General features: G+C 63.8%; 213 protein-coding genes, 11 pseudogenes and 1 riboswitch (2 of these 225 running past the window's edge). Of the genes and pseudogenes, 146 read left to right on the top strand and 78 right to left on the bottom strand.

All coding sequences use genetic code 11. The annotated features are described in order from the left end of the window. On the top strand, nt 1-278 hold the 3' portion of the coding sequence (locus ACLLJI_RS16670; RefSeq protein WP_434614567.1) for an ISL3 family transposase. Its footprint begins 1030 nt before the window's first position; 278 of the gene's 1308 nt are visible here — the last part of the coding sequence; the start codon falls outside the window, past its left edge; the stop codon is at nt 276-278. 37 nt (nt 279-315) lie between these two features. Then, complete coding sequence (locus ACLLJI_RS16665; protein ID WP_434614564.1) at nt 316-591, top strand: hypothetical protein; 276 nt, start codon at nt 316-318, stop codon at nt 589-591. Here the strand turns inward: ACLLJI_RS16665 and ACLLJI_RS16660 are convergent. After that, entirely contained in the window at nt 563-1870 is a 1308-nt protein-coding gene (locus ACLLJI_RS16660; RefSeq protein ID WP_434614561.1) for an ISL3 family transposase, read from the bottom strand. The two genes, ACLLJI_RS16665 and ACLLJI_RS16660, sit on opposite strands and share 29 nt — an antisense overlap. 875 nt (nt 1871-2745) lie before the next feature. Between ACLLJI_RS16660 and ACLLJI_RS16655 the strand changes: the two genes are divergently transcribed. The 3 genes from ACLLJI_RS16655 to ACLLJI_RS16645 all read left to right on the top strand — a co-directional run bounded on the left by ACLLJI_RS16655 (nt 2746) and on the right by ACLLJI_RS16645 (nt 5928). Beyond that, the gene (locus ACLLJI_RS16655; RefSeq protein WP_434614558.1) at nt 2746-3741 is read left to right on the top strand and encodes a Gfo/Idh/MocA family protein; all 996 of its coding nucleotides are present in this window, start codon (nt 2746-2748) and stop codon (nt 3739-3741) included. 475 nt (nt 3742-4216) lie between these two features. After that, on the top strand, nt 4217-4996 hold the full coding sequence (locus tag ACLLJI_RS16650; protein WP_434614555.1) for an HAD family hydrolase: 780 nt from the start codon (nt 4217-4219) through the stop codon (nt 4994-4996). Between the two features lie 80 nt (nt 4997-5076). Beyond that, nucleotides 5077-5928, top strand: coding sequence for an HAD hydrolase-like protein (locus ACLLJI_RS16645; protein WP_434614552.1), 852 nt, complete (start codon nt 5077-5079; stop codon nt 5926-5928). A gap of 519 nt (nt 5929-6447) precedes the next feature. Here ACLLJI_RS16645 and ACLLJI_RS16640 read toward each other — a convergent pair. After that, on the bottom strand, nt 6448-6810 hold the full coding sequence (locus tag ACLLJI_RS16640) for a cupin domain-containing protein (protein WP_434614549.1): 363 nt from the start codon (nt 6808-6810) through the stop codon (nt 6448-6450). Between the two features lie 393 nt (nt 6811-7203). Further along, nucleotides 7204-7527 (bottom strand): DMT family transporter, encoded by a 324-nt coding sequence (locus tag ACLLJI_RS16635; protein ID WP_434614546.1) that lies wholly within the window; start codon nt 7525-7527, stop codon nt 7204-7206. A 185-nt stretch (nt 7528-7712) separates the two neighbouring features. Here ACLLJI_RS16635 and ACLLJI_RS16630 point away from each other — a divergent pair, with 185 nt between their 5' ends. Continuing rightward, nucleotides 7713-8051, top strand: coding sequence for a transposase family protein (locus ACLLJI_RS16630; RefSeq protein WP_434614543.1), 339 nt, complete (start codon nt 7713-7715; stop codon nt 8049-8051). Between the two features lie 678 nt (nt 8052-8729). On the opposite strand, the gene ACLLJI_RS16625 is transcribed toward ACLLJI_RS16630, so the two are convergent. Next, on the bottom strand, nt 8730-10040 hold the full coding sequence (locus ACLLJI_RS16625; protein ID WP_434614529.1) for a LuxR C-terminal-related transcriptional regulator: 1311 nt from the start codon (nt 10038-10040) through the stop codon (nt 8730-8732). Between the two features lie 166 nt (nt 10041-10206). Here ACLLJI_RS16625 and hxlB point away from each other — a divergent pair, with 166 nt between their 5' ends. The 4 genes from hxlB (at nt 10207) to ACLLJI_RS16605 (ending at nt 13635) form a co-directional block, all read left to right on the top strand. Further along, complete coding sequence (gene hxlB / locus ACLLJI_RS16620; protein WP_434614540.1) at nt 10207-10806, top strand: 6-phospho-3-hexuloisomerase; 600 nt, start codon at nt 10207-10209, stop codon at nt 10804-10806. Nucleotides 10807-10861: 55 nt separating this feature from the next. Next, nucleotides 10862-11485 (top strand): 3-hexulose-6-phosphate synthase, encoded by a 624-nt coding sequence (gene hxlA, locus ACLLJI_RS16615; protein WP_434614537.1) that lies wholly within the window; start codon nt 10862-10864, stop codon nt 11483-11485. Between the two features lie 872 nt (nt 11486-12357). After that, a complete protein-coding gene (locus ACLLJI_RS16610) occupies nt 12358-13350 on the top strand; it encodes a glucose-6-phosphate dehydrogenase assembly protein OpcA (protein WP_434614535.1) in 993 nt (330 codons plus the stop codon). Between the two features lie 162 nt (nt 13351-13512). Next, nucleotides 13513-13635 (top strand): hypothetical protein, encoded by a 123-nt coding sequence (locus ACLLJI_RS16605; RefSeq protein ID WP_434614532.1) that lies wholly within the window; start codon nt 13513-13515, stop codon nt 13633-13635. A gap of 122 nt (nt 13636-13757) precedes the next feature. Here ACLLJI_RS16605 and ACLLJI_RS16600 read toward each other — a convergent pair whose 3' ends face one another. Further along, nucleotides 13758-15068 carry a LuxR C-terminal-related transcriptional regulator gene (locus tag ACLLJI_RS16600; RefSeq protein ID WP_434614529.1) on the bottom strand — a complete coding sequence of 437 codons (1311 nt, stop codon included), beginning with the start codon at nt 15066-15068 and terminating at the stop codon, nt 13758-13760. Between the two features lie 166 nt (nt 15069-15234). Between ACLLJI_RS16600 and tkt the strand changes: the two genes are divergently transcribed. The 5 genes and pseudogenes from tkt to ACLLJI_RS16575 all read left to right on the top strand — a co-directional run. Next, nucleotides 15235-17400 (top strand): transketolase, encoded by a 2166-nt coding sequence (gene tkt, locus ACLLJI_RS16595; RefSeq protein ID WP_434614526.1) that lies wholly within the window; start codon nt 15235-15237, stop codon nt 17398-17400. A 58-nt stretch (nt 17401-17458) separates the two neighbouring features. Next, entirely contained in the window at nt 17459-18580 is a 1122-nt protein-coding gene (gene tal, locus ACLLJI_RS16590; protein ID WP_434614523.1) for a transaldolase, read from the top strand. Nucleotides 18581-18766: 186 nt separating this feature from the next. Then, nucleotides 18767-19471, top strand: coding sequence for a ribulose-phosphate 3-epimerase (gene rpe / locus ACLLJI_RS16585; RefSeq protein ID WP_283562421.1), 705 nt, complete (start codon nt 18767-18769; stop codon nt 19469-19471). A gap of 16 nt (nt 19472-19487) precedes the next feature. Continuing rightward, nucleotides 19488-19961 carry a ribose-5-phosphate isomerase gene (locus ACLLJI_RS16580; protein ID WP_434614518.1) on the top strand — a complete coding sequence of 158 codons (474 nt, stop codon included), beginning with the start codon at nt 19488-19490 and terminating at the stop codon, nt 19959-19961. Between the two features lie 119 nt (nt 19962-20080). Continuing rightward, nucleotides 20081-20870: pseudogene (locus ACLLJI_RS16575) on the top strand (6-phosphofructokinase); the annotation flags it as partial. A 252-nt stretch (nt 20871-21122) separates the two neighbouring features. Here ACLLJI_RS16575 and ACLLJI_RS16570 read toward each other — a convergent pair. Then, nucleotides 21123-22526 (bottom strand): IS1182 family transposase, encoded by a 1404-nt coding sequence (locus ACLLJI_RS16570; protein WP_434621093.1) that lies wholly within the window; start codon nt 22524-22526, stop codon nt 21123-21125. Between the two features lie 255 nt (nt 22527-22781). Between ACLLJI_RS16570 and fbaA the strand changes: the two genes are divergently transcribed. The 4 genes from fbaA (at nt 22782) to ACLLJI_RS16550 (ending at nt 25270) form a co-directional block, all read left to right on the top strand. Further along, nucleotides 22782-23804, top strand: a complete 1023-nt coding sequence (gene fbaA, locus ACLLJI_RS16565) for a class II fructose-bisphosphate aldolase (RefSeq protein WP_283562336.1) — start codon at nt 22782-22784, stop codon at nt 23802-23804. A 1-nt stretch (nt 23805) separates the two neighbouring features. Beyond that, complete coding sequence (locus ACLLJI_RS16560) at nt 23806-24132, top strand: DUF3151 family protein (protein WP_283562337.1); 327 nt, start codon at nt 23806-23808, stop codon at nt 24130-24132. Between the two features lie 93 nt (nt 24133-24225). Next, nucleotides 24226-24510 carry a hypothetical protein gene (locus ACLLJI_RS16555; protein ID WP_434614513.1) on the top strand — a complete coding sequence of 95 codons (285 nt, stop codon included), beginning with the start codon at nt 24226-24228 and terminating at the stop codon, nt 24508-24510. Further along, entirely contained in the window at nt 24479-25270 is a 792-nt protein-coding gene (locus ACLLJI_RS16550; RefSeq protein WP_434614510.1) for an ISAs1 family transposase, read from the top strand. The genes ACLLJI_RS16555 and ACLLJI_RS16550 overlap by 32 nt, the downstream gene beginning before the upstream one ends. A gap of 116 nt (nt 25271-25386) precedes the next feature. Here the strand turns inward: ACLLJI_RS16550 and ACLLJI_RS16545 are convergent, their stop codons facing one another. From ACLLJI_RS16545 to ACLLJI_RS16535, 3 genes are all read right to left on the bottom strand, one after another. Then, nucleotides 25387-25974: a TetR/AcrR family transcriptional regulator gene (locus ACLLJI_RS16545; protein ID WP_283562338.1), complete on the bottom strand. Its 588-nt coding sequence runs from the start codon at nt 25972-25974 to the stop codon at nt 25387-25389. Between the two features lie 219 nt (nt 25975-26193). Next, nucleotides 26194-28497: a putative transposase gene (locus tag ACLLJI_RS16540; RefSeq protein ID WP_434612882.1), complete on the bottom strand. Its 2304-nt coding sequence runs from the start codon at nt 28495-28497 to the stop codon at nt 26194-26196. Between the two features lie 185 nt (nt 28498-28682). Then, the gene (locus ACLLJI_RS16535) at nt 28683-28874 is read right to left on the bottom strand and encodes a helix-turn-helix domain-containing protein (RefSeq protein ID WP_434614507.1); all 192 of its coding nucleotides are present in this window, start codon (nt 28872-28874) and stop codon (nt 28683-28685) included. 1150 nt (nt 28875-30024) lie between these two features. Here ACLLJI_RS16535 and ACLLJI_RS16530 point away from each other — a divergent pair. Then, nucleotides 30025-30235, top strand: a pseudogene (locus ACLLJI_RS16530) (prephenate dehydratase); the annotation flags it as partial. A gap of 10 nt (nt 30236-30245) precedes the next feature. On the opposite strand, the gene betT reads toward ACLLJI_RS16530, so the two are convergent. The 4 genes from betT to ACLLJI_RS16510 form a co-directional block, all read right to left on the bottom strand. Continuing rightward, nucleotides 30246-32417 carry a choline BCCT transporter BetT gene (gene betT, locus ACLLJI_RS16525; protein ID WP_434614504.1) on the bottom strand — a complete coding sequence of 724 codons (2172 nt, stop codon included), beginning with the start codon at nt 32415-32417 and terminating at the stop codon, nt 30246-30248. A gap of 441 nt (nt 32418-32858) precedes the next feature. Then, nucleotides 32859-33236 carry a cupin domain-containing protein gene (locus tag ACLLJI_RS16520; RefSeq protein ID WP_283562433.1) on the bottom strand — a complete coding sequence of 126 codons (378 nt, stop codon included), beginning with the start codon at nt 33234-33236 and terminating at the stop codon, nt 32859-32861. Between the two features lie 195 nt (nt 33237-33431). Further along, nucleotides 33432-33794 carry a cupin domain-containing protein gene (locus ACLLJI_RS16515; RefSeq protein WP_283562434.1) on the bottom strand — a complete coding sequence of 121 codons (363 nt, stop codon included), beginning with the start codon at nt 33792-33794 and terminating at the stop codon, nt 33432-33434. 388 nt (nt 33795-34182) lie between these two features. Then, the gene (locus tag ACLLJI_RS16510) at nt 34183-34521 is read right to left on the bottom strand and encodes a cupin domain-containing protein (RefSeq protein ID WP_283562435.1); all 339 of its coding nucleotides are present in this window, start codon (nt 34519-34521) and stop codon (nt 34183-34185) included. A gap of 965 nt (nt 34522-35486) precedes the next feature. Between ACLLJI_RS16510 and ACLLJI_RS16505 the strand changes: the two are divergent. Beyond that, nucleotides 35487-36865: pseudogene (locus ACLLJI_RS16505) on the top strand (glyceraldehyde-3-phosphate dehydrogenase). A gap of 442 nt (nt 36866-37307) precedes the next feature. On the opposite strand, the gene ACLLJI_RS16500 reads toward ACLLJI_RS16505, so the two are convergent. The 3 genes from ACLLJI_RS16500 to ACLLJI_RS16490 all read right to left on the bottom strand — a co-directional run bounded on the left by ACLLJI_RS16500 (nt 37308) and on the right by ACLLJI_RS16490 (nt 41314). Beyond that, a complete protein-coding gene (locus ACLLJI_RS16500; protein WP_434614499.1) occupies nt 37308-37829 on the bottom strand; it encodes a hypothetical protein in 522 nt (173 codons plus the stop codon). Nucleotides 37830-39198: 1369 nt separating this feature from the next. After that, nucleotides 39199-39627 (bottom strand): cupin domain-containing protein, encoded by a 429-nt coding sequence (locus ACLLJI_RS16495; protein ID WP_434614497.1) that lies wholly within the window; start codon nt 39625-39627, stop codon nt 39199-39201. 196 nt (nt 39628-39823) lie between these two features. Further along, nucleotides 39824-41314: a PucR family transcriptional regulator gene (locus tag ACLLJI_RS16490; RefSeq protein WP_434614494.1), complete on the bottom strand. Its 1491-nt coding sequence runs from the start codon at nt 41312-41314 to the stop codon at nt 39824-39826. A 251-nt stretch (nt 41315-41565) separates the two neighbouring features. Here ACLLJI_RS16490 and ACLLJI_RS16485 point away from each other — a divergent pair, with 251 nt between their 5' ends. The 4 genes from ACLLJI_RS16485 (at nt 41566) to ACLLJI_RS16470 (ending at nt 47464) form a co-directional block, all read left to right on the top strand. Further along, a complete protein-coding gene (locus tag ACLLJI_RS16485; RefSeq protein ID WP_434614491.1) occupies nt 41566-43080 on the top strand; it encodes a purine-cytosine permease family protein in 1515 nt (504 codons plus the stop codon). A gap of 214 nt (nt 43081-43294) precedes the next feature. Further along, nucleotides 43295-44260, top strand: coding sequence for a zinc-binding dehydrogenase (locus ACLLJI_RS16480; protein ID WP_434614488.1), 966 nt, complete (start codon nt 43295-43297; stop codon nt 44258-44260). Between the two features lie 204 nt (nt 44261-44464). Next, complete coding sequence (locus ACLLJI_RS16475; RefSeq protein ID WP_434614485.1) at nt 44465-46555, top strand: acetate--CoA ligase family protein; 2091 nt, start codon at nt 44465-44467, stop codon at nt 46553-46555. 90 nt (nt 46556-46645) lie between these two features. Continuing rightward, nucleotides 46646-47464 (top strand): enoyl-CoA hydratase/isomerase family protein, encoded by an 819-nt coding sequence (locus ACLLJI_RS16470; protein ID WP_434614482.1) that lies wholly within the window; start codon nt 46646-46648, stop codon nt 47462-47464. 698 nt (nt 47465-48162) lie between these two features. Here ACLLJI_RS16470 and ACLLJI_RS16465 read toward each other — a convergent pair. Next, nucleotides 48163-49050, bottom strand: a complete 888-nt coding sequence (locus ACLLJI_RS16465; RefSeq protein WP_434614479.1) for a LysR family transcriptional regulator — start codon at nt 49048-49050, stop codon at nt 48163-48165. Nucleotides 49051-49168: 118 nt separating this feature from the next. On the opposite strand from ACLLJI_RS16465, the gene ACLLJI_RS16460 reads away from it, so the two are divergent. The 8 genes and pseudogenes from ACLLJI_RS16460 (at nt 49169) to ACLLJI_RS16425 (ending at nt 59146) form a co-directional block, all read left to right on the top strand. Then, nucleotides 49169-50629 carry an aldehyde dehydrogenase family protein gene (locus tag ACLLJI_RS16460; protein ID WP_434614476.1) on the top strand — a complete coding sequence of 487 codons (1461 nt, stop codon included), beginning with the start codon at nt 49169-49171 and terminating at the stop codon, nt 50627-50629. Continuing rightward, nucleotides 50626-52347, top strand: coding sequence for a hypothetical protein (locus ACLLJI_RS16455; protein WP_434614473.1), 1722 nt, complete (start codon nt 50626-50628; stop codon nt 52345-52347). Before ACLLJI_RS16460 ends, ACLLJI_RS16455 begins: the two co-directional genes overlap by 4 nt. After that, nucleotides 52347-53339, top strand: coding sequence for a membrane dipeptidase (locus ACLLJI_RS16450; RefSeq protein WP_283562301.1), 993 nt, complete (start codon nt 52347-52349; stop codon nt 53337-53339). The genes ACLLJI_RS16455 and ACLLJI_RS16450 overlap by 1 nt, the downstream gene beginning before the upstream one ends. Further along, nucleotides 53332-54069 (top strand): hypothetical protein, encoded by a 738-nt coding sequence (locus ACLLJI_RS16445; protein WP_434614470.1) that lies wholly within the window; start codon nt 53332-53334, stop codon nt 54067-54069. Before ACLLJI_RS16450 ends, ACLLJI_RS16445 begins: the two co-directional genes overlap by 8 nt. Continuing rightward, complete coding sequence (locus ACLLJI_RS16440) at nt 54066-54446, top strand: RidA family protein (RefSeq protein WP_434614467.1); 381 nt, start codon at nt 54066-54068, stop codon at nt 54444-54446. Before ACLLJI_RS16445 ends, ACLLJI_RS16440 begins: the two co-directional genes overlap by 4 nt. A gap of 67 nt (nt 54447-54513) precedes the next feature. After that, entirely contained in the window at nt 54514-55878 is a 1365-nt protein-coding gene (locus tag ACLLJI_RS16435; protein WP_283562298.1) for an MFS transporter, read from the top strand. 123 nt (nt 55879-56001) lie between these two features. Further along, nucleotides 56002-57660 (top strand): annotated as a pseudogene (locus ACLLJI_RS16430) (thiamine pyrophosphate-dependent enzyme). A gap of 83 nt (nt 57661-57743) precedes the next feature. Next, a pseudogene (locus ACLLJI_RS16425) lies at nt 57744-59146 on the top strand (aldehyde dehydrogenase family protein). Nucleotides 59147-59330: 184 nt separating this feature from the next. Here the strand turns inward: ACLLJI_RS16425 and ACLLJI_RS16420 are convergent. The 7 genes from ACLLJI_RS16420 to ACLLJI_RS16390 all read right to left on the bottom strand — a co-directional run bounded on the left by ACLLJI_RS16420 (nt 59331) and on the right by ACLLJI_RS16390 (nt 64005). Then, complete coding sequence (locus tag ACLLJI_RS16420) at nt 59331-60317, bottom strand: acyl-CoA thioesterase (RefSeq protein ID WP_434614463.1); 987 nt, start codon at nt 60315-60317, stop codon at nt 59331-59333. A 185-nt stretch (nt 60318-60502) separates the two neighbouring features. Then, nucleotides 60503-61198, bottom strand: a complete 696-nt coding sequence (locus ACLLJI_RS16415; RefSeq protein ID WP_434614460.1) for a maleylpyruvate isomerase family mycothiol-dependent enzyme — start codon at nt 61196-61198, stop codon at nt 60503-60505. A gap of 255 nt (nt 61199-61453) precedes the next feature. Further along, the gene (locus ACLLJI_RS16410) at nt 61454-61888 is read right to left on the bottom strand and encodes a hypothetical protein (RefSeq protein WP_434614457.1); all 435 of its coding nucleotides are present in this window, start codon (nt 61886-61888) and stop codon (nt 61454-61456) included. A gap of 30 nt (nt 61889-61918) precedes the next feature. Next, nucleotides 61919-62053, bottom strand: a complete 135-nt coding sequence (locus ACLLJI_RS16405; protein WP_434614454.1) for a hypothetical protein — start codon at nt 62051-62053, stop codon at nt 61919-61921. A gap of 885 nt (nt 62054-62938) precedes the next feature. Then, on the bottom strand, nt 62939-63202 hold the full coding sequence (locus tag ACLLJI_RS16400; protein ID WP_434614451.1) for a hypothetical protein: 264 nt from the start codon (nt 63200-63202) through the stop codon (nt 62939-62941). Then, nucleotides 63199-63375 carry a hypothetical protein gene (locus tag ACLLJI_RS16395; RefSeq protein ID WP_434614448.1) on the bottom strand — a complete coding sequence of 59 codons (177 nt, stop codon included), beginning with the start codon at nt 63373-63375 and terminating at the stop codon, nt 63199-63201. The genes ACLLJI_RS16400 and ACLLJI_RS16395 overlap by 4 nt, the downstream gene beginning before the upstream one ends. 177 nt (nt 63376-63552) lie before the next feature. Further along, nucleotides 63553-64005 carry a hypothetical protein gene (locus ACLLJI_RS16390; protein WP_434614446.1) on the bottom strand — a complete coding sequence of 151 codons (453 nt, stop codon included), beginning with the start codon at nt 64003-64005 and terminating at the stop codon, nt 63553-63555. 642 nt (nt 64006-64647) lie between these two features. Between ACLLJI_RS16390 and ACLLJI_RS16385 the strand changes: the two genes are divergently transcribed. The 4 genes from ACLLJI_RS16385 to ACLLJI_RS16370 all read left to right on the top strand — a co-directional run bounded on the left by ACLLJI_RS16385 (nt 64648) and on the right by ACLLJI_RS16370 (nt 68658). Then, nucleotides 64648-65022: a MarR family winged helix-turn-helix transcriptional regulator gene (locus tag ACLLJI_RS16385; RefSeq protein ID WP_434614443.1), complete on the top strand. Its 375-nt coding sequence runs from the start codon at nt 64648-64650 to the stop codon at nt 65020-65022. 146 nt (nt 65023-65168) lie between these two features. Then, nucleotides 65169-65588 (top strand): DUF6855 family protein, encoded by a 420-nt coding sequence (locus ACLLJI_RS16380; RefSeq protein ID WP_283562412.1) that lies wholly within the window; start codon nt 65169-65171, stop codon nt 65586-65588. A 781-nt stretch (nt 65589-66369) separates the two neighbouring features. Continuing rightward, a riboswitch (TPP riboswitch) is annotated at nt 66370-66473 on the top strand. Between the two features lie 56 nt (nt 66474-66529). Continuing rightward, nucleotides 66530-67294 carry a 3-oxoacyl-ACP reductase gene (locus ACLLJI_RS16375; RefSeq protein WP_434614440.1) on the top strand — a complete coding sequence of 255 codons (765 nt, stop codon included), beginning with the start codon at nt 66530-66532 and terminating at the stop codon, nt 67292-67294. Between the two features lie 11 nt (nt 67295-67305). Continuing rightward, nucleotides 67306-68658 (top strand): LLM class flavin-dependent oxidoreductase, encoded by a 1353-nt coding sequence (locus tag ACLLJI_RS16370; protein WP_434614437.1) that lies wholly within the window; start codon nt 67306-67308, stop codon nt 68656-68658. Between the two features lie 449 nt (nt 68659-69107). Here the strand turns inward: ACLLJI_RS16370 and ACLLJI_RS16365 are convergent, their stop codons facing one another. Together ACLLJI_RS16365 and ACLLJI_RS16360 are read right to left on the bottom strand one after the other, a co-directional pair. Beyond that, nucleotides 69108-69581: a GNAT family N-acetyltransferase gene (locus tag ACLLJI_RS16365; RefSeq protein WP_434614434.1), complete on the bottom strand. Its 474-nt coding sequence runs from the start codon at nt 69579-69581 to the stop codon at nt 69108-69110. Between the two features lie 35 nt (nt 69582-69616). Then, a complete protein-coding gene (locus tag ACLLJI_RS16360; protein WP_434614431.1) occupies nt 69617-69967 on the bottom strand; it encodes an ArsR/SmtB family transcription factor in 351 nt (116 codons plus the stop codon). Nucleotides 69968-70066: 99 nt separating this feature from the next. Between ACLLJI_RS16360 and arsB the strand changes: the two genes are divergently transcribed. Genes arsB through ACLLJI_RS16345 form a run of 3 tightly spaced genes read left to right on the top strand, consistent with a single transcriptional unit; the run spans nt 70067 to nt 72966 of the window. After that, a complete protein-coding gene (gene arsB / locus ACLLJI_RS16355) occupies nt 70067-71185 on the top strand; it encodes an ACR3 family arsenite efflux transporter (protein WP_434614428.1) in 1119 nt (372 codons plus the stop codon). Between the two features lie 12 nt (nt 71186-71197). Then, nucleotides 71198-71647, top strand: a complete 450-nt coding sequence (locus ACLLJI_RS16350; RefSeq protein WP_434614425.1) for an arsenate reductase ArsC — start codon at nt 71198-71200, stop codon at nt 71645-71647. Next, nucleotides 71644-72966: an NAD(P)-binding protein gene (locus tag ACLLJI_RS16345; protein ID WP_434614421.1), complete on the top strand. Its 1323-nt coding sequence runs from the start codon at nt 71644-71646 to the stop codon at nt 72964-72966. The genes ACLLJI_RS16350 and ACLLJI_RS16345 overlap by 4 nt, the downstream gene beginning before the upstream one ends. A gap of 99 nt (nt 72967-73065) precedes the next feature. Here the strand turns inward: ACLLJI_RS16345 and ACLLJI_RS16340 are convergent, their stop codons facing one another. From ACLLJI_RS16340 to ACLLJI_RS16325, 4 genes are read right to left on the bottom strand one after another with little or no spacing between them, the layout of a single operon-like run. Continuing rightward, nucleotides 73066-73773 carry a DUF998 domain-containing protein gene (locus tag ACLLJI_RS16340; protein ID WP_434614418.1) on the bottom strand — a complete coding sequence of 236 codons (708 nt, stop codon included), beginning with the start codon at nt 73771-73773 and terminating at the stop codon, nt 73066-73068. Between the two features lie 29 nt (nt 73774-73802). Further along, nucleotides 73803-74636, bottom strand: coding sequence for an alpha/beta fold hydrolase (locus tag ACLLJI_RS16335; RefSeq protein WP_434614415.1), 834 nt, complete (start codon nt 74634-74636; stop codon nt 73803-73805). Beyond that, entirely contained in the window at nt 74633-75106 is a 474-nt protein-coding gene (locus ACLLJI_RS16330) for an SRPBCC family protein (RefSeq protein ID WP_434614413.1), read from the bottom strand. Before ACLLJI_RS16330 ends, ACLLJI_RS16335 begins: the two co-directional genes overlap by 4 nt. Then, complete coding sequence (locus ACLLJI_RS16325; protein WP_434614410.1) at nt 75096-75449, bottom strand: ArsR/SmtB family transcription factor; 354 nt, start codon at nt 75447-75449, stop codon at nt 75096-75098. The genes ACLLJI_RS16330 and ACLLJI_RS16325 overlap by 11 nt, the downstream gene beginning before the upstream one ends. Before the next feature lie 449 nt (nt 75450-75898). Here ACLLJI_RS16325 and ACLLJI_RS16320 point away from each other — a divergent pair, with 449 nt between their 5' ends. Next, nucleotides 75899-76264, top strand: coding sequence for an aspartate/glutamate racemase family protein (locus tag ACLLJI_RS16320; RefSeq protein WP_434614407.1), 366 nt, complete (start codon nt 75899-75901; stop codon nt 76262-76264). Nucleotides 76265-76372: 108 nt separating this feature from the next. Here the strand turns inward: ACLLJI_RS16320 and ACLLJI_RS16315 are convergent, their stop codons facing one another. Further along, complete coding sequence (locus ACLLJI_RS16315; protein ID WP_434614404.1) at nt 76373-76495, bottom strand: hypothetical protein; 123 nt, start codon at nt 76493-76495, stop codon at nt 76373-76375. Nucleotides 76496-76712: 217 nt separating this feature from the next. Here ACLLJI_RS16315 and ACLLJI_RS16310 point away from each other — a divergent pair, with 217 nt between their 5' ends. The 4 genes and pseudogenes from ACLLJI_RS16310 to ACLLJI_RS16295 all read left to right on the top strand — a co-directional run bounded on the left by ACLLJI_RS16310 (nt 76713) and on the right by ACLLJI_RS16295 (nt 79536). After that, the gene (locus tag ACLLJI_RS16310; protein WP_434614401.1) at nt 76713-76841 is read left to right on the top strand and encodes a VOC family protein; all 129 of its coding nucleotides are present in this window, start codon (nt 76713-76715) and stop codon (nt 76839-76841) included. Beyond that, on the top strand, nt 76826-77152 hold the full coding sequence (locus ACLLJI_RS16305; RefSeq protein WP_434614398.1) for a VOC family protein: 327 nt from the start codon (nt 76826-76828) through the stop codon (nt 77150-77152). Before ACLLJI_RS16310 ends, ACLLJI_RS16305 begins: the two co-directional genes overlap by 16 nt. A 124-nt stretch (nt 77153-77276) precedes the next feature. Beyond that, on the top strand, nt 77277-77819 hold the full coding sequence (locus tag ACLLJI_RS16300) for a PadR family transcriptional regulator (protein ID WP_434614395.1): 543 nt from the start codon (nt 77277-77279) through the stop codon (nt 77817-77819). Nucleotides 77820-77824: 5 nt separating this feature from the next. Continuing rightward, a pseudogene (locus ACLLJI_RS16295) lies at nt 77825-79536 on the top strand (ABC1 kinase family protein). A gap of 111 nt (nt 79537-79647) precedes the next feature. Here the strand turns inward: ACLLJI_RS16295 and ACLLJI_RS16290 are convergent. Together ACLLJI_RS16290 and ACLLJI_RS16285 are read right to left on the bottom strand one after the other, a co-directional pair. Next, nucleotides 79648-79875, bottom strand: a complete 228-nt coding sequence (locus ACLLJI_RS16290) for a hypothetical protein (RefSeq protein ID WP_434614392.1) — start codon at nt 79873-79875, stop codon at nt 79648-79650. Nucleotides 79876-80012: 137 nt separating this feature from the next. Continuing rightward, nucleotides 80013-80432 (bottom strand): MerR family transcriptional regulator, encoded by a 420-nt coding sequence (locus ACLLJI_RS16285; RefSeq protein WP_434614389.1) that lies wholly within the window; start codon nt 80430-80432, stop codon nt 80013-80015. A 111-nt stretch (nt 80433-80543) separates the two neighbouring features. On the opposite strand from ACLLJI_RS16285, the gene ACLLJI_RS16280 reads away from it, so the two are divergent. The 7 genes and pseudogenes from ACLLJI_RS16280 (at nt 80544) to ACLLJI_RS16250 (ending at nt 84798) form a co-directional block, all read left to right on the top strand. Beyond that, entirely contained in the window at nt 80544-80966 is a 423-nt protein-coding gene (locus tag ACLLJI_RS16280) for an Hsp20/alpha crystallin family protein (protein WP_283561751.1), read from the top strand. A 229-nt stretch (nt 80967-81195) separates the two neighbouring features. Beyond that, nucleotides 81196-81555 carry a J domain-containing protein gene (locus tag ACLLJI_RS16275; protein ID WP_434614385.1) on the top strand — a complete coding sequence of 120 codons (360 nt, stop codon included), beginning with the start codon at nt 81196-81198 and terminating at the stop codon, nt 81553-81555. Nucleotides 81556-81559: 4 nt separating this feature from the next. Next, nucleotides 81560-81733 (top strand): hypothetical protein, encoded by a 174-nt coding sequence (locus tag ACLLJI_RS16270; protein ID WP_434614382.1) that lies wholly within the window; start codon nt 81560-81562, stop codon nt 81731-81733. Between the two features lie 172 nt (nt 81734-81905). Next, nucleotides 81906-82847 (top strand): diacylglycerol/lipid kinase family protein, encoded by a 942-nt coding sequence (locus ACLLJI_RS16265; RefSeq protein WP_434614379.1) that lies wholly within the window; start codon nt 81906-81908, stop codon nt 82845-82847. Nucleotides 82848-82870: 23 nt separating this feature from the next. Beyond that, a pseudogene (locus ACLLJI_RS16260) lies at nt 82871-83164 on the top strand (SDR family NAD(P)-dependent oxidoreductase); the annotation flags it as partial. Further along, a complete protein-coding gene (locus tag ACLLJI_RS16255; RefSeq protein WP_434614376.1) occupies nt 83131-83289 on the top strand; it encodes an SDR family oxidoreductase in 159 nt (52 codons plus the stop codon). The pseudogene ACLLJI_RS16260 and the gene ACLLJI_RS16255, both read left to right, overlap by 34 nt. Before the next feature lie 195 nt (nt 83290-83484). Beyond that, nucleotides 83485-84798, top strand: a pseudogene (locus ACLLJI_RS16250) (NAD(P)/FAD-dependent oxidoreductase). Nucleotides 84799-84819: 21 nt separating this feature from the next. Here ACLLJI_RS16250 and ACLLJI_RS16245 read toward each other — a convergent pair. From ACLLJI_RS16245 to ACLLJI_RS16235, 3 genes are read right to left on the bottom strand one after another with little or no spacing between them, the layout of a single operon-like run. After that, nucleotides 84820-85293: a hypothetical protein gene (locus ACLLJI_RS16245; protein WP_434614373.1), complete on the bottom strand. Its 474-nt coding sequence runs from the start codon at nt 85291-85293 to the stop codon at nt 84820-84822. Between the two features lie 8 nt (nt 85294-85301). After that, the gene (locus tag ACLLJI_RS16240) at nt 85302-86330 is read right to left on the bottom strand and encodes a Rieske 2Fe-2S domain-containing protein (RefSeq protein WP_434614370.1); all 1029 of its coding nucleotides are present in this window, start codon (nt 86328-86330) and stop codon (nt 85302-85304) included. 10 nt (nt 86331-86340) lie between these two features. Then, on the bottom strand, nt 86341-87345 hold the full coding sequence (locus ACLLJI_RS16235; RefSeq protein WP_434614367.1) for a pyridoxal phosphate-dependent aminotransferase: 1005 nt from the start codon (nt 87343-87345) through the stop codon (nt 86341-86343). A gap of 419 nt (nt 87346-87764) precedes the next feature. On the opposite strand from ACLLJI_RS16235, the gene ACLLJI_RS16230 reads away from it, so the two are divergent. The 7 genes and pseudogenes from ACLLJI_RS16230 to ACLLJI_RS16200 form a co-directional block, all read left to right on the top strand. Further along, nucleotides 87765-88703, top strand: coding sequence for an ABC transporter substrate-binding protein (locus ACLLJI_RS16230; protein ID WP_434614364.1), 939 nt, complete (start codon nt 87765-87767; stop codon nt 88701-88703). Nucleotides 88704-88743: 40 nt separating this feature from the next. Then, nucleotides 88744-89670, top strand: coding sequence for an amino acid ABC transporter permease (locus ACLLJI_RS16225; protein WP_434614362.1), 927 nt, complete (start codon nt 88744-88746; stop codon nt 89668-89670). Further along, on the top strand, nt 89667-90434 hold the full coding sequence (locus tag ACLLJI_RS16220) for an amino acid ABC transporter ATP-binding protein (RefSeq protein WP_434614359.1): 768 nt from the start codon (nt 89667-89669) through the stop codon (nt 90432-90434). The genes ACLLJI_RS16225 and ACLLJI_RS16220 overlap by 4 nt, the downstream gene beginning before the upstream one ends. Nucleotides 90435-90454: 20 nt before the next feature. Beyond that, nucleotides 90455-91192 (top strand): IclR family transcriptional regulator, encoded by a 738-nt coding sequence (locus ACLLJI_RS16215; protein WP_267544051.1) that lies wholly within the window; start codon nt 90455-90457, stop codon nt 91190-91192. Continuing rightward, nucleotides 91189-92403: an alpha-hydroxy acid oxidase gene (locus ACLLJI_RS16210; protein WP_434614355.1), complete on the top strand. Its 1215-nt coding sequence runs from the start codon at nt 91189-91191 to the stop codon at nt 92401-92403. The genes ACLLJI_RS16215 and ACLLJI_RS16210 overlap by 4 nt, the downstream gene beginning before the upstream one ends. A 98-nt stretch (nt 92404-92501) precedes the next feature. Next, a complete protein-coding gene (locus tag ACLLJI_RS16205) occupies nt 92502-93989 on the top strand; it encodes an FAD-binding oxidoreductase (protein ID WP_434614352.1) in 1488 nt (495 codons plus the stop codon). Nucleotides 93990-94001: 12 nt separating this feature from the next. Beyond that, nucleotides 94002-94268, top strand: a pseudogene (locus ACLLJI_RS16200) (SRPBCC domain-containing protein); the annotation flags it as partial. A 749-nt stretch (nt 94269-95017) separates the two neighbouring features. Here ACLLJI_RS16200 and ACLLJI_RS16195 read toward each other — a convergent pair. Further along, nucleotides 95018-96382 (bottom strand): DUF3100 domain-containing protein, encoded by a 1365-nt coding sequence (locus ACLLJI_RS16195; RefSeq protein WP_434614349.1) that lies wholly within the window; start codon nt 96380-96382, stop codon nt 95018-95020. 220 nt (nt 96383-96602) lie between these two features. On the opposite strand from ACLLJI_RS16195, the gene ACLLJI_RS16190 reads away from it, so the two are divergent. Both ACLLJI_RS16190 and ACLLJI_RS16185 read left to right on the top strand, forming a co-directional pair. After that, complete coding sequence (locus ACLLJI_RS16190; RefSeq protein ID WP_434614346.1) at nt 96603-98090, top strand: chlorohydrolase family protein; 1488 nt, start codon at nt 96603-96605, stop codon at nt 98088-98090. A 21-nt stretch (nt 98091-98111) separates the two neighbouring features. Continuing rightward, nucleotides 98112-99098, top strand: coding sequence for an ornithine cyclodeaminase family protein (locus ACLLJI_RS16185; protein WP_434614343.1), 987 nt, complete (start codon nt 98112-98114; stop codon nt 99096-99098). Nucleotides 99099-99205: 107 nt separating this feature from the next. Here ACLLJI_RS16185 and ACLLJI_RS16180 read toward each other — a convergent pair whose 3' ends face one another. The 6 genes from ACLLJI_RS16180 to ACLLJI_RS16155 all read right to left on the bottom strand — a co-directional run bounded on the left by ACLLJI_RS16180 (nt 99206) and on the right by ACLLJI_RS16155 (nt 105980). Next, the gene (locus tag ACLLJI_RS16180; RefSeq protein ID WP_434614340.1) at nt 99206-99907 is read right to left on the bottom strand and encodes a GntR family transcriptional regulator; all 702 of its coding nucleotides are present in this window, start codon (nt 99905-99907) and stop codon (nt 99206-99208) included. A 99-nt stretch (nt 99908-100006) separates the two neighbouring features. Continuing rightward, nucleotides 100007-101164, bottom strand: coding sequence for an amidohydrolase family protein (locus ACLLJI_RS16175; RefSeq protein WP_434621620.1), 1158 nt, complete (start codon nt 101162-101164; stop codon nt 100007-100009). Further along, nucleotides 101095-101823, bottom strand: coding sequence for a GTP-binding protein (locus tag ACLLJI_RS16170; RefSeq protein WP_434614337.1), 729 nt, complete (start codon nt 101821-101823; stop codon nt 101095-101097). Before ACLLJI_RS16170 ends, ACLLJI_RS16175 begins: the two co-directional genes overlap by 70 nt. Further along, a complete protein-coding gene (locus ACLLJI_RS16165; RefSeq protein ID WP_434614334.1) occupies nt 101771-103339 on the bottom strand; it encodes an amidohydrolase in 1569 nt (522 codons plus the stop codon). The genes ACLLJI_RS16170 and ACLLJI_RS16165 overlap by 53 nt, the downstream gene beginning before the upstream one ends. 202 nt (nt 103340-103541) lie before the next feature. Next, nucleotides 103542-105137: an MFS transporter gene (locus tag ACLLJI_RS16160; RefSeq protein ID WP_434614331.1), complete on the bottom strand. Its 1596-nt coding sequence runs from the start codon at nt 105135-105137 to the stop codon at nt 103542-103544. Nucleotides 105138-105749: 612 nt separating this feature from the next. Continuing rightward, entirely contained in the window at nt 105750-105980 is a 231-nt protein-coding gene (locus tag ACLLJI_RS16155; protein WP_434614328.1) for a hypothetical protein, read from the bottom strand. A 355-nt stretch (nt 105981-106335) separates the two neighbouring features. Between ACLLJI_RS16155 and ACLLJI_RS16150 the strand changes: the two genes are divergently transcribed. The 12 genes from ACLLJI_RS16150 to ACLLJI_RS16095 all read left to right on the top strand — a co-directional run bounded on the left by ACLLJI_RS16150 (nt 106336) and on the right by ACLLJI_RS16095 (nt 121001). After that, nucleotides 106336-108543 (top strand): acyl-CoA dehydrogenase, encoded by a 2208-nt coding sequence (locus ACLLJI_RS16150; RefSeq protein ID WP_434614326.1) that lies wholly within the window; start codon nt 106336-106338, stop codon nt 108541-108543. An 86-nt stretch (nt 108544-108629) separates the two neighbouring features. Beyond that, nucleotides 108630-110783 (top strand): acetate--CoA ligase family protein, encoded by a 2154-nt coding sequence (locus ACLLJI_RS16145; protein ID WP_434614323.1) that lies wholly within the window; start codon nt 108630-108632, stop codon nt 110781-110783. A gap of 80 nt (nt 110784-110863) precedes the next feature. Next, nucleotides 110864-111478 (top strand): TetR/AcrR family transcriptional regulator, encoded by a 615-nt coding sequence (locus ACLLJI_RS16140; protein WP_434614320.1) that lies wholly within the window; start codon nt 110864-110866, stop codon nt 111476-111478. A 22-nt stretch (nt 111479-111500) separates the two neighbouring features. Further along, nucleotides 111501-112322: a VOC family protein gene (locus ACLLJI_RS16135; protein ID WP_434614317.1), complete on the top strand. Its 822-nt coding sequence runs from the start codon at nt 111501-111503 to the stop codon at nt 112320-112322. A gap of 116 nt (nt 112323-112438) precedes the next feature. Then, complete coding sequence (locus ACLLJI_RS16130; RefSeq protein ID WP_434614314.1) at nt 112439-113644, top strand: thiolase family protein; 1206 nt, start codon at nt 112439-112441, stop codon at nt 113642-113644. A gap of 11 nt (nt 113645-113655) precedes the next feature. Continuing rightward, nucleotides 113656-114087: a Zn-ribbon domain-containing OB-fold protein gene (locus tag ACLLJI_RS16125; protein WP_283561928.1), complete on the top strand. Its 432-nt coding sequence runs from the start codon at nt 113656-113658 to the stop codon at nt 114085-114087. Nucleotide 114088: 1 nt separating this feature from the next. Continuing rightward, complete coding sequence (locus ACLLJI_RS16120) at nt 114089-115555, top strand: aldehyde dehydrogenase family protein (protein WP_434614311.1); 1467 nt, start codon at nt 114089-114091, stop codon at nt 115553-115555. A gap of 135 nt (nt 115556-115690) precedes the next feature. Further along, a complete protein-coding gene (locus ACLLJI_RS16115) occupies nt 115691-117190 on the top strand; it encodes an MFS transporter (RefSeq protein WP_434614308.1) in 1500 nt (499 codons plus the stop codon). Nucleotides 117191-117364: 174 nt separating this feature from the next. Next, nucleotides 117365-118258 (top strand): MaoC/PaaZ C-terminal domain-containing protein, encoded by an 894-nt coding sequence (locus ACLLJI_RS16110; RefSeq protein WP_434614305.1) that lies wholly within the window; start codon nt 117365-117367, stop codon nt 118256-118258. A 26-nt stretch (nt 118259-118284) separates the two neighbouring features. Further along, on the top strand, nt 118285-119055 hold the full coding sequence (locus ACLLJI_RS16105) for an electron transfer flavoprotein subunit beta/FixA family protein (RefSeq protein ID WP_434614302.1): 771 nt from the start codon (nt 118285-118287) through the stop codon (nt 119053-119055). Between the two features lie 14 nt (nt 119056-119069). Next, nucleotides 119070-120047 (top strand): electron transfer flavoprotein subunit alpha/FixB family protein, encoded by a 978-nt coding sequence (locus tag ACLLJI_RS16100; RefSeq protein ID WP_434614299.1) that lies wholly within the window; start codon nt 119070-119072, stop codon nt 120045-120047. A gap of 12 nt (nt 120048-120059) precedes the next feature. Beyond that, entirely contained in the window at nt 120060-121001 is a 942-nt protein-coding gene (locus ACLLJI_RS16095) for a cytochrome b/b6 domain-containing protein (protein ID WP_434614296.1), read from the top strand. Nucleotides 121002-121166: 165 nt separating this feature from the next. On the opposite strand, the gene ACLLJI_RS16090 is transcribed toward ACLLJI_RS16095, so the two are convergent. The 4 genes from ACLLJI_RS16090 to ACLLJI_RS16075 all read right to left on the bottom strand — a co-directional run bounded on the left by ACLLJI_RS16090 (nt 121167) and on the right by ACLLJI_RS16075 (nt 123479). Then, nucleotides 121167-121694, bottom strand: a complete 528-nt coding sequence (locus ACLLJI_RS16090) for a MarR family winged helix-turn-helix transcriptional regulator (protein ID WP_434614293.1) — start codon at nt 121692-121694, stop codon at nt 121167-121169. After that, nucleotides 121687-121983 (bottom strand): SDR family oxidoreductase, encoded by a 297-nt coding sequence (locus ACLLJI_RS16085; RefSeq protein WP_434614290.1) that lies wholly within the window; start codon nt 121981-121983, stop codon nt 121687-121689. The genes ACLLJI_RS16090 and ACLLJI_RS16085 overlap by 8 nt, the downstream gene beginning before the upstream one ends. A 19-nt stretch (nt 121984-122002) precedes the next feature. Further along, nucleotides 122003-122152 carry an SDR family NAD(P)-dependent oxidoreductase gene (locus ACLLJI_RS16080; protein WP_434614287.1) on the bottom strand — a complete coding sequence of 50 codons (150 nt, stop codon included), beginning with the start codon at nt 122150-122152 and terminating at the stop codon, nt 122003-122005. Nucleotides 122153-122363: 211 nt separating this feature from the next. After that, a complete protein-coding gene (locus ACLLJI_RS16075) occupies nt 122364-123479 on the bottom strand; it encodes a LacI family DNA-binding transcriptional regulator (RefSeq protein ID WP_434614284.1) in 1116 nt (371 codons plus the stop codon). 102 nt (nt 123480-123581) lie between these two features. Between ACLLJI_RS16075 and ACLLJI_RS16070 the strand changes: the two genes are divergently transcribed. From ACLLJI_RS16070 to ACLLJI_RS16030, 9 genes are all read left to right on the top strand, one after another. Continuing rightward, nucleotides 123582-124757: a Gfo/Idh/MocA family protein gene (locus ACLLJI_RS16070; protein ID WP_434614281.1), complete on the top strand. Its 1176-nt coding sequence runs from the start codon at nt 123582-123584 to the stop codon at nt 124755-124757. A gap of 95 nt (nt 124758-124852) precedes the next feature. Continuing rightward, a complete protein-coding gene (locus tag ACLLJI_RS16065; protein WP_434621617.1) occupies nt 124853-126064 on the top strand; it encodes a dihydrodipicolinate synthase family protein in 1212 nt (403 codons plus the stop codon). Further along, nucleotides 126061-126981 carry a sugar phosphate isomerase/epimerase family protein gene (locus ACLLJI_RS16060; protein WP_434614279.1) on the top strand — a complete coding sequence of 307 codons (921 nt, stop codon included), beginning with the start codon at nt 126061-126063 and terminating at the stop codon, nt 126979-126981. The genes ACLLJI_RS16065 and ACLLJI_RS16060 overlap by 4 nt, the downstream gene beginning before the upstream one ends. Next, nucleotides 126956-127132, top strand: coding sequence for a hypothetical protein (locus ACLLJI_RS16055; RefSeq protein ID WP_434614276.1), 177 nt, complete (start codon nt 126956-126958; stop codon nt 127130-127132). Before ACLLJI_RS16060 ends, ACLLJI_RS16055 begins: the two co-directional genes overlap by 26 nt. Nucleotides 127133-127390: 258 nt before the next feature. Beyond that, entirely contained in the window at nt 127391-127768 is a 378-nt protein-coding gene (locus ACLLJI_RS16050) for a VOC family protein (RefSeq protein WP_434614273.1), read from the top strand. A gap of 268 nt (nt 127769-128036) precedes the next feature. Beyond that, nucleotides 128037-128255, top strand: a complete 219-nt coding sequence (locus tag ACLLJI_RS16045; RefSeq protein WP_434621614.1) for a DUF1778 domain-containing protein — start codon at nt 128037-128039, stop codon at nt 128253-128255. A gap of 80 nt (nt 128256-128335) precedes the next feature. Further along, nucleotides 128336-128698, top strand: coding sequence for a hypothetical protein (locus tag ACLLJI_RS16040; protein ID WP_434614270.1), 363 nt, complete (start codon nt 128336-128338; stop codon nt 128696-128698). Between the two features lie 181 nt (nt 128699-128879). Then, complete coding sequence (locus ACLLJI_RS16035) at nt 128880-132080, top strand: DEAD/DEAH box helicase (RefSeq protein WP_434621611.1); 3201 nt, start codon at nt 128880-128882, stop codon at nt 132078-132080. Then, nucleotides 132073-132933 carry an SWIM zinc finger family protein gene (locus tag ACLLJI_RS16030; RefSeq protein WP_434614267.1) on the top strand — a complete coding sequence of 287 codons (861 nt, stop codon included), beginning with the start codon at nt 132073-132075 and terminating at the stop codon, nt 132931-132933. Before ACLLJI_RS16035 ends, ACLLJI_RS16030 begins: the two co-directional genes overlap by 8 nt. Before the next feature lie 273 nt (nt 132934-133206). Here the strand turns inward: ACLLJI_RS16030 and ACLLJI_RS16025 are convergent, their stop codons facing one another. From ACLLJI_RS16025 to ACLLJI_RS16015, 3 genes are read right to left on the bottom strand one after another with little or no spacing between them, the layout of a single operon-like run. Further along, a complete protein-coding gene (locus tag ACLLJI_RS16025) occupies nt 133207-134760 on the bottom strand; it encodes an amino acid ABC transporter permease/ATP-binding protein (RefSeq protein WP_434614264.1) in 1554 nt (517 codons plus the stop codon). Between the two features lie 2 nt (nt 134761-134762). Further along, entirely contained in the window at nt 134763-135620 is an 858-nt protein-coding gene (locus ACLLJI_RS16020; protein ID WP_434614262.1) for an ABC transporter substrate-binding protein, read from the bottom strand. A 27-nt stretch (nt 135621-135647) separates the two neighbouring features. Beyond that, nucleotides 135648-136793 (bottom strand): M20 family metallopeptidase, encoded by a 1146-nt coding sequence (locus ACLLJI_RS16015; RefSeq protein WP_434614259.1) that lies wholly within the window; start codon nt 136791-136793, stop codon nt 135648-135650. A gap of 106 nt (nt 136794-136899) precedes the next feature. On the opposite strand from ACLLJI_RS16015, the gene ACLLJI_RS16010 reads away from it, so the two are divergent. The 7 genes from ACLLJI_RS16010 to ACLLJI_RS15980 all read left to right on the top strand — a co-directional run bounded on the left by ACLLJI_RS16010 (nt 136900) and on the right by ACLLJI_RS15980 (nt 143794). Continuing rightward, the gene (locus ACLLJI_RS16010; protein WP_434614256.1) at nt 136900-137817 is read left to right on the top strand and encodes a LysR family transcriptional regulator; all 918 of its coding nucleotides are present in this window, start codon (nt 136900-136902) and stop codon (nt 137815-137817) included. Between the two features lie 163 nt (nt 137818-137980). Then, complete coding sequence (locus ACLLJI_RS16005; RefSeq protein WP_434614253.1) at nt 137981-138586, top strand: flavin reductase family protein; 606 nt, start codon at nt 137981-137983, stop codon at nt 138584-138586. After that, complete coding sequence (locus tag ACLLJI_RS16000) at nt 138583-140046, top strand: 4-hydroxyphenylacetate 3-hydroxylase family protein (RefSeq protein ID WP_434614250.1); 1464 nt, start codon at nt 138583-138585, stop codon at nt 140044-140046. The genes ACLLJI_RS16005 and ACLLJI_RS16000 overlap by 4 nt, the downstream gene beginning before the upstream one ends. Further along, nucleotides 140046-140474, top strand: a complete 429-nt coding sequence (locus ACLLJI_RS15995) for a RidA family protein (RefSeq protein WP_434614247.1) — start codon at nt 140046-140048, stop codon at nt 140472-140474. The genes ACLLJI_RS16000 and ACLLJI_RS15995 overlap by 1 nt, the downstream gene beginning before the upstream one ends. Before the next feature lie 11 nt (nt 140475-140485). After that, nucleotides 140486-141160, top strand: a complete 675-nt coding sequence (locus ACLLJI_RS15990; protein ID WP_434614244.1) for a DUF1028 domain-containing protein — start codon at nt 140486-140488, stop codon at nt 141158-141160. A gap of 5 nt (nt 141161-141165) precedes the next feature. Next, nucleotides 141166-142380: a M20 family metallopeptidase gene (locus ACLLJI_RS15985; RefSeq protein WP_434621608.1), complete on the top strand. Its 1215-nt coding sequence runs from the start codon at nt 141166-141168 to the stop codon at nt 142378-142380. Beyond that, the gene (locus ACLLJI_RS15980; RefSeq protein ID WP_434614241.1) at nt 142370-143794 is read left to right on the top strand and encodes an aspartate ammonia-lyase; all 1425 of its coding nucleotides are present in this window, start codon (nt 142370-142372) and stop codon (nt 143792-143794) included. The genes ACLLJI_RS15985 and ACLLJI_RS15980 overlap by 11 nt, the downstream gene beginning before the upstream one ends. 277 nt (nt 143795-144071) lie before the next feature. Here the strand turns inward: ACLLJI_RS15980 and ACLLJI_RS15975 are convergent, their stop codons facing one another. Next, entirely contained in the window at nt 144072-144434 is a 363-nt protein-coding gene (locus ACLLJI_RS15975; protein WP_434614238.1) for a hypothetical protein, read from the bottom strand. Between the two features lie 306 nt (nt 144435-144740). On the opposite strand from ACLLJI_RS15975, the gene ACLLJI_RS15970 reads away from it, so the two are divergent. Both ACLLJI_RS15970 and ACLLJI_RS15965 read left to right on the top strand, forming a co-directional pair. Beyond that, complete coding sequence (locus tag ACLLJI_RS15970; RefSeq protein WP_434614235.1) at nt 144741-144932, top strand: FAD-dependent oxidoreductase; 192 nt, start codon at nt 144741-144743, stop codon at nt 144930-144932. Then, complete coding sequence (locus tag ACLLJI_RS15965; protein ID WP_434614232.1) at nt 144929-145660, top strand: FAD-dependent oxidoreductase; 732 nt, start codon at nt 144929-144931, stop codon at nt 145658-145660. Before ACLLJI_RS15970 ends, ACLLJI_RS15965 begins: the two co-directional genes overlap by 4 nt. Before the next feature lie 84 nt (nt 145661-145744). On the opposite strand, the gene ACLLJI_RS15960 is transcribed toward ACLLJI_RS15965, so the two are convergent. From ACLLJI_RS15960 to ACLLJI_RS15940, 5 genes are all read right to left on the bottom strand, one after another. Further along, the gene (locus tag ACLLJI_RS15960; protein ID WP_434614229.1) at nt 145745-146347 is read right to left on the bottom strand and encodes a M20/M25/M40 family metallo-hydrolase; all 603 of its coding nucleotides are present in this window, start codon (nt 146345-146347) and stop codon (nt 145745-145747) included. Continuing rightward, a complete protein-coding gene (locus ACLLJI_RS15955; RefSeq protein WP_434614226.1) occupies nt 146308-147045 on the bottom strand; it encodes a M20/M25/M40 family metallo-hydrolase in 738 nt (245 codons plus the stop codon). Before ACLLJI_RS15955 ends, ACLLJI_RS15960 begins: the two co-directional genes overlap by 40 nt. Then, complete coding sequence (locus ACLLJI_RS15950; RefSeq protein WP_434614223.1) at nt 147042-148724, bottom strand: amidohydrolase; 1683 nt, start codon at nt 148722-148724, stop codon at nt 147042-147044. The genes ACLLJI_RS15955 and ACLLJI_RS15950 overlap by 4 nt, the downstream gene beginning before the upstream one ends. Continuing rightward, complete coding sequence (locus tag ACLLJI_RS15945; RefSeq protein ID WP_434614220.1) at nt 148721-150391, bottom strand: thiamine pyrophosphate-dependent enzyme; 1671 nt, start codon at nt 150389-150391, stop codon at nt 148721-148723. Before ACLLJI_RS15945 ends, ACLLJI_RS15950 begins: the two co-directional genes overlap by 4 nt. Before the next feature lie 77 nt (nt 150392-150468). After that, nucleotides 150469-151794, bottom strand: a complete 1326-nt coding sequence (locus ACLLJI_RS15940) for an MFS transporter (RefSeq protein ID WP_434614217.1) — start codon at nt 151792-151794, stop codon at nt 150469-150471. 170 nt (nt 151795-151964) lie between these two features. Here ACLLJI_RS15940 and ACLLJI_RS15935 point away from each other — a divergent pair, with 170 nt between their 5' ends. Beyond that, nucleotides 151965-153149 (top strand): helix-turn-helix domain-containing protein, encoded by a 1185-nt coding sequence (locus tag ACLLJI_RS15935; RefSeq protein WP_434614214.1) that lies wholly within the window; start codon nt 151965-151967, stop codon nt 153147-153149. A 487-nt stretch (nt 153150-153636) separates the two neighbouring features. Here ACLLJI_RS15935 and ACLLJI_RS15930 read toward each other — a convergent pair whose 3' ends face one another. Together ACLLJI_RS15930 and ACLLJI_RS15925 are read right to left on the bottom strand one after the other, a co-directional pair. After that, nucleotides 153637-154092, bottom strand: a complete 456-nt coding sequence (locus tag ACLLJI_RS15930) for a TA system VapC family ribonuclease toxin (protein WP_434614211.1) — start codon at nt 154090-154092, stop codon at nt 153637-153639. Continuing rightward, nucleotides 154089-154331: a CopG family transcriptional regulator gene (locus ACLLJI_RS15925; protein WP_434614209.1), complete on the bottom strand. Its 243-nt coding sequence runs from the start codon at nt 154329-154331 to the stop codon at nt 154089-154091. The genes ACLLJI_RS15930 and ACLLJI_RS15925 overlap by 4 nt, the downstream gene beginning before the upstream one ends. Nucleotides 154332-154770: 439 nt before the next feature. Between ACLLJI_RS15925 and ACLLJI_RS15920 the strand changes: the two are divergent. Next, nucleotides 154771-155328, top strand: a pseudogene (locus ACLLJI_RS15920) (thiamine pyrophosphate-dependent enzyme); the annotation flags it as partial. A 727-nt stretch (nt 155329-156055) separates the two neighbouring features. After that, nucleotides 156056-156730 (top strand): ScbR family autoregulator-binding transcription factor, encoded by a 675-nt coding sequence (locus tag ACLLJI_RS15915; RefSeq protein WP_283561373.1) that lies wholly within the window; start codon nt 156056-156058, stop codon nt 156728-156730. Between the two features lie 488 nt (nt 156731-157218). On the opposite strand, the gene ACLLJI_RS15910 is transcribed toward ACLLJI_RS15915, so the two are convergent. The 4 genes from ACLLJI_RS15910 to ACLLJI_RS15895 all read right to left on the bottom strand — a co-directional run bounded on the left by ACLLJI_RS15910 (nt 157219) and on the right by ACLLJI_RS15895 (nt 161727). Next, nucleotides 157219-158265, bottom strand: a complete 1047-nt coding sequence (locus ACLLJI_RS15910) for an aldo/keto reductase (RefSeq protein WP_434621605.1) — start codon at nt 158263-158265, stop codon at nt 157219-157221. 45 nt (nt 158266-158310) lie between these two features. Beyond that, nucleotides 158311-159273, bottom strand: a complete 963-nt coding sequence (locus ACLLJI_RS15905; protein ID WP_434614205.1) for a ribokinase — start codon at nt 159271-159273, stop codon at nt 158311-158313. Nucleotides 159274-159337: 64 nt separating this feature from the next. Continuing rightward, nucleotides 159338-160762 (bottom strand): MFS transporter, encoded by a 1425-nt coding sequence (locus ACLLJI_RS15900; RefSeq protein WP_434614202.1) that lies wholly within the window; start codon nt 160760-160762, stop codon nt 159338-159340. Further along, on the bottom strand, nt 160759-161727 hold the full coding sequence (locus tag ACLLJI_RS15895; protein ID WP_434621602.1) for a nucleoside hydrolase: 969 nt from the start codon (nt 161725-161727) through the stop codon (nt 160759-160761). Before ACLLJI_RS15895 ends, ACLLJI_RS15900 begins: the two co-directional genes overlap by 4 nt. Before the next feature lie 210 nt (nt 161728-161937). Between ACLLJI_RS15895 and ACLLJI_RS15890 the strand changes: the two genes are divergently transcribed. Further along, nucleotides 161938-163017, top strand: coding sequence for a LacI family DNA-binding transcriptional regulator (locus ACLLJI_RS15890; RefSeq protein ID WP_434614199.1), 1080 nt, complete (start codon nt 161938-161940; stop codon nt 163015-163017). Nucleotides 163018-163119: 102 nt separating this feature from the next. Here the strand turns inward: ACLLJI_RS15890 and ACLLJI_RS15885 are convergent, their stop codons facing one another. From ACLLJI_RS15885 to ACLLJI_RS15875, 3 genes are all read right to left on the bottom strand, one after another. Further along, a complete protein-coding gene (locus ACLLJI_RS15885; RefSeq protein WP_434614196.1) occupies nt 163120-163323 on the bottom strand; it encodes a DUF305 domain-containing protein in 204 nt (67 codons plus the stop codon). Nucleotides 163324-163336: 13 nt separating this feature from the next. Continuing rightward, nucleotides 163337-163513 carry a hypothetical protein gene (locus ACLLJI_RS15880; RefSeq protein WP_434614193.1) on the bottom strand — a complete coding sequence of 59 codons (177 nt, stop codon included), beginning with the start codon at nt 163511-163513 and terminating at the stop codon, nt 163337-163339. Between the two features lie 70 nt (nt 163514-163583). Continuing rightward, the gene (locus ACLLJI_RS15875) at nt 163584-164183 is read right to left on the bottom strand and encodes an HAD-IC family P-type ATPase (RefSeq protein ID WP_434614190.1); all 600 of its coding nucleotides are present in this window, start codon (nt 164181-164183) and stop codon (nt 163584-163586) included. 540 nt (nt 164184-164723) lie between these two features. Between ACLLJI_RS15875 and ACLLJI_RS15870 the strand changes: the two genes are divergently transcribed. The 13 genes from ACLLJI_RS15870 (at nt 164724) to ACLLJI_RS15810 (ending at nt 178830) form a co-directional block, all read left to right on the top strand. After that, complete coding sequence (locus ACLLJI_RS15870) at nt 164724-166319, top strand: ABC-F family ATP-binding cassette domain-containing protein (protein ID WP_434614187.1); 1596 nt, start codon at nt 164724-164726, stop codon at nt 166317-166319. A gap of 313 nt (nt 166320-166632) precedes the next feature. Next, nucleotides 166633-167400, top strand: coding sequence for a hypothetical protein (locus tag ACLLJI_RS15865; RefSeq protein WP_283561380.1), 768 nt, complete (start codon nt 166633-166635; stop codon nt 167398-167400). Between the two features lie 105 nt (nt 167401-167505). Then, a complete protein-coding gene (locus tag ACLLJI_RS15860; protein ID WP_434614184.1) occupies nt 167506-167766 on the top strand; it encodes a hypothetical protein in 261 nt (86 codons plus the stop codon). A 268-nt stretch (nt 167767-168034) separates the two neighbouring features. After that, nucleotides 168035-168595, top strand: coding sequence for a dihydrofolate reductase family protein (locus ACLLJI_RS15855; RefSeq protein ID WP_434614181.1), 561 nt, complete (start codon nt 168035-168037; stop codon nt 168593-168595). A 253-nt stretch (nt 168596-168848) separates the two neighbouring features. Further along, the gene (locus ACLLJI_RS15850; RefSeq protein ID WP_283561383.1) at nt 168849-169766 is read left to right on the top strand and encodes an alpha/beta hydrolase; all 918 of its coding nucleotides are present in this window, start codon (nt 168849-168851) and stop codon (nt 169764-169766) included. A 125-nt stretch (nt 169767-169891) separates the two neighbouring features. Then, on the top strand, nt 169892-170680 hold the full coding sequence (locus ACLLJI_RS15845) for an IclR family transcriptional regulator (protein WP_434614177.1): 789 nt from the start codon (nt 169892-169894) through the stop codon (nt 170678-170680). 158 nt (nt 170681-170838) lie between these two features. Continuing rightward, nucleotides 170839-171483 (top strand): ABC transporter permease, encoded by a 645-nt coding sequence (locus ACLLJI_RS15840; protein ID WP_434614174.1) that lies wholly within the window; start codon nt 170839-170841, stop codon nt 171481-171483. Next, nucleotides 171476-172480: an ABC transporter ATP-binding protein gene (locus tag ACLLJI_RS15835; protein WP_434614171.1), complete on the top strand. Its 1005-nt coding sequence runs from the start codon at nt 171476-171478 to the stop codon at nt 172478-172480. The genes ACLLJI_RS15840 and ACLLJI_RS15835 overlap by 8 nt, the downstream gene beginning before the upstream one ends. Further along, on the top strand, nt 172477-173235 hold the full coding sequence (locus tag ACLLJI_RS15830; RefSeq protein WP_283561387.1) for an ABC transporter permease: 759 nt from the start codon (nt 172477-172479) through the stop codon (nt 173233-173235). Before ACLLJI_RS15835 ends, ACLLJI_RS15830 begins: the two co-directional genes overlap by 4 nt. A gap of 28 nt (nt 173236-173263) precedes the next feature. After that, on the top strand, nt 173264-174217 hold the full coding sequence (locus ACLLJI_RS15825; protein WP_434614167.1) for a glycine betaine ABC transporter substrate-binding protein: 954 nt from the start codon (nt 173264-173266) through the stop codon (nt 174215-174217). Further along, entirely contained in the window at nt 174190-175083 is an 894-nt protein-coding gene (locus tag ACLLJI_RS15820; protein WP_434614164.1) for a carbon-nitrogen hydrolase family protein, read from the top strand. Before ACLLJI_RS15825 ends, ACLLJI_RS15820 begins: the two co-directional genes overlap by 28 nt. Then, nucleotides 175076-175909 carry a DUF6282 family protein gene (locus ACLLJI_RS15815; RefSeq protein ID WP_283561390.1) on the top strand — a complete coding sequence of 278 codons (834 nt, stop codon included), beginning with the start codon at nt 175076-175078 and terminating at the stop codon, nt 175907-175909. Before ACLLJI_RS15820 ends, ACLLJI_RS15815 begins: the two co-directional genes overlap by 8 nt. Next, entirely contained in the window at nt 175906-178830 is a 2925-nt protein-coding gene (locus ACLLJI_RS15810) for an FAD-binding and (Fe-S)-binding domain-containing protein (protein ID WP_434614160.1), read from the top strand. Before ACLLJI_RS15815 ends, ACLLJI_RS15810 begins: the two co-directional genes overlap by 4 nt. 185 nt (nt 178831-179015) lie before the next feature. Here ACLLJI_RS15810 and ACLLJI_RS15805 read toward each other — a convergent pair whose 3' ends face one another. Together ACLLJI_RS15805 and ACLLJI_RS15800 are read right to left on the bottom strand one after the other, a co-directional pair. Then, complete coding sequence (locus tag ACLLJI_RS15805) at nt 179016-179711, bottom strand: potassium channel family protein (RefSeq protein ID WP_283561393.1); 696 nt, start codon at nt 179709-179711, stop codon at nt 179016-179018. Continuing rightward, nucleotides 179704-181092, bottom strand: a complete 1389-nt coding sequence (locus ACLLJI_RS15800; RefSeq protein WP_434621599.1) for a TrkH family potassium uptake protein — start codon at nt 181090-181092, stop codon at nt 179704-179706. The genes ACLLJI_RS15805 and ACLLJI_RS15800 overlap by 8 nt, the downstream gene beginning before the upstream one ends. A 1036-nt stretch (nt 181093-182128) precedes the next feature. Here ACLLJI_RS15800 and ACLLJI_RS15795 point away from each other — a divergent pair. The 4 genes from ACLLJI_RS15795 (at nt 182129) to ligD (ending at nt 184673) form a co-directional block, all read left to right on the top strand. Further along, a complete protein-coding gene (locus ACLLJI_RS15795) occupies nt 182129-182470 on the top strand; it encodes a YciI family protein (RefSeq protein WP_434614157.1) in 342 nt (113 codons plus the stop codon). Between the two features lie 21 nt (nt 182471-182491). Beyond that, entirely contained in the window at nt 182492-182986 is a 495-nt protein-coding gene (locus ACLLJI_RS15790; RefSeq protein WP_434614154.1) for a hypothetical protein, read from the top strand. 87 nt (nt 182987-183073) lie between these two features. Beyond that, nucleotides 183074-183373 (top strand): hypothetical protein, encoded by a 300-nt coding sequence (locus tag ACLLJI_RS15785; RefSeq protein ID WP_434614151.1) that lies wholly within the window; start codon nt 183074-183076, stop codon nt 183371-183373. Nucleotides 183374-183638: 265 nt separating this feature from the next. Beyond that, a complete protein-coding gene (ligD, locus tag ACLLJI_RS15780; protein ID WP_434614148.1) occupies nt 183639-184673 on the top strand; it encodes a non-homologous end-joining DNA ligase in 1035 nt (344 codons plus the stop codon). Nucleotides 184674-184720: 47 nt separating this feature from the next. Here ligD and ACLLJI_RS15775 read toward each other — a convergent pair whose 3' ends face one another. Continuing rightward, nucleotides 184721-185773 (bottom strand): ATP-dependent DNA ligase, encoded by a 1053-nt coding sequence (locus ACLLJI_RS15775; RefSeq protein ID WP_434614145.1) that lies wholly within the window; start codon nt 185771-185773, stop codon nt 184721-184723. Nucleotides 185774-186097: 324 nt separating this feature from the next. On the opposite strand from ACLLJI_RS15775, the gene ACLLJI_RS15770 reads away from it, so the two are divergent. The 3 genes from ACLLJI_RS15770 (at nt 186098) to ACLLJI_RS15760 (ending at nt 189299) form a co-directional block, all read left to right on the top strand. Next, nucleotides 186098-186727, top strand: coding sequence for a TetR/AcrR family transcriptional regulator C-terminal domain-containing protein (locus ACLLJI_RS15770; protein WP_434614142.1), 630 nt, complete (start codon nt 186098-186100; stop codon nt 186725-186727). Between the two features lie 274 nt (nt 186728-187001). Continuing rightward, nucleotides 187002-188393 (top strand): MFS transporter, encoded by a 1392-nt coding sequence (locus tag ACLLJI_RS15765; protein ID WP_434614139.1) that lies wholly within the window; start codon nt 187002-187004, stop codon nt 188391-188393. A 120-nt stretch (nt 188394-188513) separates the two neighbouring features. Next, nucleotides 188514-189299, top strand: a complete 786-nt coding sequence (locus ACLLJI_RS15760; RefSeq protein ID WP_434614136.1) for a 3-hydroxybutyrate dehydrogenase — start codon at nt 188514-188516, stop codon at nt 189297-189299. Here ACLLJI_RS15760 and ACLLJI_RS15755 read toward each other — a convergent pair. After that, a pseudogene (locus ACLLJI_RS15755) lies at nt 189269-189541 on the bottom strand (ArsR/SmtB family transcription factor); the annotation flags it as partial. The gene ACLLJI_RS15760 and the pseudogene ACLLJI_RS15755 overlap by 31 nt on opposite strands. Before the next feature lie 214 nt (nt 189542-189755). Continuing rightward, the gene (locus ACLLJI_RS15750) at nt 189756-191054 is read right to left on the bottom strand and encodes a LysR family transcriptional regulator (RefSeq protein ID WP_434614133.1); all 1299 of its coding nucleotides are present in this window, start codon (nt 191052-191054) and stop codon (nt 189756-189758) included. A 114-nt stretch (nt 191055-191168) separates the two neighbouring features. Here ACLLJI_RS15750 and mmsB point away from each other — a divergent pair, with 114 nt between their 5' ends. From mmsB to ACLLJI_RS15730, 4 genes are read left to right on the top strand one after another with little or no spacing between them, the layout of a single operon-like run. Continuing rightward, nucleotides 191169-192080 (top strand): 3-hydroxyisobutyrate dehydrogenase, encoded by a 912-nt coding sequence (mmsB, locus tag ACLLJI_RS15745; RefSeq protein WP_434614130.1) that lies wholly within the window; start codon nt 191169-191171, stop codon nt 192078-192080. Beyond that, the gene (locus ACLLJI_RS15740; protein ID WP_434614127.1) at nt 192077-193627 is read left to right on the top strand and encodes an aldehyde dehydrogenase family protein; all 1551 of its coding nucleotides are present in this window, start codon (nt 192077-192079) and stop codon (nt 193625-193627) included. Before mmsB ends, ACLLJI_RS15740 begins: the two co-directional genes overlap by 4 nt. Then, nucleotides 193620-194867: a CaiB/BaiF CoA transferase family protein gene (locus ACLLJI_RS15735; RefSeq protein WP_434614124.1), complete on the top strand. Its 1248-nt coding sequence runs from the start codon at nt 193620-193622 to the stop codon at nt 194865-194867. The genes ACLLJI_RS15740 and ACLLJI_RS15735 overlap by 8 nt, the downstream gene beginning before the upstream one ends. Further along, complete coding sequence (locus tag ACLLJI_RS15730) at nt 194864-195712, top strand: enoyl-CoA hydratase/isomerase family protein (protein ID WP_434614121.1); 849 nt, start codon at nt 194864-194866, stop codon at nt 195710-195712. Before ACLLJI_RS15735 ends, ACLLJI_RS15730 begins: the two co-directional genes overlap by 4 nt. Before the next feature lie 3 nt (nt 195713-195715). On the opposite strand, the gene ACLLJI_RS15725 is transcribed toward ACLLJI_RS15730, so the two are convergent. From ACLLJI_RS15725 to ACLLJI_RS15695, 7 genes are all read right to left on the bottom strand, one after another. After that, the gene (locus ACLLJI_RS15725) at nt 195716-196345 is read right to left on the bottom strand and encodes a uracil-DNA glycosylase (protein WP_434614118.1); all 630 of its coding nucleotides are present in this window, start codon (nt 196343-196345) and stop codon (nt 195716-195718) included. A 363-nt stretch (nt 196346-196708) separates the two neighbouring features. Beyond that, entirely contained in the window at nt 196709-197176 is a 468-nt protein-coding gene (locus ACLLJI_RS15720; protein WP_434614116.1) for an SRPBCC family protein, read from the bottom strand. 203 nt (nt 197177-197379) lie between these two features. Beyond that, nucleotides 197380-198009 (bottom strand): malonic semialdehyde reductase, encoded by a 630-nt coding sequence (locus ACLLJI_RS15715; RefSeq protein ID WP_434614113.1) that lies wholly within the window; start codon nt 198007-198009, stop codon nt 197380-197382. 274 nt (nt 198010-198283) lie between these two features. Further along, on the bottom strand, nt 198284-198670 hold the full coding sequence (gene fliW, locus ACLLJI_RS15710; RefSeq protein ID WP_434614110.1) for a flagellar assembly protein FliW: 387 nt from the start codon (nt 198668-198670) through the stop codon (nt 198284-198286). Beyond that, on the bottom strand, nt 198667-199548 hold the full coding sequence (flgL, locus tag ACLLJI_RS15705; protein ID WP_434614107.1) for a flagellar hook-associated protein FlgL: 882 nt from the start codon (nt 199546-199548) through the stop codon (nt 198667-198669). The genes fliW and flgL overlap by 4 nt, the downstream gene beginning before the upstream one ends. A 3-nt stretch (nt 199549-199551) precedes the next feature. Continuing rightward, on the bottom strand, nt 199552-201012 hold the full coding sequence (gene flgK, locus ACLLJI_RS15700) for a flagellar hook-associated protein FlgK (RefSeq protein ID WP_434614104.1): 1461 nt from the start codon (nt 201010-201012) through the stop codon (nt 199552-199554). Nucleotides 201013-201022: 10 nt separating this feature from the next. Next, nucleotides 201023-201511, bottom strand: coding sequence for a flagellar protein FlgN (locus ACLLJI_RS15695; protein ID WP_434614101.1), 489 nt, complete (start codon nt 201509-201511; stop codon nt 201023-201025). Between the two features lie 197 nt (nt 201512-201708). On the opposite strand from ACLLJI_RS15695, the gene ACLLJI_RS15690 reads away from it, so the two are divergent. The 5 genes from ACLLJI_RS15690 to ACLLJI_RS15670 all read left to right on the top strand — a co-directional run bounded on the left by ACLLJI_RS15690 (nt 201709) and on the right by ACLLJI_RS15670 (nt 205961). Continuing rightward, nucleotides 201709-202533: a sigma-70 family RNA polymerase sigma factor gene (locus tag ACLLJI_RS15690; RefSeq protein ID WP_434614098.1), complete on the top strand. Its 825-nt coding sequence runs from the start codon at nt 201709-201711 to the stop codon at nt 202531-202533. Nucleotides 202534-202665: 132 nt separating this feature from the next. Continuing rightward, on the top strand, nt 202666-203505 hold the full coding sequence (locus ACLLJI_RS15685) for a flagellin (RefSeq protein WP_283559823.1): 840 nt from the start codon (nt 202666-202668) through the stop codon (nt 203503-203505). 197 nt (nt 203506-203702) lie between these two features. Beyond that, a complete protein-coding gene (gene fliD, locus ACLLJI_RS15680; RefSeq protein ID WP_434614093.1) occupies nt 203703-205040 on the top strand; it encodes a flagellar filament capping protein FliD in 1338 nt (445 codons plus the stop codon). Nucleotides 205041-205045: 5 nt separating this feature from the next. Beyond that, entirely contained in the window at nt 205046-205474 is a 429-nt protein-coding gene (gene fliS, locus ACLLJI_RS15675) for a flagellar export chaperone FliS (protein ID WP_434614090.1), read from the top strand. After that, nucleotides 205467-205961, top strand: a complete 495-nt coding sequence (locus ACLLJI_RS15670) for a hypothetical protein (protein WP_434614087.1) — start codon at nt 205467-205469, stop codon at nt 205959-205961. Before fliS ends, ACLLJI_RS15670 begins: the two co-directional genes overlap by 8 nt. Nucleotides 205962-206197: 236 nt before the next feature. Here ACLLJI_RS15670 and ACLLJI_RS15665 read toward each other — a convergent pair whose 3' ends face one another. Then, entirely contained in the window at nt 206198-208081 is a 1884-nt protein-coding gene (locus tag ACLLJI_RS15665; protein ID WP_434614084.1) for a DUF222 domain-containing protein, read from the bottom strand. Nucleotides 208082-208305: 224 nt separating this feature from the next. On the opposite strand from ACLLJI_RS15665, the gene flgB reads away from it, so the two are divergent. The 22 genes from flgB to ACLLJI_RS15555 all read left to right on the top strand — a co-directional run. Then, nucleotides 208306-208647 (top strand): flagellar basal body rod protein FlgB, encoded by a 342-nt coding sequence (gene flgB, locus ACLLJI_RS15660; RefSeq protein ID WP_434614081.1) that lies wholly within the window; start codon nt 208306-208308, stop codon nt 208645-208647. Continuing rightward, entirely contained in the window at nt 208644-209036 is a 393-nt protein-coding gene (locus tag ACLLJI_RS15655; RefSeq protein ID WP_434621596.1) for a flagellar basal body rod protein FlgC, read from the top strand. Before flgB ends, ACLLJI_RS15655 begins: the two co-directional genes overlap by 4 nt. Further along, nucleotides 209036-209341, top strand: a complete 306-nt coding sequence (gene fliE / locus ACLLJI_RS15650) for a flagellar hook-basal body complex protein FliE (RefSeq protein ID WP_434614078.1) — start codon at nt 209036-209038, stop codon at nt 209339-209341. The genes ACLLJI_RS15655 and fliE overlap by 1 nt, the downstream gene beginning before the upstream one ends. Further along, nucleotides 209341-210930 (top strand): flagellar basal-body MS-ring/collar protein FliF, encoded by a 1590-nt coding sequence (fliF, locus tag ACLLJI_RS15645; protein ID WP_434614075.1) that lies wholly within the window; start codon nt 209341-209343, stop codon nt 210928-210930. Before fliE ends, fliF begins: the two co-directional genes overlap by 1 nt. Then, nucleotides 210927-211946 carry a flagellar motor switch protein FliG gene (fliG, locus tag ACLLJI_RS15640; RefSeq protein WP_434614072.1) on the top strand — a complete coding sequence of 340 codons (1020 nt, stop codon included), beginning with the start codon at nt 210927-210929 and terminating at the stop codon, nt 211944-211946. Before fliF ends, fliG begins: the two co-directional genes overlap by 4 nt. Beyond that, nucleotides 211936-212607, top strand: a complete 672-nt coding sequence (locus ACLLJI_RS15635; RefSeq protein ID WP_434614069.1) for a FliH/SctL family protein — start codon at nt 211936-211938, stop codon at nt 212605-212607. The genes fliG and ACLLJI_RS15635 overlap by 11 nt, the downstream gene beginning before the upstream one ends. Beyond that, nucleotides 212604-213929 (top strand): FliI/YscN family ATPase, encoded by a 1326-nt coding sequence (locus ACLLJI_RS15630; protein WP_434614066.1) that lies wholly within the window; start codon nt 212604-212606, stop codon nt 213927-213929. Before ACLLJI_RS15635 ends, ACLLJI_RS15630 begins: the two co-directional genes overlap by 4 nt. After that, nucleotides 213929-214477 (top strand): flagellar FliJ family protein, encoded by a 549-nt coding sequence (locus ACLLJI_RS15625; RefSeq protein ID WP_434614063.1) that lies wholly within the window; start codon nt 213929-213931, stop codon nt 214475-214477. The genes ACLLJI_RS15630 and ACLLJI_RS15625 overlap by 1 nt, the downstream gene beginning before the upstream one ends. Further along, complete coding sequence (locus ACLLJI_RS15620; RefSeq protein WP_434614060.1) at nt 214474-215820, top strand: flagellar hook-length control protein FliK; 1347 nt, start codon at nt 214474-214476, stop codon at nt 215818-215820. Before ACLLJI_RS15625 ends, ACLLJI_RS15620 begins: the two co-directional genes overlap by 4 nt. Before the next feature lie 17 nt (nt 215821-215837). Continuing rightward, nucleotides 215838-216266, top strand: coding sequence for a flagellar hook assembly protein FlgD (locus ACLLJI_RS15615; RefSeq protein WP_434614057.1), 429 nt, complete (start codon nt 215838-215840; stop codon nt 216264-216266). Nucleotides 216267-216346: 80 nt separating this feature from the next. After that, nucleotides 216347-217519, top strand: a complete 1173-nt coding sequence (locus tag ACLLJI_RS15610; RefSeq protein WP_434614054.1) for a flagellar hook protein FlgE — start codon at nt 216347-216349, stop codon at nt 217517-217519. A 98-nt stretch (nt 217520-217617) separates the two neighbouring features. Beyond that, nucleotides 217618-217920 carry a flagellar FlbD family protein gene (locus ACLLJI_RS15605; RefSeq protein WP_434614051.1) on the top strand — a complete coding sequence of 101 codons (303 nt, stop codon included), beginning with the start codon at nt 217618-217620 and terminating at the stop codon, nt 217918-217920. 4 nt (nt 217921-217924) lie between these two features. Beyond that, on the top strand, nt 217925-218746 hold the full coding sequence (locus ACLLJI_RS15600) for a motility protein A (protein ID WP_434614048.1): 822 nt from the start codon (nt 217925-217927) through the stop codon (nt 218744-218746). After that, the gene (locus tag ACLLJI_RS15595; RefSeq protein ID WP_283559857.1) at nt 218743-219591 is read left to right on the top strand and encodes an OmpA/MotB family protein; all 849 of its coding nucleotides are present in this window, start codon (nt 218743-218745) and stop codon (nt 219589-219591) included. The genes ACLLJI_RS15600 and ACLLJI_RS15595 overlap by 4 nt, the downstream gene beginning before the upstream one ends. A 104-nt stretch (nt 219592-219695) precedes the next feature. Then, the gene (locus tag ACLLJI_RS15590) at nt 219696-220598 is read left to right on the top strand and encodes a flagellar motor switch protein FliM (RefSeq protein ID WP_434614045.1); all 903 of its coding nucleotides are present in this window, start codon (nt 219696-219698) and stop codon (nt 220596-220598) included. Further along, nucleotides 220595-221302 (top strand): flagellar motor switch protein FliN, encoded by a 708-nt coding sequence (gene fliN, locus ACLLJI_RS15585; RefSeq protein ID WP_434614042.1) that lies wholly within the window; start codon nt 220595-220597, stop codon nt 221300-221302. The genes ACLLJI_RS15590 and fliN overlap by 4 nt, the downstream gene beginning before the upstream one ends. After that, complete coding sequence (fliO, locus tag ACLLJI_RS15580; protein WP_434614039.1) at nt 221303-221851, top strand: flagellar biosynthetic protein FliO; 549 nt, start codon at nt 221303-221305, stop codon at nt 221849-221851. Continuing rightward, nucleotides 221848-222822: a flagellar type III secretion system pore protein FliP gene (gene fliP / locus ACLLJI_RS15575; RefSeq protein ID WP_283559861.1), complete on the top strand. Its 975-nt coding sequence runs from the start codon at nt 221848-221850 to the stop codon at nt 222820-222822. Before fliO ends, fliP begins: the two co-directional genes overlap by 4 nt. Further along, nucleotides 222822-223100 (top strand): flagellar biosynthesis protein FliQ, encoded by a 279-nt coding sequence (gene fliQ / locus ACLLJI_RS15570; RefSeq protein ID WP_283559862.1) that lies wholly within the window; start codon nt 222822-222824, stop codon nt 223098-223100. The genes fliP and fliQ overlap by 1 nt, the downstream gene beginning before the upstream one ends. A gap of 1 nt (nt 223101) precedes the next feature. Next, nucleotides 223102-223860 (top strand): flagellar biosynthetic protein FliR, encoded by a 759-nt coding sequence (locus ACLLJI_RS15565; RefSeq protein ID WP_434621593.1) that lies wholly within the window; start codon nt 223102-223104, stop codon nt 223858-223860. Beyond that, nucleotides 223861-224958: an EscU/YscU/HrcU family type III secretion system export apparatus switch protein gene (locus ACLLJI_RS15560; RefSeq protein WP_434614035.1), complete on the top strand. Its 1098-nt coding sequence runs from the start codon at nt 223861-223863 to the stop codon at nt 224956-224958. A gap of 55 nt (nt 224959-225013) precedes the next feature. Then, nucleotides 225014-225682, top strand: partial view of a flagellar biosynthesis protein FlhA gene (locus tag ACLLJI_RS15555; protein WP_434621590.1) — the 5' portion only. It continues 1329 nt past the right edge of the window; 669 of the gene's 1998 nt are visible here — the first part of the coding sequence; its start codon is at nt 225014-225016; the stop codon falls past the right edge of the window.

Here is a 225682-nt window from a genome sequence, read left to right as displayed (position 1 = left end):
GGGAGTTGATGCAAGCCGTGATCAAATCCGTCAGCACCGGAGTTCCCAGCGCACTCACCGAGCTCAGAACACTCGGGCGGACCCTCAATCGCCGGGCAGCAGACGTGTTGGCATACTTCGACCGACCAGGGACCTCCAACGGGCCAACTGAAGCCATCAATGGCCGGCTCGAACACCTACGCGGATCCGCTCTTGGCTTCCGCAACCTCACCAACTACGTCGCAAGATCACTGCTGGAATCCGGCGGATTCAGACCGAAATTACACCCTCAATTCTGAAGAGCCATATTATTGCTTTGGCAATAACGACGAGCTCATGGACGCGGCCGCCGAGGCTTGGTTTATTCACATGAGCCGCTTTTCCAGCGACATCCCGGTCCATTTGGGTCTTCGTAAGGCTGTGGAACAAGTAGCCGAAGGCTCCTGGCGCTCGCTGGAGGAAGATCCCACAAACATGCTTGCTCAGATGGAACTCATTCTGCGGGCAACACGCAATTCCGATGTCAGCCCGCTGGCCGCGAAATTTATTCCGCCTATGAATTGGAGCTGGGAAATACGGCTCTTCAGAATTGAGAGTGTAGTCGGGGTCTGAATCCGCCGGATTCCAGCAGCGATCTGGCGATGTAATTGGTGATGTTACGGAACCCGAGAGCGGAACCACGAAGGTGTTCAAGACGGCCATTTATCGCCTCAGTTGGGCCATTGGAAGTGCCAGGCCGCTCAAAGTAGGCGAGCACATCGACGGCTCGGCGTTTGAGCGTGCGGCCAAGGGTTCTGAGCTCGGTGAGCGCGCTGGGGACGCCGGCGCTGAGGGAGTCGATCACGGCTTGCATCATCTCCTGTCCGCGGGAGCGGTCCGGTTCCCGGTACGCGGCGATCATGCGTTGGTAGAGGCCCCAGCTCGCCTCGACTTCGACATGCGTATCGGTGGAGAACAAGGTTTCAAGGCGGTCGCGTTGCTTTTCGGTAAGCAGATCCGCCCCAGTATGCAGCGTCCGCCTAGCCGAATACAACGGGTCTCCGGCCCTTCCGCGGTGCCCGCGCGTCTGCTGCTGAACTCGCCGCCGGCACGAATCCAGCGCCTCCCCAGCCAAGCGGACCACATGAAATGGATCCATCACCGGAACGGCATCAGGGAGTTCCTCGGTGGCGGCACTCTTGAACCCGGAAAACCCGTCCATGGCGACCACTTCAACCCCGTCCCGCCACTGCTGTGGGCGTGCCTTCAGCCAAGTGACGAAGACTTGTTTGGAGCGGCCTTCGACCATGTCCAGGAGCCTCGATGGGCCGGTGCCGTCCCTGATCGGAGTCAGATCAATGATCACGGTGACGTACTTGTCCCCGCGGCGGGTGTGCCGCCAAACATGCTCGTCAACACCGATGACCTTCACACCGTCGAAGCGGTGTTGATCATCAATCAACACACGCCTGCCCTCGGCCAGGACAGCCTTGTTCGCGGTGTTCCAGGTCACGCCCAGGCCCTCGGCAACACGGGCGACCGTGAGGTGTTGGCATACGATCCCTTCCAGTGCCCAGCGCAGCCCGCGGCGGGAAAGTTTCGCCCGCTGCTCCGCGGCCATGGAGGTGTTCTGCCGCCACACGTGCCCGCACCCGGTGCAGCGGTAGCGGCGGATACTCACCAGCAGTGTGGTCGGGCGCCATCCGAAGGGTTCATGGCCCAGCCGACGAGTCACCGTGTCCCGTGGGACTCCCTGGCATCCGCACCGGGAACACCAGTCATCGGCCTCGGTGACGCGGCAGGCCAGGACGGCACGATCTGGGCGCAGGTACTGACCGGTCACCTCAAGTCCGAGCTCATCAAGGCGGCAGAATGTGGTCAGGTCAGGGCTGTGAAAGGTAGCGTGGAACACGAGGGCCTTGCGGTAGAGGAATCACGATCTAGATAATCTGATTCTCTCCCAAGGCCCTCACCTCAGCTGAAACAACTTGCCGACCCCAGGCTCCTCACACTGCAGCCCCGACTACACTCTCAATTCGGAAGAGCCGGAAATACATTCTCTTCCGCGGCCAAAAACAGTGGTGATCAGTGCTGGCGCATAGCCTCCCGACGCTGGTAAGGTCCTTCCTCATGGTCTTCGAAGGAGCGGCCATTCAATACCTGGCCGACCCGACGGCTACCGATCACCGCGCACAGTTCTTCATGATGGTGATGCACTCCTGATCAAGGCCGGCGACTAACCCTGACGTTGCAGGGCGCGCCACGGAGGTGACGTCCCACGGTTTTAAGGCCCTTCGTACTTGGCGTTCCAATGCCGCTGTGCGCCGTGGTGGTCGAACGCCCTTACTTGGTCTTAGGTATGGTTGGCGGGTTTGTTCCGCTATGGACGGTGACCGCATGCACCCACAGCCGCACCTCGGACGATCTATATTTCTGTTTCTGGGAGGGCTCTTGGGGTGCTACTTTTGTTGTGTTGGCTGATCCAGCCTTGACTCAGCCAACCTACGGGTAATGAAATAGCATCCGATAGCTCGGCAGTTGGCTGCATTCGAGAATTCTCCAGGGGCTGATCCTTGGAATGTGACACTTGGATCCAGTTACCGTTTTTCCCGCAGCGTTAAGTTGCATTCCCTGCTGGGTCGCGACTGCTTTAAACCCTCCAAGCCACCGCGCGGGAAGAGCGCTCCGGTTCTATGGACATTTAGCGTTGCGATATCCCAGCCAATTAGCGCTGCGGTTCACAGTACCCTTCTCAGGCGGGGTAGGTTGTAAAAAAAGGAGAGTTCAATGAGTGAGAAATTGCGTTGGGGCGTCCTGGGCAGCGCCCGCATCGTCCGCAAGACAATTCCGGCGTTGCAGGAAACGAAAAACGGTCAGGTCGTAGGTATCGCTTCCCGCACCGAGGAAAAGGCCAGGGAGTACGCCGAGAAGCATGGCATCCCACAGGCGTTTGGCTCTTATGAGGCGCTGCTCGCTTCCCCGGACATCGACGCTGTCTACATTGCGCTGCCAAACGCACTGCACCTCGAGTGGATTCTCAAATCCTTGGACGCAGGCAAGCACGTCCTCTGTGAGAAGCCTTTGGCGATGAGCGCCGCCGAGTGCGAGGAGATTACGCGCAAGGCCGAGGAGACCGGGCTCAAAGTCCTGGAAGGCTTCATGTACCGTTTTCACCCGCGTTTCGAGAAGCTGCAAGAGCTGCTCGCGGCCCATGCGGTGGGCACATTGACGTTTGTCCACGTCGGTCACTCTTTCGATGCGGGCGGGGACGACAACATCCGCTGGTATAACGGGCTCGGAGGCGGCGCACTTTTCGATACGGGGTGCTACTGCGTCAACGTGAGCCGGATGGTCGCGGCGCAGGAGCCCACTCGAGTCTCCGCCTTTGGCAACTACCGCGACGCCAACGACGGAGGTCGAATTGACGTCAGCATTGCGGGCATGCTGCGCTTTCCGGGCAGCGCAACCGTGCTTTTTGATACCGGCGTGAACCTCGAGCGCCGCAACTTTTTGGAACTCACGGGCACCGGGGGCCGGCTCTACCTCGACAATCCTTTTGGACTCTTGGAGGAGGATTCGATCCTGGAGGAGCATCACTTCGGGCAGGACACCATCCATCACGAGGTCAAGGGTGAAAACCACTTCGTACGGATGGGCGAACACTTCGCCGACAGCGTCCTAAACGGTACGCCGCTGCGCTACGATGTCACGGACGCGGCAAACAACGCCCGGGTGTTGGAAGCTCTCGACAGGGAAGCGCGGAAACAAGAGGCGGGCGTCTGAACCGAGACCCCTTTCTGGCGCTGGCCCAGGCGTTAGTTAAAGACTTTGCCGCTCGGGCCGGAGACGCCGACCGCAAAGCCGGGTTTTCGGCCTTCCCGATGGCTGCCACGATTGCGTTGATCCCATCGCCCGGGCAGGCAAAGACTTTATCCACTCCCCATTGCAGAAGCCGATCCAGCCAATAGTCCCCAGCTGTTGATGATGCCACAGCCAATCTTCCTTTCGGACATCCTCGGGCAGACGGGCCCTGGAGAACTTCCCTTGAGGCGAGAAGCGTGAGCCTGCAGGAGGCAGTCCCAGGATTTTTCGGCGTCGTTCCACCCGAGGAGTCCTCCTAGAGGGCTTGGCGCCAATCACTGTTCGAATCCTCATCAACCCCCCCACATGAGGGCTAGATTTTTCTTCGAACGGGGATTCCACAGGCGATAGGGACGAAATCCATGCCGGAATGCGGAGAAAGAAAGACGCCGCATCTATGACCCACTTCAATGACCGCACCATCCTTGTCTCCGGGGCCTATGCCGCTGAGGTGAGCGGGCCTTTGCGACCCGTGATCGGGCAGACGTTTGACGCTGTCCTGTTCGATATGGACGGCACCCTCATAGACTCGACCCCCGCGGTGCGTCGGGCCTGGCTCGCGTGGTGTGCCGAACGTAAACTAGATCCATCGTTCCTGGACGGCGCCCACGGCCAGCCGGCCCAGGACATTGTGGCTTCCCTGGTTCCGACCGAAGAGTTCGACGAAGCCTTTGAGCGCATTCAACAAATCGAAATCGCCGAAGTCGGCGGCATCACCGTCCTTCCCGGAGCCGCCGAAGCGCTCTCCGCCATCGGGGAATATCGCAAAGCGATTGTCACCTCGTGTACGCGGTCCCTGGCCGCGGCACGTATCACGGCTTCCGGGCTGGTGCCACCCTGCGTGGTAGTCACCTTCGACGACGTCGTACGCGGCAAACCGGACCCCGAACCTTTTGCGCTCGGCGCCCGGCGGCTGGGTTTCGACCCCGGCCGCTGCCTCGTCGTCGAGGACGCAGCGGCTGGCCTGCGCTCCGCGCATGATGCCGGGTGCACGACCCTGGCCGTGGCGGGTACACACGCAGCGGCGGATCTGAGTGCGGATCTCGTCATTACCAGCCTGGTTGAGCTCGGATTCTCGGCAACGGCCAGCGGCATCCACGTCGCGCGGCTTACGTCCCGAGGCGGGAAATTCCACCGGCTGCAAACATCGTCCGCGGAGGGCCCGTCCATGTCCTGAAGGTATTTCAATGTCATCGATGACATCGTCACCGGGGCATGGATGCTGGCCGGACGCCGGGACTGTGGGAAACTGTCGACGTGAGTATTGCTGCGCCCGCCGCGTCCGACGACGGCACGACCCCCGCCACGCCGCCAGACGGCCCGCTTTCTGGATCCGTCCCACCGGGTACCGGCCTTTTCGACGCCATCCTTCTTGACGCCGGTCTTTTTGACGCTGTCCTGTTTGACCTTGACGGCACGCTTGTCGACCCGGCGGGAGGCATCACCGGTGGCATCGCCCATGCGCTGCGGACCGTGGGCCTGCCCGCGCTCGCGCCCGCGGAGCTGGAGAAGATGGTCGGGCCCAAGCTCGCCGACGCGCTCGTGTCGATTGCCGGCGTGCCGGAACCCCTGGTGGGCGAGGTCATCGCCACGTACCGCGCCTGGTATGCCGGGGAGGGGATGGCGATGTCGAGGGTGTACCCGGGCATCGGCGAGCTGCTCACGGAACTCCGCGCTGCGGGCCTGCAACTGGCCGTGGCCACCCAGAAGCCCGAGCCGCTGGCCCATACGCTGCTGACCCACCACGGGCTGGCCGATTCCTTTGACCTGATCTGCGGATCGCACGCTGACGAGACGCTCATGCCCGGCGCGCCGGGGTACCGGGCAGACAAGACAGGGGTCATCGCCGCTGCGCTCGAAGGGCTGGCCGGACATGCCGGGCCACACGCCACAGCGCCCCGCACCATCATGGTGGGGGACAGGCACCAGGATGTCAACGGTGCGCGCGCCAACGGCCTGGACTGCATCGGCGTCTCGTGGGGCTTCGCCCCCGACGGCGAACTGGCGGCGGCAGGCGTTGCCGCCGTCGTGCATTCCTGCACGGAACTGGGCCGGGCGCTGGGACTGGCCCCCGCCGGAACGGGGGAGGGCGGCCGCGGTGCTCTATGACCTCGCATTCATCGACTTCGACTTCCCGGCTCAGCAGGGCCCGTTCCGGTGCCACCTGGCACGTCGGAGCTTGTGCGGCATCGTCCAGGCCGTCTCAGGTGAATCCGTCGGGCAGCGGCACCCCAGACGATAGTCCAGGCCAGCCTGCTCATCAACAACCTTGGCCTAAAACTCCAGAATTGACCGCGGGAAATCTGACTGTCCTATGCTGCCAAGCTACACCTGAGCAAACCGGATAGGCACTACGTCCGTTATGGGCGCTTGAAGTCAGCTCCTTCACGGTGCCAGTGGTTACCGAATTTCCGGTATACCTCAGTTTGATTTGACGGACGCTTAAGCGAGGTATTTGGTTGCACGAGGGCTGCTCATCGACCGACTTGGCGTTGCACATCAGATTGTCCCAAGTTGAGATAAACAGAAAATCCGGTATCCACTGTCCGCACTGGGAAAGCCCGCTCACGGTCACAACCGGTCAGACCCGGGATGTACCGCCGGGCCTGACCGGCAGAGTTGCCGCGGTTAGGGCGTGAATATCACAAAGAACTTTCTGATCCGTTCTTGGATCTCCCAAGTCCCTCGCCACCCAATTGGGAAGACGGCGGCACTTCCGGCCTCCAGAGTGACGGCTTCACCGTCATCCTCCGTGACCACCATGCGGCCTTCAAGGACGTGAATCACCTCACCGCGCTCTAAAAACTCCCATCGCGAGAGGCCTGGTTCGGCTTCCCAGACTCCAGAGAGGATGCGTGAGTCGTCGCTGGTAAAGGGAATGGCTATCCTCGTAGGAATCTCTTTGCCTATCACCTCGGCCAATGGGGGGCCGAGTAGGGATTCGTCTAGCTCCGCTTCGAAGAGCTCGCTGGGCTGGAAGGTTATGCTCATTTGGATTTACCTTTCTGCTGCTACTCGCCGGTATCGTCTCCGGCGGGCTGGTGGTGATGGCCGCGGCTCGATTAAGCAGCGATTGAACCTTCAATCGTCAATGGGAAGGGTTTGGTCATGGCGGTCAAATTCACTTCTCCTCCTCCAAAGATGGGCCTATCATCCATCGTCCTGACATTTGCAGTCAGGGGAAACGCTCATCGGGACGGTTTAAACTACCCTTTCGGTTAGGCCACCGGGTAGATCGTCACGTACGTCGGCTGAACGGATGAGCCCTCAGCATTCGCTGCCCCTTGCAAAGGTGACCGAGCCTATGCTGGGCGCGCGGAGCCTGGACGAGCCGACCCCTGAGCGTGTGGAGCTGGGGTAAAGGCTTCGGGACTGGCCCGGCGGTCAGTGGCTTTGATCGACCATCTTCAGGCCGATCACGCAGCCCACCAGCCCGAAAATGAGCAACACCTTGATCACTGAGCCGGCCTCGCCGCCAAAGATCATGGCGTAGCTGACGGTGATCGCGGCCCCGATGCCCACCCATACGGCATAGGCCGTTCCGGTGGGGATTTCGCGCATGGCCACGGCCAGGCCAGCCATGCTCATCAGGATGGCGACGGCAAAAACTATGGTCGGCCCCAGTTTGCTGAAGCCCTCGGACTTGCCCAGGGCAGTGGCCCAAACAGCTTCCAGAACACCAGATGCCACAAGAATGATCCACGACATAACTATTAACCTTCGGCTCTCCTGACAGAAGTGTGCGTCAGGATTTCTGTGGTAGGAGGGAAAGCATGGGCAACCCGGTAGGTTTGGAAGTTCTCACACAGCCTTGATCGTTCCGGAGTTACCCATGAGTGCTACCACTCTACTCAACCGCGGCCTGGATCTGCCCCGGAGTCAGGGTGACGGATGTGGATGTTACACCGGGCGCCCCGGTGACTGTCACCGTGGCGTTGAAGGCCCGCAAGCGCCTCGGGTGCCCGCACTGCGGGTTCAACACGGTGGCGGGCTATGACACCCGGTGGAGCGAATCCTCCTGGCGGCATCTGGATGTCTCCGGGGGGGGGCCGATGATCCTGCGGATGCTCCTGCGTCGGCTGCGGTGCCCCACGCGCGGTGTGGTGGTCCAAGGCGTACCGTTTGCCCGGGCAGAGTCCCGGTTCAACACCGATTTCGAGGATCTGGTCCGGGTCGCTACAGAATTTGTCATTTTCAGCGGTGTGGTGACGCTGTCGCGCCGTGGGGGTTGAAAATGCGGCCGTGGCTGGCTCCCGCCCCTGTCGTTGAGGTGATGGTAGGCGAATATTTTTTGTCTGTTGCGGTTGACGCCGTTTCTTCTTGGTGTCGAGTTGGAGCCTGTTTTTCCGCTGCGGGTTAGACCCCTACATGCACCATTCCGGCCACAAGAACCGCCAGGCACCGGCGGCACTGAACGAGGCTGCATCGAAACTTATGGTGCCCTGCTCGGGACACGAAGCCATTCGCGATAACCTTGAGGTGGCACAGCCAGCTGAACGGGGGTGGACCGGTCGCTCCTACCACTCCTTCCTATTTCCAACAAGCGCCGTTTTGGTCGTAACGCCAATGGACAGGACCCGTGTTGGTCCTGCCGCATGTCATACCCGAGGCAGGAATCTTCGACTGACAGAGCGCTTGGTCCCGCCGACGCTATCTGGTCCGTCTTCCAGCCCGAGTGCTATGAGACAGGTACTGGAAGATTCATTGCCTCTAGACGATTTCTACCTTGTCTGTCACGCGACTGATGGTCCCGATGCCTGAATCCTGACCTACGGGACCAGCGATCAGCGCCGTAGGGATGACCCGCTTCGTCCCGGGTGTGCTGGCCATGATCGGTCACGGCCTCGTGGCTATTGCCCGGTGTCTCGTCGGGGCACGGATTGTCCCGGTGCCGCCGGGCCGTTGCACTGTCATCGGAGTCCGTGGTTGTGTGCCAGGGCGATGGCCTCGGTGCGGGAGCTGACGTCGAGCTTCTTGAAGAGGTTCCGTACATGGAACTTGACCGTGTTCTCGCTGATGCCCAGTGTTGAGGCGATGGTGCGGTTGCGTTGTCCGGCGGCTAGGTGTTGGAGCACTTCGAGTTCGCGGGCGGCAAGGTTCCATCCGGCGATATCCCCCCGGGCCGGGCGTGTCGGCGGGTCCAGGGGGAGTGTGACGAGGACGTCTGCACCCCAGCCGGGCATCACGTCGATCTGCAGGTGTCCGGTGAGCGCTTGGACCCGGCGGTCCAGGCGGCTGATGCTCGGGGCGTCGGCGGCGAGTGTGCCGCCGCCGTCGTCGCGTACGTTGATCAGCAGGTTTTCGCCGTCGCAGTCCCACTGCGTCCGGATTCTGCTGACGTCGGGTTGTTCCATCATGGCCAGTACAAGTCCGCGGACGACGGCCCGTGCGGCGTGGGCAACTTCGCCGGGCAGGGCCCTTCCATTTAGGGGTGGTTTGATGAACTCGACCTCAATGCCGCTGAAGCGCGTGAGTGGTCGCAGGTCCTCCCGCAGGCGTTCGAAGGCTGTGGCGACGGGCTCTTCCACCAGGTCCGTCGTGCGGTCGCTGAGGGTGCGGAGCCCGATCAAGGCTTTGGCGGTGAGGTCGGTGACGGTGGAGCGGGCTGTTGCATTGTCCAAGGAGGTTGAGCGCAGGGCTGCCAGGAGGGTCTCCAGGGTCGTGGAGTGCAGATCGGTCAGTTCCGCCGTCACGCGGACGCGTTCAGCTGAGGCTGCCCGTGATTCCAGCAGGTATGACGGCGGCGCGTCGGCTACTTTCTCCTGGATCCGCCGGGCAGCAATGCGCCACAGATACGTCACCAGGTCCAGCCCGGCGTTGTGCCCTGGATCGGCCGGGTGCGGATCCGTGAGGACGAGGAGGGCGTGGCTGGGGGCGTGTTTGAGGGCGAGTACGGGGCGGGGCCGGCCGGCGAGCTCGGCTTCCCCGAACCAGGGTGTCTCATCCGAAAGGGCAGCGCGAAGCGTGTCAAGCTCGGCGATGGAGACCCGGGAAATGATTTCTTCCTCGCCAGCCTTCTTCTGCGGGCGCCCCGTGCAGTCTTCGGTGAAGATGACCAGCGCGCTGCTTTCCAGGTAGGGGAGCGTGGCATCACGTAGTCGCTCCGCGATCTGGGTCAGGGGGGCATCGGCCAATGCTGCCACCTCCTGCAAGAGCGGCCACGGCAGGTCTGGAAGGGGCTTGGTGGATTCTTTCAGTGGCTGGTCGGTGGCTGCGCTCATCTGGGTAGTCTACCGGGGGCGGGAATGTCTGGCCAGTCCTTAAGTGTAGTCAGAACCGTCAGAAAACAGTGTTACCCCTACCCGTTTGTTTCGGGATCATGGATATCAACCAGAATCATCCGTTCGGCCGTTACAGGGCCGATGACCGAACCGAAGGGGACCAATCGTGAAGCCGACCGCAGAAGCGACGCCTACCGTGCACAGTACCGCAGATGACATTGTCCGTAATCTGTCCCTCGTCAGGGACGAGATCGCGGACACGGCGGCCCAGATTGATGAGCAGGAGATGGCCGGCCTGGCAGGCCACCTCGGGCAGACGGGTCGGGTGTTCGTTGCTGGTGCGGGCCGGAGCGGGCTGGTCCTGCGGATGGCGGCCATGCGGCTGATGCACCTGGGCCTGACTGTCCATGTTGCCGGTGATACCACTACTCCTGCGATCAGTTCCGGTGACCTGCTTTTGGTGGCTTCCGGGTCGGGGACGACTTCGGGAGTGGTTAATTCGGCGGAAACCGCGGCGAAGGCCGGGGCGCGGATTGCCGCGTTCACCACCAACCCGGATTCTCCGCTTGCTGGTCTCGCCGACGCGCTGGTGATTATTCCTGCCGCCCAGAAGACCGACCACGGCTCCAGCGTTTCCCGTCAGTACTCCGGGTCCCTCTTCGAACAGGTGCTTTTCCTCGCCACCGAGGCCATCTTCCAGTCGTTGTGGGACAACGCCGATGAACAGGCCGAACAGCTTTGGCTCAGGCACGCCAACCTCGAATAATCGAGGCCTCCACTTTCCATATCCACCGCAGTTCCCTACAGAAAGAAACAACATCATGAAACTCCAAGTTGCTATGGACCTCCTGACCGTCGAAGACGCCCTCAAACTGGCCGGTCAGGTCGCTGAGTACGTCGACATCATCGAACTCGGTACCCCGTTGATCAAGGCGGCCGGGCTCTCCGCCGTCACCGCTGTCAAGAACGCGCACCCGGACAAGATCGTCTTTGCTGATATGAAGACCATGGATGCTGGAGAGCTTGAGGCTGACATCGCCTTCAAGGCCGGCGCCGACCTGGTCTCCATACTTGGCAGCGCCGATGACTCCACCATCGCCGGTGGCGTCAAAGCGGCCAAGGCCCACAATAAGGGCATCGTCGTGGACCTCATCGGTGTGGCAGACAAGGTCACCCGCGCCAAGGAAGCCCGCGCGCTGGGGGCGAAGTTCGTGGAGATGCACGCTGGTCTGGACGAGCAGGCCAAGCCCGGTCACGACTTGAGCGGGTTGCTCAGGGCCGGAGAAGAAGCCCGCGTTCCGTTCTCCGTGGCCGGCGGCGTGAGCTTGAGCACCATCGAAGCCGTCCAGCGTGCCGGGGCCGATGTCGCCGTCGTTGGCGGCTCCATCTACAGCGCAGCCGACCCTGCCTTGGCAGCCAAGCAGCTCCGCGACGCCATCTCCTAGCCCTCCGATTGACGGTGGCGTCCCGCACCTTTAAAAGCCGCGGGACGCCACCTCCGGGGTGTAGCCCTGTAACTTCAGGGGCCCGCGGTCGTGGAATTCCTTGTCTGGGCCCCGGCGCAGAGACGTCACCGCGGGCACTACCGGTTCGTCGGAAGAACTAAGACATGAGTCAACAAACAATGGGACCGTTCAGGGGAAGTCGCAGATTCCCCGACCAGGAGCCTGTCCGGGCGTGGGCTTCCCTTCAGCACGGGGAATGCGTTGAAGTCTGGTCCATCGATTCGTTCTGCTACGCAGCTTATGTTGATGAGCGCGCTGACGACGGCCGACTGATATGGGTCATCGAGAACGGCACAGGCTGCCGTCATCTGTTGGTTCGTGGTGATCCCGTCACGCTGTATTCGATCTAGGACACAGCTCACCCCAACGATGAGGGGTTGGCACGTTGGGGACTCAAATCCCTGGGAGGGAAGCTGTTCATCATGCGTAGTCAGACCATCGAGCATTTGGAAGTCCTCGTTACCAAGCCTGGTCAACTTAACGAGTTGCTCGACGATGCAGAGGTCGTGCTCCGGCAGGTGGTGATGACCCAACGGTGTACCGGCATCCTGGTCACCCGCCATGAACCTGGCCGGTACACGCTCGAGTTCAGGACACGGTCCCCTTTGGGCAGACCTGGGAGCAGACACTCTCGTGAGCGTCGGTCGACGGCGGCGCTGCCGGGCCGTGACCGGTCGAAAAATGGAAGGCAACGATGTCTGTTACTTACCTTGATTCGTGTGTGGTCTGGGCGTAATCCGCTCCGGGATCCGCGGCGGCCCGGCTTCGGCTGATGAACTGCTGGCCCGTGACGGACGAACCTGGAGAAGGCCATGATCGTAGATCTGCCCAATACAACAACTTCGAAGATCTCCAGGAAGATCACGGCCCTGCGCGCCCAGGGCGGTGTGACCGCCCTGGGCCGGGTCCTGACCCTGGTCATCATCACCCGCTCCGGGCTCGAGGAAGACGCGATCGAGGCCGCGAACGAGGCCAGCCGCGAGCATCCCTGCCGGATCATCGTCCTCGCGGACGCCGGCGCGGACGCGCCCACCCGCCTGGACGCCCAGATCCGGGTCGGCGGGGACGCCGGCGCCTCCGAAGTGATCGTGCTCCGCGGCTCCGGGGAACTCGCCGCCGAAAGCGAGTCCCTCGTCGCGGCCCTGCTCCTGCCGGACGCGCCGATTGTCGCGTGGTGGCCGCACGGGGCCCCGGCAAACGCCGGGCAGACCTCCATCGGACGGATCGCACACCGCCGGATCACCGACTCGGCCAATGAAACAGACCCGGTCGCCGCGCTCGAGAACATCCGCGCCACCTACAAAGCCGGCGACACGGACCTGGCCTGGACCCGGCTGACGAACTGGCGGATCCAGCTCGCCGCCGTCCTGGACCAGGCCGACGACGCCCCCGTCACGGCCGTGGACGTCGAGGGCGCCACCGACTCACCCTCCACCGCACTCCTCGCGGCCTGGCTCACCCTGGCCCTAGACGTGCCCGTCACCATCCTCGCGGACCCCGCCGGGACCGGGATCCGGCGGGTCCGCCTCCACCGCCGCAGCGGCGACATCCAACTCGTCAGGCCCGGCCACACCATCGCCGAACTCACCCAGCCCGGCCAACCCGCCCAACGGATCTCCCTGCCACGCCGCAGCCTCAAAGACTGCCTCGCCGAAGAACTCCGCCGCCTCGACCCCGACGAAGTCTTCGGCGAAACCGTTCGTAGCCTTGGAACATCCAGCGCGGACCACGAAAGCCACCAGCCATCGACCGGCACCGCGGAACCAGGACAAAAACAGGACCATTTGTCACTGATCACCACCTAAAGGAACACAACACAACACCGCTCCGTTCCGTGCCCTACCCCCCAGGACCCGGAATCGAAAGCACGGACCCCGACCGATGCCGCTGATGCCCACAATCGTGGATCCGGACACCGGCCAGGTCCTCGGCATCATCGACAGCCGGGACCACAAGAGCGTCGAAGATTGACTCTCCGCCTGCCGTCGGCCCGGCGTCCGGACCTGCAGATCAACGCCATCGACCCGTCGGCGGCGTTCCGCAAGGCGCTGCGGATGTGGCTGCTGGTGGTCCAGATGCCTGAATCCTGACCTACGGGACCAGCGAGCAGCGCCGTAGGGATGACCCACTTCGTCCCGGGGTGCGCTGCTCATTGTACCGTCGTGCCTCGACGGGGCACGGATTGTCCCGGTGCCGCCGGGTCGTTACAGCGTCATCGGAGTCCGTGGTTGTGTGCCAGGGCGATGGCCTCGGTGCGGGAGCTGACGTCGAGCTTCTTGAAGAGGTTCCGTACATGGAACTTGACCGTGTTCTCGCTGATGCCCAGTGTTGAGGCGATGGTGCGGTTGCGTTGTCCGGCGGCTAGGTGTTGGAGCACTTCGAGTTCGCGGGCGGCAAGGTTCCATCCGGCGATATCCCCCCGGGCCGGGCGTGTCGGCGGGTCCAGGGGGAGTGTGACGAGGACGTCTGCACCCCAGCCGGGCATCACGTCGATCTGCAGGTGTCCGGTGAGCGCTTGGACCCGGCGGTCCAGGCGGCTGATGCTCGGGGCGTCGGCGGCGAGTGTGCCGCCGCCGTCGTCGCGTACGTTGATCAGCAGGTTTTCGCCGTCGCAGTCCCACTGCGTCCGGATTCTGCTGACGTCGGGTTGTTCCATCATGGCCAGTACAAGTCCGCGGACGACGGCCCGTGCGGCGTGGGCAACTTCGCCGGGCAGGGCCCTTCCATTTAGGGGTGGTTTGATGAACTCGACCTCAATGCCGCTGAAGCGCGTGAGTGGTCGCAGGTCCTCCCGCAGGCGTTCGAAGGCTGTGGCGACGGGCTCTTCCACCAGGTCCGTCGTGCGGTCGCTGAGGGTGCGGAGCCCGATCAAGGCTTTGGCGGTGAGGTCGGTGACGGTGGAGCGGGCTGTTGCATTGTCCAAGGAGGTTGAGCGCAGGGCTGCCAGGAGGGTCTCCAGGGTCGTGGAGTGCAGATCGGTCAGTTCCGCCGTCACGCGGACGCGTTCAGCTGAGGCTGCCCGTGATTCCAGCAGGTATGACGGCGGCGCGTCGGCTACTTTCTCCTGGATCCGCCGGGCAGCAATGCGCCACAGATACGTCACCAGGTCCAGCCCGGCGTTGTGCCCTGGATCGGCCGGGTGCGGATCCGTGAGGACGAGGAGGGCGTGGCTGGGGGCGTGTTTGAGGGCGAGTACGGGGCGGGGCCGGCCGGCGAGCTCGGCTTCCCCGAACCAGGGTGTCTCATCCGAAAGGGCAGCGCGAAGCGTGTCAAGCTCGGCGATGGAGACCCGGGAAATGATTTCTTCCTCGCCAGCCTTCTTCTGCGGGCGCCCCGTGCAGTCTTCGGTGAAGATGACCAGCGCGCTGCTTTCCAGGTAGGGGAGCGTGGCATCACGTAGTCGCTCCGCGATCTGGGTCAGGGGGGCATCGGCCAATGCTGCCACCTCCTGCAAGAGCGGCCACGGCAGGTCTGGAAGGGGCTTGGTGGATTCTTTCAGTGGCTGGTCGGTGGCTGCGCTCATCTGGGTAGTCTACCGGGGGCGGGAATGTCTGGCCAGTCCTTAAGTGTAGTCAGAACCGTCAGAAAACAGTGTTACCCCTACCCGTTTGTTTCGGGATCATGGATATCAACCAGAATCATCCGTTCGGCCGTTACAGGGCCGATGACCGAACCGAAGGGGACCAATCGTGAAGCCGACCGCAAATGCGACGAGTGCCGTAGACAGCACCACAGGTACTGAATCAGCAACACTCAACTGGACGGCCGAGGACCGGCGCGCCGTGGACACAATCCGCGTTTTGGCCGCGGACGCCGTCGAAAAGGTCGGCAACGGCCACCCGGGCACGGCCATGAGCCTGGCCCCGGCCGCGTACCTTCTCTTCCAGAAGCTGATGCGCCACGACCCGAAGAACCCGGACTGGCTGGGACGTGACCGTTTCATCCTGTCACCCGGGCACTCCTCGCTGACCCTGTATATCCAGCTGTTCCTCTCCGGCTACGGCCTGGAACTGAAGGACCTTGAGGCTCTGCGCACCTGGGGTTCGCTGACCCCGGGCCACCCGGAATACAAGCACACCGCCGGTGTGGAAATCACCACGGGCCCGCTGGGCCAGGGCCTGGCCTCCTCGGTCGGTTTCGCCTACTCCCAGCGCCGGATGCGTGGCCTGTTCGACGCCGATGCTCCGGCCGGCGAGTCCCCGTTCGACCACACCATCTGGGTCATTGCCTCCGATGGCGATCTCCAGGAAGGCGTGACCTCCGAGGCTTCCTCCCTGGCCGGGCACCAGGAACTGGGCAACCTCGTGGTGGTCTACGATGAGAACCACATCTCCATCGAGGACGACACCGACATCTCCTTCACCGAGGACGTCCTGGCGCGCTACGAGTCCTACGGCTGGCACACCCAGCGCGTGGACTGGACCAAGACGGGCGAATACGTCGAAGACGTCCAGGAGCTCTACTCCGCACTCCTGGCTGCGAAGGCCGAGACCTCCAAGCCCTCCATCATCTCGCTGCGCACCATCATCGGCTACCCCGCCCCGAAGAAGCAGAACACCGGCAAGATCCACGGTTCAGCCCTGGGCGCGGAGGAAGTCGCGGCCCTGAAGGAAGTGCTGGGCTTCGACCCCGAGAAATCCTTCGAAGTGGACCAGGACGTGCTGGCCCACGCCCGCCAGGTGGTGGACCGCGGCGCGGCTGCCCGCAAGGAATGGGACGAGTCCTTCAACGCCTGGCAGGCAGCCAACCCCGAGGGCGCTGCCCTGCTCGAACGGATCGAAGCCAAGCAGCTCCCCGCGGAACTGGAGAGCGCTTTGCCCGTGTTCGAAGCCGGCAAGGACGTCTCGACCCGCGCCGCGTCCGGCAAGGTCCTGAACGCGATCGGCCCGGTCATGCCGGAACTGTGGGGCGGTTCCGCGGATCTGGCGGAGTCGAACAACACCACCATCGAAGGATCGCCGTCGTTCATCCCGGCCTCCCGTTCCACGGAAACGTGGAAGGGCAACCCGTACGGCCGCGTCCTGCACTTCGGCATCCGCGAGCACGCCGCCGCGTCGATCGTGAACGGCATCTCGCTGCACGGCCGCACCCGCGCGTTCTCCGGCACGTTCCTGATCTTCAGCGACTACCAGAAGCCCGCCATCCGCCTCGGAGCCCTGATGGGCGTCCCGTCCATCTATGTGTGGTCGCACGACTCGATCGGCCTGGGCGAAGACGGCCCCACCCACCAGCCGGTGGAACAGCTCTCCACCCTGCGTGCGATCCCGGGCCTGGACGTCGTCCGCCCCGGCGACTCCAACGAGGTTGGCACAGCGTGGAAGACCATATTGGAGAACCACGAGAACCCGGCAGGCATCGTGCTGACCCGTCAGAACGTCCCCACCTTCGCCCGCGGCGAGGGCACAGCCGAGGGTGACACGTTCGCTTCCACCGCCGGTGTGGCCAGGGGCGGCTACGTGCTGGCCGAGGCATCCAAGGACGGCAAGACCGTGGACGCCCAGGTCATCCTGATCGGCACCGGTTCCGAGGTCCAGCTCGCCGTCCAGGCCCGCGAAGCATTGCAGGCCGAAGGCATCGCCACCCGCGTCATCTCCATGCCGTGTGTCGAGTGGTTCAACAAGCAGGACGCCGCCTACCGCGAGGCAGTCCTGCCGGCAGCGGTCAAGGCCCGCGTGTCCGTCGAGGCCGGACTGGCCCTGGGCTGGAAGGAATTCGTCGGCGACGCCGGCCGTTCCGTCAGCCTTGAGCACTTCGGGGCCTCGGCAGACTACAAGCGCCTGTTCCAGGAGTTCGGCATCACCGCAGAAGCAGTCGCTGCCGCCGCCAAGGACTCCATCGCCGCCGCAGGCAACTAATTCCCACCTGCACCTGCACCGCGAACTGTCATCATTTTCGAAGGAAGAAGCAGAAGCCATGACCAACGCAACACCCACCGCACAGCTTTCCGACGCCGGTGTGTCCATCTGGCTGGACGACCTCTCCCGCGGCCGCCTCAAGACCGGCACCCTGCAGAAGCTCATCGACCAGAAGAACGTCGTTGGTGTCACCACGAACCCCAGCATCTTCCACGCCGCGATCACCTCCGGCACGGACTACGACGCCATCATCGCGGCCCAGGCCGCTGCCGGTGCCTCCATCGAAGAGACGATCTTCGAGATCACCACCACCGACGTCGCCGACGCCTGCGACCTCTTCGCCCCCATCGCCGCGGCAACCAAGGGCGTCGACGGCCGCGTTTCCATCGAGGTCGACCCCCGCCTCGCTTGGGACACCGCCGGCACGGTCGCCGAAGCGAAGCACCTTTACAAGAAGGTCAACCGCGACAACGTCCACATCAAGATCCCGGCAACGCTCGAAGGCCTCCCGGCCATCACGGCAACCCTGAGCGAAGGCATCAGCGTCAACGTGACCCTGATCTTCTCCCTGGAACGCTACCGCGCAGTCATCAACGCCTTCCAAGCGGGTCTGAAACTGGCCAGGGACAACGGCCACGACCTCTCCACGATCCACTCCGTCGCGTCGTTCTTTGTCTCCCGCGTGGACACCGAGATCGACAAGCGCCTGGACGCCATCGGCACCGACGAAGCCACGGCACTCAAGGGCAAGGCCGGCGTCGCCAACGCACGCCTCGCCTACCAGGTCTACGAAGAGCTCTTCTCCACCGAGCGCTGGGCAGTCCTGGCCGAAGCCGGCGCCCGCCCGCAGCGCCCGCTGTGGGCTTCCACCGGCGTGAAGGACCCGGCCTACCCCGACACCCTCTACGTCACCGAGCTAGTCGCCGCCGACATCGTCAACACCATGCCGGAGAAGACCCTCGACGCCACCTTCGACCACGGCGTAGTCACCGGTGACACCATCACCGGCACCTACGAGGAAGCACACAGCGTGCTCACCGCCCTCGAAGCACTCGGTGTCTCCTACGACGACGTCGTCGCCCAGCTCGAATCCGAAGGCCTGGACAAGTTCGTGGCCAGCTGGAAGGAACTGCTCGCCGACGTCGATGGCGCCCTCACCACCGCACGGAAAGCTTCCTAACCCCGCCAGGCAGGCTAACCGCCAACCGTCCGGCAGCGTGGAGACCCCTCTTCGGGGGGCCTCCACGCCCCGGTACCGGAATCACTCCTTACCGGAATCAACGGGCCGCAGGCGCCGGCCCAGGCCGCCGGTCCGGGCCGAGAGTCCCGAGCCCCAGGCTCTGACTGTTACCGAAAGGCAGACACCATGTCCGTTTCACCCCTGAAGTGCTGTATCAACCCCAGCATCCTCTCGGCCGACTTCGTCAACCTCGAAGCCGAGCTGGCCCGCATCAGCAACGCCGACGCCGTGCACGTGGATGTCATGGACAATCACTTCGTACCGAACCTGACCATCGGCCTGCCCGTCGTGGAACGGCTGCAAAAGGTCAGCCCCGTGCCGCTGGACGCCCACCTGATGATTTCCAATGTGGACCGGTGGGCGCCCCAGTTCGCCGACGCCGGCCTGAGCTCGGTGACCTTCCACGTCGAGGCGTCCGACGCCCCCATCAAACTCGCCCGCGAACTTCGCGCGCGCGGGGCCAAAGCAGGCATGGCACTGCGCCCGGCCACCCCGGTGGAACCATACCTGGACATCCTCCCCGAACTGGACATGCTGTTGATCATGACCGTCGAGCCGGGCTTCGGCGGCCAGGCATTCCTGGACGTCATGCTGCCCAAGATCCGGCGCGCCCGCGCGGCGATCGAAGGTTCCGGGGTGGACGTCGCCATCCAGGTCGACGGCGGCATCACGGAGGAAACCATCACCCGCGCCGCTGAGGCCGGCGCCAACGTCTTCGTGGCCGGATCGGCCGTGTACGGCAAGCCGTCACCCGCGGACGCCATCGAGTCACTACGCGCAAACGGCCAACTCGCCTTCAACCCCAACAACACCGCACCCCGCCCCAATTAGCCTGAAAGACCCACTCATGCGCGTTCACATCGCAACCGACCACGCCGGCCTGGAACTTAGCTCCCACCTCATCACCGCACTGTCCGCCAGCGGCTACGAGATGGTAGACCACGGGCCCAAGGCCTACGACGCCGAGGACGACTACCCGGCATTCTGCATCAACGCCGCCCTGGCCGTGGTGGCCGACCAGGCCGCGGGCGTTGACGCCCTCGGGATAGTGCTGGGCGGCTCGGGTAACGGCGAGCAGATCTCCGCGAACAAGGTCAAAGGCGTGCGCGCGGCCCTAGCCTGGAACCTCGACACCGCCAAACTGGCCCGTCAACACAACAACGCCAACGTTGTCGCAGTCGGCGGGCGCCAGCACACCGTTAAGGAGGCCACCGAACTGATCAAGGCATTCCTGGCGGAACCATTTAGCAACGCCGAGCGCCACGTGCGCCGCATCGGAAAGATCGCCAGCTACGAGGCTACCGGCGAGGTTGCCGAGTAACTGGCGCTTCACTAAGCGGTTCGGCGCGGGCTCGTCAAAAAGGGAGTGGATTGTGGCAGGCCGAGAGTAGGGGCTCAACCCTGCCGGCGTTCTATGCACCCAGAGAGGTAAGGGATCAGATGAGGATTGGCATTCTCACCTCGGGCGGTGACTGTCCAGGGCTGAACGCGGTCATCCGGGGAGCAGCACTGAAGAGCAGCCGCGTCCCAGGCAACGAGTTCGTTGGCTTCAAGTACGGTTGGCGAGGAGTCGTCAACGCCGGTCTCATGCACCTTGACCGGACTAGTGTCCGGGGTTTATCCAAGCAGGGAGGCACGATTTTTGGCTCATCTCGGACCAACCCATTCGAGGGACCCCGCGGAGGCCCAGAGAATATCTCGCGGGTGATCAAAGAGAACCGTATCGACGCGATCCTCGCAGTCGGTGGAGAGGGCACCCTAACGGCAGCCCGGAGGCTCGCGGAAGCGGGACTGCCCGTGGTAGGCGTGTGGAGATCGCCAGGGAAGCGGTGGACCGCATTCACACAACGGCGGAATCTCACCAGCGCTGCATCGTTGTGGAAGTCATGGGCCGCAACGCTGGCTGGATCGCGCTTCATGCCGGCATGGCTGCCGGTGCACACGCAATCCTCATTCCAGAGCATCCCCGCTCGATCGCTCAGATATGCGAGTGGGTCAATTCCCTCCGGCACCGGGGGAGAGCCCCTGTTATCGTTGTGGCGGAAGGATTTGTGCTCGAGGCATGACCGAAGCCCACTCCCACAAGGGACTCGATGCATTTGAGCGCCCCCGACTTGGCGGAATAGCAGACATCCTCGCTCCCATGATCGCGGCCCACGCCGGCATCGAATCCCGCGCCACAGCCCTTGGACTCGCGCAGCGCGGGGGTGTACCCAGTGAGCATCGCAGAAGCCACCCACAGGCCAAAGCTCGTCCCCGTTCAACGCTATGAAGAAGCAGCCTTACCTGTTCGGCTGAAAACCTAGGTGCATGGGTCGGTAGTGGTTTTAGCCGTTTGATGTTCGGCGGCGTGGCAGCCGATGAATCCTGATGCCGGTAATAATTTCCTTTGAAGGAGGCGCCCCCGCCCCGAGGGATCGTTCAGCGAGGTGTGAAGAGCCGCCGTTGGCGTCCCGGGGCTGCCCCGTTGCCGGCCCCCGTTCTACATCCGCGCCAGGGAGGCCGCCCGGGTGCGGTGGCTGAAGAGCTTCATTAGGTTGTGGCACCCTGCCAGCAACTCCCACTCACGCGCTGCCTTCTCCATGCCGCGCAGGAGCACGTTTTTGCCCTGCCGGGTCTTGATCTGGCCGAAGACCGGTTCAACGATCGCTTTGCGCCGGGCATAAATTTTCTTGCCCTTCTTGGTTTTGAGTTTCCGTCCCATCCGTTCTGCCAGGCTCGCGTTGGCCGGGATCCTGCCCCGGGGCGACTCGGGAATCGGCGTACCGTGTTTCATGCGTCGGGTGGAGATGAAGAACTCGGTTGAATGAGCCGTTTCAACGTCTTTGACGTGCTCGAGGTTGGCTGCCGAGCAATACCCGGCGTCGGCACTCCACGTCGTGGGCATTGCACCTACAGAGACAGCCGTGTGTTCGATCATGGGGGCCAGCTGCTGCACATCCACGGCCACGTTGTTCAATCTGGTGGCAACAATTACCTGGTGGTCAGCATCCACGACGGCCTGGCCGTTGTAGCAGTAATGGTATGAACCATCCGCGGTTTTCATGATCCGCGCGTCCGGGTCCGTGAAGTTCCGTTGCGCCGTGGGCTTCGGCTCGGCCTTCGCAGCGGCAGTGTCGCCGGCAGCGGTGATGTCCTCGTCATCATCGCCGCGGGACCGGGCCTTCTCTTCCGCGAGCTGGCGGGCCTTGGCAGCGGCTTCTTCCTCCAGTGAGGCACGGGCCGTGGCCATCGCCGCGGCCCGGGCCCGCCTGTTCGCCAGCTCCGCGGGGAGTTCGTCCCCGCGAGTGCCCGGCCCGAAGCGGGCGTCCTCGGCCGCGTCGACGGTCTTCGCCTCTTCCATCAGGTCGCTGATCTCATCGGCCAGGACCTTCTGCTTCGCGCTCAACCGGGCATAGCTCATGGCCTTGTGCCGGGACGCGTTGGCCCGCACCTTCGTCCCGTCCAGGGCCACCCTGCCCAGGGAGACCATACCCGCGGCCCGGCACAGTTCCAGGGCCTGGAGGAACACGTTCGCCAGGGCCGCGAGGTGGCGTTCGCGGAAACGGGCGATCGAGCGGAAATCAGGGGCCTGCTGCGCGGCCAGCCACCGGAACGCGACCACATCCGTACATGCCCGCTCCAACTCCCGCGAGGAGCGGACCCCGACACAATATCCGTACAGGACGATGCGCAGCATCAGGCGCGGATCATACGGCGGCTGGCCCTTGGCCTTCGCATAGGACTTGTAGAAGCGGGCCAGGTCCAGCTCCGTGTCCACCATTTCGGCAATGAACCGGGCCAGATGGTTTTGCGGCAGCCACTCATCCAGTGACGGCGGGACCAGCATCACCGCCTCGGGTTCAAACCCCCGGAACCGCTTCCTGGCCCCGCCGTTGGCATCCATCGGCTCATCAACGGCCGGAGGCACGAGGGGCCCCACGAGCGACTCGGCGAACAAACCATCCTGGGAACCGGCATCCATACCCCAATTCTCCCAGCCCCACATCCGGCAGCCCGGCTAATCCGCCGGCGTTTTAAATAATTCGCCGGCGTTTTAAAACTAGGACGGACTACTGACCCACGCACCTAGCGGAAGTCAGAAAATGCCCTGACCAGTAGGGAAAGACCCATAGAAGACACTCAGCCCAAGGAGCTTTCAATGCCCGTTGCAACACCGGACAAGTACGCCGAAATGATCGACCGCGCCAAGGCCGGCGGATTCGCCTACCCGGCGGTCAATGTCACCTCCTCGCAGACGCTCAACGCAACGCTCCAGGGCTTCGCCGACGCCGGCTCCGACGGCATCGTCCAGGTTTCCACCGGCGGTTCGGCCTACTGGTCCGGCGCTGGCGTGAAGGACATGGTGGCCGGTTCGCTCGGCTTCGCCGCTTTCGCCCGCGAAGTTGCCAGGAACTACCCCGTCAACGCAGCCCTGCACACCGACCACTGCCCGAAGGACAGGCTGGACAGCTTTGTCCTTCCGCTGTTGGCAGCTTCCGAGGCCGAGGTCAAGGCCGGCCGCGACCCAATCTTCAACTCGCACATGTGGGACGGCTCCGTCGAGACCCTGGAGGAAAACCTGCGCATCGGCCGCGAACTACTGGCCCGAACCTCCGCCGCGCATATCATTCTTGAGGTGGAGATCGGTGCTGTTGGCGGCGAGGAAGACGGCGTCGAGAACGCCATCAACGACAAGCTGTACTCCACGGTGGACGACGGACTGGCCACGGTGGAGGCGCTTGGCTCCAGCGAGAACGGCCGCTACATCACGGCCCTGACGTTCGGCAACGTGCACGGCGTGTACAAGCCGGGCAACGTCAAGCTGCGCCCGGAGATCCTCAAGGACATTCAGGAGCCTGTTGGCGCGAAGCTGGGCAAGAACAGCCCGTTTGACCTCGTCTTCCACGGCGGCTCCCGCTCGTCCGAGCAGGAAATCAAGGACGCCGTCTCCTACGGGGTCATCAAGATGAACATTGACACCGACACCCAGTACGCGTTCACCCGCCCGGTGGCTGGCCACATGTTCGCGAATTACTACGGCGTCCTGAAGGTTGATGGCGACGTTGGCAACAAGAAGACCTACGATCCCCGCGTCTGGGGCGCCGCCGCCGAAAAGGGCCTGGCCGCCCGCGTCGTTGAGGCTGCCGCGCAGCTCGGCTCCGCGGGCAAGACGTATAAGTAGCATGAGCGACGAATTTTGCCGGAACCTCATGGGTCCGGAGCCCACGCTGCTTCCGGCCGAGGAGGACATCCAGGCGCGGCTGGCAGCCGGGGACGAGGCCGTCGACTTGGCGGCCAAGCACCCCACGTCGTCCCTGCTGTGGGCCATCCTGGCCGAGAGCGAGTGCTATCACGACCCAGGACAGGACTTCTGCACCAAAAACGACCCCACACGAACCAAGAACAACGCCATTCGCCGCCTCCAAGTACTCGGCTACAACCTCACCCTGACCACCCCAGAGGTAGCCCAGGGCGGCTGCAAAGTCATTTGCGGGCCGGCAGTGTCTTAACATGTGAGACGAACGGGGTCGTGGCTGTTAAAAAGTGAGAACTCCTGTTAACCCAGATGGTGTCAAAGCCTCTGTGTTGCCAGGAGTTCTCGCATGTCATCTTCTCACCTTGCCCTGTTCCTCGACGAATTCGCCGCCCCTGGCGCGGTGGGTGTTGATCCCGGCACGGTCCTTGCCGCGTTGCATGGACTGGCCGGAGCTACATCGCTGGTGGAGATGGCTGAATGGGCCGAAGATACGGCACGGGAGCAACTGTCTGCACTGGGGATCGGTTCCCGCACGCGACGACGCTGGGCAGGGTCCTTGAACGCCTTGATGCCGACCTGCTGGATCGTCTGGCTGGGGCATGGGTGCAGGCGGCTATCGGCGTTTCGGTGATCGCTCTCGATGGCAAGGAAGTCCGTGGTGCCAAGAACGGCGGCGGTTCGCGAGACCATGGAAGCGGTGCAGTGTTGGAGCAAGTCTGGGTGGCAGGGAATCCAACGAGATCCCCTACTTTTCAAAACTTCTGGACGGAATCAAGGACCTGACGGGCGTTGTCGTCACCGCGGACGCCCTTCATACACAACGCAAACATGCCGACTATCTTCATGACCGTTGTGCCTCCTACGTGCTCACCGTGAAGGGAAACCAGCCAGGTCTGCATAGGCAATGTGCTGACCTTCCTTGGAAGCGCGTCAGGAACGGACACAAGACCCTTGAAACTGCCAACGGCAGAGACATTGAAAGGACCGTCAAGTGCGTCAGTATTGCCGCAGGCATGAACTTCCCCCACGCAGCCCAAGCCGCCCAGATCACCCGCAAGTCACGGCCATTGGGAACCCGTAAGTGGTTCACCGAGACCGTCTATATCGTCACTTCATTGGCACCATCGCAGGGGAAACCCTCCGAGATAGGGGCATGGATCCGCGGCCACTCGACCATCGAAAACGGACTCCACTACCGACGCGACGTGACCTGGCGGGAGGACCATAGCCAGGTCCGAAACGGTGAAGCGCCACGAGTCATGGCCTCCCTGCGGAACATCGCCATCATGATTCTCCGACTCCAAGGCGAAACCAACCTTGCCAAAGCCGCCCGGGCAGCCCGAAACTACCCCGATCGAGCACTCAAACTAGCTGGCATCACTATCAGCTAAACGACTTTGCAGCCGCCCTGGAGGTAGCCTGACCTACCTTACTTTCGTATTAGGCATCGACTCACCATTCCGGAGGTATTGCTATGAGGCAAAAAAAGCCTGGTGGCAGAGGAACTTTAGACGCCGGCCTTGATCAGAAGTGCATCAACCATCATGAAGAACTGAGCGCGGTAATCGATCGCCCCCGGAGCGGTCATGCATTGTATGGCCGCCCCGTCGTAGATCATAAGAAAGCACCTTACCAGCGTACCGAAACCTACGAGGCACTGATCACCACTGCTTTCGGCTGCGGAAGAGAATATATTTCCCAGCTCCACTTCGTAGGCGGGATAAATTTTCGCGGCCAGCGGGCTGACATCGGAATTGCGTGTTGCCCACAGAATGAGTTCGATCTCAGCAAGTATGCTTGCGGGCTCTTCCTCTAGTGCGCGCCAGTAGCCTTCGGCCACTTGTTCCACAGCCTTACGAAGTCCCAAATGCTCCGAGACGTCACTGGAAAAGCGGCGCAGGTTCTTAAACCAAGCCTCGGCGGCCGCTTCCATGAGCTCTTCTTTATTGCTAAAGCAATAATGCGCCGTAGCCAAGGGGGCATTAGCCTCTTTTGCTATAGCCCGAATAGTTACCGACTGAACACCCTCACGACGCATAATTTCAACGGTCGCTGAAATCAACTGTTCTTTTCGGTCTTCTGAGGATACCCGCATAACACACTCTCCAGTCTCCCGGTTTCGGCCCGACAGGGCAATTTCCTTACAGTAAGTCTATTGCTTGGGCCATGGAAAACGTTCAACCACTTCACCTTGAACGACTTACGTGGTGCCTGATGCCAGGTAGCTCGCGAAATGATTCCTGCGTGCCTCAGCTAAAGTGCGGTTCCCCGTGTTCTGCCAGCTTACTGTCCTCAGGGCTCCTGACATAGCGATTTAGTTTTTGTTGGTTGGTTCTTTGTTTTTGACGGTGTAGCGCAGGATCAGGTCGGTGCCTGGGTGACGGGTTTCGGTGGCGGTGAGGTGTTCGCAAAGCTCGCTGATGGCTTTGCTGGCCCTTGCTGTGGGGAGTGGGTTCAGCCGGATGGTCAGGAAGCCCGGGGTCGTGGTGTCGATGTCACCGCTGGTGTTCAGCGCTGACCTGGTCAGGGTGTGGGCTTCTTCGGTGGCGCGGGCGTAACCGGTGTTGGTGCGGATTTCCCTGGCCAGGGTCATCATGGTGTTGTAGGCGGCCATCCGGATCCCGTGCGTAATCAGTTTGACTTCGGTATCGAGGACCTGCTGCCCGGGGGCGAGTCCACCTAACGGCAACCGGGCAGGAATCTCCCGGTGAGCTGCCTCCGCGGTATCTTGAGCGGCTTCGGCGGCGAAGAGGGGTGCGTTGATCGCGTTGTGCATGGCGTTGGTGACGATGATGCCCCCGGTACCGTGTGCGGGTGTTTTCAGGCCCAGCATCGCCGTATCCGTCTGGGCTGATACCTGCTGGTAGCGGGCCCGGGCGGCCAGGACTGTCTTGTAGGCCTCCTTCTTCGCGGGGTTCGGCACCGAGCGGTGCGGGTCATCATCGGTACTGCCGTAAGCATCATGGGAATCCAGGTCGAAATGCATCCTGGCGTAACGGAAGTAGTTTTCCTGCCGCCAGCGTGAACCCATCCGGTAAATCACCTCACCAACGGACATCTCCTGGTTGGTGGTGAGGATGTGGATCTGGCGTGTGGCGCCGCCTCGTGCGGGAACGATCCTGCTGATCTGGCGCATCCGGAACAGTTCACCAGTTTTTACGGTCGCGGGCAGGGGCAGATCAACCATCGTGTCGGCCGCCAGCCAGGAACGTGTTTCACCGTGCTCATCACGATGGGAAACCGGACTGAATTGGTCTTCGGGGATTGGTGGTGTGGTGCCTTTGCGCCAGGTCAGCACATCAAAACCTGCCGCTTCCATGTGCTGGAACAGGGCTGGGGACCAGCCGCCACGGTCAAACCCGACGAGTACTCGCCGCTGGTCCCCGATGATGTCCCGCAAGGCCGGAAGCAGGGTGCGTAGTTCCTTGGTCAGGGCGGTACCCGGTTCGGCCATGACGACGAATACCGGGGATCCGTGGGAGTCGGAAACCCAGGTCTCCTCCGTTGCCGGGGTCGGGAACTTCAACCTGGTCGAGTGTACTTTCCCGATCTTCTTCGCGCCTTGGTAAGCACGCACATGCCCATCCACATAGAGAACGGCAAGGAGCTCCTCACCGTCAGGATCATTTCCGTTCCCGGGGTTCAGGTGGTGTTCGGCCAGGGCGATCAGGAACTCCCCGGTTTTTCCGGTGTCGGCCATGAGGTCTGTTTTGCGGCGGATCGTTTTTACTTCCGGTGCCCGATCCATCCCCAGCACCCTTCCCAGATCGGTGGGGTTGATCCGGGTCGCGCCCTCGGCCCTTGATTCCCCGAGCAAGGCGCGGAGAACAGCGTCCAGGAGCATCGTGTCGAGCCCATAGAAGCCGTCCGGCAAAGCACCAAAAGTGTTCTTCGCGCAGGCGAGCAGACCGGTCCGCTCCAGCGCGGGCAAGGCCAGAAACAACCCAGCCAACGGCACTTTCGCCGCCGGAGCAAACACCGGGGCAGCGCACACCAGTTGACCGGCACGGGCTGCTGACCGCTCACTGCGGCGTTCCGTCGGCGCCGGCGACACGGGCAGATCGGCGGATTCTTCCTGCCACAATGCCGGCTGTGCCGCTTCCGGTGTCGGTGTTGGACTTACGAGCGCAGGGACCTTCACTGCTGCCGCCTCGGTGGGTGCCGTGGTTCGCTCCTTGGTGATGGCCAGGGCACGGCGGACGCTGAATTCGGAGACACCCACCGCGTCTCCGACGGCCTGCAGACTCATTCCGGACTCACGCAGAACAACAATCTCAGTGATCATGTCTTCACTCAACCGTGACGGGCCCTTCGGGCCGCGTTGTTCCAGGATCAGACCGGCCACACCCTCGGTGGCCAGTTGCTTGCGCCACCGATACAACGTCACCGCGCCGACCTTGAATGCGGTGGCAATCTCCTCCACGACCGCCGCTTTGAGCTCCATCAGGTTCACGGCAGCGAAGCGGCGAGTTACTGAATCTCCGGGCACCCACACGTAGGCCAGTTCACCGTGAAGGAAGACCTTCCCGCCCTCATCGTCCTCCACGAGGGAGACGGCAGCACCAATCGGGCAGGCAGCAGCGACGGGGGCCATTGGCAGAGGCGGTTGCGCAGTCATCCAAGCCATCATTCCACCCCATTCCGCCCGCATAGTTTACTTTCATAAATTATATCGTATCTGAGGCGGAATTAACAGGTTTCAGCCCAACAAGAACACCGGAATTACGCGAAAGCTACACACTCAATCATCAGCTATGTCAGGAGCCCTGGTCCTTGGGCCGAGGTGGCTGCCCGGTGCGGCAGTCATGGCCCGTAACTCAGTAGCGGGTGGACGTTGCGTTTAATCTCAGGGCTGATGGTGCCCCCGGAGCGGCCCAACGCCCTGCCGAGCGCCTGCATTGAGGTTCTGTTGGAGCGCACGCCCGCGATTCTCTCCCGTTCCTGCAGTGACAGGTAACGGGTGTTGATGGGGTGCTCGAGAGCTTTCAGGGCCACAGGTGCGGGGCCGGTTCCGCCAGAGCTGCCGGCAGTTCAGGTGCCGCGGCAGGGGTTGGAGTCTCCGCAAAAGTAATTGTCACTTCCTGTTTATACGAAAGACCCACGGCATGGCACTTGGCGGGTGCCGTGTCCTTTGCCGCCTGTTGCCGGTCCCGTTCGTAGGATCTCTGTTTGCTGACTCCAACGGCGAGGGCGGCGTGCCCGCTCCTTCTTGACGCAAGCCAGGTAGTGAATCTGTTTCGGGCGAGGGGCGGCGCAGACAGATCGAGGCCATGCCGGCCTCGATCGCCCAGTTGGAGTGGGTGGAGCAATTCAGGTCCAGCTGCTTCGCTGCCGCGCTGAGGCTGCCAACTGTCAGCGGCCACGAAGAAGTGTCCACAGGTGCCCAATAGGATTTTGTCGAATTCGCACCGGGAGGCCACAAAGGGTGCCCGCTGGCGGCCAGGTGCATCACTTCTCATTTCCCTGTCCAAGAGCCCAAAATCGGGTGTTAATGTGCCTGATTTCGAGTTGGAACCGAGTCGGTTGACAACCTTCGTCACCTCGACCTGCGACGCCTCCTGAACGTCCAGATGAAGGCTGCTGGCACGGGAATACAGGGATCGGAGGGGCCGCCGACGTCCCCTTGGCCGACGTCCCCTTGGCCGGTGGCGTGGCGACGTTTCACGACTTCATGACGGAGTAGGCTTTTGGTGCAACCCCGCCAGCAATGAAGGATCGAATTCTCAGAGCTGGAATGACGAGATCCGAGCCCTCCGGGCGGCCATCGAATCGTGTGCGTTCTGTTGGCCGTCTATGGGCACTTCCTCGTGGCCGCTGCTCATCAACTTCCCGCAGCAGGTGAATGAACTCCTCAATTACCGCCGGTGCGTAGCGTTGCCGCGGCCCGGTCTTCACTGGCCGGGTGCTTTGTGGCTTCTTGGCTGCCGGATTGATCCGACCTGCCCAGTTATTCGCCGTGCTATGTGAAGGGGCCCGTTGGCAAGGCGCCCAAGCGCCGGTTACCCGGCAACGCGGCCGGATAACCGACCATTCCTGCCACAAGATGGCCACATGGGTGTAGCAGCCCTGTAGGAACACCCCGGCGACATCGTGCATGAGAAGCTCCTTGCTCTGGGGTTCACCGCGTGGCCTGTGCGACAACCCGAACGGCGTGCACATGACGCGTCGGGAGAGCTACATGGTGGGCGACGGATTCGCCGCCACCATGTTTATGGTGGCGGCGAAGGCCACCTCGAGAACCTACTTTTGCGCCTGGTCCTTGAGAAGGAGGAGCTGGATTTCTTCGCCACCTAGGTGGCATCCTGGGTGTCTATGCCGCTGCCGGGTTCCGGGGCGTGCAAGAGGTCACTGCCTGACCCTGGCCGGTCACTCCTTGACGCCGCCGCCTGCGCTGTCGCCGTCTCGCTCAGGCGCTGCGCGCCGTCTGCGCGATGTGGGATTTGTAGTTGGTGTTACCGGCGGGGTGAGTGTGGAAGAGCTTGCCTGCTGACCCAAGGAGGTTAGGAAGCCCAGGTGGCCCTCGTAACGGGCTAGGACGTCGTCGATTATTTGCTGCTGCGTTACGCCCATCAGGTCGTAGCCCTCGGAGCCGGTCGGTGAGAAGACTTCCGCGCGATAGTAGACGTCCGCTTCGTGGAACGTACGCCCACCGAACGTCGGCACCGGGGCTTCCACGGCCTGGACCTGATAGAGGAAGTCGCGATGGTCCGGAATGGTGACAACCAGCGCGTAATCGGTAATACCCGTGTATTGGCTCGGGACAGCGTCCAGGGTTGCCTGGTGACCTTGTTCAATAAACTCGTTGACCAGCTCGGCTAGGGCTGGCTGGGCCGTGTGTTCCATGAACTGGGCTAGCTCATTTTTGGAAGGATAGGACCGTATCCCTGTCAGTCTCTGGCGCCAGGTGCGGTCGGGCCCGTGGCTGCCGTGCACAGCCTTTGATTGCTGACGCAGTGCCTGGCCTTCACGTTGTGCCCGCTCCACCCGTAGTGCTTTTGTGAAGGAGGCCATGACCAACCAGGCGATGATCGTCACCGGCAGGGCGAAGATCAGTGTGGCGTGTTCCATGGTGGTTACGCCGCCTGCTACAAGCATCGCGATGGTGAGCAGCGCGGTGAGTATGGCCCAGAAGATACGCAGCCATTTAGCCCCGTCCTGGGATGCGTTAGTGATGCGGGAGGAGAAATTGGACATCATCATGGCGCCGGAGTTGGCGCTGGTGAGGTAGAACAGCATGCCGGACAACGTGCCCAACCCGATCAGGAAAGCGGCTCCGGGAAACATCTCAAGCAGGGCGTACCAGCCCCGTTCCGGGCTGTCGATGGCCAGTTGGGCGAACTTCGTGTTGCCGTTCAGTACCTCGTGCATGGCGCTGTTGCCGAAGATGCTCACGACCAGGAAGTCGCACAGCACGGGGGCGGTGATTGCAGCGATGACAAATTCGCGCAGCGTCCGGCCGCGTGAGATGCGTGCCAGGAACAGGCCCACGAACGGGCCCCAAGCAAGCCAGAAGGCCCAGAAGAACAAAGTCCAGCCGGCCATCCATTCCGAACCGCCTGCTTCGTACGCGAACGTCTGCAGCGTACGGCCGGGCAGGGTGACGGCAAAGCGTCCGATGTTCTCTACCAGGGCGTTGAGCAAGAACGCGGTCTGACCGGTCACCAGGATGTACAGCAGCAAGGCTGCGGCGGCCCAGATGTTCAGCTCCGCAACCCAGCGGATTCCTTTGTCAACGCCGGAGGTGCATGAGGCGATGGTCAGAATGACGGCGACAATCACCAGCGCGATCTGCAGGGCCAGGCCTGACTGCAGACCAAAAATTAAGGAGAAGCCGATGTCCAGCAGTACCACGCCGATTCCCATGGCCGTGGCCACACCGAAAACAGTACCCACGAGGGTGACAATGTCGACCGCGTCGCCCAAGCCCCCACGGACGCGCTTGCCCAGCAACGGATACAAGACTGCTCGGATCGACAGCGGCGTGCCCCACCGGTAGGCGAAGTACCCCATGGCCATGCCGAGGAGCGCATACATGGCCCAGCCGGCGATCCCGTAGTGGAACATGGTCCACACCACGGCGTCCTGAGCTGCCGCCGCCGTCTGGCCTTGGCCCTCCGGCGGCGTCATGTACTGGGTGATGGGTCCGGTCACGGAGTAGAACAGCATGTCGATTCCCACACCGGCGGCGAACAGCTGGGCCACCCACGTGAAGAGCTTGTACTGCGGACGGGAATTATCCGGGCCCATCCGGACCGAGCCCACCTTGGACAACGCCACCCACAGCACAAAACCGATCACGACAGTGACGGTGACAACGTACACCCAGCCGACGTTCGCTGCGACCCAAGACGTCACGACCGCCATGGTGTCATCCGCGTTGGCGGGGAACACCATCGCCCAAATAGTGAAAGCGAGGATGACGATAGAAGCAATAATGAACACGCGCCAATTAACCTTGGGCACATTGCTCTCGATAAATTTGGCGGACCCAGAATCACGGTCTTTCGCCGTGTCACGGTCTTTGTCGATGATACTCAAGGATCCAGCTCCAATTCTTCGTCTTGGCTGCGTGAAACGCAGCACATCATGGTGGTGTTCTCGGCTTTGACTCGGTCGGTCAGGTAAAGATCCCGGTGCTGGGGTGTCCCTCGAAGTACTGGTAGGGAACGTCCCCCTGAGATACCTCTGCCCCTGCCGCACAAGCAGACGATGCGTAACTGTTGCCGCAGGGGCAAAGGTAATTACGGGGACGCGAAGCCTGAACACGGTCACCGATGACAATCCAATGGATGGTCATCGGGCCGCCCGCCCTGTCTTCGACTTGGAGTACCGAGATGGTGTATTCGGATGGGGGTGCTGCCTGAACCGGTGAGCGAGTATGCATTGGCGCCCCCCGTATTGGACCACAAGGTGGCTCCCCGGGTCGCCACCGGTATCTAACTGTTGCCGGCGGCATGGATTCGGATCGTGCGATGTTCCCTAGGCTGACATGGAGCCGTGAGCGGTGAAGAACCCCAGACCGTAGTCAGGGGTCTCAAACGTCACTTCTGCTCCCTTGGGGAAAAACAGCACGTCGCGCTCCTTCGCGTGTGTCACTTCCCCTGTCGCCCGGTCGGTGAGGATGAACTCACCCTTGATAACGACCTTCATCTCGTCGCAGGTGTACGTGTACACCAGGGGTTCGGAGGCCTTCAGCTCGAAGAATCCGGAGCTCATGACCGAGCCCTCGGGGTTGGTGAGGGAGTCCGCGATGGCGGCGTCACATCCAGGCACGTTCATCGACGGCAGTCCAATATAACCGTTTTCCACCTTGTGAATGGATCCGGTTTTGCTCAGTGTTCCTACGACGGTTTCCATGGTTACTCCTGTAAATAGTGCTGTGGTGATTAGTGTTGTGAAAGTCTGACTTAATCTTTGTCAGAACTGTTCATTTTTGATGGCCGTTATTGTTGCGTGTTTGCTGTAGCAGAGCTCGTAGCAGCTCTCCTGGGCACTGAAATTTCTGGGAGCAGCCGATAGGGTTTCGCATCGGAAGCCCCGTCTTCGCCGCTGTTAGAAGATCACGAAAACTTTGCGCAGTGTCTCGTGAATCTCCCAGTTACCGCTCCAGCCCCGGGGAACGAAGACCGCGTCTCCGGGCCCAACGAACTCGGGCTCGCCGCCGTCGGCGTTGATCGTCATCGACCCTGAAAGAACATGCAAAAACTCGTGTGTTTCAAGAACCCAGCGAGAAGGCCCAGCGGTGCATTCCCAAATGCCAGATTCGGCACCGTTCTCGTCCTTCCACAGGTATATTCCGCGCGTATCCATCTGCGGTCCAGTCGCTTCAGGACAAGGACCCCAATCCTCCAGCTCCTTAACCTTCTCTGCATCGCGGATAAGGCTGGCGGAGATGGAGGCTGTCTTTTCAGTCATTACTTTCCCTTTCGTGTGGGCTATCAGCCACTTCTGCCGATATAAGTTTTGTTTTTAGTTAATTGCGGACCGACGTGCCCTTAGATGCGGCACTCAAGGTGTTCCGCGTCGCGCAGGCGTCCTGCTAAGGCACGCACAAGGCGATCCATGAATCCTGCCAGGATGGGCATGCTGATTCCGGCTTCGAATCAGGATGTACACGTCCGCTCCACCGGCCACTTAATTGTCGAGTGGATCAGCCTGTTTTACTGATCAACGACCAAGGCTCCGTCGACTCCAAGCCAGTAAGGGCCTAGGCTCACCATGGATGCAGGCAGCACCCACTTGTGGGCGTAGTTTAGGGCGTAGGTCGTGTAGGCGTCCAGTCCTGACGGGGATGTATCAGGGCTCAGATTTCGGAGTATCGGAAGGAGTGTGACTCTAGACCTTCGGGGTTGGGGCCGTAAATGGTGACCATCCGCGCATAGACGGGTGCCCAGTACCTGCCCATCCGGCCGGGATTGACACGCGCCGAATCACCCGGCTTCAGGATGACAGTCTTGCCTTGGCTCTCGATATGGAGTTCGCCTTCCAGCACGAAAGCAGTCTCGCTGTGTGGGTGGAAGTCCTCCCAGGCGCAGGCCTTCAGCTCCCATTCCGAGAGGATGAAGTCGTTCCAGCCGCCTTCAGGATGAGCGTTGATGAACCTGCAGCTCAATCGCCCCCAATCGCCCTTCAGGGCCTTCATGGGCTCCGCCGGCCAAAAATCGATTGCTTCCCCCGACGTCAGTGGCGGGGGTTGAGGCGTGGTTGTGGCCATTGTCTTTACCGTTTCTGTAGTGGGGAATCTGCTTTGCGGTATGCCTTGTAGATCTGAGTGACACTCCATCGACGTGATGCGTGTCACTGCGATGTGAATACTGTGACATGAACGGATGTTCAAGTCAATGGTTCGCAATGACTCAATATGTAACGATCGACGGGGCTATCCATGCAGTAGCTACCAAAACGAGTAGTTTGAACCATCCCGAATGAGCGCTTACCCTACCCGCAAATGATAGGAGGATGGACGAAAGGCCCACGTCTGGAGGAGAGAGTTGCATTTCAGCGTCATGAACGAACCCGCCTCGGAAGTATCCGGGGGAACCAACGCCAGCAACGTTTCCCTTGTCTTGGGGAAGATTGCAGCTACCGACGCAGTCATCGGCGTAGAGCAGCTGGCTCCAGGCTGCTTCTTCTGGTCGCATCCGGTTCCGGGGGCACCTCCGGGGTTGTGAAAGCTGCCGAGACCGCAGCCAAAGCACAGGCGAGGACCGTTGCCCTTACCGCAAACCCGGGCTCTGCGCTCGCTGACCTGGCTGACGCCGTCGCGGTGGTTCCAGCCCAGCAGAAAACTGATCTTGGCTCCGGTGCTGGCAGCCAGGTAAGTACGGTCCGCCACCGACTAGCCCATCTCCTTCGAAAAGACCGACGGCACACGAGGGTGGCAAACTTGGCCGGCTCTTCGACCAAGACAAGGGGTGTGAGGGCATTTTTGAACATCCGCTCAGGATCTCATCGGGCCAAAACAGCACGGCGGCACAACCTGAGCAAGGAGCCGCCAGATTCCTGCAGTCCCTGGAGCACCTCGGGAGCTGAAGCTCAAACAGATCCGACCCTTTTTGGAAAGGCAGCCCGATGCTACAAAACTCAGATTCTAGTCTTGATAGGTGGATGGACAGGGAGGCCCTCGCCGAGGCCATGATTCCGGTGATCGGCCGGCTGTACCGCGAAAACAACGTGGTGACCAGCATTCATGGCCGGAGTTTGATCAACGTGTCCACTATGAACATCCTCTAGGCGCATCGCTTCGCGCGCAGGATCAGTAAGGACGAATTGCTCCTGGAGGAGACTGCCCCTTTGCTGAACACATTGGCGCAGCTGAAGCTGGGCTCGGCCGCGATCGACATCGCGCGCCTGAACCAGAAGTTCAAGGAAGAGGGCAACGGTGCAACCCTCGAGGAATTCCTTCGTGCCGAGCTCACCGAGATCGTGGGCAAGAGCGGCGGTGACGACCGTACCAGCACCGACGTCGTGCTCTACGGCTTCGGCCGCATCGGCCGGCTGCTGGCCCGCCTCCTAATCGAAAAGACCGGTGGTGGCCATGGCCTGCGCCTGCGCGCCATTGTGGTCCGCCGCGGGTCCGACAACGACCTTGCCAAGCGTGCCAGCCTTCTGCGCCGCGACTCGGTTCACGGTTCCTTCGAGGGCACTATCCGGATCAACGAGAATGCCGACATCATCACGGCCAACGGGGTCCAGGTGCAGGTCATCTACTCGGACAACCCTGCCACCATTGACTACACCGCCTACGGCATCACGAATGCCCTGTTGGTGGACAACACCGGCCGCTGGCGTGACGCTGAAGGACTGTCCCAGCACCTTCAGAGCAAGGGTATTGCTCGGGTACTGCTGACCGCTCCGGGCAAGAGTCAGCTGAAGAACATCGTCCACGGCATCAACCACGGCACCATCGAAGACACGGACCAGATCGTGTCCGCGGCGTCCTGCACTACGAACGCCATCACTCCGGTCCTAAAGGCCATCAATGACAGGTTCGGCGTGATCCACGGCCACGTGGAAACTGTCCACTCGTTCACCAATGACCAGAACCTGATCGACAACTTCCACAAGGGTGACCGGCGCGGCCGCTCCGCCGCGCTGAACATGGTGATTACCGAAACCGGTGCTGCCCAGGCAGTGGCCAAGGCGCTGCCCGAACTGCTGGGTAAGCTCACGGGCAGCTCCATCCGGGTCCCCACTCCGGACGTTTCCCTGGCCATCCTGAACCTCAGCCTCCAAAACGGAACCACCAAGGACGAGGTGAACAACTACCTTCGTGAGATGTCACTGCACTCGGACCTGCGCAAGCAGATCGATTACATTGACTCACCCGAGGTGGTCTCCACGTCTGGTACGACAACGAGTTCGGTTACAGCTGTCAGGTGGTCCGTGTCATGGAGGAGATGGCCGGCGTTAACCGGCCGTCGTTCCCCGTGACGGATGTCGTTCAGGAGGCCATGTCGGTGCTTGCCGCCCTGGGATCGGCCTAGCATCCGTCCGCCTCCATCGCTCATGGAACAGGGCGGAACTCTTCAGGAAAAGCTTTTGGCATGCATTCACCTGCGCGCCAAAACTCACAAACCACGGTGTCAACACTAAGAATGGTATGTGGGTGCCGGGGGCTGTTGCCTGTCCCGCTTTGTCAACTGACCGTCGTGTCTTCGTTTGGATCTGTCGGCAGTGGTTCCCGGTATCTATACAGGTATTAACACGCACAAGGACATCCATGGGGCGGCGGTCATCGACCATCTGGGTCAGCTGGTGGCAACCCAGTCCTGCGGCATTATGCCGATTCATATTTGGATTTGTGGAACTGGATGCGGTCCTTCGGCGTGATTGCGGCCGTCGCTGTCGAGGGCACAGGCTCTTACGGCGCAGGAGTGGCACTCTACCTCACGTCACGGGGCGCAGTGGTCAAAGAAGTGAACAGCCCTAACCGAGAGTCAGCCGATTTGCCAGGGACAGACCCATGAATATGCATCCTCCGGCAAAGCAGCCGAATCCGGCCTTGAAGCGGGGAGAGTCCACTTTGGGCAGGAAACGCAGATGGTTTGCTGCTGGCTCGCCGCAGACCCAGATGATGAAGCCTGAACCTGCCCATAAGAACAGCTGCATGCCTGGCTGATTGGCGTGGGCGGGAGGCAGAAGGTGGTTCGTTGCGTCGACGTGGCTGCTTCTGAAGCCGACGACGACGGCCGTCGCCGCCACAGCGACGGCCCACCGTCCGCGCACGAGGTGGTGCCGCCGTCGTACTCTGTCCGTAAAAATGGCGAGCACCGTGGCGGTGTGAAATTGCCAGAAGCTGATCAACATGGCGATCACGAAGACCAGGCCGATATGGTTGCGGCCGCCGATTAGCGGGTCCGTTGCGTCGTAGACGGTGGGGATGAAGAGAGTGCATGCGACCGCGGCGAAGAACGTCGCGCGACGGCGGACATCGACCAAGATCCGCAAGTTCTCTGGGCCTGGGATTCCGCAGTACACCCGCATATGCTCAGACATAAGTTCGCAAGGCATCCCTTGGAACGGCTCGTCCGTGACCAGGTCCCCGCCGGAACTCACCGGGTCCGAGGTGGAGCTATTGGGTGGTGTTGAGCGCAAGATTGTGTGCTGCCCTCTCTGCCGCGGCTCAAGGTAACGCAGCTTCCGCAGCAGCTGTCGTGAACCAGTTGCTGTGGGAACAGGATGTCCGGCAGTGCTTGTCGGCGCATGCCCGGGGCCCTAGCAATTTGACTTTTCCACCTCGAACGCCTCAACCGCCGAGCGATGGGCTAGTGACTTCATCGTTGCGATCGCCACGCTCCTTGGCAGCGCCGAGGCCGAGCACCTCAAACCCTGTGGGGCGATCAGATTGATCCCTTTTTGCCGATCCAATATTGACCCCTGGCGAGGACCGGGGCGGCGTGGCGGTTGGCTCTTGCCGGTCACCGGAACCAACGCATCATATCCGCCGCCCGGGCACATTCGATGAATGTCGAATTGCAGTCGTGGGGCTATATCCGCTCCCAAGCCGCCACCTGCACCTCATGCTCGCGTTCCCCAATTGCCGCTATTTTGAACAGGCCATGCCATTGGAACGGATGGAGTACGCCGCGCTTGACCCGATCCGCATAGATTCCAACGGACTTGTGAGGGCATCGGACAAGCCTGGATTAAGCGTTGACCTTGACTGGGAACTGATCGAAAAGCAGGCCTGGTCAGATACACGCTCCGATAACACCGGAGCTGTCCTGCTGAAAGCGGGGCCCTACCATCAGTTGGTAGGGCCCCGCTTTCAACTTCACTGGACAAATCCCGGCGAATCCTTTCGCCGCCACCAGAAGCGAACGAGCCCTCAGGGAAGATCAGGCAGCGGACCTGAAAAACGGAACCGAGCCACCGATCCAATTCATGTGGCTCCGGCATGTAGAATGGCGACGAGGAACTCGCCGTCTCCTTCGACGACGGGCCGGCGATGCGAGCCTCCGTAGATCTGTCCTACGGTGAAACCTACATCCTTCAGAGACTCCTGCAGCGCTGAACATCCGCTGACGGATGAACCTCTATCTCTGCAAGCGCGTAGCCGGAGTGATGGGCACATGAGGCTTCTAAATCTGGGTGGTGCTGCCTGGCTTGGTTATGAGGTTGCCCGCCAAGCGCTTGAGCGAGGGCAGGAGGTCATTTGCCTTGCCAGAGCAGCGTTATGGCTGTGACAAACATTTCTTCCTTATGTCTAGGGGTTTTCGCCTTTAACCGCCCCGCCCTGTTCGTCTCTCCTATTGAGACGCTGGACGTTCGCAAACGACGTTGTTCATGTGTTTGCCGCAAACATCGAAGAGAGTCCCTATGCAGGCCTATTCGCGGAAAAGGTTGCACGTGCGGCCTGTGCCAGCTTGGCGGAGCCGAAATTCGAATAGTCCGCTGTCCCCGGGTTTCCCCAGACGACCAGTAATTTGAGCGGCCCGTCGCCGGTATTGCGCAAATCATGGCTCGTCCCAACGCGGGCTAGCACCGAATCTCCAGTAGCTATGTCGAAGGTCTCGTCATCGACGCGCATGCATCCAGTACCTTCTATGACGATGTAGATCTCCTCCAGCGGGATGTCGTTCTCCGTATGGGCATGCATACCTTCGAATCCGCCCGCTGGGATTTCCCAGGTCTGCACCGCGACCGGCAACTCCGATTGGCCATAGAAATGCCATTGGATACGCACTGGCGAACCTTCGTGGAGCTCATAGCCAAAGTCATGGTCACCGGATCGTTCAAGCATCATAGTTCCTAGGTCCATTGTGGGTTATCCACGGGTAGCCATCTGGAGTTGGGTGGAATGGTTCTGTGAGCGGGTTCCAGGACGACGTTTCCACAGAGAATAGCAGACGCCAGGGGACGCTTGGAGCCATAGACCAAAATCGGTTCAACATGGCGGCCATGTCCCGCGGCCACATGGGGGTATTGATTGGGTCTGGTCATTACGGATTCTTCTCCTCGCCGATAACGCGGAGTGCGAGCACCGCTAGCCACAGCTCAGCGATGTCTGCGGTGCTGGCCAGCCGGCGGCCGCTGAGGGACTCGATCTTGTTCAGGCGGTAGCCGAGGGTTTGCTTGTGGATGTTCAAGACGGTGGCTGCTTGTTTCCATGAGCGGTCGCAGGAAAGGTAGACCTCGAGGGAGTGAACGAGTTTTGTTTCATGCTCGCTGTCGTAGTCCAAGATCGTGCCCAGCACCGTGCGGACCAGGTCGAGGGCCTCGGTGACTGTTCGCGGGAGGAACGGCGGGTGTGTGCTGGCGTAGTCGACGTGGCCTCCCCCTTGCGAGCTTGCGCTTTCCAGCGCCCATTTCGCGGCGCGTACTCCGTCGTTGATGTGAGTAATTGCATGAATGACGTCGGAGGTCCCGATCGCGAGGGACGGGCTGAGAAGATCAACGAGGGTCGGGATGTCCTGACGGCGGAGCAGGATGATCTCGTGTCCGTTGTCCTCGGTCATGAGATAAGGGAAGTCCTGGTCCATCAGTAGGTGGTCGGGGGCGAGGTATCCCTCTGGCAGGGCTGCGGCGACAAGTCCATCCCTGAAGAGGCCATATTCCTTGAGCTGCTGGGTCGCGGACTCGCTGTCGAGCCGGCCATCGATCAGCTGGCGCATCAGATCCGAGGAGCGTTGTCGCCGTATGTCGTAGGCGACACTTAGTCGCTCGATCTCTATCGCGATCAGGTTCACTACGTGCAGAACGGCAAAAGGGTCCATCCGATGCGCTTCGTTGTCGAAGACGACGAGAAGGGCCGCTCGACGGCTGCTGGGTACCGGGAAGCAAGTCACCGACTGCTCTTCCAAATCGATATGTAGGCGGCCCGGAAGGCGCTTGACGTCTGGCGTGGCCTGGGCAACTATCGCCGCACTAACGCGTGGGTCGACCGGTTCGGGGGTGGGGAAGATTGGTGTGCCTGACGTGGCGTCGAGCACGTAGACCCGGTGTCCGAGTTCATCGGCGATCCGGCCAAGCGGCAAATTTCGGGAAGTGTTCGCAGGGTCGCTCAGCACAGTGCTTAGACGGGACAGCCTGCCCAGACGATGCAGTTGTTCGTGCTGGTTGGCGCTGGCTACTGCACGCGCAATGACGGAGTAAGGGGTCGCGTTGCCGGAGCGCAGCACCGGGAACGAGAGTTCGTCGGCGGCCTTGAGCATCGCTTGGGTGATTCTGGGCATTGGCGGTTCACCATGCACCACCATCCCGGCGACGCCTGCCTGTGCGAGCGTGCGGATGAACATGGCCTGCTGTTCGGCCCTGCGTGGTACGCAGTACCCGATGGTCAGGAGTAGTTCTTGCGGCCCAAGCCAGTCCCAGGGGTCTGGCATCTCGCAGGCGTGAGCCCACACCACCGGCTGGTCCAAGCCCTCGGCTCCGGCAAGCAGGTCGGTAGAGATTTGAGGAATCTGCAGCAGCTCACGCAATGACAACGACATGTGGCTTTTTCATCCAATCTTGACCAGAAAAATCACCGCCGGTGATGTTCTCAACAGTTCCTGCACGTGCTCGGAGGATCTCATATCGAAACACTGTCTGGGGAGTTTTTATCATACTCCAGCACAGTGCATCATTGGCTGTGTTGATGCCTACGATGTGATCTACACCACGGCGTGATTGCGTTGGAAGCGATCATCGTTACCCTCCACCGGTCGCGTAGTTTCGTGGTTTTACTCGAAGGGAAAAATCCATGACTATGCCAGATTTTGGGCCTCACGTCTCGTCGCTCGACGGCGATCAGGTTCCCGCTGACGGGCGTCTTGACCTGTCACCACCCTTGGGGCGGATCGCTCAGGTCGAATCCCGGTCCATCGACTACGTTCCGCTGTCGGAGCGGCATGGAAAGGTTTGGCACCTCTTTCCGGTCTGGTTTACAGGCGGCGCGCAGTTGGCAACCGTTGCGACCGGGGTCATCGGTGTAAGTTTGGGAGCAAATCTGCTGTGGTCGATGATCGCGATCGTCGCCGGGTGTGCCTTCGGCACGTTCTTCATGGCCTTTCATTCGACCCAGGGGCCCCAGCTCGGCCTTCCCCAGATGATCCAGTCACGACCGCAGTTCGGTTACATGGGGGCGCTGGTAGTATGGGTCGTTGCGCTCGTCAGCTATGTCGGGTACAACGTGTTCAACCAGGTGCTCGCCGGTCAGGCGATGGAAGACATCGCGCACGTGCCGCCGATTGTCTCCTATGTCGTGTTCACGGCGCTGGCCCTACTGCTGGCTATCGCCGGTTATGACTGGATCCACAAGGCCCAGCGCTGGCTGTCTTTCCCGCTTGTCGCCGGCCTTCTGGTCGCCAGCGTTGGAGCCCTCATTATGGTGCGTCTACCGGCGAGCCAGTTCGATCTGGCCAACTTCCAGGTGACGCCCTTCCTCGCCCAGTTCATCGCCGCGGCCGCCTACCAGCTCAGCTGGGCCATCTACGTCTCGGACTACTCCCGGTACCTGCCCCCGACCGTCCCGATCCGGTCCACCTTTTGGAGCACCTACACCGGCACGCTCCTCGGCGGGGCGTGGGTCATGCTGCTCGGGGCCGTCGCCGCAGTGCTAAACATGCAGCTCGACGTGGTACCCGCGCTGCGTGCCCTCGGAGACCACGTCTTCCCGGGCTTCGGGACTCTTCTGCTGCTCGCTACCATTCCTGGCCTGATTACGATCTCATCGCTGAACTTCTACGGCGGGTCCCTGACTCTGTTGAGCGTCAAAGACTCGATCAAGAAGCTGTGCCCGACCACTGCGGCCCGGATCACGGCACTGGTAATCATCGCCGCCATTTGCTTCGTTCTCACCCTGACCGCCACTAATAACTTCCTGAGCAACTTCAGCAGCTTCCTGGGTTTGTTGTTCTACCTGCTGACTCCGTGGACGGCGATCAACCTGATCGACTTCTACGTGGTGCGCAAGACGCACTACTCGATACGGGAGATCTTCAACCCACGGGGAATCTACGGGCGGTGGAGCTGGCGGGGACTGCTCGCGTACGGAGCCGGATTCGCCTGCATGATCCCGTTCTTCAGTACCTCGTGGTTCACCGGACCTGTCGCGCACGCGCTCAACGGCATGGACCTGTCCGTTTTCATCGGTCTGCCCGTCGCGGCCGGCGTATACCTGATCGCCTGCATATCGCTGGACACGACAAAGGAGGCCCAGGAAGCCTTGGCAGCCGACGCCCTGATGCTCGCTGAAGGCGAACTCGACGACCTCTAGTCCGGGTTATTCCGCCCTCCAGATGACGACTGTGGCACGCCATCCGCATCCTTGAAAACCGACGTTTGCCCCACCGGGTAAGGAAACCCGATGGCTGACATCGTGCTGTATAGGACCGAGTCCATAAAAGCGGGAGCACTTCAGATCGCCAGCGGATTTCAACCGTTTCTATAGCAAGACCACTTCAATAAAATCTAGGGAAAGGCCCCTTCTCATGCTTGCTGCTTACGCCAATGCCATTAATGCCAACGATCCTGTGTCGGGTCTGGTTGTCGCCGACCGGCCCGAACCCGAACCACGTGAAGGCTGGACAACTGTCACCGTGAAGGCGGCGGCGTTGAATCACCATGACCTGTGGACCCTGCGAGGGGTGGGTATTCGCGCTGATCAGCTGCCCATGATTCTCGGCGGGGATGCGGCCGGCATCGATGAGGAAGGCAACGACGTCGTAGTGCACGGCGTTGTCACCTCGCCGGGCTGGGTCGGAGATGACACCCTTGATCCGAAGCGGTCGCTGCTGTCGGAAGTCTACGACGGCACCTTGGCGGAAAAGATTCTGGTGCCTCGACGCAACCTGGTGGCAAAACCGGCCTCCTTGTCATTTGAAGAGGCCGCTTGCCTTCCGACCGCGTGGCTGACTGCCTACCGGATGCTGTTCATCAAGCTCCGGCTTGCGCCTGGATCAACGGTTCTGGTTCAGGGAGCTGGTGGCGGGGTGGCGACGGCTGCGATCTCGTTGGGGAAGGCCGCGGGCCTGCGTGTTTGGGTGGTGGGCCGCAGCGCCGCCAAACGTGAAGCTGCTCTTGTGCTCGGGGCCGACCAAGTATTTGAGTCCGGCGTACGACTGCCTGAACGGGTGCACGCCGTCATTGACAATGTCGGGGAGGCCACCTGGGCGCACTCATTGAAATCCCTCAAGCCAGGGGGTGCGATCGTGACGTGCGGGGCGACTAGTGGGCCCAATCCGGCCGCGGATCTGAATCGTCTCTTTTTCCTGCAGTTGCGGGTCCTGGGATCAACGATGGGCACCCGTGGCGAGCTCGAGCAGCTTCTGTCGCTGCTGGACACCACCGGTCTGCGCCCGCAGATCGACTCGGTCCTTCCGCTGGCCGATGCCGCGCTTGGACTGAAGAAGCTCGACAGTGGTGATGTTCAAGGAAAGATCGTGATTATCCCCTAGCAGACCATGGAGGTTGCGGAGGATTCCGGGCACGGCCTCCGCCATCTTTGGATTCCTGCCACCGACGCTAGTGCAACTGCCTCAGGCCGGCTGAACTGGCAGGCCTGGGGTGGATGAACTGAGATGCTCGCCTGACCGCTTCTGTCCGTCCTGGCCACTTGACCAATCAAGGCTAAACACCCCGCTTTAGATGGAGAACTTTCGATGACCCCCGCCGCCAGTACCCCGCTTGTTTATCGCAGGAACCTTGCTGCGCTATTCGATCCAACCTCGATCGCCATCGTGGGAGCGAGCAACGATCCCGGGAAGTATGGAAATTGGCTTGCCGTGCGCGCGTTGCGGGACAGCGCCCGCCGCCAGGCCCATCTCATTAACAAATCCCGGCCGACGATTCTAGGTCATCCCGCCGCCCATAGCCTGGCCGCACTGAAAGGCCAGGTTGATCTTGCGGTGATCGCTGTACCCGCGGCTGGTTTCGACGAGGCCGTGGATGACGCCATCACCGCCGAAGTCAAGGCAATCGTGGCGATTACCGCGGGCCTGGGCGAAACGGGCGCTGAGGGACTGGCACGCCAGGACGCGCTCGTCGCCCGGCTCAGGAGGGCAGGAATCCCCATGCTGGGCCCGAACTGCCTTGGCGTGCTGGACAACACGACAGGACTCGATGCCACAGTCAACGATTTCCGCCCCGGCTCCGTAGCGATCATCTCCCAGAGCGGGAACGTTGCGATTGACCTGGCCGAGCACCTCTGTGAACAGGGACTCGGAGTGTCCCGCTTCGCGAGTTTGGGTAATTGCGCGGACCTTGACGTCGCCGACCTCATCGACAGTTGCGTCGATCACGAGGGGACCTCCGCCATCGCAGTTTATTGCGAGGGGTTTAAGGACGGTCGTAAGTTCGCTGCTGCCGCCGCCCGCGCCGCCCGCGCCGGCAAGCCCCTCGTTCTGCTGTCCGTTGGCCGCGGTGCAGCATCCACCCGCGGGGCGGCCTCGCACACCGGGTCCCTCGTCACCTCACATGTTGTCCTCGAAGCCGTCTGTGAGGCAACAGGTGCCGAACTCGTTTCCAGCCCACTGGAAATGGCAAACCTTCTCCAAGCCTTGGTGCGCACCCGGCCCCCCGCCGGATCACGTGTGGCGGTATTGTCCGACGGCGGCGGCCACGCTTCTCTGGCAAGCGACAGCCTCGAAGAAGCCGGGCTGCAGGTCGAAGAATTTTCCCACGACCTCTCGACGCAGATCGCCGGCGAACTCCCACCCACCGCCGGGATTTCAAACCCCATCGATATCGCTGGTGGTGGCGAGCAAGACATTTCCTGCTTCGCACGGGTCGTGAAACGACTGGTAGCCAGCTGCGAGTCGGACTCAATCCTCATGACCGGATTTTTCGGCGGCTACAGCGACTATGATCCCTCAGTCCTGGATGGTGAGGTACAGGCCGGCCGCGACATCGGCTCCCTCGTGGCCGGGTCGGGGGCCAGCTTCGTGGCCCAGACCATGTTTTCCGACTCGGCCCCGGTGGTTGCGCTCCGTGAGAGCGGGATTGCCGTCTACCGCAACGTTGAGCACGCGTCGTGGGCGATGAGCCGACTGGTCCGCAGGCACCAATTCGCCCCTCAACCGCTACCGGTGCTTCCGGCACCAACAGCAGCTCCGCTGGTGGTGACCGGATACGGCAGGGCGCGCCGTGCATTGGCGGCAGCGGGTATTCCTTTCAGCCCTGCATCGGAGGTCACCACCCTTCACGAGCTCAAGGCCGCAGCCGCCAACCTTCACTACCCACTGGTCCTCAAAGCCTTAGGTGATGAGCACAAATCCGACAACGGCGGGGTCATATTAAACATCCCCGACCTTAACGGGCTACTGACCGCGTGGCACGATGTGCGGGCTCGACTCGCACCGCCGAGCTGCTCGATCGAGGAGATGGCTTACACTGACGGGGCGGTCGAACTGATCATTGGTGTCCGTCGTGACCCAACCTTTGGCCCGATCGTGCTCGTGGGCGTCGGAGGTGTCTACACAGAGCTGCTCAAGGACACCCGGTGCGCACTGGGCCCCATCACCACCGAGCAAGCCAAGGAGCTGCTCCTCTCCCTCAGGGGCGCCGCCCTCCTCACCGGATTCCGGGGGAAACCGGCGGTTGCCATCGATAAAGCCGCACAATTGGTCGCGACCCTGTCACGCTTCGCAGCCGAGCATCCCGAAATCGACGAGATTGAATGCAATCCGATCGCGGTCACCCCCACCCGGGCACTCGCCCTCGACGCACGCATCATCCTCCACCAAACAGCCTAGCCTCAAGCCGACGAACCATCCCTAGGAACCCTCGACATTCCCGCCAATGTCCAGGGACCTGCCCCACAACCGACGAAGGACCGGAATCAAATGTCTGATGTAGTGCTCTACGAAACCAATGGGCCCGTTGCCACGATCACCCTTAACCGCCCCGAGAAGCTCAACGCCATCAATGCCGACATGCTCGACGAGTTCGACAAGCGGATCACCCAGGCGACTGCTGACGACTCGATCAAAGTCGTCCTCATCGCCGGAAGCGGGCGTTCATTCTCCGCCGGCTTCGACATGACCGACGAAATCGAGAGCGGGACCGAGACGCCACTTCAATGGCTCCCGGTGCTGCGTCGGGACTCAGAGGTCAGCATGCGTTTGTGGTCCCTGCCCAAGCCCACCATCGCCGTAGTGCAGGGACACTGCCTCGGCGGGGCCTGTGAAATCGCCATGGCCTGCGACATGGTTGTCGCAGCCGATGATGCTCAGTTCGGCGAGCCCGAAATCCAATACGGGTCCGGACCGGTCACTCTGCTCATGCCCTTCGTGCTCGGCCAGAAGAAAACCAATGAACTACTCTTCACAGGTGACACGATCGATGCCGGACAGGCCCTCCACCTTGGTCTAGTCAACAAGACCGTGCCCCGGGAGGACCTCGGCTCGGCTGCACTTGAACTTGCCCTGCGCATCGCACCAACCCCCCTTCCGATCCTGCAACTGACCAAGCAGGCACTTAACCGCGCCTACGAAGCCAAAGGACTTCAAACCGCCGTCAAGGCAAACATCGACATCTCGGCCATGATCAACGGAGCGAACACCCCCGAACAACAGGAATTCGACGCGGTAGCCTCTGCGGAGGGCCTCAAAGCGGCACTCGCTTGGCGCGACGAACGCTACAGCAGCGCTTCCAAATCCTGAAACGGGTAAGCCCAGGGCTCCAGACGAAGGGGACCTCTTGGTCGGGCTCCTAATAAGTCATGTCCGCCCATGCGTTTGGTGCAGGCCAACGGCCGGCGGACGGCTCCCGGAAAGGACAACCGCGGAGGGTGCCAGCCAGGAGGCGAGTCTCGGCCGCCAAATGGCCTAATACCATCATCACCCTCGGGAGTCCGGACTGCCCCGCAAAGCGATTGTTATTTCAGGCGGCAGACGATCCAACGATCGTGGTTTTCTGAGTGCCAACGGGACGACTGCAGGCTGGTTGTGCCTGAACCAGAAGCTGCTGTCACCCGGTGAAGATCGCCCGTGATGCCGGAGGTTCATGAGTTGGCTGTGTGGCTCGGATCCGTATTTCAGGTCATCTGGCTGATCTTCCCTGGAGGCTCGTTCGCTTCCGGTGGCGGCGAGTGGATTCGCTGGGATTTGCCCGGCGAAGCTGAAAGCGGGGTCCTACCAACTCATGGCAGGGCCACGCATTCAGCGGGACAGCTCCGGTGTCATCGGAGCGTGTATTTGACCAGGGCCTGCCTTTCGATTAGTTCCCAGTCCAGGTCAACGCCCATAGCCCCCGCGGCAGGGCTCGACGCCCCGCCTGGCGACGACTGCTCTCATGAGGCGTTGCCGTCGGAAGGGCCCGACTCCCAGGACGCTTGAGCCCCACCGCCCGGTGTGCCCGGTCAGGAGACGAGGATTTCCTGGAACGCTTCCTTGACTTTTGTCACGAGCAAGGAGTTGGATGTGTCGGTGGCGTAAATCAGGCTGACCGTCGAGCTGGCGTTGGCGTCTTCAATGTCCAGGTAGACCAGTCCCGGGATGGCGAACGCGCGCATCGATTCGGGCACGACGGCGATGCCCAGGTGGGCTGCGACGAGGCCGAGAATGGTGGGGAACTGGACGGCTTCCTGGGCGATGTCAAAGTCCACGCCCACGGCATGGAGCAGGGCCGAAATGTGGTCAAAGAGCGATGAGATGCGGCTTCGCGGAAAGGCAATGAAAGCCTCACCTTTCAGATCCTTTAGGCCCACAGGGGACTGTGCGGCGAGGCGGTGGTCGTCGGCCACGGCGACCACCAGGGGCTCGTACCGGAGCACCGTGGCGCTGATGCCCGCCACTGTCCGGACCTCCCGCGCAATGCCGGCGTCAAGGATGCCGGCTGCAATGAGCTCCAATTGCACATCCGTGGTCTCCTCGCGCAGTTGGAGATCGATCCCAGGCCACTGTGAGCGCATGTGCCGGACCAGGCCGGGCACCATGGATATGGCCGCCGAAGAAACAAAGCCCAGCCGCAGCCGGCCAAGTTCACCGTTCCTGGCATGCGACAGTGCCGCCGTCATGACGGCGTATTGGACCAGGACCTTGCGCGCATGCTCCAACAGCACCTCGCCCTCAGCGGTCAGTTCCACGTTGCGGGAATTGCGCACGAACAGGGCGACCTTGCACTCGTCCTCCAGCTTGCGTATCTGCTGGCTCAACGGCGGCTGTGCCATGTGAAGGCGCTGGGCTGCACGGTTGAAGTGGAGTTCTTCGGCCACTGCGACGAAAAGTTCAAGGCGTCTGAGGTTCATGCAATCAAGACTAAATGGATATTGAAGTGCGTCAAATAGATACTTCAATTCGCAAGGCAATGCGCCTAACGTTGGTGGTGAGAGAAGTCACAGATTGGCACGGAACAAAGGATTGAAAATGCCCGTATTGACCAAACCCGCCAGCAGCTTCATCAACGGTATCTGGGTTGAGGGATCAGGTGCTTTCGTGTCCCGATACAACCCGGCAGTGCCGGACCAGGCAGTGACCAGCTACCACCAGGCCGGCTCCGCGGAGCTGGGCCAGGCGATCCAGGCCGCCGCTGCCGCAACCACGGCCTGGGACGAGCTGGGCATTCTGGCACGCGGCCGCGTCCTGGCGACCGCCGCGGCAGCCATCCGGGACCGGGCCGAGGAAATCGCCGCCGTCATGACCGCCGAACACGGCAAGACAATCGCGGAGTCCAGGATGGAGGTTGATGCATCGGCGGACACCTTTGACTACCATGCCGCCTCCGCCCGCAATCCCGTGGGTACCGAATTCCCCTCCAGTCATCCGGAGGAGCGGATCCTGACCATACGGCGGCCTCTGGGCGTGGTCGGGGTGATCACCCCGTGGAACTTCCCCCTGCAGATTCCGGCCTGGAAGATCGCTCCGGCGCTCCTGAACGGCAACACGGTGGTGTGGAAGTCGGCGAGCAACACGCCGGGGGTCTCCGTTCTGCTGATGGAGGCGCTGGCTGCCGCCGGTGTCCCCGCCGGCGTGGTCAACCTGATCCTGGGCCCGGGCCAGCTGGGCTCCGAACTGGTGTCCGATCCCTTGGTGGGTGGTGTGACGTTCACCGGCTCCGTGCCGGTCGGCCACCACATCCGGGGAATAGTCTGTGGACGGGGAGCGAAACTGCAGCTTGAACTCGGCGGTCACAACGCCACACTGGTCCTTCCGGATGCGGATGCTGAGCTGGCTGCCACCAGCGTAGTCAACGCGGCCATGGGTTCCACCGGTCAGAAGTGCACCGCCACGCGGCGCGTGATCCTGGTCGGCGGCGGGCACGAGGACTTCCTGGCACGAGTCAAGGACAAGGTGTCGGCCCTGGTGCTGGGACCGGGCACGGATCCCTCGGTCCAGATCGGCCCCGTCGTCTCGCCGTCGGCCCGCGGGGAAATCAACGCCGCCATCGAACAGGCGCTGGCGGAAGGCGGGGAAATCCTGGCCCAGTCGACTCTGCCAGAGGGCGAAGGCAGCTACGTCGCCCCCACCGTGCTGACCGGACCGCGCTCCATGACCATCTGCCAGGAGGAAGTCTTTGGCCCCGTGACAACCGTGCTGCACGCAGACACCCTGGAGGATGCCATCGAACTGGCAAATAACACGGCGTTCGGCCTCACCGCCGCCGTCTTCAGCAGCGACGAGCGTGCCATCCGCCGCTGCGTGTCCGCGCTGCAGGCAGGCCTGGTCAAGGTCAACGCCCCGACCACCGGCTCCGAACTGCACGCCCCGTTCGGGGGAATGAAGGACTCCACCTTCGCCGGACCCCGGGAGCAGAACAGCGCCGCCGCCGCCACTTTCTTCACCCACGAGAAGACCGCCTACCTGCGCCTGGCACCCAAGAAGGCATGACCATGAACCTCATCGACGAAAAAACCAGGTGTGAGCTGCGCACCCCGGAGGCTGTGCTCTGCGGTTCCGACATGAACGGCGCCTGGGGCACCCGGCACAGTTTTGCCCGCACGATGCTCCGCCGCGCGGCCTCCCACCAATGGCGTGTGACCAAGTCCCGTCTGGAGCTGGACGAGCTGGGCCGGGGGACAGCCGTCTACACCCTTGACATCGAGGGCTTCAGCTTGAAGTTCATCGCTTTCTGCCAGGCACTGGAAGAAAGCGAACGCACCGACAGGGTCATCGCGAACGCCTGGGACGTCACGGCCGCACTCATCGAAGGTGAACTGAGCCCCGAGCGCGAGGCGGAACTGCGCCGCAACGTCACGGTCCAGGAACAAGGCCGCACCGACCCGGAAACGATCATCATGACCCGGGCCAACCGCAGCGCCCGCTTCTTCGACTATGTGAGCGACTGCCTTGCCGCGGGGACCCAGCCCGAGGTTGCGAAGATCGGCCCCAGCCCCTACCTAATCCGCAGCACCGCGTTCTACGGCAACGGCAAGTTCGGCCTCAAGGAGCTGGCCACCCTGCCCGCCGCCCACCCCTTGTCCGTCCCCTACCGTTCGCAAATGCTCGCCGCCTGGCTGCTGCGCGAGCTCAGCATGGATCTGGTGGAGCACGTCGCCAGGGCCAAGGCTCGGGCCGCCGGCACCAATGCTGTTCCCCTGAATGCGGAGTGGGGCAAGTACTTTGGGCTGGGCAACGCCACCGGCTTGGGCATGGTGCCTTTCCTGGTCAACCACCCCGGCTACCTCGACGCCTGGTGCAAGCTCCGCGAGCTTCCCCTCGCCGCGGGACTCGCCACCAGTTACACACCGGAGGATCCTGACCTGGGCCGGGTTGTTGAACAACTTGAGAGGGCTGACCGGCACCTGGCGGAAAAGTCCGAGTTGAAGACCGTGCCGTTCCTTTCGACCGATTCGATCAGGCCCCAACTTCGCCAACTGCTGCGCGAACTCCAAGCCTTCATGGCTTCCGGTGGGAAGGCCGCCCCCGTGCTGGCGCGCCTGCACGAACTGGCGGGCGACCTTAGCCCGGAAGCCCGCGGCCTCTTCGCCTCCATCGTCATTGAACTCCGGCACGATTTCGATCAGGAGGCCGACGCCCTTCTCACGGTGGCCGCCCCGCCGCCCTTTGACCCTGCCATGCGCGGGGGCGAACTGCGGGCACTGCTGGATCAAAATTATGGCTGGACCCGCAACTACGACTTTGCCGCCCCGGAGCGCTCCACCTACTACTGGTACACCTCCGCGGACAGCGAAGAACCGAGGCGGGCGCAACGGATACAGATGGCGCCCGGCACAGTGCAGCACTGCACGGACGTGGCACGCCGGATCAACGCCCTGGCTGCTGATTTGGGACGCTTCCCCGCCGGGGCCAGCGTGGCCGAATTCCTGCTGGCCCATCCGGACCACCGGTTTGCTACCGAACGGATCCAGCAAACCAAGGATTACCGCTACGGGGATTTGCAGGACAACCTCCTGGATGCGCAATTCCTGCCGCTGAGCACCCAACGCTTTCAATTGGCGACCTACGGGATGAACAACTTCAGCCCGCAGTCCACTGACTGGGTGCGCGTCACTTTGTTCAGCGGCGCTCCGCGCGTGGCGGATGTCATGAACGGAACAGACGACGACGATTGGCTGTTTCCACTGGCGCCCGAAGGAGCGAAATAATGAGTGTGCACCAGCAGGCGACCGTCGTGGACGGACTGCAGATCAGTAACTGGAGCAGGCCTGTCCTGGAAGAACTGCGCACCGGCGGCGTCAGCGCCGTCAACGCCACCTGCGCCGTCTGGGAAAATGCGGCTGAAACGATCCGCTCCATCGGCCAATGGCTCGAGCTGGCCAACCGCAACGAAGATCTTTTCTTCCTGGCCACCAGCGGCGCCGACATTGAAAAGGCGAAGGAACAGGACAAGATCGCCGTCTTTCTCGGCTTCCAGAACGCCAGCCCCTTCGAGGACGACTATCGCTATGTGGAACTTTTCCACCGCCTGGGTGTCCGCATTGCCCAGCTGACCTACAACAACCAGAACCTGCTCGGCGGCGGCTGCTTCGAGACAGAGGATTCCGGGCTCACCCGATACGGACGGGTCGTGGTTTCGGAGATGAACCGAGTCGGGATGCTCGTCGACCTCTCGCACGTCGGGTACCGGACCAGCCGCGACGCGATCGAGGTCTCCACGATGCCCGTCGCAATCACGCATTCAAACCCCCTGTGGTTCTTCGACACGCCCCGCAACAAGCCGCACGACGTGATCCAACCGCTCGTGGACCGCGGGGGAGTCATCGGTTGCTGCCTCTACCCGACCGTCAGCGGCGGCGAACACGTGACCATTGAGAGCTTTGCCGGCATGGTCTCGCGCATGGTGGATCAGTATGGGCCCTCTCATGTCGGTCTGGGCAGCGACTGCACCCGCGGCTGGGACCACGAATTCGTCGGCTGGCTCCGCAACGGCCGCTGGCAGCCGACCGCACCGGAAAACTCACCCCGGTGGCCCGCCTGGCCCAACTGGTTCACGGGACCCGAAGACTTCCCCCGGCTCACCGAAGGACTGGTGGCTGCCGGACTCACTGATGACACCATTGCCGCGGTCCTCGGCGGCAACTTCAGCCGCCTGTTCGCCGAGGTCATGGACAACACCAAGGAGAAGGCCCATGTCTGAGACCCCAGTGTCTGAGACCAAAGTGTCAGGCATCACAGACAGTGTCCACGGGAATGCCGTCTGCTCCGTCCAGCCCCGCGAGATCGTCGAATCGGCGTTCCGCGCCATGTGCGCCGCGGGTGCGGACCCCGCCGAGGCCCAGGAGGGCGGACTGGCCGTGCTGCGGGCCGAAGTCGACTCGAAGGACGGGCTTGCCCTGTTGGAGCAACTGCTCGCGGCAGACTGGGCACAGCCCGTGCGGGCCGCCGGGACTAAAGCGACTGTGTGGGCCGGTGTCACCGTTCACGAGCTCGACTGCCCGGACCAACCGGCACTGCGTTCGGCGATGCAGCTTATCGACCTGGCCGCCAGCGGCGGTGCCGAGGAAGTCCGGGTCAGCCGCACCACGTGTTCCGGTATCCCGCGCCAACTGTGGAACGACCTGCTGCTGCGGCGCAGCGCCAACCTGCGGCGCACCATTATTGTGGCCATCTCCACCAAGGCCGGCACGGAATACCTCTCCGTCAACAACGGCACCGTCACCTCGGCAAGCGAGCCGCCCAGCACAGCCCTGGCAGCATCGCTGCTGCCGCCGTCGGACGGGGAAAACACGGTCGTCGTCGTCCTTCCTGGCACTTCCGGACCGGCCCGCCAGGACGCAAACATTTGTCAAAACCCCCTGAAAGTAAGTGACCACGAATGGCATCGCATGTATCAGCTTTCCCGGAACTACCTCATGGCGGACCGGTGAGCAGCATCGAGCGCACCCAGTTCTCCGACGGTAAGCCCCGGCCCTACTCAGCCTCGGCCGCCGTCAACGGCATCGTCTTTCTCTGCGGGCAAGTGCCCACCCGCGCCGACGGTTCAACCCCAGCCGACATTGCCGGCCAAGTAACCCAAGCATTCGACAACCTGGAAAACGCCCTGTCGGGTGCACATTCAGACCTTTCCAGCCTCCTCAAACTCACCGTCTACCTCGCGGACCTGGACGAGTTCGAGGACTACAACGCCGCCTACCTCACCCGGCTCAGCGGCCATCCACTGCCTCCCCGTACCACGGTGCAGGTTGCCCGTTTCCGGGGCCAGAAGCGCATCGAAATCGATGCCGTCGCAGCCGCAACAGCCTGACCCACCCTCGGTCACGGATCTGTCGGGTAACCACCGCCGCTTTCCCTAAGCCCAGATCGGAACCACCATGCTCCACGCACCTGTTCCAGCACCCACCTCCCAACTAACCATTGATTCAGCACCGCTGAACTCGTTCCACAAGCGCCTGACGCTGTTCAGCTCGGGTGGGCCGTTCCTGGACGGCTATATCCTGGCCATCATCGGCATCGCCTTGGTCCAGGTCATTCCCCAATGGCAGATGAACGAGTGGTGGAACGGGCTCATCGGCGCCTCCGCCCTGGTCGGCGTCTTCATCGGTGGCCTGGTCTTCGGCAACATCACCGACAAAATCGGGCGCAAACTCATGTACACGATCGACCTGGTCGCGATCATCGTGTTTTCCGTCGCACAGTTCTGGGTCAATGAGCCCTGGCAGTTGTTTACGCTGCGCCTGCTCATCGGCATAGCGGTTGGGGCGGACTACCCCATCGCCACCGCACTCGTAGCCGAATTCGTGCCCGCGAACTGGCGGGCACGGCTGCTCGGCGGCCTAAACGCCATGTGGTTCGTCGGGGCAACCGTGGCCGCCTTTGTCGGCTACTGGCTGCTGTCCCTGGAAGACGGCTGGCGGTGGATGCTCCTGTCCTCGGCGGTCCCGGCCGTCTTGATCCTCATTGCCCGGGCCACGATCCCGGAATCCCCGCACTGGCTGGTCGGCAAGGGCCGCCACGACGAGGCCCTGGCCATCTTGAAGAAGACCATCGGTGAGGGGGCGACCCTGGACGGGATCACAGCCCATGACCCCAATGCCGTCAAGCTCAGCACCGGCAAGGCCTTCAAGATGGTGCTCACCGGCGGCTACCTGAACCGTGTCATCTTCATCTCCATCTTCTGGACCTGCACCATCGTGACCCTGTTCTCGATCTACGCCTTTGGACCGCAGATCCTGGCCCTGTTCCACCTCGAGTCCGGAGACGCAGCAAACATCGGCTACGGACTGATCAACCTATTCTTCCTTGTAGGCAACATTGTCGCCCTGCTCGTCGTGGACAAGCTTGGCCGCCGCCCCGTCCTGATCTGGGGGTTCATCCTCTCCGGCGTCGGCCTGCTGTTCCTGGCACTCTTCCCCACCGCCCCGCTGGGACTGATCGCTCTCGCCTTCGCCTTTTACGCCATCTTCAACGGCGGGCCCTCAATCCTGGAATGGATCTATCCAAACGAGCTGTTCCCGACCAAGGTCCGGGCCACCGCCGTGGGCCTGTGCACCGGAACCAGCCGCATCGGCGCCGCCATCGGAACCTTCGCCACCCCCTTGGCACTGACCCACCTGGGGCTCTCGGGCACCATGTGGATCGCCGCCGGCATTGCCCTGGTCGGAGCCGGAGCCAGTTACTTCATGGCACCGGAAACCAAAGGCAAAAACCTCGAAGACGCCGCCTCACTCCACGCCTGAGAACTCCGGAATGCATCCGCGACAGCCGATAATCCATAGACAAGGAAACACCATGACGTTACTGAACGTCGCCGTCCACGCCGCGGGATAGACACGAAGACGCAGAACGGGACTGCCTGCGACATATCTTCCGCTGACGTCCCTGCACCCGCGGCGCCGTCGGCAGGGCACGTCATAGTCGACTCGCTCGTGGCCCACGGCGTCCGGCGCGTCCACGTGGTCCCGGGGGAAAGCTACCGCGAGGTCCTGCACGGCTGTGCACGGCTCGCCGATTGAAACCATCGTCTGCCGGCATGAGGGCGGTGCGAGCTACATGGCTGAGGCCGACGGGAAGATGAACCAGCTTCCGGGCATTGCGATGGTGACCCGGGGGCCAGGGGCGGCGAACGCCCACGTTGGGCTGCACACCGCCTGGCAGGATTCAACACCCATGGGCCTCTTCGTCGGGCTGATTCCCTTTGACCACCGCGACCGGGAGGCATTCCGGGAATTCGACAGCAAGGCCTGGTTCGATACCGGAGCCAAGCGCGTCATGGTCCTTGACCATGCCGAACGTGCCTCGGAAATCGTTGCCGAGGCCATGTTCGCGGCCATGAACGGCCGTCCCGGCCCCGTCGTCGTCGGCCTGCCCGAGGACATCATCCGGGAACACGTCAACCCGTCCCTGCACCCGCCCATCCCCGTCGTTGGAGGTGGCATGACCGGGGAGGACTCCGACGCCTTGGCCAACGCCTTGGCCGCCTCAAGCAGGCCGCTGTTCGTTACGGGCGGCAATGACTGGACCCAGGACGGGGCCGACCGGCTGACCCGGTGGCTGGAGCGTCATCACATCCCTGCCGCGGCCGAGTGGCGCACCGAAGGGACCGTCCCCTTCGATTCTCCGTCCTATGTGGGCCCGATCGGGTACGGCCGGCCCCGGCCCACCCATGACCTGCTGGAGGAGACCGACCTGCTGGTCTTCGTCGGCACAGTGCCCGGCGACGTCATCACTGACGGCTTTTTGTGCCGCTAGGACTGGACCAAGAAGAACTTCATTGTCAGTATGGATCCGTCCCTGCGCGGACGCTCCGGGGGGGGTGTCGCGCCAGATCGTTGCCAAACCGGACGCCTTTGTCCGGGACCTGGAGAGGATTGAGCTTCCAGTGAGTGACGAATGGAAGGCCTGGACGGCAAGGATGCGTGCGCAACAGGAACAATTCGCCGCGCTTCCCGACGCCGTCCCGGGGGCCGGGGCGGCGCGGATGGACACCCTGATGGCGAACCTGGTGCCAACGCTTCCGTCGGATGCAGTGGTCACTTTTGGTGCCGGTGAGCACACCGACTGGGCCCACCGCTACTTTCCCACCCGGGGCTACGCCTCCATGCTCAGCGCACGGAACGGATCCATGGGCTACTCGGTCCCGGCCGCCGTCGCCGCGTCCCTGGCCCACCCCGGCCGGCGCGTGGTGACCATCGCCGGGGACGGCGAATTCCTCATGAACGGCCAGGAACTGGCCACCGCCGCCCAATACGGTGCCACGCCGTTGGTGGTCGTCATGGACAACCAGGAATACGCCACGATCCGCACTCATCAGGAACGGCACTACCCGGCCAGGATCTCCGGTACCCAGCTGAAAAACCCGGATTTTGCCGTGATGTCCCAGGCGTGGCGGCTTCGGAATCAAGGTCGAGACGGACCGGGACATCCCCGCCGCCCTCGCCGCGGCGCTGAAGGCGATCGATGAGGACAAGGTGTTCGCCCTCATCCACCTCGTCGTCGAACAGTGCGTGAAGGCCTACTAGCCAGGAGCCGCCAGCCACCATCACCCTCTGCCACGACACCATGCGGTCCGGGACCACTTGCACTCAAAGATTGGAAGAATTGAATGTCTGTTTCACCTGAGGAAGAAACCCGGCTGCTGTCCACGGTTCCGGCCGGCCTGCTGATTGATGGCAGGTGGCGGCCGGCGACTTCCGGGATAACCTTTGACGTGGAGGATCCCGCCACGGGAGAGGTGCTGATGGCCGTTGCCGATGCCGGTCCCGAGGACGCCTTGGCAGCCCTGGACGCGGCAGCGGCCGCCCGGGAGTCCTGGGCGCAGGTCCCGCCGCGGCAGCGCGGGGAGATCCTGCGCCGGGCGTTTGAACTCGTCACGCAACGGGCCGGGGACTTTGCCCTGCTCATGACCCTGGAAATGGGCAAGCCGCTGGCGCAGGCCCGCAGCGAAGTCACCTATGCGGCGGAGTTCCTGCGCTGGTTCTCTGAGGAAGCAGTAAGGACATTCGGGCGTTATTCCATCGCCCCCGAAGGCACGTCCAGGCTGTTGGTCACCAAGAAGCCTGTTGGCCCGTGTCTGCTGGTCACGCCCTGGAACTTCCCTCTGGCGATGGCGACCCGCAAGATTGCCCCGGCGGTTGCTGCCGGGTGCACCATGGTTCTGAAGCCAGCGAACCTGACCCCGCTGACCTCCCAGCTGTTCGCTGCACTCATGCAGGAAGCCGGGCTGCCGGCCGGAGTGCTGAACGTCATCCCCACCTCCACCGCCGGCGCCAGCACCGGCCCGCTTGTCACGGACCCCGCCTGCGCAAGATCTCCTTCACCGGCTCCACCGAGGTTGGGCGGGGGTTGCTGGCGAATGCCTCCAAGACCGGTGCTGCGCACCTCCATGGAGCTGGGTGGTAACGCCCCCTTCGTGGTCTTTGAAGACGCCGACATCGACGCCGCCGTCGCGGGGGCCATGATCGCCAAGATGCGCAACATGGGCGAGGCCTGTACCGCGGCCAACCGCTTCATCATCCACGAAACCGTCGCGAACGAATTCACGGAAAAATTCGCCGCCCAGATGTCCGAGATTACCCCGGCCCGCGGCACGGAAAAACATTCGACAATGGGCCATTGATCGACGCCAAGAGCCGGGAGAAGGTCCACCAGCTCGTCACGCACGCGGTCGCAGAAGGTGCGGCCGCAGTGACCGGCGGCGGCGCCGTCGAGGGCCCCGGGTACTTCTACCGGCCCACCATCCTCACCGGCGTCGTCGAAGGGGCCCGGATACTCACCGAGGAAATCTTCGCCAGACCCGCGAAGACGCCGTCGTTCACGTCCTGGAAGGTAAGCTGCACTACTGGTTCGCCGAGGGGGATGCCGTGGCGGGTCCAGGGACGCTGGTCCGGCTGCCGCGCGGTGGGTGGAAACGATGGGCCAACTGGGCCCGAACTGCCGGAGATTTTCCTCGTCCGGGTCGGATACCTTGACGACGCGCCTGCTCTCCCCACTGTTCGAACACGCTAAGCGGTAAACGGACGAGCCTGCTTTGCCCGGTGAGAAGTGCGGTTCCTTGCCGAGCGGACGACGGCGGCGGGTCGCGTTGCGCACGGACAGTCCGGCTTTGAGCGCGGTGCACGTCCGCCGGCGGGCGCGGGGGAGGCAGAGCGCGGTGGTGAGGCGGCCGTCGAAACGCAACGGACTCAACTGTCTAGCCTGGCGTCGTCGTATTTTCAGCCCGCAACAGGTGGTTGGGGAGCCTGTTTCCTGGCGCCCGGCCGCGGATTTTGAGCAGATCCCGGGCATGGGCGTGCAAACGCTTGTCCTCATCGGAAACGGGAACCCAAGGGTGAACCGGCACCGAGTTGCCGGAGTCGTCTCGTGCCACCATCACGGTCAGGCAGTAGGTGGTCAGCCTCATCTGACGTCCCTTGGGATCTCCCGAACGGACGTGGACTGCGATGTGCATGCCCTTCGTTCCCGTGTAGACCAGCCGGGCCTCCACTTCCACCACGTGGCCGATCAGCAGCGGCCGGTAGAAGCGTACACCTCCGGAGAACACCGCCACGGTGTCATTTCCGCAGTAACGTGATGCGCACACGTAGGCGGCTTCGTCGATCCATTTCATCACCATCCCGCCGTGAACCTTGCCGCCCCAATTAACGTCCGTGGGGGCGGCCATGAATCTCAGGACCACGCGCTCGGCCGTTCCCGCATCGGTATAGTTCTGGGCCTTCATGGCCGCCACGATCTCTTCCCGGACTTTGATCCTGGCCAGAGCATCATCGTAGTGTTCAATCTCCTCCGGCGTGGCGGGCTCAAAGCGTGTTACCGGGATGGGTTTGCCGTCCTCGCCGACGGCCACGAATATCACGATGCACTGACTGCGCATCGTGGGTGTCCCGCCTCTTGGGTCGCCCGAGGACACCACGGTGCGGATGTGCATCGATGACCGTCCGGTGTAGACGATAGTTGCGTCCACTTCCACCATGTCGCCATTGTTGACGGGGTCGGCAAAGTGGACGTTACCCACATAGGCGGTCACACCGTAAGACTTGGACCAGCCGACGGCGGCGGCGTAGGCTGCCTTGTCCACCCACTCCAGCACCGTGCCGGCATCCACCGAGCCGCTGTGCCCGACGTCGGTGGGGGCTGCAAGGAAACGAAGGGTCACCGAGTTAGCGGCAGTCTCACTCATGAAACGAGTTTATTGAAGTGGTAGAACGTACAACCGCGGGGAAGTCTCATACGCTGTTCCTCCCGTCATCATCGCCAGGCCACGTGACGGAATGTGGATCTCCAGAGCCAGGGTTGGGACCAACTATCCGAGGCTCTGCCTTCATGAGAGTCCTTTTTCACGAACTAATCCCCAATGGGCCTGGTTCAGGGCGTGAATGGGCCTTGCAGGACTCGGAGCGCGAGGTCAGCGTCACCTTCGATGATTGCGGTTTCCGCGAGGTTGGAACGGCCCCAGAGGCCGAGGTACATATCGTGCACTGGGGCGGTAATCGATGCCGTAGCGGGCCCTTGGCCCAGTGTCCAGCCGGGGGCCCCGGGTACGTGGAAGGCCACGGCTTCTTCCGAGTGTGGCATGCGCTTCAGCCGGAGCTGGCGTGGGGTGAACATTGCCAGGACTTCGTCGATTCCGTCGAGCATGAAGTCCTCCCCGAGAGCGGGGGCCTCCAGATCTGACGCTTGGCAGGCGTCGACGATGTGGATGGCGTGTTCGTGTGCCTGCCGCCGAAGCCAGAATCCGGCCTTCCGCGGGGGTGGGCCAAAGTTCCAGCACGGTGTCTCGGGATCGAGGGCCGCCATTGCCTTGAGGAAGGTGTCCGCCCCTTCGAGGAACCATGCTGCCGGGCCCCTGGCCGGCGGGGCCGGTTCCTCGACGAAGTTCCCCTCCAGAACCACTTGAGCTGCCCACCGTTCGATTGCACCGAGGTGCCCGAAAAGCTCGTCGAGGGTCCAGCCCGGACAGCCAGGAACAGAACGGGTCAGTATTTCGTCCGTCTGGCGCGCAAGAGCGCTGAGACGGTCGAGGTCGCTGGCCAGCTCGGCAAGGTAACGATCGGGCCCCATGAGTTGAGCATAACGGACCACCAGAAAAGCCAGCTCCAGGGTTCAGGGGCGGCGCTGGCTCATTGGGCGAGGGCCCTGTGATTGAATGACCGATGCACGGCCATGGCTGTCACTCGGAACGGGATGCCGAACCAAAATCCACTTTCGGGCACTTTCCAGGACAATCGGGTCAGGCGGGTAGACCGGGCCGCCGTGCAAGTCTAAAAAGGGGTGGACGCAGCATAGCTGCGTCCACCCCGAGGTGTAGTGGTTGGGCTAGTTGCCGTGGCCTTGACCGGTTTCAGTGGCGGTGATGGCGAAGTTGGTGTCGAGTTTTACGATGGCGTGGGTGCCGTCGGCCTTGGTGATGTGGGCCTCGTAGGCGGCGCTGCCGTCGTCCTCGGTGGTCGTGTTCTCGACAGTGGCGCCGGCGTTGGCAGCCAGTACGGCGGCCTCGACTTTCGTTGCCGTGTCGCCGGTTAGATCGGTTTCGTTGCCGTGGTGGCGGCCGCCACCGCCGACCTCGGTGGAGGTGATCGCGAAGTTGGTGTCGAGTTTGACCGTGGCGTGGGTGCCGTCCACCTTGGTGATGTGGGCTTCGTAGGCGGCGCTGCCGTCGTCCTCGGTGGTCGTCCTGTCGACGGTGGCGCCGGCGCTGGCCGCCAGGACCGCGTCCTTGACCTTCGTGGCTGTATCACCAGTAAGGGCCATTTCGTTCCCCGCCCTGCCGTCCGTGGCGGATCATGGGGGGCTCGCTGTGGCTGTGGCTGTGGCTGTGGCGGCGCTGGCGGGCAGTGCCATGGCGGTGAGGGCGCCGCCGCCCACGAGAGCGCCGATCAGAGTGGCGCCTGCCGCGATTTTCTGGACCTTGTTCAAGGTTGTGCTCCCTGGATTCGGCTCCGACGGGTTCGAAGTTGTTTCTATCGTCGAACCGGACCCTGTCGGACCACCATCACTTGGCTGTGCGTGGACTGTGAGTGCATTCGGCGGCGGGCCGATACCAAACCGCGGTTTTGTCCGCTCTGAAAAGCGCCGCAAAAGACCCCGCCGACGACCGTGACACCGCACCGAAGTGGTCGGCGATTTTGCCGGCAGGGGGCGTGGCGGGCTCAGGGCGATACGAACTTGTCGACGGCAGAGAGCTTTCGCCGCGGATTCCTGACGATCTGCGGGTCGACGCCTGGACTCGTGTCCCGAGGCTCTTCGATGTCCACCGGCCCGATCTCGTACGCACGGTCTTTGCCTCGCCAGGCGGCTCAACAGGGCCCACCTGCGCTACCCTTCATACGCCAGGTTCGGCTCCAACGGTCGTGTAATTGGAGGATTGGCTGCGGGTGCTGGGCCGGGTATGCCGGCACGAGAGTAGCTTTCTTTCCCGGCTTTCCGTCTATGCGGCGTCAAACACCCCGACACAGGCTGTGATTGGAGCGCGGGTGGTCCGGGGCGAAACGGACACGCTGGCCGCCGATGTCCATATCCCGGGCCCAGCGTTCCGTCCGAGCCCGCTACCGGCTTTGTTCGTCGCGCCGGAACTGCGCCTCCACCTCGAGCCCGATCCGCCTCCCGATAATGAAGCCGGGCACTTTCATTCCGGCCGGTGACCTGTCGAAGCTACCCACGATGGCAACGCGTATCCCTCCATCTTTGGAGCAGTTGATGATTGTCGCATTCAGCTCGGCGTGGCATTCGGCCCCGCGCACCGTGACGGTTGCCAGAGCATTCCAGCCGTCAGCGTTCGAGTGCTTGCAGTGACTGTGACAGTCAGGACGGGGTGGTTACCGGTATCCAGCAGATGGGTTTGGCCAGGTCCCGGTCGCGACGGGCATTGCCGGTGGCCAGGGCGCTTACATCAAGGTCGGCCGTAGCGGTGATAAGGTCGCCGTCGTGCCCGATCTGGGCAACGGCAGACCGGAAGGGCACGGCACCCCGGACGCTGGTCCACAGATGGGGGGCAATGAACGCTGCCGTACTCTCCGGTGCGGCCAGCGTCCAAATTCCTGCAGTGACGTTCAATGTTGTGCTCACGGTATCGTCACTCCAACCTGTTCGATGCGTCCGACGGCGCCGACGACGCCGAAGGTGTCCGCGTAGTGTCCGACGAAAGGAGCCGTTGCGGCGGTCAGGGTGAACGCCTGGGCGCCCACGGCCTGGCAGCTGAACGTCGTGCTGGAGACACGAACCAGGGCAACGGTAAGCACCTGGATCGGGTCCTGCGGTTCACTGTGTTGCCTTTCGGGGGTGCTGGAGCATCCAGGCGGAAGTCACTCTGTTGAGCCGAGCAGGTCGAGGACGAAGCGGGCCATCTCCACGCGACCGGACACGAACGTGCGCAGTTCCTCTGAGTCAGGCTCCGCCAGGCGCTGGGTGGCGACGGCCTACAACCCCGTGAAAAGGGCCATGGACGCCGCGTGCCCGCGTCGCACTATCTCTTCCGGGATGTCGGCGCCAGAGATGGCCAGGCCCTCGCAGTACGCCTGGAAGCATAGGGGCTCCAGGCGGTAGAGCTCGCCCCGGCCAGAGTTCCCTGGTTGACCCAGCCAGCCAGCCAGCAGTTGGCCCAGATCGAAGGCGGCACAGGCTCCCCCGTACAGCCCCCAGCCGATGAGCGCGAAGTTGGTGGATCCGCCCCGGACATGTCCGGTGCTTTCGACCAGGAGATTTTGCGGACTGGCGGCGCCGTGGGCAGGCAGAACCGGAAGGGCGGGCATCTCGTCGGCCAGTTCATAGGACCGGTCGGCCAAGGAGCGAAGGCCGGCGATCAGGCGCCGATCCGCGGATTGGGCCACGACCGGGACCCGCCACAGATCTTCGCCACGAATGCCAGACATGAAAATCATAGTGGCCCCGTCCAGGTAGAACCCCAATCTGGCGGCGTCCCTTGCCGCGGATATGGCCGGGCCGAGATTCTTTTACATCGCTGCTGCCCGTTCGGAGGCATAGACTTCGGCCTCCGTGCGCCACCGGTAATGGTGCGCCAGCTATTCCCGGAAGTGGAGGGGAACCTGCTCCATGCCGCTCCATAGAAGCGGGGACTGGACGAGCTTGACAACCATACTGAAGCCTGAGGCCGCCGAATCGGGGCCATTGACAGCACCGGAGGCGGTACGCACCGTCCCTTCGACCCGCCAAAGGCCGCCCGTGGTCATGTTGAACATCGGAAACGAGATCTCCGTAGCCCTGGCTGACAGGAGCTCGACGGCCGATTACCGGAGAGCCGCAGCAGCCAGGGCGGCCAGCTTTCCAGCCTCCATCGAGGCGGTACCCAAGGCATCCATGTTCTCGAGTATGGGCATCTGCCTGATGCGCCCTTTCAATGGGAGCCGCAAGCCCCGGCTCGAAAGCCGGACCATATTAGTAAACTAGGTTTACCGAATAAATAGTAAAGTTGCTTTATGACTCATGTCAATGCTTCCACAGCTCGAGAATCCCTGCCACACATTGCAGACCTTCTGGCCGGCGCCTTTGGGAGCATGAGATCAGCCATCAAGGCAGGGTTCATCCCGGGCCTCAGGGCCTCGCACTACCGGGTGATGTCGCTAATTCCCAAGGATGGGATCCGGCTGACCGAGTTGGCCGAGCGCGCCGCCATCACCAAAGCCGGAATCGGCCAATTCATGAAGTATCTGGAACGGGGAGGTTATGTTGGCATCGCTCCAGATCCTGCCGACAAGCGAGCCAAGGTAGTGACATTGACGGCGGCAGGAAGCGCCGCCGTGGACCTTTCGCGACACATCATCGCCGAAACCGAGCGGCGCTGGTCCGAGGCGCTAGGGGCCGAACGCTACCGGGAGCTGCGCCGCTCACTGTCCGAGATAGCTTCCCTGACCACGGGCAACGGCAGATGAAACGTGTCCACAGGCTTCAGCGTACTTGCCTGAAAGAAAGGGACTCCTTGACGGGGGCCTGCGGCCGGCGGCCTCCAGTTCGTACCCAGAACATGGGCACTCGCGTAGGATGACGGCAGGGTTCGACGACGAGGACAAGGATGCCCATGGCAACGGTTAATTGGGGAGCAGCCGGCACCAGGGAAAACCCGTGGACACTGAAGACTCCGCCGGGGACGTCTGAGTACACGATGTACCGCGACGAAGGTCCCGACCCGCAAGAGCTGGTCTGCACCGTGGGCAAGACGGTGTTGAAGTACCAGCTGCGGATTGTTGGCGAGCTGCACGCCATGCTCCGCGACCGTGGCGACTGGGTGGAACTCGGCAGCGCGGACGAACAGAAATCCGCCAAGGACGGCACGGTGGAGTCCTGGGGTCGGGCCATTACGAATCCCGTGGGTGGTTGGTATGGGCTCAAAAAGGGATATCGCGGCAGGGTCGGCATGTACCTACCTCCGCTTCTGGAAGCGCTGGGTCTTGCAGAGCTCGAACACAACCCGCGGAACAACCGCATGCGGGCGATCTAGCGCGGCACTGCTGCGAGGTCAGTGACCAGGCCGTCCTGATGGATCGGGTGTCGGGGCAGCGGGACTTGACCGTGATGTGTCAGTCAGGTCTCGATGACGAAGCCACTCTCAGACCGGCCGTCGCGCCCCCGGTAAAAAGACGTTGCTAGTGATCTGTGCGGGAATCGCGTGTTAATGGACCGAAACGGCTCTGCGGATGCTTCGCGCGTCGCGGTCCAGGCAAGCTCCCAGCAGGAGCTGAAGGCTCGTGCTGTCGACTACGGACGCCCTGAGAAGCCGGCCGCCTTCGGTGCGCCCCCGGTGACTACCGAAGTGTGCGATTCCTTGCCCATGGTCCCTTCGGTTACGGGGTTACTGGGCCTGAATTCAGGCTGAGGCACGCGCAGTGATTGTCATGGTGCCTGATTGCATCGACGGCCACCCCACGTTTACCCCACGGCAATGTCGCGGTCTGCGAGGAATCCAGGAATACCTCTACACGCAGTACATCGGCATCCCCGACCCCCACGCGGATCAGCACGCAGGCTAGCCGGCGGCGGCAGGTTTGCACTGTTGGGCCGCTAACCCCTGTATGTTGATGCGGTTATTGGAGGTGTCTGTTTTGGTGGTTTGCAGGGCCGGCCGGTCCACGGGGGTACCGGTGCCCGCGGTACGGGAGGTCCGGTGGTCGCGCCGCGGTGTCCGGGACGGGAGCCGTTTGGGAAGCGGTTCGGGCAGGGCACGGCGGCCGCACGGCCAGGTGCGGGCGCTGGTTTGGCCGCGGGATGGGTATATACTCGCTCCCAGTGACACGGGGTGCCGGGCGGCTTTATTGGCCCGGCTGAGATGACACCCGTTGAACCTGATCTAGTTGACACTAGCGAAGGGATGTCCTGCAACGGTTCGCACGGTCCTGGCGTCCGGATCGCATCCTTTCGCCTTATCCGAAGGTGAAGAAACTGATGGAACTGGCAGAACAAATTGTTCTTGTGACCGGCGGCGGGCGGGGCCTGGGCAGCAGTATTGTGCAGGCGTTCGCGGGCCGGGGGGCGCGGGTGGTCATCAATTACCGCCGCAGTGCCGAAGCCGCCGGGGAACTGGCCGCCGGTTATGGCCCCGAGCGCGCTGTTGCTCTGCAGGCTGACGTCACCGACGCCGGTCAGGTGTCGGTTTTGCTGGAGCAGGCCAGGTCCCATTTCGGTTCCGCCGTCACCACTGTGGTCAATAATGCGCTGGCCGATTTCTCGTTTAACGGGGATGCCCGCTCCGGTGCCGGGGATATTTCATGGGCGGAGTTCGAGGCACAGTTCGCCGGCAGTGTCCGGGGTGCTTTGACCACGACCCAGCAGGCTTTGGAGGGGATGCGCGGCCACGGGTTTGGGCGCATCATCAACGTTGGGACCAATCTGTTCCAGAACCCGGTGGTCCCGTACCACGACTACACCGCGGCCAAGGCCGCCCTGCTGTCCTTGACGCGCACCATGGCCAAGGATCTGGGGCAGCACAATATTGCCGTGAACATGGTCTCCGGCGGCCTGCTGCGCACCACTGATGCCAGCGCCGCAACCCCGGAGGAGGTCTTTGACTACATTGCCGCTTCGACCCCCCTGGGTAAGGTCACCACCCCGGCCGAGTTCGCCGATGCCATCTTGTTTTTCGCCTCGCCTTGGGCGCGGTCGGTTACCGGGCAGAACCTGGTGGTCGACGGCGGACTGGTCATGGACTAGGCGCCCTGGCGATGAACGGGAATCGGCAACTGCATTTGAACGCTTTCCTGCTGGGAGCCGGCCACCACGGTGCTGCGTGGCGGCGGCGCGGATCGCCGCTGGAGCAGCTCGGAGAGATCGGCTATTATGAGCGGCTCGCACAAAGCGCCGAACGCGGCTTGTTCGATGCCGTGTTTTTCGCCGACGGGCAGTCCGCCGGTGACGTCGGCGCCGGGCCGAGATGGTTTCTGGAACCGTTGACCGCGCTGGCGGCCATGGCCCGGGCAACGGAAAACATCGGGCTTATCAGCACCGTCTCGGCGACCTTTTATTCCCCTTTTCATGCTGCCCGGATGCTCGCCTCCCTGGATCACATCAGTGCCGGGCGGATCGGGGCGAACGTGGTCACGTCGATGTTCGATGCTGAAGCCCGCAATCACGGGCTGGAAGCGATGCCCGGCCACGCGCAGCGCTACGGCCGCGCTGCGGAGTTCATTGAGGTAGCGCTGGGGTTGTGGGACTCTTGGGCTGATGATGCGCTGGTTCGGGACAGGGCCGGGTTCTATGCCGATCCGGCCCTGGTCCGGCCGTTGCATCATGAGGGGGACCACTTCCGGGTGGAGGGGCCCTTGAATGTGCCCCGGGGCCCGCAGGGACGCCCCGTGCTGTTCCAGGCCGGTGCTTCCGGGGCCGGCCGGGATCTTGCCGCCCGGTACGCGGAAGGGATTTACGCCGTGGCCTACGATCTTCCCAGCGCCCAGGCCTACTATGCGGATATGAAACAGCGGATCGCTGCTGCCGGGCGTAATCCGCAGAAGGTAGCGATCATGCCCGGATTGGTGACGTATGTGGGCTCCACCGCGGCCGAAGCCCGGGCCAAACAGGACCGGACGGATGCGCTGCTGCCCACCGGAGAATCCCTGACACAGCTGGGCACGTTCGTGCAGCAGGACTGTACCGGCTGGGAGCTGGACGCCCCCGTGCCGTCCCTGCCACCGGCGGCAGAATTTACTGGGCCGCAGGGCCGTTATGCCACCATATTGCGCATTATTGAAACCGAACGTCCCACCGTGCGGCAGTTGCTGGGGCGCCTGGCCGCAGGAGGGGGCCACTGCACCATGGTCGGCACGCCGGAGCAGATCGCTGACCAGATGGAGCTCTGGTTCCGCTCCGGAGGCGCTGACGGGTTCAACCTGATGCCCCCGCTGCTGCCCGATTCCCTGGACGAGTTCGTCGATGACGTCATCCCCGTCCTCCAGCGCCGGGGACTCTTCCGCACCCGCTACACCGCCTCGACGCTGCGCGGTCATCTGGGGCTGGACCGCCCGGCTGCTGGCGCCCCACCGAACGAAGATGACCGGTCCAGCCGACTTACTGCTTCCTGAATTGTGGCAGCGGTGACGTACTTGCGTTGCCTGAACAAAACGGATTCCTTGAGGGGGGCCTGCGGCCGGCGGCCACCTGTTTGTACCCAGAGCATGGGCACGCGCGTAGGATGACGGCCGGGTTCGACGACGAGGTCAAGGATGCCCAAGGGAAACCATGAAGTGGGGAGAAGCCGGAACCTGGGAAAACCCTTGGACGCTGAAGACTCCGCCGGGGGACTAGCGCGGCGCTGCTGCATCGGCTTACGGGACGCGGGTGCTATCGGTAATTGGGCGCCGGGAACCAGGGCCAAGGGACGGTATGCGACGACCCGATACGAGCTTGTTCACGCGCACGTCGAGTTATTGAGTCAGTTTCGTAGTTGATTTCGGTTATGCGGTCAGAGGCTCGTGGTCGCGGGCTTGGTGGTCAGAGGCCAGCCTTACTGATCGAAGGTCAGCCGTGGCTGTTAGAGGCGGAGCTCGTAGAGGATGGTGTCACGCCATTGTCCGGCCCAAGGTCCGTGGGCCATCAGGGCGATGCGTTCACGTCGGCCGACTTCACGGAATCCTGCCTTGCGATGCAGGGCGCGGCTGGCGGTGTTCTCCGGGAAGATCGCGGATTGGATGGTCCAGTATCCGTTCGCACGGGCACTGTTGATGAGTTCGCTGAGCAAAATGCGGCCGATGCCACGGCCTGCCTGCTCTGGATCAACGTAAATGGAGTGTTCAACGACGCCGCGGTAGGCACCTCGGGCAGAGGTTGGTGATGCCGCTGCCCAGCCAATGATGGCACCGCCGTCAGTTGCAGTGAGGCAAAGCTCGGGTATGCGCGATGACAGGAACTCCGACTTTGTCGGCACGAGTGCTTCGAAGGTGGCGTTGCCGCTGGCGATCCCCTGGCCGTAGATGCGCCGGACTGCTTCCCAGTCGCCATCAGCCATGCGGCGCACCTGGATGCCGGGGCGACGATTTATGGTCAAAGCTGCGTGATCAGCGAGGCGGCCCGTTCGAGGGCACCGGGCACCAAGGAATAGTACGCCCACGTGCCGCGTTTCTCGCGCTCCAACAATCCGGCGTCGACCAGGATCTTGAGATGATGGGAGACGGTGGGTTGGCCCAAATCGAGGGGTTCGGTGAGGTCGCACACGCAGGCTTTGCCGCCGTCGCCTGCTTTGACGATCGAGAGCAGCCGCAACCTGTTCGGGTCGGAGAGCGCCTTGAGGATCCGTGCCGCATCGTGCGCTTGGGCGGCATTGAGGACCGGGAGCCCGCCCGGTTCGCAGCAGGGCTGATCATCCCCGGTCTCGGTCGCTACTGTAGTGTGCATATCTTTATTATGGGCCATATATTGACAGTTGTCGATATATGGGGCAATACTTTCTGTATCGACAACCATCAATCTTACGTCGATCTGACTAGGAGCCCTGTGAGTATTCAGACCACCGCCCCTTCACCAGCCGCAGAGGCCGCCGGTTTGGGCAAACTCTCCACCGTGGATCGGTTTCTACCGGTGTGGATCATTGCGGCTATGGCAGTCGGGCTGCTGCTGGGTAAATTCATTCCTGGCCTGAACACCGCGCTGGACGCGCTGAAGATCGGCTCCGTTTCGCTGCCGATCGCTGTGGGTCTACTGGTGATGATGTACCCGGTGCTGGCGAAGGTACGCTACAACGAGACCGGCCGCGTATTGGCGGACCGCAGGCTCATGATCACCTCGCTGGTGCTGAACTGGCTGCTGGCGCCGGCGTTCATGTTTGCCTTGGCCTGGATCTTCGTTCCCGATCTGCCCGAGTACCGGACCGGGCTGATCATTGTGGGCCTGGCCCGTTGCATTGCCATGGTGATGATCTGGAACGATCTGGCGTGCGGGGACCGGGAAGCTGCAGCCGTGTTGGTCTTCATTAATTCCGTTTTTCAGGTTCTCGCCTTCGGCGCCTTGGGCTGGTTCTACCTTCAGGTCGTGCCTGGCTGGCTGGGCCTGCCGGTCACCAGCGCTGACTTCTCGTTCGGGTCGATTACCATCTCCGTTTTGGTGTTTCTGGGACTTCCGCTGCTGGCGGGTTTCCTGACGCGCACTGTGGGGGAAAGGGCAAAGGGGCGCGACTGGTATGAGGGGACGTTCCTGCCAAGGCTGGGACCGTGGGCCCTATTCGGCTTGTTGTTCACCATCACACTGCTTTTCGCCCTGCAAGGGCAGACCATCACGTCCCAGCCGTTCGACGTCGTCCGCGTCGCCGTGCCGCTGCTGGTCTACTTTGTGGTGGTGTTTGGTGCCGGCATGGGCATCGGCCGTGCGCTGGGTCTTGGCTACGCCAAGACCACAACCCTGGCGTTCACCGCGGCCGGCAACAACTTTGAACTCGCCATCGCCGTCGCGATCGGCACCTTCGGTGTCACCTCCGGCCAGGCTCTGGCAGGAGTCGTCGGACCCCTGATTGAGGTGCCGGTCCTTATTGCCCTGGTCTACGTCGCCCTGTGGGCGCGAACACGGTTCTTTACCCACCAGCCACGGTCAGCCTGGCCAACGTCCCGCGATTTTCGTTAGGAGCCTGAAGTCATGAGTGCCACCGGTACCACCAAAAAGCCGTCCGTCCTGTTCGTTTGCGTGCACAACGCCGGACGTTCACAAATGGCTGCCGCCTACCTCGCCGCGCTCTCCGGCGGAGCCATCGAGGTTCATTCGGCCGGCTCCGAACCCGCCGCGTCGGTCAACCCTGCCGCCGTGGCCGCGATGGCGGAGGACGGCATCGACATGTCGGCCGAGATTCCCAAGGTCCTCAGCGCCGACGCCGTCCGGGAGTCAGACGTCGTCATCACCATGGGATGCGGGGATACCTGCCCGATCTTTCCCGGCAAACGCTACGAGGACTGGGAACTGGAAGACCCCGCTGGGCACGGCGTGGATGCTGTCCGCCCCATCCGAGACGACATCAAGTCCCGTGTTCGGGCGCTCATCAGCCAACTGCTCCCGGTTCCTGAATCTCCAACGGGAAAACCAAAACCATGACGACACAGCCACATGGCCTGCCTGTTGCCATCATCGGGGCCGGCCCGGTGGGCCTGGCCGCGGCAGCAAACCTGATCGAACGCGGCCTGACCCCCATCATTTTCGAAGCGGGTGAGGACGTCGGGGCGGCCATTCTGAACTGGGGACACATTCGCTTGTTCTCATCGTGGCAGCACAATATTGACCCGGCCTCCCGGCGGCTGCTCGAACCCGCCGGGTGGGCCGAGCCCCGGCGTAGCTCCCTGCCGTACGGGATCGAGCTCGTCGAAGGGTATTTGAAACCCTTGGCCGCCATCCCGGCCATCGCGTCCGCCTTGCACGCATCCGCCAAGGTCATTGCTGTCAGCCGCGTAGGCATGGACAAGACCCAATCCCAGGGCCGCGGCGGGAGGCCTTTTCTGGTCCGGGTTGAGGTGGCTGACGGAACCGTGACGGACCATCAGGTGCGCGCCGTGATTGACGCCTCCGGCACCTGGGCCCAGCCCAACCCGCTCGGACAGGCCGGTCTGGGTGCCCCTGGCGAGGCCCAGGCCGTTGAACGCGGCGTGATTACCGGGCCACTGCCCGATGTGACGGGGACAGACCGTGCCCGTTTCGCCGGCCGGCACGTTTTAGTCATCGGGGCTGGACACTCGGCAGCCAACATCCTGATTTCCCTGGGGCAGCTCGCCAAGAATGAACCGGGTACACGGGTCAGTTGGGCAGTCCGAGGCGCTGACGCCTCACGAATGTATGGCGGGGGAGACCTTGACGCTCTGCCGGCACGCGGCCGGCTCGGCACCCGGCTGCGCGGACTCGTTGATGACGGCTACATCGAGCTGCACACCTCCTTCACCACCCTTTCCTTCGCGGTGGGGGACGGCCTGGCTGTTACCGGCGCGACGCCGGATGGTCCGGTGACGTTGGCTGTGGATCTGTTGATCCCGGCCACCGGATTCCGGCCCGACCTGGGCATCCTGCGGGAGATTCGTTTGGAACTTGATCCCGCCGTGGAGGCACCAAGGGAGCTTGGACCACTCATTGACCCCGAGTTGCACTCCTGCGGCACCGTCCCTGCCCACGGTGCGAAGGTGCTGGCCCACCCGGAGAAGGATTTCTACATTGCCGGGATGAAGTCCTACGGCCGCGCGCCGACCTTTTTGCTTGCCACAGGCTACGAGCAGGTCCGGTCCATCGCTGCCGCGCTCGCCGGCGACGCCGAATCCGCAGACGCCGTGCATCTGGAGCTGCCCGAAACCGGCGTCTGCTCCGCCGATCCTGCCGGCAGCTGCGACGCACCCGCCGGACAAGTTGTGGAATGTCCGGCTGCTGCCGGGTGATCAGGGGCCACCTTCTTCAGGAACTGGTCCAACCGCCCGGTGATTAGTTCCCGCACCCGCTGGCCTCCACCTCGGTAAACCACAGCGCGCCCAGACAATTCAGGTGTCCGGGGAAACACGCTCCGGCTTACGGAATCGCACCGAAACCACAGCGAGCCAGATCCAGGCGAGGACGACGGCGGCTGTGAAGCCGAGAACGATGAGAGCCCGAGTAGAACCTGTTGCAATACCGACGAAAGCGAACAAGAACAGCACTCCGGTGACGACAGAGAACCAGCCGAGGAAGCGTTCACCGTCGGCAAAGAACCGTTGGGAGATAACGAGAGCACCGACGATGAATCCGCTGAATCCGATGCCGCCGGTCACAAAATGCAAGAACCCGTGCAGGGTGGGGTTGGTCGGGTGGCCCGCTGGAGTGCCGAGAGGGAATCCATTCATCGGGTCTGCGACGAATACCCCAGCCCCAATGAGTCCTAGGGCAAAGAGTCCGATCAGCAGCGGCCCCCAGAGCTGGCCCGTCCCGCCGCGAAGCACGCGACGCAGTCCGGCAGCGCACAGGAGAGTCAATACACCGGTGATGATCAGGTTAGCGATCTGGATCCAGCCGAGCGCGCCGTTGGCGAGGACGCTGAGGTCGTTGTGCGCGGGATCGAAGCCCTTTCGCGTGAACGCTTGAGCGAAGCCGACGACGAGGTACAGTGGCCCCGCTGCGATCCCGCAGGCGAGTAGTCTTCGCGTTGTCGCGTCGAAGTTGCTGAGGCTATCTGACGTTGATGGGTTTGCCGAACTCACTCTGGATCTGGCCATGGGAATGCCTCTTCCGGGGAATTTCGATGTTAGGGCCGGCGGGCCGATTCGTCTGCGAAGAATTCTCTGAGTTGCGCGGCGATGACTGTCGGGCTGACTTGGTGCGTTTGCCCTTCCAAGACCCGATGTTCACTGTCTGGAATGGCGGCCGCCACCGCCGCCTGCGCGTCGGTCATCGACGCACCGGCCTTCCCCCCGACCATAATGCGAGTCGGAATGGAGATCCGGCGGAATCTCTCCAGCGGGACGGAAAAATTGTTCATCACTTCAGTGTCGTAGGGAAGGGTGTTGGCGGCGGCGGTCTGCTTCTTCCAGACCCCCGGCATGATGTGCAGCATGAGGGGGACAAACGCCGGTACACCGATCATCTTCACGAGAAAGTAAGACACCGCGGCGCCCCGTTTCCCTGCCCTGAGGAGGTCCTCGAGGCGTGCCTGGTGATCGACCGGAACACCATCTTTGACGCCTACGCCCGTGTAGGGAGCTTCGTAGGTAGCCAGGCGCCGGATCTTCACACCCGACGCGGCGGCTTCAAGCGCGAGTGCGGAACCAGACGAAGTCGCGTAGACGTAGGAGTCGGGGCCAGCCTCCCGCAGCACTGCAGAGAGGTCCTCGATCTCTCGTTCGACGGCATAGGGCATCGTGTCACCGCTGTCGCCTCTTCCTCGGCGGTCGTAGAAGTAGACGGTGAAAGAATCCGCGAGTTTCGCAGCGAGGGCCCGCGCGGGGCCAAACGATCTGCCGCAGAACGCGCCGTCTATGAGAACCAGGCTCGGCCCGGCGCCAAGTCGTTCGACAGAAATCCGCGTCCCGTCGAGCGAAACGACGGTGAGGACAGTTCCAATGTTCGTGTTCTTGGTCATTTCGTTGCGGCCTTCAGCTGGATGTCGAGTTGATGGAATGAAAGGTACCAGCCCTCCGCCGTGAGATCGCGAAGATCGGCGGTGAAGGGTCCCTGGTGAAGAGTGACGCGGGTGCGGCTGCCATGGTCGTGAAACTCCACGCGCAGGAGGATGTCGTGAAGTGCTCCGCCGGTCGCGTCTGCGTCCATCTTTATTTCGAGGTGCTCGGGACGCTTGAACGAGACGATCTTTCCCCGGATGGGATTCAATTCGCCGGTCTCGTCATTGCGCATGGCTAATTCCCACCGGCCGCCCTCCACAAGTTCGATCAGGACGCTGTCAACGGGAACGGAAACCCCGGTGGGACCAAACCAGGAGGCCAACGCTGCGGGCTCGGTCCAGAAACGCCACACGAGTTCCCGCGGGGCGTTGAACGCGCGGGTTATGAAAACGTCCCGGTTTGTCACTTCGGTCCGGTCGTTAGGCGTCATGTTCGATCCCTGGTTCATCGTCCGGGCCCTGGAAGGTCCGGAGGGCATCGTCCAACCGATCGAACGACTCTGTCCAAAAGCGTCGGTATCTCTCGACGTATTCATTGGCCTCTTTCAATCGACTCGCCTCTAAGTGGCTTAGCCGCGCGGTTGCGACCCTCCTTCTGGTAATCAGGCCAGCCTTTTCCAGAACCCGAAGGTGATTGGAAATCGCGGGCTGGCTCATGTCGAACGGGCGGGCCAACTCTGCGACGGGCGCGTCCCCCAGCATGAGTTGCTGCAGAATCGCCCGTCGCGTTGGGTCGGCCAGTGCGCCGAAAACGGAGCTAAGAGTATCACTCACTGATTCTATAAGCCTTTCGTTGTATAACCTTATGTTGATAAATTAGGCTCTGCGGTACCGGACGTCAACCGGTCGCTCCGTAGCCACGAGCAGGGCAGGTCGGAGTCGGCCTTTTGGTTTCCACGGGTTCGTTACGAGTGTATGGATCCGCAGCGGGACACCAGGCGTCCTGGCGGCTGGCAGGGGTCACTAAGGAAGTGTGGCCCGCCGCGAACCTAGGCGGGCCCTCTTGGTCTTCGGCATTGTCGTTGAGTCCGCCGGAAGCCTTTGGCAAACCACGTGTGGAAGGTGAAGAGGTAGCCTGTGTCCAGAAGGTCGTGGGCATCACGGCGTTGCAGGGTCCTGGGATGCTGATTAACCCAGAGAACGTGGCGGCCGCAAGAGTCCACGTTCAAAAGGTGGTGAAGGTCTGTCCGGTCCCGACGGGTCTCGCGTGATAGCAATCATCGTTGCCGCCATCGGTTACCCCGGACGGGCCGAACTCTCCCCGGGAATTAACCATCCCCGTGGTGGGGATCGGGGAAGCCGCGATTCTGGCGGCGTCCCAGCATGGCAGACGCTTCGGCATGGCGACCACTACACCACTTCTCGTGACGTCCTTGACGGAGCTGGTGATGGAGCACCAACGGACCGAGTACTTCTGCGGAGTGCGACTGACGGAGTCGGATCCGCTCACGCTGGCTGCAAAATGCAGAAGCCCGGTTCCGGGAGCTGCAGGCGGCAGTACGTCGGTCAGTTGCAGACGGTGCCCAGGCTGTAATTATCGCTGGCGGGCCACTGAGCGAAACCGCCCGACGGCTATCCAAAGAACGTAGTGCTGCCATTATTGAACCCTTACCCAGTGCCTGCCAACTCATTCGGGAAACGCTTGAACCACGCGAAGGGGCCTGGGGTCGGTGGACCCAAGGCGTGCCAGCGCGGTGCTAAAGCTGTGCCGTCAGTGCAGCTGTTGACTCATCCGTGACGTTGATGACGTGGCTCTTCACGCCGACGATCTTCGCGGTCTTGGCTGCGCCGGCAAAGCGCAGGACATGACCGAACCCCATCTCGTTCCGTCTGCCACATCGAAGAAACCGTCAACGCTCGCTCCGCGTCCGAAATCCCGCAGAATCTTCTTCCGCGTGGCGTTTCCGCAGTCCGGTTCTTCACGAATCGTCACCATGCGCCGATTGTACAGTTCGCCGCTCGTGATGCTCCCGCACGCACAGGCCAATAACGTCTTTGGTCTTCAAAGTATCGCCGTATCCGTGCGAGAGTGGGCCCATGACGAAAGACGTGCAGATCACGATTGACTGCGCCGATCCTGCTGCCTTGGCGGCGTTCCGGGCCGAGGTGCTTGGCTATCAGGTGCAATCGCCGCCCGACGGATTCGAATCATGGATGCGGCCCTAGAAGCTTTCGGTGTGCCGCGCGACCAGTGGAACTCGCGCCCGGCGATCCTCCCCGTCGACGGAACGCATCCCCGCGTTTTCTTCCAGCGCGTGCCCGAGGACAAGACCGTCAAGAACCGGCTCCACCTCGACGTCCGTGTGGCGCCCGGCCTTGAGGGCGACGAACGAATGAGCGCCCTCGAGACCGAAGCCAACCGTCTTCAGACGCTCGGTGCGACTCGTGCCTATCGGGTCGAGCCCGACAAGGCGGCGATGACGTCTGGCTTCATCACGATGCACGATCCGGAGGGCAACGAGTTCTGCCTCGATTAACTGCAGCCGCCAGAACCGCTGAGGAGGGGGCGGCGTCGGCCCGGCACCCTTGTTTTTGGTGCATATGGGGGCATATCGTTAACTATCGTTGTATATCGTTCGCGATCCATTCAAGGAGAGCATAATGGATAATTCATACCAGGCAGGCGGATTTGGCGTCCCCAACATCGACGGCGTGTGGCAGGCCGTTGAGGAGTTGCGATCAAAGTTTGAGAAGCGATCGGGAACCCGTGCAGGTCGAGGCGAGGTGCGCTCGGCGGTGCTGGCCCTGCTCGCGGAGCGGCCGATGCACGGCTACCAGATCATCCGTGAAATCGAGGAGCGCAGCGGCGGCAGCTGGAAGCCCAGCGCCGGTTCCGTGTACCCAACGTTGCAGCTGCTGGCCGACGAGGGCTTCATCATTGCCGAGGAATCCAACGGCCGTAAGATCTACTCGCTGACCGAGGCAGGCCGGGAGGAGGTAGCCGGTGGCGATGCGCCAGCGCCTTGGGAGACACCGGGTCCAGCATCGGGCACCGGCTTCGCGGCGCTGCCCAAGGCTGGCATCGAGCTCGCGCAGGCCGCGGCGCAAGTGGGCCGCACTGGTACTTCGAAGCAGGTGAAGGAAGCCGTGACGGTACTCGACGAGGCACGTCGTCGGCTGTATTCAATCCTCGCCCAGGATTGACGGGGGTGACGTCGATTCGTCGGGACCGGGCAGATCCGGTACCCGGCGCAGGGGACACCCGTGCCCGTTACCGCCGCATCCTGCGCTTCGCCGCGTGGCATCTTGCCGTCACCTGGTGGTTCGAGCTCTTCCTGCCCCGCGTTGGGCTGGTGAAGATTGCCGAACGCACCCGGACCAAACGGATGCGGCGCTTCGCACAGCGCTTCCATGTGCTCGCGGTGGACCTTGGTGGTCTGATGATCAAGGTCGGGCAGTTTCTCTCGTCCAGGCTCGATGTGCTCCCGCCGGAAATCACCGACGAACTGGCAGGACTGCAGGACGAGGTGCCCGCCGTCCCGTTCCCGGCCATCCGCACCCTCGCCGAGGCGGAGCTGCGTGCGCCGCTGGAGAAGGTGTTCGCGTGGGTCGATCAGACGCCCGTCGCCGCTGCATCCCTCGGGCAGGCGCACCGGGCACAACTTCGTTCCGCCGATGCCGCCGATACCGGACTCGAGTCCGTGGTGATGAAAGTGCAGCGGCCGGGCATCGATGCGATTGTCGACGTCGATCTGGCCGCGTTGCGCAAGGTTGGCGGCTGGCTCAGCCACGTGCGCCTCGTCTCGAACCGCGCCGACATGCCCGCCTTGGTCGAGGAGTTCGCGCAGTCCAGTCTCGAGGAGATCGACTACCTTCAGGAAGCGGCGCATTCCGAGCGCTTTGCCGCTGAATTCGCCGACGACGACAGAGTGAGTGTGCCCGGCGTTGTCTGGGAGCGGACCACCCGACGCGTGCTTACCCTGGAAGATGTCACGGCCATCAAGATCACGGACTCGGAGACACTGCGTGCGGCGGGCATCGATCCGGCGCAGGTGGCCCCGGTATTCGCGTCGGTGATGTTCGACCAAATGTTCACGAATGGCTTTTTCCACGCCGATCCACACCCCGGAAATATCTTCATCACCCCGGGCACCGGTTCATCCGAAGACCACCCATGGAAGCTGACGTTCATCGACTTCGGCATGATGGGCGAGGTTCCGCCCGGCACGCGCAGCGGCCTGCGGAAGCTGCTGATCGCGGCCGCCTCGCGTGACGGTAAGGGCTTGGTGAGCGCGATCAGCGACGTTGGTGTGCTGGTGCCCTCGGCCGACACTGCCGAGCTGGAGCGGGCGATGACGCACCTCTTCGCCCGGTTCGGCGGGATGGGCTTCGCCGAGCTTCGCGAGGTGGACCGCGGGAGTTCCGTGATTTTGGGGTGGAGTTCGGTGGCGTGGTTCGCTCGTTGCCGTTCCAGTTGCCGGAGAACTTCCTGCTCATTATCCGCGCGATGTCGCTGACCTCGGGTGTGTGCAGCTCGCTGGACGCCCGGTTCAATCTGTGGGATTCGGTTGAACCCTACGCGGCGCAGCTGCTGCGTGATGAGCGCGGCAACATCGTTCAGGATCTGGCCCGGCAGGCGCTCGAGGCCGCCGGGGTCAGCCTTCGTCTGTCCAAACGCCTGGATGGGCTTGTCACCCGCATCGAGGACGGTTCCGTGTCGGTGGCCAGCCCGCGCCTGGAGCGGCAGGTGGCACGGCTTAACCGGATGGTGCAGCGGTCGGGATCGGCACTGATCTTCGGCGCCCTGCTCATCGCCGGTTCCGTGGTCCGCGCCGACGACACGGTGCTCGGCAGTGGGCTGATGATCGTCTCGGTGGTTCCGCTGCTGCATGGGGTGTGGGTGGGGCGGCCCCGCCACTGAGGAGCCCGGGAGCCGAGACACGGTTGACGACGGCGGCACAGTCGGTCGCCCCGAAGAGCGGTGCGCAACGTTCCCAAATCGGTACTTGCTGGCTGACGACACGGGCTCGCGCTAGAACAGGACTTGCAGGGCCTCCACTAGGCCCAATACGTCCGCATCGCCGGCCTCCAGGGATACCCCGGTGTCGGGTGGGCGTCCGGAAAGGCGGCGGCAGAAGTCCACTTCATCAGCAGTGACGCGCACCGCAGTGCCGCCCGTCCGGCCCAGCCGCCACGTCCCGGAGACCTCGCCGGTCAGCTCGAGCTCGTTGTTGGGACCTTCCGCCCATACGACGGCCACGTCGCGGAGGACCTGTCATGCCACCATGCCGGCGGCGACAGTGGCGGTCCGGGGGGTCGCCCGCGACCCGGGATAGATCAGTGCCATGGCGCCTTGGATCGCTGGATCCCAGGGCGACGCGCACCTGCGCGGGATCGCTAGCGGCGGCGGGTTTGGCGGCGCGGGCCGGCCGTGGTGCGCGGCTCGGTGCCCGGTCCCGCCGGACGGTGTGAGAGTTCTGTCCGCAATACCTTGTTTTCCGCTTCCAGAGCCAGGACCAGTCGAATGCCGGAGAGGTTGAGTCCCAAAGCGAGCAAGTCGGCGATGCGTCGCAGGGTCACCAGGTCGTTGTCGCTGTACCGACGGGTTCCCCCTTCGGTGCGTCCCGGCTCCACAAGACCCTTGCGTTCGTAGAGGCGGAGGTTCTGCTGACCCATTTCGACGAGTTCAGCCGCAACGGAGATGGCGTAGACGCCGCGCGCCTGTGGATCCCCGGTCACCTTACGCCCCAATCCCAGACTGCGTTCACCCATAAACGACGATTCACGAAAAACCCCTTGCACCAGTGTGCCAGTCATGTTATAAAAAATCTATACCCGCCACGATAGGTAGCGGTGGGGAAACAACAAGTAAAGATGGCATCAAGTGACATCAAAAATCAAGTGGCACCAGTAAAGGAGTGAATAGCCATGTTGATGCGTACAGATCCGTTCCGTGAACTCGACCGGCTCGCCCAGCAGGTGCTGGGGACCGCGGTTAGCCCGGCAGCCATGCCGATGGATGCGTGGCGTGAGGGCGACATGTTTGAAGTCGAGTTTGACCTGCCAGGCGTCAGTCCGGAGTCGATCAATTTGGATGTGGAACGCAACGTGGTCACCGTCAGGGCCGAACGTGCCGCTCTGGACGGGAACAAGGAGATGCTCGCCGCCGAACGGCCGCGCGGGGTGTTCAGCCGCCAACTGATACTGGGCGAGAACCTGGATACCCAAAACATCCAGGCCAGTTACGACGCCGGCGTGCTGGCACTTCGCATCCCCGTAGCGGAGCAGGCCAAGCCTCGCAAGATCTCCATCGCCACCAAAGCCGCTGACCGCCAGGCCATCAAGGCCTGACCACGGGGACGGGAAGAAAAGCCAGGAGTTTATCCAGGCCGGGAAGGCCACGCAAAGGCCGGCATGAGGACGGGCGGATGTCTCAAACCCACGCCAGCGCGCCGCACGTGCAGCGAATACGGTCTTGGCGTTGCCTCCCGCACCCGACGGTCCCCGGCCCCCACGGCCGGGGACCACCCCATCCTCTACGTTCACCCACTACCGACACCGAGAGGAAGTGTGAGCCATCGTGTCGGGATTGCCGGATTTCTATGCCGTGCTGCACATCGGCCCGGAAGTCACCGCCGGTGAAGTCGGCCGCGCGTACAGGTCCCTGCTGCGCCGCTATCATCCGGACACTCGCCCGTTGCCGGCTACGCCGGCCGATGCGGCCATTGAAGGTAAGGCGCTGCAGGAAATAATGGCCGCGCATGCTGTCCTGGCCGACCCGGTGCAAAGGGCCCTCTATGACCACCGCCGCAAGGTAACAGGCGCAGCGCGGGGTCGCTCGTCCGGGGCGCGGCCGGCCAGGGCCGGAGCAGCGGCCGGGCAGCCCCAGATAATCGTCGGTCCACTGCGGTGGGAGCGTCCAGGAGGTTTATCTCAATGAGTGCATGGCCTTCGCATTGTTCTATCTGCCACCGGCCGGCGATATCTGGCTTTTGCGCCCCGGAATCACCGACTACATCGAATCCCAACAGAGTCAGGACGTCACACTGCGCAACGACGCCTTCAAAAAAGCGGAAAATCACGCCAAAGCCTTCATCTACGGCCCCGAAAACCATTGACACCCGCGAGCACGGACGATGCGGAAATCCACGGACGATGCGGAATTCTCTGCACAGCGCATGCCCAGTGGGGTAGCCGGGACACCAACCAAGCTCGCTTCCCATCCCCACGCAGGAGTCCCTCCGGGTTAGGATTCAGTGTTGCTCGACATTCCCAACATGCAAGGACGACATGGCACAGACCCATCCCCGGCGGGGCAGGCGTGCCGCCGTGGTCATCAATACGACGAAGTCCCCGGGCGAGAATTTCAAACCGACATTCTTCCGGCTGTGCGCGGACGCTGGCTGGGCCGAGCCTCTGTGGCTGGAAACCACCGAGGACGATCCCGGCCGTGGCCAGGCCAAGGAGGCCCTTGATGCCGGCGTCGATGTTGTCATTGCCGCCGGCGGAGACGGCACCGTCCGGTGTGTCGCTGGGGTCCTTGCCGGCACGGATACCGCCATGGGTTTGGTGCCGCTGGGAACGGGTAACCTGCTGGCCCGCAACCTCGGCATTTTCATCACAGACCCAGTGACCGCAGCCCGCAATGTTCTGCACGGTACCGAGACCAAGATCGACGTCGTGCAGGCTATGGTCGACCACGAGGAGCAGGGACGGATTTTTCTCGTCGCAGCCGGGCTGGGCTACGATGCATCCATCATGGCCGACGCAGTCGATGGCCTCAAGGACCGCGTGGGCTGGCTCGCCTACGTCGAGTCCGGCATCCGCAATCTGTCGGGGAAACCGGTGACCGCCAGAATCAGCGTTGACGGCAAGGCCGAGAACCACCGCAAGGTCCGGGGTGTCATGGTGGGCAATTGCGGAAAGTTGATGGGCGGGGTGGAGATCTTTCCGGGGGCTGTGAACACCGATGGCATCCTCGATCTCTTGACACTTGCCCCCCGCGGCAAGTTTGGCTGGGTCGGCGTTATTGCGGGGATCTTAGGCAAAAACACAACCACCAACCGGTCGGTGCGGAGCCTTACGGGCAAAACCGCGGACATCACCGTAGACCGCCCGCAGGAATTCCAGCTCGACGGCGATCACCTGGGCCAGGCAACGCACCTGCGGGTAACCGTGGACCCGCTGGCCCTGACTATCAGGATGACCGAGACCCAGGCAGACGCGCACTGACAAGGGGTAGATCCGGCCGTCGGTTGCGCTTCACGACCTGGTCACCAAACATTGGAATAGGAGAGGATGGGCGCAACTACGAAGCCGCCGTTGCAGTTCGGGAGCAGATCACGACGACGGGCGGGCAAGCAATCTCGGTCGTCGCCGATCTGACTGACTTCGCACAGATCGAGGCCATGCGGTCGGGCATCGAGGACGATCTCGGGACGATCGACATCCTTGTCGCCAACGCAGGAGGAAACCCGATCCCTCCCGGGCCGGTCGAGGACATCACCGGGGATGGGTGGCGCGCCTCGATCGACGCCAACCTCACCACCACTTTCTTCAACGCCTCGGAACCCCCGACGACGTCGCTGACGCCGCGCTGTTCCTGGCTTCCGACGGCTCAAACTGGATCAGCGGCACAACACTCGACGTAGCGGGCGGCCCGGTCGTTGCCTGAGCACGGCAGATTTCGCTCCGGTTCGGTGCGGAAACGGTCGTCCGCGGCGCGCTGCCTTGGAGTCAGCGGCATCCAGCAGGCTTGAAAGTTGCTGCCGCATCGCAGACGTTCCGGGCGTCCCGCACTTCTGCCGCTGCCGATCCTCACGTAGGCTCGACGGATATGCGGCAGACTGACTCACAAGGGAGAATACCCATGGCTTCCAGTTACTGGTCAAGCACACTTGATGTTGATCCTGCAGCGGGGTCACCGGCCGTCCCGGGGAGCGATGGAGCCGAAGACCATGACGTCGTCATCATCGGTGGCGGGAACGCCGGCATCTCGCTGGCCGCGCGGCTGCACCGATACGGATTCAGGGACATCGTTATCGTCGAGCCCAGCGACAGGCACCTGTATCAACCGCTGTTCTCTCACATCGGCGGCGGAACGGCGCGGGCGAAAGAGGCTGTGCGGCCGCAGGCTGACGTCATGCCCAAGGGTGTGCGTTGGATTCGCGACGCGGCCGTGGATATCGCACCGGACGCGCAAACCGTCCAACTCGCCTCGGGGACGATGCTGGCCTACCGTCAGCTGGTCATCTGCCCGGGCATGCGGTTGGACTGGGATGCGGTGCCGGGCTTAGCCGAGGCGATGAGCACTCCCTCCGCGTCGTCCAACTAGGTGTTCGAGCTGGCCCCGAAGACGTGGGACCTTGTCCGCGGACTCCAGCGCGGGACGGCCGTTTTCACCATGCCGTCCGGGACAGTGAAGTGTGATGGGGCCACCCAGAAAATCATGTACCTTGCCTGCGACTACTGGCGGCAGGAAGGTGTCCTCGACGATATCCGCGTGGTCACGGTGGTGCCGACTCCCACCGTCTACGGAGTGGACGTGGTGGACCAGGAATTGAATCGGAAGATCGCCGAGTATGGGGTGGAGCTGCGCTGCAGCAGTGAGGTCACAGACGTTGACGGCGCCGCGCAAACGGTAACGATCTCAGCTGTGACGATCTCACCGGTGACCAATCCGGCCGCCCGGGCCGAATCAGTGGCAGCAGGCAGCGAGGTCCTTCGCTACGATCTGCTTCATGGGGTGCCCCCTCAGGTGGCACCGGACTGGCTTCGGACCAGTGGCCTGACCCGCCCCGGGGATCCGGGCGGCTTTGTGGACGTAAACCCGGAAACCCTGCAGCACAGTCGCTACCGGGACATCTGGTCTCTTGGTGACGCAGCCGGCACCAAGAACTTCAAGTCGGGCGCATCCCTGCGGAAACAGACACTGGCCCTGGCGAAAAATCTCAAGGCCGCCAGCAAGGGAAGGGCCCCCCGCCATAAGTACAACCATTACTCCGCGACGCCCTTCACCGTTTCCCGGTCCACGGTGGTCTTCGCCGAATTCGACCACCTGCACAGGCCCAAACCGACGTTGCCGTGGAAAGGCAGCATGAAGGAGCACCATTCCACCTGGATCCTGGAGCGCAATATTCTCCCTCGGGTCTACTGGCACCTCATCCTCAAAGGACGCGCCTAAATAGGCCGCTCGGGGCGCCGCTCAGGGCACCCAGCCGATGGAGCCGGTGCCCTTGAGTCGAATCACGGCGACGGTGGCATCGATGTCAGACCCTGGCTCGATCCGCAGGAAGTATGGATCATCGCCCTCCAAAATGAGCGCATCCAATTCGCGAAGCCGGTGACGGCCTTCGGCCAGCGCCGAGCCGGATCCGACGATGACGGCCACCACCTCCTGCAACTCTCGTTCGACGTCGAAGCCGGTGCCGACGCTACGTACCTGAATTTCCGGACGGACCAGTGCCGCGTCGGCGTGCACCTCGATGCGCGATGCCGAGCCATCGCCACGCCCAAGGTTGGCGCTGACCGGAACGCCCTGGCGCTGACTTCCATTCGGCGCGGTGGCGGCTTCAAACACGCGGATGTCCCATTGCCACCGTTCCCGGCGCGGCGTGTCGGGGGAGGCGGCCACTTCCAGGGCCCCGTCGGCAACCTCGCGATGGGACCCTGCCCTCAAGACCAGCCTCACGGCAGCTGCCCCGCATTGGCCAATTCCTTGGCTTCTGCCGCCAGCATCCGCGCCAGGATCCTTCGGGCCTTGGCGACCCCGGCATCTTGGGCGATTAGCACATCCGGAAGACGTGCGGGACGGGTTTCCATTCGCTCCTGCTGCAGAGCCAAGGCGTCTTCGTCCTCGGTCAAGACTTCGCCCAGGCTTTGTTGGAGCAGCTCGTTCATCGCCTCGTCACCAACGGCGAAGTCGCGGCAGAATGCGTAGAAGTACCACGCGGTGTTCTCGGTTGCCGGAGTAATGGCATTGAGCACAGTGAGCAGATGCCCGTCTTCACGGCGGCCGCCTGGCTCCACCACACCGGCGTGGATTACGTGCAGGCTGGGGATCTGGAATTCGGTCGTGTGCCAGCGGTCTACCAAAGTCAACCCCGTGGCCTTTTCAAACAGTGGCGACGGGTGGCACCCTGGCATCCATCGGTCGACGCTGACCGTCTGGGCCTCAACTTCCACGGTGATGCCGTTTTCGTAGACGGCCTCATCGCCGATGGTGGACTGGTGCAGGAAACTTTCATGGGTCAGGTCCAGTAAATTGTCATGGATCAAATCCGCGCTGCTGTGGAAGAGCCTGATGTGGGTCACCCGGTCCCAGGCCGGATCCGTCATCCAGTGGGTATCAGGCACGGGAACCGCCGCGGCTTTTTGCGGATCCCCCATCCATATCCACACCCAGCGGTGAGCTTCAACGACGGGAAAGGCCTGTACTACCGCACGTTCCGGGATACGCTCCTGAGCCGGCACCCGGACGCAGATTCCGGCGCAATTGTATTCGAACCCATGGTAGCCGCACTGGATGTTGTCGCCGACGAGCCGGCCTGCCGAGAGTGGGTATGCGCGGTGGGCGCACCGGTCGTCAAGGGCGACGACGGCGCCGTCGCGCTTTCGGTAGAGCACGACGTCGTCTCCGAGTATGGTGCGCTTCATCGGTTCGTGGACAACTTCGTCAGATGAAGCGATGACGTACCAGGCATTCTTGATGAACATGGACTCTCCTCTAAACAAGGCCGCTGGCAGCGGCGGCGGTCGGTTGTAGCAGTTCTCGGACGGGAGGCAGGGCTCCTCGCAGCAGTTCCAGCCCGCGCTGGGTAGGCACGCTGATCCGCACGGTTCCGGGTAGGCCCAGGCTGCTTCCCGGGCGCACCGAGATTCCATGCCGGAGCACGGCTGAGACGAACTCCGTCTCGTCAAGAGTCTGGACGAGGAGAAAGTTCGCCTGGGACGGGATAACCGGGTAACCGGTCTGTTCAAGCAGGAGGACCATTTCGGCGCGGATACGCAGCGTGTGTTCGCGCACGGCGAGCTGGTGCGCGGGGTCCCGCAGAGCCGCCAGGGCGGCAGCCTGTGCCACAGAGCTGACCGAAAACGGCGGCCGGATCTTTTGTAGCGTCGCGATGACGTCCTGCTCCGCCACCAGGTAGCCCACCCGCAGGCCGGCCAGCCCGTGAATCTTGGAGAAGGTCCGCAGGACGGCAACCCCTCCGCCCGACACGAGCGGGATGGCAGTTTGGGTGTTCGGATCGTCGGTGAAATCGATATACGCCTCATCAATGACCACGAGCCGCGCCGGGCTTCGTGCCACGAATTTGCGGATCCCCGCCGGTGTGCACACCGTTCCCGTCGGATTGTGCGGGTTAACCACATAGGCGATATCCGCGTCAACGGCAGCCATCGTTTCCAGATCATGCGCCCAATCGCGCAACGGCACCTGTGTCAGGCGGGCGTTTACCGCATAGGTACTGATCCTGTCGATCTGATACGGGGGTGCTGCGCAGACGGCATGGCCTCCATGGGCAAGGTAGGCCGAGGCGAGCAGGAAGATCAGCTCATCGGAACCATTGCCGATGAGGATCTGGTCCGGGGCAACGTGATGCAGCGACGCCAGCTCTGACGTCAATTCCTGCGCCAGCGGGTCGGGGTAACGATGTGCTTGCGCCAGCGCACCGCAGATTGCCGCCGCGACATCAGGACTGGCTCCCAAGGGGGATTCATTCGATGCCATTGATCCGTCCGCGATCGGGGCTCGATTCCCCGGCTGGTAGGGCTGCAGGCGGTTGAGCCACGGGCGTTCAGCGATGGTCATTAGGTGGGCCTTCCGGGTAGAGGAATGTGGTGAAGAGGCGCCAGGTGGGTTGTGGTCGGCGGCGTCGTCCTGAGCTTTCCTTCCGGCCTTCGTCCCGTGATTTGTTCATATATACGATCGTCATACGAATATGTGAACACGTTACAAAGCCGTTTGCGGTAAGTCAATGGCCCGGGAGGAGTTCCCGCCGGGCGGGATTTAAGGCGGTCCGTCATTTTCGGCCCACCCATTGACAGTGACGTAGACTACACCATACTGTTTCTCTCATATCGAACAGTGTTCGTATATGTGAATTTGTCAGCGAGTTTTCAGTTGCCCACACCCTTGGAGGATGCCCCGTGAGTGCCATCGATCCCCGCCACAAAATCCGCAAAAGAGCCCTATTCGCCGTCCCTGTCCTTGCCGGCCTCCTGCTGTCCGGGTGCAGTTCTGCCACCCCCGGTGACGTGAACGGGGCGGTGAAGGACCAGGCTGCCAACAGCACGGCACCGCTTTACAAGTCGCTGCCGGAGTCCGTCCAGAAGGCGGGCACCATCCAAATTGGCTCCGCCATCGATTACCCGCCGTTCGAGTACTACGAGGCCGCGGGCCCGCTGGCCGGCTTCGAAGTCGAGTTGTCCAAGGAGCTGGAAAAGCAGCTCGGTGTCTCCTTCACCTGGAACAACGCCAGTTTTGACACTCTGCTGCCGGCACTGACCACCAAGAGGTACGACGTAATCTTTGGTGCCGTCAATGACACGGCTGAACGCGAAAAGACCTTCGATATGGTGTCATATCTACAGTCCTCCCAGGGTTTTGTCGTCCAAAAGGGTAATCCGACCGGACTAGCCACGGTTGAAGACCTCTGCGGAAAGCCCATCGCGGCCGTGCGCGGAGGCGTTCAGCCACAGTATCTCGAGGCCCAATCCAAGGTGTGCACCGATGCCGGCAAACAGCCCATCGACGTACTCACTTTTGACGGCAACGCCGCCGAGCAGCTCGCGGTAAAACAAGGCAAGGCTGTGGCACTGCTTGAGAACTACCCGACGGCCGCGTACTTCGCCCAGCAGTCCGAGGGCAAACTTGAGGTCGTTAGTGGGCTGCAAGTGGAGAAGCGCTTCTTCTCGATGGTCTTCAGCAAGAAGGAATCAACGTTGCGTGATGCCCTGGGGAAGGCTTGGCAGGCCATCATCGACGACGGCTCGTACCAAGCGGTACTGAAGAAGTGGGATCTGGGCAGCATCGGCATCACCGAGTCCACGGTAAACCCCGTGACGGCCGGCATCAGTCCTAAATAGCCCACCGTGCCCGATGAACTGACAACAGGAAAAGGAGCACGTGGTGGTAGTCGAAAACAAGCCTGAGACCGGGCGCGAAGTGCCCGCGGTGCCAACGTCCGCCAGGGCGCTGACAGTTGTCCCGCTGAAATACCCCGGACGGTGGGTGCTGGCCATCGTGATTCTGGTGTTGCTGGCCCTGCTCGTGCGGGCATTCGTGGTCGCTGACATCGATTACTCCGCGGTGGTCGAGTACTTGACGGTCCCCGGAATCCTTGAGGGAGTGCGCAATACGCTGCTGCTCCTGCTGCTGTCCATGGCGTTGGGACTGGTCCTTGGCGTGCTGACCGCAGTGATGCGCCAGTCGCCAAATCCGGTCCTGCGCTGGGTCGGCGGCGGGTACGTTTGGCTGTTCCGGGGTACTCCACTGCTGGTACAGCTGCTGATCTGGTTCAACCTGGCGATCATTTTCAATACCTTCACGATCCCGGGCCTGGTGTCCATGCCCATGAACACGCTGATGACGCCGTTTCTGGCGGCTTTGCTGGGGCTGGGCATAAATGAGGGTGCCTACATTTCGGAAATCGTGCGCGGTGGCATCCTCTCCGTCGACCACGGCCAACGCGAGGCTGCCTCGGCCATCGGAATGCCGCGCGCCAAAATCATGCGCAGGATCGTCCTGCCACAGGCGATGCGCGTGATCATTCCGCCGCTGGGCAATGAGTTCATTGCATGCCTGAAGTTCACGTCCCTGGCCTACACCATTTCCTTCAGCGAACTGCTGCACTCCGCGAACAAGATTTACACCGCCAACTTCAAGGTGATCGAGCTGCTCTTCACCGTTACCATCTGGTATCTGGCCCTGACTACCGTGTTCAGCGTCCTGCAGCAGATGCTGGAGGACCGGCTTGGTCGCAGTGCGCCGGGATCCCGACCCAGTTTTGCGCGCCGGATTCGTAAAAACCTGGCCCTCAGGAGGACGGCATGAGCAAGCAACTGATCGTCCATGCCGAGCAGGTCACCAAATCATTTGGCGACCTGGAGATCCTCAAGGGGATTGACCTGCAGGTTTTCCGTGGTGAGGTGCTGTGTATCATCGGTCCCTCGGGATCGGGTAAATCCACGTTTCTGCGGTGCATCAACCACTTGGAGAAGATCGACGGCGGACGCCTATCGGTCAACGGCTCGCTGGTGGGTTACCGCCAGAACGGGGACAGGTTATACGAGCTAAAGGACAAGGACGTCTGCCGCGAACGGGCCAATATCGGCATGGTGTTCCAGCATTTCAACCTCTTCGGCCACAAGACTGCGCTGGAAAATGTCATCGAGGGTCCGGTGCAGGTCAAAGGGATCTCTAAGAAGAAGGCAACCGAACAGGGCATGGCGCTGCTGGAGCGCGTGGGGCTGGGGAGCCGGGCACATGCCTACCCGTATGCCATGTCCGGCGGCCAGCAGCAACGAGTCGCCATCGCCCGGGCACTTGCGATGGAACCGCAGCTGATGCTTTTCGACGAGCCCACCTCCTCGCTGGACCCCGAATTGGTGGGGGAGGTCCTGGACGTGATGAAAGACCTGGCCAGTTCCGGGATGACCATGGTGGTGGTGACCCATGAGATGGGCTTTGCCCGTGAGGTCGCGGACGGAATAGTCTTCATTGATAATGGCTGCGTCGTTGAGCGGGGCCAGCCGCACGACGTTTTGGGCGACCCCCAAGAGGAGCGCACCCGGGCGTTTCTCAGTGCGGTCCTTTGATAGGCGAGGAGTAGGAACAGATGAGCACCTCGGTTTTACGAGCCCTGAAAATCCTCGAACTACTATCGGGCTCCGACAAACCGTTGCCACTGACCCGGATAGCCGAGCAATTGGACATCCCCAAAAGCACCGCGCATGCTATTCTTCGGGCCCTGGCCAGTCGGGAGTTCCTGGAAGTCACCGAGCACGCGTCGTACTCCATCGGGCTGCGGGCGTTCGAAGTCGGTGCCGCGCACCTGCGCTCCAATAACGCCGTCGACATTGTCATCCCGCAACTGGCGGGTTTGACGAAAGAGCTGGGCATCACCTCGCACTACGCGGTTCTCGACGGAACCGACGCCGTCTACCTCTGCAAACAGGACCCTCCCGGCCTGGGCATCAAACTGGCAAGTTCCGTGGGTGCCAGGCTGCCGGCCGTTGTCACGGCGGTAGGGAAGGCAGCCTTAGCCTGGCTGCCGGGGAACGAGCTGGCAGCTCACCTGCCGTCCGGTGGCGAGGTAGGGCGGGACGTCGGGATCATGGCCGAGCTTGCCCAGGTCCGGGAGCGCGGCTACAGCCTCGATGACGGCGAAACAGCTTCCGGTGTCCGCTGCATTGCTGCGCCGGTTTTTAGCCCCTCCGGCGGGCCGGGCGCCATCGGCGTCAGCTACATGCTCGGTTCGACGCTGGATGCCGACGCCGTTGCAGCGCACGTCATGAACTCTGCCAGCCGATTGACGCAACTGCTGGGCACATTGACCCGGAAGGCCACCGCATGAAAGTTTCACAGGCCCTGAAACTTGTCTCGATCAAGCCGCCCTCCGGAAGCCGGACCAGCCGGCGGTTGGAGCGGTGCCGGACCATCGATGATGTTCGGCTGGCCGCCAAACGCCGCTTGCCGCGGCCTGTCTTCGACTATGTCGACGGCGGAGCGGACAGTGAGGACTCGTTGCGGAACAACACAGACGCACTGGGTCGCTACCATTACCTTCCCAGAGTCCTGACCGATGTCGGGAACCCGGACCTTTCCGCTACGATCCTGGGGCGCAAAACCGCCGTCCCCCTGGGTTTTGCGCCCACCGGCTACACCAGGATGATCGATCCGCGCGGGGAGCCTGCCGTGGCGCGGGCGGCCGCAAGGGCCGGCATTCCTTATGTTCTCTCCACCATGGCCAGCACGTCGTTGGAGGATTTGGCCGAAGCCGCAGGCATGAACTCTGCGGACCTCTGGTTTCAGCTGTATGTCTGGAAAGATCGTGCCCTGACGCTCGAGCTGGTCAGGCGGGCGTGGGCCAGTGGGTACCGCGTGCTGGAAGTCGCCGTGGATACGGCGGTCACCGGTAATAGGTTACGTGACGTGCGAAATGGCCTGACCATTCCCCCAGCTCTCTCGCTAAGGAGCCTGGCGGACATTGGAAGCCGACCCGGATACTGGGCGGGCATGCTGGCTGGTCCGGCCCTGACATTTGCCAACGTGAAGGACCGGTCCAGCGGCTACAGCGTTGATAACATCGGCCAACAGTTTGACCCCGGCGTGACGTGGGAGGACCTGGACACCCTGCGCCAGGCGTGGCCCGGAAAGCTGGTCTTGAAGGGGCCGATCGGCCCCGCCGACGCCAAACGCGCCCAGAGCCTGGGCGTGGACGGTGTGCATTTGTCCAACCATGGAGGCAGGCAGCTCGACCGGACCCTGGCCCCGGTGGAACTTGTTCGGCCGGTCCGGGCCGCCGTCGGCGAAGATTTCGCCATTCTGGTGGATTCGGGCATCCGGCATGGTTCGGACGTCGCCACCGCCATCGCCCTTGGAGCTGACGCCTGCATGGTGGGGCGCGCCTACCTGTGGGGGCTGGTGGGCGGCGGCCAGGAGGGGGTGGAACATGTTGCGGACCTGCTCACCGGTCAGTTCCGTCGGACACTCCAATTGCTGGGAATGGCCAGCGTCGAGGAGCTGCGTGCAGCCGGACCAGGCCTACTGGCACCGCGCTGCTGAGGGCACTATCGGTGCTCTGTCTGCCTGCGAAGCGCGGCGGTCGGAGCCTCTGGCGGGACACGCCTGCAGTATCCAACGAAAACGAAAAGAGGGAAAGCATGGATGTCGTCCACCACTTGTCCGCAGCGTTGCCCGGCCTGGTACAGACTGATCCTTCGGTCTTGCAGATGTACCGGGCGGACCGCTCCGGCCATCTGGCCTCCGGCACGGCACTGGCGGTGGTGCAGGCCCGCACCGTCGACGATGTGCAGACCGTGTGCAGAATTGCCCACGAGCATCGCACCCCAGTGGTCACCAGGGGCGCCGGCACCGGCCTCTCCGGCGGCGCCATTGCCGGAGCCGGTGAAATTATCCTCTCCACGACGTCCATGACGCGGATTTTGGAGGTCTCACCCGATAACCGGCTCGCCGTCGTCGAGCCCGGCATCCTCAATGGTGACCTGAACCGTGAACTGGCAAAGCAGGGCATGTGGTGGCCGCCGGATCCAGCCAGCAAGGACATCTCAACCGTTGGCGGGAATATCGCGATGAATTCCGGCGGCCTGCTGTGCGCCAAATACGGCGTCACCCGCGAAGCCGTCCTGGCGTTGAAGGTCGTGCTGGCCGACGGCCGGCTGATTTCGGTGGGACACCGCACGGTCAAGGGGGTCACCGGCTACGATGTGTGTGCGTTGATGGTCGGCTCCGAGGGTACCTTGGGCGTGATCGTCGAGGCCACGCTGAAACTGCGCTCTCTGGTAACCGGCACGGTGGCCACTATTGCCGCCTTCTTCGATTCGGTCGCCGAGGCCGCTGCGGCCTCGGCCGCCATTACGGCTGCCGGACTGCAGCCGGCAATGATGGAGTTGCTGGACCGGCGCACGCTGGAATGTGTGAGTCGCTATACCGGCGTGGATCTTGTCGTACGAGGGAATGCGTACTTCCTTCTCCAGTGTGATGGCCCCGGCGCGGAATCAGAGGCCTCGGAGATGGCCGGGATCATCCGCGATGCCGGGGGACGGGTGGAAATTACGACCGATCCGGAGACTGCCAAGGCCCTGGTGGACGTGCGGCGGCAGGTGTTCCCGTCTTTGGAGGCCATGGGGACCTTGCTGGTTGAAGATATCGCCGTGCCCCGGTCTCAAATGACTGCGGCGTTTGCCAAAATCTCCGATCTTGAAATTAAGTATGGTGTCATGATTCCCACTACGTGCCACGCGGGGGACGGCAATCTTCATCCGAGCTTCGTCTTCAGTGGTGAATCTGTCCCGGACTCCATTTGGGCCGCCGCAGAGGAACTTTTCGCCTACGCCTTGGCCCTGGGCGGCACGCTATCCGGCGAACATGGCATCGGGATTCTCAAACGGCGCTGGCTTGGGGACGAACTCGGCGCCATCCAGCTTGGGCTGCAACGGCAGATCAAGGCGGTATTTGATCCGCACAACCTGCTCAATCCCGGCAAGGTGTTTGATCCGGTGCGGGCGCCGCTCGTGGAATCGTCGACTGTCCGAGGAGTACCCACAATGAACGTAACTTTGAAGACCAGCGACGGTCGCGCGGTGCTGCAATTTGAGCGCCGTCTGGCGCATCCGATGAAGTGGGTGTGACGCGCCGTCGTCGTGCCTGCCGAGCTCGGACAGTGGTTTCCCGCTGCGGCCGACTGGACCCCTGAAGCGGGCGAGACTTTCGAAGCGGGAGGACAAACCGGACAAATCACCGAACTCACTGCGCCGCAGCGGATCGAATGGACCTTCGGCGGCCAGCTGTTCCGATTTGAGCTCAAGGAGGAGCAGGCCGAATGCGTGTTGGTGTTCACCCACGTCTTTGACGACCGCGTAGTCGCCGCCCAGACGGCAGCCGGATGGGCCTGTTACCTCGACCGGCTCGAGTCACACCTCAGCGGGGGGTTCCTGTCCGAAGAAAGCGCCCACGTACCGATCGGGGAGCGGCACGAGCGCTACGCGGCGCAATTCGGGCTCGATCCCGCTCCCGGCCGCGAGTTCATCGCGGGCCTGGCCTTCCGTGGACCCGTACTCGAGGATGGCCCGGTCCTGCGGCTGGAACGTCGCTACGATCAGCCGATCGGGCGGCTGTGGCAGGCCCTGACCTATCCCGCCGAGCTGCACCAGTGGTTCCCCGGCGGGCTTGAGGTCGGGGCTAGTGAGGCGCCCCGTTTACTGACGGGTCCTGGCAAGGGGAGGGAACCCTGCGGTTCGAGCTGCGGCCCGAGGGCACTGGATGCGTGCTCGCGTTCACACACACCTTCACCGACCGAGACCAGGCCGCGCTGGCCGGGGCCGGCTGGGACCGTTGTTTCGCCCGGCTGGACGCCTTACTCGCTGATCACCGGATGAGCGAAGCCGCCTCCCTGGCCAGCTGGCGCGCCGTGCACGAACGACTCGCCGCAACGTGGAACGTGGACCCCGAAATTGGGCGCAGGGTCTACGCCCAACACTCGCGCGACTGAAAGGAGGCCACGCACTCAGGTGCGCAATGACGACGGCGGTTGTCCTAGCGGGTGCCGGAACGCATGCAAGTTGCCCGATAGTTCAGCCAAGTCTGCTGAAAAAACCACTGCGTGACCGGACTACAGGTACAGGACACTACAGGTACAGGACACTACAGGTACAGGACACTACAGGTGCAGGACGGTCTGGCCCAGGGCTGCGGCGGCGATGAACGAGGCGCTATAGGTGATCAGCGCTACGATGACCACCTTCCAGCTGAGCGCCTTCAACGCCGGGATATCGCGCCCCACGGTGAGGCCGATCAGCGCCAGGGTGGGCACGCCCATCAGGATGACGTCGAGGTTGCCGGTCAGGGTCGCGAACAGCTGGGATGTGGGCAGGAACGGAGCCGAGAGTACCGTGGCGATGCCCAGAACCCACACGCTCGAGGGCACGGTAGGCAGCCACTTCGCCAGCCGGAATGACAGCGCCGTGAGCAGCAGCAGGATGACCATGCCGAGCAGGTCGCCAGGGACGAAGGCCTTGGTCCCCAAAAGGTTCATCAGCAGGCCGGACACGCCCACAACGCCGTACGCCAGCAGCTGCGTCCGCCATGAGAGGGGCACCTCTGGGTCCTCCACTGCCACAGGAGCGTCCGGCGCGGGTAGGGCTGCCGGGCCTGCAGGCACGGCAGCTGCCTGCGTTGCCCGCCCCACCCGCCGGCCGTCGTCGTCCCTGCCGAAGAGCCGGCTCCAGAACGTGTAGAGGCGGCGGCACAGCGGCAGCGACAGAAATACCCCGGCGTAGAAGCCCACGATGTTGGTCACCAGGTTGGACAGGGCGGCCAGGGCCATGATCTCGGGTGCCTGGCTCGGGTAAAGCAGGGACAGCGCGCCGGCGCCGCCGAGCATCATCGACGCGGAGCCCAGGCCCAGTCCCAGCGCCAGGGCGCGGGGGTCGAAGATGGACAGGCCGCCGAGGAAGCCGGCCAGCAGGGAGATGAACACGGCGCCGAACAGGCTGCCGAGGAGCCAGACGGAGAACACCCCGCGGTATTCGGGCGAGCGGACGCCGAAGCGCTGGATGGCGTAGGCCAGGAACGATTCGCGGTCGATCGACCAGGTGGCGCCGATGGCGACGCGGCCCAGGCCGAGGGCGACGGCGACCGGCAGCGCGATGATCACGGTGCCGAAGATATGGCCCACCTCCTGCAACGCCACGGCCGGACCGATGCCGCCGAGCTTCATCAAGGTCGGGCCGATCTGGGTGCCGAGCCGGGCCAGGAAGACGATGATGCCAATCTCCAGCAGCAGGGTTGCCACGGACCGCGCGGCAGGAGAGATGGGGCGCAAGCGCTGCGTGCCCAGGATCGCGCCGAGGACCACCGCCCAGATGATGGGAAAGAGGACGACGGCGGCCGGTCCCAGTTGGATTTTCACTGTGCCGATGAGAACGGAGACGGCGGAGACCGCCACCGACAGGACGATGACGGTGGTCCAGTGGCCGCGGGCGATCCCGGGGGCGGGGTGCCGAGTGCCGATGGAGTAGCTCATGTCTCTCACTGTCTTCCTTGAAGTTGTATACCAAAGTGATAGTAGCGAATACACGATGAGATGTAAATCACCTCCGGAATTTCACCGGGTCGCAGGAACAGCGGCGTTAAGCGACGTCTCGCTCCTTTCCCGCAGGGAGACGTCTCCATATTTGGAATACCAAATGCGGTTATACTGGAGGACGTAAGCCATCCGGCCCACGTCTTTGAAGGAGGCAAGCGTGCGAACATGTATCCGCGCAGACCACGTGCTGGTCCACGAGAGCGGGCGGCACGTGCTGGTTTCCGGTGGCCAAGTTGTCTATGAGGACGATTCGATCGTGTACGCGGGGCCGCTCCGGGACGGTTCCTTCGACGAGACGCTGGAGCTGGGCGCGTCACTGGTCACGCCGGGGCTGATCGATTTAGACGCGCTGACGGACATCGACCACCTCATCCTGGATTCATGGTCCCCCGTCGACCGGTCCGAGGGGTTTCAGTGGTCGCAGAACTACTTCGACCACCGACGCCAGGACGTATTCACGCCCGAGGAGCGCCAGGTGGTGCGCGAATTCGCGCTGGTCCAGCTGGCTCTGCACGGAATCACCACCTACATGCCAATAGCGTCGGAAGTGCACAGCGCTTGGGCGGAAAGTTACGAGGAATTGGTCGGCATGGCCGCCACGTCCCGCCGGATCGGCCTGCGCGGATTCCTCGGTCCGGCCTACCGCTCGGGCGTGAACGTGGTCGGTCCGGACGGCGAACGCGCGGTAGCGTTCGATGAGGAGCTGGGCAATGCCGGGCTGGCCGAGGCCAAGCGGTTCCTGGACTACACGCAGGAGCTCGACGATCCGCTGGTCACGGGCGTGCTGCTGCCGTGCCGGATCGAGACTCTTACCGAAGAGCTGATGGCCGCCACAGCGGCTGCAGCCGGGTCTCGTCAGGTGCTGGTGCGCCTGCACGCGCTCCAGGGGCTGCTGGAGCGCAGGCTGATCCAAGAGCGCTACGGCGTGACGCCGCTGGAGCTGCTGGAGCGCACCGGGCTGCTCAGTGCTAACTTGCTGATTCCCCATGGCATGATGATCGACCGTAACCCCCTCGTTGCGGGGGAGGACCACGGTGACCTGGCCGTGCTGGCCGACGCGGGGGCTTCCATCATCCACTGCCCGCAGACATCCTTCCGGTACGGCAGTGCCCTGCACTCGTTCGGCACCTACCTGGCCGCGGGCATTAACATGTGCCTGGGCACGGACTCCTTCCCACCGGACCTGGTCCGCGGCATGGACACAGGCGTGCATCTGGCCAAGATCGTGGACGGCGCCGCCGACGCTGCACCGGTCGAGCGCTACTTCGACGCGGCGACGCTCGGGGGCGCGCGGGCCCTGCACCGGCCGGACCTGGGCCGGCTGGAGGCCGGAGCGCAGGCCGACCTGGTCGCGTTCTCGCTGGCCGACTTCCGCGACGGCGTGCTCGATGACCCGGTCCGCACGCTGCTGCTCAACGGTAGCGCCCGCTCCGTCACGCACTCCGTGGTGGCCGGCCGGATGGTGGTGCGTGACGGAGCGGTGCCTGGCATCGACCTTCCGGCGTTGCGTGCCCGGGCCCAGACCTTGTTCGGCCGCATGCGGAACGCCTACTCCGAGCGGGACATGCTCCGGCGCAGTGCCGATGAACTCTTCCCGCCGGCTTTTCCCCGCAGCGGACCTCAAGTGACCCACTTCCCTGCCTGACCCGATCCAAGGAACCCCGCCATGACCCTGATCCTCACCGCCTCGGACCTCGCCGTGCTGGCGGACATGCAGGCCACGATCGCCGCCGTCGAACTCGCCTTCGGTGACATCACCAGGGGCACTGCCCACCAGCCCGCTCCGACGTCGCTCCACCTGCCCAGCTCGGACGCGCGCTTCGTGCCGATGACCGCTCTTGCCGACGAGCAGCAGCTGGCGTCCGTGAAGCTGCTGGCGGACATCCCGGCCAACCGCGGTGCCGGGCTGCCCACTCAGCGCTCCACGATCCTGCTCGCCTCGCAAATCACGGGGGAGACGCTGGCCATTCTGGACGGACGTGTGCCCACACGGGTGCGCACGGCCGCCGCCAGCGCTGTGGCCAGCAGACACCTGGGCCGGCCGGACAGTCGGGTGTTGGGGCTGGTGGGTGCGGGCGCGCTCGCGGTTGCGCATGTGGAGGCGATGCTCGCCGTGCTACCGATCGAGGAAGTAGTCGTATGGTCCCGGTCGACGACGACGACGGACGGGTTCCGCGAGCAGGTGCTCCGCCACGGGCTGTCCGTCACCGTGGTCGGCTCCCCCGGGGAAGTCTTCGAGACGGCCGATGTGGTGTGCACGCTGACGCCCGCCACGGAGCCGGTGGTGCACGGGCGCTGGTTCCGGGACGGCCAGCACATCAACGCAGTGGGCTCCCGGCCCCGTCCGGATCACCGAGAGATCGACACGGAAGGGATGGTGCGCTCGCGGATCTTCGTCGACAGCCGTGCCACAGCGGCGGAGAAGTCCGGCGACCTGCTCATTCCTGTGGGGGAGGGCGCGCTGTCGCTGGCGGATGTCCAGGGGGAACTCGGCGAGGTGGTGGCCGGACGGGTCCCGGGCCGCATCAGCGACGCAGATATCACGCTGTTCAACTCCGTGGGCATCGGCATGCTGGATCTGGCCATCGGGAGGCTCTTGTACGACGGGGCCATCGAACAGGGTCTGGGGCTACGGGTTGACCTCAGCCGGTAGTGACTGAACCGCTTGACCTGTCAGGAGAGTTGAATCTACCGGCGCTACCGGCGCTACCGGCGCTACCGGCGCTACCGGCGCTACCGGCGCTACCGGCGCTACCGGCGCTACTGGGTGATGCCCTTGTGTCCGGTGGTCAGGGCGGTTGCCAAGCCGGCGAGAGAGGGCTCGCGGCCAAGTTCGATATGCGCATAGGCGAGGGCGGCAGCGAGTTCCGGCTTTCCAGCGTAAATGGCGGCGCACAGTCCCGCATGCTCGGTGCACTGGGCTTGGGGATCGCGGTCCGATGTGAGAGCGAACAATCGTTGGAGCCGGCCAAGTACAGGGCGCATGGCGGTGGCAAGCAGTGTGTTGCCACTCATGGCAATAATCTCGGCGTGCAGCGCAGAGTTCAACGCGGCGACCGCCGCGATGTCCTCGCGTGCCGTGGCCGACGCGGACTCCTCCTGTAACTCGGCCAGTCGCGGTGCCACGCCTCCGGCCGCGACGAACTCCGCGGCCTTCCGGGCAGCGAAGACCTCAAGATTGAGCCGGATGTCGAAGAGTTCCTCGGCGTCGCTGACCGTGAACTCTCGCACGACGGCACCCCGCCGCGGGTAGGTGACGATGAACCCGTCGGCCTCGAGCTGGTGCAGCGATTCGCGGATGGGGATGCGCGAGATGTCCAGATCGTCGGACAGCTCGCGCTCCCGGAGGCGGAACCCAGCCGGGTAGTCGCCGCTGAGGATCTTGTCGCTGATCCGCCGATACGCGAAGTCCGCCATTGAGTGCTGCGGGTCTGCGACGTCGTCGGCTGCCTGCAAAGCCATGGATCACCCTTCCGTGGTGTATCGGGACGGGGACCAAGACCGACTATCCCTGAGGCCAGCATAGTGGCCCGGCTACCTCGCGGGGCGCGGACTATGCCGTCAGACGAGCGCCAGCTGGTCCGCGACGACGCGGCCCCTGTGGATGACGGTACGATCCGACGGCCGGTCCATGACGGCGGCGCTGACGCAGTCCCCCGACACCAGCAGGAATTCGGCCGGATCACCGACGCTGGTGCCGGGCCGGTCCGTCACGGAGGCCAGCCGGGGGACCGTGCGGTCCAGGATGGACGCCCCGCCAACCGTGGCCACGGCCAGAGCGTGCTCAATTAGGTGGTCGGAGCGGTAGCCGCTGACGAAGGCCAGCTGCCACGTGCGGTCGAGCATGTCGGCGTTCCCGTAGGGAGACCAGTAATCGCGCTGGCCGTCCTCACCCAAGCCCACGCGGACGCCGGCGTCGGCCAGGTCGGCCAGCGGCAGTTGGAACCGACCGCCGGGCGCGACGGTCGCCGTCGAGATGTCCAGTTCCGCCCAAGTTTCGACCAACGTCCGCGTGTGGGCCTCGCTGACACCCCATAGAGGGTAGCCATGGGAGATCGTCACATTGCCTTGCATGCCCAGGGAGCGGGTGCGGTCAGCGATCAACGCGGCGCTGAAGTGCCCTAACTCGCCGGGTTCGTGCAGATGGATGTCGATGGGCACCTGATATTTTTCGGCCAGGCCGAACACGATGTCCAGATGGCGGACGGGATCCTTGTCCAGCGCGCATGGATCGATGCCGCCCATGACATCGGCGCCGGCCTTCAGCGCCTCCTCCATGAGCTCTGCCGTGCCGTTTTCCAGCAATAGTCCGGCCTGCGGGAAGGCGATGACCTTCACCTCGGCCCGGTCCCGGTACATCTGGCGGGCGGCGAGTACTGCCTCGAACTTCTCCAGCCCGCAGTCCGTGTCCACCTGGGCGAAGCTGCGCACGCGCGTGGTCCCGCGCTCGATCATCATGCGCAGCCCCGTCTGGGCACGCTCTCCGATCGACGTTTCCGCATCGCGCCAGCTGTTGCGGTCGTTCAGCATCATGCCCCACACGCCAGGGGCGCCGGTATGTTCGCGGAATGGCAGACCCAACCGATTGGAGTCAAGATGAACATGAACATCGGAGAAGGACGGCAGTAACAGGCGGCCCCTTCCTTCGATCACGGCGACACCGGACGGGGCCGCCGACGGATCGTGTGCGACGACTGAGCCAACCCGGCCACCGACGATCGTGACGTCGGCGGCCGACCCGCCCCACGGCCGTACGTTACGGATAACGGGGGGGTCAGACATGAGTAACCTCCAGTGGCGTAGCTTTGTATGCCACAGTAGACCAAGTCAGGAAAAATATGCGTATGCATCACGATTTTTGTCAATTTGGTATACAAGAGACGACATAGGACTGTCGGGTTTGGCCAAGGGCAGTGCCTTTGGGACAGCGAGCCCTGCCGCCTGCGCGGCAACCCCGAGCAGTACCAGGAGCGTCGTTGGAGCATCACGTCATAGCCGGAAACCCTCCGGTAATCGCTTTGCAGGACGTCCCCTCCGTCCGGTTGGAGAATAGGCGCCGTTGGCGGGACAACGGCCCCACCGGAAATGCCTGCAGCACTGCCGACGCAGTGAGGTTCAGCACGGCTGAGGTTGCAGCAGATGCAGCCGTTGGCCAGTTCAATGGTGTTTTCCTTGGCCGATCGAATCAACCGAGGGTCAATGTTAAGTTCACCTAAATCGTCGACGACGACGGCAATTCGCTCATCGCTATGGGCCAACAGGTCATTGACAAGAGTGGTTTTCCCCCGCCAAGGTACCCGCCGATGACCATAAGGGGGATAGACATTATTGAACCGGGTCCGAGGTGCCGTGTTTGGCGTCCTGGTGACGGCCGCCAATTATTGTGCCCAGCACCCGGATCTCGCCAATCATCTGAGGATCCACCTCGAAGGGGTCCCGCGCAAGAATGGCCACGTCCGCGCGTTTTCCGGCCTCGAGGGATCCCACTTCCTCATCCATTTTCAACATGTAAGCGGCCCCCAGGGTCACCGCATGCAGCGCTTCATGCACGCTGAGACATTCGTATTCGCCCAGCACTCTCCCCGAGACTGTCAGTCGTGTGATGGCATGCTTCATGCTCTTCAGCGGGTTCAATTCGGTCACCGGGGTGTCGCAGTGCACTGAGATGGGAACCCCGGCGTCGAGCGCGGAGCGTGCTGCGTCCATCCGTGAGGCCCGGTCCCACCCTAAGATCCTGTCGGCATGCTGATCTCCCCAGGTCCACAGATGGTTCGAAAAAATATTGGCGCAGGCCCCCAGCGCCGCGGCTCGTCGGTATTGAGCCTGAGTGGTCAGCTGAGAATGCGTGATGGTGTGCCGGTGATCGGGCCGTGGATATTTGGTCAGCACCGCTTCCAGAGTATCGAGAAAGAGCTGGCTGGCTTGGTCCCCATTGCAATGTACGTGAATCAATAGCCCGGCGCGGTGGAACGCGGTGAAGGCCACCTCGAACTCTTCGGGTGTGATGTTCCAAATCCCGTTGGGTTGATCCCCGAGGTAGCCCGGGGCCAAGAGTCTGGCAGTGAAGCCCTGAATCGACCCATCAAGTATGAGTTTAACGTGCCCAAAACGCAGGTTTTCGTTGCCCTCAGATTTCAGCTCCGCCAAATGTTCCGCCATGGCAGCCGCCAGCGGACCGGTCCCCAACCCCACCCCAAATTGGAAGACGTTCAGTCTTACCGGAAAGTTCTCATCAACCGTGTCCGTGTATACAGCCCGTCCCTCTTCGGTGAGCAACCCCATGGTGCCCAAATCGGTAATGGTGGTCACGCCGTGATTCACTGCGTCCTGCGCGAATTGGCTCAGTGCCCTGGCCGAAAGCGCGAGCAAGCCGCCTTCAAAGAAGTGATGTACCAAACACATGGCGGCAAATTCTCGGAGTTCACCATTGGGCATTCCATCGGCGTACTTTTCCACGCCCTCGGTTTGGTTGGAGGAATCGATGCCAGCCTTGGCGAGGACTGCAGAATTGACGACCGCCACGTGCCCGTTGGCGTGGCTGATTTGGATCAGCCTGGTGGTGGAGATGGTGTCGAGATCGTGGACCAGAATGCTCTGTTTCGGGAAGTAGATGTTGTCCATACCCCAGGCCTGCAATGGCGTATCCGTATCACGCATGGCGGACTCGACCTCGCGCAACCGTCGCAGGACCGCCTCCGTGCTGGTGCATCCGGGCCAGAGGTTTCCATTCGGATCGGTGCGGTCAAAATAGCCTACGTAGATCTGCCCCTCCCACATTCCTCCGGAGCCAGCATGCGCGTGAGCCTCAACGAATCCCGGCACCATCACCTGCTGCGCATATCTTTCATCAATCACGGTGTTTGGGTAGGCGCGGAGCTCCTCGACCGATCCCACGGCTCAAATGAATCCGTCTCTGACCGCGATGGCTGTGGCCACAGGCCGTGAGGGATCCATGGTTCGCACGATTTTTGCCGGATAAATAATGGTCTGCTGATCCACTGCCACTCCCTGGTTTACGGCTACGGTTCGATCCTCGTCGTTGAGGTAGCGGGCGAGGAATGACCTTCCTCCACGCACGCTACCGTGTGTCACAAAGTTAGTGAACGGACTCGCTGTCCGGCCGTTTCACCTCCGGGTACTCTGTTATGGCAATGGCAATGGCATTCGCCGGCGGTTTCTGTTGTCTCATGAACAGCAACGAAACCACGCACAGACAAAGTGCTGCCACACCGATGATCCACACCATTTTGTAGGAGCTTAGTGCGGCGCCGGAACCACTAATCACCGTCGAGGCCATGATGACACCGAAGATGGCTCCGCCCACCGCGCCACCCAACGTTTTGAGCGAGTTGTAGATGCCTGAGGCAATACCAGTTTGATCCGCGGGGGAGAGTTCGGCTACCAAGGACGGCAGGGCTCCGAGGAGTAGGCCAGATCCCGTACCAATGAAGATGAGGCTAAGAACCACCAATGACATTTGGTCGTTCGCAAAGATGAGCAGCAAGTTTGCCGTGGCAAGGAACGTAACTCCCACCAGCAACACCCCGCGCATACCGATGGCACGGGCCAAGTATGCGAAGGTTGCAGCAGCCACGCATGCAGTAAGCGTATCTCCTGCCGTCAAGAGTGAGATGTTTCCGGGAGCCATGGCAAATCCGAAGCCGACCACCTTGGGTTTAGCAGCCAGAAAGGTGGTAATGACTGTCTGCGATCCCAGCGTGACGATGCCGAACAGGAAAGCGGTCAGGTAGGGAGGCCACATGAGGCGTGACCGGACCAACCTCAGATCTATGGCAGGGCAGGCGGTCTGAGATTCCCACCATACCCATGCCACCGTGATTACCCCACAGGTCAACAGGGGGACCAGTACCTGAGGCGAAGAAATTCCATATTTTTGGATCCCACTAAGGGCCAGCAACAGCGTGATCATGGAGGCGGCAAGCCCTAAAAAGCCAAGGTAGTCCACAGTCGATTTGGATCGAACCGTTGATTCGGGGACGAGGAAGAAGACCACAAACACGCAAAGTGCTGTGATAATGGCTGGCACCAGCAACACCATGGTGAAGTTCCGCTCGAGCCCTGCAATCACTCCAGAGACTAACATTCCGGCGACAACGCCGACCGTCATGAAGGAGATGAGCAGACCAACCGACTTGCGGGCTCGTTCGCCTGCGATGCGATCGTGAACCAGCGCAATCTCCAGTGGCAACCAGACCGAAAGCGGCCCCGTCAGGATGCGCCCTACGAGAACTAATGTGTAGTTATTGGAATATGCCACGAAGCACACGCCCACCAGTACAGCGATGACGGCCAGACGGAGCATTTTGCGGTGCCCAAAAATATCCCCAAGCTTGGCCAGCACCGGAATACAGACTGCCGAGGAAAGCGTCCAGAGGGTGACGAACCAAGTGATGTCTGCATCTGTGATCCCCCACCGGGCAGACATGGCCCCATACAACGGGATGTAGTACCCCTGGACGAAGCCGCTGGTGAATTCGACGAAAATCAAGAACCCGATAATGGCGCTCATTTTGAGTGGAACACCGGTAGATGCCCGAAGTTCCGGTGTGTTGGTGCTCGGCATAAACTTCTCCCTAGGTTTTTCCTGGTGGCTATCGCCCGCACCGGAGGTGCGCGAGGCTCCACCCACCGGTTTTCTGTCTGGCAGAAAATGCGTATCGACCTGCCCCACACAGCCGTAGTGAACCCAGGTATTTGGGGTTCGCCTGAATCTTGGAAAAGAGAACCGTAAGAACTAGATTCTTATTTCTGTTCTGTTGTGGTCCGCATCACTATTCCCGGCGCGACGGAGCCTGTCAAGGGGTCGGGCAGACTCATCAACGGTGCTCGCGAGATGGGTTGCGTGCCTCATTTGAGAAACGCTCGCGTAATCCACGGGCCGCCCGGGCGCGGCGGCCACGATGAGGGACGGGTCTGTCGACGGGAACGCGTCGGGAAATCACGAAGCAGTATGCACGGGATGATGAGGAGGAATCGAAGAAGGTCATAGGTGTGATTCCCGATGAGCTGGTCGCTGTCCCCGGCAGGTCCCGGCCCAACGCCCGCCGGGCACTGTCCACGGCCCGTAAACGGAAGGGGCCGGCCAAGGCAGTCCCGTGCAGACCGCGGCCACGGACCTACGGCTATAACACCCTCAAGGTCCTGACAGAGACCTACTCCGTTGGCGAGGGCGCAGCTACTGAAGGTCTCCGGTACCACGATCGACCGGCTACTCAAGCTGTTATCCGTCGCGTTATTTGACGAGGGGGCCCGTCATGTCCGGTGACGTCGGCGTCAACCCGGGTTATTCACTGTTTTCGGTGATCGCGGATTGGGCCGCGCCGAGGTCCACGATGGATTTGTTGCCGGCATAGGTCGATGTCAGGGCAGCGACGGCCAGGTTCTTCACCGACCTAGGGTATCCCCGTGAGGCGTGGTGGATCGCGGTGATTGCGTTGTCGGAGAAGAGCGGGTCGGAGCGGCCGGCGTATTTGAGGTGGCCGCGGATGTGGTCAGTGGTATCTGCCGCTGCCATCCCGGTGATCGTTTAGCGGGTGGAGATCCGTTGGTTCAGTTGATTATGCCGACCTTCGCGTTATGCCGACCTTTTCGCATCGTCCCTGCTCAGCGCGCTAGGCAGCCCGCATTTGCCGGCATAATCACAGGGCTCAGACGCCAAGGAAGCATCGCCGTGGCGGGCAACCCGCCCCTATTTTCACGCCCTCACGGGTCCCCACAAGGGCCACAAACAAGGGGCCACAAAACTGACTTTAAAAAACCATTGTCCAGGACCAATATATGAACTAGACTCTAGTTTCAGTTCCTGAAGTGCCAGTCGACGATATGCCATCCCCGGAGTAGGGAATCGTCCGTGATAATGGAGTGATTAGATGCCGCTTTCCCTTACAGCAGAGCACGCCGACCTGGCTGCTGTGGCTTCCGAATTTGCCGAACGCTTCGCCGGTATTCTCGACACGCGTGGGCAGTTGGACGCTTACAGTACCGGTGGGCGCCCCTCGTATTGGAGTGAGTTGGTTGATAACGGACTCCACGCACTGCACATCAGCGAGGAACATGGCGGCCAGGGAGGCACTGTTGCCGATACCGCAATCGTGGTTGAAGAATTCGGCCGTCGTCTGGTTCCGGGCCCCTATGTTTCAACGGTGCTGGCCAGTGCCGCCGTTGCGGGTGCCGAGGAATGCAAGGCTTCCACACGAGGGTTAGCTCTCTTCGCTGAGGGTGCAACCGGCGCTTTGGTGATGCCATCATCCGCTCTACTTGCCGTCGCTACGGACCAGGGGTGGAGGCTGCGTGGCAGCGCTAAGGTATCCTCGCTCCTTTCGGCCGAATACCTGGTAGTCGGATTCAACGCCGAATCCGCAACTCGTTTCGCGCTTATTGATGTGCAGACCCCGGGCCTGAAGAGAATTGCAGCAACCTGCTCGGACCTCACCCGCGACGCCGGAACCCTGGTTCTGGACGGGCTGGTCATCGACGGCGAAGTCATCCTCGAGGGACTGTACGCAACCTACGTCGAAACCCTTCAGGCGGCCCTGCTCGCCGCGGAGGCAGCCGGTGTCATGCGGTGGGCCGTGGAAGCCTCCACCGACTACGCCAAACTCCGCGAACAGTTCGGCAAGCCGATCGGCTCCTTCCAGGCCATTAAGCACAAATGCGCCAACCTCCTCATCGCCTCCGAACTTGCCACCGCAGCTGCATGGTCCGCCGCCGTAGCCTTGGAACAGGACGCGACGCAGCAGGCGTTAGCAGCCGGCTCAGCCATCGAGGCAGCCATCGTCCCCTCCGTCGAGGCGGTCACCGAGGCTGTCACCATCTTCGGAGGTATCGGCTTCACCTGGGAGCACGACGCCCACCTCTACTGGCGCCGCGCCATCACTCTCGCCGCCCAGGTCTCGCCGTTGGACGACCGGCTTGCCTCGCTGGGCAGGATCGCCGTTGAGCTTGACCGGCAGATCGAGATTGAACTGCCGGACGAGGATCCCGCTTTCCGGCAGCACATCGGCAAGCTGCTTGATGTAGCGGCAACCCTTGTCAATGAGCACGACGGCGGCCGCTGGTACTCCCGCGGCTCGCAGCGCACCTTCCTGGCCGAAAACGGACTGGCGGCCCCGCATTGGCCGGCCCCGTACGGCATGGGCGCCTCCCCGGCCGAGCAGGTCGTCATCTCACAGGAATACTTCCGCCACGGAATTGTCCAGCCGACGTCGGTCATCGGCGAGTGGGCCATGCCCACGATCCTGGCCTACGGCACCGAGGCCATCAAGGAGCAGTTCGCGCTGCCCACGCTGCGCGGTGAACTCGCCTGGTGCCAGCTCTTCTCCGAGCCCGGCGCCGGCTCCGACCTGGCCGGCCTCTCCACCCGCGCCACCAAGATCGACGGCGGCTGGGAACTCAAGGGGCAAAAGGTCTGGACTTCGGGCGCGCACGCAGCCGACTGGGGTATCTGCCTGGCCCGCACCGACACTGAGGTACCCAAGCACAAGGGGCTGAGCTACTTCCTTGTCGACATGCGCAGCGCCAGTGTCGTCGTACGCCCGCTGAAGCAGCCCACAGGCGACTCCGAATTCAACGAGGTCTTCCTCGACTCCGTCTTCGTGCCCGATGAGTACCTGCTCGGTGAGGCAGGGCAGGGCTGGCGCATCACCGCCACCACGCTGCAGAACGAACGCACCCAGATTTCCTCCGGTGTATCGGCGGGAACCGAGGACGCAATGCGCACGCTGATCCGCGACCGCGGCTTCGTCGGCAGCGAGCGCGAGGCTTTCACCTCGCTGGGACAGATCGTGGCCATCAGCTCAGCCATCGGTGCACTGAACCTGCGCGAAACCCTGCGCCAAGTCCACGGCATCCAACCCGGGGCCGGCTCCTCGCTGGCCAAGGTCGCCCAGGCCAGGCTATCCCGCGAAGCCGCATCGCGCGTCCTGCGCCTGGCCGGCCCGGCAACGCTGTTCGCCGAAGCCCCCGCTGACGCGGTCACAGGGCAACTCGGGGTGCCGCAGGTCCTGCTCGGCGGCGGCACCGTGGAAATCCAGCTCAATGTCATCGCCGAACGCATCCTCGGCCTGCCGCGCGGCTAATTCCGCCTGTCCACCCAGAAATCCACTACCCCCTGTCCACCCCAGGAATCCAGTACCCTCCTGTCTCACCGAAAGGACACCTTCGCATGACAACGTTGACGCGCGATACTAATACCTTGCGAACCCTCGATTCCGCCAGACTGCACGAACTGCTTGAGCCACGGTCCATCGTGATCGTTGGTGCCAACACCAAGTCCAGCTGGTCGCACTTCACCTACACCAACCTCAAGGCCGGCGGCTTCGATGGCGAGCTGTACCTGGTGAACCGGCGCGGCGAGGAATGCCACGGGCAATCCTCCTTCACCTCAATTGCCGAGTTGCCCGCAGTCCCGGACCTAGCCATCGTGCTTACCGGCAGCAACTCGCTGGAAGTGATCCTCGAAGATGCCCGACTCAAGGGCATCCGCAACCTCATCCTGCTGGCCGCAGGCCTGAGCGAGGCCGGACCCGAGGGCGAGGCTCTCCAAGCCAAGCTGGTCGAGCGTGCCCGTGATGCCGGGCAGCTGATCCTCGGGCCCAACAACCTCGGATTCATCAATTCGCATGCAAAGGTCGCGGCCTTCAGCCACATGACCCAGATGCCGATGATCTCTGGTGGCGTCGGGGTGGCGAGCCAGTCCGGTGCCCTTGCGATCTACCTGCTTCCCTACATGGCCTCGCGGGGTGTGGGCTGCTCAACGGCGGTGACGGTCGGCAACGAGGCGATGGTCTCGGCCATTGACGTGATGGGCCTGCTGGTCGATGACGAGAACACCACGGTCATCGCCGCCTACCTGGAACAGATTTCGAATCCCGCGCAGTTCCTCGACGTTGCCGCCCGGGCCCGCCAGGCCGGCAAACCGATCGTGGTCTTCAAGGCCGGACGCTGCGAAGCCTCTGCCCGCGTCGCCGCGGCACACACTGGGTCCCTGGTGGGCGACGACAAGGTCATCGACGCCGCCTGTCAGCAGTTCGGGGTGATCCGGGTCGAAAGCATCGAGGACCTGGTCGCCGCCGCCGGGATCATCGAATCCTATGGGGCCTTGGCCGGAAACCGGATGGGTGTGGTCACCGGCTCCGGCGCCATGTGCGCCTTGGTTGCCGACAAGGCCGAAACGGTGGGCCTGGAATTGCCCGCGCCGTCCGAAGCAACGGTGCGTGGGCTCCACGATGCAGGCCTGCCGGTCTATTCCACCGTCAATAACCCCATGGATACCACTGGCTATATTTCGGTGGACCCCACCATTATCACCAAGGCCAACCAGTGTTTCATTGACGACCCCAACTTTGATTTTATCGTTGTCAACGCATCCTGGCCGGCGAACCAGGTCATGGCGGATATGGGCCGCGGCAACCACGATGAGTTGCTGCGCCAGCTCACCTCCTCGCCCAAGCCGGTGATCCCGATGAGCTTCCTGCCCACCGAAGTCACGGAGTTCGGACGCCAGTTCGCCACCGAATACGGCTACCCACACGCCTCCGACTCCTTCGACCGCGGCATCCCGGCCGTGGCACGGAGTGCCTGGTGGGGCCGTCGCGTCGCCGAACTCGCGACCGATCCCGTCGTGCCCGAGGCTCCACGCGTCGACAAGCCCAACGGCACCAAAAAATGGACCGAAATCGAAACCGGTGCCTTCCTGCGCGAGCACGGCGTGCCCTACGTTCCGGCCAGCATCGCCGGCTCGGCCGAGCAGGCAGTGGCGGCAGCCGCGGGCATGGGATACCCGGTCGTGCTCAAGGTGGCCTCCGAGGACATTGCGCACAAAACCGAGGTCGGCGGCGTCCGACTGCTGCTCCAGGACGCCGAGGCAGTCACCGAGGCCTACAGGTCCATTCGCTCATCGGTCGCCACCCTGGCGCCCGAGGCCCGGGTGCAGGGTGTCGCGGTCTCGCCCATGCGTGCCGGCGGCAACGAACTGCTGGTGGGCATCGTCCGCGACCCGCAATGGGGTCTGGTCATGGCCGTGGGCTTTGGCGGCGTCATGGTCGAGGTGCTCCAGGACTCCGCACTGCGCCTGCTCCCGGTGGGCCCGCGGGAGATCCGCCGCATGCTCGAATCCCTCAAGGGGATCGACCTGCTCACCGGGTTCCGCGGCAATGCGGCGACCGACCTCGACGAGCTGGCCAACGTCATCTTCCGGATTTCGCAGGTGGCGATCGGCCTCGGGGACGACCTCGAAGAGTTCGAAATCAACCCGCTCCGCGTGGCCGGGGACCAGATCGAAGCCCTCGACGCACTGATCCGTTGGAAGGACCTGTGATGACAACCATCCAGCACTTCGGCCCTAAGGCCCGGTGGTAGCGTTGGACATCCACCCGATTTACAAGCAGGAGGCGACCGATGTCCGGAATACTCTCCGGCGACATGGTCGATCTTCCCGCGTACCAGGTCATGCGCCGGCAGCGGATCCTGGATGCCGCGAAGTCGCTGCTGCGCAGCAGCGACTACGAATCAATCCAGATCCGCGATGTCGCGGCCGAGGCAAACGTCGCACTGGGAACGCTGTATCGGTACTTCTCCTCAAAGGAACACCTGTACGCGAACGTCGTGTACGACTGGAGCGTGCCCTTCAATTCGGCCGACCAGTCGTGGGCGGAGAACCTCAGCACCGCCGAACGTGTCCAACAACGCATGCGGATGTCGTTGGCCGCCTTCGAGCGCCATCCGAACTTCTACAAGGCCATCCTGCTGCTGCGCTCAACCTCGGATCCGCAGGTGTCGGCACTGATGCAACAGCTCGGCGTCGTGCTCGAGGAACCGCTCCACGCGGACTTCGCGATGCTCGGGGAGGAGGAGGCCGCGGACATCACGGCAATGGTCTGGTGCGTGCTGATGGACCTCGTCGCTCGGCTGCTGAACGGGGACAAGACCATGGCCGAAGCGCATCGGGTGTTGGACAGCTTCGTGCGGATGATCGGGCTGCGACTGGCCCAGTTCGAGGCCGAAGGCACCTAGCACCGGCCGCGGGGGCTCTCACATGAGCGCCCACGAACTGGACCACCTGGCCATTGCCGTTCCGGCCTGGCCGGTGGCGGGCTCGGTGCTCAACCGTGAACTCGGTGCACGCTGGGCCAGCGGCTTCACGATGCCGGTCTTCAACCCCTGCCAACTGGCCGTTGCAGATGACATGCGCCTGGAACTGCTCGAGCCCGGCGGGGCCGAGCACTCGTTCATCCAACGGTTTCTGGACGGGAACGAGGGGCGAGCGACCCCACACCACATCACCTTCAAGGTGCACGACATCCGGGCCGCCATCACCGGGGCGCAGGCAGCGGGGATCGAACCCATCCTGGTGAACCTGAATCACCGGCAGTGGCAGGAGGCGTTCCTGCACCCCAAGGACACCGGCTTGGGGTTCCTGGCCCAAATGGTCCAGGCACCGGAGAGCATCGAGGAGATGACCCTGGGCGCCCCCAACGCCACGGGGGAGTGTCCGTGGGAGCAACTCGACATCGAACCGGTCCGGTTGCAGGCCATTCACGGATTGGTTCCGGATCTGCAGCGGGCCCGGCAGGTGCTGGTCAGCATCCTCGGTGCCCGTGAATTCCGCATCGGCCAAACTCCGACGACACTGGGATTCCACTGGAACAACGGCGCAGACCTGCTGCTGACCGAAGCCCGCCCTGACTCGGCATCCATCGGCATCCAGTCCCTCGGGATCCTGCCGTCGACCGAAACCTGGGCGCCGGGGGAGTACCCCGCGGACCTGCTGACGCAGCTGCAGGCCGGCGCGAAACATCCCGGAATCGGGGTCCGGATTTCTGCCCTGCGGGCATCGCCGGTAGGCGCCCGCACCTAGACCGACACATGGCGCGCACGCCATATCAGACCTCGAGACCAACAACCAACCACTATCCCGTGCACCCAAAAACAGGTGCCAACCGGCACAAACGACCCTATTCTAAGGAGATCACCATGGGCCTTCGAGCAGAAGCCGCGATCCTTGGCTATTACGAATTGCCACCGCAGCGCAAACTCGCGCGCGAAAAAACCTTCAACCTGGAGCAGTGGGCCAGGCTCTCCAAGGCCGCACTGGATGATGCGGGCCTGGATGCGACGGACGTGGACGGCATCGTCACCCCGCTGATCGGCGAGGCCAGCATGTTCGTGCCCTCCACCATCACCGAATACCTGGGCATCAACGCCAACTTCGCCGAAATCGTCGACCTGGGCGGGGCAGGTTCCGCCGCCGCCGTCTGGCGGGCCGCCGCCGCCGTCGAACTGGGCCTGTGCGAGACCGTCCTGGTGACCTTCCCCGGTACGCACGAGGTTCCCACCCACGAACGCCGCCCCTTCGTGATGGAGGAGAGCATGTTCTTCGGCGCCTCGTCCAAAGCTTATGGCTCGCCGCAGGCCGAATTCGAGATTCCCTACGCCAACCTGGGGCAGAATGGCCCCTACGGTCAGATCGCCAAGCGCTACGGCCACGAGTTCGGCTACGACGAACGGGCCATGGCCAAGATCGCCGTCGACCAGCGCACCAACGCCTGTGCCACCCCGGATGCGGTCTTCCACGGCAAGCCGCTGACCATCGAGGACGTCCTGGCATCGCCCATGGTCGCGGACCCGCTGCACATGCTGGAAATCGTCATGCCCTGCCAAGGCGGGGCCGCCGTCGTCATCGGCAACAAGGACAAGGCCAGGAAGTCCAGGAACCGTCCGGTCTGGATCACGGGCTTCGGCGAGCGCGTCCCCTACAAGACGCCCACCTACGCCCGGGACCTGATGTACTCGCCGATGATCCACGCAGCGGACCAGGCGTTCACCATGGCCGGGATCGGCCGCGGTGACGTGGACATGGTCTCGATCTACGACTGCTACTCGATCACCGTGCTGATGAGCCTGGAGGACGCGGGCTTCGCCGAAAAGGGCAAGGGCATGCAGTTCGTCAACGAACACGACCTGACCTTCCGCGGCGACTTCCCGATGAACACCGCCGGCGGCCAGCTTTCCTTCGGCCAGGCCGGCATCGCCGGGGGCATGCACCACGTGATCGACGGGGCGCGGCAGATCATGGGCCGCGCCGGCCAGGCTCAGATCGTCGACTGCAACCGGGCCTTTGTCACCGGCAACGGCGGCATCATGAGCGAACAAACAGCACTGATCCTCGAAGGCGACTAGGAGCAAACACCATGAGCACCACCCCCACCGCACCCGTTTTCGAACGGCCCATGCCCGTCCCCACCCCGTTGACCCAGCCGTTCTGGGACGCCCTGGCCGAACACAAGGTCTGCATCCAGTACTCGCCATCGCTGGGCGAGTACATCTTCTACCCGCGCCCGCTGGCCCCCCGCACGCTGGCCGATGACCTGGAATGGCGCGATATTCCCGGCGCCGGAACGCTGTACACCTACACGATCACAACCCGCCCCGTCTCCCCGCACTTCGCCAGCGAGGGCCCCATGGTCCTGGCCGTGGTCCAGTGGGACGAGGGACCGAAGTTCTCCACCGAACTGATCAACATCGCCCACGAGGACATCAGGATCGGTATGCGGGTCAGGCCCGTCTTCTGCGACTACCCCGACGACGACATCACCATGCTGCGCTACGAACCGGAGAACTAGGATGAGCATCGCCACTGATCATGCCCTTCCCGAAGTCACGCTGCGCATCGGTTCCGAATCCCGCAGCATCGGCGTGGCCTTCCACGAACACGTCAACCCGGCCACCGGACAGCGCGATGCCCGGGTCCCGCTGGCCGGATCCGCCGACGTCGACGACGCCGTGCAGGCTGCGCACCAGGCATTCTCTCTCTGGAGAACGACGCCGGCCCGGCAGCGCGGGCGGGCCCTGCTCAAACTCGCCGACCTCGTCGAGGAGCATGCCGGGGAATTCGCGGCGCTGGCCATCGCCGACAACGGAACCCCGCAGGCCACGGCGCACGCATCGGTGGCGGCAGCCGCGGAATGGATCCGCTACTACGGCGGCTGGGCCGACAAGCTTCCGCTGGGCCGGATCACTTCCGTGGTGAGCGCCGGCGGGTCCTTCGGGCACACATTGCGCCAACCCTACGGCGTGATCGGGGCGATCATCACCTGGAACGCACCGTTGATGTCACTGGCCATGAAGGTTCCAGCGGCACTGGCCGCCGGGAACACCGTAGTGGTCAAGCCCAGCGAGCTGACACCCTTCAGCGCCATGCTCTTTGCAGATCTGGTCCGCGCAGCCGGTATTCCCGACGGTGTCTTCAACGTTGTGCCCGGCGGCGCCGAGGCCGGCGCCGCCCTGGTGGACCACCCGCTGGTCAAGAAGGTGACGTTTACCGGCGGCCCGGAAACCGCACGCAAGATCACCGCTGCCGCCGCCCGGACCTTCAAACCCGTCCTGCTGGAGCTCGGCGGCAAGTCGGCTAATCTTGTCTTCGCCGACGCAGATCTTGACGCCGCGGCCAGGCATTCGACCTTCATGGCCTTCGGAGTCATGAGCGGGCAGGCGTGCGCCCTGCCCACCCGGCTGCTGGTGCAGGACTCCATCTACGATGCCTTCGTGGCCAAGGTCGCGGACATCGCCGCGTCCTTCAAGGTCGGCAACCCGGAGGAAGCCGATACCGTCTGCGGGCCGGTGATAAACCAGGGTGCCATCGACCGCGTCGAAGCCATGGTTGCCCGGGCCCAGGAGGAGGGCGCCCGCGTCGTCGCCGGCGGTGCCCGCGCCGGCGGCGAGCTCGCCGAAGGTTTCTACTACCCGCCGACCATCCTGGCCGACGTTGACCCGTCCAGCGAACTCGCCCATAAAGAGGTTTTCGGTCCTGTCCTGGCCGTCATCCGGTTCACGGATGAGGCCCACGCCCTGGCCTTGGCCAATGACACCGACTACGGGCTCTCCGGCTACATCTGGACCTCCGACGCCCGGCGGGCCATCCGGCTCACCGAGCAGCTGGAGACCGGTGAAGTGGTGGTCAACGGCGCACCCAACGCCGTCACCGAACGGCCATTCGGCGGCATCGGCCACTCCGGAAATGGAAACGAGGGCGGTCTGGAGGGGCTCGAGGAATTCTTCTGGACAAAATCCGTCGCCTATGGGGACGGTTAGCCGAACCCGCCCGGACCACCTCCTCATCCCGAGTGCCTCCCAGACCCAAAGATTGTTTGCATCACCGCCGTCGAACGCCACCGTTCGGGGTGTCATCGCTTTCTTTTCTCCGCACACCTGAAAGGCAGGACAACGATGTCCGCACCCATGGGCCGGCAGGCCGCTACCCTCCAGAGGCTCAAAAGTCCAGGATTCATCGCCATCGTGGCGGCCCTGATCCTGGCAGAGATCGTCTCGGCCTTTGAACTGTCGATGATGTACGTCACGCTTCCCACGCTGATCAACGAATTCAAGGTCGACGCCAACACCGTCGCCTGGGTGGTGACCGCCTACCTGCTGGTCTCGGCCTCCGCCGGTGTCATGGGCGGACGCTTCGGCGACATGTACGGCCGGCGCAAGGTCCTGGTCATCGTGCTGGCCATCGCCAGCCTGGGGTCCCTGATCTCACTGCTCGGCGGCAGCCTCGGCATGATCATCCTGGGCCGCGCCATCCAGGGAACCGCCGGTGCGGTGATGGGGCTGGCCTTCGGCCTGGCCCGCGAACATCTGGAGGCGAAACGTGTCCCGGTCGGCGTCTCCATGATCGGCGCCTCGGCCCTGATCGCCGGCGCCGGCGGCGCCCTCATCGCCGGGTTCATGATCGATGCCTATTCCTGGCACGGGATCTTTGCCTTCGCAGCGGTGCTGGCCCTGCTGGCCGCCATCGCCGTCTACTTCGTCATCCCGCGTGACAACGTTGCCCCCACCCGGGAAAAGCCCGATTACCTGGGGTCGCTGCTCCTCCCGATTGCGGTTAGCGCCATCCTGCTGGCCCTGTCCTTCAGCTCGCGGACCGGCTTCGCCTCGGCCCAGTTCCTGGGCCTGATCGTCCTGGGCCTGGGCGTCATCGCCTTGTGGATCTGGTGGGAACTGCGGGTCGAATCGCCGATCGTGAACCTGCGGATGTTCAAGAACCGCCAGATTGCCCTGGTGATGACCGCAACGCTGCTGGCCGCCATCGGTCCGATTGGCGGACTGGCGGTGCCCACGCAAATGGTCCTACAGTACCCCACGGGCTTGGGCTTCGGGCTCGGCTTCACCGCAGCCTCCGCCGGCATCCTCAGTGGCGTGACAGCGCTCCTCGGCTACTTCTTCTCGCCCCTGGGCGGCCGCCTGGCATATCGCTATGGCGCGCGCTCGGTCTTCATTGGCGGGTTGCTGCTGATGACCCTGGTCCTTCCGGTCATCCTGCTCACGTTAGGCAACTCCATGATGTTCATCGTGGCCCTGGCGCTGAACGGCATCGGCATCTCGCTGACCTACGGGGCGCTGCCTAATGTGCTGATTGAGGCCATTCCGGAAACCCACACCTCGGAAACCGCCGGCGCCAACACCATGGTGCGCAACGTGGGGCAGTCCACGGCCACCGCCATCGGTGCCTACATCCTGGCCAGCCACCAGAACCCCGTGACGACGCTGGTCGACCAGACGGGAATCAGCGCGGCATTCATCTTCGTGCTGGTCTTTGCCGTGCTCTCGGTGGCGGTGGCCCTGCTGCTCAAACGCGATCCCGTGAGGTGGGTCCCGGAAACCTCGCAGGAACGCGCGGCACGTCGGAGCAGCTCACCCAAGGTTCCGGCAGGAGCTGCACAGTAGCCAGCCGGTTCCAGCTGGGGCACGCGGCAGAGGTCAAGCCGCATCGGGACGAGTGAAGCGTTCCGTAGACAAGAACTAGAATCTGGTTATAGTATTTGAGGATACTATGATCCGCGCCACCGTCAGGTGAGCGTCGGAAGCGACCCGGGATTACCCGTGGAAGGAGCAAGACCGATGGCTATCCACCAGGAAAACATAGGGAAGAGACGCGAAGGTGCCCCCTTCAGCTGGGACTCCAGGGACGCCCTGCTCTACGCCGTCAGCGTGGGGGCAGGCTCCCGGAACCAGCTGGAAAATCTGGCCTTCACCACCGAAAACTCCCGGGGCATCGAGCAACAGGTCCTGCCGACCTTCGCCGTCGTGCTGGGCGGTTCGGGTGGTTCGATGGACGAGCTGGGCGACTTCAAGCTCTCGCAGATCCTGCACGGCGGCCAATCCATCACGCTGCACCGCAGCCTGGCCACCCGTGGCACCGTGATCCCCGTCAGTGGCATGAGCGCGGTGCACGACAGGGGCAGGAACGCCGTCATCGAGCTAAGCACCGAATTACTCGACGCGCAGACCCGCGAACCGGTGGCCACCAGCGTCACCACCATGATCATCCGCGGCGAAGGCGGATTCGGTGGCCAGTCCGGACCGGCCGAGAGCTGGAGCGTCCCGGAACGCACAGCCGATGCAGCCATCGTCCAACGGACCTCGCTGGACCAGGCGCTGATCTACCGGCTCAACGGGGACCGGAACCCGCTGCACTCCGACCCCCAGCTGGCCGGCATGGTCGGCTTCGAGAAGCCGATCCTGCACGGGCTGTGCACCATGGGATTCGCCGGACGGGCAGTGCTGGAAAACATCGCGGATTCGGACCCCGGAAACTTCGGCTCGCTCAGCGTCCGCTTCGCCTCCCCGGTGGTCCCGGGGGACGAGCTGACCACCAGCATCTGGAAGACCGAGACCGGCGCACTGTTCCAGGTCCGCGTCGGGGACACCGTGGTGCTGGACCGCGGCACCTACACCCACCGCACCCCACCGGCCGCGCACAGCACCGGTCAACCAGTAGCCGCAACGGCCTAAGGCCGCTCGAACAGGGAGGATATTCCATGAAAATTGCAGTCCTGATCAAACAGGTCCCCGACACCTGGGACGACCGGAAACTCACCTCAGGGGGATATGTGGACCGGGCGGCGAGCGAACGGGTCGCCGACGAAATCACCGAACGCGCGCTCGAGACGGCCCTGCGGCAAAAGGACGCGGACAAGTCTGTGGAAATCGTCGCCGTGACCATGGGCCCGGGCAGCGCCACCGAGGCGCTCCGCAAGGCGCTGTCCATGGGTGCGGATTCGGCCATGCACCTGGTCGACGACGGATTTGCCGGCGCCGATGCCCTGACCACCGCTCGGGTCCTGGCCAGCGGGCTGACAGGCGCGGATTTCGACGTGGTGATCGCCGGAAACGAGTCAACCGACGGGCGCGGCGGCGTCGTACCGGCCATGGTGGCCGAGCTGCTCGGCGTTCCCTTCCTGGGGCCGCTGAATTCCGCGCACTTCACCGGCGCGTCCGTCACCGGTGAGCGACAGAGCGCCGATGGCACCCAAGCGCTGGTGGCCCAGCTGCCCGCAGTCATCTCCGTCACCGAACGCGCACCCGAGGCTCGCTTCCCCAAGTTCAAGGGCATCATGACGGCCAAGCGCAAGCCCGTTGCCGTGTGCGACGCCGCAAGCCTGCGGATGGCGGACATCCGGAACGCCGACGGAAACGTCGTGCTTGCGTCCCGCAAGCGGCCCGCCCGGACCGCGGGACGCAAGATCGTCGACGACGGAAACGCCGCATCCCAGCTCATTGCTTACCTCAGCGCCGAAAACCTGATCTGAAAGGACTGCACACCATGAGCAGTATTCTTGTCAACGTTGAAGTGGCGGCCAATGGCGCGCTTCGTTCCACCACGGGCCACCTGTTGCAGCTGGCAACCCGGCTGGGCGAGCCCGTCGCGGTTCTGGCCGCCCCTGCCGGGACCAGCGACGAACTGGTGGCGCAGCTCGGCAAACTGGGTGCACCGACGGTTTTCGTGGCAGAGACCCCCACCGCCACCAGCCATGTGGCAGCCGGGGCAGTGGCGGCACTGGCCGAGGCCATGAAGCGCTACGCACCGCGGGCGGTACTGGCCTCCAACAGCGCCGATGGCCGCGAAGCCATCGGACGCCTTGCCGCCCGCACCGGCAACCCCGTCTTGCTCGAGGCCATCGACGTGAAAAACGTCGAAGGCAGGATCACGGCCACGCATTCGGTGTACGGCGGGAGCTACACCACCGAGTCCGGCGTCGGTTCCGGCATCGCGATGATGACCGTGGCATCCAGCGGCGAGCCGGCCCCCGCCGCTGCCGCGCCCCAGGTTGAGGTGATCCAGCTCGACGTCGACGCCCACGCCGCGGCGACCATCACGGCCACGCATGCGGCCCCGTCCAGCTCAGACCGCCCCGAGTTGCCGTCGGCCAAAATCGTGGTTTCCGGCGGGCGGGGGCTTGGGTCGAAGGAAAACTTCGCCCTGGTTGAGCAGCTGGCGGATTCCCTGGGTGCTGGCCTGGGCGCCTCCCGCGCCGCCGTGGATGCCGGTTACGTTCCGCAAAGCCACCAGGTGGGCCAGACCGGCATCAGCGTCTCCCCGGATCTATACCTCGCGGTCGGCATCTCCGGCGCCATCCAGCACCGTGCGGGCATGCAGACGGCCAAGCGGATTGTGGCCATCAACGAGGATGAGGATGCCCCCATCTTCGACATCACCGACTTCGGCATTGTCGGGGACCTGTTCACGATCCTGCCCCAGCTGCAGTCCGTCCTCGAAGCACGCGCCGGCGCCGGCGTCTAGGGAGATCATGACATGTCGTTGCTAACCAAGCCCGGCCCAGCGACCAAGCCCGGGGCCATCGGATGGCTGTCGCTGGCCAAATGGGTCGCTATCGCCGTGCTGTCCCTGGCCGTCGTCGTGCTCCTGGCCAAATGGATGCGCAGCCTGGAGCCGGTTCAGGACTTTCTGCTCAGCTACCCGGGGCAGTCCGAACTGCCCAACGGCGCCCCGGTGGGACTGCCAGCCTGGCTCGGTTGGCAGCACTTCCTCAATGCGTTCTTCCTCATCCTGATCATCCGCTCGGGCTGGCAGGTTCGAAACACAGCTCGACCAAAGGGTTATTGGACGCGGAAAAACGCCGGTCTGTTCAAGACCAGGAACAAGCCGACCAAGATCAGCCTGGACCTGTGGTTCCACCTCAGCCTGGATGTGCTGTGGCTGCTCAATGGGTTGGTGTTCGTGGTGCTGCTGTTCGCTACCGGCGGGTGGGTGCGCATCGTTCCGACCAGCTGGGACATCTTTCCCAATGCGCTGAGTGCCGCTCTGCAGTATGCGTCCCTGGACTGGCCGATGGAGAACGGCTGGGTGAACTACAACGCACTGCAGCTGCTGTCCTACTTCGCCGTCGTTTTCCTGGCCGCACCCCTGGCTGCGATCACCGGAGTGCGGATGAGCCCGGCATGGCCAAAGGGCAATGCGGCCTTGGACAGGGCCTATCCCATCGAGGTTGCCCGGAAGATCCACTTCCCCGTGATGCTCTTCTTCGCGGGCTTCGTCGCCGTGCATGTCGCGCTGGTGCTGTCCACAGGAATGCTGCGGAACCTCAACCACATGTATGGTGGGCGTGATGATGCCAGCTGGCTAGGGTTTGGCGTCTTTGCCTTTTCTCTCGCGGTCATGGTCGCTGCTTGGTTCCTTGCGCGACCGATATTCCTAAGGCCCATTGCCGGGCTGATGGGGAAGGTCTCCAGATAATCCCAAAGCGCGCCAGCGCCATATGTCCGTCATCTCCCGACCCTCGGGAGTGGACAACAGGTCGGCGGTCATCGGCGGGGGCACCGTCCTCGGGTGCGATCGCGTGCAGCGGAATACCGGCGCCGGCCCAGTGACGCGTGTTGGTTTCGCGCCGCACCCAGCGGCTCAGCGCACGCTTGCTGGGGGGCGGTTCAAGATGCTGATTATCCTTCCATGGGGGTGTCGGCCCAGCAATCGGGAAGACAGGGCAATGGTTGACCGTTCAAAGCGTTGCAGCATGGCAGTGAACGCCCGCCGGTCCGCCTCGTCCCAGTCGTCCAGCAGCTCGTCGACCAGCCCATCGCCGGCCCGGACGAATGCACCGGCGACCCGGCGCCCTGCACCGGTGAGATGCACGGGCTGGACACGCGCGTCCGATGGGTCGGGGCCCCGAACAGCAAGCCCGGCCTCGGTGAGCCGGCCAACGATCTTGCTGACGTTGGAGGCTCCGGTTACCATCTGCGCGGCCAGCCGGGATGGGCGGGAGGCGCCCTGCCGGGACAGGATCGTGACCATGACAATTGCACCGGGGTCCAGGGAAACGCCCTCCCTGGCGGCGACCGCCGTCAGGAAATCCGGCGCCGTCCATTCGGCGAGGATCCGAGTGAGGGCGACGATTAGTTCGTGACGGTATCCGGGTGCAGGGTCAGGCATGCAGGGTCCCGCCATCGACCGGCAGGACGACGCCCGTGACGAAGCTGGCCTCGTCCGGGAGCAGCCAGATTGCCGCGTTGGCGATTTCGTCGGGCCGGCCCAGCCGCTTCCTGGGCGCCTCGGCCGCGTACCCCGCTCTGGCGTCCTCGGGCAGCGAGGCAAGCGCCGCGGTATCAACGGCGCCCGGAGCCACCCCGTTGACACGGATGCCCCGGTCCGCGTTCTCCATCGCAACACCCCGGGTCAGGCTCACGACGCCATGCTTGGAGGCGCCATACGGGGTAAGCATGGGGTGGAGGAAAGCCCTGTCACCCCGAGTCAATGTTCACGATCGCGCCGTCGTCGTGCCTGGCCATGTACGCCGCCTCCGCCTGCAGGCACAGGAACGTTTTGGGCAGCGTGACGGCCATCGTGCGGTCCCATTCGGCCGGGGTGACGTCCTGGACGGGCTTGGGCATGGCCGCCCGCCAGCGGCCGGGATGGCAGCGGCGACCGCCTGACCGGCCTCGTCATTGACATCGGAAACTACGACCGCAGCACCCTCGGCAGCGAGGCGTCGTGCCACGGACCCCCCCGATGCCGGCGCCTGCGGCAGTGACCACGGCGACCTTGTTGCTGAATCTCATGCTGTAGTGAAACTCGGGCTTGAGCGCGAACCGGCGGAGGCGTTTAATGGCCCGGGCGGCCGGCGCTTTCGCGGATGAGTACGTCGCCGTCGATGTGCACCGGCCCGACGGCGTCCGCGGCCAGGGCGAGCTTGGCCGCCACCTGGCCGATTTCCTCCAGCGGGAGCCGGTACGTAGTCAGTTCCGGCGAGTGGTCGCGCAGCGTGGGGATGTCGTCAAAGCCCGCCACCTGGACGTCGCGGGGGACACTAAGCCCGAGGCTGCGCATGGCCGTGATAGCACCGAGCGCCATGACGTCGTTGGCCGCCAGCAGGCACAGCGGCCCCTCCTGGGTTCTTTGGTCAGGCCTGGCCGCGGCGCCGCCCAGCCGGACCATGCACTCCAGGGCCGCGTCGTAGCCGCCCCGGCTGGTGAAGCCGCCGGGCAAGACGGCGAGGGGGGCCAGGCCGGCGGCGGCCAGCGCCCGCAGGAAGCCGGTGGCCCGCTGCCAGGCCGTGGCCAGCTGCTCCGGGCCTGCCAGGATGGCGAACCGCTGGAGACCGAGCGAAACCAGCTCCGTGGCCAGCGCAAAGGCCCCGGTCTCGTTGGCGATGTCCACGTGCTGTGCCTCCGGGATGCCGGTGGCGCCGAGGCTGACGACCCGTCCTCCACCGGCGATGTAGCCTGCCAGCGTCTGGTTCAGGGCGGGATCCGGGGTCCGCAGCCGGGAGCCGGCCAGGACGATGGCATCGGTGCGGTAGGACATGAAGGCCGTGACCGCGTCGAGCTCGGCCGCTGGATCGTGGTCCGAACTGGCCAGCAGCACCTGCTGTCCCTGTTGCCCGGCCCAGCGCTGCACGCCGCGGGCAATGGTGGAAAAGTACGGGTCTGCGATGTCGTGCACCACCAGGCCAACCAGGCGGGTGGCCGAACGGGCCAGAGCCTGGGCCTGGGCGTTGGCCACGTACTCCAGTTCCGCGGCTGCCGCTCGGACACGGTCCGCGATGGCTGCCGCGGGGATCCGCTCGGAGCCGTTAACCACCCGCGATGCCGTGGCCAGGGACACGCCCGCACGCCGCGCAACATCGCTGAGCGTTGCGGCCATGAGGTCCTCTTTTCGCTGGTTGTGCGGGAGCGGCGGGACGCGGCTGAGGGCAATTGCGCCGTCTGTGTCACGCATTCAGGAAAAGGCATTGACCAACCGGGTGTTCCCAGTATAGCGTGGAAAGCGCTTTCCAACGTAAGGAAGGTCCCTCGACACAAACACTTCCAGGGAGAACCCATGACTGAGCAAACTACGCAGCCCCCCGTGCTTCGCATCGCCATGAACGGCATCACCGGCCGCATGGGATACCGCCAGCACCTGCTGCGTTCCATCCTGCCGCTGCGCGATTCGGGTCTGGTCCTGGCGGACGGCACCACCATCGACATCGAGCCGATCCTGGTGGGCCGCAACGAGGAAAAGGTCCGGGAGCTGGCCAAGCGCCACGGCGTGGACGAGTGGTCCACAGATATGGACGCCGTCATCAACGATCCCTCCGTGGACGTGGTCTTTGACGCCTCGATGACCAGTCTTCGGGCCGCCACGTTGAAGAAGGCAATGGCCGCCGGCAAGCACATCTTCACGGAGAAGCCGACGGCGGAGACACTGGAAGAGGCCATTGAGCTGGCCCGCATCGGCCGGGAATCCGGCGTCACGGCCGGTGTGGTGCATGACAAGCTGTACCTGCCCGGTCTGGTCAAGCTGCGCCGTCTGGTGGATGAAGGCTTCTTTGGCCGGATCCTCTCCATCTGCGGCGAGTTCGGCTACTGGGTGTTTGAGGGCGACATCCAGGCCGCCCAGCGCCCGTCGTGGAATTACCGCAAGGAAGACGGCGGTGGCATGACCACCGACATGTTCTGCCACTGGAGCTACGTGCTCGAGGGCATCATTGGGAAGGTCAGGAGCGTCAACGCCAAGACCGCCACGCACATCCCGGCCCGCTGGGACGAGGCCGGCAACAAATACGAGGCCACGGCCGACGACGCCGCCTACGGCATCTTCGACCTCGAGACCGCAGCCGGCGACGCCGTGGTGGGCCAGATCAACTCCTCCTGGGCCGTGCGCGTGTACCGCGACGAGCTGGTGGAGTTCCAGGTGGACGGCACGCACGGTTCCGCCGTCGCCGGCCTGCGCAAATGCGTCTCCCAGCAGCGCGCCAACACCCCCAAGCCGGTCTGGAATCCGGATCTGCCCGTCACCGAGCCCTTCCGCGAGCAGTGGGCCGAGGTCCCCGCCAATGCCGACTTGGACAACGGCTTCAAGCTGCAGTGGGAGGAATTCCTGCGCGACGTCGTCGCCGGCCGCGAGCACCGCTTTGGTCTGCTCTCCGCCGCTCGCGGTGTGCAGCTGGCCGAGCTGGGCCTGCAGTCCTCAGCTGAGCGCCGCACGCTGGACATTCCGGAGATCGTGCTGTGAGCGCCGAAGCTGCCGAAACTGGGGCTTCCGGCGCACCGGCGTCAGCCGTCGGCAACTCCGCCCGGAACCGTGCCGCAACAGGTCCCAGCGTCTTCCTGCCGGCGGGCGCGGACGCAAGTGGCGCCGTCGCGCTCCAAGAATTGGTGCTGAACCAGCCCGGTCCCTGGACCAAACCGGCCGGGCTGATCCGCTCCCGCAAGGTTTATGCCGCGGCGCATGTCACACCAAGGGCGCTTGGGAACAACACGCCGGGCGCCCCGGCGGACATTGACTGGGACGCCACGCTGGCCTTCCGGCACGAGCTGTGGAGCTGGGGCCTTGGCATTGCCGACGCCATGGACACCGCCCAACGAGGCATGGGCCTGGACTGGACCGCCACCCGCGAGCTCATCCGCCGCAGCGCCGCCGAGGCCGCAGGCATCGCCACCCCGGAGCGCACGACCCGCGACCTGCTGGCCTGCGGTGCGGGCACGGACCAACTCGACCCCGCCGCCGTCGAGCCCGGCCCGGAGGGCCTGGAGACCGTGCTGGCCGCCTACCGCGAACAGGTCGCGGTAGTGGAGGAATCCGGGGCCAAGGTGATCCTGATGGCCTCCCGGGCACTGAGCCGCGTGGCCAGCGGCCCGGCGGACTACCTGCACGTGTACTCGACACTGCTGGCCGAGGTCCGCGAGCCGGTGGTGCTGCACTGGCTGGGCACGATGTTTGATCCCGCATTGGCTGGCTACTGGGGCTCCGGCGACGTCGACGCCGCCACGGCGACCTTCCTGGCGCTCATTGAAGCCTATGCGGACAAGGTAGACGGCGTGAAGGTGTCCTTGCTGGATGCCGCGCACGAGGTCCGACTGCGCGCGGCCCTGCCGCCAGGTGTCCGGCTGTACACCGGGGACGACTTCAACTACCCGGAGCTGATCGACGGTGACGGCGAGAGCCATTCGGATGCGCTGCTGGGCATCTTCGCCGCCATTGCACCCGCCGCCTCCACGGCGCTGCAGGCGTACGACGACGGCGATCCGGTGCGGGCGAGGGCCATCCTGGACTCGACGCGTGCGCTGGGGCTGCACGCCTTTGAGGCGCCGACGTACTTCTACAAGACCGGCATCGCGTTCCTCGCCTGGCTCAACGGCTTCCAGCCCGCATTTTCCATGGTGGGCGGGCTGCACTCAGGACGCAGCGTGGCGCACCTGGTCCAGCTGTTCCGGCTGGCCGACGACGCCGGACTGCTGCTGGATCCTGCACTGGCGGCTGAGCGGATGGGCATGTACCTGGCCGTTGCAGGAATCAATGGAAAAAGAGCAGCGGCGTGAGTGCGCTGTTCGAGAGGCTGTCGCTGAACACGGCCACCATCAAGAAGGCCTCACTGGCCGAGGCACTTGAGCTGTGCCGGGCGGCCGGGCTGGGCCACATCGGCCTGTGGCGGGACAAGGTGGCCGAAGTGGGTCTGGAGAATGCCGTGGAGCTCGTCAAAGCTTCCGGCCTGAGTGTCTCCAGCCTGTGCCGCGGCGGCTTCCTGACGGCTGCCGATCCGGCCGGTGCCGCGGCGGCGCTGGCGGACAACCGCGCGGCCATTATGGAAGCAAAGGCCCTAGGTGCTACGGAGCTGGTCATGGTGGCGGGCGGGCTGCCCGCCTTCAGCGTGGCTCCGGGCGCCGTCGACGGCGGGACCGCCAGCACGCCCGCGTCCGGCGGCAAGGACCTGCTGGCCGCTCGCCGGAATGTGGCGGACCGGCTGGCCGAGCTGGTGCCCTTTGCTCTGGAACATGGTGTGCGGCTGGTCCTAGAGCCGCTGCACCCCATGTATGCCGCCGACCGTGCCGTCATCTCCACCCTGGGGCAGGCGCTGGACCTGGCCGCGCCGCACCCGGCGGAGACTGTCGGCGTCGTCGTTGACACCTTCCACGTCTGGTGGGACCCGGCGCTGAAGGAACAGATTGCCCGCGCCGGGAGTCAGGGCCGCATTGCCTCCTTCCAGGTGTGCGATTTCAACCTGCCCATTGCCGCGGATGCGCTGCTGTCCCGCGGATTCATGGGCGACGGCGTAATCGACTTTGCGCCCATCGGAGCCTGGATGGAGCAGGCCGGCTACCGCGGCGTGGTGGAGGTGGAGATTTTTAACCAGCAGATCTGGGATGCGGCGCCCGCCGACGTCATCCGGACGGTCAAGGATCGTTGGGCAGAGCTTGTGGCCCCGTCGCTCAATGTTGGGGGCATCCGGGTTCACTGACGGGGCCGGAAGAAATGTACGACGATGGCCCGGGAACGTGCTGGCCCTCGCCGCGCGCCTTGCCACCATCACCCTCACCGGTGAGGGCCTCACAACGGTGGATGCCTTTGCCACCGCGGCCCTCGCCATGGGGGAGGAAGCCCGAGACTGATCGAGGCGCGGCCCGGTATCGAGACATTCGCCATCACCGCGACGGGCAAAACATGGCAGACTGCGCACTTTCCGGCAAACCCCACTGCACTCGGAAAATGATGCCTTCGGCCAGCCCTGGACGTTGATCCGTGACGTCCTCGACGCTGCCTTTTTTGGCCAAAAATGGACCAACGACAGGGCAGCCTGGAGTCCGAGGCTAAAGACCCAGGTCCGCTGCCCCTACCGGTTTCCCGCGACCTCCGCTAGCGTGTGGCGCATGGACTGGAAACTTGAACTTGTGTTTGTCCCCGTGTCCGACGTGGACCGCGCCAAGGATTTCTACGTGAACAACGTCGGCTTCAACGCCGACTTCGACGAACGGCCCAGCGACTCGATCCGCTTCGTTCAGCTGACCCCGCCCGGCTCGGCCTGCTCCATCTGCATCGGCGAGGGCCTCACCGAGGCCGCTCCCGGCACCGCACCCAGCCTGCAAATGGTGGTGGGCGACATCCAGGCCGCGCACGCGCAGCTCAAGAACAACGGCGTGGACGTCAGCGAGGTCGACGTCCAGGACTGGGGCCACTTCGTTTATTTCGCCGATCCCGACGGCAACAAGTGGGCGGTGCAGTACATCCCGAACCGGCCCAATGGCTAGTGGCGGGCGGAGCACTCCGGCCGGATGAGTATATTGACAAGGTCATGGCACGCCTAGTGAGGCACCGGGACTTGAACCTCGTTGCGTTCCCGGGCCCACGGCTTGTTCGACGGGAAGCGCGCCTACGTCTTCTTTGGTGTCCGTGTGAGCGAGTCCGACTTGCAGGTCGACCACAGCTTCATCAGGACCTTCGCCCGGCCCGAAGAATTCTACTGGCTCGCACGCTTGTGCGTGACTCTGAATGTGAGCCTCCGAGCCTGAGCAGGCGATCGTCCTCATCGCTGAAGCAGCGAGCCTGCTCCATGTTACGAAGTCAGCATTTGTAGCCGACGCCGCTCGCCAGGCGGCTCAAAAGGTGATCGCACGCTCTGACGTTACCCTCATGGCGCCCGAGGTCTCCGATGTAATGATGGCGTCGCTGGACATGCCCGATGAGTCCACCGAGCTCGCCGCACTGTCCAAGCTTCCGAGACTGATCGGTCGATGACCACATCGACCCATCGAGTAGCGAAGCTGGCCCCGGGTTTGACTGGGGGCCTTCGACTGTGGCTACCCTGAACACAACCAGTGGCTTACCGAGTATGCCGCGCAGGCCGTCGAGTATGGATCGAGCTCCAACGGAAAATTCTACGCAATGCGCCCGCTTGGTTGTTGGCCAGGCTGGCCTTCGATAAGTCCTTGCGCGGCGACAAAGTGAACCAATGGGGCGGGCAGATCTTACGCGCGGCACTCGAAACCATCATGGCTGCCGCTGAACGGGCCGGAGGTCAGATCGTCGTGGTCGACGCCGACAATGCGGACTTAGTCGCCTGGTACACCCATCACGGGTTTGTTCCCACCGGCGGCGACGACCTGCGGCTCTACATGAAGATCGCGACGGTCAAAAAGTACCTTGACCGACCGAAGAATAACGAAGAATCGGGCCTATAGAGGACGAATCTCAAGTAGAGGACGAATCCCAAGCGACCTCCTTGCCCACGGCGACCGTATACGCCACCAGGCCCCGGCGGATGCGGGAACGTTTGGAAGCCCCTGCTGCCGGGAGGGGTAGAAACTGGGTAGTAGTAGGCTTGAGTGTCGCAACCCATCGAGAAAGGCAACGCGCTTGCTGGTGCTCCACTCGTTCTGGTCGCTCAACCGTGGCCCCGGGCTGTGGGCCGAAGACTCCGAAAAGACGGTAAAAAGCGCAAACCAGGGGCTGAAGGCCGCCCGACCCCATCCCTTCGCCGCATCGGCCGACGTCGTCGCGGCAATGCAGACCGGCGAGCTGGGCAGTACAACGTTGTTGCTGCCCTCGCTACGACGCTCGCCGCTGGACTCTCCCGAGCTCGTGCGGATCACGCCGCGGCCGCCAAGCTCAACCGGTCCGTCCCTGTTGCCGTGGACGGTGCCGGTCGTGTGGGTCAATCCGGCGGTGTTCAGTGCCTTTGGCGGTGAGCATAATGCCAGCGGGTTGGCTTCCGCGCTCTTTCCCGACCGGTTCCCGGGCGACGGACCGGAGTTACTGGGCGACGTACGTATCGCACCTTCCGCGCGGTTCCTCGGTGAAGTGGGTCGGTTTGCCGACGAACTCGCGGAACGGGGCCGAGTGCTCCCGGGGATCGCCTGGACTTTCGCCGGGTCCGACGACGACGACCACGACGCTGACGAAGGCGACGCTGCCGTCGCCGAGGCGCGGTGGCGCGCGGTGCTGCGGGGGCCGGACGCGCTCGCCTTCGGCGATCTCATTGCCGGTATGCCCGCCGCGTTCCGGGCAGAACCGGGCTCCGAGGATGCCGGTGAACTTATCACGTCGTCCCTCGACGTTCTCACCGATGCCGCGGTTCGCGGCCGGCTGCCGCGCAACCTGCCGATGCTGCCTCCGCGCCGGGGGCGGAAACCTCTGCAACCGCGCGCTGCCGAGGCATGGCTGGAGGCGCTTCACACCGCAGACGCCCGCGTCCGGGTGCCGGAACCGGCGCTTGCCGAGCTGGAACGGGGGCTCGCGCCGTGGTCTGAGTATGTGCGGGAGGCCACTGCTCCGGCCCGTGCAACCTTCCGGCTCAGTGAGGCTGTCAGCGAGGCTCTCAGCACTGAGCAGCCCGGGGGAGGCCCACTCCTTTCGCTGGCTGTAAGCGGTGACGCATCCGCCGTGGATGCACGGCTGGAGGTGCCCGCATGGCGGCTGGAGTTCCTGCTCCAGTCATCCTCAGACCCCAGCCTGATGGTGGCGGCTGAACAGGTATGGCGCGACGGCGGGGCCCTGGCCCGTTGGCTTGGCCATCCGCAGGAGGTGCTGCTCGCTGAGCTGGGCAAGGCGGTACGCGTCTACCCCGCACTGGAGCCTGGGCTGCGGCAGTCGCGCCCCAGTGGGCTCAACCTTGACTCGGAAGGCGCGTTTGCCTTCCTGCGCGATGCTGCCCCCGCCCTGGACGAGGCCGGTTTCTCGGTGCTGCTGCCCTCATGGTGGGACAAACGCGCGAAGCTGGGCCTGAAGCTCTCGGCGTCCACACCGATGGGCGATGATACCGGCAAAGCTCCCGCCTTCGGCCGGGAGCAACTGTGCGACTTCCAATGGAGCCTCGCCGTGGGCGATCACACCCTCACAGATGAGGAGATCGCCGCGTTGGCCGAGGCGAAGGCCCCGCTGGTTCGGCTGCGGGGCCAGTGGGTGACGGTCAACCCCGAACAACTGCGACGCGGCATTGATTTCCTGCAGCGCGAGGAAACGGGACGCGGCACGGTGGCGGATGTTCTCCGCCTTGCCGCCACTCATCCCGATGATCTCGAGCTGCCGCTGGAGGTTGCCGGCATCACCGCCGACGGCTGGCTGGGAGCCCTGCTGGACGGCTCGGCGGACGCCAAAATTCAGCCGGTCGCCCCGCCGGAGAGCTTCCGCGCCACACTGCGCCCATATCAGGAACGTGGTCTGGCGTGGCTGAACTTCCTCGCCGAGCTCGCGGTCGGTGCCTGCCTCGCCGACGACATGGGACTTGGCAAGACCGTTCAGCTGCTGGCACTGGAGGCGGTGCACAGGGAAGAGTATCCCGACGCCGGTCCTACCTTGCTGGTGTGTCCGATGTCCCTGATCGGCAACTGGGAGGCCGAGGCCGCAAAATTCGCGCCCGGGTTGCGGATGTGGGTGCATCACGGTCCGGACCGGTTGCGCGGTGAGGACTTCGGCGAAGGCCTGAATGGCATCGACATGTTGGTCACCACCTACACAACGCTGACGCGCGATCTGGAGCTGTTCGAGGCCGTCACCTGGAACCGTATTGTGCTCGATGAGGCGCAGGCGGTGAAGAACAGGCTCTCCCGCTCGGCAAAGGCCGTCAAGCGTCTTGCCGCCGCCCATCGGATCGCCCTCACGGGCACCCCGGTGGAGAACCGGCTCGGCGAGATGTGGTCGATCATGGACTTCCTGAACCCTGGCATGTTGGGTTCGGCGGAGCTGTTCCGCACCCGTTATTCGATCCCGATCGAACGCCACCGCGACGAGGCGGCCGCCGAGAGGGTGCGGGCGATCACCCGGCCGTACCTCCTGCGCCGCGTTAAGACCGATCCGACAATCATCGACGATCTGCCGGAAAAAATCGAGATCAAGCAGTTCTACACGCTGACGAGCGAGCAGGCGTCACTGTACCAGTCCGTCGTCGACGACATGATGGAGAAAATCGAGGAGTCCGACGGAATCGAGCGCCGCGGAAATGTGCTGGCCGCGATGGCGAAGCTCAAGCAGATCTGCAACCATCCGGCCCAGTTGCTGCACGACCGCTCCGCCGTGGGGCAACGCAGCGGCAAGGTGCTCCGGCTCGAGGAGATCCTGGAGGAGATCCTTGCCGAGGGCGACAAGGTGCTGTGCTTCACTCAGTACACCGAGTTCGCCGAGATGCTGCTGCCGCACCTCGCAGCCCGCTTCGACACGGACGTCGCCTATCTGCACGGCGGCACCTCCCGTCAGAACCGGACCGAGATGGTGCGCCGGTTCCAGTCTGCCGACGGGCCGCCGATCTTCCTGCTCTCACTGAAAGCCGGCGGTACGGGACTGAACCTGACCGCCGCCAACCACGTCATTCACCTTGATCGCTGGTGGAACCCGGCGGTGGAGAATCAGGCCACCGACAGGGCCTTTAGGATCGGGCAGAAGCGGCGTGTGCAGGTGCGCAAGTTCATCTGCAGGGGCACGCTGGAGGAGCGGATCGATAACATGATTGAGGAGAAGGCAGCGTTGGCGGACCTGGTGGTGGGCGACGGCGAGGGCTGGCTCACCGAGTTGTCTACCGCGAGCCTGCGTGATCTGTTCGCCCTGTCGAAGGAGGCCGTCGGTGACTAGCCGGTACGATTCGCCGTTCTTTCCGCCGTCCACCCCGCGTAGTGTCGAGGGCGGTGTCAAGGCCCGAAGTGTGCGCGGTGCCATCGGCACGAGCTGGTGGTCAGCGCGGTTCATCGAGGTGCTGGAGAGTCTTGGTGTGGGTGGGCGCCTGCAACGTGGCCGCAACTACGCCCGGCGCGGGCAGGTGATCTCGCTGGACATCGATGCCGGCACGGTCGCCGCAAGCGTCCAGGGCTCACGGGCAAAGCCCTACCGCGTGCGCATCGGCCTCGCCGCGTTTGGGAAGGCGGAGTGGGCTGCGGTGGAGGAGGCGCTCGCCGCCAACGCCTGGTATGTGGCGACCCTGCTGGCGGGGGAGATGCCCGCCGACATCGAAGACGTATTCACCGCCGTCGGTCTGTGGCTCTTCCCCCGCAACGCAGCAGAGCTGAGCCTGGACTGCTCCTGCCCCGACTGGGAAGTGCCGTGCAAGCACCTGGCGGCGGTGTTCTACCTGCTGGCCGAGCAGTTCGACGACGACCCGTTCCGGATCCTTGCCTGGCGCGGACGCGAACGCGAGGATCTGCTGGGACGGATGCACGCGGCAGACGACGCTGGCGGGAACGAGGGACGCGCAGGCTCCCCTCTCACCGAAGTACTGGACACCTTCTTCGTCCCGCCTGTGCCGGTCCCTGTGCGGCGGAGTTCCGTGAGCGGGGCGCTGCTGGTGGACCAGCTGCCGCCAATGGATGTCACAGTCCGCTCGCGTCCACTTGCCGAAGTGTTACGACCGGTGTATGCCGCGCTCCGGGCCTCCGCTGGGTCCGCCGAAAGTGCGCCCCTTGCAGCAACTGATGAGGAGGGCCTTAGGTAGCGACGGCGGTTGCGGTTGCTCGTCCCCGGCAGTCGCTACGGCGTGCGGCTACGGCTGAATTGGCGACACGTCCGCGGTGTTCACAAGTATTTCCAGCATCATGTCCCAGACGCACCTGCGCCGCACAGGGGCAGACTATACAGATGGTTGCCAATGGGACGACCACTCAGGCTATGACGCAGCACATCGCCGCGATATACGCCGAGGTTGAACTGCAGTAGCGGCTTCCGGTAGATGCCGAAAGCCGCTACTGCAGATTGTGCCGGACAGGGGTTACCCGAGGACGGGAGTTCCGGACGTCAGTGGGACGTCGGAGACGGTTTGCACGAACCGCTTGATGCGCGGGTCTGCGTTGGGGCCGAACACGGATTCCGGCGGCCCCTGCTGGCCCACGGCGCCATCTTCCATGAACACGACCCAGTCCGCTACGTCGCGGGCTAGCTTCATTTCGTGCGTCACTATGACCATGGTGACGCCCTCCTGGGCTAGGTCGGCGATGACGGCGAGGACCTCCTGGACCAGTTCCGGGTCCAGTGCCGAGGTGGGTTCATCGAAGAGCATCACGGACGGTTTCATGGCCAGCGCCCGGGCGATGGCAACGCGCTGCTGCTGGCCACCGGAGAGCTGGTGGGGATACTTCTTGGCATGCGCGGCCATACCTACCTTGCCGAGCAGCTCCATTCCGAAGGACTCTCCCTCGGCGCTGGAGAACTGCCGCAGCTGGATGGGGGCCAAGGTGACGTTTTCAAGCACCGTCTTGTGCGGGAAGAGGTTAAACCGTTGGAATACCATGCCAACATTGCGCCGCTGGAGCGAAACTTCCTTGTCGGACAGGGCCACTATCCGACCCTGCGTGCCGTGTCGGTTGCCCAACAGTTGACCATTGACCTCAATTACGCCGCCATCGGCCGGCTCCAGATGGTTGAGCGTGCGCACCAGGGTTGTTTTCCCGGAGCCGGATGGTCCGATCACGACCACTACCTCGCCGGCGTGGACATCAACGTCGACGCCCTTAAGGACTTGGTTACCGTGGAATGACTTTCTCACGCCCTGCGCGTGGACAAGTTTGTCGCCGTTGTGGGGGCGACGTTCGCGTCCGCGTGCCACGCGGACATCCGCAGCGTTATCGGGCTCGGTCTGCAGTGAGGGCCGGCGCCGGTTGACGTCGAGCTTGCGCTCCAGGAGTGCACGGAGCTGGTCAAATACTGTGACCAGAAGGACGTAGAAGACCGCAACGGCCAGCAGGGTTTCCAGCACAAGGAAGTTCTGCGTGTACAGGCGCTGACCTACCAGCAGGATCTCCTGCAGCGAGATGACGCTGGCAAGGGATGTCAGCTTGAGGATGGAGACAAATTCGTTGCCCAGCGCCGGCAGTGCGATCCGGAAGGCCTGTGGGACGACGATGTGGCGCTGGACGTGCCCGTACGGCAGACCCAGTGCCCGGGCCGCCTCGCGCTGATCGATGGATACGGAGAGCAGTCCACCGCGGTGGATCTCCGCCATGTAGGCCGCCTCACTGAGCACAAGGGCTATGAGCGCAGCATTGAACGAGGAGCCCAGGATCACCTGGGTGGCAGGGAAGACCTGCGGAACGTTGTAGGCGAAAACGAGCAATACCAGAAGCGGCAGGGACCGGAAGAGCCAGACATAGACGCCGGCAATGCTGGAGAGCAGCTTCGACCGCGATTCTTTCATCAGTGCCAGGAAGATGCCTGCTACGTTCGCAATTACCCAAGCGAGAACACTCAGGGCAACGACGACGCCGGCTGCCTTCCAGAGTTCGGGATCGCCAAAGAGGGAGAAGGTATAGGCCCAGTCGAATGTCATGACTAACCCTGTTTCAGAGATTCGGTAAGCACAGCGGGATCAACGGCCTGTACGTTGTACTTGGTCAGGAGTTTGGCGTATTCGCCGGAGGTTTTCAAATTCTCCACGCTCTTCGTCAGGGCCTGCTGCAGGGCGGCGTTGCCCTTCTTCACTGCCAGGCCAACCGCGATGGGGTAGATCAGTGAGTCCGAGCTGATCTTGAGCCGGCCATTGGTTTTCTCTACGACGGTTTTCGCAACGGCTGCATCGGTCATCTGCGCGTCCACCTGCGCGGATAGCAGGGCCTGGGTGGCTTCCGGGTCGGTGGGGAATTCCTGGACTGTGATGGGCTGCTTGCCGGCGGCCTTGCACTTGTCACTTTCGGTAGTGGGCATGAGCTTGGCGATGACGGTGGCTGTGATGACAGAGACTTTCTTGCCGCACAGATCTTGGGCGTTGGTCAGCGGTGTGGCGTCCTTGGGAACCAGGATTGCGTTACCGGTTTGGAAGTAGGGGACGAAGTCGACCTCTTTGCTGCGCGCCTCAGAGACATACAGCGTAGACGCGATTACGTCATAGCGGTCTGCCTTGATGCCTGCGACGATTTGTGCGAACCGGGTGTCTGAGAACTGCGGTTTGAGACCAAGGTCAGCGGAGACGGCGTTCATGAAGTCGACGTCGAAGCCCGCTGGCTTGCCATCGGTCAGCATGTCGTACGGGGGGTAGGTAAGGTCGCTTCCGATACTGAGGATGCCTGAGGTCTTGGTGTTCACGGTGGGCGACTTCTCGGCGGCGGGGCTGGCGCCTCCGCAGGCGGAGAGGGCGAGTGTAGCGGCCACTGCGGCACCCGTAAAGACGGCGATTCGGTTGTAGCTTTTCATGGGAGTAAATTTCCTTTCGGGGAGTGGCTATTTGCACCAGAGGGTGACGGCGTGGGCGTAGACATCGATAATTTGCCGGTATTTGTCTAGTTCGACCCATTCGTCGGGCCAGCTGTAGGGCGGTGTGCCAGGGCCGACGTTGACTGCGGGGATGCCGAACTGCTTCAGTGGCACCATGTCCGTCCAGAACTGGATGCCCTGGTACACGGGGTCGGAGCCTGTGGCGGCGACGGCGGCCGCTACGGTGGTGGAAATGGGGGAGGAACGGTCGATCTCGTAGGGGAGCCTGGGTCCGCTGAGCCAGTGGTCGCTGAATTCCACGGTGGCTTCTATCCGGGGATCGGTGGCTTTCAGATTGCTGATCATCTGTTCCACTTGGACCTTGACATCATAGGGGTCCTGTGACGGCAGCAGCCGGATGTCGCAGGTCATTTCGCAACGGTCCGGAACCTGGTTGTGTTTGGTGCCGCCGCGGATGGTGCCGATGTTCAGGTTCGGGCCGCCAGGCAGATCAGGGTGCGGGGTGTAGGGCATCGCACCCTCCAGGTCCCGCATAGCGACGAGAATCGGTTCCATGGTTTCAATGGCGTTCAGCCCCATCTCTTTGGCGGAGGTGTGCGCCTGCTTTCCGAACGTGGTGATCTTCAGGTATGCGGCGCCCCGGTGCACGGTGCCGATGGTGTTGTCCGTGGGCTCGCCACAGATGGCGGCGTCGGCGGTGAAGCCGGCCTCCAGCAGGGAGCGGGTTCCCACGCCGCCCTCAAAATGACACGAGACCCCTTGGAATATGACGTCCCCTCGGGGTCGTTCGCCGGAGGTGGCGATGCGTCGCATCACAGCGAGGGCCGCCGTCGTCGCCGCTTTCATGTCGGCAATACCGGCCCCGTACACGCGACCGTTCTCCACAACAGGCGTGAAGGGATCACGGGTCCAGTCCGGGGACGTTTCATAGATGTCCAGGTGCCCGTTCAGGATCAGGGACTTTCCGCCTCCTGTACCGCGGATCCGGCCGCCAACACTGGGACGGCCAGGCAGGGACTCGACAAGTTCGACATCATCGACGCCCCAGGCACGCATCTGCGCCGCCATGAAGTCCGCCAGTTGCTGTTCGCGCCCCCAAGTCGAATCGATGGAGAGAGTATCGAACAAAAGTTGAAGATCGGGATCGGTCATGATCTGCTCCTTGATCAGGCGACGGCGTTGGTACTGAGAACGACTATGCAATGGATCACACGGCATGTAAAACAGATGTATTAGAAGAAGGGGTTCGGTTAAATCGATGTCTAATTTCAGTTTGCGGCAACTTGAATACCTTATTGCGGCTGCGGAGACCGGCAGCGTAACGGCCGCCGCAGCACGGCTCTATCTTTCCCAGTCGGCCGTTTCCACGGCGCTGTCCGATCTTGAAGAGGCACTGGACGTGCAGGTTTTCATCCGGCATCCGCGCGGGCTGACGCTGACCAATGTGGGGCAGCAGGTCCTGACTGATGCCCGCAGGCTGGTGGCCGGTATGGAGGATCTGCGCAATTCCGCCCGGGAGTCCAGTGAATCCCTTTCGGGAAAACTGGCAGTGGGCTGCTACAGCACACTGGCACCGATCCTGCTGCCGCGCGTCATCGCGGATTTCACAAAAAACCATCCGGACGTGGACCTGAACTTCGTCGAGGGATCGCACACCCGATTGGAGGAACAGTTGCGGGACGGTTCGCTGGACTTGGCCATCCTGTACGAATACGACTTCGGCCAGCGCCACATTGCGAAAGATCTGGCGCTCAATGTGGTGGTCTCCACGCCGCCCTACGTCATCCTGCCCGAGCGCCACGAACTGGCCAGCCGGGAGAACCTCGCCCTGGCGGATCTTGCGCCGCAGCCGCTGATCCTCTTTGACCTTCCGCCGGGCGGGGACTACTTCCTGTCATTCTTCGGCGCAGAGAATCTGACTCCTAACGTCAGGTTCCGCACCACCAGCTTTGAAATGGTCCGAGCACTCGTCGCCCGCGGCCTGGGCTACTCGATCCTGAGCCAGCGGACCAACATCAACATGAGCTACGAGGGTCTGGCATTCGTCACCAGACCACTGACCGGTACATTTCCCGGCCTGAATGCAGGCGCCGTTCACCTGAACGGAGTCCGGCTGACGCGGCGTGCGGTCGCGTTCATCGACCAATGCCGGACCTCGTTGGGAACTCGGGCCTAGCAGGATCCGGCCGGATTTTCCACGTCGATCGCCCGGGCAGGCTCTCCGCTGTCGGGGTTTCTATAAAACCGATGGCAATGATCAGAAACTTATGTTGGACACATACCGTTTCTACTCCGAATACTGATTGCAGATGAATCTGCAACCGGACAAGGAGAAAACGATGACTGTTTCAGCCGACAGCACCTCCACTGCCGCACCAACGCCCACGCGGCCCTACGATCCATTCATTGCTGCGATGGGCGCCGTGGCCACCGGTGTTACCGTGGTGGCCACCGAGGGCGAAACGGGTCGTTTTGCCCAGACGGTGAGCGCCATGTGCTCCGTCTCCGCTGACCCCCGCCTGGTGCTGGTCTGCATCAACAGCCGCAGCCCGATCAACGAGGCCATCCACGCCAACGGCGCCTTCACCGTCAATGTGCTGGGCAGCCAGCATGACCACGTTGCTGACACCTTTGCCGGACGCCCCTGGCCCGGCAAGGATCCCTGGGACTTCAGCTGCGGCCAGTGGGAGCCGGCCCCGTCCGGATCGCCGCGCATCGCCGACGCCGTGGCCAGCTTTGACTGCAGCATCCACCAAATGGTTGAGGCCGGCACGCACAGGATCTACATAGGCCTTGTCACCAACGTTGAAACGCACGGCGGGGACCCGCTGATCTACAGCGCCCAAACCTATGCCAAACCCCTCCCCGTCCCGCCGTCCGTCTTCGACGATTACCCCGGCTCGGGCCCCACCTACCGCAAGAACACCAAGGAGAACGCCACATGATCCGCACCGGAGATGAATACCGCGAATCCATCCGCGACGGCCGCAAGGTCTGGATTAACGGGGAAAAGGTGGACGACGTCACCACGCACACCATGTTCAAGCCGATCGTGGACGTCCGGGCCCGCATCTACGATCTTGCCCACGAGGAGGAGACGCAGAAGGTCATGACGTACGCCGATGAGACCACCGGCGAACTGAACGCCATTGCCAACCGGCTGCCCAAGACCCGGCAGGACTGGAACGACAAGCGGGCCGCCGTGGACCTGGTCCAGCGCGAGGCCGGCGGAGTGGTCACCCGCGTTGGCGATGAGACGATCGGCGAGATGTGGTCCCTCTACGACGGCCAGGACGTCCTCAACGAAGTGGATCCGCGGTTCTCGGAGAACATCCGCCGCCACATTGCGCAGTCGATCACGGCAGACCCGTTCCACGTTTCCGCGAACACGGACCCCAAGGGCGACCGGTCCAAGGCCCCGCAGGACCAGGACCCGGACATGCTCCTGCACGTGGTCCGCGAAACCGACAACGGCATTGTGGTCCGCGGAGCAAAGTATGAGACGGCAGCCGCCTATTCCAATCAGGCCTTCACCAAGCCGACGATCGCGAACTGGGGCAACAGCGAGCTCTCCGACTACGCTGTCGGTTTCGTCATGGACATGGGTAGTCCAGGGCTCAAGTTCATCTCCCGCAACGGCTTTGCAGGCAGGGCGCCGTCGGAAGACTACCCGCTGGCCAACCGCGTGGACGAGGTGGAATCCCTGGTGGTGTTCGACGACGTCGAAATCCCTTGGGAGGACGTGCTGTTCTACCGGCATACCAAGGCCGCCGCCTTCATCCGCTCCACCCTGCATCGCTACAGCGCCTTCCCCTTCGTCCAGCGCACCCTGCACCTGGCCGACCTGATGATTGGATCCGCGCTGTGGAACGTGAAGCAGACTGGGCTGGAAAAGCAGCAGGCAGTCCAGGAGAAGCTGGCGCAACTGGCCTGCTACCGAGAGGGTATCAACGCCCATCTCACAGCGGCCATCGCCAATGCCGAGACCAGCCCCGGCGGCCTGCTCATGCCCAACCAGTCGCTGCTTTACGCGGGCCGGGTCACAGCACTGTCCCAGCTGCCCGCCATGATGCACCTGGCCCGCGAACTGTGCGGCGGGCAGATCTGCATCACCCCGGATTCGGCCACCTTCGCCGATCCGGAGACCGCACCGTGGCTGGAGAAGTTCTACTCCGTGAATGAGAACTGGGTCTCCGAGGACCGTCGCCGGCTGCTGGCCTTCGCCCGCGACCTGCTCAACAGCGATTACGCCGGGCACCGCCTCACGTTCCAGCTTTTTGCACAGTCCCCGCCCTTCGCCCAGCTGGGTGCCGTCTACCGCAACTTTGACTTCGACGGGCCGCTGGGCCTGGTGAAAGCCTCTGCGGGCCTCTCGGACAAGATCCTGGGCGGGGTGCAGGTCTGATGCAGCACACCCGCATCAGAACCTTCAACTCGAAGGACACATATCCTGAGCAGAATCTGGACAACGACCTGTGCCAGGCAGTGGTCGCCAACGGAGTCGTCTACCTTCGCGGGCAGATCGGCCAGGACCTGGACACCCGGGAATCCCTTGGCATCGGTGACGTGGAGGCGCAGGCCGAGAAGGCGATGGCTAACATCAAGATGCTGCTCGAGGAGGCCGGAGGCAGCCTTGAGGACATTGTGAAGGTGACCGTCTACCTGATCGACCCGCGCTACCGCGAACCCGTCTACCGGACCATGGGCAAGTGGCTCAAAGGCGTCTTCCCAGTCTCAACGGGCCTGGTGGTCAGCGCCCTGGGCCGCCCCGAATGGCTGGTGGAAATCGATGCCACCGCCGTCCTCAGCAACTCTGCCTCGTTAGCCAACTAAAAGGAGTTCCCATGACGTTTTCCCTAGTAGCCCGCGATCCGCAGACCGGCGCGTTCGGCATGGTGGTCACCTCGTCCTCACCGGCCGTCGCCGCCCGCTGCGTCCATTTGCGCCAGGGCGTGGGCGGTACTGCCTCGCAGAACATCACCGACCCGGGGCTTGGCACTGCGCTGCTGGACCTGCTGGAAGCCGGTGCGCCGGCGGCCGAGGCGATGGCCAAGCTGGTGGCCGGGACTGAGGACATCAACTACCGCCAGCTGAGCGTGGTTGACGCACACGGCCGCACGGCCGCCTTCAGTGGCTCCGGGACACTGGGCACGCACCGGACTGTGGAAGGTGCAGGTGCCGTGGCCGCCGGAAATCTGCTTTCCAGCCCGGAGGTGGTGGATGCCATCATGGCCGCGTACAGTTCCGCTGACGGGGCCTTCGAGGATCGGCTGCTCGCAGGTCTTCGCGCCGGCCGCGATGCTGGGGGTGAAGAGGGACCGCAGCATTCGGCGGGACTCGTCGTGGTGGACCACGCTGCATGGCCGGTCACGGACCTGCGGGCGGACTGGGACGACGACGATCCGATCACCCGGTTGTCCGAACTCTGGACACTGTGGGAACCGCAAAAGATCGACTACCTGACCCGCGCCGTCCACCCGGAAACCGCTCCCGCCTATGGTGTTCCGGGGGACCTGTGAACAGGATGAAGGACATCGCCAGCGCCCGCATCGACTCCCTGGAAGACCGGCTGGTGGCGCTCTCGCATCGCATTCATGCCCATCCGGAGATTGCCTGGCAGGAGACCAACGCCTCCGCCTGGGTGGCTGCCGAACTCGCCGGTGTCGGGTTCAACGTGGAGACGAATCTGTGCGGACTGCCGACGGCGTTTGCCGCCACCGTGGGCAGCGGCAGCCTGCATTTGGGCATCTGTGCCGAATACGACGCCCTGCCGGGGCTCGGTCACGCCTGCGGACACAACATCATTGCAGCGGCAGCCGTGGGGACAGCCGCCGCGCTGGCCCCGGTGGTGGACGCCCTTGACATCACACTGACGGTATTTGGGACACCGGCCGAGGAAGGCGGAGGCGGAAAGATTGAACTGCTCGACGGCGGCGCATTCCACGGCGTGCACGCCGCCATGATGGTCCACCCCGGTCCGCTCGACGTGTCCCGGGCCGAACCGTACGCCGTCTCGCACAGCAAGATCCGGTACCGGGGTAAGGCCAGCCACGCCGGCGCCTACCCCGAACGCGGGATCAACGCGGCTGACGCCTTCACCGTGGCACAGGTGGCTATCGGGCTGTTGCGTCAGCAGCTGGAATCCGGGGTCCGCGTCCACGGCGTCGTCACCAGCGGCGGAGAAGCTCCCAACGCCATCCCGGAGGTCACCGAAGGCCGCTGGTACGTGCGTGCCGGTTCGCTGGCTGACCTGGCCGTGCTCGAGGCGAAGGTACGCCGCTGTTTCGAGGCCGGGGCCCTGTCCACGGGCTGCGAGCTGGAGATTGAGGCCGAAAGCAAGCCCTACGCCGAATTCGCCACGAATGAGGCGATCCTGGATCTCTACGTGGCCAACGCCATCGCGCTGGGCCGCACGTTTACCAGTTCCGGCCCGGACATGCGGATGAACCGCGCCTCCACGGACATGGGCAACGTTTCCCAGATGCTGCCGGCCATCCATCCATACATCGGCATAGAGTCGCTGCCAGCGGTGAACCACCAGAGGGAATTCGCCGCCGCCTGTATCACCGCCGCAGCCGATCGGGCGGTGCTGGATGCGGCCAAGGCCATGGCGCACACCTGCATCGACCTTGCTGCCGACTCGAGGCTGCGCGCCCGGTTGATCAGCCGCGGCGCCGCACGGTTGTCACCGAACGGCCCCGGAATCCCGCTGGAAATGGAGAGCGTCGATGTCAGCTGAGTTCCGCCGCGAACACGATCTGCTCGGTTGGCTGGACGTCCCCCACGGCGCCTATTACGGCGTTCACACGTTGCGCGCCAGCCTGAACTTTCCCATTTCCGGAGTGTCTATCGGACTGTATAGGCATCTCGTGGTGGCATTGGCTTCCGTCAAGGAAGCCGCCGCCACCACCAACCGAGAACTGGGGCTGCTGGACGGCCCGCGCGCTGAGGCCATCATGGCCGCGTGCCGTGAAATCCGGTCCGGCAAGCTGCACGAGCAATTCATCGTCGACGTCGTTCAGGGCGGTGCCGGAACCTCCACCAATATGAACGCCAATGAGGTCATCGCCAACAGGGCGCTGGAACTGATGGGCGCCGAGCGCGGGCAGTACGATCTGCTTCATCCGCTGGACCACGTGAACCTGGGCCAAAGCACCAATGATGTATACCCGACCGCCCTGCGGGTGGGACTATATCGCTCCGCCGAGGATTTACTGAACGCCATGGCTGGGCTGCGCCGATCCTTCGCTGCCAAGGCCGAGGAATTCGCCGGCTACCTGAAGATGGGACGCACCCAACTCCAGGACGCCGTGCCGATGACCCTGGGACAGGAATTCAAGACCTTTGCCGTGATGATGGCCGAAGACGAGCAGCGGCTGCGCGAAGCGATGGAACTGATCTCCGAGGTCAACCTCGGCGGCACAGCCATCGGTACCGGGCTCAACTCGCACGTCGACTACGCCCGGCTGGCCTGTCAGCACCTGGCAGCCATCAGCGGCGTGGAGGTCATCCCGGCCGGGGACCTGATCGAAGCGACGCAGGACGTTGGCGGACTGGTCCAGCTGCACAGCGTGCTTAAACGCATTGCCGTAAAGCTGTCCAAGGTTGCCAACGATTTGCGCCTCCTCTCCTCCGGCCCGCGCGCCGGATTCGGCGAGATCCAGCTGCCGCCCGTCCAAGCCGGATCGTCCATCATGCCGGGCAAAGTGAACCCGGTGATCCCCGAGGTGGTCAACCAGGTGGCCTACTCCGTCGTAGGCAATGACATCACCATCACGATGGCCGCAGAATCCGGCCAGCTACAGCTCAACGCGTTCGAGCCGATCATGGCCCGCGCCCTGTTTTCCTCCCTGCGCGAACTGCGCTCCGCCTGCACCGTGCTCGCCGAGCGCTGCGTGGACGGCATTACAGCGGACCCGGTGGCGCTGCTGACCAGCGTGGAACAATCCATAGGCCTGGTCACCGCACTCGTCCCCTATCTGGGCTACCGCTTCGCAACCGAAGTGGCACAAGAGGCCATGGCCACCGGCGCCAGCGTAGTGGACGTGGTTCGCGGACAGGGGCTGATGAGCGAGTCGGCTCTTGACAGAGTGCTCGGGACGCCGCATCTGCTAACGGCCCCAGGGCTGCAGGCGTACCAAAATATGCGCTGAAACGTGGGAAGGGCGGATCACGAACATCCATTGGCAAATCCCCTCCCTGCAGCGGCATGGTTGGGTGGAGCGAATAATCGACCGGAATGGCGGGATGGCCCGCTGACTCAGGCCCTCAGCGGCTGGCCTGGCACAACTCGCCTTTGATGGAGTACTCAATACCGACGGCATCTCGCGTTGAGTCGGAACTGGAGCGATGAGGACTTGGGTCTCATCTTCCAAGCGTTCCCGGGGCAAGCGCAGGCACTTGTCCGCCCAGTGGGGAAATTTCCGGGTTTCACGGTAGTTCATGGCCCGCGACGATGAGTGCGGACATGAAGTTGACGGGACCGATGTCCTCCGGAGAGTTGCCATTGGCGCACACGGTGGAGTCGGCCCGGCAAGCGAAGCGCTGTTCTTTCCCGGGCGGACGACGGCGGCGGGTCGGGTTGCGACGGGCAAGGTCGGCTTTGAGTGCGGTGCCTGTCCGCCACCGAGTTAGGCCGAGAGAACTGGTGAGGCAACCTGCGTCGAGCATGGTGCTGATCATCAGCAGTGTGACGGAGCGGACCGGCTTTGCAGCGGCACTGTTTCCATAGGTTGCCGCCGACAGTGCGGCTAGAGTCCGGCTGATCGGCACGACAAGGAACGTGAGCAGCACGTTGAGGAATCATCGCTGCTGCAGGGGAACGTGGCGGTGGACGCGGTTGCGCAGGTCGGTCATCTGCTGGCTGTGGCCGCTATCCTGACCGTGGGCGATCAGAGTTCGTGGATGACGACGCCGGTGTTGTCGGAACGTTTTATAGGACGCTCGGCGATTTCATCGTTCCTGGCGAGCGTTTCCGCGAAGTTCCGCGGTCGCCTATGGGCAGGTTGCCATGGCCGCAAACGCCATCAGCACCCGGATGGCGGAGGAATTCTGTGCAGCCATTGAACACGCAGAGGCAGATGCGGACTGTCATGTGAGTTGATGGACGAGGCGGCGTCGACATATAAACTCAAGGAAGGCACGGGGTACCTGGCGCGGTGCATGCAAGCGGATTCCTCGGCGGAATTCCGGCTGGGAGCGCGAGTAGCCCGGCTGGTTCAGAACGACGACTGCGCGCCGGTCCACATGTCCGACGGCACCGTGCCGAGGGTAGCGCCAGCCGAGGGATGAAGACGTGGATCAAGGTGGCCGGGCGGGTGCAGCCGTTCAGTGCCTACGGCGGCCGCGGGATGCCGCTGACTTTCGCCCGAACCGAATACTTCGACGAGGACTCCACCACGCTCGTGGCGTTTGGTCCGGATGCTTCGCTGCTGGATCCGAACGACCGCGCGGGCGTGTCCTCGGCGCTGGCCCTGTGGCGCGGAGACCTCGAAGTATTGGAGGTGGCCGGGCATAATTGGACCAACGATGAGCTGTCGCCCGCGACATGGCCGATGCAGCAGTCCGGCCAGCTGACCCGCTACCTGGCCGCACTGCAGGAGTCGTTCGGCTGCGTACGCCCGGCCAGCTCAGACTATGCCAACGACCGGGACAGTTTTATTGACGGTGCAATCGAGTCCGGCCTAACCGCGGCGCGGCAGGTACACCTGTCGCTCGCGGGCGGCCTACTTGCGCTCGACCTCGAGGAACACGATCTCGGTCCCGCCGTGGTTCGCAATATTGTGTTCCAGACCAGGGGCCCTTGTGTAGGCTGCACCCGCAGTCAGCTTGAAGGGGTAGGAGTCGTCCCGCGTATTGAGTATCAGCTCTCCGGTGGTCATCGGCACCACGACATAATCAAGGGAGTGGACATGCCAGCCCGTTTCCGTGTTGCGCGCGAACCGCCACTCGGTCACGCGAAACTGGTCGTTGTCCAGCTGAACCGTGGACTGCGCCCGGCTCAGCGCGGAATCAGATGAAAACACGTGGCACTCTCCTGTTTACAGTACTTGGCTGTCTTTGTGGCCCAGTAGCCGCGGTTGGCCGGGAAATCCGACGCGGTCCTATCCTTGCACGAGCTCGCCGTTCACCATCCGGCCCGCGACTTCGGTGAGCATGGCCAGGCCCGCGAGCATGTCTGCGTCGCTGGTCAGTTCGCGTTCGTTGTGGGAGATGCCCTCGACGCTGGGCACGAAGAGCATGATGGTGGGCACCATGTCCTTGAGGTTGGTGGAATCATGTCCAGCCAGGGTACGGACTATGCCGTATCCCAGACCGAGCTTATCGGCGCTGGCGGCGGCCAGTTTCATGCCCGCCTGATCGTAGGTTTTCGCGTCCCATACGTGCTCTGCGCCGCGTTCGATCCGGACGTCGGCAAACGCCTCGATCTCGGCCGCCCGCCGGTGCAGCTCGGCGTCGGCCGCCGCCAGGACGTCCGGATCGGTGCTGCGCACGTCCACCAGAAGGTCCACCCGGCTGGCCACCACCACGGGGGAGTTGGGGAAGACGGTGAACTCCCCGCAGGAGGTGATGACCATATGCTCGTCGGTGCTGAACCGGTTGGCGATCTCCCTGGCCGCGACCACCAGCGCGGAAGCCCCCAGTAGGGCGTCCTTGCGGTCCTTGATCACGGTGGCACCGGTGTGCCCCTGCTCCCCGTGGACCACGAACTCGTACTTGTTCGCCCCCAGGTCGATTCAACCAGGCCGATACTCAAGCCGGCGTCTTCGAGCGAACGCCCCTGCTCGATGTGGATTTCCACGTACGCGGCGACGTCGAGCCGGAAGTCGCCGCGGGTGCCGATGGCGTTCAGTGCCTCCCGGACCGTCACCCCGTGCGGGTCGCTGGTCGCCAGGGCTTGTTCGGCCGGGATCTTTCCGGTGAAGACGGAGCTGCCCATCATGGAGGGTTTGAAGCGGCACCCCTCCTCGTTGAACCAGTTGACTACGGCGATGTTGAACATCGGCTCACCGTCGCCGGCCGCAGCCTGCTCCATGAGGTCGATGGCGGCATGCGCGCCGGCGAGCACCCCATAGGCGCCGTCGAACCGGCCGCCCAACGGCTGTGAATCAAGGTGTGATCCGATCGCCACGTACGGGGCACCGGGGGCGAGCTCAAGGAGCGCGAACTGATTGCCCACTTCGTCGTAGCGGATCACGAACCCGTGCCCCTCCATGAGCCCGCGGAACCAGAAGCGGGTCTGCCCGTCCGCGGCGGTGCCAGCCTGCCGGTCAACCCCGCCGCCGGCGGTGGCCCCGATTGTGCTCATCGACCGGAAATCGGCCAGGAACGCGTTGTCCCGGAACGTACTGTCCCGGGATTTATGGTCCCGGGACCCATTGTCACGGCTTGGGGATGTTGTCATTTGTTGTCTCCGTTCGGAAGAAGAGCTGGGGTTTTCGCATGCTGCTCATAGCTGAAGGTGCCGCCGAGAAGGGTGGCGACGACGTCGAGCGCACCGATGTCCGGTGCGGTCAGCGGGGAACCGGAGAGCACCACGAAGTCGGCGAGCTTGCCCGCCCGCAGGGTGCCGCGGTCGCCGTCGGTCCCGGTGGCCATGGCCGCCCATTCCGTATAGGTGCGCAGCGCCTCCTCCGGGGTGAGGCCCTCGCCGGCACCGCCCAGGATCAGGCCGTTCTCGGTGGTCCGGTCCACCCAGGACTGCATGCCCCGCCGCACGTTGTTGTCCGCCACCGGCAGGTCGGAGCTGCCGGCGACCAACACTCCGGCATCGACGAGGGAGCGGCCGCGGTAGAGCCAGCCTTCCCGCTCCGGCCCCACGAGTTCGGCAAACTGGTCGCCGAGCGGCCCGATGAACGCGGCCTGCGGAGTGACGGCGATACCGGCCGCGGCGGCCCGTTCCACCTGGTCCGGGCGGGCGATGCCGAAATGCTCGATCCGGTTGGGCAGACAATTGCGGCCGTACTGGTCCTGGCAGTGCCCGATGATGTCCAGGGCCAGGTCGATGGCGGCGTCCCCGATGGCGTGCAGGGCGATCGGCCAACCGGCGCGGTAGGCTTCGCTGACCTTGTCCCGGTACGCCTGTGGACCCTCAAGCAGATAACCGGTGTTGTGCGGGTGACCGCAATAGTCCTCGGTCACGGCGGCCGTGGCACCGAGCAGGGATCCGTCCATGAAGACCTTCACCGGGCCCAGCGAGACCCATTCGTTGCCGAACCCGGCAATCGCCCCCAGATCCAGGCCCCGCCCGGTTCCTTTCCCGTGCATGTCCGCCGCGTTGGCGGATATCGGATGGAGCGCGTCAAGGGCCGGCATCAGCTGTGCGCGGGCCCGCAACCGCCCGGCGCGGTGGGCGCTGAGATAAGCCTGGACCTCGATAGGACTGTGGCCGATCCAGCCGCCGCCGATCCCGGCCTCTGTGAAACTGGTGATGCCCTCGGCCGCGTACCGGGTCGTGGCATCGTCCAGGGCCTTGACGATCTGCGGGATCGAGTAGGGCAGCAGCAGGTTCTGGATGAGGGCCTGCGCGGATTCCTCGACGACGCCGGTGGGGGAGCCGTTGGCGGTCCGCAGCACCGCCCCGCCCTCGGGGTCTTCAAATCCGGGCGCAAAAACCCCGGCCAGGCCCAGGGTGGCCGTATTGGTGATGGAGGAGTGACCGGAGACGTGGCGCAGATACAGCGGCCGGTCCCCGGTGATGGCATCGAGCCGGTCAATATCGGGGAACGCTCCGCCGTGGTGTTTGTGGTTGAAGCCCGTGCCCTTGACCCATGCGCCGGGATCATCGGCGAGGCGTTCCACCTCGGCCTCGAGGAGGGCATAAAGTTCTTCCATTCCGCGTGCCGGTTCCAGATCGACCGCGCTCAGTCCCAGGCCCCACCATGTCGTATGGCAGTGTGCGTCGATGAACCCTGGTACCACGGTGGCTCCTTCCAGCTGCTCGACCCGGGTTGCGGTGCACCCGTCCAATTCCTCGTCGAAGCCGACGATGCGACCGTTGAGCACGCCCACGCTGGACGCCGTCGGACGTTCCGGCTCGAGCGTGATGATGTTGGCACCGCGGAGAATCAGGTCCAGTTTCATCGGGCTGCCTCGGCGCCCCACTGGGCGGCGTACCCGTTATCCGCCGACGGGGCCAGGATGTCCGGGTCGGTGCGCAGATGCAGCAGCGCGGGCAGCCCGCTGGCCAGTGCCCGCTCCAGCGCCTCCTCGAAGTCCCCGGTGTGCTCGACATATTCGCCGTATCCGCCGAAGGAGCGCATCCAGGCGGCGAAGTCCGGGTTGGTCATCTGCGTGCCGGAGGGGCGCCCCGGGGAATGCGCTCGCTGGTGTTGGACGATCGTGCCGTAAATCCCGTTGTCGATCACCAGCACCAGAGGGGCGCCGCCGTGGGCGAACGGAACCGCCAGCTCCTGGGCGTTCATGAAGAAATCACCATCCCCACACACCGCCACCACCTGGCGCTCCGGATAGACCAGGGAAGCGGCGACGGCGGCGGGCACGGCCACGCCCATCGCACCGTTCCGCGGACCCACCAGGGAACGGGCGCCGTGGTGGCTCAGATAGCGGTGACCCCAGATCGTCGCGTTGCCTGCCCCGTAGGTCAGCACCCGGTCCGCGGGCAGCCGTCGCTCCAGCACCTCGAAGGCCATACCGAGATCCACGCCGGCGAGATCCACGCCGGTGCCGCCGTCCGGGCGGGGGGTCGCGAAACGTTCCTGGTCCGCGGCGAGCTCATCCATCCAGCCGGTCCCTCGTGTTCCCCGTGCGGCATCGGCTGCGGGCAGGGATGCGACGAACGTTGATGCCGGGGTGAGCAGGTGCTGGTCGATCCGGCCCGCGTGCATGGTGGCCTCCGGATCGGGCAGCACCAGCACCGTTTGCGCCCCGACGCCGCGGGTAAAACCGTCGCTCATCACATCGGAGCGGCCGGAGCCCACAAAAACCAGCAGATCGGCCTCATCGAGCCGGCGGGCCAAGGTGTCGGCCCTGCCGTACCCCAGCCAGCCTGCCCATGCGGGACCGTCGTGAGGGACGACGTCGTACGCCCGCCAGTCCGCGGCAACCGGCACGCGGGCGGCCGCCGCCCAATCCATCAGTGCCCGGCCGGACTGCTCGTTCCAGTCCTCGCCACCCACCACGATCAGTGGCCGGGCCGCCGCCGACATCCGGGCCGCCACCTCGCCCATTTCAGCGACCGACGGCGTCGCGCTCCCCACCTCGCGCGGCGGAACCGGGGTTGCCGCCGTCGTGCGTATCAGCACGTCCTCGGGCAGGCCGACGACGACGGGACCGGGCCGGCCCGACGTTGCCAGATGCATCGCTTCGGCGACCATCTCTGCGGTCCGGTCTTCGTCGTCGAGGACGAAGACGCGCTTGGCGGTGGTCGAGAACCAGCCGGTCAGGCTGAATTCCTGGAAGGAATCCCGGTCCCGGTCCGCGGTCGGGATCAGGCCCACGAACAGGATCAGAGGCGTCGCATCCTGCCACGCCGTGTGCACGGCAATCATCGTATTGGCCGCGCCGGGACCGCGGGTGACCATGGCGACGCCGGGCATGCCGGTGAGCCGGGCCTCCGCCAGGGCCATGAACCCGGCGCCGCCTTCCTGGCGGGCGACCACGGTGTGGATGGGGGAATCATGCAGTCCGTCCAACACATCCAGGAAGCTTTCCCCGGGAACACTGTAGACGCGGGGCACGCCATGGGCTTCGAGCTGGCGGACCAGAAGATGGCCGGCTGATTGTGGCATGAGGTGATTCTTTCCTGTCATTCTCGGTGGGGACGTGTCGCTCGGTGTTTGAAGGTTGCTCGGTACTTGAAGGTTGCTCAGTGCTTGAAGCCGGGCAGGCTCACGCTCATCCGCGGCGCGACGATGCCGGCGACCGCGGTGAAGAGCGACAGGAAGATCAGGATCGCTGCCGCGGGCCACCAGTGGTTGGCGGCCGAGGCGACGAGGCCTGTGGCGGCCAGCGGTATGAATCCGCTGATCATGCCGGCCACGTTCTGGGCGAAACCGACCCCGGTGTAGCGCGTGCGTGCCGGGAACAGGCCGGTCAGTACGGTTCCGGAGGCAGCGTAAGGGAACGACAGGGCGGCCACGGCGAGGACCATGCCAAGGATCACGAGCACCTCGTTGCCGCTGGAGATGAGCATGAAGGATGGAACGGCGACGACGGCGGAGACAAGGCCGCCGTAGATGATCACCCGGCTGGCACCGAAGCGCTCGCCGAGGCGGCCGCCGAGGAGAAGCACCGGGATTTCCACGATGGCGGCGATCATCCCGCCCAGCAGCATGAGGCCGGCATCGTAGTGCAGAATCTTAACCCCGTAGTAGACGACAAACTCCGTGACCAGGTAGAAGCCGCCGACGCCCAGCAGCGCCGCGGCCATGCCCACAATGATGTGCTTCCATGACTCGACCAGGACGGTGCGGATCGGAGCCTTCTCTGTTTCGCCCTTTTCCAGCAGTTCGGTGAAGACCGGGGACTCGTCGAGGCGGCTGCGGATGTACAGGGCGATCAGCAGCATCGGGATCGCCGCCAGGAATGGGATACGCCATCCGAACGAATTGAAATTCTCCGCCGAGAACAGCAGGGTCATCGCAAAGAAGCCGCCCGAGGAGAGGATCGTTCCGATCGGGGAGCCGATCTGCGGCAGTGCGGCATACCGTGCTCGCTTCTTCAACGGGGCGTTTTCCACGACCAGGGTCATGGCGCCGGACCATTCGCCGCCCACGAAGAGGCCCTGCACGGCGCGCAGCAGCACCAACAAGATCGGCGCGGCGATGCCAATGGCAAAATAGGTCGGCAGCATGCCGATCAAGCCGGTGACGACGCCAATGCCGACGATGGTGACCATCAGCGTCCTGCGGCGTCCGATCTTGTCCCCCATGGCACCGAAGAACATGCCGCCTAGCGGTCGGAACACCAGACCGACGCCGAAGGTGGCGAACGCCGCCATGGTCGCTGCCGTGGGATCGGCGCTATGGAAGTACTGGGCATTGAAAATCAAGGCGGCCGCGGCGCTGAACAGGAAGAAGTCGTACCATTCCATGGCGGTGCCGATCATGGCACCGATGGCGACCTTGGTCGCTTCCTTGTCGGTGATGGTCCGGGTCGCTCCGGCTTCAACATTCGTGGGTTGATACGTCATGGGATCTCCGCGGTAGGTCCATTTGGTGGTGGGAATGCAGGTCCGGCAGCGGCGATGCGCGGACAGGAAATTGAATACTTCCGAGTCTGCCGTTGTGGCGCAGCTCATACGGGCACGGAATGTCGCCAAATCTCCGCAACACATTGTGCAAAAGCACATATTCTAATACTGTGAGCAACTTTTATTCGACCCAAACAGTGGGATCCGACGGGGCCGAGGCGCGGCGCTGGCATGAATTGCTGGACCGGCTCCTGGTGGCGGCCCTGACCAGCACCTTCCTGGACCGGGTCCTGCAGATACCCAGTTACCGAAAGGCGCCGCTCCCGGCCAGCGAAATCCGAAGGACCGCGGCAACGTCGTTCGCGGCCCTGATCAAGAGTCTGCGGCACGACGTCGATTCCGCGGGGATGGAGGCCGAACGGCTGCGCATCGCCACCGAGGTGGGGGTCTCCCGAGCCCGTGCCGGTATTCCGGTCGAGTCCCTCATGTCCGCGATCCGCCTGGACTTCTCGGTGCTCTGGAGCGAGCTGACTGCCCAGGCCGACGAAGCCGACGCGGCCCTGCTGGTGCGGCACGCCGAAATTGTGTGGCATGTCGTCGACTCCTATGCCAGCCAGACGCAGGTCATCTACATGGCCGAGCAGCAGCGCATCCTCAACGAGGCGACGGCGATCCGGCAGGGCTATGTGGCCGCGGTCTTCGGGCCGGTCAATCCCACAACGGAGATGCTGGACCGGATCGCCAACGAACTGGGCCTCCACCCGGACACGCCCCTGGACGTTACGGTGGCGGCCGGCACCGAGGCAACGCAACTGCGCGTGGTCATCGCCCATGCGGCGCGGCGGGGCAGCGAGATCTTCACCCATCCTCTGGGGGATGCACTGGTGGCTTTCTGGCCCGTCGATGAACGCCCCGGTTCGGCCGTGCACGAGGCCGCGGAAGAGATCCGGCATCTGCGCTGCGGTCTGGTCGAAAACGTGGCGGGACTACCGGCGCTCGCCTCATCCGCCCGCATCGCCGGGGATCTCGCCAGCCTGATCAGCGACCGCGACAAAGGGGCCCTAATGCTCAAGCGGGCGTGGGCGAGAATCGCCCGCATGCGACTGGCCGAGGCCGGGATCCCCATCGCCGCCGACGTCGACACCGCCCTGGCCCGGTGTGGGGGAGCGGAGCGCGAACGACTTGTCGAAGCGGTCCGGACCTACGCGGTCACCGGCAGCGTGGGCGCCGCCTCGGAACAGCTCTTCTGCCACCGCAATACGCTGATGAACCGGCTGCGGCGGTTCCGGGAGCTCACCGGGATCGACGTCATGATCCCGGACCAGATCGCCCGCCTCGTCGTCGCCTGGTCCTGACCGGCTTGCCTTAGATCGGGACCAGCAATGGTTGGCGACGCAGTATCCGGCCACCGACGTGGGGAAGAAAAAAAACGGCCCCCCGGAAGGGGCCGTCGGACTACGGTCGTTGGACCGCAGCGGGGTATCTAGTTAAGCCAGCAGACTTTCGTGTCCGTGTGTCGTCCGCGACTTCGGCCAAGAGTGACTGGATGGCTACAAGCAATTCAGACTCAACTTACACTCACCGTAGCCTGCAGCGATTAGTGTGCGTCTGTCCGCAAACCAGAACCCGGCAGTCAGTCCATGCCGGTGACCGGGCTAAGCGATTCCCTACGGCTGGCAACAAAGGTAGGTTCGCCGTCCCCATCAACCCCCCAAAGTCTGCCCCGGAGCTGGTATAATAGCGGGTTGATCTCTGGCATTGCTTCGGGCGCCTGAGCAACAACAAGTTGCGGCTGTCAAGAGGATATCCAGGTGCGGCCTCAGTAACTGACCGCGACGCACGTCAGCGCTGTCCGTCCGCAGGATCGAACCAGGTCAATCCTGAAAACCGGGCGAATCCTCGATCTGCCGTCGCGAGACGAGCCCCGTGGGCAATGGCAGCAGCGGCGATGTAGGCGTCGGGCACCAGGTTGCCCTTGACGGCCCGATCGACGTCGATCAGTTGTGCGAACGCTCGCCACAAAGACTCGGACGCAGGCAACCATCTCGCGGAAGGAGCGCCGATCAGCGCGTTCACGAATTCAAGTGCGCGTCTGATGGGAGCAGGGGACGGCATGATTTTCGGATGCGTGACGATGCGCACAAACCCGGATAGGACGGTGTCGAGAAGCGCGAACTCCTCTGCTACGGTCGGCACGGCTCCCCCCAACGCTTCGGCGAGCCACGGTGCATATGCCTCGTGCTGCGGTGCATCCGAGTCGAACGCGTACACCAGCACATTGACGTCGACGAGAATCACGCGGATTCATCCATAGTCGCCCACAGTGCCTCCCGGTCCGCGATATCGACGAGATAGCCGTCCGCGCTCTTGCCGTTCCATGTCGGGAGCTGAAGCGGTTTTCCCGCGTAGCGCTGAGCGGACGAAAGTCGTTGCCGGAGCGCTTCCTCCACGATGCTCGTGACCGTGCGCTTTTCGGTTGCCGCCGCCCGCTTCAATGCGTCAAAGAGCGCGTCTGGCAAGTTCAGGGTCGTCTTCATGCATACCAGCATACTCGTTCATATGGGCATATGGTTCGAGCCTGCATGGCGGTACTTTCTCGCTTACGAAGAATCCCCCGGCGCTCGCCCGCGTCACCAACGAGTAGACCCGACGTCGTGATAGACCCAACTGCTCGGCAGCATCATCAGCAGCTTGCTTTCCCACAGTTCCCAACGCGGCGAACGGGGCGATCACGGCCGAACGTCGCCGGGCCAGCTCCGATGCCTCCTCCGATATGGATAAGAGACCACGCTCAACGATCGGCGTCTCATCTGCCTTCATATCGTCCGCGATTCGTGCAGTGGGTTTTCCATTCTTTCTACCATCATCTCCTTTGCCTATCGCATTTCCGTACGTTGTACGATGGGCTTGTCGTTCACCGCCAACGCGCTGCATCCCACGAAGGCGGCGTGGCCACGATGGCGGAGGCGCGGCGGACCGGAGCAGAAGTGCCGCACGGAGGAAATCCGCCGTCGAATTGCCCCGGAGTCACAGTGGCGGGATGTGCCCATCGAGGACTTTTCCACGGCAGACCGAATGGACCCCCGGGTTCTCAGCGCGAGGCTTGATGAACTCCTGCCTGCTGAACGGATCGTCTCCGTGGATTCCGGCAACTTCATGGGCTACCCCAGCCAGTACCTCTCGGTTCCGGACGAATTCGGTTTCTGTTTCACCCAGTCCTTTCATGCCATCGGGCTTGGACTCTATACGGCCATCGGTGCCGCCATGGCCCAGCCCGGAGGCTGCCGGTTCTCGGCACCGGTGACGGAGGGTTCCTGATGGGCATTTCGGAGCTGGAAACAGCAGTGCGCCTGTCTCTGCCACTGGTCTGCCTGGTCTACAACGATGCCGCCTACGGAGCCGAGGTGCATCACTTCGCCGCACCAGGCATTGATACCTCCACCGTGGAGTTCCCCGACACGGACATTGCCGCATGCCAAAATAGCGTCCGACGGCGGTTCCTGGTGGCTCGCTGAAGCCTTCAAGGGTCACTAGTTCCTCAGGTGCGCGGGATGGAGCAGGAAACGGTAATCAGCTCAATTGGGCAGACCTGGAGATATTGTTTTAGGCCAGCGGATGGGAACGTCTCGAGAATCCGGCCGCACGGGTGCGCTGCCGTCAAAAACATCGGTGCCACCCCCTACCGGTCTCCAGCGCTGCCGACTAACCTGTGGCGCATGGACTGGAAACTTGAACTTGTGTTTGTCCCTGTGTCCGATGTTGATCCCGACGGCAACAAGTGGGCACTGCAGTACATCCCGAACCGGCCCAAGAGCTAGGTCATATTCCAAAAATCCGGCGCGTACAACGGATGCCCTGCCGGATGGCCGTGCCCGCGCTATGCGCTTCTGCGCGCGGCGCGCATATTTCGACAACCGGCGTGATTCCGTCTTCCGGGACCAGAGCTACAGCTCAGCAGCCATCCGCGCACGGTGGCGGCCGGCGTCGTTGTCACTTCCCTTGATTGCCGGTGACAGTCGTTCAGTGTTGAGGCTCTTATCCGGTACCTGCTGAGGAACCGGGCGGCCCGGTCGGCCGTCTTGCTAGGATCGCAAGGAGGGGCGTCGTCGCGTTTTCGGAAGGGCCTGGAGATCCAGGCGTCCGATGAAACCGGAGGCACCGGGCGGAAGGATCCTCGCCGGGCGGCAATTTGACTCCCACCGGAGAGTTCATGATCGAGGGTCAGGCAAACATGACATCCGACTAGGGGGGAGGTTCATCAATGGTCCTTCAGGATCGAGCAAAGGCCACACGTGAGGCGATCCTTGCCGGTGCAGCGGCGGTCTTTGAGGAGCACGGCTACGGCAATGCCAGCCTGACCCAGGTGTCGGACGCCGCAGCGGTGACCAAGGGAGCCCTCTACTTTCATTTCCAATCCAAGGAAGTGCTGGCCAAGGCCGTTATCGAGGAGCAGCACCGGATGGCCCGTGCGTACAGCGAAGAACTCCTCAACGAGAACCGTCCGGCACTGGTGACGATGATCCTCATGTGCCGTGCCTTCGGGCTCCAGCTCGTCAATGAACTCGTTGTCAGGGCTGGCATCCGCCTGACCTTTGAAGCGACGGCGTTCGGTGCCCCCATGCCGGAACCTTATGAAGACTGGATCGCCACGATGGAAGACTTGGCGGATCAGGCCAAGAAGGAAGGTCACATTCGCTCCGGAGTGGATCCTGCTGCATTTGCCCGGTTCATCGTGGCGTCGTTCACCGGGGTTCAAATGGTCTCCGACGTACTGACCCGCCGCGCGGACGTCATGCTGCGCATCGAAGAAATGTGGGCGATCCTGCTCCCCGGGATTGTGCATGAAGATTTTCACGAGGATCTGAAGGCTCTGTCCGGACTGATTTCCGGTGATGGTTCCAGTTCGAAACCGGCGAAGGCTGCCACCCGGGCGTGAGACCTCGGGATGGGCGCACCAGGACCACCTCGTTCTCCACTGCGAGTTCGACGATGGACGTGATGTGGTTGTCGGGACTGCTGAATCCGGCGATGAATCCGGCAACACCAGATTCGACAAGCATGGCATGGGAATGACCAGATTAAACCGGATGACCATATTGTTTCTAACTCGTCATTGGTCTATTCTCTTCTTTGGGGGCTGCGGGTTCGATGGGAAAGTAGTTCGGCATCCGCGGACGTCCGAATGTGCCGGCGTTATTTTTGGGGGCGGCGGCAACCCCTTCGGTCCTTCGATTAGAGTCATGGCTCAGAACTCTGGTGGTACGGCATTCGCGGCCGCAAAAGAGATGTGGCCAGCCGTATTGGGGGATCGGCTGGCCACACAATTAAACAGTACAGATCCTCTGACACAGTGCGGTGGGATTGGACGTCGACGCGGCGGAGGTTTTGCTCCCGGGGAGAGACACTTCCGTGCCGACGCGCAGGTCACCGCCGGCGGAGCTCGGGCGTCAACCAGAAATTGCTGAAACCAGCATCATCGGGGTTCACATTCACCCCGGGCGGCACGATTTCGTCGATGCGGTCGAGGGTGGATGCGTCGAGCTCGAGCGCAGCGGCATCCAGCTGTGACTCGAGCTGCTCCATGGTCCGGGGCCCGATGATCGCGCTCGTGACCGCGGGGTGACGCAGCACGAACGCGATGGCGAGGTACACGAGCGGGATGCCCAGTTCGTCGGCAAGTCCGCCCAACTTGTCCGCGGCGTCGAACTTGGCGGCTATCTTGGGGTTGCCCAGGTCGTAGCGACCAGGATCGCGATCGCTGCGATGGGTGGCCGGCAGATCCTGTCCCTTGCGGAACTTGCCACTGAGCCATCCGCCCGCTAGCGGGCTCCAGACCAGGGTCCCCATTCCGTGCCGCTGCGTAGTCGGCAGCAGATCGGCCTCGATGCCTCGCGTGAGCATTGAGTAGGGTGGCTGCTCCGTGACGAAGCGTGCCAGGTGGCGCTCACGCGAAGTCCATTGGGCCTCGACGACCTGCGATGGCTGGAACGTGGACGAGCCGATGTAGCGCACCTTTCCCTGGGCGACCAAATCGCTGAGGGCGCCGAGACTTTCCTCGATGTCGGTGTGCTCATCGGGACGGTGCATCTGGTAGAGGTCGATGTAGTCGGTACCGAGCCGGCGCAGGGAGTCTTCGACCGAGCGGATAATCCAGCGGCGCGAACCGCCACGATAGTTAGGCTGCTGTTTCATGCCGTTGAAAAACTTAGTGGCCAAAATGATATCTTCGCGCCTGCCGGATTGGGCAATTGCCTTGCCGACGATCTCCTCCGACTCCCCGAACGAGTAGATATCAGCGGTGTCAATGAAGTTGATGCCAGCATTAAGGGCGCGATGAATGATGCGGATCGAAGCTTCGTGATCTTTGTTGCCCCAATCGCCGAACATCATGGTGCCGAGGGCGAGGCGGCTGACCTCCACTCCCGTGCGTCCGAGGTACGTGGTGGGCTGGGCTGGGCTTTGCGCTGGCATGTTTTTCACTCTACGCCTGCGCTCAGCGGACGGTTTCGCCCGGCTCTACGACCGGGAAGAAGTCGTTCTCCCGCCCGAAGCAGTGCGGGCCGCAACCTCCGCCGCCGTGGGATAGGCCGCCTGGGTGCCATTCTTGGTGGCCGCCATGGCCGCGGCCACGGAGGCGTAACGGGCGGCCGCCAGCAGGGAATCACCGGCGGCCAGGCGGGCGGCCACAGCTCCGGTGAATGCGTCGCCCGCGCCGGTGGTGTCGACGGCGTCAACCCGGGTGGGTGCAATGCGCGCCACGCGCGCGGGCGAGGTGGAATCCAGCACCACGGAACCCTGCGAACCAAGCGTGACCAGCACCCGGGACAGGCCGCGCGCGGCTAACCTGGCCACGGCGGGTTCCCACTCGGACTCCGGGTCCTGCGCGGAGGGCAGTGTGAAGCCGTCCAGGAACTCCGAGGCCTCGTGCGCATTCACCAGCAGCACATCCGTCAGCGCCGCCAGTTCGGACGGAATGGACGCATAGGGTGAGAGGTTCAGCAAAACGGTGGCGCCGCCGTCGTGCCCTGCCTGCGCCGCGGCCTGCACGGTATCCAGCGGCACTTCCAGGCACAGGCAGACCACCGCGGCACCGGCAAACGAGTCCGCGTCCATCTGCTCCGGAGCCAGCTTGCCGTTGGCACCGGCGGAGATGATGATCGAGTTCTCCCCGTGGCTGTCGACGGAAATCACCGCGACACCCGTGGGCCCGGCGGTGCAGCGCACGCGGCTGACATCGACCCCGGCGGCCGCAGTGGAGGCCAGCAGCATCGCCCCGTTGGCGTCGTCGCCCACCGCGCCGATCAGCGTCACCGAACCACCCACCAGGCTGGCCGCCACGGCCTGGTTGGCACTCTTACCGCCGGCGTTGACGGCAAAACCGGTCCCGTGCAGGGTCTCGCCCGGCAGCGGCAGGCGGTCGCAGTAAATGGTCAGGTCTGCGTTCAGCGAACCGGCCACAATGATGCGTCGGGAAGTCATGGCGTGCCTTTCCAGGCTGTCGGTGGCGGGCAGGTGCGGGCTGGGTGCGGGCAGGTGCGGGCATTTAAGCGTGGACCTCGGCGTCAACCGGCTTGGGAATCAGCAGCGAGGAGGCCAGCGCCAGCGCCGTGATCACCAGGGCCACAATCACCACCGTGGTGTAGGACGCCACAACGCCCATGGTTCCAGCGGCCACCAGAATCGCCGGCAGCACCAAAAAACTCAGGCCGGCGCCCAGGTTAAACGCGCCGGCGTTCATCCCGGGCAGGAAGCCGGGGTTGCCCTCGGGGGAGTGCACCACGCCCAGGCCGTTGAGCATGATGTTCACGGTGCCGGCATACATAATCCCCAGCAGCACCGTGCCGGCAATCATCAGGCCCAGGTTGTGCAGGCCAAAGAAACCGATCACGGCCAGCGCCACCAGGGCGCCGATCAGGCCGATCCGCAGCACCCGGGTGTAGCCGAGCACGGGCGCCAGCCGGCCGGTGATCGGGCCGAAGACCCAGCCGAGCAGGGCGTACGGGGTGAGGATGAGCAGCGACATTTCGGTGGCGCCGATGCCGAAGCCGGGATCCGCCGCCTGCACAAACGCGGGCACAATGCCGTTGATCACGGCGAAAATGCCGGTCATGGTCAAGGTGGTGGTCAGCAGGGTGGCCCAGGTGGCGCGCCGGCGCAGGTGCACCATTTCCACCATCGGGTGCCTGGAGCGTTTCTCCGTGTTCCAGAACAAGAGGAAGCCGACGACGGCGATGACCGCCAGGACGATCGTCTGCACCAGGGTGTCGGTCGAGTAGGCGCCCAGAAGGGATGTTGCCTGGTTGAGGGCCGTCAGCAGGGCACCGACCGCAACGACGATGAAGAACACGCCCCGCCAGTCCATCCGCGTGCCCTCGCCGGGCTTGCTTTCGCGGGAAAGGAAGGCCACCAGCACGGCGGCGGCCGCTCCGAGGACCACCATCAGCCAGAAGATGCTGCGGAAACCGTAATGCTGTGCGAAGAAGCCGCCCACGAACGAGTCAATGCCGGCAATGCCGCCGTTGACCGCCGTAATCAGGCCCATCAGTCCGCCGTATTTCTTGGCGTCGGTGACTTCGGAGCGCAGCATGATCAGGGCCAGCGGCACGGTAGGGCCGCTGACACCTTGGACGATGCGTCCCACGAACAACCAGGTGACGTCTGGGGCAACGGCGGAGATGACCGAGCCGGCGGCCATCATGATCATCATGCCCAACAGCACCTTTTTGCGGCCGATGATGTCGCTCAGGCGGGGCAGGAACAGGGAAAACAGCGCCGCCGCGGTGAAGAACCAGGTCTGCGACAGACCGATCACGGCCTGGTTGATGTGCAGTTCCTCGCCCATGGTGACCAGGGCGGGACTGAGCATGGACGCGTTGAGCTGGAAGGCGATACAGGCGGCCAGCAGCGCCACCATCAGGGCCGTGACGCTGCCGGCTTTGGACTTGGTGCGGCTGAAGGCGGTACTCATGCTTCCACATCCCCGATCCGGACCAGCGCGTCGGTGACGAGGTCCCAGAACTTCTGATGGTCCAGTTTTACCGCAACGGAGGTGTTGCAGTCCGCGGGCGCCGGTGCCCGGAAGTCCGCAACCGTCATGCCAAGGGTGAGCGTGCCGTTCAATTCAATGTCCACCGGGACCTTTTGCGTGGTCATGACGGACGGGTCGATCACGTAGGCCACGGCGCAGGGGTCGTGCACCGGCGGGTAGTCGAAGCCCTGCGCGTCCTTGTAGGTTTTGGTGAAGAATTCCATCAGCTCCATGACGAACCTGGCCGGTTTGGTACCCACGGCCTCAATCCGCGCCACCACGTCCGGGGTGGCCAGCGCCTGGTGTGTCAGGTCCAGGCCCACCATCACCACCGGCCACTTTTCGTTGAACACGATGTGTGCGGCCTCGGGGTCGATCTTGATGTTGAACTCGGCCATGGCGCTCCAGTTGCCCACGTGATAGCCGCCGCCCATCAGCACAACTTCCTTCACGCGCTCCACGATGCGCGGTTCCTTGCGGGCTGCCAGGGCAATGTTGGTCAGCCCTGCGGTGGGGACAATGGTTACCGTGCCGGGCTCGTGCGCCATGATGGTGTCGATGATGAGGTCGACGGCGTGTCTTGGGTCGAGCGTGATGGTGGGCTCCGGCAGAACCGGGCCGTCCATGCCGCTGTCCCCGTGGATGTCCGGCGCGGTCTCGATGTTACGCACCAGCGGCCGCGGGCAGCCGGCCGCAAACGGAACCCCGGTGATGCCGGCGATGGTGCCCACGGCCAACGCATTGCGGGTTACCTTTTCCAGGGTCTGATTGCCGACGACGGTTGTTACCGCGAGCAGCTCTATGTCCGGATTGCCGTGAGCCAGCAGGATGGCGACGGCATCGTCGTGGCCGGGGTCGCAATCCAAAATGATCTTTCGGGGGGTGCGGGCGTCGAAGGTGTCCAGGCCCGCCGTGCGGGACTTCTCGGAGGTTAATTCCGGCTCAGGGTTCAATTTTTTCTCCACGTCATGGGGGCCGTTAGCGTTGGGGCCGCAGGGTCATCTCCAGAATTCTGGCACCCCGCCGCGCGCACGTCAAGCGCTTAATGTGAAATGCATCAAGCGCTTGACGTTTAGTGGGCGTGCGACGCGCCTGGCTGACGATACGATCGAGGGATGGAGACTGAACCACGTACCAACGTCCCATCGCAGAGCCGCCCCCGCGCCACGGCCGCCATGGTGGCGGCCCTCGCTGGCGTGTCCACCGCCACGGTGTCCTTGGTGACAAACGGCAAGACCGCCGGCAGGGTTTCCACGCAGAACATAGCGAAGGTGGAACGGGCCATAGCGGAACTCGGCTACGTCGTCGACGGCATTGGCAGCTCCCTGGCGAAGGGCCGCAGCAACATCGTGATCCTGGTGGCCCCCGATGTTTCCAACCCCTTCTTCGCTGAAGTCATTGCAGGCGTTCGGTCTGCCATGGGGAAGGAATTCCAGCTGCTGCTATCCGTCACCGACGCCGGGCAGACGCCGCATCCGGACGACATCCGGAAACTCTTCTCCCTGCGTCCGGCCGGATTCCTCGTGGATGCCCCGAATGCAGATTTCCTGGCGGCCTTGTCAGCGACCGGCCCCATGGTGCTGCTGGATGCGCCAGGGATCGACAGCCAAGCGCCGTCGGTCAACTTTGATGTCGGCCACGGAGCACGTGAACTGGCCAATCATCTGGCCTCCGCCGGTCACCGCACGGTTGCGTACCTGGACAGCGTGACCGGCACCGAGACTTTCCGGGTGCGGCGCGAAGCTTTTTATGACCAGGCCGCCAAGCTTGGCATGGCGGTGCCGGAGGGCGCGCTCGCGAGCACAACGGTCGACGTCGGAGCTGCCGCGATGTCATTCGCCGCGGCCTGGCCGGCGTGGCAGCAATCGGGTGTGACCGCCGTCGTGTGCTGCACTGACACGCACGCCTACGGCGTGGTGCAGGAAGCGCGGGTACAGGGTGTGCGGATCCCTGACCAATTGGCCGTCACCGGATTTGATGATCTGCCGTACTCGGCCGCCAGTAATCCGGGACTGACCACGGTTCACCTTCCCGCGAGGGAATTGGGCACCACGGCCGGTGAGTGGTTACGACGGCTCATGGCCGGCGGCGTCGTGGATCAGCCGCATGTGATGTTGGAAAGCACTCTCGTGATACGTGGTTCGACAGTTTCACACCCGATGGCTCACGCCGGCACGGAGAACTGGCTGAAATAGCCGGCGGGCACGAGACGGGGCATGGGGCGCGGCTTCTGCCTCGCCCCATGGTAAGGCCGGCAGCGGGAGATCAGCGGGAGATCAGCGGGAGATCAGCGGAGATCAGCGGGAGATCAGCGGGTGTTGAGCAGGTCCTTCATGCCAGGCGGTTGGCCAGCCGGTCATTTTGGTGATTTCCGCGGCCTGGGCCGCCTTGATCTGCGTGGCGAGTTCCTTGGTGCGCGGATCGAGTCCGTCCTCGGCCAGCATCATGTCGCTCATTGTCACGGCCTGTTCGTGGTGGGGGATCATCATCTGCACGAACATGGCGTCGGCACTGTTATGCGCGGACGCGGACGGCGGGGAAGACTGGGCGCCCATATTCATGCCCGGCATGCTGCTCGAACTGCTGCCGGTGGCGGGCGGCGGCAGTATTGGTGCCTGTGGGGGAGCCGCAGCCGGCCATGGTGATCGCGGCCGCTAGGGCCAGAGCGGAGATCGAAAGGTAGCGCTTCATAATGTTGTGCGCTTCAAAGTTGGTTGCTGTCTGTCAGCCCTGCAACGGTGCGTACAGGCGCAGACCGTGCTCACCGGACTCGGCTTGGGTTCAGGTCGAGGCGGCGCAGCAGTTGCGCATTCAGAGCCACGACGATGGTGGAGATCGACATCAGGATTGCCGCGACGGCCGGGGAAATGGCGACGCCGGCAAAGGCGAGCACGCCCGCGGCCAGGGGGACCGCAACGATGTTGTAGCCGGTGGCCCAGATCAGGTTCTGGATCATCTTGCGGTAGCTGGCCTTGGAGAGCTCGATCATGGAGACCACGGAGCGCGGGTCATTGCCGGCCAGGACGACGCCTGCCGATTCCATGGCGACGTCGGTGCCGGCACCGATGGCGATGCCCACCTCGGCGCGGGCCAGGGCGGGGGAGTCGTTGACGCCGTCGCCGACCATGGCGACCTTCAGCCCGCGGTGCTGCAGTTCCAGGACCTTCTTGTCCTTGTCCTGGGGCAGGACCTCAGCAAAGATCTCGTCGATGCCCAGGTCGGCGTCGGCAACCTGGCGTGCGTCGCCGGCGATCATGGCGACCTTCACTCCGCGTTCCTGCAGTTCCCGGACCGCGGTACGGGACTCTTCGCGGACCTCGTCCTCCAGTGTGGTCGTGTGGTCGTGATGCGGGGTGTTCACGACTCTCCTTTTGGCTCGGTGCGGTGTTCAGGCGTCGGCGAGCCGGTTGCCGGCTTCCTCGACGGCCGTCCGCAACGCCGTCGAGGGCCTGCCGTTGTTCAGTGATGCCGGAGACGCAGCGGCCGCAGGCCATGCCGGAGACCTGGAACGAGACCGCGTCGGCGGCCGGCCGGACCGGGAGCGTCGGGTCAATTCAGCAGGCGCTCCGCTGGACCGTGGGGGTGAGGACCTTCATTGCGTGCCGGCCGACGGGGCCGTGACGTCATGGTCGGTACTGCCGAACTTATACCCCCATGGGGTATCTGTCTAGTATTGCGCAGCTGCCAGCCCTATCCACGACCGGGTGGACGGGCGGAGTGCATTTGTCGGCTGCTGTCGGGGAGAATCCTGTGCCGGTAGAATCAACAGTGGCCATACAGCTCCTGCCGACAGCGAGCCGCGGTCTTGGTCGGGCCGCAACGACCGCGGAATTGCCCGCAGAACGCACCGGTGACGGACGGTACTCCGGCCGCCAGAACACCCCTTGATAGGACTGCATCAATGAGCCTGATCCGGCTGAACGACGTCAGCGTCCGCTTCGATAATGTACAGGTCCTGCGGGAGGCGTTTTTCCGGCTCGAGCCAGGGGACCGCGTCGGGCTGATCGGCAAGAATGGCTCCGGTAAATCGACCATTCTGAAGCTGATCCTCGGCCAGCTGCCCCCGGACAGTGGGACTGTCGCTCTGGAGCTTGGCACCAAGGTGGGCTACTTCTCCCAGTTCTCCGAGTTGAACGGCGCCGCCACCATCTGGGAAGTCCTCGACGCCCTGTTCGTCAACATCAAGGTCATCGAAGCCGAACTGGCATTAATCGACGCGGCCATCGCCGCGGACCCCTCGGATGCTGCGGAACTTGACCGGCTGATCCACCGCCAGTCCGAGCTGTTTGAGGATATGGACCGGCTCGACGGGTGGGACTACCAGCGCAACATCGACAAGGTGCTCACCACGCTCGGCTTCAACGAAGCCCACCGTATCTGCGCCATCGATGAGCTGTCCGGTGGCTGGCGCAATCGTGCAGCCCTGGCGAAAATCCTGCTCGAGGGACCGGATGTGCTGCTGCTGGATGAGCCCACCAACTATTTGGACGTCGCCGGCGTCGAATGGCTCGAAAGCTGGTTCAGGACTTTTAAAGGTGCCGCGATCATTGTCTCGCATGACCGGAAGTTCCTTGACGCCGTCGTCACCCGCATTATCGAGGTGGAGAACTTCCACCTGCATGAGTACCCGGGCAACTTTGGCGAGTACGTGGTGGCGAAACAGTTCCGGCTCAAGACCCTGGAAAGCCAGTTCGTGCACGAGTCCGAGCTCCTGGCACTCGAGGCGGAAGGACTTTCGGACCGCCGCGAGGCCGCGAAGGCTGCCGGCAAGGGCCTGGGGAACCAGCTGGCCAAGATCAAAAAGTCCCGCGCACCTCGGCCGGTGGACAAGATCATCACCGAAATATACGGCGGCCTGCACGTCAAGGATGTGCTGTGCCGGGTGGAGGGGCTCGCCAAGGCCTACGGTGAAAAGCTGTTGTTCAACGACCTGAGTCTCGAGATCCGGCGGGGCAACCGGATCGTGGTGCTGGGCGCGAACGGCAGCGGCAAGACCACGCTGCTGCGGGTGTTGACGGGGGAGGAGCAGGCGGATTCGGGCGACGTGGTCTGGGCGAAGGGCGCGGGGTTGGTCTCCTACAACAAGGTGCTGGAGGAGCTCGACGACGACGACACGGTCACCCATGCGGTCAATGCGATGCCTGACAGCCTGGCACTGACCGCGACGAAAAAATCGGTCAACAGGTTCCTGGCGATGTTCCAGTTCTCCGAGGCCGACCTCGCGCAGCGGATCGGGAATCTGTCCGGCGGGCAGCGGGCGCGCGTGGCCATGGCGCAGTGCCTGCTCTCCGGCGCCTCGGTGCTGCTTTTGGATGAGCCGACCAACCATCTGGACCTGTCCAGCACGCAGGTGATGGAACGGGCGCTGCTGCATTTCCCGGGCGCTGTGGTGGTGGTCAGCCACGACCGGTTCTTTACCGACAAGATTGCCAACCGGCGGCTCGTTTTCGCGTCAAACGCCGCAAAACCCGGTGAAATCGAGGTGCTGGCCGCCTGAGTCCCGTTGGCTGCAAGAGCTGCGTCCCGTTGGCTGCAAAGAGCTGCCTTTGAGGAGGCGGGCCCTGCAGGGCGGGGACCGTGCAGGGCGACGCGTGCAGGGCGGGAACAATGTTCAACTTCTTGCGTAAGAACCTTGTTTTCGCGTTGATCCGCTGTTGTGCTGGTATCACGGTCTGCGGGCGCAATGTGTGCGAGGGCCGAAGGTGTGCCATCATTAATTTAGAGTTGGCCCTGCAGAGTGGGGGGAGAGCCAATACAGACGCCGTTCACCCGGTGCCTGAACCCTAATCTCAGCCCGAAAGGCCTCTCCTATGTCCCCAACCATTGAATCCACCGCAGTGCATGCCGGCGCTCGGGTCGTCAGCAGCTACGTCATGACGGATGGTTCACCCCGCTATGGGATTCTGGCGGAAGGCCGGAACGCCGGCGGGTTTGAAGCGGCCGATGAATATCCGAAGGTTCCCATAAGTTCGGCAGCGCGGATGGGACTGAACCATCTTGCCGCGGCAATCAATCACCGCCTTGCCCAGGAGTGGTCAGACCGGGAGGATCCGCTACTCGTGGACCTGCGGAACGAATACCCGGCGGAATTGAAGGTTGCGGAAGCCAACGTCAGGACTTTGCTCGGGACCGCCAAGGAGTGGCGGCTGAGGGCGCAGCGGAATTCCGACCGGGAGTTGACCTCGCTGACCGCGCGGCGACGGACCAAAGGCCAGCTACTGCGGGCACTGATGCAGCGGATCGGCCTCATCATCGCACTGTTCGTCCCCTCCCTCGTCGTGGCCAACGCCGGAGCCCCCGTCGACGTCTTGGTGCTGGTCGGGGTCGGTTCAATCCTGGTGGCCGGCGCGCTTGGCGGCAGGATCACCGAGCGGCTGCGGCTGCCTTCCGGCCCGGCCATCCGCCTGTCCTGGCTAAATGAACTCCGGCAGGACGTCATCGATGCCGAGCTACTGACCATTGTGCACAGCAAAGGCTTCCGTGTCAGCCCGGCCGCCGTCCTGGCTGCCCGGCGCGGATGGCGGCACATCGTTCACGTCACGACCACGATCAACCTGCTCGACAACGGACCGCGCTAACCGGCGGTCCTGATCACCGGCCGTGCCGCACAAAGGGGCGGCCGGTCGGCATCCCGAGAGAAGTCGGAAAAACACGTTCCAGATCCTTTTCCGCATCGTATCCCCGTGCTCAAGCCGGTCACCGCAACCGTGGTGATCCTGGCTGGCGTGGCCATCTGGAATGACTACTCGATGTCCGTCTACCTGCCGGCCAAACCCAGCGTGCAGACCATTGCCCCGGCCATCGGCTCCTTCTTCGCGCAGCAGAGCAGCAACCTGGGCGCGGCCTCCGCCGCGTCGCTGATCGCCGTGCCACCGGTGCTGGTGGCCTACCTGTTCCTGCAGAAATACTTCATCAAGGGCATGGCGGCCGGGGCCGAAAAGTAGCAGGACCCGCCGGTGCCGTGCCTCCAGATGGATGTCGCCGAGCCCGGCTCAGGCAAGGCCCCGGACAAATGACCGGGGCAAGTTGGTGCGGGCGCGGGCAGCTGCGTCAGACCTGTTGCGGCCGCGGGAAGTTGAGTCAGATCTGTTGCGGGCCGCGGGCCGCTGAATCTATCCTCGGACTACCAGCAAAAACCCCGACCGGACTACCGGTGAATCTCCGACCGGACTACCGTGAAGGCGCAACCGACATGCGGATTGAAGGCGCAGCATGGCCACACTGATCTACTCCGGTATCACGTCGCTCGACGGCTACGTAGCGGACAAGGACGGCAGCTTCGACTGGAGTGTGCCGGACGAGGAGGTGCACAGGTTCGTCAACGACCTCGAGCGCCAGGTCGGCACCTATCTCTACGGGCGGCGGATGTACGAGGTGATGGCCGCCTGGGAGACCATATACGCCCGGACGGACCAGTCTCCCTTTGTCCGGGACTTTGCAGAGATATGGCAGGCGGCCGACAAGATCGTGTACTCCGGGACGCTGAAGGCGGCCTCCAGCGCCAGGACGCGGATTGAGCGGGATTTCGACGTCGGGGCGGTCCGGAAGATGAAGACGACGGCGGCACACGACATGACTGTGGGCGGCACTGACCTCGCCGCCCATGCGATCAAGGCAGGCCTGGTTGATGAGTGCCGCATGTTTGTTACGCCCGTCGTGGTGGGAGAGGGCAAACACTTCCTTCCCGATGGAGTCCACCTGAAGCTCGAACTGCTGGAGGAGCGCCGTTTCCGCAACGGGGTTGTATATCTTCGCTATCGCATCAGGACATGACGGCGGACCACCGATCCCTGCCGGCAGGTGGAATCGCCGTGAGCGACGCTTAGCGGAGGAACGACCGGCAGCTCAGGCACTAGCGCTTCCCCCTCCCCTTTGCGGGGGTTCACATGTTGGTTGCAGTATCTGCATCGCTCCATTGCACTTCGAGCAACATGCTTGCATAGTAAGGCGTGTGACTGAGAGCCCGCCGCAGCGGCTGCCAGCCATTCGATGTATCGCCTGCTTAAGTACTAAACGAAGGAAAAAAATGATTGAGAAAGAAACAACATTCTTCAGTGAAGGCAGCCGCCTCAAGGCCACGCTCTATTACCCTGACAATTCAACGAGCGGACCCCAGCCGGCCCTAATTATTAACTCCGGCTACCAGGGATTCAATGAGTTCTACCCGAAGATGTTCGCGCGCCAGATGACGGAGCGCGGATACATCTGCCTTGGATTCGACTACCGTGGGATGGCAGACAGCGAGGGTGACAAGGGCACGGTTCTTATCGAAGAGCAGGTCGCGGATATCCGCAATGCGGTCACTTTCATGCAGTCACAGAAAGATGTTGATGATCAACAGCTGGGACTCATCGGATGGGGAATGGGCGCGGCCAATGTGGTCCTCGCCGCTGAAAAGGGAAGAAACGTTGCTGCCGTGGCTTCGCTGAATGGATTTTACGATGGTGAACGGTGGCTGAAGTCGATTCATTCCTACGATGAATGGACCCGGATTCTCGACGAGGTGCACGAAGACCGCGTGCGGCGGGTCCTTGAAGGGGAATCGAAACTGGCAGACACCTTCGCCCATTACCCGCTTGATCCTGCAACGGACGATTACGTGCAAAAAGAACTCGCTCAAGTGTACGGATTTGGACACCCGACCCGGCTGCAGTTCACAGAATCGATTCTCGATTTGAAGGTGGGAAAAGTGGTCAGGAACCTGGCGCCGACGCCGCTGTTCATCGGACATGGGTCGCGCAATTCTCTGCACCCTTACGACGAGGCCTTGGCCTTGTACGCGTCGGCGTCGTCCCCGAAAACGCTGTACACCGTCGACGGCCGGCACAATGATTTTATGTACAGTGACCACCCGGAATTTTTGATGCTGTGCGACCGGCTGAAGGAGTTTTTTGACCAGGCATTCCTGGTGAGCTCTTCCCCGTCCCGAAGCGTATCCGCCTAAGGGTCCGAGACAACTGTTTCCTCACCTGGCCCACGGTGCAAGTGGGCGGGGTCCGTCTTCAGAAGTGAAGACTTCTCGGAAACCGTTGCGGTTTATGCAACGGCTTGTTGCATACGTCACATCCGATGCTTAGTATTTGGGACATGGTCATGGAGCAGAAACATACTGGAGCGGCGAGGGTTATGGCAATCCTTGACGTACTAAGTTCTGCGGACGTCGCAGAGTTTCCGGAGGGTATGACCGTTTCTGACGTTTCGCGGTCTATGGGGCGTGAAAAATCGGTCGTGTCGCGCCAGCTTAAAAGTCTGCTGGAGAGCGGCCTGGTTGCCCGCGATGCTGCAGGTCGATATGAGTTGAGCTGGCGGCTGTTTGCTCTGGCTTTGCGCGCCGGTGATCAGCGTTTGATGAAAACCGCGGGGCCGGTGATGTTGCGCTTGACCGAGATGGTTCGGGAGCGGACGTATCTGACGGTGCTCAGCGATGGCGAGGTATTGACGGTTCACTCGGAGAGCTCGAGGCGCTCCATTGAAGCGGTGGGCTGGGTGGGACGCACAGTGCCGGTGAACCGCAGTTCAAGTGGGATGGCGCTGCTGTTGGACCATGAAGATGAACATATTGTCGACATCGTCCGGCGGGGCGACGACGGCATCACGGCCCGGGAGGCCCGGGAGTTCCTTGCCCGGGTGCAGGACGCCCGCCGTCGGGGCTACACGGTGGCAAACCGGATATTTGACCCGGAACTGTTGGGCATCGGCGCACCGGTGCGCGATTATTCTGGACGAATTACAGCTGCCGTGAACATTTCGGGCCCTGCACTCCGTATTGAACCTCATATACACGTGTTCGCGGGTCACCTGCTTTCGGCCGTCCAGGCTTTTCAACAACCACTTTCGGCGGTTCGCTCTTTGGCGTAGTGGCCACTCCATGTTCCGGAAACCTAGATCTGCTGTCCTCGAACTTTCCGTTTATCCATCTAGTCAAGAAACTAACAGGAGAAATCATGCAACGCTTCGCCCTGCCCTTTTTCAAGCCCGCGTTCGCGGCCCTTCCCACAGTCTGATCCGGTATCGCCGTGTTGCTGTCGTATTTGGCCGATAACGCTACTCGTTTGCTGTTCCTGGCGGAGCAGCACGCTGAACTGGTTCTCATCAGTGTCGCAATTTCGGCGGTCATAGGAATAGGGCTTGCCCTGGTGACGGAGTCGATGCCCGGCCTGCGGCAGGCGCTGTTGTCCGTGACCGGCACGCTCCTGACCATCCCATCCTTCGCCCTGTTTGCCCTCATGATCCCGCTGCTGGGCTTGGGCGTCGCTCCGACCGTGGTGGCTCTGGCGATCTATGGGATCTTCCCGATCCTGCGCAATACAGTGACCGGAATTGAGGGCGTGGACCCAGCGGTCATCGACGCCGCCCGGGGCCTGGGCATGGGCCGGGGAAGGCGGATGCGCACGGTCGTGATCCCGCTGGCATGGCCGGTGATACTGAACGGTATCCGGACGGCCACGATCATGCTTGTTGCGACCGCCGCGATCGGCGCCGTCGTCCGCGGGCCCGGACTGGGAGAGCTGATCTTCCGCGGCCTGGCCCGCATCGGGGGAGCGAACGCCCTGAATGAGGCTTTGTCGGGAGTGATCGGGGTTGTGCTGGTGGCACTGGTCCTTGATCTCCTTTTTATCGCGATCGCGAAAATCACCACTCTGCGAGGATTAAATGTCTGAAAAACCAGAATGCAGCCCGGACACCATGATTTTCCTGGACGGCGTGTCGAAACGCTACGCCGATCAGCCCAAGGCCGCGGTGACTGGCCTGTCGATGGAAATCAAGCGCGGTGAGTTCGTGGTTCTGGTCGGCCCCTCGGGGTGCGGGAAGACCACGACACTGCGGATGATCAACCGCCTGGTCGAACCCAGCGAGGGACGGATTTGGATCGACGGCAAGGACGTCACCCACGTCGACGTGGATCGCCTGCGCCGCGGTATCGGTTACGTGATTCAGCAGATCGGGCTCCTGCCGCACCTGACGATCGCCGAGAACGTTGCTTTGGTGCCAAAATTATTGGGCACCCCGAAGGCCAAGAGGGTCCAACGGGCTGAGGAACTGCTGGAGCTGGTCGGTCTGGAACCGGCTACGTATGCCCGCCGTTACCCGCGTCAGCTCTCGGGTGGCCAGCAGCAGCGGGTCGGCGTGGCCCGGGCCCTGGCGGCGGATCCGCCGGTGATGCTGATGGACGAACCCTTCGGCGCGGTGGACCCGATCGCCCGGGAAAAACTGCAGCTGGAATTTCTGCGCCTTCAGGAAAGGATCCGGAAGACGATCGTTTTTGTCACCCACGATATTGACGAGGCTCTGCGCCTGGGCGACCGGATCGCGATCTTCGGCGCAGGGTCCAGGCTGGCCCAGTTCGACACGCCTTTGGAGATACTGAGCAATCCGGCCGACGATTTCGTCCGGGATTTTGTCGGCGCCGGCGCGGCCGTTCGCAGGCTCTCCCTGCTGAAGGTGTCGGACGTCATCGATTTGTCCACCCCGGATGCCGGCGGCCTGCTCAGGACCGTGCAGGTGGGTGCCGGGGAAACTGTGCACCGGGCCTTGGAACAGGTCCTGGCCGCGAGGGCGGAAGGAGTCTGCGTGAAGCTCGAAACAGGTGCTACCCGGTTCATTGACCTGCAGGGGCTGCTGACCGCCGCTGCCGAACCAACGAGGGCGCTCTCATGAGCTCGACCGTGATGGAACGGGTGACGCTGCCGGGAAGCCGGCGCTCAACGCTCTGGGTGATGCCGGCGATCGTGATTGCCCTCGTGGTCGGAGTTTCCCTGTATGTCAGCTCCATTCCCCTGGATTCCAGTGAAACCCGCAGCATGGCCCCCGGGGTGGTCCTTGCCTCGCTGTGGCAGCACGTGCAGCTGGTGGCCGTCTCAACCGTGCTGACCATCGTCATCGGTGTCCCGGCCGGCGTGGCCCTGACCCGGCCCCGTGCCCGCAGAGCCGGCGGGGCTGTTTTGGCTGCAGCGAATGCAGGCCAAGCCGTCCCCTCGATCGGTGTGCTGGTCCTGCTGGCCATGCTGTTCGGGGTCGGTTTTTGGATGGCGGTGATCGCCTTAGTCGTCTATGCCCTGTTGCCGGTCCTGCGCAACACGATGGTCGGCATCCGGCAGGTCAACCCGGCGCTCATCGACGCCGGGCGGGGGATGGGCATGAGTGCCCGGGAGGTCCTCTACACCATCGAGCTCCCCCTCGCAGTCCCCGTGATGCTAGCCGGGATCCGGGTCGCGCTGATCCTGAACGTGGGGGTGGCTACCCTGGCCGCTTTCACCAACGCGGGTGGCTTGGGAACCATCATTTCCTCGGGGATTTCCCTGAACCGGATGCCCGTACTCATTCTTGGCAGCGCGCTGACCATCGCTCTGGCCCTGACCGTGGACTGGCTGGCCGGCATCGCCGAGCGCCTGCTTCGTCCGCGCGGAATCTGAAAAACAACCAATCCAAAAGGAGACACAGATGCGTAAAAGTTTGCTTGCTGCCGTCGGGTTACTCAGCGTGGTGTTGACCAGCGGCTGCGCCCTGAACAGCAGCGGCCCGGGGCAGGCCGCGGGCCCGGCCCAAGACGGCCCGCTTAAGGGTGCCACCTTGAACGTGGGCTCGAAGGAATTCACCGAGCAGCTCCTGCTATGTGAAATCACTGCTGAACGGCTCGAATCCCAGGGAGCGACGGTGAAGCGCACCTGTGGAATGAGCGGATCCAACGCTGTTCGGGGTGCCCTCACCAGCGGAGCCATCGACATGTACTGGGAATACACCGGCACCGGTTGGATCACTGACCTGCAGCAGAAGGAAACGATCACTGACCCGACAGTGATGTACCAGAAGCTCAGCGTAATGGACAAGGCCAAGAACAACGTCGTCTGGCTGCCGCCGGCCGCCGCCAACAACACCTACGCCGTGGCGGTCAAGACCGAGACCGCAAAGAAACTGGGTGTCTCCACGCTCTCGGACTATGCAAAACTGGCTCAAACCGACCCCGGGAACGCCACCTTCTGCGGCGCCTCGGAATTCTTTGGCCGCGACGACGGCTGGCCCGGGCTGGAGAAGGCCTACGGCATGAGCCTGTCCCAGGACAAGGTTGCCACCCTGGCCGAAGGACCGATCTACAACGCGATAGCGAAGAACAACCCCTGCAACTTCGGTGAAGTTTTTGCCACCGACGGGCGCATCGCTTCCCTGGGGCTGACCGTGCTTGAGGACGACAAGCATTTCTTCCCGCCCTACAATCTGTCCCTGAACGTGGGCAGCGCCGTGCTGGATAAGAACCCGCAGATCCAAACCACGATGGAGCCGGTCAGCAAGCTGCTGACTACCAACGAACTGCAGAAGCTCAACGCGCAGATCGACGTTGACGGCAAAACTCCTGAGGAGGTGGCCAGCGGGTGGTTGACGGCCAACAAACTGAAGTAACCGGCGGGGAGCGGCCCCCCGTCCTCACCGTGGGGCTGCTCCAGACCGCCCCCGTCTTCGGCGAAGTCGACTCGAACATCGCCAGGATCATCGATCTGCGTGACCGGCTCGGAAACGTCGACCTGGTACTGACCCCGGAGCTGGCTCTGAACGGGTACGGGTTCGGCCCCGGCGCCGACCTTCAAGCGTTGACCGCGGACGACCCGAGGCTGGACTCGCTGGTCTCCGTGCCCGCCGCCATCGGCATCGGATTCGCCGAAAATGCAGGCAGAGGGCTACCCCGCAACACCTACATGCTCGCCGATTCCAGCGCAAGGACCAGGGACTTCCAGCACAAAATCCACCCGGTCTCCTATTCCCCTTGGAACGAGCACCTCAGCTTTGAGGCCGGCATCGTCCTGGAGACCGCCGTGATCCGTGGCGCCCGGTGCGCCACGGTGATCTGCAACGACATGTGGCACCCTGTCGTACCCTGGCTCGCCGCCAGGGCCGGGGCCGAGGTACTCATCGTGCCCGTGGCCAGCATCGACGGCACCAACCCCGACCAGATACAACGCACCTGGCAGGTGATTCTGGAGCACACGGCCCTGCTGCTCCAGTGTTACGTCGTGTTCATCAACCGATGCGGAACGGACGGCGGCGCCAGATTCTGGGGCGGTTCCCGGATTCTTGGCCCAGACGGGAACACCCTCGCCAACGCCGGGGACTCAGAAACCATTCTGGAGGCCACACTGGACCTCGCGGCCCTGCGGAAGCTTCGCGCCGACACGCCAATACTGGCAGAAGCCCGCAACAGCTTCGTGATCGACACTCTGACTCGTGCCGGTCTCGCTCCTGAACCTCGGGGAGGTGGACGCCATGTTTGACGTGCACGTGCACGCCGCTCCCGATGTGGTGGACCGCATCGGCTACGACGATGAAATCTGCTCCCGTTACGCTGACGCGGGATTCAGCGGGTTTGTCCTTAAAGCCCACCACGAGTCCACAGTAGGGCGCGCCGCCGCGCTGGCCCGCTCGTCCGGGCTGGACGTGGTGGGGGGCGTGGCGCTGAACAGCGCCGCGGGAGGCATCAATCCCGCGGCGGTTCTCGCGGCTCTTTCCAGTGGTGGCAGGATGATCTGGTTCCCCACCGCCGATGCACACACCCAGGAGTCCGCGCACCTGCCGCGGCTGAACGACCTGGATCCCCGCCTTGACCGGCACACGCTGGCCGTTCCCCCGGTACTCGTTCCTCGAGACAACCAGATGGCCGACATCGCCCTCGTTCTGGATTTAATTGCCGACCACGACGCAGTGCTCTGCACCGGGCATTTGAGCAGACGCGAATGCCGGTGGCTTTTCGACCAGGCCAGGAGCCGTGGCATCTCCCGGTTCCTGCTCACCCATCCCTCCTATACGGTTCCTGGGATGAGCCCGGCCGAGATCGGTGAACTCGCCGATGTGGGAGCCTACGTGGAAATTACCGCCTACCAGCTGTGGCATCAGCCAGGAATGACCGAGACCGGTCTCGCGGCGGTAGCACGAGCCGCCGGGGACCGGCTGGTCCTTGCCTCGGACGCCGGCCAACCGGACAGCCCTCAGCCGCCCCAGGCATTGGAACAATTGGTCAAGGCCCTCGGCGGTCAGGGCCTTGACCACGGTCGGTTGCAGTCCGCGGCCGATGAGACCCCCAGAAAGCTTGTACTGAAATGAATTCTGACATCACGCCGACATGGGCCGGAGAAATCCGTGCCAGCATCGATGGGGATTTCCGTACTGACGCCGGCACCAGAGCCGCGTTTGCCAGCGACGCCTCCAATCACCGGGTGCTGCCCCAAGGTGTTGCCTTTCCACGCCATGCCGGGGACGTCGCCTTCATAGTTCAGGTTTGCCGGGAGGAGGACATCCCTGTCACCGCGCGCGGCACTGGAACTAATATTGCTGGCAACGCCATCGGCCCCGGAGTAGTCGTTGACTTCACCCGGCACATGAACAACATCTTGTCCGTGGACCCCGAAGCCCGTACCGCCGTCGTCGAACCCGGGGTCATCCTGGACGCACTCCGGGCACGAGCAGAGCATGACGGGCTCACCTTTGGCGTTGATCCGTCCACGCACGACCGGTGCACCTTGGGCGGGATGATCGGCACCAATGCCTGCGGATCCCACTCCGTGGCATGGGGAACGACCGCGGACAACGTCCATGCTCTGGACCTTGTCTTGGCCGACGGCACCTCAGCCTCCGTCGCCGCCCACGGCCGCACCGGCCAGCCCATCCCGGATTCCGCTGCCGGGCTGGTGAAAGAACTCATCACCGTCCGAGACGCCTATCTGGGGGAAATCCGCACCGAACTGGGAACTTTCCGTCGGCAGATCTCCGGATACGGCCTGCAGTACCTCTTACCCGAAAACAACCTTGACGTTGCCAAGGCCCTCGTCGGCAGTGAAGGCAGCTGCTCTCTTATCACGGCCGCGACCGTGAAACTGGTCAGGTCCCCGCCCGTGCGCCAACTCGTCGTCGCCGGCTACCGGGACGAATATGCTGCCGCCGTCGCGGCTCCCGTCGTGGCCCAGGCAGGCCCGCTGACGGTGGAGGGCATGGAAGCCGAATTGGTCCGCGCCTCCGACTCCCGGCCGGGGCCCGGGCATCGCCCTACCCTGCCGGAGGGCAGCGCGTGGCTGCTGGTGGAGGTTGGCGGGTTCAATGACGACGACGCCCGCGCCAAGGCGGAGGAGATGCGCAAGGTGGCACGCGAGACGGGTGCCATCGACGTGCAGATCATCGTCGGCGCCGCGCAGCGCGGCTACTGGTCCATTCGCGAACGCGGCGCCGGGCTGGCTTCCCGTACCGCAGACGGTCAGGAAGCGTGGCCGGGGTGGGAGGACGCCGCCGTCCCTCCAGAAAACCTGGGTGCCTACATCAGGGATTTCCGGTCCCTAATGGCGAGGTTCAACGTCCACGGCATGCTCTACGGACACTTCGGTGAAGGCTGCCTGCACATCCGCATCGATCACAACCTCTTCACGGCCGAAGGGGTCCGCCACTTCCGGCACTTCCAGGAAGCCGCAGCAGAGGTGGTAACCTCCCATGGCGGGTCGCTCTCCGGTGAACACGGCGACGGACGCGCCCGCTCGGAACTGCTCGACCGGCAGTACTCGCCCCGGATGCTGGCGGCTTTCGGCGCCTTCAAACATGCTTTCGACCCCGGAAAACTGCTCAATCCGGGCATCATCGTCGATCCCGCACCCTTGGACGCGGATCTGCGCAATTTGGGACAGCAAAGCGCCACGAAAGGTCTGGCCTTCGCCTATTCGGATGACTCCGGTGACTTTACCAAGGCGGTGCGCCGCTGCGTCGGCGTCGGATCCTGCCGCACAACCTCAGGAGGCGGCATGTGTCCGTCCTTCCGCGCTACCCAGGACGAACGCCACAGCACCAGGGGCCGGTCCCGACTGCTCTCCGAGATGATGAACGGCTCCCTGCAGGAGGAAGGCTGGCGTTCCACCGAGGTCAAGGATGCCCTTGATCTGTGCCTGTCCTGCAAGGCCTGCCATTCCGAGTGCCCGGTTTCGGTGGACATGGCCACCTACAAAGCCGAATTCCTATACCAGCATTACAAGGGCCGGATCCGGCAGGCCTCGCACTACTCCATGGGGTGGCTGCCGCTTTGGCTCCGTCTCGCCTCGCCCATTGCGCCGCTGGTCAACCTTGCGATGGGCATCCCCGGCGTGGCCAAGTTGGCGAGGACGCTGGGCGGAATCGACCAGCAACGCGCCATCCCGAAACTGTACCGCCGCACCGGGCGCAGCGCCCTGCGCCGCACGCCCGCCCCCGATACGGCCACCCCTGAGATGGCCACCCCTGATATGGCCGGGGCGCAGCCGGTCATCGTGTGGCTTGACTCCTTTACTGATTCATTTTCGCCTGGGATCACGGGGCAGGCTGTCGCATTGCTGCGTGCCGCTGGTTACCAAACCCTTCCGCCGCCCCGGGGGTTGTGCTGCGGGCTGACGTGGGTCTCCACCGGGCAGCTCGACGCCGCCAAGACCATCATGCGGCGCACCGTGGCGGCTTTGGATGACGGGAGCGAAACCCCTATCATCGTTCTCGAGCCCAGCTGCGGGGCAGCGCTGCGCACCGACGTCGTCGAACTGCTCAACACGGACGCCGCGAAGCGTGTTTCGGCCCGCGTAAAGTCCCTGGCCGAGGCGCTCTCCGGCCGCGGTCTGGATTTCGATCACAGCATGCCCACCAAAGCGCTGGCGCAATTCCATTGCCACCAGCGCAGTACCTTCGGCACTGAAGCCGACACGGAACTGCTGATCTCGGCGGGGCTTGACGTCACCTCGGTCACAGACGGCTGCTGCGGCCTCGCCGGTAACTTTGGTTTTGAAAAAGGACACTACGACGTCTCGGTGGCATGTGCAGAACAGTCCTTCATGCCGGCCTTGCAACAGGCCGGTCCGGAAGATGAGGTAGTTGCCGATGGCTTTTCCTGCCGCCTCCAGATCGAACAAATAGGAAAAAGTCCGTCCAAGCACTTGGCCCAATTGCTCCACGAGCGGCTCATCCCGAACACCGAACGCAACTGCGAGCCTGATTCCGGCGACACCGCGGCGCTTAGCGAGCGCTGACCGGTGGCAGGAGCGTGGCAGTAGCTGCCCCCGGGGGCGCTCAGGAGTCGTCGTCTCGGGCACTCTGAAATTCCTGCGCGGATGCGACCCGCCGTTCTCCGGCGAGGTCCGCGCCGGACGTAATCGATCTTCAATTCCTGAAGTACGTCTGAAACGAACTCTTCCGCGAATATTCCGCCGGTCGCTCAGGGGAGCTTGCTGAAGGTTTCGGCTTGCGGTTTGGTTCCCTGCACGATGATTTGGTCGTCACCGTCGAGGATGGTCTGGGCCGTCGTGTGTTCCCAAGCATTTCCGGAGCGCTTTACTGCGACGATGGTGATGCCGTATTTGTCTCGGAGTTGGAGCACTCCGAGGGGTCGGTCAGTCGCGACCGCCGGGGGGCGGGTTCGGATCATGACGAAGTTGTCTTCGAACTCCACGTAGTCCAGGATCGATCCCAGGACCAGATGGGCGACCCGGCGGCCCATGTCGTGTTCGGGCCGGATGACGTGTTCAACCCCGAGCTGGCCCAGGATTTCCGCGTGCGGTTCGCTGATGGCTTTGGCCCAGATCTGCGGTCTCTTAAAGGTCAGAAGCCGTGACGTGGTGAGGATGCTGGCTTCGATGTCTGAACCGATGCCCACGACGGCGCGGTCAAATTCGTGGACGGAGAGCTGGCGCAGCACTTCCTCTTTCGTGGAATCCGCGCGCACCACATGCGTCAGGCGTCCATTGAATGACTGAACGGTGTCCTCGTCGGCGTCGATCCCCAAGACTTCCGTGCCCTGGGCTTCCAATTCCAGCGCGAGGGCACCCCCGAAGCGGCCCAATCCGAGGACCGCGACGGAGTTGGCCTGCGCGATCCGGTCGCCGGTCCGGGTGGAGAAAATGTTCTTAGCCAATGAGTGGCCTTTCCTTGGGGAATTCATAGAGTATGGGACGACGCCGCAGGGCCAGAGCTGATCCGAGGGTGACGGGCCCGAGGCGTCCAACGAGCATCAGGATGATCAGGATCACCTGCCCAGCCGGCGGGAGACCGGCGGTGATGCCGGTGGACAGCCCCACGGTGGCGAACGCGGAGACGACTTCAAAGAGAATCTTCTCCTGCCCGAAGCCGGAGATGAGCATCAGGATCATGGTCGACACGACGACCAGGGCGATCGCGAGCAGGACAACAGTGATGGCCTGCCGGTGAACAGCGCGGGAAAGGCGCTTGCCGAAGATGTTGACGGCGGTTCCGCTACGCACCTCGGTGGAAAGGATGAAAAACAGTACGGAAAAGGTCGTTATTTTCAGCCCTCCAGCGGTGCCGGCGGGGCCGCCCCCGATGAACATCAGGATATCCATGCCCATCCAGGACACGGGGTGCATCTGGCCTATATCGATGCTGTTGAAGCCCGCTGTCCGGGTGATTGCTGACTGGAAGAATCCGGCGAGAATCCGTTCGCCCGGCTGCAGGTGTCCCAAAGTGGCAGGGTTCATCCATTCCACGGCCACAATGAATGCCGTTCCTGCGATCAGGAGCACCACCGACCCGCTCAGGACGAGTTTGGTGTTCATGCTCCACAGCACCGGACGGCGGTACTGGCGGCGCAATTCAAAGAGCACCGGGAATCCGAGTCCACCGATGATGACCGCGACGGCAATGGGAAGGCATATCCATGGGTCGGCCACGAAGCCCGTCAGGTTATCTGAAAACAGGGCGAATCCGGCGTTGTTGAATGAGGAAACTGAATGGAATACGCCCAGCCACAGTGCTTTGCCGGGCGCGTAACCGTATCCGGTCATGAAACGTATCGTCAGTACCAGTGTCAGGACGGCCTCCGTGCCGAGGCTGATTTTCAGGACCCCCAACAGGACAAGGCGCACATCTCCGATGCCCGTGCTTTTGGTCTCCGCAGCGGCCGATAGCCTGGACCGCAGGCCCAGCCTTCGGGCCACCAGAACCCCGAGCACGGTGCCGAACGACATGACACCAAAACCGCCGATTTGAATCAAAACCATAATGATTGTCTGGCCGAACGGAGTCCAGAATACCGGCGTGTCCACAACGATCAGCCCTGTAACACAAACGGAGGAGGTAGCGGTGAACAATGATTCCAGCAGGGAGGCCCCGCCCGGGCCCTGCTTCGCCACCGGCAGCATCAGTAAAAACGTTCCGGCAGCGATCGCGCCCACAAAGCCTGCCACAATCACCTGGGCCGGATGTTTCGGGGCAAGCCAACGCAGAAAGGTTCGGAAGCCGAGGAGCAATCCCTTCCACGCAGAGGAGAAATTCCCCATGAGAGCAGACAAGCCTTCCTTCATCAATGGGTGGGGCGGCCAAAACAGGCAACTTCGACGCACATATCCGACACGTTATCACCGGCGCAAGACCGGCGTGCGTAGCGGGCCGCCGGCAAAGGTCCAGGCCCGACGGCGCCGCGCACTTGCCGCCCTGACCGGTCCCGTTTTGCTACTTTCGAGGCATGATCTCGATGTTCAGCGGCGCAGAAATCAATGAGCCAATCAACTGCTTCGCCCGCAGCACAAGCCGTGCCACTTCCGGCTATGAACTCAAAGTCGCTCCCTGCTACTCGATCGCTAGGCAATGTGCCCCAGAAATGAGGCTAACCGGAGCCGCCTGCAGCTTCTCAAACGAGCCCCCCACCTTGTCGACGTAGTCCCCATATTCGAGGCAACCGCCCGTCGTGGGGATGTCGCGTAAAAGGATCTCGCTCACTGCGGCGGTACCGGTCTAAGCAGCATAACGACGGGAACCGGCGGTGTCCCGAAGAAGGAGAAGCGCCGCGACCCTTACTTTGGATTGCCTTCCATCGCATTCTTCCGCGCATTGGAATACACACGATATATATCTCTCGTTACCGCAGGCAAAATCGACCGACTGTCCACTTTTCCAGGAAGACATGAAGTGCCGTCGCCAGCTGCGCTCGCCATTGCTGCCGGGACGCAGCTGGGTGTCGAGGTTCCGTTTCCTCCCCAGGAGGGGAGGCAATTTCGAACGTCTCTAGAACGAGCGGACGAACCCGGCAAGCTCCACGACTGTGAGCTCATCGAAGGCATCCGGCCCGATTTCGAGCTGGCCCGCGAGACCCTGCTTTGCGTGGTCATCCTAGTGCCATTGCCCTCGGCTTACGTTGCTTACTAGTCAGTCAATTGCTTCGTTCGTAGGCTGTGAATAGGTTGAGTTCTGCAGCATCCGTGACGACCGAAAATTCCGCCTCTTTTGTGGCGCGGTTGTCCTCGCGGGCGTAGGCCGTTCTTATGACCGTTGGGACGCCGGCAAAAGGTTGGCGTCAACCATAAGGAGGAACACGGAATGACCCAGTATCTGCTCAGTATGTATCAGCCCGATGGGGAGATCCCGCCGCCGGATTTTCTGGAGAAAGTGATGCAGGACATCGACGTCCTCAACCAGGAGATCAAGGATGCCGGAGCCTGGGTATTCACCGGGGGCCTCTACCCGGCGAACACCTCCACCGTGCTGCGGCTCCAGGATGGGGAGGTGCTCACCACCGACGGCCCCTTCGCCGAGGGTAAGGAGCACCTGGGCGGTTTCTGGATCATCACCGCATCAGATCTTGACGCCGCCCTCGAATGGGGCCGCAGGGCCACCCGCGTGACCGGCCTTCCAACCGAGGTTCGGCCGTTCCAGGAATGATGTTCCTGGACTGACCATAAGGTGGCACCCCGCTGGGCTGCCTCCGAGCTCGGCGCGACGGATGATCACCACGAGCGCGAATTCCTGCGGCCCAACCGTCTGGGCTCACTGAAGGTGAACTACCACCTCAAGGCGCTGGAGCGGCACGGGCTGGTGGAACTGATCCAAGAGCGCCGCAAGGGCAACGTGAGCGAGCGCATCGTGCGGGGGATGGCGTCGTCGTTCGTCATTTCACCCGCGGCGCTGGCGGCGGTCCAGGCGGAGCCCGGGCTGTCCCCAGACCGGCTTTCCGCCCGCTGGGTGCTGGCGGTCGAGGCCCGGCCGGTGGTCGATGTCGGGACCCTGATGACCGGAGCGGCGGCGGCCCAAAGCCGCTTGCCACCTTGTCATGGACGGCGAGGCCCGGTTCGCCAGCGCGCCCTTCATCCAAGCGTTACCGCTGCCCGCTATCCGGCTTCATCACCACAGGCAGCCGGCAGAAACGCCGGCCTGATCGAGGAGCAGAACCGTGGGTAAGGACTTTGAGATCGTCTCCGAAACCGACATTGGCGGGGCGCCGCAGCAGGTGTTCGATGAGGTCACGACCGGCAACGCCGGCTGGCTGTGGCCGATGGACATCGAGCCGAAACCCGGGGGCGCCGGATCGAGCGGGGTGAGGTCACGGCGTGGGATCCGCCGCGTCACGCAGATAGCGTATCCGTCTGCGGGTTGGCGCCCTTTGATACGGAGGTTCACTACCTGGACCCGAACTTCATCGGACTGCGGACCACGGAATCCATGTACCGCTTCTTCGGTCGCAATGCTTTCGGCTCGGTGGTGGGGCTGACCGTTCACCTGGTCGGTCCGGCGCCGACGCCAGGGCAGCCGGCGCTGCCTGGCGGGATGAGCTGCCTGGCGGGATGAGCTGCCTGGCGGGATGAGCTGCATGGGCTGTACGTCCGACGGGCTGCAGTGCGCCTAAACCGCGTGACGACCCTGAGGAATCAGCTGGTTTCCTGCCGCGTCGCGCTGACAACGGGGCGGGACCGTGATGACGGTGCTGCTCCGCCCCGTCGTCACGGCTCCGCCCCGTCGTCACGGCTCGGCCCCGTTGTCACGAACGGTCCTGAGTTCTCGGTGCCGAACGGAAACACATGACGCGGCGGCCTTCCTTGAGTAGGTTGTTCCTATGGCAAGCGAAGCAGTAATACTTCCCGTCGGCGGACCGCATGGGGAACGCGAGGTGCGGATCTCCAGCCCTGGGAGGATCCTCTGGCCGGAGCCAGGGATCTCGAAGCTGGACCTTGCCCGGTACATCGTGGCGGTGGGGGAGGCCTTCGTCGCCGCCAATGGAGACCGGCCGGTCTCCCTGCAGCGGTTTCCGGACGGGATCGACGGCGAGCAGTTCTTTTCGAAGAACCCGCCTAAGGGCGCACCGGAGTTCGTCCGGTCGGTGATGGTCGTCTATCCGAGCGCTCGGTCCCATCCGCAGCTGGTCATCGATGAGCCGGCGGCTGCCGTATGGGCGGTACAGATGAACACCGTGGTGTTCCATCCGTGGGCTTCCCGCGCCGGCAATTCGGACAATCCGGATCAGCTGCGCATTGACCTGGACCCGCAGCCGGGCACGGACTTTGCCGATGCGGTCCCGGTTGCACTGGAGCTGAGGTCCGTGCTGGCGGAGGCTGGCCTCACCGCCTTTATCAAGACCTCCGGAAACCGCGGCCTGCACGTGTTCGCCGCGATCGAACCGGTACACGAATTCCTGGATGTGCGTCACGCCGTGATCGCGGCGTCCCGTGAACTTGAGCGCCGCATGCCCCAGAAGGTCACGACGGCGTGGTGGAAGGAAGAGCGCGGCCGTCGGGTTTTCGTTGATTTCAATCAGGCGAACCGCGACCGGACGATTGCAGGCGCCTACAGCCCGCGTGCCCTGGCGCACGCGCCAGTCTCCTGTCCGCTGGCGTGGGACGAGCTGGAGAACGCGGATCCGCGGAACTACACGCTTGCCACCGTGCCGGAGCGGCTTAAAACGGTCGGCGACCCGTGGGCCGACATGCATGCGACGCCCGGGACAATCGGGGAGCTGCTCGGCTGGTGGAAGCGGGACGTGGAGGCCGGATTGGGCGAGCTGCCTTTCCCGCCTGATTACCCGAAAATGCCAGGGGAGCCGCCGCGGGTGCAGCCCAGCCGCGCCCGCAAGCCGGACCCGGCGGCTACGTAGCGCCGCAGCAGGAAACCTCATCGGGTCGTCAGGCGAGCATCTGGCCGTCAGGCGAGCACCCGGTTCAGGTCATAGGCAATGGGCCGCTCCAGCTGCTCGAAGGTGCATGACCGTGCCTCCCGGTCGGGGCGCCAGCGGAAAAACTGCACGGTGTGCCGGAATCGTGCGCCCTCCATCTGGTCGTAGCGCACCTCAACCACCCGGTCGGGCCGCAGGCGCACGTAAGAGATGTCCTTGCCCGCGGAGAAGCGGCTGCGTTCCGTCTCGCCGGTGACGACGGCGCCGTCGTCGTCCTTGAGGACGAGCGGGGCGAGCTCATCGATCAGTTCCAGCCGGCGGGCATCGCTGAACGCGGACGCGCCCCCGATATTCCGCAGTTCGCCGTCGCCGTCGTAGAGGCCCAGCAGGAGTGAGCCGACCCCGCTGCCGCTTTTGTGGACGCGGTAACCGAGGAGCACCACGTCCGCCGTTCTGTGGTGCTTGGTTTTGAGCATCAGGCGCTTGCCGGGCGCGTAGGCGGCGGCAAGCGGCTTGGCGACGACGCCGTCGAGCCCCGCGCCCTCGAACTCGACGAGCCAGTGGCGGGCAAGCGCAACGTCTGTGCTGGTCCGGGTCAGGTGGATCGGGGCGCCGAGGTCTCCGGCCAGTGCTTCAAGCGCCGCGCGCCGTTCTCCGAAGGGGGTGTCAAGGAGGCTGTCCTTGCCCTGCGCCAGGAGGTCAAAGGCGACGAACATTGCCGGGGTCTCTTCGGCGAGCTTGCGGACTCGGCTGGTGGCCGGGTGGATGCGCTGCGACAAGGCTTCCCAATCCAGGCGTTCGCGGCCCGGTTCTCCGCTGCGGACCACGATCTCGCCGTCGAGCACGCATGGGCCGGGCAAAAGCCGGGCGAAGGCACTCTCCAGTTCGGGAAAATAGCGGGTCAGCATCTTCGACCCGCGGCTGCCGATCTCCACCTTCGATCCGTCAAAGTAGACGATGCCACGGAAGCCATCCCATTTCGGCTCGTAGCTGAGTCCGCCCAGGACGCTGTCCGGATCCGGCACGGCGTCCACAGCCTTGGCGAGCATGGGCTGGACAGGGGATGCGGCGGACGGTTCCATGCTTCGATCTTGCCTTAGCGGACGCCGCGGCGGTAGGGGTGCCGGACTTTGGGGGTGCTGGACTTTGGGGGTGCCGGACTTTCCCAGGGGTGCCGGACTTTCCCTGACGTTGGTCCGGCCGCGCAAGGGAGGGCCCCTGCGCGTTGCCGGTTCCGGTGAAGGCCGGTGCATTGCTCGACGCCGGCCTGCTATTCGGGCCGGGAGCGATGGCCAGGACCGCGATGGGGGAGTGCCCGGGCGCGCAGCGCTTCAATCGTGCGGCATTATGGAGGGACTGCGGCCCGGGACTTCCATGGGACGTGTACACAAACGATCAGGATGCGGATGTCACTATCACGACAGCAGATTATCGACACTGCACTGAAAATCCTGCGCGACTATGGTCTGGCGGATCTGTCCATGCGGCGGCTGGCCCGGGATCTCGGCGTGCAGCCGGGGGCCCTGTATTGGCATGTGAAAAATAAGCAGGAGCTGTTGGGTGTCCTGGCCGAGCGGATTCTGGAGAACGTAGACGGCGGTGCGGCAGCCGATGACGTAGCGGGCGACGGCGGCGCGGCAGGTCCGGGCGCCAGTGCGGGCTCGATCCGGCGGCTGGCGCTGGAGATCCGCCGGGCGCTGCTGCAGGTTCGGGACGGGGCCGAGGTGGTGTCCCTTGCCCAGGCGCTGGACCCCCAGGCGCTGGGCCCGGTCATTACGTTGCGCCGGCTGCTGGCCACCGCAGGCCTCGGGGAGCCGCAGGCTGGGTGGGCTGCCAGAGCGGTGACCCATTACATCCTTGGGGCCGTGGCGGAGGAACAGACCCAGGCTGATCTCGTCCGCGCCGGGCTGGTCACGCGGGATGGAGGCGGAGATGACGACGGCTCGGGGGCTAGTGACGGTGCTGATGATGCTTTTAACTTCGGCGTGGACTTGTTTCTAGCCGGGCTGAGCGTACAGCCAGCATCCCAGAGCTAGGTTAATGGCCGGAGACAGAGTTGACGGGCGGAGACAGGGATGACGGCCGGGCCACGCGTCGCGGCTGGGGATAGGCGTCACGGTGGGGCCCCGCGGCGCGGCGGTGCATTCCTGCAGATGCGGTCTGCGCTAATGGCGGTTGTCCGAACCCGGGGGCGCTGTGATACTCAACTAAGCCGCTCCGCAACGTGCCGCAGATCACAGTCGGGTACCGGTGCAGGGCGATTACCACGTTCAAAAAACGCCGTGTCAGTGCACACGCAAGGAGATGCTGATGAGCATGCAAACGCCGCCGCAACAATCCGTCAAACAATCAGGGCTGAAGAAGGTCGTCGCCGCTTCCATGGCCGGGACGGTGGTGGAGTGGTACGAGTTCTTCCTTTATGCCACCGCTGCCAGCCTGGTCTTCGGCAAGATGTTCTTCCCCAACGCCGGTTCCGACCTCGACGGTGTGATGGCGGCCTTCCTGACCTATGCGGTGGGCTTCGTGGCCCGCCCGCTTGGCGGCATTGTCTTCGGTCACTTCGGCGACAAGTTCGGCCGCAAGAAACTGCTTCAGCTCAGCATCATCCTGGTCGGCGCGTCGACGTTTCTGATGGGCTGCCTGCCCGGCTTTGCGCAGGCCGGCTACTGGGCGCCTGGCATGCTGGTGGGGCTCCGCTTTATCCAGGGCTTCGCCGTCGGCGGTGAATGGGGTGGCGCCGTCCTGCTGGTCGCCGAGCACAGCCCCAACAAGTCACGCGGTTTCTGGTCCTCCTGGCCGCAGTCCGCCGTCCCGATGGGCAACCTGCTCGCCACCGGGGTCCTGCTCTTCCTCTCCTCCACGCTGAGCGAGCAAGCTTTCCTTGGCTGGGGCTGGCGCATCGGCTTCTGGCTCTCGGCCGTCATCGTCGTCGTCGGTTACTACATCCGCACCAAGGTCAGCGACGCCCCCATCTTCCTGAAGGCGCACGAAGAAATCCAGGCCAACCCGAAGGCCGGATACGGCGTCGCCGAGGTCTTCCGGCGCTACCCCCGCGGCGTATTCACCGCCATGGGGCTGCGCTTCGCCGAGAACATCCTGTACTACCTGGTGGTCACGTTCTCCATCACGTATCTGAAGTTCATTGTGCACGCGGACACCGCCCGCATCCTGCTGCTCCTGCTGGTGGCCCACGCCATTCACTTCTGCGTGGTTCCATTGGTCGGCAAGCTCTCCGACGCGATCGGCCGCAAGCCTACCTACATGGCCGGTGCCGTGACCGGAGCAACCTGGGGTTTCTTCGCCTTTCCCATGATGGATACGGGCAACGACCTCGTCATCCTGGCCTCCGTGACGATCGGGCTGCTGTTCCACGCGCTGATGTACGCCGGCCAGCCGTCCATTATGGCGGAGATGTTCCCCACCCGGATGCGCTACTCCGGCGTCTCGCTGGGCTACCAGGTGACGTCGATCGTGGCCGGATCGATGGCCCCGATCATCGCCACCGCCCTGCTGGAGCACTACAAGTCCTCCGTCCCGGTGGCGCTTTACCTGATGGCTGCCTGCATCGTCACCGCCGTCGCCGTCCTGTGCCTGAAGGAGACCAAGGGGATTTCCCTGCAGGACGTGGACGACGCCGACGCGGCCGGTACGCTGGCCATGAACGGGAGCGCATCGGTACAAAGTGAAAGCAAGGTTGGTTAGGGAATGCCTATTAATGCAGCAGAGAACGGTGCTCCAGCGAATCACGCGCCGGGAAACAAGTCGATGGAGACCAAGTCGACGGGAAACAATGCGACGGGAAAAAACGCGACGGGGAATGACGTGTCAGAGACCAGGCCGACGGCGAACGGCTCCGGGCCCTTGCCGGGCCGGATTGACGGACGACGGGCACTGATCACCGGTGGCGCGGGCGGCCTGGGGGCAGCCTGCGCCCGGGCCCTGGCCGCCCAAGGCGCACACGTCATTGTGGCGGACCGGGACGGCACGGCTGCGGCCGCCCTCGCAACCGAAGTCGGCGGGGAAGCCTGGGAAGTGGATCTGCTGGACACCGGCGCGCTGGAGTCGTTGACGCTGGATGTGGATATTCTGCTCAACAATGCCGGGATTCAGGCCATTAGTCCCATCCAGGAGTTTGATCCGGCTGCATTCCGCCGCATCATCACGCTCATGCTGGAGGTGCCGTTCCTGCTGATCCGCGCCGCACTGCCCCACATGTATGCGCAAAACCACGGCCGCATCATCAATATCTCCTCCATCCACGGGTTACGCGCCTCGGCCTTCAAATCCGCCTACGTGAGCGCCAAGCACGGGTTGGAAGGTCTCTCCAAGGTCACCGCTCTGGAGGGCGGCCCATACGGGGTCACCAGCAACTGCGTGAATCCGGGCTACGTGCGGACCCCACTCGTTGAGGGGCAGATCGCCGATCAGGCCCGCACCCACGGGATCGCTCCGGAGCAGGTGCTCAGCGATGTGATGCTGGCCCGGAACGCGGTCAAGCGGTTGGTGGAACCTGCCGAGGTGGCGTCCCTGGTTACCTGGCTGGCATCCGATCAGGCCGCCATGGTTACCGGTGCGTCCTACACGATGGATGGCGGCTGGACAGCGTGAAGGGCCCATGTGCCCCGCTTTTCGCGGCTCAGCAGCCCGGCGTCGAGCAGGATCCTGGGGTGGTGGGATACCGCCGGTTGGCCCAGGTCCAGTGGGCTGGTGAGATCGCAGACGCAGGCCTCGCCGTCGTCGCCCGCCTTTAGGATGGAAGGCAGCCGCAGCCGTTTAGGGTCGGCGAGTGCCTTGAGGATTCGGGCTTTCTGCTGCGCATCCTGGACGCCGAGAACAGGCCGCCTGCCCGGCGAATGGCCGCGGTGTGTCGCGAGGGGCTGAAATTAAGCACGCGGGAGCGGGAGAATAAACCATGGACATCGAATTACGCACCATTGAGGATTGCCCCCACGGCCCACAGGCCAGGGAGCTGTACAGGCGTGCTTTGGAGCTGGAAGGCCTGGCTGCCGAAAGTCTCACCGTTCGGGAAATCACGACCAATGAAGAGGCAGCGGAACTGCTGTTTCATGGTTCGCCGACGTTCAGCTTGAACGGGGCCGATCTCTTACCGTCTGATGCTGAACCCGCACTGACCTGCCGGGTATATGGGACACCCGGGGGACTTTCCGGCCTGCCGGCTCTGTCTACCTTGCGCGAGGCTATTAGGGAATTCAGTGATGGACAATCGTCTTGAGGATATCGTTGCCGGCTACGAACGGGCCTGCGGCGAGCTGACAGAATACCTGCTCGCGGCTGACCGCGCCGGTCTCCGCCGCGGGAGCAGCGGGACCCGGTGGACCAATGAGGAGCTGCTCTTCCACATGGTTTTCGGATACATGGTGGTCCGGACCCTGTTGCCCATGGTCCGGCTGATGGGCCGGCTTCCCCGATGGTGGGGACGTGGTTTCGCTGCGCGTCCCGCCGGAGCCTGGTCTCCTGCAAAATGGCTCCGATCACGGCCTGCACCGCGGCGGAGCGGGGGGACTCCGGGCGCGCTGCCGCCCAAAAGCTCAGCCGGCGTTCAAAGGCCGCCGGCAGAACAGGAACGAAGTCCGGCTGGCCGCAAACCATGAAGGACGGCAGTATTCCGATGCCGCCATGGCCCCTGACGGCTTCAATCTGGGCAAAGATGCTCGTGGCCTGAAATGCTGCCGCCGGTTCGGAGAGGGCAGAGGATCGGTGCCCCAGCTCGGCGATCTGGAGCACGGATTCCACGTAGGAAACAAAGGTGTGCCGTTGGAGATCCATTGCGCTCGCAGGTGTCCCCTTGGTCTTCAGATATTCAGGGCTGGCATAGAGCCGGAGGAAATAATCCGTCAGGAAGACCGTCTCGGCCCTGCTGGCATCAATGTGGCCGGCCACTATTTCCAGATCGACGCCGGAACGGTTCTGGCTGACCTTCCGCGTGGCGCTGAGGAGCTCCACCTTGAGCTGCGGATGGCTGCATTGCAGCCGTACCAGCGCCGGGGCGGCGATGGCGGCGCCGAACCCGTCCGAGGTGCTCACGCGGACCAGTCCGGCGAGGGAACCGGAACCGGTATCCAGGCTGGCCGCGAGATCGCCGAGGCTGTGCTCGATTCCTTCGGCGGCACGGACGGCCTGCCGGCCCAGCTCGGTGAGCTCCCAACCATGCGGATTGCGTTCCAGCGTCCGCCCGCCCAGGCGTTTGTCGAGGGCGAGAATGCGGCGGGAGATGGTGGTATGGGAGGTTTCCAAAGCCTGCGCGACGGCGGTAAAGCGGCCCAACCGCGCCACCGTGAGCAGGATGAGCAGATCATCCGGGCTGGGGAATTTCTTAAAGTCCACCGCTGCAGTCTCCTTCATGTGCATTCCTGCACAGGGTCTCTGCCAATATTTGGCTTGAATGCACTCTAACAGGGTGTGATCCTAGTCATAACCGGATCAGTCCGGACACCGCAGAAGCAAGGGGCTTTCATCATGGCTGTAGTCGCATGGATTGGTTTAGGGCACATGGGCGGCCCCATGACCGCGAACATGATCAAGGCCGGGCACGAGGTGCGCGGTTTTGATCTCGACGCGGCGGCACTGGCCGCAGCGGTCGGCCACGGTGTCACTCCGGCGCCGAGCATTGCCGACGCGGTGGACGGCGCCGACGTCGCCTTCACCATGCTTCCGAAGGGTGACCACGTCCGCACGGTCTATCTGGGCGACGGCGGCATCCTGTCATCCGCGGCAAAAGAGACACTGCTGGTCGATTCCTCAACCATTGACATCGACTCGGCCCGGGCGGTTCACGACGCGGCCGCCGATGGCGCTTTTCGTTTTGTGGATGCGCCCGTCTCCGGCGGTATGAGCGGGGCCCAGGCGGGGACATTGACGTTCATGATCGGCGGCGAATCGGTTGCCGTTGCCGACGCGTCGAAGTACATTGAACCGATGGCGGCGAATATCATTCCCACGGGCGCTGCGACGACCGGTCAGGCCGCGAAAATCTGCAACAACCTGATGCTGTTCATCAATCTGGCCTCCACCGCCGAGGGCGCGGTGCTCGCCGACCGGCTGGGTCTGGACAAGCAGGTTTTCTGGAACATTGCCTCCGTCTCTTCCGGGGACAGCTGGGCGCTGCGCACCTGGTATCCGCTGGCCGGGGTGGTTCCCACGGCGGCGTCCAACAAGGACTTTGCCCCGACGTTCACAGCGGAGCTGGCCAACAAGGACATCAGCCTGGCCATTTCCGCCGCCCGCAGCACCGGCACCCCGCTGGAGATTGGTGAGCGTGTACAGCAGCTCTTCCAGCGGCTGATTGATGCGGATCAGGGCCGCAAGGACTGCTCGATGATCGTCTCCCTGGTGGACGGCTCTCTGACCTCGGGGAAAGTAACAAAATGACGCAGACCACGAACAACACTCCCGCCGCGCCGCACACGGGCATGAACGCGGACTCGCCGGTGACCGACTGGCCGATGTGGATCGACGGCCGGCAAGTGGAGGCTCAGCAGGTCGGCAGCCAGGCCCCGCAGTGGCGGCCGGTGAATAACCCGGCCCGCCGGGAAGCGGTCATTGCCCGGGTCCCGGCGGCCGGACCGGCGGACGTGGACAAAGCGGTGGCCGCTGCCCTCCGCGTCTTCCCGGAGTGGCGGGCCCTGCATTTCAGCGGCAGGCAACGCGCCCTGGCCCGGATTGCAGATGAGCTGGAGGAGCGTTCCGAGGAGTTCGCCAGGCTGACCGCACTGGACACCGGCAACGCGCTGCGGACGCAGGCCCGCCCGGAGGTATTGTCCATGGTGTCGCTGTTCCGGTATTTTGCCGGCGTGGCAGGGGAAGACAAAGGCGCGACGCTGCCCGCGGGTGACGATCAGCTGCAGTACACCAGGCTGGAGCCGCTGGGCGTGGTGGCCTGCATTCTGCCGTGGAACTCGCCGCTGATGATCGCCTCGTTCAAAATCCCGGCCGCCCTGGCCGCGGGCAATACCGTCATAATGAAAGCCGCCGACGACGCACCGCTGACCATCCTGCTGCTGGCCGAGGTCTGCAATCGGCACCTCCCTCCAGGGGTGGTCAACGCGCTGACCGGGCGCGGCTCGGTCATCGGCGCGGCGCTGGCGGATCACCCGGACGTGGCCAAGGTTTCCTTCACCGGATCGACGGAGGTGGGACGCGGGGTCGCCCGGCAGGCCGGCGAGCGGCTGGCGCATATGTCCCTGGAGCTGGGCGGCAAGAACCCTTCCATTGTGTTCCCGGACGCGGTCGACGACGAGCTGATCGACGGACTGCTGCTGGCCTCGCGTTTTACCCGGCAGGGGCAGAGCTGCACCGCCGGTTCCCGGCTGTTCCTGCATGAGGACATCCATGACGAGGTCATGGACAAACTGGTGGCACGGCTCAGCGCCCTGAAGGTGGGTGATCCGTTGGACGAGGCCACGGATATGGGCGCGGTGATCAACAACAAGCAGTTTACCCAGATCAGCAGTTACCTGTCCGAGGGCCGTTCCACCCCCGGCATGACCACCGCGCTGGGCGGCGAAGCCCCATCGGAAGGGCCGCTCCTGGCGGGTTACTACCACCTGCCCACCATCTTCAGCGGGGCGAAAAACGAGTTCCGGCTGGCGCAGGAAGAGATCTTCGGCCCGGTGCTGGTGGCGATCCCGTGGCATGACACCGATGACGTGGTGCGGATGGCCAACGACACGCACTTCGGCCTGGCGGCCTACGTCTGGAGCCATAACCTGGACAATGCGCTGAACACCGCGCACCGGCTGGAGGCCGGGTGGGTGCAGGTGAATCAGGGCGGCGGCCAGGTGGCCGGCCAGTCCTACGGTGGCTACAAGCAGAGCGGGCTGGGCCGGGAAGTGTCCTTGGAGGGGATGCTGGCCGGGTTTACCCAGACCAAGCAGATCAACGTCAAGCTGCGCAGCCACGGTGGACTCCATGTCTGAGCCGGCAGCCGGTTCACGAACCCGCGGTCCGCTGGAGGGCATCAAGGTCCTGGACCTGAGCCGTGCCCTGGCCGGGCCGTACGCCACCGCGCTCCTAACAGACCTGGGTGCCGAGGTGACCAAGGTGGAGAGCATCAAGGGCGGCGATTCGACCCGGTCCTGGCCCCCCTTCGAAAATGACCAGAGCCTTTACTTTGACTCCACGAACCGGGGCAAGTCCTCCATCGCGGTCGATTTCTACAGCCCCGAAGGGAGGGCCCTGCTGCGCCGGCTGGCGCTCGCGGCCGACGTCGTCGTCGAAAATTTCCGTCCGGGAGTCCTGCGCACCATGGGACTGGACCCGGCGGAACTTCGCGCGGCCAAGCCTGAGCTGATCATCGCGTCGGTGAGCGGCTTCGGCGCGACGGGTCCGCTGAGCCAGGCCGCCGGACTGGACCAGGTGGCGCAGGGGATGTCGGGGCTGATGTCCGTTACCGGTGCCGATGCGGAGCATATGTTCCGCATCGGAGTCCCGATCATCGACATGGTGGCCGGCATGTTCACCGCGTTCGGCATTGCGGCGGCGCTGGCCGGCCGTGCGAGCCACGGGGCGGGGATGGCGGTGTCGACGTCGTTGCTTGAGTCGGCGCTCTCGATCTCCAGTTTTCAGGGTCAGCGTTACCTGAGCACCGGTGAGATCCCCACGCCGCAAGGCAACAACCATCCGGTGCTGTCCCCCTACGGGGTGTTCAAGACGGCGGACATTCCCGTCATCGTCGCCGTCGGGACGCAAAAGCAGTGGCAGCTGTTGTGTCAGCTGCTCGGCGATCCCGCGCTGGCCGATGAACCGGAATACCGGACGGGCAAGCTGCGCACCCTCAACAGGGGTCCGCTCAACCTACGGCTGGAAGAGCTGCTCGCGGCCGGAGACGGCGCGGACTGGGTCCGTAAATTCCGTCAGGCCAAGATCCCGGCGGGGCCGATCTACAATTTTCAGCAGGTCTTCGACGACGAGCAGGTGCAGTCCCTGGACATGGTCAAACACATGCGCCGACGTGACGGCAGTGCCCTGCCACTGCTGCGCGGGCCGCTGTCCATTGACGGGCAGGCAACCGCAATCCGCAAGCCCCCGCCGGCCCTGGGGGAGGACACCCGGAAGGTCCTGGAAGAGCTGCAGCTCAGTGCGGACCAAATCGCGGGCCTGCTGGCGGCCGGCATTGTGATGGCCGCGGACGTTCGTGCTGAGAGCACCGTTTCATGAGCGGAACCGGGTCGGTCCGGGCGAAGAGAACGGTCCAGGCGAAGGGGACCCTCCGGGTCCAGCAGCGTGGCCCCGTGGCGACGGTGCTGCTGGAGAACCCTGGCATGCGAAATGCCGTCACCGAGGAGATGTGGGGTCAGTTTGAACCCGTGCTGGCACGCCTGGACGGGGAGCCATCTATCAAGGTGGTGGTGGTGCGCGGCGTGGGCTCGGACTTTTCCGCCGGCGCGGACATCGGCGCGCTGCAGCAGATCCTGTTGGACCCCAGCACCGGTCACAGCGACGGCGGCCGGATCAGTGCAGCCGAACGTGCCCTGTCCAAATTCCGCAAGCCCACGATCGCAGCCATCGACGGATACTGCATGGGCGGAGCCTGGCAGATCGCCGGTGCCTGCGACATCAGAATCGCCTCCGATGCTGCGGTCTTCGGCATCACACCGGCGAAGATCGGCATTGTCTATCCGCTGTCCGGGATTGACCGGCTGGTCCGGCAGGTGGGGCCGGCTCCGGCGAAGTTCCTGCTCTTCAGCGGCGACTTCGTGGATGCCCATACTGCCTTGGCTCTGGGCCTGGTGGCGCGCGTAGTCCCGCAGCCGGAGTTCTGGGCTGACATTGATTCCTTCGCCCGCCGGCTGGCATCGCGCTCCCAGCTGTCCATTCACGCGATGAAGGACCTGGTGGACGCCATCGCCGGCGGAGCGGAGGACCTGGCGGCGCGCAACGAGTACTGGCAACAGGAGATGGCCGCGAGCAGCGATCCCGCGGAGGGAGTGCGCGCATTTCTGGCCAAGGAAATCCCGGAGTTCAGCTGGCTCTCGACTGCTTCCCGGCAGCCGGGGTCCTGACGGCTACGCGGCAGTCAGGCCCGTGCGCGCCATCGCATCCGCGTAGGCCGCCTTCATCTCCTCGAGCCATTCCTGCTGCCGGGTGGCTGAGCCGCCGAAGGACTTGCCGCCAAGGGAACGCACCTTGTATGTCTTGACTCCCCGGCGCCAGATCATTGGGTTCTCGGTCTTCAGGAGCAGACCGGCCAGCCGGTTTGCCTCGGTCCCGTGGGCCACGATGGCGGAGGCCCTGGGGACCAGTGCCAGGAGCCTCAGGAGTGGTTTGAGGCCGGCCGAAATCTCTCCGGGCGCGAGCTTGCCGTTGGCTTTCCCGTGGGTGAACCAGGGGTGCACATTCCACGGCATGATGTATTCGGGCCGTAGGCCGATCTGCCATTGCACTCCCATCAGGCGCGCCACGGCATCATCATCCCCAGGCGTGACAAAGCCGGAGTCGTGTGCGGAACCGATATTGGAGTACAGACTGATGATGCGGCATTCGTCCACGTTGTGGACCGGGTCGATGTAAGAAACCTCACTGCCCGGCCGGAGGTCGACGAGGGAATCGCAGAGTTCGTTAACGGCCGCGACGTTCGGTTCGTAGCGGCGGTTCCAGAGTTCTTCGCGGTAGGTTTCAGTGACCTGGGCTGTCATCGGGTGAGGCTTCTCCTATGCGGGCGGACACGCCCCTGCGCCGGCCGCAGGCATGCCGGGACCGGCGGTGGGGGTGCTGATTCGTTGGGCGGATCGGGTGCGGAACGCGTTCGGCCCGGAAGCCTGCGATTGGCAACTCCCGGTCCGGGCTGGTTGCCTGCTCGATCGGTATCCAGTCTATCAAGCCCGGGCAAAACGAAACCGGCAGGAAGGGAATCTGCCTCACCTAAAGGGCATTAAAATACATGACGGACTTTGGCGGGTTTTTCATCGCTGCCGGCTCGTTCAAATGACGCTGAGCACGTTCCGGTGGCACCTCGGGACTGACCCCCGTCAACGCCACATTGGGCGTGGTACCGCGGCCTACCCCTTGGCGGCCGCGACAGCTTCGGCGAGGGAGGCGAGACCCTTGTCGAAGTCGCCCCCCACCATTTTGTCCATGCTCATAAACAAAGCAAAAACGCGGCCAACGCCCTTGTTGTCGCCCGTCATGGTCCAGGTGACGCGGGTTCCGCCGGCCTCGGGCGTGAAGGTGAATTTGGTGGGGTTGACGGCCTTCATGGGCTTTGTGAATTCCAGCCGGATGCCGATGCTGGAAGGCGCGGTGACATCCACAATTTCCATGGTGCCCGAACCTGCCTTGCGATTCCCGGTCCACGCATATTTTGCTCCCACGCCGGCTTCGGCGCCGGAGTAGGTGCGCTTCATGGACGGATCAATTTTCTCCCACGGCGACCAATTGGTCCACTGGTGGAAGTCGTAAACAAAGGGATAGATCTCTGCCGCGGCGGCCGGGATAACGATATTGCGCGTGACGCTGAAGGATGACATGCCGTCATCATATGCGGTGGGTCAAACATTCCCTACGGGTCGGCCAGAAATGACGGGGGGCCTTCGGAACTGCGGCGGCGGATCGAACACGGCTGCCGCGCACGACCGCGGCATCGTCAAAGGACTCCAAAGTTGGGGCTCGCTGGCGTCCTCGGACATCGCCCCCGACTGCCGACAGCGAGCCCCACCCTGACAAGGTACTGCTAGACCGTGGCGGTGGCTACGTCGTAGTCAAGGCGCGGCAGACGGGGCAACCAGGCGTTCTCGCCCGGCTTGCCGATGTTGACCACCATGATGGTTTTCCGGCTGGTGCCGGCGTGGAAGTCAGCATCGATGGCGGCGGTGTCGAAGCCTGCCATCGGGCCGGCAGCCAACCCAGCGGCCCGGACGGCCATGATGAAGTAGGCCGCCTGCATGTGGCCGTTGTTACCGGCCATTGCGGACCTGAGTGCGTCCTTGCCCTCGAACATGGCCTTACGCTCGGGAGCGTGCGGGAAGAAGGTGGGGAAGTGCTCGTGCCAGTCCCCGTCGACGCTCAGGATGGCGACCATCGGCGCCGTCGCGGTCTTCGCGGCATTGCCGTCCGCCATGTAGGAGACCAGACGGTCGCGGGCCTCGGCGGAGCGCACCCAAGTGACGCGCAGCGGTTGGATGTTCATCGCCGTCGGGCCCATCTTGGTGAGCTCATAGATGGCACGCATCTGCTCCTCGGTCACCGGCTCATCGGTGAAGGTGTTGGTCGTACGCGCCTCAAGGAAGAGGGCGTCGGTGGCTTCGCTGTCCAGGATCAGTTCATCCTGAAGATTGACGACGACGGCGTTATCGATGCTCATGACGCTGCTTTCTGTGGGGGAGACAAATTTGTGGGGGACAAATCTGTGGATAAGACGTACGGTGTTCCCCTTTGCAAGCGTTCGGACCGTGCCTGCTGCTTCCCGGATCCAAGGTGGTATTCATCACAGTTGCGGCTGAATGGCTATCGCTGCGCTGGTGATGATGATGGTGCCCGGCTCGACTCGGCGCGGGACTGGGTCGAGTTGGCAGGAGCCTCCAACGGCTGTTCGGCGCGGGAAAACTGCCGTAAGTCAGCCTGGTCCTACGGCCCTGCTATGGCGAGGTGAGCTCCGCCAAATCTCCGCGCAGCGGCCAACCCTGGCCGTCCAGAATGACCTGTGAACAGCGGCGCGTGCTGTTGTTCACCACGATGGGCGCCATCAGGTTCACGGTGGTGGTCCGCTCACCGAAGTTTGCCACCACCAGAACCTGTGCCTGCTCGGGTGTGTCCAGCGCCAGCACCGTGCACTGCTCGTCGGAGAGCAACGGGGCGTAATCGGGCAGATAGACGGACGCGTCAAGGACGTACAACCGCCGGTCCGCACCGGCTACCGACTGCAGCCGGTAGAGGCCGTCGGCGCCGGCCACCGGATCCAGAGTGAAGTCCACCAGTGGTTCCAGCCCGGGCGGAGGGGCGGCGAACGTCAGGGCGACGCTCACCGGAGGAAGTCCATCAGGGACATCGGGAGCACCTTCGCCGTCACGGCGAGCGCGGCCTGGTAATTGGTCGCCTGCAGCTGCAGATCCAGGATGGCCTTGCCAAGGTCCAGGTCCTCGATGCCGGATCTGGTGGCCTCCAGCGTGCCCTTGAGGGCGGTGTTGGTCTCCTGTGCGCGCAGCAGCTGTGCCTGCCGGGTGCCGACCTCGGCGTGCCGGCTGCTGATCGCCGTCATCCGCGCTTCGAGATCCTTCAGATGTGCGCTCACGTCAGCTCCGGAGGTGAGGTCGGCGGTGATTTTGTCCAGCAGTGCGAAGACTGACGTGTCACCCGTACCAAAAACGGCCGCCCCGTCGGCGTCCACCCGGATACTGGTTTCATTGCCAACGCGGCGTTCGACGGCGCCGCCCGCCGGTACGGTGTAGGGTGCGGTCGAGGAGAACGGCGAGGAGTCGTTGGAGTTTCCGGCGAAGATGTTCCGGCTCATGAACTTGGTGTTGGCCTGGCTGAGCAGGTCTGTTTTCAGACCGGTGATCTCCACCGCGAGGGCCTCCTTGGCCCCGCTGCTCACACCGCCATTAGCGCCCTGCACGGTCAGGTCCCGGACCCGGTTCAGAATGAACGACGCGCTGGACATGGTGGTGTCAACCGTCGCCAGCCAGCCGTTTCCATTTTCGATGTTGCGGCCGTATTGATCCGTCGCAGACTGCTGGGCGCGTACCTGAAGCGCGGCGGCAGCGGCGGCGGGATCATCCGAGGGCCGCCCGATCGCTTTGAGCGTCGAGGCACGGTCCTGGAGTTTGGCCAGCTGGGATGAACTCGACTGCAGGTTCCGCTGCGCGGAGTCCATCATGGTCTGATTGGTGACACGGCTAATCATGCGCTATCTCCCCACGAGTCCGGTTCTGTTGATCAGTACGTCCAGCATCTCATCCACGGCCGTCATGACGCGCGCCGCTGCCTGGTAGGCATGCTGGTAGGAGAGCAGATTCATGTTTTCCTCATTCAGGCTGACCGAGGCCGAGGAGGCCTGCAGCTGCGTGGCGCTCACCGCCGAGGCGGCGGCCAGCTGTCCCTGCTGCTGCGCCGAGCGTGACGCCGCGCCCAGCTTGGTGATGAAGCCGCTCCACGCGGTGCCCGGAGAGTCCGGTCCCACGCCCAGCTGCGAAATGGCGTCCGCGTTGCCGCCATTGAGGGCTCCGCCAGTGGCGCTCCCCGTGGCCAGGCCGGAAACGTCGGTGACCGCAACGGTCAGTCCCTGGGCCGATGGTTTGCCGGGCGAAAAATCAAAGAAGTCCCCTCCGGCCGTCCCCGCGGTAGTGACGCCCGCCCGGTGTGCCGTGTTGACGGCGTCGGCCAGCTTCTGCGCAAACGTGTTGTAGGAAGCGGCCGCCTCGGCAATCGAACCACCGGTGCCGGCCGCGTCGCCCGCACCGCCGCCGGCCGGAGCCAGCACGGACAAGGCGCCGGCGATTTCGCCGCCGTCGAGCGGTACGGCGGCTCCTGTCCGGTCCGTCCATTCCAGCTGGACGGCGTAGGTTCGGGCGGGGCCAGTGCCGGCGCCCGGGGAGTCCATCACATAGGCGCCGGCCACCTGCACGGTGCGGGCCGTTCCGCCGGAAACCATCGCGTTGCCGCCCACCAGAACGTCCACCATGCCGTCACCGGTGTCCCGGACTGCGCCACCGGCCAGCGACGCAATGGTGGCGGTGAGCTGGCTGCGCTGGTCCACCATCTCGTTGGCGGAACCGCCGGCGGCGATCGTCGAGCGGATGCGCAGATTCAGGTCCGCGACCTGGGCGGCGGCGTTATTCAGGTCCGTGGCCATGCCGTCCACCTGCGAACGGCCCTGGGACCACTGGGCTTCCAAATTCCCGTATCCGACGGCCAGCTGTCCGGCCAGGTCGTTCGCGGCGGCCAGGAGAACAGCGGCGGGGGCCGCCTCACCGGCCTGGTTGGCCATCGCGCCCCAGCCGGCCCAGAAAGCCTGCAGCTTGGCGGAAATCCCCTTCGCGCCGGGTTCGTGTGTCGAGTCCTCGATCGTGGTGAGGGCGTTGCTGCGCACCGCGGTATACCCGGCGGCCGCGGTGGTGGAGCGGACCCTGGCATCCAGGAACGTATCACCCAGGCGGGCCACGCCGTCCACGGAAACCCCCTGCCCGGCACGGGCGCCGGCGGAAAAAAGCCCAACATTGGCGCCTTCACCGATCGCGGATGTGGTCACGCGCTGCCGGGTGTAACCGGCGGTGTTCGCATTGGCAATGTTCTGGCCCGTGACGCTCAGCCCCTGCTGGGCAGCGGTCAGGCCGGAGAATGCGGCGTTCAGTGCACCGAATGTGCTCATGAAGAGGTCCTCACAGGTCTTTATCGAAGAGTCTGGCGCCGGCGTCCAGCCCGGTGCCACCGCGGGAATTGTAGGTGCCGGCGTCCGGTACCAGCCCGGCCACGGTTTCCTGCGTCGAGCGGGCGGCCGCACGCAGGAACTGGTCGTTGGCGTCCCGGAGTTCGCGGATCCGCGTTGTCAGTTCCGCCAGGGCGTTCAAATGGCCCGCGAAGATCTCGGACCAGGGACCGGCCGGCGCCTGCGCGGCGATGTCGCGCAGGCTGGCGTTCTCCTCCGTGCCCCACTCCCTGGCGAGCGCGGAAACTTCAACGGTGCGGCCGAGCCCGGCCGTCCGCAGCCGCTCCACCACCTGCTCAACCTCACGCGTGGCGTGCTGCAGCCAACGGGTTTTTCCGGAGGTGAGGATCAGTTGTTCCTCCTCCAGCTTGAACGTCAAAAGCTCCAGTAGTTCCCGTTCTTTCCACAGCAACGAGGACAATTCCTGGGCGCCCAACCTCACCAGCTCCTCTGTAAAATTCCGACAGACGTCAGATCGCCGCCTAGTTGTTACCCAACTATCGGCAGGGAATGTCTTTATGTTAGTCCGCACTGGTGGTATGTTTCACGTAGCGCGCCCGAGTTATACGGCTGATCATGGTCTCTGGTCAGTTCGGGAGCCTTCTGTTGGCGTTGACGGCTCCCGGGGGAACCAAATAAATGAATCGTATTAAGCGCAATGAGCTGGTCATCGAAAACCTGCCATTGGTTGGCTATCTCGTGTCCGAACTGTGTGCCAAGGCCACCCATCTCTCACGGGATGATCTGGCGTCGGTGGGCGCCATTGCGCTGATCACCTCGGCCGAGGCCTACAACCCGGACTTCGGCGTCCCCTTTGGAGCCTTTGCCCGCCGTCGTATTGTCGGCGCTTTTGCCGATGAAATGCGGTCCGGCGACTGGGCTCCCCGCTCGGTCCGGCGCCGGATTAAAGAGACGTTGGCCATCCGTGAGACTCTGACTGCCGCGTTGGGCCGGATCCCGACGGTGGATGAGATAGCCGCGTCCTTGGGGGTGACTCGGGATGAAGCCGATGCCGCCTTGGCCGATGCTGCGCGAACCGTCTCAACCATTGACGAGGTCACCGCCGGGTTTCTGGTTGCGGAAAATGCCTCCCCCGAGGGCGAGCTGCTGGCCGCCGAGCGGCTGCAGTACCTCCGCGCCGCCGTCGGCACGCTGCCGGCAAAGATGCGCTACGTGGTGGAGCAGATTTATTTTCAGGACCGCAGCGTCAAGGACCTTGCCGCGGAGCTGGGCTCCACGCATTCCGCCGTGTCCCAGCAGCGCGCCGAGGCGATCCGTCTGCTCGGCGACGGGATGGGCACGCATTACGGGAACGACGACGGCGACACGCACGTTCCGCTGTCCCGGATCGCCCCACAGCGACGCAACGCCTACCTGTCCGCCATGGGCGGCCACACCGCAGGGGGCATTACCCGCGCCGCGCACCATCACCCGGCGCCGGCGATGGACGTCGTCGTCGCCTGAAAATACGCAAAAAGGCGAATTCCGAATTGTCTTCCGCGAGCTGCTAACCGCCGTACCTGCTCCGCCGATAGTTGAGTGTGCCGGACCATGGATGGGCCGGCGAAACTGACCCCACTCACGGAGGAATACAACATGGGCATGCAGATCAACACCAACCTCGCGGCAAACAACACCTACCGCAACCTGGCCAACACGCAGAACGACCTGTCCAAGTCATTGGAAAAGCTCTCCAGCGGCCTGCGCATCAACCGTGCCGGCGATGACGCCGCCGGCCTGGCGATCTCGGAGGGCCTGAAGTCACAGGTGGGCGGCATGACCGTCGCAGCCCGCAACGCTCAAGACGGCATCAGCGTCATCCAGACCGCTGAAGGCTCCCTGGGCGAAGTGCAGTCCATCCTGCAGCGTGTTCGTGACCTGGCTGTTCAGGCCGGCAACGACTCGAACAGCGTGGATTCACGTGCCGCGATCTCCACTGAGGTCACCGCGCTGGGTAAGGAACTGACTCGGATCGGCGATTCGACGAACTTCAACGGCAAGAAGCTGCTTGACGGCGTTACCACGAGCCTGACTTTCCAGATCGGCGCGGGCAGTGTCGCAGGCGCGGACCAGATCTCGGTCAACTTCTCAGACGTAAAGGCCATCGGTACGGCCGTGTCCACCTTGGCTTCGGGAACAGGCTTCTCAAGCGCCGCTGATGCTTTGACTACGATCGACGCCCTGGATACGCAGATCAAGGCCGTATCGACCGCCCGCGCCTCCCTCGGAGCGGACCAGAACCGGTTCGAAAGCGTCATCAAGAACCTGGCCGTTTCCAAGGAAAACCTCTCCGCCGCCGGATCCCGTATCCGCGACACGGATATGGCTGAGGAAATGGTGAAGTACACCCGCAATAACATCCTGTCGCAGGCCGGGACCGCCATGCTTGCGCAGGCCAACCAGTCCAACCAGGGTGTGCTGCAGCTCCTGCGCTAAACCTGGTGAAATAAACCCTGTGACCTAGACCCTCTAAGTACGTTCTTCAGGTAACAGGGTTTATCCGGTAACAGGGCCTCGGTAACAGGAACAGGACTGATCGCGGCTCCTGCGGCGGATGGACGAGTGCTGCTCACCCGTTCATCGGCCGCAGGTAGGCCGCTTCCGTAGTTAGAGACGTATCAGGAGTTACGCGCATGGGAATCACTCTCGATGGCTTGTCGAGTGGTCTGGACACCACCACGCTTATTGCCTCGCTGATGAAAGTGGAAGCCATTCCACAGACGCTCCTGAAAAACAAGGTCTCGGACACGCAGGTCATGGCGTCGGCGTTGCAGGCGTTAAACACCAAAATTGCCGCGCTCGCCGTCCTCGCTAAGACGGCCGCGAAGCCCGCCGCCTTCGACGTCTATGCGGCAACGAGCAGCTCCGACAAGGTGACGGCTGTGTCCACGGCCGGGGCCTCCGCAGGGCAAATCGATTTTGTGGTCGATAGACTCTCGCAAACCCAGGTCAGTGTAACGGGCGCCTTGACCGTATGGCCGGACAGCGGGCTCACCCTCACGGCCAAAGACGGCACGGCGACCACCATCACAGCGGCCTCCAACTCTTTGGATGACGTGGTCAAAGCGATCAATGCCGCCCCGGCGGGTGTCACCGCGATGAAAGTGGCTAGCGGGACTGACTCCGGCGGGAATCCCCAATACCGCCTCCAGCTCACTGCAGCTTCGGCCGGTGCCGCCGCCCAGTTCAGCATTTCCGGCACCACCGCCGCCGTGATAGACATCAAAACCGCCCAAGACGCGCAGGTGACTCTCTGGGCCGGCACCGCCGCTGCCCAAGCCGTTACTTCGGCCACCAATACTTTTCCGGAACTGCTTCCCGGCGGCGCCGTGACGCTGGCTTCCGGTGCCCTGGGCCCCGCCACGGTTACCGTGGCACGCGATGACAAGCAGGCCGCCAAGATGGCCTCGGATCTGGTTACCGCCCTGAACGGGGTCTTTTCCCTGATTGCCGCCCGCAGTGCCGTTAGCACCAGCACGGATGCCAGCGGTAAGACGGTCACCGCAACGGGGCCCTTCACCGGGGACAGCACCGTCAGGGACGTGAGCCAGAAGGTGCTCTCCGCCGCGTCGCTGCCGGTGAATGGCCACTCGCCATCAGAATTCGGCGTTGGCATCACCCGCGACGGAAATCTGCTCTTTGATGCGGACAAGCTGACGGCCGCTTTGGCGAAGGATCCCACCGGGACTAAAGCCGCCCTCGCTGAAATTGCCTCCCGGGTAGGCACTGCCGCCGCTGTCGCCTCCGATAAATACAGCGGTACCATAACCTCCCAGATCACCGGCCAGCAGAGCGCCATCAAAGATCTCAGCGACCAGATCAGCAGCTGGGACCTCCGGCTGGCGAGCAGGCAGGCCGGGCTGCAGTCAACTTATGCCGCCCTGGAAGTTGCGTTGGGAAAAATGAAGTCCCAGCAGTCCTGGCTGACCGCACAGCTGTCCGGCCTATCGTCATCGAGCACGGGAGCATGAGCACCATGAGTACTGCCTACGCACAGCAAATGGCCAAATACAACCGGGAGGCGGTCCTGTCGGCCCCGCCGGCCCGGCTGCTGACCATGCTGTACGACAGGCTGCTGCTTGACCTGGGCCGCGCCGAGGCAGCCCAACAAGGGCAAAACTGGGCGGCCGCGTCGGAGAATCTGGTCCACGCGCAGGCAATTGTTGCCGAATTATCCACCTCGCTGAACGCGGATGCCTGGGACGGTGCCGATCAGCTGTTCGCGCTGTATACGTTTGCATCCAACAGGATGATTGAGGCGAACATTGAGCGGGACGCCGGGAAGACCCGCGACTGTATTGCGGTCCTGGAACCGCTGCGGCAATCCTGGCACGAGGCGGCTGCATCGCTGCCCGTCCGGACCGGAGCACCGGCATTCACGGGCGGAAGCCTCGGCATTGGCTAAGGCGCCGGGTACTGGACAGAGCACCGAACGGAGCACCGGACAGGGCATTGAACAGGGCTTCCACGAGGGCATTGAACAGGGCTTCGACGAGGGCATTGTACAGGGCATCCACCAGGGCATTGAACATGGCCTCCAATGGCTCGGGATTCTGGAGCAGCTAGAGGCCGGGGTCAATGCGCCAGTTCCGGGGGAGTCCTTGTATGGGGTCCGGCGCCAAGACGCCTCGGCCGATGCCACGGTAGCGGCGGAACGTGAATCGGCTGTGCAGACAGCAAACAACGCGACTCCGTGGCTGCCGCTGGCTGATCCGGGGCCGATTCCCGCCGGACTGATCGGCCGGGCTCGCCGGCTGCTCGCAGCCCAGCATGACGCCGTCGAACGTCTGGAAGCGCAGCTCCACGAGACCGCGCGGCACCTGGCCGCCGTTCAATCGGTGCCGGAGACGATACCCACTGGGCGGCCGGTTTTTCTGGACGTTACGGGCTAGACCTAGCGCGTTTGAACGGAAGGGCTAACGGAACGACCGACAATGTCAAAGAGGCCGTAGGAATGATCGAGGCGCCGTAGGAATTTACTCCGAGAACACGCGCGCTCCGCTTGTATTCACTCGGGTTCCAGATGCGGCACTCGACTGTGACGAACTTGCCGTCTGTAGCTCTGAGCTGACGCTGGTGTCAATGCCGAGTGCTGGGAGGGTTCAGAACGTACAGCTCCACCTTCAGGTCAGAAGGGTGGTGGTGGTTCGGGGTTGTTGGGGTAGACGCGTCCGGTGGGTGAGGTGTGGATGAAGACGCCGGGGGTTGGTTGGGTGACGGTCCAGCCGGTGCCGGGGTCGTCTTTGAGGTGGTGATCGGCTGTGCACAGGGGGCCTAGGTTGGTGTCGCTGGTTTCGCCCAGGGGCAGGGGTGTGCCGTCGGGGGCGTAGGTCTGCCGGTGGTAGGGGATGGTGTGATCGATGTCGCAGAGTCTTGCGGGTTTGTCGCAGCCGATGCCGCGGCAGGTTTTGTCCCGGTTGATGATCCAGCGGCGCAGGTCCGCCGCGGGTTCGTAGGCTGTCCGGCCGATGGAGAGGATGGTGCCGTTTTCGGGGTGGGTGAGGATCCTGAGCCAGGAGGTTGCCTGGCCGGCGAGTTCGCGGGCCTGGTCGGCTGGGATGGGGCCGTAGCCGTTGAGGTTGCCGGGGCGTTCGTCCAGTCCCATCAGGGTCAGGACGGGGACGGTGACGGCGATCTGGGCGGGTGCGTAGCGGGGGGCCTTCCGGCGGCCACGGGCGGTCTTCCCGGCGTTCCCGGTGTCGGTGCCGGTCTTCCCTGCGTTCCCGGTGTCGGTATCGTCGGTGCAGTCGCTGGTGTCGGTGTCGTCGGGGTCGGTGTCTTCGGTGGTGTCGGTGTCGTCGCTGGGGTCGGGGTCCAGGGCGTTGTTGAAGAGGTCGACCATGACGTCGGCGCGGTATTCGTTGATCGCGCGGGAGGGTTTCCCGCCGGGGGTGGTGCCGGTGGAGGGTTCGCCTTCGTGTTGGGCGTGGTGGGCCCAGGCGTCGATGGTTTCGTAGAAGCGCCGGGCGTCCACGGCGGGGAGGAGGGCACCGATTTCGGCCATTCCGTCGGGTTGGGCGAAGAACCAGACGTCGCGGTGGGTGCGGGCGCGTTCGTGCCGGGCGGCGAGGGGTTCGGGGTCGAGTTTCTCCGCCGTTTCGCGGGCATGCCGTTCCAGGGCTTTGGGTGTCAGGGAGGGTGCGAGGGCGGTGATCGCGTCTTCGACCGGGCCCCAGAGTTCGGCCGGGGTGGTGCCGAGTCCGGAGAGGACGGCGTGGACGCGGGCCCGGTCCAGGAGGCCCTGCTCGTGCTGGGCGAGGGTGGCAGGGAGCATGCTGGTGAGGTAGTCGCTGTTGTCCAGGAGGCGCTGGGCGCTGTAGCGGCCGATGTGCAGGGCGGCACCGATTTCCGCTGCCGCGTACCGGGAGCGTTCGCTGATCCATTCGGACCGGGCCGGCACGGTGAAGCGCCGTGGTGTTTCGGCCGGCAGCGGGGGCCGTTCTGCGGCGAACGCGGCGACGGCCCGGGTCTGGATGGCCTGGGCCCAGGACACCATTTTCCCGGCTGCGGCGGCGTAGTCGAGCTTCTGGTCGGCATCACCGCCGGCGGGGTCGGTGAGCAGCAGGGCCTCGGCGGTCCGTAGCGGGTCCAGCCTGTCGGGGTCCTCTTCCCGGACCAGGCCCGCCAACAGGACCCGACGGACGGACTCGACCTGCAGGTCACCATCAGGCTGATGGTTATCCTGCCGGTTAGCGTCAAGGAGCTCAGCGTCCTGCAGATCCGAGACCTGCGCGTCGGGGACCTGTGGGTCTGCGTCCTGCAGATCGGGGAGCTGCTCTTTGGAGGGATGTAGATCACTGCCCGGGTGCTTGGCGATGACGGCGGAGGGCTTCAGGGAGCGGCACAGGTCCTCGCCCGTCAGAGTGCGGGCCGGACCCCACCCGAACTCCCACTGGGTGAGATGGGGACCTTCTGGCCGGGATCCGTTGGCTTGGAAATCTTCGGGGCGGGCGTGCGGGGGTATCCCGAGGTAATCCCCGAGGAGCGTTTCGAAGCTCTTCCCGCCGTCCATGCTTCAATTCTATTCTAATTAAGCTACAATTCCCAAAATTTTTCCGAACGTGTGTGCGAATATTTTCAGACGTCCCGTCCACGTCACGGCTGCCAGGTAAAAGTTTTGGCGATTCTGCTAACGGACGCGTGTCCCGCGCCGATAGATAGAGACGAGCAAGGATCGCTCACTTGAATTGGCCACGGATCGGCCGACTTGTCCCTTTTTTGTAAAGCGGGTAAACGTTGTTCGATTCCGTGACTACTGTGGCGCTCAGCAGCGCCCTTGATGGTCTGGCCCTGCGCCAGCGCAGCATTGCCGACAATATTGCCAACGTCAATACCCCCAATTACCACGCCAAAAAGGTCGCCTTCGAGTCCGCGCTGAGTTCCTCGGTGCAGGCACGGGACGGACACGCAGAGGCGACGACGGCGCGGTCGCTGGATGCGACGCAGCTGAACGGCAACAACGTCAACCTCGATACCGAGACGCTCGCCAACATTTCTACCGTTCTGCGCTACCAGTTCGCGGCCCAGGCCTCCAACGCGCCGTTCACCGGTGTGCGCTCGGCACTGCGGACCAACTGATGACGGACGCAATCAGCATCGCCGGTTCTGGGCTGACCGTGCACCGCAAGTGGCTTGACGCCGTGTCAGACAATCTAGCCAACGTCAATACCGCCAAGAGCACGAACGGCGCCGCTTTCCAGGCGCGCTACGTGCAGGCCCAGGAGGGGCCGGGAAATTCAGGCGTCTACGTGGCCGGAACCGTGTTGGGGGACGCGGCTGGACGGCTGGTCCACGAACCGGAGAATCCACTCGCGGACAAGGACGGCTACGTCCGCTACCCGGACATCGATCTGGGGCTGGAAATGGGCAAGCTGATCATGGCCCAGCGGGGCTACCAAGCCAATGCCGCCGTCGTCGACCGCGCTAAAACTACCTACGAAGCCGCCCTGCAGATCGGAAAAGCCTGATGGCCATCGCCGCAATTCCCACGGTCCAGGGCGTTTCCGCGACGGGCTATCTGCCAGCGGTCCAGCCCGCCGCCCCGGACGGCGACGCGGACTTCGCCTCGACGCTGACCGGTGCCGTGGACGGACTGCAGCAACTGCAGTCCAACTCCAATGACCTGGCCATTAAGGCCGTGACCGGCAACCTGGACGATATTCACACCGCGACGCTTGCCGCTACGCGGGCGCAGGTGACGCTGGAACTGGTGGCGGCGGTCCGGAATAAGGGCGTTGACGCGTTCAACGAGATCATGCGGATGCAAGCCTGATGCCGGCACAGCTATCCGCCTTTTTTGCGCGGTTCACCAAGGCCGTGGGCAGCTTCAGCGTGGCACAGCGCACCATTGCCATTATCGGCATTGCCGCGCTGGTGCTGGGCGGAATCGCGCTCACGTCCTGGCTCACCAGGCCCACCTACACACCGCTGTTTTCCGGACTCGCCGCGGCGGACGCGAACACCATTGTGGACCAGCTGCGCACGGACGGCGTGCCGTACGAGCTGACCAACGGCGGGGCCACGATCATGGTGCCGGAGGCGAAGGTCTACGACGAGCGCCTCAAGGCGGCCGCGGCGGGGCTGCCGGCGAACAAGACGGCCGGCTACTCGCTGTTGGACAACATGGGCGTGACATCGTCGGAATTCCAGCAGACCGTCACGTACCAGCGGGCCATGGAGGGCGAGTTGGCGTCCACGATTTCCGCCATGAACGGTGTAAAAGCCGCCTCGGTGAAGCTGGCGATCCCCAAGGACACGGTGTTTGCCTCCCAGAAACAGGACCCGACGGCGTCGGTGTTCATCGAAAGCGCGAAGGGAACCTCGCTGGATTCCGATCAGGTCCAGGCCATCGTTCACCTGACCTCCGCGTCCATTGACGGGCTGAAACCGCTCAACGTTGCGGTCATTGACTCCTCCGGAACCGTACTTTCCGCCGTCGGAACCGGGGCTGCCGGGGGAGCCGCCAAGCAGGGCTCCGACTATGAGAAGCGCATCAGCGCCGCCGTGCAGGCCATGCTCGACCGGGTGGCGGGTCCCGGTAACGCCACGGTGGCCGTAGCAGCGGATATGAGCCAGCAGACCGGTCAGAAGGTGCAGGAATCCTTCACCAACCCCGACCAGGCTCCCGCTCTGAGCGAATCCAAGGCGACCGAGTCCTACACCGGCACCGGGGCCGCGGCTGCCGGCGTGCTCGGGGCCGAGAGCTCGGCGGCACCCAATGCCGACGGAAACGGGACGTTCACCTCCGACAAGACGACGAAGAACAACGCGGTGAATAAAACCACTGAAACCACGACCATTCCCGCCGGCGCGGTGACGCGGCAGACGGTGTCGGTTGCGGTGAACAAACCGACCGCTGACGGATTGGACATGTCCACCCTGCGTGATCTGGTCTCCTCCGCAGCGGGCATCAATATTGCCCGCGGGGATGTTGTGACCGTCGCGGCGCTGCCGTTCAACACCTCCGGCGCCGCTGACGCCAAGGCTGCCCTCGATGCGGCAAAGGCCGAGGCCGATGCCCAGCGCACGGCGGAGACGTGGAAGACCATCATCATCGTGGCCAGCATTCTGCTCCTGATTGCCCTGGCATTGCTGCTGTACGCGCTCAAGAACCGGCGGCAGAGCCGGCAGCCCGTCGACCTCGGGGAGCGGCTGGATCAGATGGGGCTGCTGGAACCCGCCGCGACCTCCCTTCAGCTGACTCCTCCGCCGGCAGTGCGGGAAATTCCGCGGCTGCCCGACGACGCGCCCGATGATCTGGATGACAAACGGGCCCGGATCGATTCGCTGGCCACCCACGACCCGGAAAAGACGGCAGCATACCTGCGGAGCATGATGGATGACAGCAGGACATCGGTATGAAGACCGCGGAATCGGCCTTGACGGGCATGCAGAAGGCCGCCATTATCCTGATGCAGTTGGAGCCGGAAAAGGCCGCCCGGGTGATGCAACAGTTCACCGAAGCCGAGGCGGAGGAAGTCGCTGCGGAGATTGTCTCGCTCCAGCGGGTGGACCCGGCGCTGGCGGGGGAGGTCATCAACGAATTTCATGAGATGACCTTTCACAGCAGCTCAAATACCCGTGGCGGGCGGGACTTCGCCCTTGAACTGCTGAAGGCATCATTCGGCTCGGAGAAGGCCGCGAGCGTCATGAGCCGGCTCGAATCGTCAATGGCCGGGACGTCCTTTGAATTTCTGGCTGAGGCGGATGCGCGGCAGATTCTGATCCTGCTGGATGGGGAGCTGCCGCAGACCATCGCCCTGGTGCTCGGCCATGTCAGTGCGCAGAAAGCCTCCGCCGTGCTTGCAGGTCTGGGCGAGCCGCTCGGCGCCGAGGTGGCGCAGGCCTTTGCCTCGATGGGTACCGCCACCCCGGAAGCGGTCGGTATTGTTGCCGAGACGCTGCGGGCACGGGCCAATGCCGTCGTCTCGCTGCCTGAAACGGTGGAGGTGATCGGCGGCGTCGAGTCCCTGGTCGAGATTCTCAACCGGGCGGATGTCGCCACCGAAAAGTCCCTGATGGAGGGGCTGGAGGAGCGGGACCCGGTTCTGGCGGAGGAGATCCGTTCGCGGATGCTGACGTTCGCGGACATTGTGAAGCTGGACCGCAAGGATGTCCAACAGGTGCTGCGCGGCATTGACGCCGGTGTCCTGGCCTTGGCGCTCAAGGGCGCCGCTGTCGAGCTCGTCGACGTTGTGCACGCGAATATCACCGAGCGGAATCTTGAAATTTTGCAGTCTGAGAGCGGTGCAACCGGTCCGGTGCGGGCCTCCCAGGTGGAGCAGGCCCGGGCTGACATTGTGCGCTCGATCCGCGAGCTCGAAGCGGCGGGGACCATCACCGTGCGGCGGAACGAGGAGGACGACCTTGTCTACTAATTCGCCTGCTGGCACCTCCACTGGCGCTTTCACTGGTGCCGCCTCCACCGGCGCTTTCACCGGTGCCGCCTTCACGCCGATCAGCTTCGCCCCCGTTGAGGGGACCGCACCCGACGGTCCCGGAACGCCGGGCTATATCCGGGGCCACTCGATCGGTTACGCCTTCGGAATGCGGGCCGCCGAGGCGGAGTCGCAGACGCGGCGCGCCGAGATGGAGGCCGAGCATGCCGCCGGGCTGCTGCGGCTGCGGGCCGCAACAGAGCAGGGGGTGGCCACGCTCAACAGTGCGGTGGCGGCGGTCAATGCGGTGGTGCTGCCGGTGGTCACGGAGGCGCAGGATGCGCTGCTGGCAGGGTCTTTGGAGTTGGCCGAAGCGGTCATCGGCAAAGAGTTGTCCGACGGCGAACACTCCGCCCGGGCGGCGCTGACGCGGGCGATGACGCAGCGGGCCGCCGCAGGCACCTACGCCGTACGGATGAATCCCGCGGATCTGGCAACCCTGGATGCGGACACGCTTGCCGGGGCCCGCGTCCGCCTCGTTCCGGATACCGAGCTGGCGCCGGGGGATGCCATGGCGGAGTTCGAGTACGGCTACCTTGACGCGCGGATCGGCACCGCGCTGGCGCGGGCCAAGGATGCCCTCCGGGGTGACTCCGAATGACGACATCCTGGCGTCCGCACGCTCACCGGTTCGAAGCGGCCCTGGCCGCGGCGCGTCCCGAGCGGGTTGGGTCGGTATCATCCGTCGTCGGGCTCGGAGTGGAGCTGGCCGGGCTCGACTGTGCCGTCGGCGACCTTGTCACCATCGGTGAGAATCCCGGCGTGGACGCCGAAGTGGTTGCCTCTACCCGGACCGGCATCCGCTGTATGCCGCTGGGCAGAATGGCCGGGATCGGGGCCGGCTCTCCGGCACGGACGAAAGGAACGCCTCTGCTGGTCCCCACCGGGGTAGGGCTGTTTGGCCGCGTGCTGGACGGTCTGTGCCGCCCGATCGATGGCAAGGGTCCACTCATGGCTGACGGCAGGGTGCCGTTGGATCATGACACTCCCTCGGCCATGCACCGCATCCGGATTTCCGAGCGACTGCAGCTGGGCGTGCGGGCCATGGACACCCTCCTGACGGTCGGCAAGGGCCAGCGGATGGGCCTGTTCGCCGGTTCCGGAGTGGGTAAATCCTCGCTGTTGTCCATGATTGCCCGCGGCACCGACGCAGAGGTTTCCGTGATCGCGCTGGTGGGCGAGCGCGGCCGCGAGGTCCGTGAGTTTCTCGAAGATGATCTCGGCGCGGAGGGACTGGCCCGGGCCATTGTGGTGGTCTCCACCTCGGATGAGCCGGCTCTGATGCGCCTGCGCGCCGCCTTCACCGCCACCCGCATCGCGGAATCCTTCCGAGACTGCGGTGCCGACGTCGTGCTGATGATGGATTCGCTGACGCGGGTCGCCATGGCCCAGCGTGAGATCGGCCTGTCCGTCGGCGAGCCGCCCGCTACCCGGGGGTACCCGCCGTCGACCTTCTCGGTCCTGGCCCAACTACTCGAGCGTGCCGGAACAGCCGAGCGCGGCTCGGTCACCGGAATATACACGGTGCTGGTGGACGGAGACGACCACAACGAACCGATCGCTGACGCCGCCCGCTCCATACTGGACGGTCACGTCGTGCTGGACCGCAGGCTGGCCGTCGTCGGCCACTTTCCCTCCATCGACGTCCTTAGTTCCATTTCCCGCGTCGCCTCCAAGGTCATTTCGGCCGAGGAGGGCGGGACGGCCACCGCCTTGCGTCGGGTGCTTGCCGCGCGCAAGGGCGTGCAGGACCTGCTCGACGTCGGCGCTTACCAGCGTGGGACGAACCCGCTGGTGGATGCCGCCGTGGATCACGAGGCCGCCATCAACGCGTTCCTGCAGCAGCGGATGGACGATCAGACGGCTGGCATTGATGCATGGAACCAGTTGAACCGGCTGGTCCAGACCCTTGGAGGTACCTGATGTCCCGTGCATTTCCGCTGGCTGGGCTGCTCCGCCTGCGGCACCTGCGCCAGGATGCCGCCGCCGCCGAGCTGGCCGGCGCGAATGCGAGAGCGTCTGCCCACGGCGCGCGGCAGAACGCCGCCCGCGGTGAACTGCAGCAAACGACCAGCGAGGTGGCCACCGCCGCCGCGCTGAGTGCTATGGCCGCTGCACGTTCGTCCGCACGCAGTATGTTGGCCGAGCTCGAAGCAGTGTCGCAGCAGAACCGGGTACAGCAGGACCAGGCGCAGACAGTATTCAATGAGGCGCGGGCCGGTTCCGTCCGGCTGGAGAAGCTGGCGGCGAAGCATGCGGAACTCGTGGCCGCGGAACTGCTCCACTCCGAGCAGACCGTTTTGGATGAGATAGCGGTGACGGCTTGGCACCGCGACCGGGACCGGGGGCCGGACAGTGGACCGAACCGGGGCCGGGGGTCGGATCGCGAGTCGGACCGGGGGCCGGATCGGGAGTCGGACCGCGAGTCGGCTCGGGAGACGGGCCGCGGGCTCGATAGGGAGAAGACATGAGCGCGCTTTCGGGCCTGCAGCTGGCGCTGTCGCCTACGAGAGCCCGGGATTCCGGCGCAGCGGGCCAGAGCCGCGGCAGGGGAGGGCGACAGGGGGAAGCGGCGTTTGGCGCCGTCTTGCGTGCCGTCGTGGGCACGTCCGCCGGTTCCGCCGGGCAGAAATCAGCACCGCAAGGAACAGCCCGCAGCGGGAAGCCGGTTGCTGCCGGCACCGAGCCGGGCGGGACAGCGGCGCCCGTTGCCGCTGGCGCTCTGGCGCCGATTGCCGTGGCCGTGCCGGTTGGTGGCAGCCTGCTGACCGTTGGCGCTCTGCTGGCGGCAGATCCTTTAGCCACCGGATCGCTGTCGGCTGCTGGCATTGAGCCGGGACCGCAGCCGGCCGACGGCACCCGTACGGCCGAAGGCACCCGTACGGCCGACGACGCGGGGGCCGACGTGCCCCCTTCCGTGCCGGAGGCTGTGGCCGGAGCGAGTAATTCCACCAGGTCGCAGGACGCGATGCGGTCTGCATCTGCCCCGATGCCTGCAGCTGCAGGCGCCACGACTACGACGGCTGCAGCTTCCGCACCGACTACGACGACGACGCCGGCTCCGGCTGCGGGCGCGATGACAGTGTCAGCTGCAGCCTCAGGGGGGACGGCGACGCCAGCTACGTCTCTGGCGTCGCCCGTGTCGTCGCCCGCAGCGCTGGCTGCGGCGCCTGCTTCGCCGACCGCCGCCGTCGTCCGCCCCGGTGGGCTGACCTCCAATACACCGGCGCCGACAGCGTCACAAACCACCTTTTCCCCTGGTGATCAGGGCGCGCCCCTCGTGCCCGGCCCCATCGTTTCCTTACAGGCGGCTCCCGCGGCATCCGGCACGCCCGTGCCGCGGCCTTCCGGAGCCCCGCAGCCTGCCCCGGTCCCGCTTGCCAGCCAGATTTCGGGGCCGTTGGCCGCACTGGCAACGGCCAGGCCCGGGGAACACGTGATGACCGTCCGCATCGCTCCCGATGCATTGGGCCCGGTTACGGTGCGGGCGCATATTTCCGCGGATAACATCAGGATCGAGCTGTACGCCCCGAACGATTCCGGGCGTGACGCGCTCCGGGCTGCCCTTCCCGATCTGAAGCGGGTCCTGGCAGCGACGGGAATGAACGCCAGCCTCGATCTTGCATCCGGAAACCAGCCCGGCCGGGACCCCGACGCCCGGGACCCGGAGGCCCAGGGCGCCGATGGCCGGACCTCCCCGGCTCCCGCGAACGCCGGGCAGCCCGGTAACCGGCAGTTCGAGCCGCCGGGCCCAGAGCCGGGTGTCAGCAACGCCCATGCCGGCCCAGGATCCACCCTTGACATCACCACCTGAGAGAAGGAGCAGCACCCGTGGCCATTGACCCGGTAACCGCAACCACAGCCAGCAGCGGCAGTAGCCTCTACGCCAGCGCTCCGACGACGGCCCCGAAACAGGTGATGGACGGCTCCATGTTCATGTCGTTGCTGGTGACCCAGCTGCAGAACCAGGATCCGAGCTCGCCGATGGACACCAATCAGATGATCGGCCAGACCACTCAACTGGCCATGATGGAAAAACTCACCGCGATGGAAACCACCGGCACGGAAAACTTTTCGCTCCAGATGCGGATGGCGTCCGCCGCGTTGGTGGGTCAGCAGATCACCTACACGGGCAAAGACGGGGACACGCTGACCGGTCTTGCCAGCTCGGTTTCCTACGCGGGACCGGTTCCGCAGATCACCGTGGACGGCAAGACGATGCCCCTCGACGCGGTCTCCGGCGTCAGCACGAAAAGCTGACAAAGAGCCAACGGCTTTCCAGCAACACCGCAGTTCCACCATGCTTCGCGCCTGCTTGTCCCTCCCGAAAGGAAAACACCGTGCTTCGTTCCCTGTACTCCGGTATCTCCGGGCTCCGCGCCCACCAGACCATGCTGGATGTAACCGGCAATAACATCGCCAATGTCAACACCCAGGGCTTCAAATCGTCCTCGGTGCAATTCCAGGACACGCTCTCCCAGCTCACCAAGAGTGCTTCGGCGCCGCAGCCGGCCGACGGCGGCACCAACGCCGCGCAGGTGGGTCTCGGAGTGCAGGTGGCCGGGATTTCCACCAACTTTGCGCAGGGGTCCTCCCAGTCCACGGGCAAGTCCACGGACATGATGATCTCCGGCGACGGCTTCTTCGTCACCCAACAGGGCGCGGACACGCTGTACACGCGTTCCGGTGCGCTGAACCCGGATGCGCAGGGCCGGCTGGTAACGGCCGACGGCGGCATTCTGCAGGGCTGGACGGCGGCGGCGGACGGGACAATTCCCACCGGTGGCCAGGTGGGGGACATTGTGCTCTCCGGGCAGACGCTGGCGCCCGCGGTGGCGACCTCCAGAGCCACGGCGAGCGGAAATCTGCCGCCGGAGACGGCCCCGGGGGCCGCTGCACTGGTCCGCGACATTAAGGTCTACGACGCATCCGGAAAAGTCACGAGCGCAGCCGTGTCCTTCACCAGGACCGCGGCCGGGTGGACGGCCGCCGGGGACAACGGCTCCTCCGCGACGCTGACCTTCACCAACGGTAAGCAGGCTGCCGGTAGCGGGGCCAGCGTGAGCGTCGGCGGCATTCCGGTGGACCTTTCCACCGTCACCGGGTTTGCCGGGCTGAGCACTATCAGCGCCAAGGCCGACGACGGCGGGGCCGCGGGCACGCTGGAGACCTTTTCGGTGAGCAAGGACGGGACCATCGTCGGTTCCTTCAGTAACGGCGTGACGGAACCCGTCGGCAGGATCGCCCTGGCCACCTTCACCAACCCCGGAGGCCTGGAAAAAGCCGGAAATTCCTCCTACAAGGTCAGTTCCAACTCCGGTGCGGCGACGGTGGGCACGGCCGGGTCGGCCGGTATCGGCACGCTCACCAGCGGCGCGTTGGAGATGTCGAACGTGGATCTCTCCCAGGAGTTCACCAACCTGATTGTGGCCCAGCGCGGGTTCCAGGCCAATGCCCGCATCATCACCACCTCCGATGAAGTACTCCAGGAACTGACAAATCTGAAGCGCTGACGCTGAATTGGCCGTTCCCGGCAGCTAACAAAACGCCGGAGACTGCCGACAGTAGCTTGCGACGGCCCCGTAGGGTCTGACGAGGCAAGGATGAACCGATGATCGTAGTGACCCGGCTGGATAACCGCGAGTTTGCGATCAACCCTGACCTCATCGAGCGTATCCATGCCAACCCGGACACCACTTTGGTGATGGCGGACGGTGCAAAATATATTGTCACCGAATCCCTGGCCGAAGTCATCGAACTGATCGCTCGGTACCGTGCCTATGTCATCAGTCTGGCGCGCCATGCCACCGCAGCGGTGGCGCAGCACGGCGGCCGCACCCTAACGATTGTTCCGCCCTCCGATCCCGGCAGCGAGCGGCCCGGCAATACCGTCCCGCTACCACCAGCAAGGTAACTCCATGGACCCGTCAACACTTATTGGCCTGGCCCTCGCCTTTGGCGCCCTGTTCGGCATGGTCACCCTCGAGGGCGCCCATATTCAGTCCCTGCTCCTGCCTCCGCCGATGATCCTGGTCTTTGGCGGGACCCTCGCCGTCGGGCTTGCCGGCTCCACCTTCAAGGACGTCATGCAGGCCGCGAAGGCGCTGCCCCGTGCCATCAAGGGCAAGACCACGCCGCCGACGGAAAGCATTGACCAGGTGGTCAAGCTGGCGGAGACGGCCAGAAGCGAAGGCCTGCTCGCCCTGGAACAGGAGGCCGCCAAGGTCAGCGATCCCTTCCTGCGCGGCGCCCTGCAAAACATCGCCGACGGCACGGATGGCGATGAACTGCGGATGATGCTCGAAGACGAGGTCGGTACGAAAATCAAGACCGATCATGGCGCCGCCAAGTTCTTCAACAGTCTCGGCGGGTATGCCCCGACCGTCGGCATCATCGGTACGGTCGTTTCGCTGACCCACGTGCTGGAGAATCTCAGCAGCCCGGACAAGCTGGGACCGATGATCGCCAGCGCGTTCGTCGCCACGTTGTGGGGGCTGCTGTCGGCCAACTTCATCTGGCTGCCGATCGGCAGCAGAATGGCCCGGATTTCGGAGCTGGAGGTGGAGCGGATGGTGCTGCTGATGGAAGGTGTCCTTGCCGTCCAGGCCGGCAGTCAGCCGCTGCTGCTGCGCGAACGGCTGCGGGCCATGGTCCCCGACCATGATCTGAAGACCGGCTCCGCATTGAAGGGCGCCAGCGGACCTAAGAGTCCCAAGAGCAAGGAAAAGGAAGCGGCGTGAGCGCACGTCCGCGCCGGCGGAACTTCGGGAAGCCGGCGGTACAGCACGCCGACGAACGGTGGATGGCTTCCTATATGGATATGGTCACCGTCCTGATGTGCATGTTCATCGTCCTGTACGCCATGTCCACGGTGGATTCCAACAAATTCGAGAGGCTGAAGAATTCGCTCGCCACCGGCTTCGGCGTCGAACAGACCACCAAGGTTGACACCGCCACCGGCGTCGTGGTCCCGCCGGACAAGATCAATTCGGAAGCCGAAGGCTTTGCCGATCCGGCGGTGATCCAAACGAACGTGGCCCCACCGGAATCCGTCCAGAAGGAATTGGCCCAGAAGGAAGTCGCGCGGCTGACAGCCCTGCGGGACAAGATGGAGGCCAACCTTGCGGCCATTGGCATGACTGCTGCCGTGAAGTTCAAAATCGATGAGCGCGGCCTCACCGTCCGACTGGTGAGTTCGGAGACATTCTTTATGCCCGATGATGCCCGACTGACCAGACCTACGACCGCCGTCTTGGATGCGATTGCCCCGGTCCTGGCAGAGGTGTCGTTGGATGTCTCGGTGGAGGGAAACGCAGCGCTGGTGCCGGAGTCGATTCCCAATCCGCAGTACTGGGAAATCTCCGCAGCCCGGGCCACCAACGTCGTCCGGCATCTGATCGAGGCGGATGGTATATCCCAGACCCGGATGGCCGCCGTCAGCTTTGGGGCGGCCCGGCCGGTGGGGGCGACGAACAGCGCCGACGATCTGGCCAAGAACCGCCGGGTGGATATCGTGGTGCTTTCGGACCAGCCCGAGAGCGTGCGCTCGCTGATTCCTCAGGTCCTCAAGGCCGGCGGACAGTGAGCGCCGGCTGCCGGCAGAAGAGGTTCGACGGCGGCGGCTAAGAAAGCCGCGGGTAACTGCTAACGGCGCGAACAGACCGGCCGATAGTGGCTGACGTGAGAGTAGTGCGAGAAGGAACGCCCGAAGGGACGGCCGGCAGGCAGACCTTAGGCATCGACGTTTTCGATTTCGGACGTCCCACGACGCTGGCACGTGAACACAGCCGCGTCCTGGAACTCGCCATGGAGACCTTCGCCCGGCAGTGGGGCACGCACCTGACCGCCAGGGTCCGGGTGAAGTCGCGGATTGTTTCCGGTCAAGTCCTCATGCAGACCTATGACGAGTACTCGGCGGCGTTGCCGTCCACGACGCCGATGGTGCTGTGCGCGCTCGAAGGCAACACCTCCCAGGCGGTGATTCAGTTTCCGACGGCGGCCGGTCTCGGACTAGTGGTCCATATGCTGGGCGGCAACGGGAGCCAGCCGTTGCCAAACCGGAAATTCACCCAGATCGAGCAGTCCCTGGTCCTGCATTTGATGGACGACGCACTGGAGAATCTGCGCTACTCGCTGGATTCGCTGCTGACCGTGCCTATTAAGATCGCCGGTATCCAGTACAACTCCCAGTTCGCCCAGGCAGCGGCTCCCTCGGATCTGATGATTGTGTCCTTCTTTACGATCACGGTGGGCGGAGTCAGCGCCCCCGCCACGGTGGCCATACCCGCCGAAATACTGCTCCCGCACCTGGGCGCAGCCAATCCCCTGGATACGGCCGTGCATTGCCGGGAACGCATCCTGGCGCAGCTGGTACACATTCCGGTGGATGTCTCCCTGCGGCTGACCCCCACCACCATCCGGCCTGGCACCATTTTGAACCTTGCCGTGGGAGACGTCCTTCCCCTGCCGCACCCGAAGGACCGCCCGGTCGACGTCGCCGTGGATGGCCAGCCGCTGGCCGCCGCGGCGCTGGGCTCCAAGGGATCCCGATTGGCCGGCATCATCGTTACTACCGAGGAGAACCCGCGATGAGCGCGAATCAGACCCTGCACACCGCCGCTGCCGCTGCACTGACCGACCTGCTGCCGACCGTGACCGCGCTGCGTGCGGCCGTGCATCCGGGCGGCCTGCCCGCGCGGGTATCGGTAACCGGCACCGTCATGGCCTCCTTTGTGGGTGCACTGTCCGCGGATATTGCGCTGGTGCTGACGGACGCTGCCCCGCTGGCCGGTGCCGGCGGGACGGACTCGTCCCTGGTTTCGCTGGCGGATGTGCTCCGCCCTTCCTTCGAGCGTGCCATCTCGGTGCTCGGTGCGGGCGTGCTGGGCCAATCCCGGACCGAGGACGGTGCCGCGCTGTTCTCGGATCCCGAAACCGTAATCTTCGAACTGACCGGCGCGGCGGAGACGGCGGGCTGGTTCGCCATCCGGATCCGGGAACACGCCCCGAACGGTGCTGGTGCCCGGGCCTCCGATGAATCGATGATTGGCAAACTGGGCCGGATCAACAACGTCGAAATGACCCTCACCGTCGAGATCGGGCGAACCCGCATGTCCGTGCGCGACGTGCTCGGGCTGGAACCGGGCCGCGTGATCGAGCTCGACCGCTCTGCCGGCGCTCCTGCCGACGTGCTGCTTAACGGGCGGCTGATCGCCAAGGGCGAGGTCGTCGTCGTCGATCAGGACTACGCCATCCGCATCACCAAGATTCTCGACGTCGCCGAAGCGGTCGGTTAGATGGACACGTTGATCCTCGCCCTGCGGGTGGTGCTCTCCCTCGGGGCGGTGATAGCCGTGCTCTGGCTGGTGCAGCGGCGGCTCAGCCGCGGCGCCGGTGTGCGCGGCGCCCTGGATCCGCTGAAGGTGGTCGCGAGGCGGGGTCTTGGCCAGAAAGCGTCCGTGGTGGTGGTGGAAACCGGGGGACAGCGGTTCGTGCTCGGCGTGACCGAGCACTCGGTCAACGTCCTGCACTTATCCGAGCTGCCGGTTGAAGAAGCCGCCGCCGAAGCGTTTGCCGGTACGCTGCATCAGGCACAGGCACAGGCACAGGCACAGGCACAGGCACAGTCGGAGGGGTTCGGGGCCGCCGGTCCCGCAAGGGCGCCGTTGAGCCGGCGCGAACGCAAATCGGCACTTAACGGATCCTGGCGGGGACCCATTCGGGCACCCCTGCAGGGCGAAGCCCCCAACCAGGGATCCATGGGCGGGTCCCTGGGCGGATCCATACTGTCCGCCTCCACATGGCGGCAGGCGGCCGCGGCGGCCCGGAAAGGGCTGGCCGGTTGAAAGCCGCCGTCCGGGCGCGCCGGGCGGGCAGGCCCGTTTCATGGCTGGTGCTCGCGCTACTGGCTGTCACGGCGCTCCTTTTCCTCGGCACCGCCGGTGCGCACGCTGCACCGCTGGATGCCGTTCCCGCGCACCCCCTGCCAGCGGCTCAGGTCCCGCTGGCTCCTGTCCCCTTTGTCTACGCCCCGACGGCGCAGGTCCCGCTGGCTCCTGTTCCCTTTGACCCGGCGGATCCCACCGTGCCGGCGGACCCAACGGCGCCGGCTGATCCGACGAATCCGGCCAATCCGCCGTCGTCCGACGGCGGCGTAACGGTCAAAATCAACGGTCCCGACGGCACTCCGTCCAGCGCCGTCGTAACGCTGATTGGTATCACGCTGCTCTCCGTTGCGCCGGCACTGCTGCTGATGATGACCTCGTTCACCAAGATCTTTGTGGTGCTGGCGATGACGCGCAATGCCCTGGCCCTGCCCAATATTCCGCCGAACCAGGTGCTGGCCGGCCTGGCGCTCTTCCTGTCCTTCTTCATCATGATGCCGGTCCTAACGGACGTGAATAACCTGGCCGTGCAGCCCTATCTGGGCGGGCACCTCGATTTCGGTGCGGCGGTTGAGGCGGCATCGAAACCGCTGCAGACCTTCATGCTTGCGCACACCCGGCAGGAGGACATTGCCCTGATGACGCGGGCCGCGGGGATGGATAATCCTGCCAGTGCTGCCGACGTGCCGATGACCACGCTCATTCCGTCGTTCATGATTTCCGAGCTCCGGGCCGCCTTCATCATCGGTTTCGTCATTTTCATCCCGTTCCTGATTATCGACATTGTGGTCTCCTCGGCCCTGATGTCGATGGGCATGATGATGCTTCCGCCGGTGATGGTTTCGCTGCCCTTCAAGATCCTGCTGTTTGTTCTGGTGGACGGCTGGGGCATGGTCATTACGGCGCTGATCCAGAGTTACCGGGGCGGCTGATGGATACCAACGCCGTTCTGGACATCGGAACACAGGCGCTGCTGACGGCGGCGAAGCTGGCCGCCCCGGTCCTGCTGACCGCGCTCGCCGTCGGCCTGCTCATCTCGCTGCTGCAGTCGATCACGCAGATCCAGGAGGTCACGCTCTCCTTCGTGCCTAAAGCCATCGCTGTGGCCGTGGTGCTGTTGATCGCCGGGCACTGGATGATCACCGAGATGGTCACGTTCACGCATGAAATGTTCGCCAAGATCCCCGCCCTGCTCAATGGCGGCGGCTGAGGTGGCGCTCACGCTGAACCCCGCCTGGCTGGAGGCGTTGATGCTTGCCAGCGTGCGGATGGTGGCGTTCTTTGTGGTGGCCCCGCCCTTTTCCTACAACGGATTCCCGCTGCGGATCAAGGCCATGCTGGGGCTGGGGCTGGCCTTGGCCGTGTCGCCGAAGGTGGCGCCGGCCTACAAATCCGTCGATACCGCCGGCTTCATCACCGGCCTGGTGCTGGAGGTGGTAGTGGGTGCGTCCCTGGGCTTTTTGGTGCTGCTGATCTTTTCTGCGGTCCAGTCGGCCGGCAGCCTGGTGGACATGTTCGGCGGGTTCCAGATGGCCCAGGCCTTCGACCCGCAGGCGATGCTCAACGGGGCCCAGTTCACCCGGCTGTTCCAGATGACCACCCTCGCTCTGCTCTTCGCCTCGGACGGCTACCAGCTGGTGATCGGCGGAATGGTCCGCAGTTTCACCGCGCTGCCGTTGGGCGGCGGGATCGACCTGACGCACCCGGTTCAAGCCATGACCGCGGCCACCGGACTGATGTTCCTGGCCGCCGTCCAGATCGCCGGACCGCTGTTGGTGGTGCTGTTCCTGGCCGACGTCGGGCTTGGACTGCTGACCCGGGTGGCACCGGCGCTGAACGCGTTCGCGCTGGGCTTTCCGTTGAAGATTTTCCTCACGCTGGCCCTGGCCGGTGCGGTGTACGCCGCCCTGCCCCGGATTGTTGCGGCGCTGGCCGGCCAGGCGTTCAGCCAGTTGTCAGGGGGCGGCTAGATGTCGGATTCACAGGAACGCACCGAAGACGCCACACAGAAGCGGATGAAGGAGGTCCGTTCCAAGGGCCAGTTGTCCCGGTCCCAGGACGTCACCGCGTGGCTGGGTGTGGGCGCCGCCGCCATCATGCTGCCGATCACCATCGCACGGGCCGGCGACGCCGCGGCGGATCAGCTGTTCAGCATCCGTGTCGTCGCGTCCAACCCCGATCCCGGCCGGGCCCTCGCTGCCCTCGGCGCCGGGTGCGCGTCGCTGGCCGCCACCCTGACGCCATTGCTGGTGGTGGTGGCCCTGGCCGTACTGGCCGGGGCGGCCCTGCAGGGTGGCATCCACTTCAAGAAATTTGAGGTCAAATTCGATCACTTTGACCTGTTGAAGGGACTCAAGCGGGTCCTCGGCACGCAGGCGCTGTGGCAGGGTCTCAAAGCGCTGCTGAAGACCGCCGTCGTCGGCCTGGTTCTTTATGCCGTGGTTCAGGGCCTCATGCCCGTACTCCTCAATGCCGGGGGACTGCCGGTCAGCGCGCTGCTGTCCGCGGCGGGCGGCGGCGTTGCCTCGATGCTGGAGTTCGCGGTGGCAGCCGGTCTGGTGCTGGCCGCCGCGGACGTTTTTGTCGTCATGCGGCGGAACCGGAAGAAGACGCGGATGACCAAGCGGGAGGTCAAGGACGAGAACAAAAACACCGACGGCGACCCGCTGATCAAGTCCCAGCGCCGGTCTCGGCAACTGTCCATGAGCCGGAACCGCATGATCACCGCCATCTCAAGCGCCGACGTCGTCCTGCTGAATCCGACGCATCTCGCGGTCGCGGTCAAGTACGAGCCAGGGAAATCGGCGCCGCGGGTGGTGGCCAAAGGGGCCGGACACATGGCGGCGCGGATCCGCCGGGAGGCCGAATCCAAGGGCGTGCCGATGATCCGTGACGTTGCGCTGGCACGTGCCCTGCATGCAGGCTGCGCGCTAGGTCATGAGATTCCTCTTGAGCTTTACGACGCCGTGGCCCGGGTGCTGGCCTTTGTGCTGGCGCTGAAATCCCGGGGCCGGCCCAGCCGGCCCCAGACCATGACCGCGCTTCCGTTGATATCCGAAGGAACCTAGAGTGAACCGCAACTTCTCTAAGCTCGCCGTGCCCGTGGGCGTGGTGGGCGTCATAATGCTGCTGATCGTGCCGATCCCGGCGCCGCTGCTGGATGTGCTGATCATCATCAACATTCTGCTGGCGCTGGTGACGCTGCTGACCACCATGTTCGTGAAAAAGCCGCTCGACTTCTCGGTCTTCCCGTCCCTGCTGCTGGTGGCGACGCTGTTCCGGCTGGGACTCAACGTCTCCTCCACCCGGCTGGTGCTCGGACAGGCGCACGCCGGGGCCGTCATCAACGCCTTCGGCAAGGTCACGGTGGGCGGCTCGCTGATCATCGGCTCGGTGATCTTTATGCTGCTGGTGGTCATCCAGTTTGTGGTGGTGACCAAGGGCGCCGAGCGGGTTGCCGAGGTGGGGGCGCGCTTCACCCTTGATGCCATGCCGGGCAAGCAGATGGCCATTGACGCAGATCTCAACGCCGGGCTGATCACCGATGTGCAGGCGCGTGAACGGCGGGCGGAGGTGTCCGCGGAAGCCGACTTCTACGGTGCGATGGACGGCGCGTCGAAGTTCGTTAAGGGTGATGCGATCGCCGGCATCATCATCATCGTCATTAACCTTGTCGGCGGGATCGCCATCGGCATGGCCCAGCGTGGCATGTCCATCACGGACGCGCTCAACACCTATGCCTTGCTCACCATCGGCGACGGGCTGGTCACCCAGATTCCCGCCCTGCTGATG

The sequence above is a fragment of the Arthrobacter sp. A5 genome (assembly GCF_051131705.1).
Taxonomy (GTDB): Bacteria; Actinomycetota; Actinomycetes; order Actinomycetales; family Micrococcaceae; genus Arthrobacter_M.
The sequence above is the reverse complement of the archived record's forward strand: the minus strand, read 5'-3'. Positions and strand labels throughout refer to the sequence as shown.

What these genes read in the sequence shown, in the direction of transcription:
- ACLLJI_RS16665 (WP_434614564.1), top strand. Translation starts at nt 316, where the DNA reads ATGGACGCGGCCGCCGAGGCTTGGTTTATTCACATGAGCCGCTTTTCC.
- ACLLJI_RS16655 (WP_434614558.1), top strand. Translation starts at nt 2,746, where the DNA reads ATGAGTGAGAAATTGCGTTGGGGCGTCCTGGGCAGCGCCCGCATCGTC.
- ACLLJI_RS16650 (WP_434614555.1), top strand. Translation starts at nt 4,217, where the DNA reads ATGACCCACTTCAATGACCGCACCATCCTTGTCTCCGGGGCCTATGCC.
- ACLLJI_RS16640 (WP_434614549.1), bottom strand. Translation starts at nt 6,810, where the DNA reads ATGAGCATAACCTTCCAGCCCAGCGAGCTCTTCGAAGCGGAGCTAGAC.
- ACLLJI_RS16635 (WP_434614546.1), bottom strand. Translation starts at nt 7,527, where the DNA reads ATGTCGTGGATCATTCTTGTGGCATCTGGTGTTCTGGAAGCTGTTTGG.
- ACLLJI_RS16625 (WP_434614529.1), bottom strand. Translation starts at nt 10,040, where the DNA reads ATGAGCGCAGCCACCGACCAGCCACTGAAAGAATCCACCAAGCCCCTT.
- hxlA (WP_434614537.1), top strand. Translation starts at nt 10,862, where the DNA reads ATGAAACTCCAAGTTGCTATGGACCTCCTGACCGTCGAAGACGCCCTC.
- ACLLJI_RS16610 (WP_434614535.1), top strand. Translation starts at nt 12,358, where the DNA reads ATGATCGTAGATCTGCCCAATACAACAACTTCGAAGATCTCCAGGAAG.
- ACLLJI_RS16600 (WP_434614529.1), bottom strand. Translation starts at nt 15,068, where the DNA reads ATGAGCGCAGCCACCGACCAGCCACTGAAAGAATCCACCAAGCCCCTT.
- tal (WP_434614523.1), top strand. Translation starts at nt 17,459, where the DNA reads ATGACCAACGCAACACCCACCGCACAGCTTTCCGACGCCGGTGTGTCC.
- rpe (WP_283562421.1), top strand. Translation starts at nt 18,767, where the DNA reads ATGTCCGTTTCACCCCTGAAGTGCTGTATCAACCCCAGCATCCTCTCG.
- ACLLJI_RS16580 (WP_434614518.1), top strand. Translation starts at nt 19,488, where the DNA reads ATGCGCGTTCACATCGCAACCGACCACGCCGGCCTGGAACTTAGCTCC.
- ACLLJI_RS16570 (WP_434621093.1), bottom strand. Translation starts at nt 22,526, where the DNA reads ATGGATGCCAACGGCGGGGCCAGGAAGCGGTTCCGGGGGTTTGAACCC.
- fbaA (WP_283562336.1), top strand. Translation starts at nt 22,782, where the DNA reads ATGCCCGTTGCAACACCGGACAAGTACGCCGAAATGATCGACCGCGCC.
- ACLLJI_RS16560 (WP_283562337.1), top strand. Translation starts at nt 23,806, where the DNA reads ATGAGCGACGAATTTTGCCGGAACCTCATGGGTCCGGAGCCCACGCTG.
- ACLLJI_RS16555 (WP_434614513.1), top strand. Translation starts at nt 24,226, where the DNA reads ATGTCATCTTCTCACCTTGCCCTGTTCCTCGACGAATTCGCCGCCCCT.
- ACLLJI_RS16550 (WP_434614510.1), top strand. Translation starts at nt 24,479, where the DNA reads ATGGGTGCAGGCGGCTATCGGCGTTTCGGTGATCGCTCTCGATGGCAA.
- ACLLJI_RS16545 (WP_283562338.1), bottom strand. Translation starts at nt 25,974, where the DNA reads ATGCGGGTATCCTCAGAAGACCGAAAAGAACAGTTGATTTCAGCGACC.
- ACLLJI_RS16540 (WP_434612882.1), bottom strand. Translation starts at nt 28,497, where the DNA reads ATGACTGCGCAACCGCCTCTGCCAATGGCCCCCGTCGCTGCTGCCTGC.
- ACLLJI_RS16520 (WP_283562433.1), bottom strand. Translation starts at nt 33,236, where the DNA reads ATGGAAACCGTCGTAGGAACACTGAGCAAAACCGGATCCATTCACAAG.
- ACLLJI_RS16515 (WP_283562434.1), bottom strand. Translation starts at nt 33,794, where the DNA reads ATGACTGAAAAGACAGCCTCCATCTCCGCCAGCCTTATCCGCGATGCA.
- ACLLJI_RS16510 (WP_283562435.1), bottom strand. Translation starts at nt 34,521, where the DNA reads ATGAAGGCCCTGAAGGGCGATTGGGGGCGATTGAGCTGCAGGTTCATC.
- ACLLJI_RS16495 (WP_434614497.1), bottom strand. Translation starts at nt 39,627, where the DNA reads ATGATGCTTGAACGATCCGGTGACCATGACTTTGGCTATGAGCTCCAC.
- ACLLJI_RS16490 (WP_434614494.1), bottom strand. Translation starts at nt 41,314, where the DNA reads ATGTCGTTGTCATTGCGTGAGCTGCTGCAGATTCCTCAAATCTCTACC.
- ACLLJI_RS16485 (WP_434614491.1), top strand. Translation starts at nt 41,566, where the DNA reads ATGACTATGCCAGATTTTGGGCCTCACGTCTCGTCGCTCGACGGCGAT.
- ACLLJI_RS16480 (WP_434614488.1), top strand. Translation starts at nt 43,295, where the DNA reads ATGCTTGCTGCTTACGCCAATGCCATTAATGCCAACGATCCTGTGTCG.
- ACLLJI_RS16475 (WP_434614485.1), top strand. Translation starts at nt 44,465, where the DNA reads ATGACCCCCGCCGCCAGTACCCCGCTTGTTTATCGCAGGAACCTTGCT.
- ACLLJI_RS16470 (WP_434614482.1), top strand. Translation starts at nt 46,646, where the DNA reads ATGTCTGATGTAGTGCTCTACGAAACCAATGGGCCCGTTGCCACGATC.
- ACLLJI_RS16465 (WP_434614479.1), bottom strand. Translation starts at nt 49,050, where the DNA reads ATGAACCTCAGACGCCTTGAACTTTTCGTCGCAGTGGCCGAAGAACTC.
- ACLLJI_RS16460 (WP_434614476.1), top strand. Translation starts at nt 49,169, where the DNA reads ATGCCCGTATTGACCAAACCCGCCAGCAGCTTCATCAACGGTATCTGG.
- ACLLJI_RS16455 (WP_434614473.1), top strand. Translation starts at nt 50,626, where the DNA reads ATGACCATGAACCTCATCGACGAAAAAACCAGGTGTGAGCTGCGCACC.
- ACLLJI_RS16450 (WP_283562301.1), top strand. Translation starts at nt 52,347, where the DNA reads ATGAGTGTGCACCAGCAGGCGACCGTCGTGGACGGACTGCAGATCAGT.
- ACLLJI_RS16445 (WP_434614470.1), top strand. Translation starts at nt 53,332, where the DNA reads ATGTCTGAGACCCCAGTGTCTGAGACCAAAGTGTCAGGCATCACAGAC.
- ACLLJI_RS16435 (WP_283562298.1), top strand. Translation starts at nt 54,514, where the DNA reads ATGCTCCACGCACCTGTTCCAGCACCCACCTCCCAACTAACCATTGAT.
- ACLLJI_RS16420 (WP_434614463.1), bottom strand. Translation starts at nt 60,317, where the DNA reads ATGAGTGAGACTGCCGCTAACTCGGTGACCCTTCGTTTCCTTGCAGCC.
- ACLLJI_RS16415 (WP_434614460.1), bottom strand. Translation starts at nt 61,198, where the DNA reads ATGGGGCCCGATCGTTACCTTGCCGAGCTGGCCAGCGACCTCGACCGT.
- ACLLJI_RS16410 (WP_434614457.1), bottom strand. Translation starts at nt 61,888, where the DNA reads ATGGCCCTTACTGGTGATACAGCCACGAAGGTCAAGGACGCGGTCCTG.
- ACLLJI_RS16390 (WP_434614446.1), bottom strand. Translation starts at nt 64,005, where the DNA reads ATGTCTGGCATTCGTGGCGAAGATCTGTGGCGGGTCCCGGTCGTGGCC.
- ACLLJI_RS16385 (WP_434614443.1), top strand. Translation starts at nt 64,648, where the DNA reads ATGAGATCAGCCATCAAGGCAGGGTTCATCCCGGGCCTCAGGGCCTCG.
- ACLLJI_RS16380 (WP_283562412.1), top strand. Translation starts at nt 65,169, where the DNA reads ATGGCAACGGTTAATTGGGGAGCAGCCGGCACCAGGGAAAACCCGTGG.
- ACLLJI_RS16375 (WP_434614440.1), top strand. Translation starts at nt 66,530, where the DNA reads ATGGAACTGGCAGAACAAATTGTTCTTGTGACCGGCGGCGGGCGGGGC.
- ACLLJI_RS16370 (WP_434614437.1), top strand. Translation starts at nt 67,306, where the DNA reads ATGAACGGGAATCGGCAACTGCATTTGAACGCTTTCCTGCTGGGAGCC.
- ACLLJI_RS16365 (WP_434614434.1), bottom strand. Translation starts at nt 69,581, where the DNA reads ATGGCTGATGGCGACTGGGAAGCAGTCCGGCGCATCTACGGCCAGGGG.
- ACLLJI_RS16360 (WP_434614431.1), bottom strand. Translation starts at nt 69,967, where the DNA reads ATGCACACTACAGTAGCGACCGAGACCGGGGATGATCAGCCCTGCTGC.
- ACLLJI_RS16350 (WP_434614425.1), top strand. Translation starts at nt 71,198, where the DNA reads ATGAGTGCCACCGGTACCACCAAAAAGCCGTCCGTCCTGTTCGTTTGC.
- ACLLJI_RS16345 (WP_434614421.1), top strand. Translation starts at nt 71,644, where the DNA reads ATGACGACACAGCCACATGGCCTGCCTGTTGCCATCATCGGGGCCGGC.
- ACLLJI_RS16340 (WP_434614418.1), bottom strand. Translation starts at nt 73,773, where the DNA reads ATGGCCAGATCCAGAGTGAGTTCGGCAAACCCATCAACGTCAGATAGC.
- ACLLJI_RS16335 (WP_434614415.1), bottom strand. Translation starts at nt 74,636, where the DNA reads ATGACCAAGAACACGAACATTGGAACTGTCCTCACCGTCGTTTCGCTC.
- ACLLJI_RS16330 (WP_434614413.1), bottom strand. Translation starts at nt 75,106, where the DNA reads ATGACGCCTAACGACCGGACCGAAGTGACAAACCGGGACGTTTTCATA.
- ACLLJI_RS16315 (WP_434614404.1), bottom strand. Translation starts at nt 76,495, where the DNA reads ATGGGGTTCGGTCATGTCCTGCGCTTTGCCGGCGCAGCCAAGACCGCG.
- ACLLJI_RS16310 (WP_434614401.1), top strand. Translation starts at nt 76,713, where the DNA reads ATGACGAAAGACGTGCAGATCACGATTGACTGCGCCGATCCTGCTGCC.
- ACLLJI_RS16305 (WP_434614398.1), top strand. Translation starts at nt 76,826, where the DNA reads ATGGATGCGGCCCTAGAAGCTTTCGGTGTGCCGCGCGACCAGTGGAAC.
- ACLLJI_RS16300 (WP_434614395.1), top strand. Translation starts at nt 77,277, where the DNA reads ATGGATAATTCATACCAGGCAGGCGGATTTGGCGTCCCCAACATCGAC.
- ACLLJI_RS16285 (WP_434614389.1), bottom strand. Translation starts at nt 80,432, where the DNA reads ATGACTGGCACACTGGTGCAAGGGGTTTTTCGTGAATCGTCGTTTATG.
- ACLLJI_RS16280 (WP_283561751.1), top strand. Translation starts at nt 80,544, where the DNA reads ATGTTGATGCGTACAGATCCGTTCCGTGAACTCGACCGGCTCGCCCAG.
- ACLLJI_RS16270 (WP_434614382.1), top strand. Translation starts at nt 81,560, where the DNA reads ATGGCCTTCGCATTGTTCTATCTGCCACCGGCCGGCGATATCTGGCTT.
- ACLLJI_RS16265 (WP_434614379.1), top strand. Translation starts at nt 81,906, where the DNA reads ATGGCACAGACCCATCCCCGGCGGGGCAGGCGTGCCGCCGTGGTCATC.
- ACLLJI_RS16240 (WP_434614370.1), bottom strand. Translation starts at nt 86,330, where the DNA reads ATGTTCATCAAGAATGCCTGGTACGTCATCGCTTCATCTGACGAAGTT.
- ACLLJI_RS16235 (WP_434614367.1), bottom strand. Translation starts at nt 87,345, where the DNA reads ATGGCATCGAATGAATCCCCCTTGGGAGCCAGTCCTGATGTCGCGGCG.
- ACLLJI_RS16220 (WP_434614359.1), top strand. Translation starts at nt 89,667, where the DNA reads ATGAGCAAGCAACTGATCGTCCATGCCGAGCAGGTCACCAAATCATTT.
- ACLLJI_RS16215 (WP_267544051.1), top strand. Translation starts at nt 90,455, where the DNA reads ATGAGCACCTCGGTTTTACGAGCCCTGAAAATCCTCGAACTACTATCG.
- ACLLJI_RS16210 (WP_434614355.1), top strand. Translation starts at nt 91,189, where the DNA reads ATGAAAGTTTCACAGGCCCTGAAACTTGTCTCGATCAAGCCGCCCTCC.
- ACLLJI_RS16205 (WP_434614352.1), top strand. Translation starts at nt 92,502, where the DNA reads ATGGATGTCGTCCACCACTTGTCCGCAGCGTTGCCCGGCCTGGTACAG.
- ACLLJI_RS16195 (WP_434614349.1), bottom strand. Translation starts at nt 96,382, where the DNA reads ATGAGCTACTCCATCGGCACTCGGCACCCCGCCCCCGGGATCGCCCGC.
- ACLLJI_RS16185 (WP_434614343.1), top strand. Translation starts at nt 98,112, where the DNA reads ATGACCCTGATCCTCACCGCCTCGGACCTCGCCGTGCTGGCGGACATG.
- ACLLJI_RS16180 (WP_434614340.1), bottom strand. Translation starts at nt 99,907, where the DNA reads ATGGCTTTGCAGGCAGCCGACGACGTCGCAGACCCGCAGCACTCAATG.
- ACLLJI_RS16155 (WP_434614328.1), bottom strand. Translation starts at nt 105,980, where the DNA reads ATGGCAGCGGCAGATACCACTGACCACATCCGCGGCCACCTCAAATAC.
- ACLLJI_RS16150 (WP_434614326.1), top strand. Translation starts at nt 106,336, where the DNA reads ATGCCGCTTTCCCTTACAGCAGAGCACGCCGACCTGGCTGCTGTGGCT.
- ACLLJI_RS16145 (WP_434614323.1), top strand. Translation starts at nt 108,630, where the DNA reads ATGACAACGTTGACGCGCGATACTAATACCTTGCGAACCCTCGATTCC.
- ACLLJI_RS16140 (WP_434614320.1), top strand. Translation starts at nt 110,864, where the DNA reads ATGTCCGGAATACTCTCCGGCGACATGGTCGATCTTCCCGCGTACCAG.
- ACLLJI_RS16135 (WP_434614317.1), top strand. Translation starts at nt 111,501, where the DNA reads ATGAGCGCCCACGAACTGGACCACCTGGCCATTGCCGTTCCGGCCTGG.
- ACLLJI_RS16130 (WP_434614314.1), top strand. Translation starts at nt 112,439, where the DNA reads ATGGGCCTTCGAGCAGAAGCCGCGATCCTTGGCTATTACGAATTGCCA.
- ACLLJI_RS16125 (WP_283561928.1), top strand. Translation starts at nt 113,656, where the DNA reads ATGAGCACCACCCCCACCGCACCCGTTTTCGAACGGCCCATGCCCGTC.
- ACLLJI_RS16120 (WP_434614311.1), top strand. Translation starts at nt 114,089, where the DNA reads ATGAGCATCGCCACTGATCATGCCCTTCCCGAAGTCACGCTGCGCATC.
- ACLLJI_RS16115 (WP_434614308.1), top strand. Translation starts at nt 115,691, where the DNA reads ATGTCCGCACCCATGGGCCGGCAGGCCGCTACCCTCCAGAGGCTCAAA.
- ACLLJI_RS16110 (WP_434614305.1), top strand. Translation starts at nt 117,365, where the DNA reads ATGGCTATCCACCAGGAAAACATAGGGAAGAGACGCGAAGGTGCCCCC.
- ACLLJI_RS16105 (WP_434614302.1), top strand. Translation starts at nt 118,285, where the DNA reads ATGAAAATTGCAGTCCTGATCAAACAGGTCCCCGACACCTGGGACGAC.
- ACLLJI_RS16100 (WP_434614299.1), top strand. Translation starts at nt 119,070, where the DNA reads ATGAGCAGTATTCTTGTCAACGTTGAAGTGGCGGCCAATGGCGCGCTT.
- ACLLJI_RS16095 (WP_434614296.1), top strand. Translation starts at nt 120,060, where the DNA reads ATGTCGTTGCTAACCAAGCCCGGCCCAGCGACCAAGCCCGGGGCCATC.
- ACLLJI_RS16090 (WP_434614293.1), bottom strand. Translation starts at nt 121,694, where the DNA reads ATGCCTGACCCTGCACCCGGATACCGTCACGAACTAATCGTCGCCCTC.
- ACLLJI_RS16085 (WP_434614290.1), bottom strand. Translation starts at nt 121,983, where the DNA reads ATGCTTACCCCGTATGGCGCCTCCAAGCATGGCGTCGTGAGCCTGACC.
- ACLLJI_RS16080 (WP_434614287.1), bottom strand. Translation starts at nt 122,152, where the DNA reads ATGCCCAAGCCCGTCCAGGACGTCACCCCGGCCGAATGGGACCGCACG.
- ACLLJI_RS16075 (WP_434614284.1), bottom strand. Translation starts at nt 123,479, where the DNA reads ATGCGTGACACAGACGGCGCAATTGCCCTCAGCCGCGTCCCGCCGCTC.
- ACLLJI_RS16070 (WP_434614281.1), top strand. Translation starts at nt 123,582, where the DNA reads ATGACTGAGCAAACTACGCAGCCCCCCGTGCTTCGCATCGCCATGAAC.
- ACLLJI_RS16055 (WP_434614276.1), top strand. Translation starts at nt 126,956, where the DNA reads ATGTTGGGGGCATCCGGGTTCACTGACGGGGCCGGAAGAAATGTACGA.
- ACLLJI_RS16050 (WP_434614273.1), top strand. Translation starts at nt 127,391, where the DNA reads ATGGACTGGAAACTTGAACTTGTGTTTGTCCCCGTGTCCGACGTGGAC.
- ACLLJI_RS16025 (WP_434614264.1), bottom strand. Translation starts at nt 134,760, where the DNA reads ATGACATTCGACTGGGCCTATACCTTCTCCCTCTTTGGCGATCCCGAA.
- ACLLJI_RS16020 (WP_434614262.1), bottom strand. Translation starts at nt 135,620, where the DNA reads ATGAAAAGCTACAACCGAATCGCCGTCTTTACGGGTGCCGCAGTGGCC.
- ACLLJI_RS16015 (WP_434614259.1), bottom strand. Translation starts at nt 136,793, where the DNA reads ATGACCGATCCCGATCTTCAACTTTTGTTCGATACTCTCTCCATCGAT.
- ACLLJI_RS16010 (WP_434614256.1), top strand. Translation starts at nt 136,900, where the DNA reads ATGTCTAATTTCAGTTTGCGGCAACTTGAATACCTTATTGCGGCTGCG.
- ACLLJI_RS16005 (WP_434614253.1), top strand. Translation starts at nt 137,981, where the DNA reads ATGACTGTTTCAGCCGACAGCACCTCCACTGCCGCACCAACGCCCACG.
- ACLLJI_RS16000 (WP_434614250.1), top strand. Translation starts at nt 138,583, where the DNA reads ATGATCCGCACCGGAGATGAATACCGCGAATCCATCCGCGACGGCCGC.
- ACLLJI_RS15995 (WP_434614247.1), top strand. Translation starts at nt 140,046, where the DNA reads ATGCAGCACACCCGCATCAGAACCTTCAACTCGAAGGACACATATCCT.
- ACLLJI_RS15990 (WP_434614244.1), top strand. Translation starts at nt 140,486, where the DNA reads ATGACGTTTTCCCTAGTAGCCCGCGATCCGCAGACCGGCGCGTTCGGC.
- ACLLJI_RS15985 (WP_434621608.1), top strand. Translation starts at nt 141,166, where the DNA reads ATGAAGGACATCGCCAGCGCCCGCATCGACTCCCTGGAAGACCGGCTG.
- ACLLJI_RS15980 (WP_434614241.1), top strand. Translation starts at nt 142,370, where the DNA reads ATGTCAGCTGAGTTCCGCCGCGAACACGATCTGCTCGGTTGGCTGGAC.
- ACLLJI_RS15965 (WP_434614232.1), top strand. Translation starts at nt 144,929, where the DNA reads ATGAAGACGTGGATCAAGGTGGCCGGGCGGGTGCAGCCGTTCAGTGCC.
- ACLLJI_RS15955 (WP_434614226.1), bottom strand. Translation starts at nt 147,045, where the DNA reads ATGACAACATCCCCAAGCCGTGACAATGGGTCCCGGGACCATAAATCC.
- ACLLJI_RS15950 (WP_434614223.1), bottom strand. Translation starts at nt 148,724, where the DNA reads ATGAAACTGGACCTGATTCTCCGCGGTGCCAACATCATCACGCTCGAG.
- ACLLJI_RS15945 (WP_434614220.1), bottom strand. Translation starts at nt 150,391, where the DNA reads ATGCCACAATCAGCCGGCCATCTTCTGGTCCGCCAGCTCGAAGCCCAT.
- ACLLJI_RS15940 (WP_434614217.1), bottom strand. Translation starts at nt 151,794, where the DNA reads ATGACGTATCAACCCACGAATGTTGAAGCCGGAGCGACCCGGACCATC.
- ACLLJI_RS15925 (WP_434614209.1), bottom strand. Translation starts at nt 154,331, where the DNA reads ATGAAGACGACCCTGAACTTGCCAGACGCGCTCTTTGACGCATTGAAG.
- ACLLJI_RS15915 (WP_283561373.1), top strand. Translation starts at nt 156,056, where the DNA reads ATGGTCCTTCAGGATCGAGCAAAGGCCACACGTGAGGCGATCCTTGCC.
- ACLLJI_RS15910 (WP_434621605.1), bottom strand. Translation starts at nt 158,265, where the DNA reads ATGCCAGCGCAAAGCCCAGCCCAGCCCACCACGTACCTCGGACGCACG.
- ACLLJI_RS15905 (WP_434614205.1), bottom strand. Translation starts at nt 159,273, where the DNA reads ATGACTTCCCGACGCATCATTGTGGCCGGTTCGCTGAACGCAGACCTG.
- ACLLJI_RS15900 (WP_434614202.1), bottom strand. Translation starts at nt 160,762, where the DNA reads ATGAGTACCGCCTTCAGCCGCACCAAGTCCAAAGCCGGCAGCGTCACG.
- ACLLJI_RS15890 (WP_434614199.1), top strand. Translation starts at nt 161,938, where the DNA reads ATGGAGACTGAACCACGTACCAACGTCCCATCGCAGAGCCGCCCCCGC.
- ACLLJI_RS15885 (WP_434614196.1), bottom strand. Translation starts at nt 163,323, where the DNA reads ATGTTCGTGCAGATGATGATCCCCCACCACGAACAGGCCGTGACAATG.
- ACLLJI_RS15880 (WP_434614193.1), bottom strand. Translation starts at nt 163,513, where the DNA reads ATGAAGCGCTACCTTTCGATCTCCGCTCTGGCCCTAGCGGCCGCGATC.
- ACLLJI_RS15870 (WP_434614187.1), top strand. Translation starts at nt 164,724, where the DNA reads ATGAGCCTGATCCGGCTGAACGACGTCAGCGTCCGCTTCGATAATGTA.
- ACLLJI_RS15865 (WP_283561380.1), top strand. Translation starts at nt 166,633, where the DNA reads ATGTCCCCAACCATTGAATCCACCGCAGTGCATGCCGGCGCTCGGGTC.
- ACLLJI_RS15855 (WP_434614181.1), top strand. Translation starts at nt 168,035, where the DNA reads ATGGCCACACTGATCTACTCCGGTATCACGTCGCTCGACGGCTACGTA.
- ACLLJI_RS15850 (WP_283561383.1), top strand. Translation starts at nt 168,849, where the DNA reads ATGATTGAGAAAGAAACAACATTCTTCAGTGAAGGCAGCCGCCTCAAG.
- ACLLJI_RS15845 (WP_434614177.1), top strand. Translation starts at nt 169,892, where the DNA reads ATGCTTAGTATTTGGGACATGGTCATGGAGCAGAAACATACTGGAGCG.
- ACLLJI_RS15835 (WP_434614171.1), top strand. Translation starts at nt 171,476, where the DNA reads ATGTCTGAAAAACCAGAATGCAGCCCGGACACCATGATTTTCCTGGAC.
- ACLLJI_RS15830 (WP_283561387.1), top strand. Translation starts at nt 172,477, where the DNA reads ATGAGCTCGACCGTGATGGAACGGGTGACGCTGCCGGGAAGCCGGCGC.
- ACLLJI_RS15825 (WP_434614167.1), top strand. Translation starts at nt 173,264, where the DNA reads ATGCGTAAAAGTTTGCTTGCTGCCGTCGGGTTACTCAGCGTGGTGTTG.
- ACLLJI_RS15815 (WP_283561390.1), top strand. Translation starts at nt 175,076, where the DNA reads ATGTTTGACGTGCACGTGCACGCCGCTCCCGATGTGGTGGACCGCATC.
- ACLLJI_RS15810 (WP_434614160.1), top strand. Translation starts at nt 175,906, where the DNA reads ATGAATTCTGACATCACGCCGACATGGGCCGGAGAAATCCGTGCCAGC.
- ACLLJI_RS15800 (WP_434621599.1), bottom strand. Translation starts at nt 181,092, where the DNA reads ATGGGGAATTTCTCCTCTGCGTGGAAGGGATTGCTCCTCGGCTTCCGA.
- ACLLJI_RS15795 (WP_434614157.1), top strand. Translation starts at nt 182,129, where the DNA reads ATGACCCAGTATCTGCTCAGTATGTATCAGCCCGATGGGGAGATCCCG.
- ligD (WP_434614148.1), top strand. Translation starts at nt 183,639, where the DNA reads ATGGCAAGCGAAGCAGTAATACTTCCCGTCGGCGGACCGCATGGGGAA.
- ACLLJI_RS15775 (WP_434614145.1), bottom strand. Translation starts at nt 185,773, where the DNA reads ATGGAACCGTCCGCCGCATCCCCTGTCCAGCCCATGCTCGCCAAGGCT.
- ACLLJI_RS15770 (WP_434614142.1), top strand. Translation starts at nt 186,098, where the DNA reads ATGTCACTATCACGACAGCAGATTATCGACACTGCACTGAAAATCCTG.
- ACLLJI_RS15765 (WP_434614139.1), top strand. Translation starts at nt 187,002, where the DNA reads ATGAGCATGCAAACGCCGCCGCAACAATCCGTCAAACAATCAGGGCTG.
- ACLLJI_RS15750 (WP_434614133.1), bottom strand. Translation starts at nt 191,054, where the DNA reads ATGAAGGAGACTGCAGCGGTGGACTTTAAGAAATTCCCCAGCCCGGAT.
- mmsB (WP_434614130.1), top strand. Translation starts at nt 191,169, where the DNA reads ATGGCTGTAGTCGCATGGATTGGTTTAGGGCACATGGGCGGCCCCATG.
- ACLLJI_RS15740 (WP_434614127.1), top strand. Translation starts at nt 192,077, where the DNA reads ATGACGCAGACCACGAACAACACTCCCGCCGCGCCGCACACGGGCATG.
- ACLLJI_RS15735 (WP_434614124.1), top strand. Translation starts at nt 193,620, where the DNA reads ATGTCTGAGCCGGCAGCCGGTTCACGAACCCGCGGTCCGCTGGAGGGC.
- ACLLJI_RS15730 (WP_434614121.1), top strand. Translation starts at nt 194,864, where the DNA reads ATGAGCGGAACCGGGTCGGTCCGGGCGAAGAGAACGGTCCAGGCGAAG.
- ACLLJI_RS15725 (WP_434614118.1), bottom strand. Translation starts at nt 196,345, where the DNA reads ATGACAGCCCAGGTCACTGAAACCTACCGCGAAGAACTCTGGAACCGC.
- ACLLJI_RS15720 (WP_434614116.1), bottom strand. Translation starts at nt 197,176, where the DNA reads ATGTCATCCTTCAGCGTCACGCGCAATATCGTTATCCCGGCCGCCGCG.
- ACLLJI_RS15715 (WP_434614113.1), bottom strand. Translation starts at nt 198,009, where the DNA reads ATGAGCATCGATAACGCCGTCGTCGTCAATCTTCAGGATGAACTGATC.
- flgL (WP_434614107.1), bottom strand. Translation starts at nt 199,548, where the DNA reads ATGATTAGCCGTGTCACCAATCAGACCATGATGGACTCCGCGCAGCGG.
- flgK (WP_434614104.1), bottom strand. Translation starts at nt 201,012, where the DNA reads ATGAGCACATTCGGTGCACTGAACGCCGCATTCTCCGGCCTGACCGCT.
- ACLLJI_RS15690 (WP_434614098.1), top strand. Translation starts at nt 201,709, where the DNA reads ATGAATCGTATTAAGCGCAATGAGCTGGTCATCGAAAACCTGCCATTG.
- ACLLJI_RS15685 (WP_283559823.1), top strand. Translation starts at nt 202,666, where the DNA reads ATGGGCATGCAGATCAACACCAACCTCGCGGCAAACAACACCTACCGC.
- fliD (WP_434614093.1), top strand. Translation starts at nt 203,703, where the DNA reads ATGGGAATCACTCTCGATGGCTTGTCGAGTGGTCTGGACACCACCACG.
- fliS (WP_434614090.1), top strand. Translation starts at nt 205,046, where the DNA reads ATGAGTACTGCCTACGCACAGCAAATGGCCAAATACAACCGGGAGGCG.
- ACLLJI_RS15665 (WP_434614084.1), bottom strand. Translation starts at nt 208,081, where the DNA reads ATGGACGGCGGGAAGAGCTTCGAAACGCTCCTCGGGGATTACCTCGGG.
- fliE (WP_434614078.1), top strand. Translation starts at nt 209,036, where the DNA reads ATGGCCATCGCCGCAATTCCCACGGTCCAGGGCGTTTCCGCGACGGGC.
- fliF (WP_434614075.1), top strand. Translation starts at nt 209,341, where the DNA reads ATGCCGGCACAGCTATCCGCCTTTTTTGCGCGGTTCACCAAGGCCGTG.
- fliG (WP_434614072.1), top strand. Translation starts at nt 210,927, where the DNA reads ATGAAGACCGCGGAATCGGCCTTGACGGGCATGCAGAAGGCCGCCATT.
- ACLLJI_RS15630 (WP_434614066.1), top strand. Translation starts at nt 212,604, where the DNA reads ATGACGACATCCTGGCGTCCGCACGCTCACCGGTTCGAAGCGGCCCTG.
- ACLLJI_RS15625 (WP_434614063.1), top strand. Translation starts at nt 213,929, where the DNA reads ATGTCCCGTGCATTTCCGCTGGCTGGGCTGCTCCGCCTGCGGCACCTG.
- ACLLJI_RS15620 (WP_434614060.1), top strand. Translation starts at nt 214,474, where the DNA reads ATGAGCGCGCTTTCGGGCCTGCAGCTGGCGCTGTCGCCTACGAGAGCC.
- ACLLJI_RS15605 (WP_434614051.1), top strand. Translation starts at nt 217,618, where the DNA reads ATGATCGTAGTGACCCGGCTGGATAACCGCGAGTTTGCGATCAACCCT.
- ACLLJI_RS15600 (WP_434614048.1), top strand. Translation starts at nt 217,925, where the DNA reads ATGGACCCGTCAACACTTATTGGCCTGGCCCTCGCCTTTGGCGCCCTG.
- fliN (WP_434614042.1), top strand. Translation starts at nt 220,595, where the DNA reads ATGAGCGCGAATCAGACCCTGCACACCGCCGCTGCCGCTGCACTGACC.
- fliO (WP_434614039.1), top strand. Translation starts at nt 221,303, where the DNA reads ATGGACACGTTGATCCTCGCCCTGCGGGTGGTGCTCTCCCTCGGGGCG.
- fliQ (WP_283559862.1), top strand. Translation starts at nt 222,822, where the DNA reads ATGGATACCAACGCCGTTCTGGACATCGGAACACAGGCGCTGCTGACG.
- ACLLJI_RS15560 (WP_434614035.1), top strand. Translation starts at nt 223,861, where the DNA reads ATGTCGGATTCACAGGAACGCACCGAAGACGCCACACAGAAGCGGATG.